We start from the raw sequence: 228,640 nt of genomic DNA on the forward strand, positions 1-228,640 counted from the left end.
GCGTCTTCTTCTGAATTGCTCCAGATATTGCCGATGATATGGTCAGCCGGGTAACCGACTTTCTGCGCGGTCTTGAGCGCGACTGGGTTCATCACGCCCCACCCGCGCAGTATTACCCAGTCGGGCTTGATGCGGCGGATATTCAGCCACTGGGATTGCTGTTCAGTGCCTGGGTGCGGCACTTCGAGCAAGGTCAGTTCGAAACCGTACTTACCCGCCAAGGTCTGCAGCACTTCATTGGTTTCCTTGCCGTACGGCGAGCCATGGTACAGGGTGACGATCTTCTTGCCTTTGAGCCCGTCCAGGCTGCCGGATTGCTCGGCGATCCAGTTGATGATCGCCGACACCTCGGAGTAAGGGTTCAACTGCAACGGAAACACGTAGGGGAACACGCTGCCGTCAGTGGAATCGGTGCGGCCGTGGTTGATGGTGATCAGTGGCAACCTGTCAGCGGTGGACCGTTCCAGCGTCGCATAGGCGATGCCCACCGAAAGCGGGTTGGTGGCAGCGGCCGGGGCGCCGTCCAGGCCGTTTTTCAGGCGCTCATAGCACTCCACGCCTTTCTCCACGATGTACTCGGTCTCGCATTCGCTCCAGGTCAACTTCACGCCATTGACCCCACCTTGGGCATTCACGTACTTCATGTAGTCGATAAAGCCGCCGAAGAAGCCGGTACCACCCGCGGCGTAGGGGCCGACGCGGTAACTCTGCAAGGGGAAATACTGTTCATTGGCCGCTTGCACATTCAGTGCAGCCGCGACGAGGCTCACGGTCAGCGCAAGGCGACCGAGGACGGAACGGGTCGACATCAGGGTATTCCTTATGGGTTGGGGACGCGGGCGGACGCCCGTTGTCGGAAGTTCGCTCAGTAGCGCAGCAGCCCTCGCCGTGCGCGCTCGCGAAAGCGTTTCCAGAGGCGTGCCAGCCCCTCTGGCTCTTTGATCAGGAACAGAATGATGAGCGCGCCGAACACGATCTTCTGCAGGTTCTCCAACTGCCCCGCAGCGATCAGGCCTTCAGGCAAGGCCATGGCCAGGTTGGACAACAGAATGGGGAACAACACGATAAAAGCCGCCCCCAGAAAATTCCCTAGCAGGCTGCCCAGGCCACCGATGATCACGATGAACAGAATCTGAAACGAACGGCTGAGGTCGAAACCATGGGGCTCGACGGTACCCAGGTAAGTAAATGCCCATAAGCCACCGGCCACGCCGAGGAAGAAGCCACTGATGGCGAACGCCAGCAGTTTGGTCCTCAACAGCGCGATGCCCATCACGGCCGCCGCCGTGTCCATGTCACGCACGGCCATCCAATGGCGGCCCAACTCACTGCGCACCACATTGTTGGCCAACCAGAACAAGGCGCTGACCACAGACAGGGTCAGCAGATAGCGGCCGGCGGGAGACCCCAGATCCTGCCCGGCGATGCGCAGCGGGGGCGCGGTGATCACACCTGAAGCGCTGTCGTTGGTGAACCAGTTGAACCGCGTCAATACCCATTCAACGAAGAACTGCGCCGCGAGGGTTGACACCAGCAAGTAGAACCCTTTGATCCGCAGGCTCGGCAGGCCGAACACCCAAGCTACGGCAGCCGCCGTGATACCGCCCAGCACCAGGCTCAGTAACAACGGCATGCCCGGCACGCGCACTTCGAAGTTGTAGGCCGCAAACGCGCCCACTGCCATGAAGGCAGCAGCGCCGAGCGACAACTGCCCGGCGTAGCCGGTCAGCAGGTTCAGCCCCAGGCCCGCCAGCGACAGCACCAGGAACGGAATCAGAATGGCGCTGAGCCAGTAGTCGTTGCCCAGCCAGGGAACGCCCACAAAGGCGAAGCCGAGCAGCGCCAGCCACCACAGGCGCTCGCTATTGAAAAGCCGGCGCCCTGTGGTATCGGCTGTCCGCTCCGTTTCTTGGTAAAGCATGGCAACGCTCCTCAAACACGCTCGATGGCGCGCTCACCAAAAATGCCTGCCGGCCGTACCAGCAGGAACAACAATGCCAATACATAGGGGAACCAGTTCTCGATACCACCGCCGATAATCGGGCCCACATACACCTCCGCCACTTTTTCCGACGCACCGATCACCAGCCCGCCCACGATGGCCCCGGTAATCGAGGTAAAGCCGCCAATGATCAGCACTGGCAAGGCCTTGAGCACCACCAGCGACAACGAGAACTGCACCCCCAACCGCGCCCCCCAGAGCAAGCCCGCCACCAGGCCGACGAAGCCGGCGACGGCCCACACCACCGCCCAGATCCGCGGCAATTGAATGCCGATGGCCATTGCCGCCTTGGTATCGTCTGCCACCGCGCGCAAGGCAAGGCCTATGCGGGTGCGGTTGAACAGCACCGACAACACCAGCACCAACAGTGCCGCCGTGGCTGCGGCAAACAGGTCGAACTGCGACAGCAGCAGGCCACCAATCTCCAGCGGCACATCGTCGATGCCCAGTTCCAGGCCATGCACCTGCGCCCCCCAAAACAGCTGCGCCGCCCCTTCAATGATGTAGGCAAGGCCCAAAGTGGCCATGAACAGGGTGGTGGGCGAGCGTCCGGTCAACGGCCGCAGCACCGCGCGCTCGATCGCCAGCGCCAGAACGATCATCGCCACCAGCGTGAGCAGGAACGCCAACCAGAACGGTATGCCGCGCTCCAGCAGGCTGACGAACGTCAACGCAGCGAACAGCACCATGGCGCCCTGGGCGAAATTGAATACCCCGGACGCCTTGTAGATCAGCACAAAGCCGATGGCGACCAACGCGTACATCACCCCGGCCAACAAGCCACCGATAAAGACCTCCAGAAAAAACTCCATGCCCATCGTCTCCAAACGTCAATGGCGGCTGCCCAGGTAGGCGGCGATCACGTGCGGGTCCCGGCGCACCTGTTCAGGGGTGCCGTCGGCGATCTTGCGACCGTAGTCGAGCACCACCACATGGTGGGAAATACCCATGACTACGCTCATGTCATGCTCGATCAACACCACCGTGGTACCGAATGCGCGGTTGATCTCGAGTATGTAGTCGCTCATCTCGCCTTTCTCCTGGGCGTTCATCCCCGCCATGGGCTCATCGAGCAGCAGCAAGCGGGGCTCCGCTGCCAGGGCGCGCGCCAATTCCACGCGTTTCTGCAGGCCGTAGGGCAAGGTGCCAACCGGGGTATCGCGCCATGGCTCCAGGTGCATGAATCGAATCACCTTGTCTGCCGCAGCCTGCTGAGTCACGTCTTCACGGCTGGCCCGACCGATGCGCAACGCCTGCTCCAGCCACGTGCTGCGACGCTGCAAGGTACGGCCGGTGAGTACGTTGTCGAGCACGCTCATGCCCTTGAATAACGCTATGTTCTGGAAGGTGCGGGCGATGCCTGCCCTGGCAGCAGCGTAGGGATGCATCTGCCGCCGCAGTTGGCCGTCGAAATGAATGTGCCCTTGCTGAGCCCGGTACACGCCATTGATGATGTTGAGCAGCGAGCTTTTGCCCGCGCCGTTGGGTCCGATCAAGGCGCAGATCTCACCGGCTGCGACGCTGAAGCCAATATCGTTGATAGCCTTGACGCCCTTGAACGACAAGTTGATGCCCCGCAACTCCAGCAATGGCGCTGTCGACATGATGGCTCCTCAGGCGGGCACGCCGGTTTGGGCCTGGGCCTGGGCCTGCTCCAGCTCACGCACCAGCGGCAATACGTGCTTGCCGAAGTACTCGACCTCTTCCTGGAAATGAAGGAACCCGGACAAAATCAAATCCACGCCCACGGCTTTCAAGGCGACGATGCGCTCGGCGATCTGCCGAGGCGTGCCGATGAGGTTGGTCTTGAACCCGTCGTTGTATTGCACCAGGTCCTCGAAGCTGGACTTGGCCCAGTTGCCCTCGCCTTCAGGGCTTGCGGCACCAGCGTGCTTGGCCTCGCTGCCAAAGCCATTGACGGCCTCGGGGTCGGCTTTGTCGATGATCTCGGCGAGCACCGCGCGCGCCTCTGCCTCGGTCTCGCGGGCGATGATGAAGGCGTTGACGCCGATTTTCACCGCGTGCCCGTTGGCTGCAGCCTTGGCGCGAATGTCATCGACCTGCGCCTTGATCCCGGCGACACTGTTGCCATTGGTGAAATACCAGTCGGAGACCCTTGAAGCCATGTCCCGCGCCGCCCGCGAGCTGCCGCCCTGAAAAATTTCCGGATGGGGGCGCTGAATGGGCTTGGGCTTTAGGTTGTAGTCGTGGAAACGATAGAAATCGCCATGGAAGCTGAAACTGTCCTCGGTCCAGATGCCCTTCAGGCAGCGGATGAACTCCTCGGAACGGCGATAGCGCTCATCGTGGTCCAGCCACGGCTCGCCGATGGCCCGAAACTCACCCTTGAACCACCCGGAGACGATATTCACCGCAACCCGACCCGCGGTGAATTGATCGATCGTGGCCAGTTGCTTGGCCGCCAACGCTGGCGTCCAAGGGCCAGGCAAAATTGCCGCGATCACTTTCAGTGTTTCCGTGGCCGCCAACAACGCATGGCTGATGGCAACGGATTCGTGCTGGTTGTCGGCGCCATAGCCAGCGGTGAAGCGGATTTGCGACAGGGCGTAATCGAACCCCGAGCGCTCGGCGATCTGCGCCAGCTTGCGGTTGTAGTCGATGTCCCAGCTGGTGCGCTGCTCGATTTTACTGACCACCAGGCCACCGCTCACGTTGGGCACCCAGTACGCGAATTTGATTGGGGTTTGGCTCATGCTGTGTCCTCCAGGAATTAACCGGGCGCCCTGCTCGAACGCCTCGCCTCAACGCCTTCAGCAGTAACCATGCCAATGATAAAAATCGTTTGTTTTCAAAGTGATAGAGGAGAATCCACGACACGCCGGTTGTCGGTTCGCGCTCAGCCTGTTGATCGACTGTTGGCTGGCGAACAGCACACAGTCCTGGCGCCTGGCCGGGTGATGTTGGTGGTGCAACACCGCTTCAGCAAACTGCGCACCACCGCGACAGCGTTGCACCGTCGACCGCCCCCGCCGGCCCCGTAGATAGCGGCATTCAACGCTCGGCACGACCTGTGCAATCCCCCTCGGCAAGCGCGTGCAGGCCCTTGCTCACGCACCCATTCCCTATTGCGCAGGAACCCCTCCATGACCGCTCAAGCCCATTCACTGCCCGCTCTTTCCACCGGCACCGACTATGCCGCGCTGGCCGCGCGCTTTCGTCCGATATTCCAGCGCATTGCCGCCGGTGCGCTGGACCGCGAGTTGGGCAGGCAATTGCCCCATGAGCCGATCCAGTGGCTGAAAACCGCCGGCTTCGGCGCCGTACGCGTGCCTGTCGAGCACGGCGGTGCAGGTGCCTCGCTGCCCCAATTGCTGCAGTTGCTGATCGAACTTGCCGAGGCCGACTCCAACCTGCCCCAAGCGTTGCGCGCGCACTTCGCCTTTGTCGAGGACCGCCTCAACGCGCACGCCAGTAGTGCCCAGGATGTCTGGTTCAAACGCTTCGTCGACGGCGAACTGGTGGGCAATGCCTGGACCGAAGTCGGCAGCGTGAAAATCGGCGACGTCATTACCCGCGTCTCGCGCCAGGGTGACCAGTGGGTGGTCAATGGCACCAAGTACTACAGCACCGGTAGCCTGTTTTCCGACTGGATCGACCTCTTCGCCCGCCGCGACGACACGGGCGCCGACGTGATCGCCGCCGTGCGAACCCGCCAGCCCGGCATCCAGCAGACCGACGACTGGGACGGCTTTGGCCAACGCACCACCGGCAGCGGCACTTCGACCTTCACCAATGCGGTGGTCGAGGCAGAAAACATCATCGACTTCGCCACACGCTTCAAGTATCAGACCGCCTTCTACCAACTAGTGTTGCTGGCGGTCATCAGCGGCTCAGGGCGCGCAGCGGTGCGCGACTTCGTTCACGAGACCCAGCAGCGCAAGCGTATTTTCAGCCACGGTAACGCCCCTGCGGTAAGCCAGGACCCACAGATCCAGCAAGTGATCGGCAAAGCCTCGGCCCAGGTGTACGCGGCCGAGGCCGCAACCCTGCGTGCGGGTGACGCCTCCCAGCGCGCCTACCTCGCGCGCTTCGGCGCGGACGAAAGCGCCGAGCGGGAAGCCAATATTGCCGCTGAACTGGAGTCCGCCCAAGCCCAGGTCGCGGCCATCGAGTTGGTGCTGCGCGCCACCAGCGATTTGTTCAACACCCTGGGCGCTTCGGGGACCAGTACCGCCAAGCAACTCGACCGCCATTGGCGCAACGCCCGCACGGCGGCGTCGCACAACCCGGTTATCTACAAGGAACGCATCGTCGGCGACTGGGAAATCAACGGTACTGAGCCGCCAACCGTGTGGCAGATCGGCGGAGGTATCAAACAGCAGTGATCCAGGCGGGGCCTGAAGCGTTCAGGCCCCACGTAGGCTCCGTCAGGCCCCCAGGTAGAAACGATGCAAGTCGTCGCTGCTCGCCAGTAGCTCGGCTGGCCCCTCATGGGCGACCCGGCCATTTTCCAGCACGTAGCCGTAATGGGCATGACGCAGGACCACGTTGAGGTTCTGCTCAGCCACCAGAAAGCTCACCCCTTCGCGCTGGTTCAGCTGCGCGATGATCTCGAAAATCTCATCGACGATAATCGGCGCCAGCCCCATCGACGGCTCGTCAAGCAGCACCAACGACGGCCGGGTCATCAGCGCGCGACCGATCGCAAGCATCTGTTGCTCGCCCCCGGAGGTCAGTCCCGCCAACGTCGTGCGTTTGGTTTTCAGGCGCGGAAACCAGGTGTACACCTGTTCGACATCCGCGGCCAGTTGCTTGCGCGAAGGGTTGCGCAGGAAGCCACCGGTACGCAGGTTTTCCTCAACGGTCAGGTGGGCGAATACATGGCGCCCTTCCAGCACATGAGCTATGCCCTGGTACGCCAACTGGCTGGGCGCAGTGCGGGTCGATTCGGCCTGGCGGAAATGAATGCTGCCACGGCTGACGCGCGCACGCTCAGCCTGCAGCAGGCCCGAAATGGCACTGAGGGTCGTGCTTTTGCCAGCGCCATTGGCACCCAACAGTGCGACAATCGTACCCTGTTCAACCCGCAATGAAACGCCGGCGACGGCCAGAATCGCGCCGTCGTAGATCACCTCGATGTCATCGACCCGTAGCAGGCCAGAGGGGGTGGGCAACGGTTGCGCAGCGCTGGGCATGGTGGAGTTCCTTTAAGCCGTGATCCCAGTGGTACAGCAGGGATCATGCCAGTCGCCCTACGCCACAGGTGGTATGAGCCCGCGCAGGCAGGAGGCGCAATGACGGTGTTTGCAGCGAAACAAAGTGTTGTCGAGTTGTTCCCCTGCGGTCAGACCTGCAGGGCCAGGAAAACAAGGCGGAGGGCGTCCCCCTGACTGGAATCAGGGGGACAGGGATCAGGTAAAAGAGGACCATATTCCGAAAACGAAAAAGCCCCGCAGACGTTAATCTGCGGGGCTCTACGTAATATGGCGGAGAGATAGGGATTTGAACCCTAGGTACTGTCGCCAGTACAACGGATTTCGAATCCGTCCCGTTCGGCCACTCCGGCATCTCTCCAGTGGCGCGCATGATACCAGCACTTTTTGAAAAGGCGAAGCCTTTTGTGAAAAAAATTCGCGTGGTATCAGGCGCTTGCGTGCGCGGCCGCGGTTAGAGCGGCACGCCCAGGCGCTTGGCGACTTCTTCGTAGGCTTCGATCACGTCGCCCAGACCCTGGCGGAAGCGGTCCTTGTCCATCTTTTTCTTGGTGTCCTTGTCCCACAGGCGGCAGCCGTCGGGGCTGAACTCGTCGCCGAGGACGATCTCACCGTGGAACAGGCCGAATTCCAGTTTGAAGTCCACCAGCAGCAGGCCGGCGTCATCGAAGAGCTTGTTCAGCACGTCGTTGACCTTCAGCGACAGCTCTTTCATTTTCGCCAGCTGCTCGGCGGTACCCCAGCCGAACGCCACCACGTGGGATTCGTTGATGAACGGGTCGCCCTTGGCGTCGTCTTTCAGGAACAGTTCGAAGGTGTACGGGTTCAGCTTCAGGCCTTCTTCCACGCCCAGGCGCTTGACCAGGCTGCCGGCGGCGTAGTTGCGCACCACGCACTCGACCGGGATCATGTCCAGCTTCTTGACCAGGCACTCGTTGTCGCCCAGCAGCTTGTCGAACTGGGTAGGAATACCCGCTTCTTCCAGCTTCTGCATGATGAAGGCGTTGAACTTGTTGTTCACCATGCCCTTGCGGTCCAGCTGTTCGATGCGCTTGCCATCGAACGCCGAGGTGTCGTTGCGAAACAGCAGGATCAGGCGGTCGGCGTCGTCGGTCTTGTAAACCGACTTGGCTTTGCCACGGTAGAGTTCTTCACGTTTTTCCATGATGGGCTCCGCTTGCAGGTAGGTGGGCTAGGCGATTTCGCGCCAGTCGAGCCCTGAATCTTGATCGGCCAGTTGCAGCCAGTCCGGGTCGCACCCCAAGGTGTCGACGAAACATTGCCGGGCCAGCTGCGGCAGGTTGTTCTTGCTGCTGAGGTGGGCCAGCACCAGGTGTTGCAGGTTTTGCCAGCCCAGCTCCGACACCAGGTTTGCCGCCTGGTGGTTGTTCAAATGCCCAAAGGCGCCGCCCACCCGCAACTTGAGAAACTGGGGGTAATGCCCCCTGGCGAGCAGGTCGCGGCAATGGTTGGACTCGATCACCAAGGCGTCGAGGTCCTGATAACTGTCCATGACACGCCCGCAATACGACCCCAGGTCGGTCAGCACGCCCAGGCGCCGCTGGCCGTTGCTGAACACGTACTGGGTCGGTTCCAGCGCATCGTGCGCCACGCCCACCACGTTGATGGCCAGCGCGCCGATTTCCAGTACGTCGCCGCAGGCCACGAAACCCGTTGGCTCCAGCGGCTTGCGCAGCGCACGCAGGGTGCCGCGGCTGAGGTACACCGGGATATTGTAGCGCCGAGACAGCAAACCCACGCCATGCACGTGGTCGGCATGTTCGTGGGTCACCAGGATGGCGCTCAATTGTTCGGGGTTGACCCCCAGCCGCGCGAGCCGACGCTCGGTTTCGCGCAAGGAGAAACCGCAGTCGACCAGCACGTGGGTGCCTTGGTATTGGACCAGCGTGCCATTCCCTTGGCTACCGCTACCGAGAATGGCGAAGCGCACTTAACCCAGGTTGTCCTGGATCACGCTCAACACACGGCGGGCGACGTCAGCCGGGGCCACGGTGTTGATGTTCTTCTCGACGGTGACCTGGACGTTCTCGCCCACCTTGCTCAGGCGCACCTGATAACGCTCGGCACGGGCTTCGACCTCTTCCTTGCTCGGCTCGCTGCCGAACAGGCGGCTGAAGAAGCCAGGCTGGTCATCCTTCTTGACGGGTTTTTCCGCCAGGTTGATGTAGTACAGGCCCAGGCTGCGGTTGATGTCTTCCACCTTCCACTGGCCGTGGTCCAGGGCGCGCCCCACGCTGGACCAGGCGCGGTCCAGGTCGGAGCCGACGTTGAGCACCGGGTTGCCACTGCCGTCTTCGCTCAGGGCGACGCGGCTAGGGGCATCGAAATCACGGGCCGCGAGCAGCGATACCGAACCACCCTTCTGGGCGCTGCGGGTCATGCTGGCCAGCACCTCGTCGACCAGGGCCAGGTCGGTGCCGCTGTTGCCAGGCATTTTCGGGAAGTCGACATCGGCGCTGCTGCCGGCCGGGCGCGACACGGTGGTCACGTAGACTTCGCTGGTGTTGCGTTGCACGCCGGGCTCGATGCGCACACGCACACGGGCTTCGCCGTCGCCGTTGCTAGCCGCGCCTTGCAAGCGCTTGGCCATGGCGGCGGACAATTCATCGAAACGCTGCCAGCTGGTGGTGAACTCACCGGTCTGCGGGCGCTCGTCGGCGATGCGGAAACCGTTGTCTTCAAAGAACTGGTGGGCCACCGGCCAGGTTTCGGCCGGCGGGTGCGCGGACAGAATCCAGCGCGACTCGCCATTCTTCTGCAAGGTGTAGTCGGTAGCTTCCTGGCTGGCCTGCAACGGCAGCGGGCGCGGAACTTCATATTCGCCGCTGCGCTGGGCTTCGTCGGCGACGTTGCGCGGGATCGGCAACAGCGGATCCAGGCGCTTGGTCACCTGCACATCGGGCGGCGTCTGCATGGGCGCCGTCTGACGGGCCTCAAGGTAATCACTGCCACGGTCACGGAAGTAACCGTTTTCGCCCCACAGCCAACTGCAACCGCTGGTGCTCGAAATCACCACGGCAAGGGCGGAAAGACCGACCAATCGCTTCATGCGTTGTACTTCCTCAAATTAGACCAGGACGCCGGTCTGGCGCAGGGCCTGACGCAGCGTTTCGTGATAAGGGGCGCTCAACCAGGTGAGCGGCAGGCGAATGCCTTCAGGCATCAGGCCCATTTCGTGCAATGCCCATTTCACGGGAATCGGGTTGGCTTCCAGGAACAGGTTCTTGTGCAACGGCATGAGTTGTTCGTTGATGGCGCGGGCTTCGGCAGCCTCGCCACGCAGGGCAGCGGCGCACAGCTCGTGCATGGCGCGCGGCGCGACGTTGGCGGTGACCGAAATGTTGCCCTTGCCACCCAGCAGAATCAGTTCGACGGCAGTCGGGTCATCACCGGACAGCAGCAGGAAGTCGCTGGAGACGCCGGCCAGGATGTCCTTGGCGCGCTGCAGGTCGCCGGTGGCTTCCTTGATGCCGATGATGTTCGGCACGGTGGACAGGCGGATCACGGTCTCGGCCTTCATGTCGCAGGCGGTGCGGCCTGGCACGTTGTAGAGGATCTGCGGGATGTCCACGGCTTCGGCGACGTGCTTGAAGTGCTGGTACAGCCCTTCCTGGGTCGGCTTGTTGTAGTACGGGGTTACCAGCAGGCAGGCATCGGCGCCGGCTTCCTTGGCGTTGCGGGTCAGTTCGACTGCCTCGCGGGTGGAGTTGGCACCGGTACCGGCGATGACCGGAATGCGCCCGGCGACCTGCTCGACCACACGATGGATCACATCGATGTGTTCCTTGTAGTCCAGGGTCGCGGACTCGCCGGTGGTGCCCACGGCGACGATGGCGTCAGTGCCTTCCTTCAGGTGGAAGTCCACGAGTTTGCTGAGGCTGTCCCAGTCGAGACGACCTTCTGCGTCCATGGGTGTGACCAGTGCCACCATACTGCCCGCAATCATGCAACCGCTCCTGCCGGAAAAAGAGAGCGGTAATGGTACTGGGGCCATGTGCCTTGCACAAGCGAAGTACCACGATGCGAGCATTCCCCTTGGCGCTGCTTTTCGCTACCCTTCAGACTTTGATCGGTACCGGTGGGTGTGTTTGTCCGGTTTGCTACGTGCCAGAAGCGCCGCAAACCCTTGTTCCTGAGCCGCCGATCCCCTGCCAACGGGTGCTTTCGTACCGTTGCCGGCATATCGCCCGGGCGCCACGGGGTCATCAGGCCCAGCCACCATGTCTACTTTACGTACCGACCGCTCATCGCTTTAGGAATGCTGCATGTCCACCCCCACAGTTCGCGAACAATTCCTTGTCATCAGTGCCCTTGGCCCTAACCCCATGGAGCTGACCAACGTGCTGTGCCGTGCCAGCCACGACAGCCGTTGCTCCGTGGTGACCTCGCGCCTGACCCGCCACGGCGAGTACAGCGCCCTGGTGCTGCAGGTGTCGGGCAACTGGGACGCCCTGGCGCGCCTGGAAACCAGCCTCGGCTCGCTGGCCAAGAAGCACGGCTTCACCGTCAACCTGGTGCGCAGCGCCACGCTGGAAAGCCGCCCCATGTCGCTGCCCTACGTGGCGTACGTCAGCTCGGTGTACCGCTCGGACATCATCAACGAGCTGTGCCAGTTCTTCATCGACCACAACGTGGAACTGGAGAACCTGACCTGCGACACCTACCAGGCCCCGCAGACCGGCGGCACCATGCTCAACGCCACCTTTACCGTGACCCTGCCGGCCGGCGTGCAGATCAGCTGGCTGCGCGACCAGTTCCTGGACTTCGCCGACGCCCTGAACCTGGACGCGCTCATCGAGCCGTGGCGCCCACAGAACCCCATGTAAGACAAGGACACCCTCATGGCAGTTGAAATCGGCCAGCCGGTCGCGGACTTCGAAGCGCCGGCCACCGGCGAGCAGTCCATTCGCCTGAGCGCCCTGAAGGGCCGCCAGGTGGTGATCTACTTCTACCCCAAGGACAGCACCCCGGGCTGCACCACCCAGGGCCAGGGCTTCCGCGACCAGCACGAAGCCTTCAAGGCCGCCAACACCGAAGTGTTCGGCGTGTCGCGTGACGGCCTCAAGTCCCATGAGAACTTCAAGGGCAAGCAGGGCTTCACCTTTGATCTGATCAGCGACAAGGACGAGGCCCTGTGCCAACTGTTCGACGTGATCAAGCTCAAGAAGCTGTATGGCAAGGAATACCTGGGCGTGGACCGCAGCACCTTCCTCATAGACAAGGACGGTGTGCTGCGCCAGCAATGGCGTGGCGTGAAGGTGCCAGGGCATGTGGATGCAGTGTTGGCCGCGGCACAGGAATTGGCCCAGGGCTAGTTTCGCAGCGCTCCCGGGATCAAGCGCCGTTCGCATGGCGCTCGATCTCCAGGGCGGGCAAGGCCACACGCCATGCCCATGGCCGCCCCCGCCCTACAGGATCGGCGCCACCTGCGGCTCATTGCGCGGCCACGCATCCAGCACCGCCTTGAACAGCGTCGCCAACGGGATGGCGAAGAAGATCCCCCAGAAGCCCCACAACCCGCCAAACAGCAGCACCGCGCAGATGATCGCTACGGGGTGCAGGTTCACCGCGCCGGCGAACAGCAAGGGCACCAGCACGTTGCCGTCCAGGGTCTGGATGATGCCGTACACCACCATCAGGTAGATGAACTGGTCACCCCAGCCCCATTGGAACAGGGCAATCAAGGTGACCGGCACCGTCACCACCACCGCGCCCACGTAGGGCACCACCACCGACAAGCCCACCAGCAACGCCAACAGCGCCGCATAGTTGAGCCCCAGGGCCACGAAGGCGATGTAGGTGGCTACGCCGCAAATGATGATTTCGATCACCTTGCCGCGAATGTAGTTGGCGATCTGGCGGTTCATTTCCTGGCCCACACGGGTGATCAGCGCGCGCTCGCGGGGCAGGTAACCCTTGACCCACTGGGCGATCATGACCCGGTCCTTGAGGAAGAAGAACACCAGGATCGGCACCAGCACGAAATAGATCATGATGTTGACCAGCAACGGCAGGCTCGACAGCGAGAACGTCAGGGCCCATTGGCCGAACTTGCCGATCTCGCCGCGCGCCGCTTCGATGGCCTGCAGTACCTGCTCGTCGGACACCAAGTGCGGGTAGCGCTCGGGCAGCAGCAACAGCAACGACTGCCATTTGCCGAGCATGCCGGGTAGTTCGTTGAACAACGTGATGAACTGGTGCCACAGCAAGGGCACCAGCACCAGCATGAACACCGCCAGGGCGCCCATGAACAGTGCGAACACCAGCCCCACGGCGAGGCCCGAGGGCACCCGCAGACGCTCCAGCCCCGTGACCAGGCCTTGCATCAGGAACGCCAGGACCATGCCCGCCAGCACCGGCGCCAACATGCCGCCCAAGGTCAGCACGGCGGTGAATGCCAGCACCAGCAGGACCGTGAGTACTACCGCCTGTTCATCCGAGAAGTAACGCTGTATCCAGTCGCGAAGCACTTTGAACATCAGTTTTCCTTGTTATGGCACGCAGCACGCAGGGCGCTCAGGCTTTCCTGAGCCAGTAGGTGTAGACCCCACCCTGTACAGTTTCATGTAACAGCGCATGACCTGCCAACCGGGCGAAGGTCTGAAAATCGCGCTGGGAACCGGCATCGGTGGCAATCACTTTCAGCACCGCCCCGGCCTGGAGCCGATTGAGCTCCATCTTGGCCTTGAGCAATGGCAATGGGCAATTGAGACCGCTGGCATCGAGCTCGGCGTCACAGGGTACGGCGTCGGTCATGGGCTTTTTTCTCCAGGGCTGGGCTGCGCGGGCAGGCGGGCCGCCTAGGATACCCCAAGCGTGCGACCCTCTGGTCCTTGGCGGATGACCCGGCTACAGTAAGGTCTTTCTCGACCAAGAGCCCCGTGCATGTCTTTATTGCGCCCTACCCTGCTGACGCTTGCCTGCCTGCTGGCCCTGCCGGGGCATGCCGACGACCTGCCGTCACTTGGCGACGCCAGTTCGGCCATTGTGTCCCCCCAGCAGGAACACGATCTGGGCCGCGCCTGGCTGGGCATGCTGCGCAGCCAGGTCGACCAACTGTCCGACCCGCAGCTCAAGGACTACGTCGAAACCACGGTGTACCGTCTGGCCGAAAGCAGCCAGCTACAGGACCACCGCCTGGAATTCATCCTCATCGACAGCAAGGAGCTCAACGCCTTCGCCGCACCGGGCGGCATTGTCGGCGTCAACGGCGGGCTGTTCCTCAATGCCGACACCGAAGGCCAATACGCCGGCGTGATGGCCCACGAACTCTCCCACTTGGCGCAACGCCACTTCGCCCGCGGTGTGGAAGAGCAGAAACGCATGCAGATGCCGGTCATGGCCGCGTTACTGGCCGGTATCGTCCTGGCAGCCACGGGTGGCGGCGAAGCCGGCATGGCGACCATCATGGGCAGCCAGGCCGCAGCCATTCAGTCCCAGCGCGCCTTTTCCCGCGAGAACGAAGCCGAGGCCGACCGCGTGGGCCTCGTTACCCTGCAAAAGGCCGGGTACGATCCCCGCAACATGCCGGACATGTTCGAAAAACTGGCCCGCCAATACCGCTTCGATGCCAAGCCGCCGGAATTCCTGCTGACCCACCCGGTCACCGAGGCGCGGATCGCCGATACCCGCAACCGTGCCGAGCAATTCCCCCATGGCGGCGTGGAGGACAGCCTGCGCTACCAACTGATCAAGAAGCGCGTGGAACTGTTCTACGAGGACACCCCTGGCATGGCCGCCAAACGCTTCCGCGCCCTGCTGGACGAGAACCCCAAGTCGGATGCGGCCCGCTATGGCCTGGCCATCGCCCAGATAAAGGGCAGCCAGTTCAACGAAGCGCGGGAGAACCTCAAGCCGTTGCTGGCCAAGGCGCCCAATGAAATCGTCTATAACCTGGCCGCAGTAGACCTGGACATGGCCAGCAACCACTTGCCTGACGCCCAGGCGCGAGTAGACCGCCTGCTGGGGCTGTACCCCGGCAACTTTCCGTTGAATCAGGTGCGCGTGGACCTGCTGATCAAGCAGAGCCGTACCGCCGATGCCGAAAAAGCCCTGGAAGACCTGCTCAAGTCGCGCCCCAACGACCCGGACGTGTGGAACCAGGTGGCCGATACCCGTGGCGCCAATGGCAACATCATCGGCCTGCACCAGGCGCGCGCGGAATACTTCGCCCTGGAAGGCGACTTCCGCCAGGCCCAGCAGCAATTGGACTTCGCCAAGCGCCGGGCGGCGAACAACTTCCAGCTGGCTTCACGTATCGATGCCCGGCAGAAAGACCTGGCGGAACAGGAGCGCATGGTCAAGGAAATGATGCGCGGCTAGAGGCCGCCAGGTCCGTGGTTCAACGTGGGCGCTCCGGTCGCTGGGTACGACACTGCGCAGCACGGAGTGGGCTATACTCTTTTCCCCGCGCCGGAAGGAGTTAGCTGCTTCAACGGTTTTTTTCGTTGCACGTTCGACAATTTTTTCACCATTGGCGGCCAGCGTCTAAGCTTCAGGCAGGTACGATGAATTTACCTGACCGGGCTGACGACTATGGGCGCTTTGTGGCAGACAGAACCCACCAGGACTGCGGTCCCTACCGACAGTCCCGCTGACCCACCACCACCGAAAAGCCCCCGCCAGCGCCGCTTGTGGCGTCGGCTGTTCTGGTTGCTGGTACTGATTGCCCTGGTCGCCCTGGCGTTCGCCATGCGCGCCGAAATGCGCACCTCCAAACTCCAGTCCCGCGAGTTCAGCCGCTACGCCAGGGACCTGACCTACACCCTCGCCCCCGGGCCCAGCGACTCCATCGCCTACCCCGGTGAAGGGCCGTTCGACAAGCGCCTGGGCTACAGCGACCTGGGCCAGTTCCTGCCTCGGCTGATCAAGCGCGAATACGTCATCAAGGAACAGACGCGCTTTTCCCCCTCGCTGATGGCTTATTACGACCGTGGGCTGTTCATCCCCTATTCGGAGAAAATCCAGGCGGGCCTGTCCATCACCGATTGCCGCGCAGACGTCCTCTACGAATTCCATTACCCGCAGCAACTCTACGCCCAGTTCCAGGATATTCCGCCGGTGGTGGTCAACAGCCTGCTGTTCGTGGAGAACCGCAGCCTGCTGGACCCGCGCGAACCGCTGCTCAACCCTGCGGTGGACTGGCCGCGCTTCGCCAAGGCCGCCTATACCCAGGTGGCCAAAGTGTTCGCCTTGCCCGGACAGTCCGCCGGCGGCAGTACCCTGGCCACGCAATTGGAGAAATATCGCCACTCCCCAGACGGCCTGACCGTGTCGGGCGGGGAAAAGATTCGCCAGATGCTCTCCGCCAGCGTGCGTGCCTATCAGGACGGCCCGCAAACCCTGGAAGCCCGGCAACGTATCGTGCGCGACTACCTCAATAGTGTGCCGCTGTCGGCAGTGCCGGGCCACGGCGAAGTACATGGCATGGCCGAAGGCCTGCGGGTGTGGTACGGCTCGGACTTCCAGCATGTGAACCAAGTGTTGCGCTCGACCGACAGCAGCCCCAAGGCCCTGGCCGAACGTGGCCTGGCCCTGCGGGAAGTGCTGTCGCTGATGATCGCCCAACGCCGGCCCTCGCACTTTCTCAACCGGGGCCATGACGAACTGGCGGAGTTGACCAACAGCCACATTCGCCTGCTGGCCGCCAACAACGTCATCGATCGTCCCTTGGCCGATGCCGCCCTCGCCAGCAAGGTCAGCTACCGGGATTGGGTGCAGCAACCGACCCTCCAGCCAGTGGAAAGCAACAAAGGCATCAGCGTGGCCCGCAGCCGCCTGTCGATGTTGCTCAACCGGCCCCTGTACGACCTCGACCGCCTCGACCTTTCGGCTACCACCACCTTGCAGAACGACTTGCAAACCCAGGTGACCGACTACCTCAAGCACCTGGCCGACCCTACCTTCGCCCAGCAACTGGGGCTGATCGGCGAACACTTGCTTACCGCGGCCAGCACCCCCGAGGTCAAATACAGTTTTACCCTGATGGAGCGCACGGCCGATGGCTCGCGGGTGCGGGTGCAGACCGACAACACCGACCAGCCTTTCGACATCAACGAAGGCAGCAAGCTGGAACTGGGCTCCACCGCCAAGATGCGCGTGCTGACCAGCTACCTGGAGATCATCAGCGAACTGCATGACCGCTTCGCCGGCCAGTCGCCAGCGGCGCTGAAAAAAGTCGATATCAATGAGCAGGACCGCCTCAGCCGCTGGGCCTTGGATTACCTGGCCCAGGCCAAGGACCAGAGCCTCAAGCCCATGCTCGACGCCGCCCTGGAGCGCAAGTATTCGGCCAGCCCGGGTGAGAGCTTCTTCACCGGTGGCGGTGCCCACACCTTCAAGAACTTTCGCAACGAGGACAACGGCCGCATCCCCACGCTCAAGGAAGCCCTGCGCGAGTCCATCAACCTGCCCTTCATTCGCGTCATGCGCGACATCGTGCGCTACACCACCTACAACGGCCCGAACAACAGCGCCGAATTGCTCAAGGATGACGGTGACCCGCGCCGCCAGGAATACCTGGCGCGCTTCGCCGACAAGGAAGGCAGCGACTTCCTGCTGCGCTTCTACAAACGCTACCAGGGCAAGACCACGGCCGAACGCCTGGACACCTTCCTCGACGGCCTGCACCCCACCGCCTCGCACCTGGCCGCCGTGCACCGCTACCTGTACCCCACGGCCAGCCAGGCGACCTTCGAGAGTTTCGTGCGCTCGCACCTGGGCAAGGGTGAAACCGTCACCCCCAAGCGCCTGGGCGAATATTACGACAGCTACGGCCCGGGCCACTGGGACCTGCCTGACCAGGGCTATATTGCCCGTGTGCACCCACTGGACCTGTGGCTGGTGGGCTACTTGATGCAGCATCCGGATGCCAAATTCAGTGAAGCGGTGACCGCCAGCCATTTCGAACGCCAGGAAGTGTACGGCTGGCTGTTCAAGAGCCGGCACAAAAGCGCCCGCGACAGCCGCATTCGCACCATGCTGGAGATCGAGGCGTTCCTGGACATCCACCGGCGCTGGGCGCGCCTGGGTTACCCCTTCGACCACCTGGTGCCATCGCTGGCCACTGCCATCGGCAGCTCGGGCGACCGCCCTGCCGCCCTGGCCGAGCTGATCGGCATCATCCAGAACGACGGCGTGCGCTTGCCGGTGCTGCGCATCGACAGCCTGCATTTCGCCGCCGGCACACCCTATGAAACCGAAGTGATAGCCGCGCCGGACAAAGCCCGGCGGGTGCTGAAGCCGGAAATCGCCCAGGCCATGCGTGAAGCCTTGTCGCAGGTGGTGGACGCCGGTACCGCGCGGCGCGTGTCCGGCAGTTTCAGGACGCCTGATGGCACGGCACTGGTCATGGGCGGCAAGACCGGTACCGGTGACAACCGCATCGAGAGTTTTGGCGCCCGCGGACGGATCCTGGGTTCCAAGGCCATCAACCGCACCGCGACTTTCGTGTTCTACATCGGCGAGAACCACTTCGGTACGCTCACCGCCTTTGTCCCCGGTCGCGCGGCGGAAGGTTTCCGCTTCACCTCGGCGCTGCCGGTGCAGGTACTCAAGGGCATGGCACCAATGCTCACACCGTACCTGCAACCGGGCGGCCAAACCCAATGCAAGGCGCCTGCCCAGACCACCGCGACCCGCTGATCTCCTAGCGGGGACTGTGGGGACCGGGGCGCCCGCGAATCGCCAGATGAGAACCATTCGTCTTTTCCGCTTGCACACACTTAAAGATATATCTTAAGGTATATCTTAAGTAACCCAGCGAAGAGAAGAAAGACGATGAGAGACCACCATCACCCCCGCAGAGAATTCGGCGATGGCCACGACGGCCTGGAACGCCGCCCTGGCCGCGAACGCGGCGGCCGCGGCCCCCGTGTGTTCGCCCCTGGCGACCTGAAACTGCTGTTGCTGGCCTTGGTGGCCGAGCAACCCTGCCACGGCTATGACCTGATCCGCCAGATCGAGGGCATGTTCGACGGCGCCTATAGCCCCAGCCCCGGCGTGATCTACCCCACCCTTACGTTCCTGGAAGAAAGCGAACTGATCCAGGGTGACGCCCAGGCCGGCAAGAAGCTGTACACCGTGACCGAGGCCGGCCGTGCCTCGCTGGCGGATCAGACCATTGCCCTGGACGGCGTGCGCACGCGCATCGACGTCAGCAAGCGGTCACTGCGCGGCCATGACCGCCCGGCCGAGATCCACGAAGCCGTCCATAACCTGCGCCATGCGCTGCAATTGCACCATGGACGCTGGAGCCCTGATGAGATCGTGCGGGTCCGTGACCTGCTCAACAGTACCGCCAAGGCCATCGTCGATGGCCCCGCCACTCAACACCCTCAGGAGAAGTCCGTATGAAGCCAGAGAACACCCAAGGCGTGCACCGCGTCATGCATGAAATCAAACGTCGCCGCCTGGACGTGCTGCGCGTGACCGAGCTGACCCCACGCATGCGCCGCATCACCGTGGGCGGCCCCGAGCTGGAGGGTTTTCTGAGCCTGGGCGCCGACGACCACATCAAATTGATGTTCGCCCGCAACGCCGAAGAGCAGGCAGCCCTGCAAACCTTGAAACTGGGCGGCCCCAGCGACGGCGGGCCGAAACCGGCCATGCGTGACTACACCCCACGGCGCATCGACCTGGCCAAGGGCGAACTGGACATCGACTTCGTGATCCACGGCGACGGCCCCGCTTCGACCTGGGCCGAGCAGGCCGCACCCGGCCAGCACCTGTACATCGGCGGCCCACGCAGTTCCACCATCGTGCCGGACATCTTCGACAGCTATCTGCTGATCGGCGACGAAACCGCGATCCCCGCCATCGCTCGCCGCCTGGAAGAACTGCCGGCCAACCGCAAGGCGCTGGTGGTGATCGAGATCGAGGATGCGCGCGAACAGCAAGTGCTGAACAGCGCCGCTCAGGTCGAGGTGATCTGGGTAGAGCGCCACAGCCGTGAGGATGCGCTCGTGGCCGCAGTTGCCGATTTGAGTATCCCCCAAGGCCAGCTCTACGCCTGGGTGGCCACCGAAGCGGCACTCTCGCGCCGGGTGCGCAAGGTACTGCTGGATGACCACCACCTGGGCGACACCGCCGAGGTCAAGGCCGTGGGCTACTGGCGCCTGGACGAGAATGACGAGGGCTGACAGCCCTTAGTCGGTAGCCTGCCGCTGGCGCTTGCCCTGCCAGCGGTCCAGGCCTACCAGCACCAGGGAAATGATCACGAAGCCCAGCAGAATCACCAGGGCGTTGACCAGCACGCGGCCATACCCCAGCGTGCCCACATCGATGAACGGGTACGGGTACACCCCGATAGCGTTGCCACGCAGCAGGCAATAGCCGAAATAGGCAACCGGGTACACCGACCACGCCACCACGTGCCGCACCTGCAAGGTGCCCTTGGGCACGCACCACCACCAGAACACCACGAACACTGGCGGCATTATGTCGTGCAGCAGTTCGTTCACCACCCATTGCACCCCCTGGGGGTTCCAGGTATCGCGCAGCAGCAGGCTGTACGCCATGCCTACCAGAATGATGCTGGCGGTTACCCCCGAGCTCACCCACGGCCGCAGCCAGAATGAGTGCGCCCCTGCGCCCTTGTGGCGGGCAGCGGCCGTGAGCACGGCGGCCACCAGGGTGTTGGTGAGGATGGTGAAATAACCGAAGAAATGCAGCACCCCGCCCACCAGGCTGGCCTGGTCGGCCAACCGCGCCTGCAGGATAAGCAGCAACTGCACCGCAAGGGCCAGCCACGCCGCCCACGCAGCGCAGGTGACGAACAGGTGCAGGGGGCGAGTCGGTAGCGGTGAGTGCATGTAGGGTCAGTCCTCGACAGGTCGTTTGGTACGGGCCAGCTTCACGTACAGGCGCTCCACTTTCTCTCGCGCCCAAGGGGTCTTGCGCAGAAAGGTCAGGCTCGACTTGATACTGGGGTCGCTCTTGAAGCAGCGGATATCGATGCGCTCGGCCAGGCCTTCCCAGGTGTAGTGAGTGACCAGGGCGGTGAGGATCTGTTCGAGCGTCACGCCGTGCAGCGGGTTGTCAGTGGTTTGGGTCATGCCGGGCTCCAGGCGAGTGAGGGGTGCGCACCATAGCCGAGCCTCGCGGCAGCGGGAAGAGCTTAACGCCCCGCATTGCCCTTGCTGATCGGCGTAATCGGCGCACCTTGTAGGATTCTTCCTAAATCTACCACCCCTACACTTCAGGGCCGGACGCTGTTGAAAACCTGACGCTGAAGAAGTCTTCAGAAACCGCAGAAGCTCATGTTCCGAAGCGCAGGTTGGCACAGCTATTGTTACGCACTCGGCAACTGTGCATGTTGGACTTACATCTTTTAATAATAAAAAAACCTCTATATCCTCCGCCCCCCGCAACTGAATCGATTTTTTTGCGTAATAAAACCTACATTTTGCAGTGCTTCTCCAAACAGCACTTTAAAATGTACCGTTTGGTTAATAATTAAGATCCTTATAAATGCCAAAATTCGAACTTCGCCGTGCTCGTGCCGCCGGCCGCTTCACCGTATCGCCAGCCCTGCGCCTGCTGGGCGGCCTGACTGCCATCGGGATTGCCTCCTGCGCCCAGGCCGCACCGGCTTTCGACGCCGATTCGCCGTACATGTCCGGCGACTGGGGTGGCAAGCGTACCGAGCTGCATGACCTGGGCTACGACTTCAAGCTGGAGTACGTCGGTGAAACAGGTTCGAACCTGCACGGTGGCTACAACCACGACCATGCCACCCGCTACAGCGACCAGTTCGCGCTGGGCATGCACATGGACCTGCAGAAGATCCTGGGCTGGCACGACGCCGAGTTCCAGCTGACCCTGACCGACCGTAACGGTGACAACATCACCAACGACCGCGTAGCCGACCCGCGTACCGGCGGTATCAGCTCGTCCCAGGAAGTCTATGGCCGCGGCAGCATCGTGCGGATCACGCAGATGTACTACCAGCAGAAGTTCTTCGACCAGAAGCTGGACATCAAAGTAGGCCGCTTCGGCGAAGGCGAAGACTTCAACAGCTTCCAGTGCGACTTCCAGAACCTGGCGTTCTGCGGCTCGCAGGTCGGTAACTGGGCCACCGGCATCTGGTACAACTGGCCAGTCAGCCAGTGGGCAGCCCGGGTCAAGTACCACCTGAACGACGAGATCTACGCCCAGGTCGGCGCCTATGCGCTGAACCCGAGCAACCTGGAAAACGATAACGGTTTCAAATTGAACAACGCTGGCAACGAGGGCGCCGTGCTGCCGGTCGAGCTGGTATGGGCGCCGCACGTCAACGGCCTGCCAGGCGAATACCGCGCGGGTTACTACTACAGCACCGCCAACGCCAAGGACGTCTACAAGGACACCAACGGCCAGCCCGCGGCGCTGAGCGGCGATGATTACCGGTCCAGTTCCAGCAAGCACGGCTACTGGCTGACGTTCAACCAGCAACTGACCTCCCAGGCCAGCGACAACGCCCGCGGCCTGAGCGTGTTCGGCAACGTCACGGTGCACGACAAGAAGACCAACATGGTCGACAACTACGTCCAGGCCGGTGTGGTTTACAAAGGTTTGTTCGATGCGCGCCCCAAGGATGACATCGGTATCGCCCTGGCGCGTATCCACGTCAACCCGGCGTACCGCAAGAACGCAGAAGCCACCAACGCAGCCAACGGCGTGACGGATTACAACGATCCGGCCTACCTGCCGATCCAGCGCACCGAAAGCAGCGCCGAACTGAACTACGGCGTGCACGTCACCAACTGGCTGACCGTGCGCCCGAACCTGCAATACATCAAGCACCCGGGCGGTGTCGACGAAGTCGATAACGCGCTGGTCGCCGGTATCAAGATCCAAAGCTCTTTCTAACAACAATTCAACTTTACGGAAGAAGTTACCCAGACTGCGAGCGTAGGACGTTTCTGAACTATGCTCGAATACTCAAACGTAACGGAGAAACCACACTATGAGCACTGACAGTGCTTTCGGTCGGTCTCGCCTGGCTCCGAGCTTGCTCGGCCTGGTGATGCTGCTAATGGGCCTCGGCCTTCTGGTCGGGGGTGTCAAACTCGCCACCCTGGGCGGCTCGCTGTACTACGTCATTGCCGGACTTTTCCTTGTGGTGACCGGTGTGCTGGTGCTGATGGGGCGTTCCATCGCCCTGGGCATCTACGCCGTGTTCCTGCTGGGCAGCACCGTCTGGTCGCTGGCCGAAACCGGCCTGGACTGGTGGCAGCTGGTACCACGCCTGTCGCTGTGGTTCGTGCTGGGCCTGCTGCTGTGGCTGCCGTGGTTTCGCAAGCCGCTGGTGCTGCGTGAAGCGGCCCCCAAGGGCACGTCCGTGCTGGGCGTTGCGGTTGTCCTGGCTGGCGCCTGCGCCGTGGCTGCCCAATTCACCAGCTACGGTGACATCAGTGGTGACCTGGGCCGTGACGGTACCGACATGGCCAGCGCCGCCCCAGCCCAGCCTGACGGCGAGTGGCAATCCTACGGCCGCACCGAGTTCGGTGAACGTTATTCGCCGCTCAAACAGATCACCCCGGACAACGTCGGCAAGCTGACCGAAGCCTGGCGCATCCGCACCGGTGACATGCCGACCGACAAAGACCCGGTAGAGCTGACCAACCAGAACACCCCGCTGAAGGTCAACGGCATGCTGTACGCCTGCACCGCGCACAGCAAGGTACTGGCCCTGGACCCGGATACCGGCAAGGAAATCTGGCGCTACGACCCGCAGATCCAGGGTCCGAACGGCAACGACTTCCGTGGCTGGGCACACATGACCTGCCGTGGCGTTTCGTACTACGACGAAGCTGCCTACAGCAAGTCTGACGTACCAAGCGTTCCGGCCGCCCTGTCGACCGCTGGCCAGGCCGTGGCCACCAGCTGCCCGCGCCGCCTGTTCCTGCCGACCGCCGACGCCCGCCTGATCGCCCTGAACGCCGACACCGGTAAAGTCTGCGAAGACTTCGGTGACAAAGGCGTGGTGAACCTGCGCGCCAACATCGGTACCTTCACCCCGGGCGGCTACTACGCCACCTCGCCGGCAGCCATCACCCGCAACCTGGTGATCATTGGCGGCCACGTGACCGACAACGAATCCACCAACGAGCCATCGGGCGTGATCCGTGCGTTCGACGTGCATGACGGCCACCTGGTGTGGAACTGGGATGCCGGCAACCCGGACGACACCGCGCCGATTGCCGAAGGCAAGACCTACACCCGCAACTCGCCGAACATGTGGTCGCTGGCCAGCGTCGACGAGAAACTGGGCATGATCTACCTGCCATTGGGCAACCAGATGCCTGACCAGTGGGGCGGCAACCGTACCCCTGAGTCGGAAAAATTCAGCGCCGGTACCGTGGCGCTGGACATCGAGACTGGCAAGCTGAAGTGGAACTACCAGTTCACCCACCACGACCTGTGGGACATGGACGTGCCGAGCCAGCCTACCCTGGTTGACATCAAGACGGCCGAGGGCGTGAAGCACGCGCTGGTACAGCCTACCAAGCAAGGCAGCCTGTACGTACTGGACCGCACCACCGGTTCGCCGATCGTGCCGATCCAGGAAGTCGACGCACCGAAAGGCGCGGTGGAAGGCGACCATTCTTCGCCGACCCAGGCGCGTTCGGAGCTGAACCTGCTGCCGCCTGAGCTGAATGAAAAGGCCATGTGGGGCGTCACCCCATTCGACCAACTGCTGTGCCGCATCCAGTTCAAATCGCTGCGTTATGAAGGCCAGTACACCCCGCCGTCGGTGCAGGGCAGCATCATCTACCCAGGCAACGTCGGTGTGTTCAACTGGGGCGCGGTATCGGTGGACCCGGTTCGCCAGATGCTGTTCACCAGCCCGAACTACATGGCGTTCGTCTCGCAGCTGGTGCCTCGCGCCAAAGTGGAAGCCGGCAGCAAGCGTGAAAGCGAAACCAGCGGCGTGCAGCCGAACACCGGCGCGCCATACGCGGTGATCATGCACCCATTGATGTCGCCGTTCGGCGTACCGTGCCAGGCGCCAGCCTGGGGTTACGTGGCCGGTATCGACCTGACCACCGCCAAGGTGATCTGGAAGCACAAGAACGGCACCAGCCGTGACAGCTCGCCGATTCCGTTGAACCTGACCCTGGGCGTGCCCAGCATGGGCGGCTCGATGGTCACTGCCGGTGGCGTTGGCTTCCTGAGCGGCACCCTGGACCAGTACATCCGTGCTTACGACGTGAAGAACGGCAAGAAACTGTGGGAAAGCCGCCTGCCGGCTGGCGGTCAGTCGACGCCAATGACCTACACCGGCAAGGACGGCGAGCAGTACGTGCTGTCGGTTGTCGGCGGCCATGGCTCGCTGGGCACCAAGATGGGCGATTACATCATTGCCTACAAGCTGTCCAAGTGATGGTGTGATGCTGTGAAAGAACGGCTCCTTCGGGAGCCGTTTTTTTTGGGGGGAAATTTGGCTGTGTGGCCAAGGTTTCCAGCTTGTGGTTGTGGCAGGTTAAAGCAGTGCCCCCTACTTCCCAATCACCTCCCCCCGCATCGGCGCCAACCTGGCGAGCAACCGGTTCTGCGCCGGCACCGGCACCTGCCTGTCCTCCATGGCCTTGATCAGATCCTCCACCAGGGCATTGAAATCACTGCGCGTCAGGTTCTGCCCCTTGTGCGATTCCGCCATGGTGTCGCCGGTATAGGTGCAAGGCCCACCCGCTTCCACGCAGAACTGCTCGACGAGCTTGTCCCGCAGGCGCGTGATGTTGACGTTGCGAAAATGCCCGACGATGCGCTCATCCTGGGCGATGTGCAGCAGCATGCCTTCGACGATCGCGGTAATCCCGGGCTTGGCGCCCAGGTCACGGTACAGGCTGTCGTCCCTGGGCGGCTGGGTATTGGCGGCGCACGCGCCCAGCAGCAACACAGAGGCCAGCAACACACGACGCATCATCAATAACTCCCCTGGATCGACAGGTATGTACCGTTCTGGTTATCCAGCGTGGCGATCTCCCCCAGCCGGGCGTAGGCCAATACCACCGCGACATGCTTGTTCGGGAACCAGCCCACGAATACGTCGGCCCAGTCGCTCTCGCCGGCGAACGACAGGTTATCGGGCTTCTCCTTGTACTCCACGCCCACTGCCCAGCGCGGGTTGAACAGCACCGCCGCGGAGGCTTCCTTCAACAGGCTGCGGGTGTCGCGGCGGTCGCCACCAAAGCCCAGCACACCCAGTTCGTTAGCGCGGCTATAGCGCAGGTTGCCGTTGAGCAGCAGGTCGTAACCGAAGGCGCCGCCTAGAAACAGCCGGCTGGCGGCCAGGTAGCCCTCCACGTCAGCGTCGCGCTGGGCGCCCACCAGCCGTGGAATCTCGAAGTTGTTGTCGTGCTTGTATTCCAGGCCCAGGGACACCTGGGGCAACTGGTCGTAGATCAGGTCACCGAACAAGCGCACCTTGACCCCGAAAATATCCTGCCCGAGGCTGTCCTGGGGCAAGCCGAACTTGTGCACCAGGCTACCCAGGTCGAAACGCTGGTGCGCGTAGGAGACTTCCACCCGGTTGTCATAACTGGCGGCCAGGCCCACCACGTCCAGGTTGTAGTCGGGCAGGTCGACATGGGTACCGAAGGCCGTGGCTCCCCACTCACCCTGTTCGCCATAGCCGGCCAGCACCGCCCAGGGGTTGATGCCGCCACCTGCCGGGCCGTCCAGGCTGGAGGCACCGCCGGTGGCGAGCAAACGGCCCTGGTCGGCCATGGCCACCGATGACAGGCACAGGGAACACAGCAACAGGGACAATCGACGCGTCATCTTCAGTGCACCATCGCAGACAGGTTAGGCAGGGGGAGCTTCATCCAGGCCTCGAATGCCGATGCCGTGAGCGGCCGGCTGATGAGGTAGCCCTGGGCGGTATCGCAGTGCCAGCGCTCTAGCAGGCGCAGGCTGTGTTCATATTCGACACCCTCGGCCACCACCTTCAGGCCCAGGTTGTGGCTCATCTCGATGGTGGAACGCACGATCACCGCGTCCTCGCTGGTCTCGTCCAGGTCGCGCACGAACGACTGATCGATCTTCAATTCCTGCACCGGCAGGCGCTTGAGGTGTGCCAATGACGAATAGCCGGTGCCGAAATCGTCCACTGACAGGCTGATGCCGCATTCACGCAACCGGTTGAGTACCTTGAGGGCCGATTCGGGCTCGCGCATGATCGCGCTTTCGGTAATCTCGAAGATCAGTTGGCTGGCCGGCACGCTGTATAGCGCCAGCAAGGTGCAAACCCGGTCGGCCAGGTCCTGGCCGAGCAGGTCGTCGGCGGAGATGTTCAATGACAATTGCACCCGCAGGCCGCGCAGGTTCCATTCACCCAGCTGGCGAATGCCCTCCTCGATGACCCAGCGGGTCAGCAATTGGATGCTGCCGGTGCGCTCGGCCAGCTCGATGAATTCTCCCGGCGAGACAATGCCCAATTGCGGATGGTGCCAGCGCAGCAGGGCCTCGGCCTGGCGAACCTTGCCTTCACGGATATCCAGCTTGGGCTGGTAATTGAGCAACAACTCGCCGTTGTCGGCGGCGCGGCGCAGGTCGCGGATCAAGCGGATCTGCCGCTGGTGGGCCAGGTCGCGGCCCTGTTCGTAGACCTGCAGGCGCCCGGGCATCATCGAGGCGTCCTTGAGGGCTACCGCGGCGCGGCTGACCAGCGCTTCAGCATGGTCTCCATCGGCCGGGTACGCCGCAATGCCGATACGGCAATCGATGGCCACGTCATGGCCCTTGAAGCGGTGCGGCTTGAGCAGCAGTTGCTGGATCTTGTCGGCGCGGGCCACCGCGTTGTCACTGTCGGTGTGTTCCAGCAGTAACAGGAACTCGTCGGCGATCAGGTGCGCCAGGGTGTCGCCCGGCGTCAGGGTAGCCTGCAGGCGTTGCCCCACCTGGTGCAGCAGACCGTCGATGAACACCGAACCGGCGCCATCGCTGAGGGCACGCAGGTTGTCGATGCCCAGGTACACCAGGGCCACCGGGCGCTGGGCGGCGATGGCGCTGCTCAGGCGTTCCATGGCCAACGTACGGTTGGGCAGGCCGGTCAGGCTGTCGTGCAGGGCGTTGTACGCCAATTGCTGCTCGCGCTCGGCGATCCCCACACGCATATGGTTGAACGCCTTGGCCAGCAGCCCGAGTTCGTCGCGGCGCTCCAGGTCCACCGGCGTCTGGTAATCACCCGTGCCGATACGGGCCGCGGCCTGGGCCAGCATCTGCACGGGCTGCGACACGCTGCGCGCCAGCAGCAAGGCACCGACCAGGGACGCCGCCAAGGCCGTGATGGCGATGAACAAAATGGTGTTGTCCAGCGCCGAGAACGCCTGCAAGGCTTCATCCAGCGGGCTCTGCAGCAGGGCGATGACCTGGCCGCCGTCGTTGTTGTCGAGCATCAACGGCTGGCTCAGGTAGGTGCGATCGTCATGGGTGGCCTGGGACACATGATTGCTGTTGGCGTGTTCCAGCATCCAGTTGGTGATGGCCGGCTGCAGGCTGGCGGGCTGGGTGCTGACCAGTTTGCCCAACTGGCCATCGTCGCGGGACAGGAATGACACCTGCAGGTTGGTCAGGTTGTGCAGTTCCTGGGCCAAGGCATCGTCCATCACGAACCCCACCACCACCCGGCCAATGGGCAAGGGCGCCATCACCGGCGCTTCCACCAGCAAATGCGGCTCGCCCCGCAAGGGCACGATCAGCATCGCCTGGTTCTGCCGGCGGGCATCGCGCAGCGCCTGGTCGTAGCGAAAGCGGCTACCGTCCTCGAGTTCCGGCACCGTGCTGGCCATGACCTTGCCGTCCATGCTCAGCAGGATCATGTCACTGGCGCCAATACGCGCCCCATGGTTGGCCAGCGCCGAGCGCAGGGTAGCCGAATCGCCACTGGCCACGGCATCGCGGAAGCCGAAATCGGCCGCCAGCAGCTGGGCGGCGTCCTTGAGGCGCTTGCCACGCACGTCCAGCAAGCGCTCGAACACCCGCGAGCCCACTTGCAGTTGCTCGGCCGCCTGACCGCGCACCGCGTCGGTGGTCGCCAGCTTCACCGACAGCGTCAGTGCCGCGATCACGAACAGCAGCAGCAACGTCAGGACGCAGGCAATGCGGGCCTGGAAACTACTTCTGAGTTTCACGGACAGCTTTATTGAAGGCATCGCCGAAGCCACTTGTTTCAGGAGCATGGGGGGTATCAGCCGCCAGGGGCTCTACCGTGAGGTTCCAGGTGCGTTGCAAGCCGCTGGCAGGCACGTCGATGCTGCCGCCAGGGGTCACGCTCTGGTCGGGTGACTGCGGGTGCCACAAGGTGGCCTGGTAACGGCCGGGCGGGACGTCCAGGTTCAGGGTGCCATCGGCACCGCTGACAGCGGACCAGGGGTCGTCGGTGACGTAGATGTAACCCAGCATCCAGTCATGGATGTTGCAGCCCAGCACCACCACGCCCGGTTTGTCGAACAGCAACGGGTCGGTGGGCGTCCCTTCGTACAAGCGCAGCTCGAAGCGCTTGGGCGGTGAGAACGAATACACCTGGTGGCGGATGTTGTCGCTGTTGGGGAAGCGAATGCGGGTGCCGGTATGCACGGCCAGCACGTGGGGCACGAACTCCTGCTTGACCTGGTCCATGCTGGCGGTAGGCGTGGCATTCCCCGCCGCACTGTCGCCGGCCAGGGTCAGCACCGCATCAGCCAACGGCTTGCCCTGGGCGTCCAGTATCAGCGCCTTGAGCGGGGCGGCAGCCGAGAAGGCCGATGCCCACAGGCCCAGCATCAATACAGCAAATCGCACACAGGTTTTTGCCATGGTGGCACCCAAGGTCGGAAAACACATATCGCCAGCCCTGGCAGTTTCAGCCGAGCCAGAATAAACACCCTGGCTCCAGAGATCACGCCATGATTATGGCTTATTGCCATCATCCCTGAATTCCCGACGAAAGGGGGCGAACTCAATCAGGAGCGTAGCACTTCGTGCCGGCGACGCAGTCTCGCGGCCGCGGGGCCGCTCTGTATGAAGGTTATCGTCAGGTTTTGGTAAAGCTGGAGTGCCGCCATTGAAACCACTGCCCGCCTGCCCCATCTAAACCGGCATAGTCATTTGCGCAGGTGCCCCATGAGCGACCAGCAGGATTTCCCGGAACACCCCACTGCCCCCCTGGACCACGACCACATCGAACATTCGACCCACTCCAGCACCGAGCTGGCATTGCCCGGCCAGAACCTGCCGGACAAGGTCTACATCATCCCGATCCACAACCGCCCGTTCTTCCCCGCGCAAGTGCTGCCGGTGATCGTCAACGAAGAGCCGTGGGCCGAGACCCTGGACCTGGTGGCCAAGGAGCCACATCACTCGCTGGCGCTGTTCTTCATGGAAACACCCCAGGACACCCGCCACCTGGACACCGCCAACCTGCCGCTGTACGGCACCCTGGTGAAGATCCACCACGCCAGCCGCGAAAACGGCAAGCTGCAGTTCGTGGCCCAGGGCCTGTCCCGCGTGCGCATCCGCAACTGGCTCAAGCACCACCGCCCGCCCTACCTGGTGGAAGTGGAATACCCGCACCAACCCGCCGAGCCCACCGACGAGGTGAAGGCCTACGGCATGGCGCTGATCAACGCCATCAAGGAATTGCTGCCGCTCAACCCGCTGTACAGCGAAGAGCTGAAGAACTACCTCAACCGCTTCAGCCCCAACGACCCCTCGCCGCTCACCGATTTCGCCGCCGCCCTGACCTCCGCCACCGGCGCCGAGTTGCAGCAGGTGCTGGACTGCGTGCCCATGCTCAAGCGCATGGAAAAAGTACTGCCCATGCTGCGCAAAGAGGTTGAAGTAGCACGCCTGCAGAAGGAGATTTCCGCCGAGGTGAACCGCCAGATCGGCGAGCACCAGCGCGAGTTCTTCCTCAAGGAACAACTCAAGGTCATCCAGCAGGAGCTGGGCCTGACCAAGGACGACCGCAGCGCCGACCTCGAGCAGTTCCAGCAGCGCCTGGAAGGCAAGACCCTGCCACCCCAGGCGCAAAAGCGCGTGGATGAGGAAATGGGCAAACTGGCGATCCTGGAAACCGGGTCGCCGGAGTACGCCGTCACCCGCAACTACCTGGAATGGGCCACCGCCCTGCCCTGGGGCGTGTACGGCAAAGACAAGCTGGACCTCAAATTCGCCCGCAAGGTCATGGACCAGCATCATGCCGGCCTTGACGACATCAAGAGCCGCATCCTCGAATTCCTTGCCGTGGGCGCCTACAAAGGCGAGATCAGCGGCTCCATCGTGCTGCTGGTGGGGCCGCCTGGTGTGGGCAAGACCAGTGTCGGCAAGTCCATCGCCGAGTCCCTGGGCCGGCCTTTCTACCGTTTCAGCGTGGGCGGCATGCGTGACGAGGCCGAAATCAAGGGCCACCGCCGCACCTACATCGGCGCCCAGCCGGGCAAGCTGGTGCAGGCACTGAAAGACGTGGAAGTGATGAACCCGGTGATCATGCTCGACGAGATCGACAAGATGGGCCAGAGCTACCAGGGCGATCCGGCTTCGGCGCTGCTGGAGACCCTGGACCCGGAACAGAACGTCGACTTCCTCGACCACTACCTGGACCTGCGCCTGGACCTGTCCAAAGTGCTGTTCGTGTGTACGGCCAACACCTTGGACTCGATCCCCGGGCCGCTGCTGGACCGCATGGAAGTGATTCGCCTGTCGGGCTACATCACCGAAGAGAAACTGGCGATTGCCAAGCGCCACTTGTGGCCCAAGCAGTTGGAGAAGGCCGGTGTCGACAAGAGCCGGCTGAGCATCAGCGACACCGCGCTGCGTGCCGTGATCGAAGGTTATGCCCGCGAAGCCGGCGTGCGACAGCTGGAGAAACAGCTGGGCAAACTGGTGCGCAAGGCCGTGGTGCGCCTGCTGGATGCGCCGGACAGTGTGATCAAGATCGGCCCCAAGGACCTCGAAGCCTCGCTGGGCATGCCAGTGTTCCGCAGCGAACAGGTGCTGTCGGGCAAAGGCGTTATCACCGGCCTGGCCTGGACCAGCATGGGCGGCGCGACCCTGCCCATCGAAGCTACGCGCATTCACACCCACAACCGCGGCTTCAAGCTGACCGGGCAACTGGGCGAGGTAATGAAGGAGTCAGCGGAAATTGCCCACAGCTACATCAGTTCCAACCTGCAGCAATACGGTGCCGATCCCACCTTCTTCGACGAGGCGTTCGTGCACCTGCACGTACCGGAGGGCGCCACGCCCAAGGACGGCCCCAGCGCCGGCGTGACCATGGCCAGCGCCCTGCTGTCCCTGGCCCGTGACCAGGCGCCGAAAAAAGGCGTGGCCATGACTGGCGAGCTGACGCTGACCGGGCATGTGCTGCCGATCGGCGGTGTGCGCGAGAAAGTGATCGCGGCGCGGCGGCAGAAGATCAATGAACTGATCCTGCCGGAAGCCAACCGCGGGCACTTCGAAGAGCTGCCGGACTACCTCAAGCAAGGGCTGACGGTGCACTTCGCCAAGCGCTTCGCCGATGTGGCGAAAGTGTTGTTCTGACCCGTTGTGGGACCGAGCGAAGCTCGGGAAGCAGGCAACGCGAAATACCTGAAGGTTCGCGGCGTATGCTTCCCGAGCTTCGCCCGGCCCCACAGGGTCGGAGCCCCATTTTTTCGGTTATGCTGGCGGCCATCCTTGCCACCCGTGGAGCCGCCCATGACCGCCGCCCGCTTTCTCCTGCCCGCCAGCATTGCCCTGCTGGCCGCCTGCGCCCAGCAACCGGCGCACAACGTCGACCTGGCCAAACAGAGCGAATGCCCGCTGAAACTGGTCAATGGCCAAACTCTCACCCTCACCTTGCCCAGCAACCCCACCACCGGCTACCGCTGGCTGGTGCAGAACCCCGCACCCGCGGTGCTGCGGGTACTGAGCCCGGAGGTGTACAGCAACCCCGAGGACGCCGGGCTGGTAGGCGCCGCCGGGCAATCGACGTGGCGCTTCCAGGCCAAGGCCGCCGGGCAGGGGCAGTTGCTGCTGGTGCTGCAGCAACCGTGGGCGCCGGAGGTGAAGCCAGTGCAGGTGTTCGACTGCGCCATCACCGTGAAGTGAGATTGGCGTAGCCGGGGAAACAGCCGACGCGATTCATCAGGCATACCTGCAATAAACCGCCATTCCCGCTAAAATGCCGCCCCTCGATTTTCCCGACCCGCCGGAACCGCCGTGAGCAAAGAACCCGACCGCATTTTCGCCCAGCCCCTGGCCCAGGTGCCCGACTTCGTTTTCAACGAAGACGTGGTGCGGGTATTCCCGGACATGATCAAGCGTTCGGTGCCTGGCTACCCGACCATCGTCGAGAACCTCGGTGTGCTCGCCGCCCAGTTCGCCCAGCCGCACACCGCGCTGTATGACCTGGGCAGTTCCCTGGGCGCCGTGACCCAATCGCTGCGCCGCCACGTGCGCACCGACGACTGCCGGGTGATCGCAGTGGACAACTCCAGCGCCATGGTCGAGCGCTGCCGTGAATACCTCAATGCCCAGGACTCGATGTTCCAGGAGCTGCTGCCGGTGCAGGTCATCGACGGCGACATTCTCAGCCTGGACTTCCAGCCGGCCTCGGTCATCGCCCTGAACTTCACCCTGCAGTTCATCAGCCGCGACCAGCGCCTTGGCCTGCTGCAACGCATCCGCCAGGCCCTGGTGCCCGGTGGGGCGCTGATTCTCTCGGAAAAGCTGCGCTTTGCCGACAGCCAGGAACACGACCTGCTCACCGACCTGCACATCGCCTTCAAGCGCGCCAATGGCTACAGCGAACTGGAAATTGCCCAGAAGCGCAGCGCCATCGAAAACGTGATGAAGCCCGACAGCCTGGAAGAACACCGCGAGCGCCTGCTGGCGGCCGGCTTCTCCAAGGTGGTGCCATGGTTCCAATGCCTTAATTTTGCCTCGTTGATTGCCCTGCCATGATTGATCTAGCCCCCCTGGTCCGCCGCATGGCGGGCACGCCCCTGGCCACGTGGAGCGAGGGCCTGCAGGCCCAGCTCGACGCCAAGATGGAAAAAGGCCACGGTGACCTGGAGCGCTGGCAGGCGGCACTCGATGCCTTGCCTGCGGTGCGACCCAGTGAAATAGACCTGGTCGACACACTGACCCTGGACTGCGCCTGCGACGACGCCACCCGCCAGCAGATGCACGATGCCCTGATGGGGCTATCGCCCTGGCGCAAAGGCCCGTTCAACCTGTTCGGCGTGCACGTGGACACCGAATGGCGCTCGGACTGGAAATGGTCGCGGGTCGCGCCGCACCTGGATCTCAAGGGCAAGCGGGTGCTCGACGTGGGCTGCGGCAACGGTTACTACCAGTGGCGCATGCTCGGTGCCGGCGCCGACAGCGTCATCGGCGTGGACCCCAACTGGCTGTTCTTCTGCCAGTTCCAGGCCGTGCAACGCTACCTGCCCGACCTGCCCGCCTGGCACCTGCCGTTCGCCCTGGAGGACCTGCCGGCGAACCTCGAAGGCTTCGACACAGTATTTTCCATGGGCGTGTTCTACCATCGCCGTTCGCCGATCGAACACCTGCTGGCGCTGAAGGACTGCCTGGTCAAGGGTGGCGAGTTGGTACTGGAAACCCTGGTAGTGCCTGGCGACAAGCACCAGGTGCTGGTACCGGAAGACCGCTACGCGCAGATGCGCAACGTGTGGTTCCTGCCCTCGGTTGCGGCCCTGGAACTGTGGCTGCGCCGCGCCGGGTTCCGCGACATCGAATGCGTGGACGTCAGCATCACCACGGTGCAGGAACAACGCAGCACCGAGTGGATGAAATACCAGTCACTGGGCGACTTCCTCGACCCCAACGACCACAGCCGCACCATCGAAGGCCTGCCGGCGCCGATGCGCGCCGTGCTCAAGGCCCGCAAGTAAGCCTCTCAGACCAGCACGCTGCGGTCGAACACGAACACCCGGCCCGCCTCGGGCCGGTGCTCCAGCAGCGTCTGCGGCCGGCCCATGGGTGGCCGGTTCTTCTCCCCCGTATCGATGATCCAGCCCTTGTCCTTCATGCGCTCCAGACGCCCCCGCAGGGTAGTGTGCTGCACCGCCTGGCCCAGGCAGGCTTCGAATGCCGCCAAGGCTTCGGTGACCGTGAACCGCGGCTGCAACAGGTGCAGCGGCAACGCCGTGTACACCGCTTTGGCAGCGAGCCGCGCGTGGGCCTGGGCCACCAGTTCGGTGTGGTCGAACGGCAACGCCTGGCGACCTTGCAGAACATCATCCAGGGCGAAGAAGCGCAGGTCTTGGCCTTCCAGCCGTGTGGTGGGGCACAGCAATGCCAGGTAAATGGTACTCATGGACCAGCCACGCGGGTCACGGCTGGCGCTGCCTACCGTGGCGACCTGCTCCAGGTACCGGGGGGCGACCCGTGCCTTTTCCTCCAGCGCGCGGCTGGCGGCGGCGTCCAGGCTGGGGTCAGCGCAGCGGCCATTGACCAGCACACCAGGCAGCGCCCACTGGTCGCTGAACGGCTCGCGAGCGCGGCGGATCAGCAGCAGCTCCAAGCGCTGGTGCTCGTTGAGGCGCAGCGCGACGATGTCGACACTCGCCAGGATCTGGGCGTTGCTCATGGTGCCTCCCTCTTGCCCGGCATAATTTTGCTTGACCACATATTACATCAGGTGGAATATGTAGTCACGCACAGCGAAGCAAGGAGTTGCCGCCATGAAGATCGCCAGTTTCGACATCGACGCCCAAAAGGGCTTCACCCCCCTCTGCCCGGCTGAGCTGCCGGTGCCTGAAGGCCACCTGATCGGCGCGGCGCTCAACCACCTGGCCCGCTACGCCGACCTGCGCCTGGGCAGCAAGGATGCCCACACGCCCCATGCCGCGTGGGTGGTGCCCAGCCACGCCGAGATGCTGCAACCCCTGAACCTGCCCAACGCCGACATCACCTGGGTCAGCCACTGCGTGCCCGGCACCCCCGGTTTCGAGTTGCTGGACGAGCTGCCCACGCCGCTGGACTACGACTTTTTCGTGTGGAAAGGCATCGAGCCAGACCTGCACCCCTACGGCGCCTGCTACCACGACCTGGCCGACACCCGCAGCACCGGCGCCATCGAGTTCCTGCGCCAGCACGGCGTGGGCTGCGTGCTGGTGGGCGGCCTGGCGCTGGACTACTGCGTCAAGACCACCGCCCTGCAACTGCGCCGCGCCGGCTTCCGGGTAGGCGTGTACCTGCCGGCTTGCCGCGCCATCGCCCAGGACACTGCCCGCGCGGCCTGCGAACAGATGCAGGCCGAGGGCATCGAACTGTACGCTAGCGCCGCCGAACTGGCCGCCGCCCTGAACAAGGAAGCCTGACCATGGCCGAGAGTATTTTCGCCGACCGTATCGTGCAGAACCTGCTGGACACCGACTTCTACAAGCTGACCATGATGCAGGCCGTGCTGCACAACTACCCCAACGCCGAGGTGGAATGGGAGTTTCGCTGCCGCAACGCCGAAGACCTGACGCCCTACCTGGCCGAGATTCGCTACCAGATCGAGCGCCTGGCCGAAATCTCCATCACCCACGACCAGTTGGCCTTCCTGGAGCGCATCCCGTTCATGAAACCGGATTTCATCCGTTTCCTGAGCCTGTTCCGCTTCAACCTGCGCTACGTGCATACCAGCATCGAAGCCGGCCAACTGTGCATCCGCCTGCGCGGCCCCTGGCTGCACGTGATCCTCTACGAGATCCCGTTGCTGGCGATCATCAGCGAGGTGCGCAACCGCTACCGCTACCGCGATGTGGCGCTGGAGCAGGCCACCGAGCAGTTGTACAAGAAGCTCGACTGGCTCAAGGCCGAAGCCAGCCCCAGCGAACTGAGCGGTTTCCAACTGGCCGACTTCGGCACCCGCCGGCGCTTTTCCTACCGGGTGCAGGAGGAGGTAGTGCATATCCTCAAGCGCGACTTCCCCGGCCGGTTCGTTGGCACCAGCAACGTGCACCTGGCCCGCGAGCTGGAGGTGAAACCCATCGGCACCATGGCCCACGAGTGGTTCATGGCCCACCAGCAACTGGGCCCGCGGCTGATCGACAGCCAGATCGCCGCCCTGGACTGCTGGGTGCGTGAATACCGCGGCCTGCTGGGTATCGCGCTCACCGACTGCATCACCATGAATGCCTTTCTCAAGGACTTCGACCTGTATTTCGCCAAGCTTTTCGACGGTTTGCGCCACGACTCCGGCGACCCGCTGGCCTGGGCGGAAAAGGCCATCCGGCACTATGAAAGCCTGGGCATCGACCCATTGAGCAAGACGCTGATCTTTTCCGACGGCCTGACGCTGCCCAAGGCCCTGGAACTGTATAGAGCGCTGCACGGCCGGATCCATGTAAGCTTTGGCATCGGCACCAACCTGACCTGCGACATACCCGGGGTCGAGCCCATGAACATCGTGATCAAGATGACCGCCTGCAACGGCCATCCGGTGGCGAAAATCTCCGATACGCCAGGCAAGACCCAATGCCTGGACGAGAACTTCGTTACCTACCTCAAACATGTATTTCGCGTCTGAATTGCACCCTCAGGAGTTCGACATGAGCAACCGTCAAATCGAAATCGCCGCGGCCCTCAACGTGGTACCGCCCTTCGCCGACACTGCCGCCCTGGTGGCCGAAGTGGAACGGCGCAAGGCGTTCATCAAGCAGTGCTTGCGCAACGCCCACGTGAAGGTGCTGGTGCTGGGCATCAGCGGCGGCGTCGACTCGCTCACCGCAGGCCGCCTGGCGCAGTTATCGGTGGAAGAACTGCGCGCCGAGACCGGCGACGACGGCTATCAATTCATCGCCGTGCGCTTGCCCTATAACATTCAGCACGATGAACACGATGCCGCCGCCTCGATGCAGTTCATCCGCGCAGACGTGGAAGACACCGTCAACATCGCCGGCGCCGTGCTGGGGCTGTCCGAGCAGGTCGCGCACCTGCATGGCCTCACCGACGCCCGCCGCGACTTTGTCATCGGCAACGCCAAGGCGCGTATCCGCATGGTGGCTCAGTACACCATCGCCAACGCCAACAACGGCCTGGTGATCGGTACCGACCACGCCGCCGAGGCCGTGATGGGCTTTTTCACCAAATTCGGCGACGGTGCCTGCGACCTGGCCCCGCTCAGCGGCCTGGTGAAGCACCAGGTACGGGCCATTGCCCGGCACCTGGGCGCCCCGGAAAACCTGGTGGAGAAAGTGCCTACCGCCGACCTGGAAGAACTGCGCCCGGGCAAGCCAGATGAGGAAGCCCACGGCGTGACCTACGCCCAGATCGACGCCTTCCTTCACGGCGAAAAGGTCAGCGAGGAGGCCTACGCCATCATCGTGCGCACCTACGACAACAGCCAGCACAAACGCGAGTTACCGTTCGCGCCGTAAAGCCCAGGAGCGGATGAGGCAGATGCAGGAGCTGGGTCAACAGCTCCTGCGCGCGCTGTATCGATACCTTTCCATCGTAATGAACCCATTACGAACGCAACCATCCATCCCTGATTGCTGACGATTTCACCCATGTGAACGAACGATGTGGAACGAAATCATTGCAGACGGTCGCAGGACACCCTGATAACCCGTTGATTTTTATAGTATAAAAAGCTGGCACCGCCCTTGCTCTGTCCACTCCATCTCAACACTGGACACAAGGACCGCCCCATGTTCTCCAAAAGCCTCACCCTCGCCGACTTCGACCCTGCCCTGAACGATGCCATTGCCCTGGAAGCCCATCGCCAGGAGCAACACATCGAACTGATCGCCTCCGAGAACTACACCAGCCCCGCCGTGATGCAGGCCCAAGGCAGTGTGCTGACGAACAAATACGCCGAAGGTTACCCGGGCAAGCGCTACTACGGCGGCTGTGAGCACGTGGATGTGGTCGAGCAACTGGCCATCGACCGCGCCAGGCAACTGTTTGGCGCCGATTATGCCAACGTCCAGCCGCACTCGGGCAGCCAGGCCAACGCGGCGGTGTTCCTGGCGCTGCTGCAACCGGGCGACACCGTGCTGGGCATGAGCCTGACCCACGGCGGACACCTGACCCATGGCGCCAAGGTCAGTTTTTCCGGCCGGCTGTACAACGCAGTGCAGTACGGCATCGACGACCAGGGGCTGATCGACTATGACGAGGTGGAGCGCCTGGCCGTGCAGCATCAACCCAAGATGCTGATCGCCGGCTTTTCGGCCTATTCGCGCACCCTGGATTTCGCCCGCTTCCGAGCCATTGCCGACCAGGTGGGCGCCTGGTTGTTCGTGGATATGGCCCATGTCGCGGGGCTGGTGGCCGCCGGCCTCTACCCCAACCCGGTGCCTTACGCGGACGTGGTCACTACCACGACCCACAAGACCCTGCGTGGGCCGCGCGGTGGCCTGATCCTGGCGCGCAGCAACCCTACCGTGGAGAAGAAGCTGGACTCGGCGGTATTTCCCGGCGGCCAGGGCGGCCCGCTGATGCACGTCATCGCCGCCAAGGCGGTGTGCTTCAAAGAGGCCCTGGCCCCGGCGTTCAAGGTGTACCAGCGGCAGGTCATCGATAACGCCCGTGCCATGGCTGGGGTGTTCGTGGCGCGCGGCTATGACGTGGTGTCCGCCGGTACCGATAACCACCTGTTCCTGGTCAGCCTGATCCGCCGCGGCATCACCGGCAAGGACGCCGACGCCGCGCTGGGCCGTGTGCACATCACCGTCAACAAGAACGCCGTGCCCAACGACCCGCAGTCGCCTTTCGTGACCTCGGGCCTGCGCATCGGCACGCCTGCCGTCACCACGCGTGGCTTTGGCGAAGCCGAATGCACGCGCCTGGCGGGCTGGATCTGTGATGTGCTCGACCACCTGGGCGACGCCGACGTGGAAGCCGAAGTGGCCGCGCAGGTAGCCGCGCTGAGCAAGGCTTTCCCGGTTTACGGGCGCTGATACACGGCAAGGGCTGCCCTGCACCCGCGACCTTCTGGCACACTTCACCCAGACGCCCGTGCAGGGCAACCTTACAGGCCTGTGGCCGTTGTCAGGAATAACAATGAAACTGCATCAACTCCGTGCGCTTGTATCCATCCATGAAACCGGCAGCCTGCAAGATGCCTCCCAGGTACTGCACCTGACCCAGTCGGCCCTGAGCCGGGCCATCAAGGAACTCGAGAACGAACTGGGCATTACCCTGCTGGTACGCTCCAACAAGGGCATGACCCTCACCGAATATGGCCAGCGCATGCTCGGCCACGCTCGCCAGGCGCTGGAAAGCGTGCGCCGGGCGCGCCAGGAAATCGAAGACATGAAGGGCCTGGTGGTCAGCGAGATCACCATTGGCGTCACCCCGGTCACCGCCCTGCTGCAATCGCTCAAACACACCCTGCTGAGCTTTCAGCAAAGCTACCCCAACGCCACCCTCAAAGTGCTGGAGATGCGCCCCGCGCAGCTGTTGCAGCACCTGCGCGATGGCCTGCTGGACTTCGCCCTGACCTCACAGGTGCCCGTCAACGCCGTGGGCCTGGACTGGCAACCCCTGTGCCGCATTCCCGGCGTGGTGGTCGTGCGCAAGGACCACCCCCTGCGCAATGTACGGTCCCTGCGCTTGTTGCAGCAGGCCCACTGGATCAGCGTCGACCCACTCACCGACAGCCAGTCGCAGTTCAACCAACTGTTCGAAGGCAGTGCCCTGGGCCGCCCGCGCAAAGTGTTCGAGTGCACGGCCATGAACTTGGCGATCAAGATGCTGATCGACAGCGACGCGGTGATGATCATGAGCCAGCCAGCCCTGGGCCATGACCTGGTAGGGCTGAGCGACATGTCCAAGCACCTGCAGAAAATCGACATTCAGGAGCCAGTGCCGGATTATTCGGTGAACCTGGTGTGCGTGAACCGCAGCTACCTGACCAAGACCGCAGGGCAGCTTTTCGCCCATCTGCACGAGCAATTGGCGGGCAAACCCCTGCTTATTTAGTGCCCTCCTTACCCGTGGGACCGAACGAAGGTCGGGAATGCCGCGCCGCGTAATCACTGTTTCGCCGCGCCGATATTTTCCTGAACTTCGCCCGGCCCCACGCCAGATTGCTGGAGCATTGCGCAAGGGGTTTACCGCCAGGCTGGATGCCCCCGCAACGCCGCCGTACCGCGTGCTTTCGCGACCTCGCTCGCCAGGCCCACCTTCCGCACGCCCCCACCGTTACCCATCTCCCCAGCCCGCGAGCACCAGATTCGCGCATCGCGAGTCGAAAATGCCCACAACCCTCGCCAGCTTTTTCCCTGCCGCCCGTTCATCCACACCAACGGTTGGGGCCTTGCATAAAAGGGATGTGCAGTTTGCGCGGCGCTGTTCAACACTCCCGCTCACCACGACCCCGGGTACAGGAACAGCGCCATGAAGAGCACCCCCGCCAGCGATTTGCCGCTCCACCCCAGCCCCGCCATGGCCTCGCTGCAGGCGCGCAAGATGCGCCGCGTGGTCATTGCCTCGTCACTGGGCAATGGCCTGGAAATCTACGACTTCACCGTGTACAGCTTCTTCGCCGTGATCATCGGCAAACTGTTCTTTCCCGGTGAGTCAGCGCTGGCATCGCTGTTGATGTCGCTGGCGACCTTTGCCGTGGGCTTTCTGATGCGACCGCTGGGCGCCGTGCTGATTGGCCGCGTCGCTGACCGTCGTGGGCGCAAGGCGGCGTTGTCACTGACCATCGCCCTGATGACCGTAGGCACCGGCATCATCGCCTTCACCCCGACCTATGCCAGCATCGGCATCACCGCCACCCTGCTGCTGGTATTCGGCCGCCTGCTGCAAGGCCTGTCGGCGGGCGGTGAGGTGGGCAGCGCCTCGGCGTTCCTGATGGAGTCAGGCAGCACCGCCAACCGCTGTTTCATGGTCAGCTGGCAGGGCGCGAGCCAAGGTGCGGCCGCCTTGCTGGGGGCGCTCACCGGCTTGCTATTGAGCAGCAACCTGAGCCCCGAGGCGTTGCAAAGCTGGGGCTGGCGCGTACCGTTCATCATCGGCCTGATGATCGGCCCGGTGGGCTGGTTCATTCGCCAGCACCTGGATGAAACCCATACCGATACCGCCGACACCCCCTCGCTGGCACAGTTGCTGCGCGATCACAAAGGCACCCTGCTGCTGGGCATCATGTGGATGGCGGCCTCCACCGTGAGCATGTACATGGTGGTGTTCTACATGCCTACCTACCTGGTGCAGACCCTGCACTACCCGGGCAGTTTTTCCTTCGCCCTGGTGGGCCTGGCCAGTGCCCTGCTGGCGGTGATCCCGCCGATCGCCGCACGTTATGCCGACCGGTTTACCCGGCGCAAGCCACTGCTGTACTGGGTGGCCGGGCTGGCGCTGGTGTTCGCCTACCCTTCGTTTCTGCTCTTGGGCCTGCAAAGCACCTGGCTGTGCATGCTGGCCATCGCCTTGCTGATCATGCCCATGGCCGTTGGCGTGGGCGCCAGTTTCGCCATGCTGATGGAGGCCTTTCCCCGCGAACAGCGCGTCACCGGGCTGTCGGTGATCTACAGCTTCGGCGTGACCCTGTTCGGTGGTTTCTCGCCGCTGCTGGTGACCTGGCTGATCGGCCTGACCGGCAATCCCTTGACCCCTGCCCTGTACCTGATCGCCACCCTGGTGCTGAGCCTGATCGCCCTGCGCCTGTTCCCGGAACACCCAGGCCGCGCCTGAGCCCCCCTTTACTGCCAGAAAAGGAAGCAACCATGAGCAACCTGATCATCAACCAGAAACTGCAAGCCAGTGCCGAGCATTTCGCGGTCATTCGCCGTGACATCCACAGCTTTCCGGAGCTGGGCGGCGACGTGCCACGCACCGCTAGCCTGGTCGCGGAAATGCTCGGCGCCTGGGGCTACGAGGTGCACACCGGCGTAGGCGGCTGCGGGGTGGTCGGCGTGCTCAAGCGCGGCAGCGGTACGCGCACCCTGGGCATCCGTGCCGACATGGACGCCCTGCCGATTCTGGAAAAGAACGGCCTGCCCTGGGCCAGCCAGTACCAGGGGCGCATGCACGCCTGTGGCCACGACGGCCACACTGCTACCCTGTTGGCCGCCGCCGAACAACTGGCGCTGCACGCCGAATTCGATGGCACCTTGAACCTGATCTTCCAACCGGATGAAGAAGGCCTGGCCGGCGCCAAGCAAATGATCGATGACGGCCTGTTCACCCGCTTCCCCTGCAACGCGGTGTACGCCTACCACAACATGCCTGGCCTGCCGGTGGGCCAGGCGGTGGTGCAGGCTGGCGGCTTCATGGCCTCGTCCGAGCGGGTGACCATCACCCTGACCGGCCGCGGTGGCCACGGCGCCATGCCCGAGCGCGCCGTCGACCCGGTGCCGGCCCTGGCTGGCATCATCACCGCCCTGCAGACGGTGATCTCGCGCAACCTGTCCACCGATGACGCCGCGGTACTGAGCGTGGGCATGGTACAGGCGGGCACGGCGTACAACATCATTCCCGAGACAGCCAAGGTGATGCTCAGCGTGCGCACCGCCGACCCGGCCGTGCGTGCACGGGTGGAAAAGCGCATCCGCGAGATCGTCGAAGGCCAGGCGGCGAGTTTTGGGGTCAAGGCCCAGATCGACTACCAACTGCTGGCCCCGGTGCTGGTCAACAGCCCGGCGGAGACCGAGCGCATGCTGGCGGTGGCCCGCGATGTGCTGGGCGCCGACAACGTGTTGCAGAAAATGCCGGTGCGGATCATGGGCAGCGAGGACTTCGCCTGGATGCTGGACGAGAAGCCTGGCTGCTACTTCATCCTGGGCAATGGCACCGGTGAGTTCACCGGGTGCTCGGTGCACAACGACCACTATGACTTCGATGACGCGGTGATCCCGCTGGGCGCGGCCTGCTGGGTAGGGTTGGTGGAGGGTTACCTCAAGGCGTGAGGTGGGCGCCGCCCTGTTCACGCGCTTCGCCCGGTCTCCCATCCGGCATGCAAACCCTTGTTGGACCGGGCGAAGCTCAGGAAGCAGGCAACACGATCAGCGAGCGGCGGCCACGATCAGTTGCTTCATCTCGGCCACTGCGGCCTTGAAGCCCACGAACAGCGCATGGGCCACCAAGGCGTGGCCGATGTTCAGTTCGTTGATGCCCTTGATCGCCGCCACGGCTTCGACGTTGTGATAATGCAAACCATGCCCGGCATTGACGATCAGGCCCTGGGCGACGCCAAACGCCACGCCGTCGGCAATGCGTTTGAGCTCTTCGGCCACTTCAGCCGGCGTTTGTGCATCGGCATAACGGCCGGTGTGCAATTCGATCGCGGGCGCGCCCACGCGCTTGGACGCGGCAATCTGGCGTTCATCGGCGTCGATGAACAACGACACTTCACAACCGATTTTGGCCAGGCGCTCCACCGCTGCCTGGATGCGTGCTTCCTGGCCGGCCACGTCGAGGCCACCCTCGGTGGTCAGTTCCTGGCGGGTTTCCGGTACCAGGCATACGTGGGCCGGGCGGATGCGTTCAGCGAAGGCGAGCATTTCCTCGGTGACGCCCATCTCGAAGTTCATGCGCGTCTGCAGCACGTCCTTGAGCAGCAGCACGTCGCGCTCCTGAATATGCCGGCGGTCTTCGCGCAGGTGCACGGTGATGCCGTCGGCGCCCGCTTCTTCGGCGTCCAGCGCAGCCTTGACCGGGTCGGGGTAGCGGGTGCCGCGAGCCTGACGCAGGGTTGCCACGTGGTCGATGTTGACGCCGAGAAGAATGCGATTGCTGGTGGTCACGGGAGCGCTCCTTGGAATTGAGCGCCTAGGATACGTCTTGCTTACGGCTTGCGAAACAGTTCGCGGCTCACCAGCGGACGACCGCCCAGGTGCACGGCCAGCGCCTGGCGCATGAGGCGCTTGGCCGCGTTCAACGCCCCGGGGGTAGTCCAGTCGGCTTCGGCCATGGCCAGCAGCGCGCTGCCGCTGAACAGGCCGGGCTGTACCAGCCACACTCGCTCAAGCCCGGCATCGACTTGCAAGCGGTACATTCCGTCCGCTTCCACCGCATCGCCGTTGACGTCGGTGTCCAGGGCGAAGCCGTAGCCCAGTTCGTCCAGCAGCCGCCACTCGAAAGCGCGCAGCAGCGGCTCCAGCGGCCGCCCGGCGGCCAGGGCCTGAAGGGTCGCCGCGTAGGCGTCGTAGATGACTTGATTCGGGTCTTCGGCGGGCAGCAGGCGAATCAGCAATTCGTTGAGGTACAGGCCGCTGAACAACGCATCGCCGACCATCCAGGCCGCCACCCCCACCGTTTCCATGCGTCCGACGTTCTTCAGCTCACCCTTGCCGCGGAACTCCGCCTCCAGCGGCACGAACGGCCGCGCCTGGGTGCCGGCCTTGCTGCGGGCGCTGCGTAGCACTGCGCGCAAGCGGCCACCTGGGGTCAGGAAGTCGACCAGGGCGCTGTTCTCGCGGTAGGGCCGCGAGTGCAGGACAAAGGCGGGTTGCAGGATGGGCGGGTTGGCCATGAATCCACATTAACTCTTCGGGTGCTGAATGCAATTGTGGGAGCTGGCTTGCCAGCGAGCTTTGGGCCTCAAAAGCTCGCTGGCAAGCCAGCTCCCACAAAATCAATCCATCAACAGGATCGAGGTGTTATCAGACGTCGCCGTAACCCAGCGAGCGCAGGGCGCGTTCGTCGTCGGACCAGCCGCCCTTGACCTTCACCCACAGGTTGAGCATGACCTTGGAGTCGAACAGCAGCTCCATGTCCTTGCGCGCTTCCATGCCGATGCGCTTGATGCGCTCGCCCTTGTCGCCAATGATGATCTTCTTCTGACCATCACGCTCCACCAGGATCAGGGCATGAATGTGCAGGGTCTTGCCCTGCTGCTTGAATTCTTCGATCTCGACGGTGATCTGGTACGGCAGCTCGGCACCCAGCTGGCGCATGATCTTTTCGCGTACCAGCTCGGCGGCCAGGAAGCGGCTGCTGCGGTCGGTGATCTGGTCTTCGGGGAAGAAGTGATCGTTTTCCGGCAGGTGCTTGGCGATCAGGCCTTCCAGGGCGTCGAGGTTGTGGCCGTGCTGGGCCGACACCGGGACGATCTCGGCGTTGGGCAGTTGTTCCTGCAACCAGGCCAGGTGCGGCATCAGCTCGGCCTTGTCCTCGATGCGGTCGGTCTTGTTGATGGCCAGGATCACCGGGCCCTGCACGTACTGCACGCGCTCGAGCACCAGCTGGTCTTCGTCGGTCCACTTGGTGCGGTCGACCACGAAGATCACCACGTCCACATCTTTCAAAGCCGCCGAAGCGGTCTTGTTCATGTAGCGGTTGAGCGCCTTTTCGTTGCTCTTGTGCATGCCGGGGGTGTCGACATAGATGGCCTGCACGTCACCCTCGGTCTTGATGCCGAGCATGTTGTGGCGGGTGGTCTGCGGCTTGCGCGAGGTGATCGCCAGCTTCTGGCCCAGGATGTGGTTGAGCAGCGTGGACTTGCCCACATTCGGGCGGCCGACGATTGCGACATAGCCACAGCGGGTTTGGGTTGTATCAGTCATTGCCATTCTCCACGCCCAGGGCGATCAGTGCTGATGCGGCCGCTACCTGTTCGGCAATGCGACGGCTCACGCCCTGACCCCGGCTTTTTTCGTTCAAAAGGACCACTTCACATTCGACGAAAAACGTCCGGCAATGCGGTTCGCCCTGGATATCCACCACTTCATAACGCGGCAGTTCGCAGCCCCGTGACTGCAGGTGTTCCTGCAGGCGGGTCTTGGGGTCCTTGTTGGTGTCTACGAGCGTCAGGCTGTCGAACTCGCTGGTCAGCCAGGACAGCACACGCTCGCGGGCCACTTCCATGCCCGAATCCAGGTAGATGGCACCAATCAGTGCTTCCAGGGCATCGGCCAGGATCGACTCGCGACGGAAACCGCCGCTCTTCAATTCACCGCTGCCCAGGCGCAGGTATTCGCCCAGGTCGAAACCACGGGCCAGCACGGCCAGGGTCTCGCCTTTCACCAGCCGGGCGCGCAGGCGCGACAGCTGGCCTTCGCGGGCCTGGGGAAACCGTTCGAACAACGATTCGCCCGCCACGAAATTGAGGATGGCATCACCGAGGAACTCCAGGCGCTCGTTGTTGCGCCCGGCGAAGCTGCGGTGTGTCAAGGCCAGGACCATCAGGTCCTGGTTTTTAAAGGTATAGCCGAGCTGACGCTCGAGACGGCTCAAGGAAACACTCACGGTTTACGCACGCTGAATTCGTGGTCAAATTTCACCACCAGGTCGAGGTTACCGACCAGTGGCTCACGCTGTTCGTATTGCAAATGGGCGGCGAACACGTCGTCGTCCAGTGTCACGGTCAAAGCCTTGTCCAGGTCCAGGTCATTGATGTTGTTGACCTGCATCCCGTTGCGCACATGGGTATAGAACGCCTGCACGCTGTCGATCTGCTGCGCCTTGTCGGTCGACACCGACTCGATGATCTTCTTCATCGACCAGTAGTCGAAGTAGTGTGGCAGCACTTTGAAAGCCGTGCTGGCCACAAACCCCAGCACCGCCAGAATCACCAACCCGCCCAGTAGCGAAACGCCTTTCTGCGAAGCGGCCTTGTTCATTCTCAAGCTCCCATCCGTGCTGACGCCTGAAAAGCATTCGGCGCTGCCCAATGGACAGCGCCGCCTGGTGTTACTTGATCAGCCCGACCCGCGAGAAGTTCGGCAGGTGGCTCATCTTCGGCTCCGGCCAGCTCATCCAGACCGCGAAGGCCTTGCCGACGATATTGCGGTCCGGGACCATGCCCAGCAGTTCCTTGGGAATGCGCGGGTCATCCCAGTAACGGCTGTCGTTGGAGTTGTCGCGGTTGTCACCCATCATGAAGTAGTGCCCGGCAGGCACTGTCCACTGGTTGTCCGGCGGCATGTGGTAACGGCCCATTTCCTTGCGGATCAGGTGCTCCACGTCGCCGAGTTTTTCCTGGTACAGCTCGGCGGTGCCCAGGGTGCCAGGCTCGGTGCCCAGCAGGGTCTCGGCCACCAGCTGGTCGTTCACGTACAGGCGCTTGTCGTTGGTGTACCGGATCTTGTCGCCCGGCAGGCCGATCACGCGCTTGATGTAGTTGACGTTCGGGTCGCTGGGGTAGCGGAACACCATGACGTCGCCGCGCTGCGGGTCACCGATCTCGATGACCTTCTTGTCGATCACCGGCAGGCGGATGCCATAGGAGAACTTGTTCACCAGGATGAAATCACCCACTTCCAGGGTCGGCTTCATGGAACCCGACGGGATCTGGAAAGGTTCGACCAGGAACGAGCGCAGCACCAGCACGATGAACAGCACCGGAAAGAACGACTTGCCGTATTCGACCAGCGTCGGTTCCTTGTTCAACTGCTCGAGCACCACCGGGTCCGGTTCGCTGACACTGCCCTGGTAGGTAGCGACCGCGGTCTTGCGGCGCGAGGCCAGGAAGACCAGATCGAACAGGGCCAGCAAACCGCAGACGGCGACAGCGATGACCAACAACAGCGGGAAATTTAGCGACATAGGACCTAACTATCCAACCTGAGCACGGCGAGGAAGGCTTCTTGTGGAATTTCCACGTTGCCGACCTGTTTCATGCGTTTCTTACCGGCCTTCTGCTTCTCCAGCAGCTTGCGTTTACGGCTCACGTCGCCACCGTAGCATTTGGCCAGTACGTTCTTTCTGAGCGCCTTGACAGTGGTCCGGGCCACGATCTGCCCGCCGATGGCGGCCTGGATCGCAACGTCGAACATCTGCCGAGGAATCAGTTCTTTCATTTTCTCGGTCAACGCGCGGCCCTTGTAGTGGGCGTTGTCGCGGTGAACGATCAGGGCCAGGGCATCAACCTTGTCTCCGTTGATCAGCACGTCCAGCTTGACCAGGTTGGCCGACTGGTAGCGATCGAAATGGTAGTCCAGGGAAGCATAGCCGCGGCTGGTGGATTTCAGGCGATCGAAGAAGTCCAGCACCACTTCGTTCATCGGCAGGTCGTAACGCACCTGCACCTGGCTGCCGAGGAACTGCATGTCGCGCTGAACGCCACGCTTCTCGATGCACAGGGTAATGACGTTGCCCAGGTGCTCCTGAGGCACAAGGATGGTGGCCGACACGATCGGCTCACGGAAATCTTCGACCGACGAGACATCCGGCAGTTTGGACGGGTTGTCGACGTAAATGGTTTCACCGGTCTTGAGCACCACCTCGAAGATCACGCTCGGGGCGGTGGTGATCAGGTCCAGGTCGTACTCGCGCTCCAGGCGCTCCTGGATGATCTCCATGTGCAGCATGCCCAGGAAACCGCAGCGGAAGCCGAAGCCCAGGGCGTCGGAGCTTTCCGGCAGGTACTGCAACGACGAATCGTTGAGGGTCAGCTTGGACAGGGCGTCGCGGAAGTCTTCGAAGTCATCGGAGCTGACCGGGAACAGGCCGGCGTACACCTGCGGCTGGATGCGCTTGAAGCCTGGCAGCACCGGCACATCGGGGGTGCTGTTCAGGGTCAGGGTGTCACCCACGGGGGCACCGTGAATGTCCTTGATGCTGGCGATGATGAAGCCTACTTCGCCGGCCTTCAGGTCCGCGGTGGCGGTATGCTTGGGGGTGAACACGCCGACGCTGTCGACCAGGTGCACCTTGCCGGTGGACTTGACCAGGATCTTGTCGCCCTTCTTCACCCGGCCATGGCGCACGCGTACCAGGGACACGACGCCCAGGTAGTTGTCGAACCAGGAGTCGATGATCAACGCTTGCAGCGGATCTTCGATGTTGCCGGTAGGGGCTGGAATGGTGTGCACCAGGCGCTCGAGCACGTCGATCACGCCCATGCCGCTCTTGGCGCTGCACGCCACGGCGTCGGTGGCGTCGATGCCGATGACCTTCTCGATCTCGTCCTTGACGCGGTCGGGGTCGGCCTGGGGCAGGTCCATCTTGTTCAGGACCGGCATGACTTCCAGGCCTTGCTCGATGGCGGTGTAGCAGTTGGCCACCGACTGGGCCTCCACACCTTGACCGGCGTCGACCACCAGCAGCGCGCCTTCGCAGGCGGCCAGCGAACGGCTGACTTCATAAGTGAAGTCGACGTGGCCGGGGGTGTCGATGAAGTTCAGCTGGTAGGTTTTACCGTCCTGCGCCTTGTAGTGCAGCGTGACGCTATGGGCCTTGATGGTAATCCCACGCTCGCGCTCCAGGTCCATGGAGTCCAGTACCTGCGCTTCCATCTCGCGATCGGCCAGGCCGCCGCACATCTGGATGAACCGATCGGCCAGCGTCGACTTGCCATGGTCAATGTGGGCGATGATGGAGAAATTGCGGATATGACTCAAATCACTCACGGATCAACACTCGAAAAGGCTGCGGGCCGGACGCCCAACGAAAAATAGCCGGGAATTGTACCTGAATAACGGGGTTGTGTGGGAGCGGGTTGATCATGAAGATCCTGTGGGCACTGGCTTGCCAGCGAGCTTTTTGCTTCCAGGCCCCCTGAAAGCTCGCTGGCACGCCAGCTTGCGCAGGCGTTCACGACACGCCCAGGCACAAAAAAGGGCAGCGCGATGGCTGCCCTTCCCTGTCCAGGCCTGCGACTTTACTCGCTCAGCTTGAAGGTGATAAAGCTCGCGCGGCCCTGGCGCAGCACGCGCATGGACACCGAACGGTTCTTCGGCAGGCCCTTGGCGATGTCGGTGAATTCCTTCGCCGAACCGATGGCCTGGTTGTTCAGGTGGGTGATCACGTCACCCGGCTGCAGGCCGATCATGGCCGCGGGGCCGTCCTGGACGTCCTTGATGACCACGCCACTCTTGAGGTCCAGGGCCTTTTTCTGATCGGCGGTCAGGTCGGCCACGGACACGCCCAGGCGGTTGCTGTTGCTTTCGCCCTGGGGCTTGGCAGCGTCGCCGGCCATGATGTCGTCGTCATTGGCTGGCATGGCGCCCACGGTGACGTCGATGGTCTTGCGCTTGCCTTCGCGGATCACTTCCAGGCTGGCCTTGGCGCCGGCCTTGAGGCCACCGACCAGGTGCGGCAGGTCGGCGGACATGACGATCGGCTGGCCGTTCATGCTCAGGATCACGTCGCCCACCTGCAGGCCCGACTTGGCGGCAGGGCCGTCTTCGACCAGCTGGGCCACCAAGGCGCCGGCCGGCTTGTCGAGACCAAAGGATTCAGCCAGGTCCTTGTTCACTTCCTGAATGACCACGCCCAGCCAGCCGCGGCTGACCTTGCCGTCCTTCTTCAACTGGTTGGCCACGTCCATGGCCACGTCGATCGGGATCGCGAACGACAGGCCCATGAAGCCGCCGGACCGGGTGAAGATCTGCGAGTTGATGCCCACGACCTCACCGTTCATGTTGAACAGCGGGCCACCGGAGTTGCCCGGGTTGATGGCCACGTCGGTCTGGATGAACGGCACATAGGCGTCGTTCGGCAGGGTGCGCCCCTTGGCGCTGACGATACCTTTGGTCACCGAATGGTCGAAACCGAACGGCGAGCCGATGGCCAGCACCCACTCACCCACCTTGAGCTTGTCGGAATCGCCCAGTTTCACGGTTGGCAGGTTTTTGCCTTCAATCTTCAGCAGCGCTACGTCGGTACGGGCGTCGGTGCCGACCAGCTTGGCTTTCAGCTCGCTGCGGTCGGACAGGCGCACGATGATTTCATCGGCGTCGGCCACCACGTGATTGTTGGTCAGCACATAGCCGTCATCGGAAATGATGAACCCCGAGCCCAGCGACTGGGCTTCACGCTGGCGGTCGCCCTTGGGGCTGCGCGGCGAGCGCGGCATGTTGCGGAAAAAGTCGCGGAACGCTGGCGGCAGGTCGTCCAGGTCGGGCATGTCCCCGCTGGCGGCGCTACGGTCAGGCAGCTTCTGGGTGGTACTGATGTTGACCACGGCGGGGGACGCCTGCTCCACCAGGTTGGTGAAGTCAGGCAGCGCCTCGGCCTGTGCAGTGACAGCCTGGCCGAGCATCAGCACGGCGGCGCACACGGTCAGGTAGGATTTCAAGCGTAGTATCGACATACGGCTCCCGTCAGTAACGAGCAAGGTTTAGCAATGGGGAACGCCAGACGCACGAAACCCGGACGCTGCCTGGGGCAAGGTCCGGGTCGGGTTGTCGGCAGTGGCGATCCTTTGAACAGCACACAAGGCCAGACCCTTGAGGGTCTGACCTATAGAAAAATTCAGGGGATTTTGCAACCTGGCTGACAGAAGTTTCATTTCGTCATCCTTTGTAACGGATGGCGTGAAGCGCTCCCTGCGCCCCGGCTTCTGCTCAGCACTGGCGCCTCAATTCTTCGCCTGGGCGTCTTGGGCGCGCATCGACAAGGCGATTCGCTCGGCGGTGCCGATCGGAATCTCGCCCACCACCGTCACCATGACGTCGCCCTTGGGCGTGGTCAGGCGTCGGGAGACAGCCGAGGTCGGGCCCAGTTGCGTGCGGGTGTCGAGGCCCGACGCGCCATTGAGCGGCTCCAGGAAAACCGAGAAACGCGCCAGGCCGTCGTCGTACATCAAACTGGTGACCGTGGTCTTGCTGTCAGGGTCCTTGCGCACCGCGCTGTTGGCCAGTTCGAAACCCGGGGGCAACCAGTCCGAGCGCCAGTGAGCGTTGGCGGGCGCCGCAGGCGCTGCAGCGACTGCCGGGCCCAGGGGCTTGCAGTTGTCGCTGGGGGCCAGGTCGGCATCGCCAGGCGCACTGGGGTCCAGGCGGGTGAACTGGAAGCGTTCGAGCAGGCGCCCCTTGTCGTCGAGCAGCAACGACTTGAGGGGCAGACCGGTCTGGCTGTCCAGATGAAGTTCGAAGCCGTAGCGGTGCTGATCCTTGGGCGTCAGCGTGACGATGGTAGCGTCACGCCCGGCCACACGGGACTGCCCGGCAACTGCCAGGTCATACCACGACATGAGTTTCAGCGGGTCCAATCCGTGGGGCGCCGCGCTGGGCGCTTGCTGCTTGACGCCAGACACCAGCGTACCGCTCACGCACTGGGTGCGGCCATCCACGCGCACGACTTCCTGGGCGGAGCCATCGAGCTGCAGGAGCCGCTCGGTGACCTTGCCATTCTGGGCGCGATGCCAGATATCGTGGGTGGAGAAACTGCCATTGCGTTCGTAGACGAAGGTGCCTTGGTAGCTCTGCTGTTGCTCGGCCTGGGCCAGACGGTTGAGCCACTGGGAAGCGTCACTGGCCGCGAGGGCCGGGACGCTCAGGCACGAACCGAGCAATAGCGGTAGTAGCGGTAGAGCGCGCATGAAGCTCCTTAGCGGTTTTCAAGGCTCGCGGCGCGTGCATACGGCAGCGCGCTTTCCGTGCCTTTCAGCGCGGCTTCCTGGGCGTGTTGGCGCAGGTAGCCGGGCAGACGCTGGTCGTGCGCCCCAGGCTGGCCTTGCAGCACACCATTGGCCATGGGGCCGGTGTTCTGATCGGCGCTTTCGGTGTAGCCGGCGAGCACGGCTGGACCTTGCACCTGTGGTACCGACGGCGCCTGCTGGGTAGCCGGCTGCTGCTGGGCCAACTGGTTGCCAGTGATTTCGTCCTGATTGTACAGGCGAACGCCCGCCAGCACGGCCACGGTGACCGAAGCGGCAACGGCCAGGCGACCGATGCTGCGCCATGGGCCACGGGTGGCCTTGACGGGTGCGATCTCGTCGGCAATGGCCACGGACACGGCGGTGGCCAGGTCCAGGCGTGGGTCAAGCAAGTCCTTGTGCATTACAGCACGGGCAATCTGGTAGCGATTCCAGGTAGCTCGTGTTTCCGGGTCTTCAAGCGCGTTGATGACCCGGCGCAATTCCAGTTCGTCCGCTTCGTTATCCATCACCGCGGACAGCGATTCCTGCAAAGCTTCACGACTCATGGCGGTTCCTCTCTTGGCTGTCGCCGCTGTCTCAGGTTTCCTGCAACAAAGGCTGCAGGGCTTTATCTATGGCCTCCCGAGCGCGGAAAATCCGAGATCGCACGGTACCCACCGGGCATTGCATGACGCTGGCAATGTCCTCGTAACTCAGACCGTCGAATTCACGTAAAGTTAACGCCGTACGCAAATCTTCTGGCAGTTGCTGGATGGTCCGGTGGACAGTGCCCTCGATCTCATCGCGTAACAGGGAGCGCTCCGGAGACTCCAGATCCTTGAGGCCATGATCGCCGTCGTAGAACTCGGCATCCTCGGAACTCACATCGCTATCTGGGGGCCTGCGACCGCGGGACACCAGATAGTTTTTCGCCGTGTTGATGGCGATACGGTACAGCCACGTATAAAACGCACTGTCACCGCGAAAATTTCCCAGCGCTCGGTATGCCTTGATAAAGGCTTCCTGCGCCACGTCCTGGGCTTCATGGGTGTCGTGCACGAAACGCACGATCAACCCGAGAATCTTGTGCTGATATTTCAGCACCAACAGATCGAAAGCTCGCCGGTCGCCGCGCTGTACACGCTCGACCAGTTGCTGATCCTCTTCCTGGGTTAGCATGAACACTCCTCGTTGAGCCGGGAGGAGCATTGCTCAAGCCATCGTTCAGGCTTGCAAACATAGACTCGGGCTTTTCGCAAAAGTTCTCCCCTCCAAGCAAGTTTCCTGCGAACCATAATTTGGCCTGCACGAAAACCGCAGCCCGGTCATGGCCGGCTGCGTCAATAATCTTGTCGTCGAATCCGCTTGCAGTGGCCAGCGACTTCAGCCCCACATAAAGCCGACGCCCCTTCCCTTCTCATGGGCGACCGTCTATGGATACCGGCGTGTTGCATAAAGTTCCCGGTATTTGCAGCGATCGCCCACGGACGTTGCGTGATCACACATTCTGCCCCGATGTTTCAGCCGTGTAACAGCGCTCAAGACCGGTGGTCGGGCGTAATCTTCGCTAGCGTGGGTACATACGTCTGATAACCCGACCAACGGTATAGTTCCACAACGCCATGAAGGTTTGACCATTGTGCCGTTCGCCCCATTTATATACTAGTGGTACCTGACGTTGCCCGTCCCCTGGCTTCCTGGCAATCGCCAGCGTGTGCCGTTCGGCGCGACCCTGCACCCCAAGGGTCCTGCCGCCCCCTACCATCAGCCCATTGCACTGGCCACCCCGCATGAACGAGACTGCGCGCAAAACAATAGTCGCCTTCGCAGCGGAACCCCAGACATGAGCCAGCAGTATCAACACGACGTTCTAGTGATTGGCAGTGGTGCAGCCGGGCTGAGCCTGGCCCTGACCTTGCCCGCCCATTTGCGCATCGCGGTATTGAGCAAGGGCGACCTGGCCAACGGTTCCACGTTCTGGGCCCAGGGCGGGGTAGCCGCGGTGCTGGACGATACCGACACGGTGCAGTCCCATGTGGAGGACACCCTCAACGCTGGCGGCGGGCTGTGCCACGAAGACGCGGTGCGCTTCACCGTGGAGCACAGCCGTGAAGCCATCCAATGGCTGATCGACCAGGGCGTGCCCTTTACCCGCGACGACGACCCCGACCACGAAGAAGGCAGTTTCGAATTCCACCTGACCCGCGAGGGTGGCCACAGCCACCGGCGCATCATCCATGCCGCGGACGCCACCGGGGCGGCGATTTTCAAGACCTTGCTGGCCCAGGCCCGGCTGCGACCCAATATCGAGTTGCTGGAGCAACGGGTAGCCGTGGACCTGATCACCGAGCGTCGCCTGGGGCTGACGGGTGACCGATGCCTGGGCGCCTATGTGCTGAACCGCCATACGGGCGAAGTCGACACCTTCGGTGCCCGCTTCACCATCCTGGCCACCGGCGGCGCCGCCAAGGTCTACCTCTATACCAGCAACCCCGATGGCGCCTGCGGTGACGGCATCGCCATGGCCTGGCGGGCCGGCTGCCGGGTGGCGAACCTGGAATTCAACCAATTCCACCCCACCTGCCTGTATCACCCCCAGGCCAAAAGCTTCCTGGTCACCGAAGCCTTGCGCGGCGAAGGGGCCGTGCTGAAGCTGCCGAACGGCGAAAGGTTCATGCCCCGTTTCGACCCTCGCGCCGAACTGGCACCACGGGACATCGTGGCCCGCGCCATCGACCATGAAATGAAGCGCCTGGGCGTGGATTGCGTGTACCTGGACATCAGCCACAAGCCCGCCGAGTTCATCACCACGCACTTCCCCACGGTGTACGAGCGCTGCCTGACCTACGGCATCGACATCACTCGCCAGCCGATTCCCGTGGTGCCAGCGGCGCACTACACCTGCGGCGGGGTGATGGTGGACGCGCAAGGGCGCACCGACGTGCCGGGGCTGTACGCCATCGGCGAAACCACCTTCACCGGGCTGCACGGCGCCAACCGCATGGCCAGCAATTCGCTGCTCGAATGCTTCGTGTATGGCCGCTCGGCCGCTGACCACATCGTCGACCTGCTGGCGCATATCCCGCTGCCCGAGGGCTTGCCCCACTGGGACGCCAGCCAGGTGACCGACTCGGACGAGGACGTGATCATCGCCCACAACTGGGACGAACTGCGGCGGTTCATGTGGGACTACGTGGGCATCGTGCGCACCACCAAGCGCCTGCAACGCGCCGAACACCGGGTGCGGTTGCTGCTGGACGAGATCGATGAGTTCTACAGCAACTACCGAGTCAGCAGAGACCTGATTGAACTGAGGAACCTTGCTCAGGTAGCGGAACTGATGATCAGGTCTGCCATGGAACGCAAGGAATCTCGGGGTCTGCACTACACGCTGGACTATCCAGAGATGCTGCCAGAGGCGAAGGATACGATCCTTACACCCGACAAATGAGGCACGTTAGGAGACCTCAGCGTAGCACCTAAAGCCCCCGTTTTGTAACAGCTTTGGCGCGTCTTTGTCCCATCGCTGGGGTCCTTATCGCCCACCCGTGAGGGTCTCTATAGCGCCTGTGCGAGCCCGCGAGGGCCACACGGGGGAACCTCGCCGAGTAGAAGCAATGAGGTGGTCTCTCAGATTTTTCTGTCAGATCTTCATCAGGGGCCCTTGAAGCGACCGTATAGCCAGAAGGCCACATGAACAGCCACGCAGACCCAGTAGGCAGCGTGTAGCGTGTCCATGAGGTTCTCCTTGAGGTTACTTGGTGACCCTACCCCAGCGGTCGGTCTTGTCTTTGGACTTGGCTCTGGCCTTAGCGGTCTTCGATTCGGCCACCATCAGGTTGATGCGTTCGGCCTCCTTACGGAGCCAGTCGAGACCACGGGGCTTTACTCGCCAGCCTTCACGGTTGCCGAAGTCCGATGAGGCCTTCACAAAGGCACCCACAGCGAAGCCCTGCTTATGCGGTCGTGGTGAGCCTTCACGGGTCCCGAAGTTATCTAAGGGGTACGCAAAGGCTTTCATGGAGACCAAAGCCTCAAGGGCAAGGCGTGGTTGTTTGATACCTGCCACATGGCAAGCCTCAGTCCAAGTAAGACCAGCGCCACGGGCTTTCATGTCCAGGGTCGAAGCCTTGGGCATGTTGGCGTCTAAGAGGGCGTCCTTTAGGCGAAGCTCGCGGACAGCGTGGTTACGCATAGCCACAAAGGCATCTACGACCATCACATAGAAGTCCAGTGAGCAGGCCATAGCGTAGGCAATGGTTGCCCGTTCGCTCGCATAGGTGCCGCCACTGTCACCATGGACGGTGTGCAAATTTGCACATCGGTCGAAGTAATCACGATCACGGCCACGCCATTGAGCGGGTGGCTTTGTCTGATCAGGTAGGGCCTTGTTTATTTCCGTGAGGCTCCACAGGCCCTCAGCGTTTGGCTTGAAGGTGCGCCCCTCGATAACAATAGGCAGCAGCGTGTCGGTGTTGTTAGTCATGTTCATTGTGTCGATTTCCTTTTGGTAGCGCCCTTCAGGTCGCACCCACAGCCGAGCATCCAGCCCCCGACAAAGGGACCCGGCGTGGCATGAAAGGCACTATCAGAAAGACTGGATTGAGTGATGCCCCGCGACGGGCCGGTGTAGCGGTTGAGCTATTGGTCGCAACAGTGAGTAGTTTTAAAAGAGGTGGAGAGCCTGCCGGGCCCTTCGGGTCGGACTTACAGGTCTCTCTCAGTTGGCCTTAGCGGCCTTGCGGACACGGTTGCGCTCACGCTCATAGGCTTCAAAGCGAGCCACGGCGGGGCCCATAGGTAGCCCGTTGAGGGAAGCTGATAAGGCCACCACAAGGCGCCTACGTTGGATTCTGGTCATTGGCTGACTCATGTTTAGGAAGCCCATAGAGGCCCATTGCGGGCCCCTGAGGAAGGATGAGGATCAGGCAGTCAGCTTGACGCAAGTGACAAGCGGGAACGGTACTCGGACGGTCTGAAGACCCGAAGTGTCGATCTTCACCTTGACCATGCCATTGGCGATGATGTCCACCACAGCCATGATCTCAATGTCCCAGCCTTGGGCGTTCGGGTTGCGTGACGCTTCGATCTTCCAGATGCTGCCGTCTTGACGCTCCCGGTAGCTCAACGACGTGAACAGCTTTGGCAACATGAAGATGCCATGGTCGGTGCCGGTGTATGGCTGCACGCCAGCGCCAATGAGGTCCTCGATAGAGTCCTGACCAGCACGTTGAGCAGCACGTTCCAGCACAGCTACCAGCGACACAGGAAGCAGGATCACGAAGTCACTGAGCGAGGTCCCTACAGTCTGGTTAACGTGGGTCGTCAGGATGTCGATGAGGTCCTCAGCGATCTCAACAGGCTTGCCGGTGGGCTTGGCCTCAGAGACGCTTTCGGTGCTTGGGGCGGTTGCCAAGATCGCAGCGACCTTACCGGCTGCACTGTGCTCGATGTCTCGGAGCATCTTGTCAGCGGTTTGCTCCATCGACTGGACGGTAAAGCCTGCCATCAGATTGTGGTCGAGAATTGTGGCGCGGTGGCTGATGACCAATGCCGTGTCGGTGGCCTCGGTGAAGATCACAGAACCGGCCAGGACTTCACCCTTCTCGATGGTCTGGTTATCCCAGTTCTTGCGAGGGTCGAAGGTGACAGAGCGGTCGGCCATGGTGATGATCTGTTGCCCAGTGGCCTCAGAGCCAGCCGGACGGAACTCGCATGGGGTCGCTTCCATGGCAGCCTCACGCCAGTCATTGCCGTTCAAGTGGTCATCAGCTGCCTCCACGAAAGCTTCTACATAGACGGAAACATCAGTGGCCGCTTGGGTCTCGGCTCGGACATCAGCAGTGTTGAATCGAATTGACCCGGTGTGCTCATCGGTGATTGCGGTGGTGTAGGTCGAAGGCTTGGTGTACTGGAATGGTTGTTTCATGGGAATGGTTCTCCTGAATTAAGAATGAGGGGTGGTGAGTCGAGGGGCTGTTACCAGCCACCGCTATTGCTACGGCGAGCAGCCAGAATCTTCTGACCATGCTCACGAATGGCAGCGTTCTGGGCTTCGCGGTCAGCTTTCGCTTGGGCGATCTCTCGGGGCGTATACTCACGGCATCGCTCAGCATGGGCGTTAGCCTCGGCTTGCTTAAGGGCCTTCTCACGGGCCTTCTGGTGCTGGTCTTGGCGGTACTCTCGGGCGACATCGGGAATCGCTTGGAGCGACAGACCGGCCTCATCGAAGGTCTTGATGATCTCGAATTGACGGCCTTTCACGGTCCCGCATTGGGCGACCAACATGGGCAGCATGATGCTCTCGACGTACTCACGACTCAGGGTCTGGCCCGACACGGTTACCTCGTTCTTCAGGACTTTGGTGATGGTGATGTTCATGGGTTTGGATCTCCTATAGGTGACCCTTTGATCGACCTTGCGCCATAGACACGCGCACGACCAGACGGCCAAGGAGGGAGCCTCGTGGGCATCTTCAAGGTCGATCAAAAGGTTCTGGGGTTTGAGTTATTAACTGGCGATGCTGGTCTGTCAGGACATGGCGGAACCTGAGAGGGCATCTGAAGGGACAACCGTGGCGACGGTCGGGTATTACAGACGGCGGGCAGCGAGAATCACAGGCACGCCTTTTACAGCATGGTAGAAGCTGATTAAATCAAGACCAGTTGCAGACAATAGCGCCTCAAGGGGCTCCATTAGGTATGCACCTAACCTGCTCGACACAAACTCTTTGATTCTCTCTGAGCCTCTGTCAGTGAAAACATCAAGGGACTTCAGGTTAAACACGGCGGTTGCTGATCGACCAGTCATGGCTGATTCAATAGACAGCAATGTATCGGTCTGCTCACTGGTGAGACCTTCAAGGACGAAGTGGAATCGCATAGGGCCTCCTTTAGACGGAATTTGAGACAGGGATAATCATGGTCGCCAGACCAATCCCTACTTTGTGAGGGCTTAAAGACTGCCTCTAAGATAAGAGCAGAGACTAATTAGAAGATAATTATGAGAGATACTCTATGAGTACCCTTTAAGAATCTTTTAGTTAAGGCCCCCGTGACCATTGAGCAATACACGGCGGCCCCAGGTCCGTGCAAGGTTGCCTCAGCAGTGCCCTTCGGGGCATCGACTAACGAGAAAAACAGTATCAATGGTCGCTCCTTCCTACTGGAGCCAGACACTGAGATCTGCTTACTGGGGACGGTTGAGCGTTGGCGATCTGGTCGCGCTTGGCACTCGGTGGTCTCTGGTCGGGCCCTTGAGGGAGCCCGGTAGGAATCGTGATGGTCTGCCGGACAACGATTTATTTTCGTTGGTGTGTTGCCCGGTAGCCATAGTGAGGGTTTTTAAATTCCAGTTGACAGATGCGCAGATTACGGACTCTCTTCCCAACGGTCGGGCCGGTGACGATGAGCGGGGGCTCGCTTGGCGTTAGCCCGGCTCTAAAACGGTATGTCGTCGTCCCCGTTCGCTACATGTTTTTGAGATCTCGTCTCATAAGTTAGGGCCTCGAACTGTTCAAAAAGATCAGAAAGCTTGGACGATTCGGGCTTTGCTCTTCTTGCGAGATATCGTATGGACCGAGACATTTCTTTCAATGCATCTAACGACTCTTGGTACCCACCGGCCTCCATCGAATCGATATCGTGCGCACTAATGAATGCTTCCAACAACTCCTCAATAGGCTTAGGAGGGATTGCGGAATTTTGACGGGAGGCAGACCGGGTCAAAAGCAAAATCTCATCTAAGACCTCCCTATCTCCGCGTACAGGACCGTCAACGATGGTAATGGAATTCAGGATTTCGTTAATTTTTTCTTCGAGATCTGGCCACCACTTTTCAAAAACGTTATCCACAGTTTTCGCAGGTAGCTTTTGGTCACCAAGCCTGCCATTGATCACAGTAATAAGTTTGTGAAAGTCTGCCTTCGTAAACTCGGTCGTTTGAAATTGCTTCAGAGGACCGGCAAGATCTGCATTATTGATTCCAAACAAGATAGGACACACAAAGCTTTTATCGAGGCTTTTTGACAGAGCGCCTGCTTCAAAAAGTATCCAGTCGCTATGAATATTATCTCTTGTAATGCACAGGATTCCGAGTTCAGCACTCGAAAGTTCCTTAGCGATGTCATTGGCCCACCGCCCGCCTTTCTCAATATCAGAAGGTGTGAAGTAGGGAGTCACGAGCTGCAACACTCCCGGCAGCCAATCCCGGATGGACTCCGCTAACCTCTTACTCACCGGCCCTGACCAACTGATGAAAACCTTCATAAAGCATCGCCCGTCCTGGAAATTATTCGATCATAGCAGTGCACAATGTCATTATGCCACTCAGCGCTGATAGAGATCTCTGAATCATTCTCGAACCATCAGGGCAACAATCAACGCCTTAGCCATACGTCCGATATCCACTGCACTACCAGCCCCGTATAGGTCGTAACTGATCGACCCCGAAGCGTGCCCCAAGATTGACTCAGCGGTCCCTACAGGCACCTCAGCTGCCTTCAAAGCGCCCGCCAGCGAATGACGCAATGAATGGAAGGTCTGGGTCCGATCAGCCTTGAGGTCCAAGACATCCCTGAGCATCCCATTGAGCAACACAGAGAACTGACCACCACCCAGCGTGAACAACCGAGAGTCGGACTTATCGACAAACTCAAGGAATGCCTGAAGATCAAACCCATATGCCCCATCGGTCAAGGGTATGACCCTCAAAGCGTTCTTGGTCTTGACCGTCTTGCCATCATTCCGGTTGATGTCGATCACCCAGACCCCAGCGACTTGCTTAACGTCAGCCTTGGTCAACTGCCTGAGTTCCTCAATGTGTAGTGGTCTAATGAAACCGGACACCCATTTAGGCGAGAATGCTCGTCATAGAGAGGTGTCTGATGACCAAGCAACGTCGTACCTTTACCCCTGAGTTCAAACGCGAGGCTGCGTGCCTGGTGCTCGACCAAGGCTACAGCCATATCGAAGCCGCCCGTTCGCTCGGATTGGTCGAATCGGCGCTTCGTCGATGGGTGAGCCAGCTTCAGCAAGAACGTGGCGGTGTTACTCCCAGCAGCAAGGCTCTGACGCCAGAGCAGCAAAAAATCCAGGAACTCGAAGCCCGTATCAATCGGCTAGAACGGGAAAAATCGATCTTAAAAAAGGCCACCGCGCTCTTGATGGCCGAGGAACACGAGCGTTCGCGTTAATCGATCAACTGCGGGCTCAAGAGCCTGTTGATCTGTTGTGCTCGGTATTTGATGTCACCCGATCTTGCTACTACGCGTACTGCCGGAAACGTCGGTATCCGGATCCCGAACGAGTAGTCTTGCGTAGCCGCGTGAACGAGTTGTTTACGCAAAGCCGAAGCGCTGCGGGCAGCCGGAGCATCATGCTGATGATGAAAGAGGACGGTATGCAGATCGGGCGATTCAAAGTACGTAGGTTGATGCATGAGCTGAACTTGATCAGCAAACAGCCGGGCTCCCATGCCTACAAAAAGGCTACCGTGGAGCGGCCTGATATCCCGAACGTGCTTGATCGCGGGTTCAGCGTGGCATCCCCGAACAAGGTCTGGTGCGGTGACATTACGTACGTCTGGGCTGAAGGCCAATGGCACTATCTGGCGGCTGTCATCGACCTTTGTGCACGGCGTGTTGTAGGTTGGGCGTTCTCAGCCAAGCCTGATGCCGACCTGGTGATCAAGGCATTGGATATGGCCTATGAGCAGCGTGGCCGGCCTCAGAATGTGCTGTTTCACAGCGACCAGGGCAGCCAATACGGGAGCCGGAGTTTCCGCCAGAGACTATGGAGATACCGCTTCACGCAGAGCATGAGTCGGCGCGGCAACTGCCACGACAACGCGCCGATGGAGCGGCTATTTCGCAGCCTGAAGACTGAATGGATACCGCCGGTGGGCTACATGAGCGCTGTGCTGGCACAGCAAGATATCAGTCGGTTTTTGATGGAGCGGTACAACTGGCGGCGACCGCATCAATTCAACGAAGGGCTACCGCCTGCGGTCGCAGAGGAAAAACTCAATTCAGTGTCCGGGATCAGTTGACCACTACAATGCGGGTCCCAGTGATCACCCCAAGGGACAGCGCCCAGCGTTGCCATGAGTCCACTGGCAGGGTCTTAGCGTGGGCCATGAGGGCCTTTACTTGGTCCTGAGAGAATGCCTCACGGGAGCTTCCAGTTCCTTTGGTCGGCTCCAGACCCTCAGTGAGCGTCTTGGTGAGGTAGTCGTTATTCACTGCCCACTTCATCACAGTTGACAGAGTGCCAAGAATTTTCTTCACCGTGCCTGCCACTCGGCCCTCATAGAGCTTGGCCCGCAGGTTCTTCATGTCCTCCCGTGTGTGGGTCTTCAGGTCCAAGTCACCGAGGATCTCAGCGAGGGTCTTACAGGTAGACTTGACGTTTCGGTGAGTCCCTTCCCCCGCATGTTCCTTGTGCTCATCCAAATAGAGCCCTGAGAGAGTCTTAAAAGTGAGCGGTGATAAAACAGATAGAGACGGAGACAGGGGTATTGACGTGCGACAAGACTCAGCCTTGAGGCTCTCTACGATCCCCACCAGCGTCCCCGCCCTGCCCTTCATGCGTTCCTGAGACGCCTCAATGATCTCCAATGCCTTGCTCACTGCCCGTTGCTGATTGACGCTCAAGGGCATCTTAGCGCTCGCCTCACGGAGGGCCTCATGGTGCTCGTCATTGATCATCTCGTAGGCGACCAGCGAGCTATCACCGTGGGCCATCGTCAGGCAGGACTCAGCGATGTCTATGAGACGCTCACGGAGTTCGTTCCAAGTGGCCTCAGGGTTGTCGAAGTGATACGCCTTGAGGGTCGTGAGGATGTCCTTGGAGATGGTCATAGCGGTGGCCTTATCGGTGGTCCTGAGCGATAGCGTGAAAAAGCCCTTAGCGGTGCCTTGAGGGCGAAGGCGAAGGTAATAGCGACCAGACCGGCGATAGTGGTATGGCTTGGCGAGGGCAGTTTGTAACAGGTTTGTCCCAGTTTGGGAGCGCTGGTTGATGGTCATCGGCTGAAACCCCTGTATCCATTGGGTTTAGCCTCATCGCGTCGAGTTTTACAGCAACTATAAAGTCAGCCGCGACCTGATCGAGTTGCGCAACCTCGCCCAGGTGGCCGAGCTGATGATTCGCTCGGCCATGCAACGCAAGGAAAGCCGTGGGTTGCACTACACCCTGGACTACCCCGAACTGCTGCCCGAAGCGCGGGACACTATCCTGGTGCCGCCCACCTTCGGCGACTGAACTTCAGCCGCAGGCGCAGGCGCCGGTGGTCGTCGGCGCTCAATGTATCGGCAGGCAGGCACAGGCTGCGCGCCCACCATTGCCCCTTGGCGCGAAACCGCAACACCACCAACCCCGGTAATGCCATGCTGTCGGGCAACAGTTGCACGGCCTGCCAACCATCGGCACGGCGCCACAGCGACCAGCCGCCACTGTCCCGGCGCAAACCGCGCCAGGCATGGGGGTGATCGAGCAGGAGGGTGCGCGGCAATTGCCAGGCGCCGTGGGCGATGCACAGCAGTACACCCACCGCACGCCAGGCGACGGCCACGTCGAGCAACAACAACGCCATCAGGGCAAGGCCCTGGGCGGCAAGGTAGGCCATCAGCAACCGTCGGGACGGCTGCCAGCGGCACTGGAAAACCTTACTTGGGCTGGACACGGTCCAGGATCATGCGAACCATGCGCTGCAGCTCAGGGTCCTGGGACTCGGTGCGCTCCATGAACCAGCCGAACATGTCCTGGTCTTCGCATTCCAGCAGGCGGCGGTAACATTCGCGGTCCGTGTCATTGAGGCTTGGGTAAACCTCCTTGACGAAAGGCACCAGCAAGACGTCCAGCTCCAGCATGCCGCGGCGGCTATGCCAGTAGAGCCGGTTGAGTTCAATATCTTCGACCATGGAGCGCTCCTCAAATAGGCGGGCAGTATACAGGGGCCAGCGCCGTCGGGCACTTGGACCTATGTCGCTTTAAGCTGCAAGCTATCGATGTAGCCTGTGGCTCGTCCGTTGCTCTATCATGTGTTTCAGTCTTTTTGCCCTTGCGATGTCCCATGGCCGATTCTGCTTTTTTCTGCGTGCTGTCCCACGAAGGCGTTCTTGCCGTCCGCGGCTCCGATGCCGGCAAGTTCTTGCAGGGTCAATTGACCTGCAACATCAATTACCTCAATGAGCATCACGCCAGCCTCGGCGCCCGCTGTACCCAGAAGGGTCGCATGCAGTCGAGTTTCCGCATCGTGCTGCAGGGGGATGGGGTGCTGCTGGCCATGGCTCGGGAGCTGGTGGAGCCGCAGCTGGCCGACCTGAAAAAGTACGCGGTGTTTTCCAAATCCAAGCTGACCGACGAAAGCGATGCGTGGGTGCGCTTCGGCGTCGTCGGCGGCCAGTCGGCCTTGCAGGCCCTGGGCCTGGAGCTGGGCGAAGAGAACAACGTGGCCGCCCGCCACGAGGCGCTCATCGCCGTGCGTGTGTCCCCCGACCGCGCCGAAGTATGGGTACCGGCCGAACAAGCCGACAGCATCAAACAGCAACTGGCGGCGCTGCTGCCGCCGGGCGAGCTCAACGCCTGGCTGCTGGGCCAGGTCCGCGCAGGCATTGCCCAGGTGATGCCTGAAACCCGCGAAACCTTCATTCCGCAAATGCTCAACCTGCAGGCCGTGGGCGGTGTCAGCTTCAAGAAAGGCTGCTACACCGGCCAGGAAATCGTCGCGCGCATGCAATACCTGGGCAAGCTCAAGCGTCGCCTGTACCGCCTGTCGCTGGTCGGCGGCGACTTGCCTGCCCCAGGCACCCCGCTGTTCGCGCCCACCCATGGCAGCTCGATCGGCGAGGTGGCCTTGGCCGCCCGAACCGAGCACGGCAGCGAACTGCTCGCCGTGCTGCAAGCCGAGGCCGTGGAGGATGGCAACATCCACCTGGGCAACCTGGAAGGCCCGCGCCTGCAATTGCTCGACCTGCCGTATGAACTGGACCGCGACCGCGAGATCCAACGCTAGGCATATTCTGCCCGCCCGTCGATGGCTTGACGGGCGCCTACCGCGTTAGCGCCCCAGGAAGTCGAGATGAGCGAACTGGCCGAACAGGTCCAAGAGCATTTGCTGGCGGCCATCGAAAATGATGACCTGGTGCTGCCTACCTTGCCGGAAGTCGCGTTGCGCATTCGTGAAGCCGCCGAAGACCAGGACATCAGTATCGCCGCGCTGGGCAAGGTCATCAGCCGCGACCCGGCGTTGGCGGCACGCCTGATCAAAGTCGTCAACAGCCCCATGCTGCGTGCCAGCCAGGAAGTCACCGACCTCAACGCTGCCATCAGCCGCCTGGGCATCAACTATGGCAGCAACCTGGCGATCGGCCTGGTGATCGAGCAGATTTTCCATGCCCGTTCCCCGGTGGTACAGGCCAAGATGCATGAAGTATGGAGCCAGAGCCTGGAGGTGGCCGGCATCAGCTATGAGCTGTGCAGGCGCTATACCCAGCTCAAGTCCGACCAGGCCGCGCTCGCCGGGCTGGTGCATCAGATCGGCATCCTGCCAATCCTGACCTATGCCCAGGACCATAACGAGTTGCTCTCTGACCCCGTGTGCCTGAACCATGTCATCGAGCGCATCCACCCGCTGCTGGGGGACAAGATTCTGCGGGCCTGGGAATTCCCCCGGCAACTGGCCCTCGTTCCGGGCCAGTACCTGGAACTGACCCGCCATACCGCGCGCATCGACTACGCCGACGTGGTGCAGATCGCCCGGTTGGTGCGGCAGAACGACTGCCACCGGCTGCCCGACCTGCCTGCCTACCAGCACCTCAGGCTGGGCGAGGAATTGCCCCTCGCAGGCCCGGACCTGGCGAGCGCGCTGGCGATGTTCCGCTAATCGGCGATAAAGCTCACCTGCACCTTCAAGCCCGCGCGAACCCCGTCGTGCAGGCTGATCTGCGCCAGATGCGCCTTGCAGATTTCGCCAACGATCGCCAGGCCCAACCCTGCCCCTTCCGCACGCCGACGGTAGAACCGCTCGAACACCCGCTCGCGCTCGTCGGGGGGAATTCCCGGGCCATCATCCTCGACTTCCAGCACCGCCGGGAGGCGAACCCGCAACACCACGTTGCCGCCCGCCGGGGTATGCGCCAGGGCGTTGTCCACCAGGTTGCTGAGCAATTCGCTGAGCAACGTGGGCTCGCCGCGCAACCACACGGGCCCATCGGCCTCCAGTGCCAGCGCTACCCCTCGGGCGTGGGCCAGGGGCGCCAGGGCCATGCCAAGCTCTCGCGCCAGATGGGTAAGGTCTACCCGCTGGGCGCCACCTTCGGCGATGGCCCGGGCGCCGTTTTCCACCCGGGCCAGTGACAGCAACTGGTTCGCCAGGTGGGTCAGGCGGTCGGTATCCTGGGCCGCCGCGTCCAGGGTCCGGCGCCACACCTCGCCCGTCTCGGCGCGCTGGCCTAGCGTTATACGGGCCTTGAGCGCCGCCAATGGCGTGCGCAACTCATGGGCGGCATCGGCAATGAACTGGGCCTGGCGCTCGAACTGGCCGCGCAGGCGATCGGTGAAATGGTTGAGCGACAGCACCAGCGGTACCAGTTCGCGCTGCACGCTGACCACCGGCAGGGGGCGCAGGTCATCGGGCTGACGCCCTTCCACCTCACCGCGCAAGCGTTCGAGCGGGCGCAGGGCGCCGCTGACCGCAAACCACACCAGCAAAAGCGCGCCAAGCCCCAGCAGCCCCACCCGCACCAATGTGTCGGCCATCAGGCTGCGGGCCATGCGCACACGGGCTTCTTCGGTTTCGGCGACACGAATCTCGGCCATGCCGTTCATGTTCGGCTCGCTGACCGCCTTGAGCAGGCTGACCACGCGCACCTCCTGGCCCCGGTAAAGCGCGTCATAGAACCGCGCCAGCGCCGGGTAATCATCCGTGCGTGGCGTGCCCTGGGGCGGCGCAGGCAGATCGTCATAGCCGGAAATCAACTGCTGGTGGATGTCGTTCACCTGGTAGTAGATGCGCCCGGCGCTGTCGTAGGCGAACGTATCCAACGCCACGTAGGGCACGTCGGCGCTCAGGCTGCCGTCGCGCTGGGACAGGCCCGCGGCAATGCTGCGCGCCGAGGCCAGCAAGGTGCGGTCATAGGCCGTGTCGGCTGCCTCGCGGCCATTCCAATAGGCGCTCAGGCCGCTGGCGAGCAACACCAGCACCAATAGCAGCGCCAGGTTCCACACCAGGCGCCAGCGCAGGCTGCCGGCACTACGCATCACGGGCCTCGAGCAGGTAGCCCAGGCCGCGGAACGTAACGATGGCCACGGCCTGGCCGTCGAGCTTCTTGCGCAGGCGATGCACGTAGATTTCGATCGCGTCGGCGCTCGCCTCCTCGTCCAGGCCGAACACCTGCGCCGCCAGCTGCTCCTTGCTCATGACGCGCCCGGGCCGTGCGATCAAGGCCTCCAGCACCGCCTGCTCGCGGGACGTGAGGGTCAGGCAGGCATCCCCCAGGGCGAACCGCCGCGTGTCCAGGTCATACACCAGGGGGCCGCAGCGCTGCTGGCGTTCGCCGCCCAGCACACTGCGACGCAGCAGGGCCTTGACGCGGGCCTCCAGTTCGCTGAGTTCGAAGGGCTTGGCCAGGTAATCATCGGCGCCCAGGTTCAGCCCGTGAACCCGATCCTTGACGTCACTGCGGGCGGTCAGCATCAGCACCGGCAGGTGCTTGCCGCGCCCACGCAAGCGGGCCAGCACGTCGAAGCCGTCCAGGCGCGGCAGGCCCACGTCCAGCACCGCCAGGGCGTAGTCTTCGCTATTGAGGGCCAGGTCGGCGGCGACGCCGTCATGCAGCACGTCAACGGTCAGGTGCAGGTGCCTGAGGGCCTGGGCGACGCTTTCGGCCAGGGACACGTGGTCTTCGGCGAGCAGGATGCGCATGGAAATCTCTTCTTATTGGACGGAGCGTGAAACCGCACCGAGGCTACCAGATGCTTTCCCCAGGCGCCGCACCTGAAAGGTTAGTGAAAGCTTCACGCCCTACCATCGCCGAAAACGCCCCGACGCGTTTGCGCCACGACAAAAACAATAACGGAGACCTTCCATGAGCCCTACCCTGCGCCGCCTGGCCCTGGCCGCCGGTTGCCTGCTGCTTGGCAGCACCGCCCTGGCCGCTGAACCCAAACGCCCCGAATGCATCGCCCCGGCCTCCCCCGGCGGCGGTTTCGACCTGACCTGCAAGCTGGTGCAAAGCGCCCTGGTCAGCGAGAGGTACTCAGCAAACCCATGCGCGTCACCTACATGCCGGGCGGCGTGGGCGCGGTGGCCTACAACGCCGTGGTCGCCCAGCGGCCGGCCGATGCCGGCACCCTGGTGGCGTGGTCCAGCGGTTCGCTGTTGAACCTGGCCCAGGGCAAGTTCGGCCGCTTCGATGAAGGCGCGGTGCGCTGGCTGGCGGCCGTGGGCACCAGCTACGGCGCCATCGCCGTGAAGAAAGACTCGCCCTACCAGAACCTGGAGGACCTGGTGCAAGCCCTGAAAAAAGACCCGGGCAAGGTGGTGATCGGCTCCGGCGGCACCGTGGGCAGCCAGGACTGGATGCAGACCGCGCTCATCGCCAAGGCCGCGGGCATCAACCCGCGGGAACTGCGTTACGTGGCACTGGAAGGCGGCGGCGAAATCGCCACGGCGCTGCTGGGCGGCCATATCCAGGTGGGCAGCACTGATATCTCCGACTCCATGCCGCACATTCTCAGCGGCGACATGCGCCTGCTGGCGGTATTTGCCGAGCAGCGCATCGACGAGCCGGAAATGAAGGGTATTCCCACGGCCCGCGAGCAAGGCTACGACATCGTCTGGCCCGTGGTACGCGGCTTCTACCTGGGGCCGAAGGTCAGCGACGAAGACTACGCCTGGTGGAAAGCAGCCTTCGACAAACTGCTGGCTTCCCCGGACTTCGACACCCTGCGCGACCAGCGCGAGTTGTTCCCCTTCGCCATGACCGGGCCCGAACTGGACACCTATGTGAAAGAGCAGGTGGCTCACTACAAGACCCTGGCCCGGGAATTCGGCCTGATCGAATAGCCCGCCACTGACCGCCAAGGAGTCCTGACCATGGCCCTGCAACGTCTTTTCGCCGTTACCCTGCTGCTGGCCTGCGCCGCGCTGGCCGTGATGGCCTGGCCTTACCAGGCCGCCTTTTCCTACGAACCGGTGGGCCCCCGGGCCTATCCCCTGCTGATGCTCGGCCTGATGGGCGCGGGCCTGCTGTACATGGCCGTGCGCCCCACCGCCATCGTCCATAGCGACGAGGAACCCGCGCTGGACCGCGCCACGTTGTTGAAGATAGCCGCCTGCGTGGCCCTGCTGCTGGTGTTCGCGGGCACCTTCGAACCCCTGGGCTTCATTCCGGCCAGCGTGCTGGCGGGCATCCCCATGGCCCGTTTGTACGGTGGCCGCTGGCTGCCGAGCGCGGTAGTGGTCTGCCTGATGAGCGTGGGCCTGTACCTGCTGTTCGACAAAGCCATGGACGTGCCACTGCCCCTGGGTCTGCTCGACGTACTGGAGAACTGACATGGATACTTTCAGCTACTTGGGCCAGGGCTTCGGCGTGGCCTTGAGCCCGTACAACCTGGTCACGGCACTGTGCGGCACGCTGATCGGCACCGTGGTCGGGCTGTTGCCGGGCCTTGGCCCGATCAATGGCGTGGCACTGCTGATTCCGATCGCCTTCGCCCTGGGCCTGCCGCCCGAATCGGCGCTGATCCTGCTGGCGGCGGTCTACCTGGGCTGCGAGTACGGCGGACGCATCAGTTCCATCCTGCTCAATATTCCCGGCGAAGCCTCCACGGTGATGACCACCCTGGACGGCTACCCCATGGCCCGTCAGGGTTTGGCAGGCGTGGCACTGTCGCTGTCGGCGTGGAGTTCGTTCATCGGCGCGCTGATCGCCACCTGCGGCATGGTCCTGTTCGCTCCGCTGCTGGCCCAGTGGGCCATCGCCTTCGGGCCGGCGGAGTACTTCGTGCTCATGGTGTTCGCCATCGTCTGCCTGGGCGGAATGGCCGGCGATCGCCCCCTGAAGACGTTCATTGCCGCGTTGATCGGCCTGTTCCTGTCCAGCGTCGGCATCGATGCCAACAGTGGCGTCTACCGTTTCACCGGCGACAACGTGCACCTGGCCGATGGCATCCAGTTCGTGGTGCTGGTATTGGGGCTGTTCTCCATCAGCGAGATCCTGCTCCTGCTGGAGAAAACCCACCGCGGCCAGGAAGCCGTGAAAGCCACCGGGCGCATGATGTTCAACTTCAAGGAGGCGGCTTCGGTGTTCGTGGTCAACCTCCGCTGTGGGCTGCTGGGCTTCATCATGGGCGTGTTGCCCGGTGCCGGTGCCACCCTGGCCAGCGCCGTGGCCTACATGACCGAGAAACGCATGGCAGGCGCCACGGGTACGTTCGGCCAGGGCGACAAGCGCGGCCTGGCGGCCCCGGAAACAGCCATCGGCGCGTCGGCGTGCGGTGCCCTGGTGCCGATGCTGACCCTGGGGGTACCAGGCTCGGGCACCACTGCGGTGATGATCGGCGCCCTGTCGCTGTACAACATCACGCCGGGGCCGCTGTTGTTCCAGCAACAGCCGGATATCGTCTGGGGCCTGATCGCTTCGCTGTTCATCGCCAACGTGATGCTGGTGATCCTCAACATCCCGATGATCCGCGTGTTCACCCGCATCCTGGCCGTGCCGAACTGGGCCCTGGTGCCGGTGATCGCGATCATCACCGGTATCGGCGTATATGCCGTGCACGCGACCACCTTCGACCTGTTCCTGATGGTCGGCATCGGCATCTTCGGCTACATCCTGCGCAAGCTGGACTTTCCCCTGTCGCCAGTGCTGCTGGGCTTCATTCTGGGCGGGCTGATGGAACAGAACCTGCGCCGGGCGTTGTCGATTTCCAACGGGGCACTGGAGATCCTCTGGTCCAGCCCGATCACGTTCGGGGTCTGGGTATTGACCGCGATCATGCTGACCGTGCCGCTGCTGCGCCTGTGGCGCAAACGCACCAAGGCGCGCCGGGCGCTGGCGGCAGCTTGAGCCTGCATCGGGCCTGGTTCAGAGCGCCGGCAACTGCCAGTCGATCGGGGCCAGGCCGCGTTGCTCGAGGAACTTGTTGGCACGGCTGAAATGCCCGTTGCCAATGAACCCGCGGTAAGCCGACAACGGCGACGGGTGCACCGAGGTCAGCACCAGGTGCTTGGTGGCGTCGATCAACTTCTGTTTGCTCTGGGCATGCGCCCCCCATAACAGGAACACCACGCTGGCCTGCTGTTCACTGACCGTCTGGATAATACGGTCAGTGAACGATTCCCAGCCTTTCTTGGCATGGGACGCGGCATTGGCCCGTTCCACGGTCATGGTGGTGTTGAGCAGCAGCACCCCCTGCTCGGCCCAGTGCTGAAGGCAGCCATGGGCCGCGATGTCGATATTCAGGTCGCGCTTGAGCTCTTTGTAGATATTGACCAGCGACGGCGGCGCCGGGATGCCCGGCTGTACCGAAAAGCACAACCCGTGGGCCTGGCCTGGCCCGTGGTAAGGGTCCTGGCCAAGGATCACCACCTTCACCTGCTGCAACGGCGTCAGGTTCAAGGCGTTGAAAATCAGCGGCCCCGGCGGGTAGATCTCCTTGCCTGCAGCGTGTTCCTGGCGCAGGAACTCGCGCAACCGGGCCATGTAGGGCTGGTCGAATTCGGCGCGCAAGGCCTGCTTCCAGCTGGGTTCGAGTTTGATACGGTCATCGGTGGTCATGGGAGTTGCCTGGAAAACAATGGGGCGGACACTAGGAAAGCCGGCCCTGATTGTCAATCGATGTAACCGAAGACTGACGTGATGCCGACAGCGGGCCATACTGCTTGATCAACTACTGCCCAATTCGCTTCACCCAAGAGGTCAGGATGAATCTGCAATTCGAAGAGCTGGTCGGCGTCGACGGCGCCCGTATCGGGGTCGCCACCCTGGACGCTGAAAAATCCCTCAACGCGTTGTCGTTGCCCATGGTCGAGGCCCTCAACGACCAACTGGGCCGCTGGGCTCAGGATGACCAGGTGGTCTGCGTGCTGATGCGCGGCAGCGGCGAGAAAGCCTTCTGCGCCGGCGGCGACGTACGCAGCCTGGTGCAGGCGTGCCGCGCCCACCCCGGCGAAGTGCCCCCACTGGCTGCACGTTTCTTCGCCGGCGAGTATCGCCTGGACTACCGCCTGCATACCTTCCCCAAGCCCGTGCTGTGCTGGGGGCATGGCTACGTCCTGGGCGGCGGCCTGGGGCTGTTGCAGGGCGCCAGCATCCGCATCGTCACCCCCAGCAGCCGCCTGGCCATGCCTGAGATCAGCATCGGCCTGTATCCCGATGTCGGCGCCAGCTGGTTCCTGGCGCGCTTGCCCGGCAAGCTGGGGCTGTTCCTGGGCCTGACGGGTTCACCTATCAACGGTCGCGACGCACTGGACCTGGGGCTGGCCGACCGCTTCCTGGGCGACGACCAGCAAGCAGCACTGATCGACGGTCTGTTGCAACTCAACTGGCAGGAACAGACGGCAGTGCAACTCAACAGCCTGCTCAAGGCCCTGGAGCACGAAGCCGCCGGCCAGCAACCCGAGCCCCAGTGGCTGCCGCGCCGCCGCCAGATCGACACGCTGCTGGACGTCAGCGACGTCACCGCCGCGTGGCGTGCCCTGACGCCTCTCAGCCATGGCGACGACGTACTCCTCGCCAAGGCCGCGCACACGTTGAACGACGGCTGCCCGTTGACCGCGCACCTGGTGTGGGAACAGATTGCTCGCGCCCGACACCTTTCATTGGCGCAGGTGTTCCAGATGGAATACACCCTGAGCCTGAACTGCTGCCGTCATCCCGAGTTCAGCGAAGGGGTGCGCGCCCGGCTGATCGACAAGGACCAGAAACCGCGCTGGCACTGGCCCGACATCGCCAGCGTGCCCCAGGCGGTGGTGGAGGCGCACTTCAGCAAAGCCTGGGAGGGGCGCCACCCGCTGGCGGATCTGTCGGACTATTGATGGCTTCGCCCAGCGCGTCGCCAGCTCAGCGGCGCCCACCGCCAAACCCATGACCGCCTGGCCCCCGGGACCATGCCCACCTGGCCCATGGTTATCACCATGGCCCTGCCAGCCACGGCCCGGCCCGGGTCCGCGGCCAGGCGGTGGTGGCGGCGGTCGGTGACCACCCCAACCTCCACCCCAGCCCCCCGGGCCGGGCGGTGGGCGATAGTAGTGAGGCGGCGGCGCGTAATAGCGCGGCGACCGGATGTAATAACCGGAGTTGTAGTAGACCGAGCCGTTGGGGTAGTAACCCGGCCCGTACCCATACGGGTAACGGTCAACGGTGTACACGTCCGATCGGTAGTAAGTGCCGCCCTCGTAAGGGGCGCAGGCAGTTGTCAACAGACCCAGCAACACTATCAGCAAAAGTCGTCGTTTCATGGCGGCCTCCCGGACCGCTGGACAGCTCGAACCAGCGACGCTGGTCGGCGCCGATCAAAATATAGCGATCGGCATAGATTCAGACCACGATAACGCGACTCGGTGCCGTCATCGAAATAAATTGCTACAACTTCGAAACATTTCCATTCGCAGCGCATTTTATTTGCCGGCCACGCACGCCATCCCGGTTGCACTCCCCTAGAATGGCGAACCGGTCAAACAGCCAATGGACTTGCTATGCCGCCCCGCTTCACGTCGCTGTCACAGCGCTCCCTGCTTTTGACCCTGGTGATCCTGTTGGCCAGCGGCTTCGTGCTGACTTCGCTGCTGAGCTACTACGCCTCACGCAGCTCGATCCGCGACAACATCGTCAACACTGAACTGCCGCTCACCAGTGACACGGTGTATTCGGAAATCCAGAAGGACCTGGTGCGGCCAGTACTCATCTCCTCGATGATGTCCCGCGACACCTTCATGCGCGACTGGGTCATGGCGGGCGAGCGCGACCCGCAGCAGATGACCCGCTACCTGCAGGAAGTCATGACCCACTACGGTGCCTACACCGCCTTTTTCGTGTCAGACAAGACGCTGACCTACTACCAGGCCAAGGGCGTGCTCAAGCGCGTGAAGCCTGGCGAACCTCGCGATGCCTGGTATTTCCGGGTACGGGACATGAAGGTCCCTTACGAGATCAACGTCGATGTGGACATGGCCAACCGCGACGCCCTGACCATTTTCATCAACTACAAGGTGTTCGATTACCAGGACCGTTTCATTGGCGCCGCAGGCGTGGGCCTGACCGTCAACGCAGTAGTGAAGCTTATCGAGGACTACGAGCAGCGCTACCAGCGCAGGGTGTATTTCGTCGACCACCGGGGGCGGGTAGTACTCACCGGCACCCAGGGCGGCCCCTTGGGCGCCCGCAGTGGTCAGGTGCTCAACAACCTGCCCGGGCTGGAGACACTGGTGCAAAAGATGCCAGTGCCTGCCACCGGCAGCTACGAGTACACCGCCCAGGGCGCCCAGCACTTCCTCAACGTGCGCTTCATCCCCGAACTGGATTGGTACCTGTTCGTGGACAAGCGCGAAGACAGTGCGATGGGCGACCTGCGCCAGTCGCTGTACCTGAACCTGATGATCTGCCTGCTGGTGACAGCGCTGGTGATGTCATTGCTCAAGCGGGTAATCAACCACTACCAGCGCCGCCTGGAGCGCCTGGCCACCCGCGACTCGCTCACCGACCTGCCCAACCGCCGCGGCTTCGACGTACTCGCCAGCCAGGCCATCAGCGAAGCCGAACGCGACAACCAGCCCCTGGCAGCCTTGTTGCTGGACCTGGACCACTTCAAGCAGCTCAACGACACCCATGGCCACCTGGCAGGCGACGAGGTGCTCAAGGGTTTCGCCCAGGTCCTGCGTGACAGCCTGCGCCAGTCCGATATCCTCTGCCGCTGGGGGGGCGAAGAGTTCATCGTGTTGCTGCGCGCCACCCAAGGCGCCGATGCACTGAATATCGCCGAGAAGATTCGTCGACGCGCCGAGCAAATGGCCTTCCCCTACAACGGTAAATCGCTGAAAATCACCACCAGCGTCGGCATGACCGGGCTGCAGGTGGACGACACCCTGCACAGCCTGCTCAACCGCGCCGACCATGCGCTGTATCGCGCCAAACAGAGCGGACGCAATTGCGTGCGCAGCGAGTTGCCCCAATCCCGCCATGAATGATGTCCGCCTGTGCCCGGCCTGCGGCGCCACCAATGCCTGCAGCCTGGCCGACCCGCGCACCGCCACCCAGCCCTGCTGGTGCTATGGCGTGAGCATCGCCCCCAGCGTGCTGGCCGCCCTGCCCGCCCACTTGCGTGACAAGGCGTGCCTGTGCCCACGCTGCGCCCAGGTACTGGACCAACTGCCGCCTGCCGAGCCCGCATGCGCCTCGACCGATTCCTGAGCAACCTGCCCCAGCTCAACCGCAAACAGGTGCGCCTGCTGCTGGTGGAACGGCGTGTGCGCGTGGACGGCGAGTGGGTCAGTGACCCGCATCATGAGGTGCGCGAGTTCAGCCAGGTTCTGCTGGACGGCCGAGTGCTGCAAGCCGGCCGGCCCGCCCGCTACTTCATGCTGCACAAGCCCATGGGCTGCGTCAGCGCCACGGTCGATGCGCAGCACCTCACGGTGCTCGACCTGCTGGACGAGCCGGACAAGCATGAACTGCACCTGGCGGGGCGCCTGGACTACAACACCTCCGGGCTGATGCTGATCACCAACGACGGCCAGTGGTCACGGCGCCTGACCCAGCCCCAGACCAAACTGGGAAAGGTCTACTACGTGGAAACCGAGCAGGTGATCGAACAGCGTTACGTCGACACCTTCGCCCAGGGCATTTATTTTTCCTTCGAAGACCTGACCACTCAACCCGCCGAACTGGTTGTGCTGGGGCCACACAGCGCCCGATTAACCATCGTTGAAGGCCGCTACCACCAGGTCAAGCGAATGTTCGGCCACTTCCAAAACAAGGTGTTACGGCTGCATCGTGAGCAAATGGGTCCGCTGACCCTTGATCCAGAGCTGTCGCCGGGCCAGTACCGGGCTCTGACCGCTGAAGAGATTCAGCAAATCTAGGCCCGCAACCGCTGGGCAGAAAGCTGTCGGACAATGCGCCAACGGTACTTGCGCGGACGTCACATGCCTGCTTGAATCCAATCGTCGGTCCACATGTGACTCGGCAGTCACCACCCTATTCTAAGAAACCTTTTTGCCTGCCACTGGTGCCTCCACACGGGCCAGGGCTGACAGATCGCCCCGCAAAACAACAATACCCGTCGACCAGACTGTAAGGATCGACACGGGCAAAAAATTCCCAGGCGTTTGCCTACCTGTCACAAACAACGTGCAGTGTTTCTTGCGCGAGTACCCGTTTTTTTTGCCAGGAGTCTTACGACATGAGGCCAGAAATCGCTGTGCTGGATATACAGGGTCAGTATCGGGTTTACACGGAGTTCTATCGCGCGGATGCCGCTGAAAAGACCATCATCCTGGTCAACGGGTCATTGGCAACCACAGCGTCATTTGCCCAGACAGTGCGCAATCTGCATCCTCAGTTCAACGTAGTGCTGTATGACCAGCCCTACGCCGGCAAGTCCAAACCTCACAACCTGCACCACCGCTCGCTGACCAAGGAAGAGGAAGGCCTGATCCTGGTGGAGTTGATCGACCATTTCAACGCTGAACACGTCATGTCCTTCTCCTGGGGGGGCGCCTGTGCCCTGCTGGCGCTGGCCCACCAGCCCAAGCGTATCGAGAAAGCCGTGATCAGCTCGTTTTCGCCAGTGCTCAACGATCCCATGCGCGACTATCTGGAGCGCGGCGCCCATTACCTGGGCCGTTGCGACCGCCACAAGGTCGGCCACCTGGTCAACGACACCATCGGCAAGCACCTGCCTTCGCTGTTCAAGCGCTTCAACTACCGCCACGTCAGCAGCCTGGACGACCACGAGTACGCGCAGATGCACTTCCACATCAGCGAAGTGCTCAAGCATGACCTGGGCAATGCCCTGCATGCCGCTGCCCGTATCAACGTTCCGGTGCTGTTCATGAACGGCGAGTGGGACGAATACACCACCGCCCACGAAGCCCGGCATTTCGCCAACCATGTGGCCCACACGCAGTTCTCTACCATCAAGAGCACCGGCCACTTCCTGGACATGGAGCACAAGGCCGCCTGCCGCGACACCCGCCTTGCCCTGATGGACTTTCTCAAGCCCAACATGCAGGAAACCCGCAGCCGCTACCGCCCCTACGACGGCCACCATGCGCTGGCCATCTGACCACCCGCCAGCCGACCGCCGCGCTTGCGCATCCGCCCCAGGCAAAGGGCAGACAAGGTGCACAGCCGCAGCGGCCGGCCGGCAAAATCGCCCGCCGTGCAATAAAGGCTTCAATTGGGCGACGACTTCTGGTAAAAAGTGAACCGCGTTCAGCGGGTGTCGTATAATGGCATTACTCCAGCTTCCCAAGCTGATAACGAGGGTTCGATTCCCTTCACCCGCTCCACATTCGCTTCCTGGCAGTCAATCGACTTCCATTCGCCACTGAAAACGATTGTTCCCCGCGATTTTCAGTTCGGCCAATCCTCAAAGTATTTTTCCAGGCCAATGCGGCCGACGGTGAAGCCGCTCCGACGCCAACGTCTGCTGCCAACCACCGCAGCAACCCGGATTTCATCGGCATGGGGTGGGGCATGATAGACATTGACATCAGCCCTTATCTGGGCAAAACCGAAAAGGTCAATGTGACCCTCCCAGGGCATGTAATTCAGCGCATCGACCGTTTCGTGCGGGATCACAATATCAAGAGCCGCTCTTCATTTCAGGCCGATGCGGCGCTGGAGAAGCTGGGCCGAAGCCATGCTTGAACAACCCGGCCGCTTGGCGGCAAAAGGGCCGTCAACCCGGGCGGGGGCATGAAAATCGACAACATGATCAATCCCAAGCGGTGCAACACCCGCACGCCAGCAACCGTTGCCCCCCCTTGCCATGTTTTTTTCACAGCGCCACAAATATCGTCGAACGATGTGGCGCGACCACGGGTCATTAGCAACAATGAGTCCATTACCATCGTGGACAGGAATCTCGCGATGAAGGAGTTGCCCATGCAGCCGGTGCTTCTGGAAAAACTATACGAAAATCAATTGGCGATCGCCGCCGCCGTCGAAGAGCTCACCTTGTGGGTCGAGGTTCGCTGGGAGGCCGAGGACATTGCTGAAAATGTTCGCAGCGCCCTGGAAACGCTCGATCGCAATGCTGACTTCATCAACCGCACCATCAACGAATTGCGCAAGGACAGAACTGACCTGTAAGCCAGCGGCGCAGGGTCAAAAACCGTTGGCCTCAAGTATCCGGTCGACGCCGCGGCTCACCGGGCGCTGGTAAAACTTCAGCAGTTCGCTGCTGCGGTTGCTGAAGATGCCATCCACACCCGCGCCCATTACCTTGCGAAAGTCCACCGGTTCATCCACGGTGTAAACGTGCACGAGCAAGCCCTTGGCATGGGCCATCTGGTTCATCCACGGCTGCACCAGGTCCATGTAGCTCTGGTCCCCTCCTTGGGTGAGGGCCGCCGAGGGGCCTATGCCCACGGCGCCGTTGGCTTTGGCAACATCCAGCCAGCGCTCGAATTCGGCGCGGTCGCGGGGCTGCTGACGGGCGTAATAAGCCGCCTTGCTCTCGCCATTGGCCGGGTCGTAGGCACTGTTGACCTTTGGCTCGATGCTTCCCTCGCCCACCCAGAGCAGCAACACCTTGGGCACTTGGGGCATGAACTGGTTGAGCAAGGTCAGGCTGCCTTTCTCGAAAGTCTGCAACACCACGCGGTGGCCGGGTGCCACCTGGCCGTCGGCGGTCAACCAGCCGCGTTGCACCAGCTTGGCCTTGAGATCCTGCTCGATGCCGGGAAACAGCAGGGGCGCCTTGGTTTCGATGTACAGGCCCGGGCGGTGGGCCGAGTCCTGGTCGGCGATATCAATGATTTCATCCAGGGTCAGAATCTTCAGGCCTGCGTAGCTTGCCCGTGCGCGCCCAGGGTTGGCCTGGTTGAACCAGCTGCCGGCATCGAGGGTTTTCAATTGCGCCAGGGTGAACTGGTTCACTGGTTGGTCTTTGCGTTGCGGGAATTGGCTGGCAATGTTGGTGGTGCGCCCCAGATTGGTGTCGTGCAGGGCGATCAATTGCCCGTCACGGGTGCGCTGCAGGTCCATTTCCAGGTAATCGGCGCCTAGGTCACGCGCCAGCAGGTAGGAAGCCCTGGTCGACTCCGGCGCATCGAACGAGGCCCCACGGTGGGCAATGATCGCGGGCCAGGGTATGCCAGCCGCCTTGGCCAGGGCCTGGCCTTCGGCGTCTTGGGCCTGTGCCTGGCCGATGCCACAGCACAGCAGCGCAGTGATGAACGAACGTAGCAGCATGGTTGCTCCTTGCAGCCCCGAGGGCATTCAAACGAAAGACCAGCATAGTCCGCCACGAAGATGACAAGACGGTTTCCCGTGGTACAGTCGCGCCCTGTAACCGACCCGAGCAAGATGCCTTTCATGGAACTCGACGCATTCGACGCCAGCCTGGGCCAATGGCCACAGCTGCCCTTTCACTGCACCGGCCTGCTGCTGGGCAACGGCGCCAGCCGGGCCGTGTGGCGCAACTTCGCCTACGACTCGCTGTTCGAGCGAGCGCAGAAAGTGCGCAACAAGCCCCTGGGCCAAACCGACCTGGCGCTGTTCAAGTCCATGGCCACGGAAAACTTCGAACAGGTCCTCAGCGCACTCAACACCACCACGCGGGTGAATGCCGCGCTGGCCATCAGTGCTTCGGCCCCGTTGAACCGCTATTACGCGATCAAGGAAGCGCTGATACACGCCATGCGCAGCGTGCATATCCCGTTTCGCCTGTTGCCTGCCGCCACATCACTGAGCATCGCCGAACACTTGCGCCAGTACGACACGGTGTATTCGAGCAACTACGATTTGTTGCTGAGCTGGGCGGTAGAACAGTCCCCCGAGGGTTTCGACGACCTGTTCGACGTCGACCTGGGCTTCGATGTGCGCCGTACCCACACAATGGGCACCCGCGTGCTGCACCTGCATGGCGGCTTGCACCTGATTCGCCAGGCCGATGGCACCACGCGCAAGCGCAATGCCGTGGGCAGCGCCTTGCTCGACGGCTTCGCCATCAACCAGCCGGGGGAAGTGCCGTTGTTCGTCAACGAGGGGCGCGTCGAAGACAAATCGAGGGCCATTCGCCAATCCGATTACCTCAGCTGGTGCCTCGCCCAGCTGGCCAGTCATCAGGGCCCATTGTGCCTGTTCGGCCACAGCCTGGGCGAACAGGACCGTCACTTGACGGAGGCCATCGCCCAGGCCGGGGTTCGACAACTGGCCATATCGGTTTTCCCGCTCAGCGACGCCTGGGTGGTCAGCCAGAAGCAGTACTTCACCCGGTTGTTCCCCGGCGCTGAACTTGCGTTCTTCGACGCCACCAGCCATCCACTGAGCGCGCCGGGTTTCAACGTGCCGGTGCCCAAACCGTTGGTAAAGCGCAAACGCTAAGCAGCGCCTATCTGGCCCCAGCCATTCGTTCAGATCAACCCATCAGCCTTGAGCAGGGTTTCCAGGCAATGTTCCTGGATGGCATAGAACGCCTTGAGGGCCTCTATTTTTTCCAGGAGGGCGCGTGGGTCCTGGGGTTCGGCGCGTTTGACCGCCAGAATCATCTTGTTCTTGTTGGTGTGTTCCAGGGAAATGAATTCGAACACCTTGGTGTCATAGCCACAGGCCTCGAGGTACAGCGCGCGCAGGCTGTCGGTGACCATCTCGGCCTGCTGGCCCAGGTGCAGGCCGTACTGGAGCATCGGCTTGAGCAGCCCCGGGCTCTGGATTTGCAGCCGTATCTGCTTGTGGCAGCACGGCGAGCACATGATGATCGCGGCACCGGTGCGGATGCCGGTGTGAATGGCATAGTCGGTGGCGATATCACAGGCGTGCAGGGCGATCATCACGTCAATGGCGCTGGGCACCACCGTGCGCACGTCGCCATGCTCGAACACCAGCCCGGGGTGCTCCAGGCGCGCGGCCGCGGTGTTGCACAGGGTGACCATGTCTTCACGCAATTCCACGCCGGTGACCTGGGCATCACGGGCCAGGGTATTGCGCAGGTAATCGTGGATGGCGAAGGTCAGGTAGCCCTTGCCCGAGCCGAAGTCCGCCACGCGCACAGGCTGGCCGGCGGCAATGGGCGCACCACCGAAGGCATGGGAGAACACCTCGATGAACTTGTTGATCTGCTTCCACTTGCGCGACATGGCCGGAATCAGTTCGTGCTGCTTGTTCGTCACGCCCAGGTCAACCAGGAATGGCCGGCTCAATTCCAGGTAACGCTTCTTTTCACGGTCATGTTCGGCCGACGCGGCCTGGCGTGGCTGCTGCGCGGCGTTGCGGTGCAGCATGGCCTTGTTCTTCTTGCTGAACTCCAACTGGACTTCGTCGGTGAGTGTCAGCAGGTGGGCGTTCTTGAAGCGCTCCGGCAGCAATTCGGCGATGGCCGCCAGGGCTTCTGCCTGCGGCAGGTTCTTGGTGATGTCGCGGGTCTGGTAGCGGTACACGAAGCTCAGGCATGGCTGTTCCTTGACCACCACGGGCTTGATGATTACCCGCTGCAGCTGCGGTTCGTCGCCAACGTGGCGGGCCAGCACCAGTTTGACCAGCGCGTTCTGCGCCAGGCTGGTGCTTAGCAGTTCAAGGAAGGTGGCGCGCGGGTCGGACCCACGGGTGGCGGCAGTGGCAGACATGGAACAAAAGCCTCGGGCGTGCAGGCGCGCGCCAGGAAAAAAGGAAGTGTGCGCATTTTACGGGGCTTGGGCCGTCAGGGCACGGGGTTATTTCACCACCCCGCGGTTGCCAGCCCGCCGATGACCAACAGCAACCCTGAATAGAACATCACCACCCGGCGCAACAACGCTTCCCGGCACAGGGCAGACGCCGCGCCAAGGCGCACCACGCACAGGCCGATGACGGCGATCGCCAGCATCACCCCACCCAACAATGGCCATGGCCATTCAAAACCACCCGTCATATACATACGTATTCACGCATTTCCTGCCCGGCCTCTTCCATCAGCGTCACGTCCACCCATTGAGGCATTAAACGTGAAGAAGACAATTCCATGCGGTTTCTAGCGCGCCCCTTGCGCAATAAAGTGGACACGTGGTCGCGAACGGTGAATGCACTGATATACAGCAACTCGGCAATCTCCTTATTGGTATGGCCAGACAGCAAGAGGTCCAGAACCTCCTTCTCTCGCGGGGTCAAATGCATGTTCTCGTACCTGCGCAACCGTGCGTTTGCACCAAGGTGCCAAGACCTCGGCGAGCCGGCACAATAATTAAGCGCAGAAAGAAAAACAACCATTGGAAACAATTGAATCACCGTCCAGCAGAACCCGACCATTGACTAATTAAAATCGAGGAAATTACTTACAATAGCGTAGGACCATAATTACAAGGCCCTACTGCTATAACTGTAAGAGCGTAAGAACAAACCTACTTTCAAACACAATGACATCCAACAGTTCCCACGACTATTTGGCCATTGCCGAGGGCTGAGGCAACCGGCCCAAAGCCCTCGCGGGCAAAACAATGGTGGATTGCCGCTGCTCGATGGGCTAAAAGAGGCCCGCACATTACAAAAATATTCGTTCCACCTTACTTAGGCTGGCCTGTTCCCCTCGCGAACCGTTGCACGCCATACGAGAGCAATTCATGAAGAAGCTGTGTTTGCTGGGCCTGTTTGCAAGCCTGGCCTTTCAACCGGTGCTGGCGGCCACTGCGCCCGACCCGCTCAAGACCAAGGAAGCCTTCATCAACCACCTGATGAAGCAGATGACGCTGGACGAGAAGATCGGCCAACTGCGGCTGATCTCCATCGGCCCGGAAATGACCCACGAGCAGATCCGCGACGAGATCGCCGCGGGGCACATCGGCGGCACCTTCAACTCGGTGACTCGTGCCGAGAACCGGCCCATGCAGGACGCTGCCATGCAGCGCAGCCGGTTGAAGATCCCGATGTTCTTCGCCTATGACGTGATTCACGGCCATCGCACCATTTTCCCCATCAGCCTGGCCCTGGCCTCCAGCTGGGACATGAGCGCCATTGCCCTCTCGGCGCGCACCGCGGCCAGCGAGGCGGCGGCCGATGGCATCGACATGACCTATGGCCCGATGGTGGACATCGCCCGCGACCCCCGCTGGGGCCGAACCAGCGAAGGCTTCGGTGAAGACACCTACCTGGTGTCGCGTATCGCCAAGGTCATGGTCAAGGGCTACCAGGGTGACAACGTTGCCGCCCCGGACAGCCTCATGGCCGCCGTCAAGCATTTCGCCCTGTACGGCGGCGTGGAAGGCGGCCGTGACTACAACACCGTGGACATGAGCCCGACGCGCATGTACCAGGACTACCTGCCACCCTATCGCGCAGCGATCGATGCCGGTGCCGGCGGCGTGATGGTGGCGCTCAACTCCATCAACGGTGTGCCCGCCACCTCCAATACCTGGCTGATGCAGGACCTGCTGCGCAAGGACTGGGGTTTCAAGGGCGTGACCATCAGTGACCATGGCGCCATCCACGAGTTGATCAAGCACGGCGTGGCCCGCGATGACCGCGACGCCGCCCGCCTGGCGATCAAGGCCGGTATCGACATGAGCATGAACGACCAGGTGTACGGCAAGGAGCTGCCAGGGCTGTTGAAGTCTGGCGAAGTCGCCCAGGCCGACATCGACAACGCCGTGCGCGAGGTACTGGGCACCAAATACGACCTGGGCCTTTTCAAAGACCCCTACCGGCGTATTGGCAAGGCTGCCGATGACCCCGCCGACACCTACGCCGACAACCGTCTGCACCGCCAGGCTGCCCGCGAGGTGGCACGCACCAGCATGGTCCTGCTGGAAAACCGCAACCAGACCTTGCCGCTGAAAAAGCAGGGCACCATCGCCCTGGTCGGCCCCCTGGCGGACGCCCCCATCGACATGATGGGCAGTTGGTCGGCTGCTGGCCGTCCCGAGCAGTCCATCACCCTGCTGGAAGGGCTGAAGAATGCCGTGGGCGACCAGGCCAAGGTGCTCTATGCCAAGGGCGCCAACGTCACCAATAACAAGGATGCCATCGAGTTCCTCAACCGCATCATCTTCGATCGCGAGGAAGTGCACATCGACCAGCGGCCACCCGAGCAGATGATCGCCGAGGCGGTGAAGGCCGCCGAGCAGGCCGACGTGGTGATTGCCGCGGTGGGCGAGGCGCGGGGCATGTCCCATGAGTCCGCCAGCCGTACCACGTTGGCGCTGCCGGAAACCCAGAAGGCACTGCTCAAGGCCCTCAAGGCCACCGGCAAGCCGTTGGTGCTGGTGCTGATGAACGGGCGCCCCCTGTCGCTGGTGCAGGAACAGCAACAGGCCGACGCCATGCTGGAAACCTGGTTCGCCGGCACCGAAGGCGGCAACGCCATCGCCGACGTGCTGTTCGGCGACTACAACCCGTCTGGCAAACTGCCGGTGAGTTTCCCGCGCTCGGTGGGCCAGATCCCGGTGTACTACAATCACCTGACCATTGGCCGTCCCTTCACCCCCGGGCAGCCGGGCAACTACACTTCGCAGTATTTCGATGAGGAGACCGGCCCGCTGTACAGCTTTGGCTATGGCTTGAGCTATACCGATTTCAGCCTGTCGGACGTCAGCCTTTCCAGCGCGACACTGAAACGTGGTGGCCGTGTCGAGGCCCGCGTGACGGTCACCAATACCGGCAAGGTGGCCGGGGCCACCGTGGTGCAACTGTATGTGCACGACGTGGTGGCTTCGATGGCCCGGCCGATCAAGGAGCTGAAGAACTTCGAGAAGGTCACCCTGCAACCGGGTGAAGCGAAAGTGGTGACGTTCAGCCTCAGCGAAGACGACCTGAAGTTCTATAACCCGCAGCTCAAGTACGCCGCCGAGCCGGGTGAGTTCCAGGTGCAGATCGGCCTGGATTCACAGAACGTCAAGCAGCAGAGCTTTACCCTGCTCTAGCCTGCATGAGGTCATGAGGTTGGGGTAACCGAAGCGGGAGCTGGCTTGCCAGCTCCCGCACCCGGCGGAACGTGCGGGCACCCTCGAAAAACGTTATTACCAAAGATGTGCGAGCCGGTCCTCCCGGTATCCGCCATGCTATGGTTCGGCACCCCGCAGCCAACCCGCCAAAGCCCATGCGCCCTTCGATCCGCACCCTGCGCCTGCCATCGATTATCCTGCTGATCGTCGCCGGCACCGTGGCCTGCGCGCTATGGGCCGTGCGCCATGCGCACAGGGTGGCGATGGTCGACGAAGCGGCGCGGGCCCACCAGCAACTGGGCTTGTATGCCAACTCGCTGCACACCCTGATCGAACGCTACCGCAGCCTGCCCGCGGTGCTGGCCCTGGACCCGCAGTTGATCGACGCCCTCAAGGCCCCCGTCACCGCCAGCACCCAGGATGCGCTCAACCGAAAACTGCAACAGATCAACACCGCCGCCCACTCCTCGACCCTCGAACTGCTGGACCGCGAAGGGCTGGCCGTGGCGGCCAGCAACTGGCAACTGCCCACCAGCTACGTGGGCCAGAACTACGGTTTTCGCCCCTATTTCCTGCAAACCCGGCGCCAGGGCAGCGGCCGCTTCTACGCGGTCGGCGTGACCAGCGGCGTGCCAGGTTATTTCCTGTCCAGCGCGGTCAAGGACGAACAGGGTCAGTTCCTCGGTGCCATGGTGGTGAAGCTGGAATTCCCCGAACTGGAACGCGAATGGGGCCAGGGCGACGACACCCTGCTGGTCAGCGACGCCCGTGGCATCGTGTTCATCGCCAACCAACCCGGCTGGCGCTACCGCGAGCTCAACGCCCTGAGCGACGCGGACCGCCGCGAGCTGGGCAGCACGCGCCAGTATGATCGCCAACCCCTGACCCCCTTGGCGGTGCAGCCCCTGCAACAGTTCGATGACCATAGCCAGCTGGCACGGGTAGAAGGCCCCAACGGCCCGGCGCAGTACCTGTGGCAGTCGCTCCCCCTGGCCAGCGAGGGCTGGACCCTGCATTTGCTGCGCCGCCCGCCGCTGGCCAGCGAAGACGCCCGTAACGCCGCGCTCGCCGCTGCCGGCGCCTGGTTGAGCCTGGTATTCCTGGGCCTGTTCCTGTACCAGCGCTGGCGCCTGGGGCGCCTGCGCCAGCGCAGCCGCGAAGAGCTCGAAGCGCTGGTGCAACTGCGTACTCGCGACCTGCGTATCGCCCAGGATGGCCTGGTGCAGGCCGCCAAACTGGCAGCACTGGGCCAGATGTCGGCGGCCATGGCCCACGAAATCAACCAACCGCTGACCGCCCAGCGCATGCAACTGGCGACCCTGCGCCTGCTGCTGGACCACGGCCGCGTCGACGACGCCTACCAGGCCCTGGCCCCGCTGGAGCAGATGCTCACACGCATGGCCGCGCTTACCGGGCACTTGAAGACATTCGCCCGCAAGAGCCCCGCCGGCCTGCGCGAACCGCTGGACCTGGCCGAGGTGGTGGACCAGGCACTGCTGTTGCTCGAACCGCGTATCCGCGAGGAACGGGTCTGCACCACGCTGGAGCTGGCCCGCCCGGCCTGTGTATGCGGCGACGCTATTCGCCTCGAGCAGGTATTGATCAACTTGCTGGGCAACGCCCTCGACGCCATGCGCCACAGCCCCGTGCGCGAGCTGCGCGTACGCCTGGAACCCGACCCTGGCGGCTGGCGCCTGTCAGTCGCCGATACCGGCGGCGGCATCGCCCCCGAGCACCTGAACACCGTGTTCGACCCGTTTTTCACCACCAAACCCGTGGGCGACGGCCTCGGGCTGGGGCTAGCGGTGTCCGCGGCCATCGTCCACGAAAGCGGCGGCCAACTGACCGCCGCGAACCTGGGCAACGGTGCGATCCTGACAGTGGTGCTACCCGCCGAGGCGCCGCCGCCATGCTGAGCGCACCGATGGCACAAGTGGTGATCATTGATGATGAAGCCAGCATTCGCGAGGCCGTGCGCCAATGGCTGAGCCTGTCCGGGTTTCAGGTCACGGCCCTGAGCCGCGCCGAGGATTGCCTCGCGGCCCTGGGCGCAGACTTCAACGGCGTCATTCTCAGCGACGTGCGCATGCCGGGAATGGACGGCCTGCAATTGCTCGAACAACTCCAGGCCCGTGACAAGCAACTGCCACTGATCCTGCTGACCGGCCACGGCGACGTGCCCATGGCCGTGCGGGCCATGCAAGGTGGCGCCTATGACTTTCTGGAGAAACCCTTCAGCCCTGAAGCCTTGTTGAGCAGCCTGCGCCGCGCCCTCGACACCCGCGGGCTGGTCATGGAAAACCGCCGCTTGCAGGCCCGCGCCTGCCACCAGGACCGCCTGCAAGCCGACCTGCTGGGCACCTCCCCCGGCATGCGGCAATTGCGCCAGCAGGTCCTCGACCTGGCGGGGTTGCCCGTGAACGTACTGGTGCGTGGCGAAACCGGCAGTGGCAAGGAGCGTGTCGCCCGCTGCCTGCATGATTGCGGGCCACGGGCCGACAAGCCCTTCGTCGCCCTCAACTGTGCCGCCATACCGGAGGCATTGTTCGAGGCCGAACTGTTCGGCCACGAAAGCGGCGCCTTCACCGGCGCCCAGGGCAAGCGCATCGGCAAGCTGGAGTATGCCAACGGCGGCACCCTGTTCCTGGATGAAATCGAAAGCCTGCCCCTGGCGCAGCAGGCCAAGCTGCTGCGGGTCATCCAGGAGCAGACGCTGGAGCGCCTGGGCGCCAACCAGAGCATTGCCATCGACGTGCGGATTATCGCGGCCACCAAGCCAGACCTGCTGGATGAAGCGCGCGCCGGGCGTTTTCGTGAAGACCTGGCGTACCGCCTCAATGTCGCCGAACTGAAACTGGCGCCGTTGCGCGAGCGGCGTGAAGACATTCCCCAGCTGTTCGAGCATTTCACCCAGCACAGCGCCCGACGCGTGGGCCGTGAACCACCGCCGCTCAGCGCGGGCCGCCTGGGTGAGCTGTTGAGCCACGACTGGCCAGGGAACGTGCGCGAACTGGCCAACGCCGCCGAGCGCCATGCCCTGGGCCTCGAAGCGCCCGCGCGTGAAGCCGCCAATAGCCTGAGCGGTTCCCTGGCGGCGCAGCAGGAAGCCTTCGAGGCCCAATGCCTGCGGGCAGCCCTGCGCCGGCACAAGGGCGAAATCAAGGCGGTCATGGCTGACCTGCAACTGCCGCGCCGCACCCTCAACGAAAAAATGCAGCGCCACGGCCTGCTGCGCGAAGCCTTCATCCGCGACCTGTAGCGGCAAATTTCCGCTTACCGCCGACAGGCCAATAGGCAAAAACCCGCTCACGGTACCTGCGCGACCCTTCTGTTCCGGGCCCTGCGGCCTTGGCACGGCCCCTGCAATACCCCTTCCCAAGGCACGCTGTTCGCTGCCGCACAACAAGAACCAGAAGGACTCACTATGCAAGCCTCCCCTACCCTCCCCGGGGCCGCTCCGAAAACCACGGCCAACCGTCTCAAGTCGATCGTCAGCGGTTCGGTCGGCAATATGGTCGAATGGTACGACTGGTACGTGTATGCCGCGTTCTCGCTGTACTTCGCTCAGGTGTTCTTTCCCAAGGACGACCGTACCACGCAATTGCTCAACACCGCCGCGATCTTCGCTGCGGGCTTCCTGATGCGCCCCATTGGCGGCTGGCTGATGGGCCTGTACGCCGACCGCAAGGGCCGCAAGGCGGCGCTGATGGCGTCCGTGCTGCTCATGTGCTTTGGCTCGCTGATCATTGCCCTTACCCCCGGCTATGAAACCATCGGCGTCGGCGCCCCCATTCTGCTGGTGCTCGCACGGCTGATGCAGGGCCTGTCGGTGGGTGGCGAATACGGCACCTCGGCCACCTACCTGAGCGAGATGGCCACCAAGGAACGCCGCGGTTTCTTCTCCAGCTTCCAGTACGTGACCCTGATTTCCGGTCAGCTAATCGCTCTGTCCGTGCTGATCGTGCTGCAGCAGACCCTCACCGAGGAACAATTGCTGGCCTGGGGCTGGCGCGTGCCGTTCGTGATCGGTGCCCTGTGTGCCGTGGTAGCCCTGTGGCTACGCCGCGGCATGGAGGAAACCGCCTCGTTCACGCAAAAGAAGGACAAGCCCCAGGAAAGCCTGATGCGCACCCTCATGCGCCACCCCAGGGAACTGTTGACCGTGGTCGGCCTGACCATGGGCGGTACCCTGGCGTTCTACACCTACACCACCTACATGCATAAGTACCTGGTCAATACCGTCGGCATGAGCGAGGCGGACTCGACCATGATATCGGCCGCCACCCTGTTCCTGTTCATGTGCCTGCAACCGCTGATCGGCGCCCTGTCGGACAAGATCGGTCGGCGGCCCATCCTGATCGCCTTTGGTATTCTGGGCACGCTGTTCACGGTGCCCATCCTGACGACCCTGCACACCATTGAAACCTGGTGGGGCGCGTTCTTCCTGATCATGGCGGCGCTGATCATCGTCAGCGGCTACACCTCGATCAACGCAGTGGTGAAGGCCGAGCTTTTCCCTACCGAAATCCGTGCCCTGGGCGTGGGGCTGCCCTATGCGCTGACCGTGTCGATCTTCGGCGGTACCGCCGAGGTCATCGCCCTGTGGTTCAAGAGCATCGGCATGGAAAGCGGCTACTACTGGTACGTGACCGCCTGCATCGCCTGTTCGTTGCTGGTGTACGTGTTCATGAAGGACACCCGCAAGCACTCGCGCATCGAGACCGACTGAACCCGATGCAGCAATGGCCGTGGGGCCGGGTCGCAGACTTGCCAGCGGTGTTTTCGGCGCTGCACACTGTCGGTTCAGTTCCCACCGCCAGGATCGTGCAATGCCCGATGACATTCATTACTACGAACCGTCCCAGGGCCATGGCCTGCCCCATGACCCCTTCAACGCTATCGTCGGCCCACGCCCCATCGGCTGGATCTCGTCCCAGGACGAACATGGCCGCCTGAACCTGGCGCCGTACAGCTTCTTCAATGCCTTCAATTACGTGCCGCCGATCATCGGGTTCTCCAGCATCGGGCGCAAGGACAGCCTCAACAACATCGAGAAGACCGGCGAGTTCGCCTGGAACCTGGCCACACGCCCGCTGGCCGAGCAGATGAACCAGAGCTGCGCAGCGGTGGCCCCGGAGGTCGACGAATTCGCCCTCAGCGGCCTCACCCCCGTGGCCTCACGGGTGATCGCCGTGCCGCGGGTGCTGGAAAGCCCGGTCTCGTTCGAATGCAAGGTCACGCAGATCATCCAGCTGCAAGGGGTGGACAAGCACCCGGTGCCCAGCTGGCTGATCCTTGGTGAAGTGGTCGCCGTGCACATCGCCAAGGCGCTGCTCAAGGATGGCGTGTACGACACCGCCGCCGCCCAGCCGATACTGCGTGGCGGCGGTCCGGCCGACTACTTCGAGATTGGCCACGAGGCGATATTCAAGATGTTCCGCCCCCGGTAGCCACTTACCACACCAACTCGCCCTCGGCGTCGACCGCCACCAGGCGGGCAAGCTCGTCGCAGGCTGCATTGTCGGCCTGCAGCGCGGTCTTGAAGGTGCGGCCCGCCAGCACCTTGTGAAACCGCGGCGCGCCCCCGGCACCCAGCGCCTTTACCGCGATGGCGGCACTGTAGCCCTCTTCGCCTGGTACCACGGCCGAAACGGCCTCGAAGTGTTCAAATTCCCTGCGTGCCATCGTCATCTGCCCCGGTGGTTGATCAAAGCCGGGCATTCTAGCCCTTCAACTGGCCAGCTTGTGCAAAGAACAACGGCGCGGTTGCACATCGCTGAACGTGTGGAAATCCAGGCTGGTGACCAGCAAGTCGTTGACCAGGGCGTCGAACACCTGCATCACGGGCGAATTGAACCAGGCCGCCATGGCCTGCTGGCTGGCCCAGAAACCGCTGACCAGCCACAGGTCGGCGTCACACTGGGAATGCTGCAAGGCGAAATGCAGGCAACCCGGCGTGTGCCGGGAAGGTTCCAGCAGGCGTTCGAGGCGCTGGCCCAATTCCGCGGAGCGCCCGGCACGGGCGCGTATGAAGGCACTGTGGCTGACCGTGGTGGATAAAGTCATGGATGCTTCTCCGTCGTCGACTGGAACGGGTGGTACGGCAACAGAGCGTAAGGGGTGAGCGCCAGCAGGAGGTAGTCGATTCCTGCGCCCTGCTTGCCTGATCCTGCCGCGCGCCGTGGCCGCCCTGGCGGTATGAGCGGCCTGGGGCGGAAACACCTGCGCGAAGATTCCCCCGAAGCCAAGGGTCCGCCCAGCCAACCCGGCAGGATCAGGCAAGCATTCGACAGGATTGGACTGGCTCATTGGCTTGCACAAAACTATCCTCAGCGCACTTGCCCCCAGAGGCCTTCCCATGACCGATTTCGAGCGTCTTCACGCCCAGCTGGACCCTTTCATGGAAAGCCAGCGGGCCACCCTGGCTGGACTGATCAGCCGCCATACCGGTGGCAACGGCACGTTCGCCTCCAAGGTGCCTGCGCTGTTTCTCAGCAACCATGACCAGTGCAGCCAGTCGTTTCCCACCATGATGCGTCCGGCCCTGTGCATCCTGGCCAACGGCAGCAAGCGCATCCGCCTGGGCGATGAGGACTACCTGTACGACCCGCTGAACTACATGGTGGTGTCGGTGGCCATGCCCCTGAGCGGCGCTATCCTGGAGGCCAGCCCCGCCAGCCCCTGCCTGTCGTTGCGGCTGGACATCGACCCTGCGGAAATCAATGCGTTGATCGCTGCCGCCGGGCCCTTGGGGGTGCCTGCGCGCCCCACCGAGCGCGGGGTGTATGTGGAACAGCTGGACCCATCGCTGCTGGACGCCGTGGTGCGCCTGGTGCGCTTGCTCGACACGCCCAAGGACATCGCCATGCTGGCCCCCCTGGTGCGCCGGGAAATTCTCTACCGCTTGCTGCGCAGCCCCCAGGGCCACCGCCTGTACGAGATTGCCGTGGGCAATAGCCAGATGCACCGGGTCAGCCAGGCCATCGAATGGTTGAATGGCCATTTCCACCAGCCGTTGCGCATGGAAGACCTTGCGCGCGAGGTGAACCTGAGTGTGTCCACCCTGCACCACCGCTTCAAGGCCATGACCTCCATGAGCCCGCTGCAATACCAGAAACAGTTGCGCCTGCAGGAAGCCCGGCGGCTGATGCTCAGCGAAGGGCTGGACGCCTGCGCCGCAGGGTACCGGGTGGGGTATGAAAGCGCTTCGCAGTTCAGCCGCGAGTACAGCCGCCTGTTCGGCGAGCCGCCAGGCCGGGACCTGCAGCGGTTGCGCATGAGCGTGTGATCACCCCACCTGGGGCCAGGCGGCCCTCACCACATGCTTGATCTCCTGAAACGCCTGCAAGCCCCATGGCCCCAGCTCGCGCCCCAGGCTGCTCTGCTTGTAACCGCCCCACGCGGTCTGCGGGAAGATCACCTGCGGCGCATTGATCCAGACCAACCCCGCCTGCAAGGCGTTGGCCACCTGCTCGGCGCGCGCCACGTCGGCGCTGACCACGCTGGCCACCAGGCCGAAGTCACTGTTGTTGGCGCGCTCGATGGCCTCTGCTTCGCTGTGGAAGCGGCGTACGCACAGCACCGGCCCGAAGATCTCCTGGTTCCACAAAGCGCTGTCCAGGGGCACCTCGGTAAACACCGTGGGCTGCACGAAAAAGCCCACCGGCAACGCCGGCGGTCGCCCCCCGCCCGTCACCAGCGTGGCGCCCGCTTCGATGCCTGCCTGAATATGCCCCAGTACGCGCTGGTACTGTGCGCGGTTGACCAGCGCGCCCATTTCGGTCCCTGCCGCCAACGGGTCACCCTGCACAATGGCTTCGGCACGCGCCTTGAGCCGTCGCACAAAGGGCTCATAAAGCGCGTCGGCCACCAATACCCGGCTGGTGGCCGAACACATCTGGCCGGCGTTGAAATACCCGCCACCGCTGGCCAGCTCCACCGCCAGGTCCAGGTCGGCATCCTCCAGCACCAGCAACGCCGACTTGCCGCCCAGCTCCAGGCTCACGCCCTTCACCGTCTCGGCGGCGCGCTGCATCACCTGCACGCCCACGGCGTTGCTACCCGTGAACGATAACTTGGCGATACCGTGGTGGCCGGCCATGGGCGCGCCCACGGCCGGGCCGGTGCCACACACCAGGTTGAACACCCCGGCCGGCAGCCCGCTTTCGGCGATGATAGCGGCCAGTTCAAGCTCGGCCAGGGGGGTCACTTCCGACGGCTTGAGTACCACGCAACAACCGGCGGCCAGTGCCGGCGCCAGCTTCCAGGCCGTGGTGACCATGGGAAAATTCCACGGCACGATCAGCCCCACCACGCCACAGGGTTCGCGGCGCACGCGGGCGGTGAATTCATCCGTGGGCAGTGGCACGTCACGGTCGCGGCTGGCATCCAGCTCATCGGCCAGGCCGGCGTAGTAGTTGAAGGTGGCGATCACGTCGTCGACGTCCATGCCCGCCTCGAACAGCGGCTTGCCGTTGTTGCCGGCCTGCAATTGCATCAGGTGCTGGCGACGGGCCTCGACGCCGTTGGCAATGGCCCGCAGGCAGTCGGCGCGTGTACGCGCCGGGGTCTTCGCCCAGCCGGCGAAGGCGCGCTGGGCAGCCGCCACAGCCAAGTCAACCGCACCGGCGTCAGCACCGTCGACATGGGCCAGGACTTGTTCACTTGCCGGGTTGATCACCGTCAGCGCTTCAGGGCCATGAGCCCACTGGCCATCGATGTAGAGCCCGGGCAGGGTGTGGGGAAACTTCAGCATGGGTGGCACTCGTTCATCCAGGTGGCTTGGTCAATTTCAATGAGTGTGGGCAGGCCTCGTGCCACGGCGCCACGCACCGCGTTACGCAGACGCTCGACAGTGGAGACGGCCTGGGCATGGCAGCCCATGGCCTGGGCAATGGCAACGAAGTCCGGGGTGTGAATATCGACGCCCACGGGGGTGATGGCGCGGTTGACCATGTACTTCTTGATCTCCTCGTAACCGTGGTTATTCCACAGCACCACGATCACCGGAATACTGGCCTCCACCGCGCTGGCCAACTCCGGCAGGGTGAACTGCAGGCCGCCGTCGCCGATCAGGCACACCACCGGTGGCCGCTCGCCGCCATCCACGCCGCCGCCCAGCCAGGCCCCAATGGCCGCGGGCAGGGCGTAGCCGAGGGTGCCGTAACCGGTGCTGGCATTGAACCAGCGGCGTGGGCCCGCCATGTCCAGGGTCAGGTTGCCGGTATACACCGGCTGCGTCGAATCACCCACCAGCACCACACCCGGCAGGGCCTGCAACAAGGTGTCGAGCATCAGCGTCTGGGCGCGGGTGGGCGCGTCCCATTCAGCCTCGAGCTGGCGGCGCAACTCGCTCACCCGGGCTGCGCCCCACTGCTCATCGTGGGGGCGTGCCACTTGCTGTTCCAGCGCCGCCAGCAACGCCTGGGCGGCGCTGTCGGCGTCGGCCACCAGCGCCACTGCCGGCAGGAAGTTGCGCACGGTCTGATCCGGGTCGATATCCACCCTCAACAGGGAGCCGGGAATGCGCAAGTGGCCCTGGAAAGTGATGTCGTAATCGGTTTCCGCCAATTCGGTCCCGATGGCCAGCACCACGTCTGCGGCCTCGATGAGCGCCCGCGTCGCGTCCAGTGCCTGGGTAGAGCCGATCAACAGCGGATGCCCCGCCGGCAACAGCCCCTTGGCATTGATGGTCAGGGCTACCGGAGCCTGCAGATGCTCTGCCAGGCGGGTCAAGGCCTCGGCCGCACCGATGGCGCCGCCGCCGGCCAGAATCAGCGGCGTTCGCGCCGTCTGCAACCGCTCGGCCATCTGTGCCACGGCCACCGGCGCGGCGCCGGCGCGCTGTACCCGCACGGGCACGCTACCCAGCAGGGCGTCGGCATCTTCCACCAGCACGTCCAGAGGAATTTCAATGTGCACCGGCCGCGGGCGCGCACCGTCGAATACGGCAAAGGCTCGCGCCAGCACTGCCGGCAGGTCGCCGGCGCTCATCAAGGTATGGGAGAACGCACAGACCCCTGCCACCAGGGCGCTCTGGTTCGGCAGCTCGTGCAACTTGCCGCGCCCACCGCCCAGCTGGCTGCGCGCTTGCACACTGGAAATGACCAGCATGGGGATGGAGTCGGCATAGGCCTGGCCCATGGCGGTGGTGATGTTGGTCATGCCAGGCCCGGTGATGATGAAACACACCCCCGGTTTGCCGCGGGTACGCGCATAGCCGTCAGCCATGAAGCCCGCGCCTTGCTCATGACGCGGGGTCACGTGCCTCATCGACGAGGTTGCCAGCCCACGGTAGAGCTCCACGGTATGCACACCGGGAATGCCAAATACTGTATCTACGCCATAGCCCTCAAGGAGCTTCACCAACACTTCACCGCACGTCGCCATTGCCCTACCGCCTGTTTATTGTTCTGCACTCGGGCATTTCAATGGTTAGGTGCTGGTCGGCACAAGGCAAATAAAGTCATACTAGCCATGTCTCTGGCTCATGGCTTGAACCCGATGAAACGCCTCCCCCCGTTACCGGCCCTGCACACCTTTCTGGTGGTGGCCCAATGTTGCAACTTCACCCGCGCCGCCGAACAACTGCACATCACCCAAGGGGCCGTGAGCCGGCAGATCGCCGGGCTGGAAAGCCACCTGGGGTTCGCCCTGTTCATGCGCCAGGCACGGGGCCTGAGCCTCACCCAGCAAGGCCGCGAACTGTTTCCGCGGATTCAGCAAGTGTTCGGCCTGATCGAGGAGGCCGTGCAGGTGGTGGGTGGCCAACGCCAGGCCCTGCAGCTCAAGGCACCGACCTGCGTGATGCGCTGGTTATGGCCACGCCTGATGCGCTGGCAAGCCGAACGGCCGGACATTCCCGTGGAGCTGACCACGACGGTGCAACACGGCGTCGACTTTCGCCACGAAGCCTTCGACGCAGCCATCGTCTACGGCCCCGAACCTGCCGCAGGGCTGCGCCCGCGACATCTGTTCGACGAACAGCTGACCCCAGTATGCGCCCCCGCGCTGATCACGGGGCCACAGCCGTTGCGGACCGCCGACGACCTGCGCCAGCACATGCTGCTGCACCCCACGCGCGACGAGCAGGACTGGGAAACCTGGCTGACGGCGGCCGGGGTACAGCTGCCCAACCTGAGCCAGGGCCAGCACTTCGAAACCCTGGACCTGGCCATGTCGGTGGCAACCCAGGGCATTGGGGTGGCCATTGGCGACTGGGCGCTGATTGCCGAGGACCTGGCGCAACAACGCCTGGCGATGCCCTTCGAGTTGAAGGTGCGCACGGGCCTGGCCTACTACCTGGTGCAGCCACCGCGCACGACGGCCAGTGACGGCACCGCGGCGTTCATCGATTGGATGGCCCATGAGGCGCGGCAGCGGTAACGGCGCGTGTGCTGAGCAGGAAGAAAAAAAAGGGCGAACCCGCCGGGTTCGCCCTTTTCACTTCAGCGTATGACCGCTTTGCCCCACGCCGGGTCTGGCAGCTCCTGCGGCCATCCATGGGTCACGCCCACTTCCAGATGCACTATGGCCGGCTGCGGGCTGGCCAGGTCGGCCAGTCGCTGCAAGACTGCGTCGATGACCACCCGGCTGGCGTCATGGTGGAACTGCCAAACGCCGTAGATCCGCCCACTGAACGAAGGCTCGCTCCCCAGCAATGGGTCTACACCCAACCCGGACCCCAGCCCGAACAGATGCAGGCCATGCAGGCGACGCCCCTGGTCATCGCACGGGCAACCACTGGCATCGGAGTCCAGGCCACCGGTCACCTGCCGCAGGGTGATCACGGTACCATCGCCGCGGCGCAGCACGGGCAACAGCGGCTGGTAGCCCGTGCACTGCATGACCACGGCCGCGTTGCCGAGCACCTGGCTGGCCGCCTCGGTTTGCGCCGGGTCGCTGCCGTCGGTCAGCAATAACCGCGCACGCACCGAGGTGCTGCCCACATAACCTCGCTCCAGCACCTGGCGGCCCACGTCCAGCGCTCGGTAGCGCAAGCCGCCTGAGCGGTTGACCCGGCCCGAGATCGGACAAACGTCGGCCACCGGGTCAAACTCGTAACCGTTCGCACGGGCCTGCTCAAGGCTTTCATAGAACAGGCGGATGGGCGAACGGTGGACCAGGCTGACGGATTGCAGGCCCACCGGCTCCAGTGCAGAAGCGATGTTCTCCAGCATCGAGAACGCGCTGTGCGAGCCGCCCACCACCACGAAGTCGCCGCCACGGGCCACCACCGGGGCAAAGCATTCACGCAATGCCGCCGGCGACATGCGCAACAAACTGTCGGCACTGCGCACCGCTGCCAGCGCCGGTGCTTGCAGCCCCTGGGCCTTGAGCCCATCGACCAGGCAGCGCGGGTCTTGCCGCCCGCCCAGGTTGAGTACCAACGAACCGGTGCGAATGCGCTGCACCTGGCCACGGTGCTCGACCCACACCTGGTATTGGTCGTTGTCGCGGATGACCTCGGTGATCAGCGTTTCGCTCCACAACTGCACGTTGTAATGGGCAACGATATGGTCCAGCACCAATTGCGAAGCCAACAGCAACAATTCGCCCACCTCGGACAGCAACGGCGCCTGCTGAGCCTGATGAAAAATGCGCCAATAGGCCGGCGACTGCTGTAACGGGGCGAAGACATCGGCCATGGCCGGGTCTCGCAAGCAATCGAGGAATACATCCCCCACCGAATTGGCCGTGATCTGGTAGTCCCCCAACCGCCCCACGCCGGGTGAAGCGCTGGCATCGACGATGATGAGCCCGTACTGCGCCAGCTCAGCGATGGCACCGGTACGCAACGCGTTGAAAAGCAACCCCATGCCGGCAGGCCCGGCGCCACCAATGACGCAGCCCGTGGTGGTCTCGAGAAATTTTCCGTACATAAATCACTCCCTGCATGGGGCGGCGCACGGCGCGCACATGCATCTGTCCGAGCCAAAGGCTCTTTCTTGGAAAAGGAACGAACGCCGCCTGGCCGGCAGCGAGGCCGGAGCGAACGTAATGTTTGAAAGAGGTGATGCCGTTACCGCGGGACACGCCAGGGACACAGGGGCCTGAAGGCCAAAGCTACCGCCTGTAAGCGCTCTGGAATCGAGGTTTGACGCAGGCAAGCAAGAAAGTGGAGCGGCGAATGGCTAGTAAAGAAGGCCCATAGCCATGAGTTGATAGTTCCAGAGAAAGGCCTTCGGCGTCAAATTAAAGTAATGGCCGCCAGCTTCGTCAGGTACGAGGCTTAACTCATTGATTTATATTGTTTATATAAATACATATGTCTTTTCGCACTATAAACGTAGCGATTGAGCATGAAACATTTCGTATCAAATACGAAATCCACTGACTACATACAGCTACACCCTTCCCTCGCCCGTCCCGTGTTCTAGACTGAATACAGAACCTCTGCATTGCCGAAGGTGAGTACCATGATCCTCATAACAAGAAACTACCGCATGACCTTGCTAATCATCAGCGTAGCAGCCCTCTACGCTGCGGCGGCCTGGCGTGTTGAACAGGCGCGAAACCAGCCACGCATGGAGATCAGCTGTAGCACGACCCAGTGCCTGCCTCATTCGGGTGCGTTCAACGCCCTGCGTTAAGGGGTGGCGGCAGGTGACCGGTATGGCGAAAGGCCCGGGGTGAAACGCCGCTCATGCGCCGGAAGAAACGCGAAAAGTAAGCAGGGTCGGTAAACCCCAGGCTGTCCGATACCTGGCTGACCGTCATGCTGGTATAGATGAGGGCACGCTTGGCCTCCAGCAGCAGCCGCTGGTGGAGGATCTGCAGGGCGGTTTGCCCGGCCAGATCCCGGCAGACGTTATTCAGGTGCGCCACCGAGATGCCCGTGGCATGGGCCAGCGCCTCGACACTGGGCTGCTGGCGAAACCGCGCTTCCACCAGGCGGGTGAAGACATTGAGGTAATCGCGCCCACGCTCCTGGCTCTGCCCGGCTTTGTGACGCTGAATCATCTGGCGGCTTACCCACACCACCAACAGGTTGATCAATGAATGCAGCGCCAGGTCACGTCCTGGCTGGGCGGCGTTGTACTCACGCTGCAGTGCCGCCACCAGACTGTTGAGGTAGGCACGGTCGGCGCCGGCGGTAAAGTTGGCAGGCGCGGCCAGCACCTCGGCCGCAGCCCCCAGCAATGCCTTCAACTCGCTGACCAGGGGCGCCGCCAGGGTGATCACATAACCTTCGATATCTTCCGAAAAGCGGAAACCGTGCACATATAAAGGTGGCACTACCTGCACCATGGCTTCGCGGAACATTCGCCGCTGGCCTTCCACTTCGATCTCGGCCTGACCAGCATGCACATACAGCAACTGGGAAAGATCAGCATGGCGGTGCGGCTTGATCTCCCAATGGTGCACACGGCTGCGCTTGGGAATGGTCTCGCAGTGCAGCAAGTCGGGGGTGAGCCATTCCTGGCCTTCGCCATACAACTTGAACACCGGAACAGGGCTGGAAACCGGGCGTGACATCGTGACGCACTCCGCAAGCTCAATATCGCCCGATAATCGCACCGATTAGCGAAAAGTACAAAAAAACTACGGTTTTTCACCTTCCGACAGCCTTCCTACCAGCGAAAAATGCAGGCACTCCAACCATAAAAATTATCCGCCGTGTGCCCCCTAAGCTCTGCGGAACTTGCCTGGGATAACAACAATGAAGACTCAAGTCGCCATCATCGGCGCCGGACCATCCGGCCTTCTGCTCGGCCAACTGCTGCACAAGGCCGGCATCGACAACGTCATCCTTGAACGCCAGACGCCCGACTACGTGCTCAGCCGCATCCGTGCCGGCGTCTTGGAGCAAGGCATGGTCGACCTGTTGCGCAAGGCCGATGTCAGCGCCCGCATGGACGCCGAAGGCCTGGTGCACACCGGCTTCGAACTGGCCTTCAATGGCCGCCGCGCCCATATCGATCTCAAGACCCTGACCGGGGGCAAGACGGTGATGATCTATGGCCAGACCGAAGTGACGCGCGACCTGATGGCCGCTCGTCAGGCGTGTGGCGCCCAGACCGTCTATGAGGCTGCCAACGTCCGGCCTCATGACATGAAAAGCGACCAGCCCTACCTGACCTACGAAAAGGATGGCGAAGTCCACCGCCTGGACTGCGATTACATCGCCGGTTGCGATGGCTACCACGGCGTGGCCCGCCAGTCGATACCCGCCGACTCGATCAAGGCCTTCGAGCGCGTATACCCCTTCGGTTGGCTGGGGATCCTTGCCGACACTCCGCCAGTCAACGAAGAACTGGTGTATGCCAACCACGAACGCGGCTTCGCCCTGTGCAGCATGCGCTCGCAAACCCGCACCCGCTATTACGTGCAGGTCGCCGCAGAGGAAAAGGTCGAAGACTGGTCCGACGAGCGCTTCTGGAACGAGCTCAAGGCACGCCTGCCCGACGACCTGGCACAACGCCTGGTGACCGGCCCGTCCATCGAGAAAAGCATCGCCCCGCTGCGCAGCTTCGTGGTCGAGCCCATGCAGTACGGCCGGTTGTTCCTGGTCGGCGACGCGGCCCATATCGTGCCCCCCACGGGCGCCAAGGGCCTGAACCTGGCGGCCAGCGATGTCAGCACGTTGTTCGACATTTTGTCCAAGGTCTACGGCGAAGGCCGCACTGACTTGCTCGCCAAGTACTCGCAAGTGTGCCTGCGGCGGGTGTGGAAGGCCGAACGCTTCTCGTGGTGGATGACCTCGGTGCTGCACAAATTCCCGGACACCGACGATTTCAGCCAGCGTATCCAGCAAACCGAGCTGGACTACTACGTGGGTTCCGAAGCCGGGCGCAAGACCATCGCCGAAAACTATGTCGGTTTGCCCTATGAAACAATCGAATAGAACCCATAGCTAGCTATCTAGTAGACTGAGGGGACTTTCCCCCTCGGTTCGCCGGGGTTTTTTTCTGCCTTGCAGGCCTGCCCCCGTGACCAACCTGAACCCTCCTCAACCCGCCCTGCGCAGCGTGCTCACGGCACTGATGCTGTCGATATTTCTCGGTGCGCTGGACCAGACCATCGTCGCTGTTTCGATGCCGGCGATTTCCGCGCAGTTCAACGACGTCAACCTGCTGGCCTGGGTCATCTCCGGCTATATGGTCGCCATGACCGTGGCGGTGCCTATCTATGGCAAATTCGGCGACTTGTATGGCCGTCGCTTGATGATTCTCACCGGGCTTGCCCTGTTCACCCTGGCCTCGTTGTTCTGCGCCATGGCCCAGAGCATGGAGCAACTGGTAGTGGCAAGGGTTGTACAGGGTATCGGCGCCGGCGGCATGGTCTCGGTCAGCCAGGCAATCATTGGCGACTTCGTGCCGCCACGTGAACGCGGCCGCTATCAGGGTTACTTCAGCAGCATGTACGCAGCGGCGAGCGTCGCCGGGCCGGTGCTGGGCGGGTACATGACCGAATACCTGTCATGGCGGTGGATCTTCCTGCTCAACCTGCCGCTGGGGCTGGGGGCATGGCTGTACGCGCGGCACACCCTGGTGGGGCTGGCAGTCAAGCGCCGCCAGCCGGTCATCGATTACCTGGGCACCGCGCTGATGATCATTGGCCTGACGGCATTACTGCTGGGCATCACCGAACTCGGCCAAGGGCGTGCGTTCAGCACACCGCCGGTGTGGGGCCCGCTGCTGGTGGCGCTGGCCGCCCTGAGCCTGTTCGTGGGGCATGAACGCCGCGCGCCAGAGCCGTTGCTGCCGATGCACCTGTTCAGCATCCGCCCGGCCGTGCTGTGCTGGTGCACGGTGTTTTTCACTGCCTTCCAGGCCATTTCGCTGTCGGTGCTGATTCCCTTGCGTTTCCAGACCGTCACGGGTGCCGGCGCCGACAGCGCCGCCCTGGACGTATTGCCGCTGGCCATCGGCCTGCCCATCGGTGCCTTCCTGGGCGGGCGCAGGACGGCACGTACCGGCCATTACAAACCGGTGATCCTGGCGGGCGCCGTGCTGATGCCCCTGGGCATCCTCGGCCTGGCCTTCACCCCACCGCAGTGGCTATGGCTCAGCGGCGCCTTCATGCTACTGACCGGCTTCGCCGCCGGGTTGCAATTCCCGACCTCGCTGGTGGGCGCGCAGAACGCCGTGCAACAACAGGACATCGGCGTGGGCACCAGCACCACCAACCTGTTCCGCTCACTGGGCGGGGCCGTGGGGGTGGCGTGCATGTCGGCGTTGCTGCTGGCACTGTTGCAGGGTGTGGAACTGGGGCCTGAAGGGGCAACGGGCAACGCCTTGCTGTCCAGCCTGAATGCTGCCAGCGGTGCGGCGCAGGAAGCGCTGCGCGGGGAGTTGCTGGCGACCTTCCAGCAGTTGCTGCTGGCCAGCGCGGCGGTGTCGGCGCTGGGGCTGGCGGCGGCGGTAGCGATGCCGAATCGGGTGTTGCGGGGCCGATGACACGGGGAACGGCTGGGGCTGGCGGTCCAGCCCCCCTCCACCTACCGCCGCCGCTGCCCCCAGGCCACCGCCAACCCACTCAGGCAGATCACCCCGATACCGGTCAGCGCCCAGGCGTCCGGGGTGTGGTCGAAGATCAGATAGCCATACATGCCGGCAAACAGAATCTGCCCGTAACTGAACGGCGCCAGCATGGCGGGCGCGGCATGCAGAAAGGCCTTGGTCAGCAGCAGATGGCCCAACATGCCGCAGGTGCCCAGGCCGATCATGAACACTGCATGCAACCCATCCGGGGTCACCCAGAAAAACGGTAACAAGGCCGTCATGATCAGGCTGTTGAATATGCCCGCCAGGAAGTTGCTGGTGGTGGGGCTGTCGATGTCGCTGAGCTTGCGGGTAATCAGCTGGTAAATGCCGAAACACAGGGCCGACCCCAGGGGAAACAGAATCGCCGGGGTAAACAGGTCGCCACCGGGGCGCACCACGATCAATACCCCGACGAAGCCACCCAGCACCGCCAGCCACTGGCTGCGGGTGACCTGCTCGCCCAGTACCAGTACCGATAACGCGGTCACCAGCAAGGGCGCCAGGAAGTTCACCGAGGTGGCCTCGGCCAAGGGGATATACCGCAGGCCGGTGGTAAACAGCAGGCTGGTACCGATCAGACAGATGGCCCGCAATAACTGAAGGCCGGGGCGCTTGGTGCGCACGATGCTGGAAAAGCCGCTGCGGGGCACGAACACCACCAGCATCAACAAGGTATGCACCACATAACGCGCCCATACCACCAGGACGATGGGATAGATACCGGACAGGAATTTGGACAAGGCATCATGGCTGGCAAACAACAGCACCGCCAGGCAGATCAAGCCGATGCCCTTCAGGGGCTGGTCGTTTCCGGTGAGCAGGCTGTTCTGCGATGTCATTCACACGCTCGGCGGCAACGGCGGGAAAATACATAGCCCGCTAACTATTCAAATGGCATCGGCCCGTGGATAATGGCACCCAGCCTTTATGGTTTAATTCTGCTATCAGCTTATACGTTGATACAACTGGAATCACACTTTCATTTGCGCAGTGCCGGGCTCAAGCGCAGCATGTCGAAACATGCGTCCACCCATTTTTCGGCTTGCTGATGCAACTCGAAACTGTCCGGCACCAGCAACCATTGCCCCAGCATGCCATCGATATAGGCGTGCAGAACCACCGCAGCGCGCGCGGTGTCCAGGTTCTCGGGCAACTGCCCGCGGTTGACGGCATTGCGCAGGGACAGATCGATACGAACGTTGCAGTCCAGGCTGGCGGCTTGCCGCTGGCGCCGAATGTCACACATTTCGTCGGTGAACTCGCACTTATGGAACATGATTTCATTGATGCGCCGGGTAGTGGGGTCCAGTGCCACCTGGTGGAACAAGTGCACCAGCAACTTGTGCATGCACCCCAACGGATCAAGCTCCTGCTCACTTTCGCTGGCCCGCGCCAGTTCGTCCAAGGGTTCATGAAGGGAATCGAGCATCGCCTGCACCAGGTCGGCCTTATTGCTGAAGTGCCAGTAGATGGCACCGCGGGTCACCCCCGCCAGTGCGGCGATATCCGCCAGCGTGGTGCGCGACACGCCGCGCTCATAGAATGCTTTCTGGGCCGCTTCGAGTATCTGGCTTCGCGTTTCCTGAGCTTCCTCTTTAGTACGTCGGACCATGGCAGTAAAAACCTCTTTCTGGGGCCGCGCTGCGCATAGGCAGTCGGGGTCGAGTCGGGGCGGCGCTTGTAATGCCTGCTCCCGCGCTAGCTAATCGTGGCCCGGCGATCCGTTTGCGGATGTTTCGGGTGTTTACAAACAACCATGAATGTAAGTATATTCGTTAGTAAGCTACTTATCTAGTCGCAACGATTTTTTGTCATTCCACTATGCTTGAGCGCTCCTTTGCGCTCCTGACCCGAGGATCTTCATGCAATTCAAGCCAGCTGTTACCGCTCTGGTTTCCGCCGTCGCCCTGGCCTCCTTGCTCAGCGGCTGTAAAAAGGAAGAAGCGGCCCCTGCCCCGCAGACTCCTCAGGTCGGCGTCGTGACCCTGCAACCACAAGCCTACACACTGACCAACGAACTGCCGGGCCGCACCACTGCTTTCCGTGTGGCTGAAGTCCGCCCTCAGGTCAACGGCATCATCCTCAAGCGCATGTTCACCGAAGGCACGGACGTCAAGGCCGGCCAGCAGCTGTACCAGATCGACCCGTCGGTGTACGAGGCCACCCTGGCCAGCGCCCAGGCCAGCGTGCAGTCGTCCAAGGCCCTGGCCGACCGCTACAAGCAGTTGATCAATGAGCAGGCCGTCAGCCGCCAGGAATACGATAACGCCCGTTCCACCCAGCTGCAGAATGAAGCCACGCTGATGACTGCGCAGATCAACATGCGCTACACCAAGGTGCTGGCGCCCATCACCGGCCGTATCGGCCGTTCCGGCGTGACCGAAGGCGCCCTGGTGACCAGCGGGCAGACCGACGCCATGGCGACCATCCAGCAACTGGACCCCATTTACGTCGACGTGACCCAGTCGTCCGCCGAAATGCTCAAGCTGCGCCGCGACCTGGCCAGCGGTGCGCTGCAGAAAGCCGGCGACAATGCCGCCAAGGTGCAACTGACCCTGGAAGACGGCAGCACGTACAGCAAGGAAGGCAAGCTGGAGTTCTCGGAAGTGTCGGTTGACGAAACCACCGGTTCCGTGACCCTGCGCGCCGTGTTCCCAAACCCGGACCACACCCTGCTGCCCGGCATGTTCGTGCACGCCAAGCTGGAAGCCGGTGTCGCCGCGCAGGCCATTCTGGCCCCGCAACAGGGCGTGACCCGCGACCTGAAAGGCACCCCGACCGCCCTCATCGTCAACGCCGACAACAAGGTCGAGCTGCGCGAGCTGAAGGCCAGCCGCACCGTAGGTACCCAGTGGCTGGTGGAAGATGGCCTGAAGGCCGGTGACCGTCTGATCACCGAAGGCCTGCAGTACGTGAAACCGGGCGTGGAGGTCAAGGCGACCGAAGCGACCAACGTCAAGCCCGCGAACCCTGCCCCCGCCACGAATGCGTCCGCAGGCGGCCAAGGGGAGTAAACCATGTCGAAATTCTTTATCGACCGTCCGATTTTCGCCTGGGTGATTGCCCTGGTGATCATGCTGGTCGGTGCCTTGTCGATCCTCAACCTGCCGATCAACCAGTACCCGGCGATTGCGCCACCGGCCATCGCCATCCAGGTGACCTACCCAGGTGCGTCCGCACAGACCGTGCAGGATACCGTGGTGCAGGTGATCGAGCAGCAGCTCAACGGTATCGACAACCTGCGCTATGTGGCCTCGGAAAGTAACTCCGACGGCAGCATGACCATCACCGCCACCTTCAACCAGGGCACCAACCCTGACATCGCCCAGGTACAGGTACAGAACAAGCTGAACCTGGCCACCCCGCTGCTGCCCCAAGAAGTGCAGCAACAGGGTATACGCGTGACCAAGGCGGTGAAGAACTTCCTGATGGTCGTGGGCCTGGTGTCCACCGACGGCAGCATGACCAAGGACGACCTCAGCAACTACATCGTCTCCAACATGCAGGACCCCATCTCCCGTACCGCCGGTGTGGGTGACTTCCAGGTGTTCGGTGCCCAGTACGCCATGCGTATCTGGCTGGACCCGGCCAAGCTGAACAAATACGCGCTGACCCCGGGTGACGTTTCCACCGCCATCTCGGCGCAGAACGTACAGGTATCGTCCGGCCAACTGGGTGGCCTGCCTGCCGTGGCTGGCCAGGAATTGAACGCTACCATCATCGGCAAGACCCGCCTGCAGACCGCTGAGCAGTTCCGCAACATTCTGCTCAAGGTCAACACCGACGGCTCCCAGGTACGCGTCGGCGATGTCGCCGAAGTAGGCCTGGGTGGCGAGAACTACAGCATCAACGCCCAGTTCAACGGCGCCCCTGCGTCGGGCCTGGCGATCAAGCTGGCCACCGGTGCCAACGCCCTGGATACCGCCAAGGCCATTCGCCAGACCATCGCCGACCTGGAACCCTTCTTCCCGCCAGGCGTGAAGGCCGTGTTCCCGTATGACACCACGCCCGTGGTCACCACCTCGATTCATAACGTGGTGGAAACCCTGGTCGAGGCGATCATCCTGGTGTTCCTGGTGATGTACCTGTTCCTGCAGAACTTCCGCGCTACCATCATCACCACCATGACGGTGCCGGTGGTGCTGCTGGGTACTTTCGGTATCCTCGCGGCTGCGGGCTTCACCATCAACACCCTGACCATGTTCGGCATGGTGCTGGCTATCGGCCTATTGGTGGACGACGCCATCGTCGTGGTGGAAAACGTCGAGCGGGTGATGGCCGAGGAAGGCCTGTCCCCCAAGGAAGCCACCAAAAAGTCCATGGTCCAGATCCAGGGCGCCCTGGTGGGTATCGCCATGGTGCTGTCGGCGGTACTGCTGCCCATGGCGTTCTTCGGCGGCTCTACCGGTGTGATCTACCGCCAGTTCTCCATCACTATCGTCTCGGCCATGGCCCTTTCGGTGATGGTCGCCCTGATCTTCACCCCGGCGCTGTGCGCCACCATGCTGTCGCCCATCAAGAAAGGCGAAGACCACCACAAGCATGGCCGCTTCTTCAACTGGTTCAACCGTACCTTCGACAGCGGCGTGCAGAAGTACGAAGCCGGCGTCGGCCACGTGCTGCGCCGCAAGACCCCCTACCTGCTAGGCTACGTACTGATCGTGCTGGGCATGGCCTGGCTGTTTACCCGCATTCCGACGTCCTTCCTGCCGGAAGAAGACCAGGGTGTGATCTTTGCCCAGGTACAAACCCCGCCCGGCTCCACCGCCGAGCGTACGCAGCACGTCATCGACGACATGCGCAAGTACCTGCTGGACGACGAGAAAGGCGCCGTGAGTTCGGTGTTCACCGTGAACGGCTTCAACTTCGCCGGCCGCGGCCAGAGCTCGGGCATGGCCTTCATCATGCTCAAGCCATGGGATGAACGTAATAGCGACAACACCGCCGCCGCGCTGTCGGCCCGTGCCCAACAGCACTTCTTCAGCCTGCGCGACGCCATGGTGTTCGCCTTCGTGCCGCCAGCGGTACTGGAACTGGGTAACGCCACCGGTTTCGACATCTACCTGCAAGACCGTGCCGGCATTGGCCACGACAAGCTGATGGAAGCGCGCAACCAGTTCCTGGGCATGGCCGCGCAGAGCAAGATTCTGACGCAGACCCGCCCGAACGGCCTGAACGACGAACCACAGTTCCAGCTGGAAATCGACGACGAACGCGCCAGCGCCCAGGGCGTAACCATCGCCGACATCAACACCACCCTGTCGGTGGCACTGGGCGGCAGCTACGTCAACGACTTCATCGACCGTGGTCGGGTGAAGAAGGTGTACGTGCAGGGCCAGGCCAACTCGCGCATGAGCCCCGAAGACCTGAACAAGTGGTACGTGCGCAACAGCGCCGGCACCATGGTACCGTTCTCCGCCTTCGCCAGCGGCAAGTGGATCTATGGCTCGCCGAAGCTGGCGCGCTACAACGGCGTGGAAGGTATCGAGATTCTCGGCTCCCCTGCCCCGGGCTACAGTACCGGTGAAGCCATGGCCGAAGTGGAACGCATCGCCGCCAAGCTGCCAAAAGGCGTGGGCCTGTCGTGGACCGGACTGTCGTACGAGGAGCGCCTGTCGGGCTCCCAGGCGCCAGCCTTGTACGCCATTTCCATGCTGATGGTGTTCCTCTGCCTGGCGGCCCTGTATGAAAGCTGGTCGATCCCGATCGCGGTCATGCTGGTAGTCCCCCTGGGTATCATCGGTGCCCTGCTGGCCACCAGCCTGCGCGGCCTGTCCAACGACGTGTACTTCCAGGTGGGCCTGTTGACCACCATTGGCCTGGCGGCGAAGAACGCCATTCTGATCGTCGAGTTCGCCAAGGAACTGCATGAGCAGGGCCGCACCTACACCGAAGCGGCTATCGAGGCTTGCCGGATGCGTCTGCGCCCCATCATCATGACGTCCCTGGCGTTCATCCTGGGTGTCGTGCCCCTGGCCATCTCCCACGGCGCAGGCTCCGGTAGCCAGCACGCGATCGGTACCGGCGTGATCGGCGGTATGCTGACCGCCACTACCCTGGCGCTGTTCTGGGTACCGCTGTTCTTCGTCTCGGTCTCAACGCTGTTCGGAGACAAGCGCAAGAAGGACGAGCACGCGTCCCATGAAGCGATCGGGTCGACTGAAACTCCACGTAACGAGGCTGGGCAATGAGCAAGTCCCTAGTGTCTATCGCGGTCGCCGCGGCCATCCTCAGTGGCTGCTCGCTGATCCCGGATTACAAGCAGCCCGCCGCCCCGGTGGCGGCGCAGTACCCGCATGGCCCGGCGTATTCGCCGGCCCAGGCGGCGAGCATGGCCGCCGCCGAGCAAGGCTGGCAGCAGTTCTTCCATGACCAGGCGTTGCAGCAACTGATTCAGGAATCGCTGGTGAACAACCGCGACCTGAAAGTAGCGATCCTCAATGTACAAGCGTACCAGGCGCAGTACCGCATCCAGCGTGCGGACCTGTTCCCGGCCGTCAGCGCCAACGCCACCGCCACTCGCGCACGCACCCCTGCCGACCTGAGCTCCACCGGCAAGACGGCGGTGGGTGGCGAGTACACCGCCAACCTGGGTATCAGTTCCTACGAGCTGGACCTGTGGGGCCGCGTGCGCAGCCTCAGCCAACAGGCGCTGGAAACCTACCTGTCGAGCGAGGAAGCCCGACGCTCCTCGCAGATCAGCCTGGTGGCCAGCGTCGCCAACGCCTATTACACCTGGCAGGCCGACCAGAGCCTGCTGAAGCTGACCGAAGACACCCTCAAGGCGTTCGAGGAAAGCTACCGCCTGACGTCGCGCAGCAGCGAAGTGGGCGTGTCGTCGGCGCTGGATCTGGCCCAGGCTCGCACGTCGGTGGAAACCGCGCGCGTCAGCCTGTCCAAGTACCAGCGCCAGGTAGCCCAGGACGAAAATGCCCTGGTGCTGTTGCTTGGCGGCCCGCTGCCGACCAACCTGGCCAAGCCGCAACCGCTCGACGGCGACCTGCTGACCGAAATGCCAGCCGGCCTGCCGTCCGACCTGCTGCAGCGTCGTCCGGATATCCTTGAAGCCGAACACGCCCTCAAGGCGGCCAACGCCAACATCGGCGCGGCGCGGGCAGCGTTCTTCCCGAGCATCACCCTGACCGCCTCGGCGGGCAGCGCCAGCTCCGACCTGGGCAACCTGTTCAAGGGTGGCCAGGGCGCGTGGACCTTCGCACCGGCCATCAACCTGCCGATCTTCAACGCCGGCAGCCTGCGGGCCAGCCTGGACTACGCGAAGATCCAGAAGGACATCAACGTCGCCAACTACGAGAAAGCCATCCAGACGGCTTTCCAGGAAGTCTCCGACGGCCTGGCGGCACGCAAGACCTACAAAGAGCAGTTGCAGGCGCAGAAAGACCTGGTGCAAGCCAACCAGGACTACTACCGCCTGGCCGAGCGTCGCTACCGCATTGGTGTCGACAGCAACCTGACCTTCCTGGACGCCCAGCGCTCGCTGTTCAGCGCCCAGCAGTCGGCCATCAGCGACCGCCTTTCGCAGTTGACCAGCGAGGTCAACCTGTACAAGGCGCTGGGCGGTGGCTGGTACCAGCAGACCGGGCAGGCGCAAGCTCAGCAAGACCAGGCGCAAGCGCCGAAAAGCTGATTCGGCTGCGTGAAGAAAAGCCCGCCTCTGTTGGCGGGCTTTTTTTGTCTCGATTTTCGATACGGCTCGGCTGGGCTTGGCTCACCTTGATACCCAGCAACCCCGACAAAGAGGTACGACAACCGATGAATTTATGACATTTCTGTCAGAAACGGTGCTATAAACACACCTGTTAACATATTGAAACGTCTTGATTGAAACTAACAAGTTAGTTAGTGTTCGTTTATCGCCCTGTTTGCGGTGCGACAGATTGATTCACCCCCTGCCGAGCAAGCACCATCCGCTCAACAGGACAGTGAAGGATTCACCCGATCCCGTACACACAAAGACAATAACAACAGGAAACGCCACCATGCTCATCCAAGCCCCGCTCCGCCTCTGATCTACCCCGCATTCGCGAACGCTGCATGAATCACGACGACTTGAACACCCGTCGCGACGGCATCCTGTTGCCAATAATTAGAGAGACCACAACAATAATGAAAGCCATCACTCGCTCCTCCTACACCCGCAGTCTCATCGCTCTGGCCATCGCTGGCTCGTCCTTGCCCGTGCTGGCAGACGACGCCCATGGCTTCCTGGAAGACGCCAAGGTCAACTTGACCCTGCGCAACTTCTACTTCGGCCGCAACTTCACCGACAGCCAGGCGCCACAAGGCACCCAGGCCGAATGGACGCAGAACTTCATCCTCGATGCCAAGTCAGGGTTCACCCAGGGCGTGGTGGGCTTCGGTGTCGACGTGCTGGGCCTGTACTCGCAGAAACTCGACGGTGGTGGCGGCACCGGTGGTACCCAGTTGCTGCCCCTGGACAGCGATGGCAACCCGGCCGATAACTTTGGCCGCCTGGGCGTGGCCTTGAAAGCCAAGGTCTCCAACACTGAACTGAAGATCGGCGAGTGGATGCCGGTGCTGCCGATCCTGCGTTCGGACGACGGCCGTTCGCTGCCCCAGACCTTCCGCGGTGCGCAGCTGACCTCCAAGGAAATCACCAACCTGACCCTGTACGGCGGTCAGTTCCGCGACAACAGCCCGCGCAACGACGGCAGCATGAACCCCATGCAGCTGACCGGTAACACCAGCCACGAGTCGGACCGCTTCAACTTCGCCGGCGCCGAGTACACCTTCAATGACAAGCGCACCCTGGTCGGCGTGTGGTACGCGCAACTGGAAGACATCTACCACCAGCAATACGTGCAACTGGTGCATTCGCAACCGGTCGGTGCGTGGGTGCTGGGGGCCAACCTGGGTTATTTCCACGGCAGCGACGACGGCAGCGCGCTGGACGGCAAGCTCGACAACAACACCTACTCGGCCCTGCTCTCGGCCAAGTACGGCGGCAGCACCTTCTACGTGGGCCTGCAGAAGCTGACCGGCGACAACAACTGGATGCGCGTCAACGGCACCAGCGGCGGCACCCTGGCCAACGACAGCTACAACTCCAGCTACGACAATGCCCAGGAGCGCTCCTGGCAGGTGCGTCATGACTACAACTTCGCCGCCCTGGGCGTTCCCGGCCTGACCCTGATGAACCGCTACATCCACGGTGACAACATTCACACCGCGACCATCGACGGTGGCAGTGAGTGGGGCCGCGAATCGGAACTGGCCTACACCTTCCAGGAAGGCACCTTCAAGGACCTGAACCTGCGGTGGCGTAACTCCAGCATGCGCCGTGACTATGGCACCAACCAGTTCAACGAGAACCGGGTGATCGTTTCGTACCCCATCAGCATCCTCTGATGCTGGCAGGGACCGAAGCGTTCGTTTCCCGAGCGTAAAACGCAGAAAGGGCGATGATTTCTCATCGCCCTTTCTGCATTTCAGCCAATGCGATCACTCGCGGGATTCGACGCCCAACTCGTCCCACACCGACTCAGCCAGGTGGAAGGTGGCGTTGGCCGCCGGAATGCCGCAGTAGATGGCGCTCTGCATCAGCACTTCCTTGATCTCGGCACGGGTGACGCCATTGTTGGCGGCGGCGCGCAGGTGCAGCTTGAGTTCATCATTGCGGTTCATGCCGATCAGCATGGCAATGGTGATCAGGCTGCGGGTGTGGCGCGGCAGGCCCGGGCGGGTCCAGATGTCGCCCCAGGCGTGGCGGGTGATCATTTCCTGGAACTCACCGTTGAACTCGGTGATATTGGTCAGGCTGCGGTCCACGTGGGCATCACCCAGCACGGCGCGGCGAACCTTCATGCCTTCGTTGTAGCGTTCTTTCTCGTCCACGGACGGCTCCTCGAAATCAGTGTTTGGCCAGCAGGAAATCCAGCACGCGCTGGGTGAAGGCTTCGCCTACCTGCACGTTGGACAGGTGCGCCGCGTAGAACTCGGCGTACTCGGCACCCTTGATGTGTTCTTGCAGGAAACGCCCATCCGCTGGCGTGGTGACCGCGTCACCGGTACCGGCGATGACCAGGGTCGGCACCTTGATGCTACCCAGTTGCTCGCGGTAGTCGGCGTCGCGCACGGCGGCGCAGTTGGCGGCATAGCCCTGGGGCGACGTAGCGGCCAGCATGTCGGTGATGCGCTTGGCCTCGGCCGGGTTCGCCTCGGCGAAGTCCGGGGTGAACCAGCGGGCGATGGAAGCATCGCGCAGGGCTACCATGGCAGCCTGGCCGTCGCGCAGCACGGTCTCGATGCGCGGGTTCCACACGTCAGGATTGCCAATTTTCGCCGCAGTGTTGCAGACGATCAGCCGGTTCAGGCGCTCACCCGCATTGATGCCCAGCCATTGGCCGATCAGGCCGCCCATGGACAGGCCGCAGAAGTGCGCGCGCTCGATGTGCAAGGCGTCCAGCAGGGCGATCACGTCACCGCCCAGCTGCTCGATGCTGTACGGGCCTTCGGTGACCAGCGACTGGCCATGGCCGCGGGTGTCGTAACGCAGTACGCGAAAGTGCTGGGTCAGGCCGGCGATCTGGGTGTCCCACATGCCCAGGGAGGTGCCCAGGGAGTTGGACATCACCAGCACCGGCGCGTCAGCCGGGCCATCAAGTTGGTAGTTCAGTTCACCATCAGCGAGTTGGATCTTGCCCACAACGGTTTCTCCTCAGGCACTAAAACGGGAATGTTCGGCCACGGCACGCTCGACCCAGGCAGTCGCCTGCCCCAGGTAGTGCGCGGGGTCGAGCAGACGATCAAGCTCGTCCGCGGACAGTTCGGCGGTCACCTTCGGCTCGTCGCCGAGCACCGCCCGCAGGTGGCGTTTTTCAGCCACGGCGCGCTTGCAGCACTGTTCCAGCAAATGGTGGGCGGCGTCGCGGCCCAGGCGCTGGGCCAGGATAATGCTGACCGCTTCGGCCAGCACCAGGCCCTGGGTCAGGTCCAGGTTCTTGAGCATGCGCGCCGCGTCCACTTCCAGGCCGTCGGCGAACAGTTGCGCTTGCTCCAGGGCACCGGCCACCAGGCAGCAGATTTCCGGCAGGGTGTCCCACTCGGCATGCCACAGGCCCAGGCTTCGCTCGTGTTCCTGGGGCATGGCGGCGAACAGGGTCGACACCAGGCCCGGCACACGGGTGGCGGCACCGATCAGTACGGCAGCGCCTACCGGGTTGCGCTTGTGCGGCATGGTCGAGGAACCGCCCTTGCCCGGGGCCGACGGCTCGAACACCTCGGCGGCTTCGGTCTGCATCAGCAAGCTGACGTCGCGGCCCAGCTTGCCCAGGCTGCCAGCGATCAGGCCCAGCACCGAGCCGAACTCCACCAGACGGTCGCGGTGGGTGTGCCAGGGTTGTTCAGGCAGGGTCAGTTGCAGCTCTTGCGCCAGCGCTTCGGCCACCGGCATGGCGTTGTCGCCCAGGGCAGCCAGGGAGCCAGACGCGCCACCGAACTGCAGCACCAGCAACCGCGGCTTGAGTTCTTGCAGACGCTGACGGCTGCGGGTCACGGCCCCCAGCCAACCGGCGATCTTCATCCCCAGGGTCACGGGAGTGGCATGCTGCAGCCAGGTGCGGCCGGCCAGTGGCGTGGCCTTGTAGCGCTCGGCCTGGCGGGCCAGCGATTGGCCGAGGGTCGCCAGGCGCTCCTCCAGCAGGTGCACGGCATCGCGCAATTGCAGCACCAGGCCAGTGTCCATCACGTCCTGGCTGGTGGCACCCAGGTGCACGTATCGCTCCGCTTCCGGCGCCTGGCTGGCGATCTGCTTGCCGAGCATTTTCACCAGCGGGATGGCCGAGTTGCCGGCGCTGCAGATGGCCTGGCCCAGCGCCTGGTAATCGTAGCGAGAGGCCTGGCAGGCCGCTTCGATCGGGGCCACTGCTTCGGCGGGTATTACCCCTGCCCTGGCTTCGGCACGGGCCAGGCCCGCCTCGAAGTCGAGCATGCCCTGCACTCGCCCGCGGTCGCAGAAGATGTCGCGCATGGCATCGGCGCTGAAGTAGGCATCGAACAATTGGTTGCTCGGTCTCTCGCTCATAAACCTTCCTTAAGGGCGCGCGCCCCGCCTGGAGCGCGCGCTGTCTGGATCAGTGATCGTGGTGCAGGTAAGACGGCTGTTTGGGCAGGCGCAGGCTGAACAGGAACGCGATGGCCATCATGATGGTCACGTACCAGTAGAACGCGTTCTCGTTACCCCCGCTCTTGAAACTCAGGGCCACGAATTCTGCCGAACCACCGAAGATGGCGTTGGCTACTGCATAAGCCAGCCCCACGCCCAGCGCGCGCACTTGCGGCGGGAACATCTCGGCCTTCACCAGCCCGCTGATCGAGGTGTAGAAACTGACGATGGCCAGGGCCAGGGTAATCAGCACGAACGCCAGGAACGGGCTGGTCACGGTTTTCAGCACCAGCAGGATCGGCAGGGTGAACAGCGTACCCAGGGCGCCAAACCACAGCATCGAGGCGCGACGGCCGATCTTGTCGGCCAGCATGCCGAACAGCGGCTGCATGCACATGTACAGGAACAATGCGCCGGTCATGATGAAGCTGGAGGTCTTGGCGGTCATGCCCGCAGTATTCACCAGGTACTTCTGCATGTAGGTGGTGAAGGTGTAGAAAATCAGCGAGCCGCCGGCGGTGTAGCCCAGCACGGTGATGAACGCCGGGGTATGGTTTTTGAACAACCCGACGATGCTGCCGGCGTCCTTGTCCTGGCGGGTCTCGGCGCTAGTGGTTTCCTTCAGGGAGCGACGCAGCAGCAGGGAGATCACCGCGGCAATGGCGCCGACCACGAACGGGATGCGCCAGCCCCAGGCGCGCAATTCGTCCTCGCTGAGCACCTGTTGCAGGATCACCACTACCAGCACGGCCAGCAACTGGCCGCCGATCAGGGTCACGTACTGGAAGGAAGCGAAGAAACCGCGCTGGCCGCGCAGGGCCACTTCACTCATGTAGGTGGCGGTGGTGCCGTACTCGCCACCCACCGACAGGCCCTGGAACAGCCGGGCCAGCAACAGCAGGGCCGGAGCCCACAGGCCAATGCTTTCATAGCCCGGCAGGCAGGCGATCACCAGGGACCCGGCGCACATCATCAGCACCGAGATCATCATGGAGTTCTTGCGGCCGTGGCGGTCGGCCACGCGGCCGAAGATCCAGCCGCCGATGGGGCGCATCAGAAAACCGGCCGCGAACACGCCAGCGGTGTTGAGCAGTTGCACGGTGGAATCAGCGGAGGGGAAGAAATGCGGCGCGAAGTAGATCGCGCAGAAGGCATACACATAGAAGTCGAACCATTCGACCAGGTTGCCCGAGGAAGCGCCGACGATTGCAAAGATGCGTTTGCTCCGCTCTTCGCCGGTGTAGTGAGTTGTTGTCATCTTCTTATCACTCGTTAAGGTTGGTACAGCCTAGACATATACCGTAACAACCCCCTGCAACAAAACAATTACCCGAAAGCCCAAGGGCCTTGCGTGGAGGCTCCTGGGCATTTCGGGTAACCGGACTGCTCTGTATCAGACGCGTTCGATGGCCAGTGCCAGCCCTTGGCCAACACCCACGCACATGGTTGCCAGGCCTTTCTTGCCGCCGGTTTTTTCCAGTTGGTGCAAGGCGGTCAGCACGATACGCGCGCCGCTCATGCCCAGCGGGTGGCCCAGGGCAATCGCGCCGCCGTTGGGGTTGACCTGCGGGGCGTCGTCGGCGATGCCCAGTTCGCGCAGCACGGCAAGGCCCTGGCTGGCGAAGGCTTCGTTGAGTTCGATAACGTCGAAATCGCTGACGGCAACGCCCAGGCGCTCGGTCAGCTTGCGTACCGCGGGTACCGGGCCGATACCCATGACACGTGGGGCGACGCCGGCGCTGGCCATGCCCAGTACCCGGGCACGTGGCTTGAGGCCGTGTTTCTTCACGGCCTCGGCCGACGCCAGGATCAGCGCTGCCGCGCCGTCGTTGACGCCCGAAGCGTTGCCGGCGGTGACGGTCTTGTCAGGGCCATTCACCGGCTTGAGCTTGGCCAGGGTTTCGATAGTGGTATCGGCGCGGGGGTGCTCGTCGGTATCGACGATGGTTTCACCCTTCTTGTGGGCCACGCGCACCGGCACGATCTCTTCGGCGAAGTAGCCGGCGGCCTGGGCGGCGGCGGTCCGCTGCTGGCTGCGCACGGCGAACGCGTCCTGGTCGGCGCGGGAGACCTTGTAGTCATCGGCGACGTTGTCGGCGGTCTGCGGCATGGCGTCGACGCCATACTGGGCCTTCATCAGCGGGTTGATGAAGCGCCAGCCGATGGTGGTGTCTTCCAGCTTCATGTTGCGCGAGAACCCAGCGTCAGCCTTGCCCATCACGAACGGCGCGCGGGACATGGATTCAACGCCACCGGCGATGGCCAGTTCCATTTCACCGCTGGCGATGGCGCGGAACGCAGTACCGATCGCGTCCATGCCCGAGGCGCACAGGCGGTTGAGGGTCACACCCGGGATGCTTTCCGGCAGGCCGGCCAGCAGCAGCGCCATGCGCGCGACGTTACGGTTGTCTTCACCGGCCTGGTTGGCGCAGCCCAGGAACACTTCGTCCACGGCGGTCCAGTCGACCTGCGGGTTGCGTTCGATCAGGGCCTTGATGGGCGCTGCCGCCAGGTCGTCGGCGCGGACAGTGGAGAGACCACCACCGAAACGGCCAATGGGGGTGCGAATCGCGTCGCAGATGAATACTTCACGCATCAAGCTTCTCCTGGATCTGGCCGTGAGCGGTGACCGCTCGGAATAAAAAAGGCGCGAGGGGCACGCCAGAATGGGTAGCAGATTAAGCTGCCGAATTTCGCTAAACAATCCGATAATCGACCTTTTGGGCGATCACCGAACCAATCCTTACCTTGCTATGCATCCCTGGTCCGCACTGGGACCAGGCGAAGCTGGGAAGCGAATGCCGCGCTGCCATGGGCACTGCGGGGCATGTCCTTCCCGGGCTCGCCCGTTCCACATACAGTCTTTACGTAGCGTCGGCGTGGCTGACCAGGCCTTTGATGATGACCGCCGCGGTGGCCAGCGCCGCCGGGATCACCAGCGCCGTGAGCACCTGCTCGAAGTTCCAGCCCAGGCCCAGCAGGGTCGCGCCCATCCAGGCCCCCAGGATGGCGCCGAAGCGACCGATGCCCAGCATCCACGATACGCCAGTGGCGCGGCCCTGGGTGGGGTAGAAGCGTGCGGCCAGGGACGGCATCGCCGATTGCGCGCCGTTCACGCACATGCCAGCCACCAGCACCAGGGTCGCGAGCACCGTGATATGGCCCAGGCTCTGGCCCACGGCGTAGGCGAACACACCCGCCAGCAGGTAGAAGGTACCAATGACCTTGTGCGGGTTGAACCGATCCATGGCCCAACCCACGCCCACCGCGCTCAATACACCGCCGAACTGGAACAGCGCGCCGATGAAGGCGGCCTGTTCCATGCTAGCGCCGCTGTCACGCATGAGGGTGGGCAACCAGCTGGTGAGCAGGTAGACAATCACCAGGCCCATGAAATAGGTGAGCCACAGCAACAGGGTCCCCACGCTGTAGGTACCCGAGAAGATCACCGCCAACACGTTGCGGCCCTTCACGGTTTTCTGCTCCGGCACGCTGAAACTGCCAGCCTCGGCCACCACGGCGGGCGCTATGGGCGCCAGGGTGCGACGGATACGGTCAGTACCGCGGTTGCGCACTACCAGAAAACGCGCCGATTCCGGCAGCCACACCAGCAGCACCACGCCCAGCACGATCGGCAGCAAGCCACCGAGCAGCAACAGGCTGTGCCAGCCGTACGCCGGGATCAGCTTGGCGGAAATGAAACCACCACCAGCCATGCCCAGGTTGAAGCCGCAGAACATGCTGGTGACCAGCAGCGAACGGAACCGTTCAGGTGTGTATTCGGACAGCAGCGTGGTGGCGTTGGGCATGCCCGCACCCAACCCTAGCCCGGTGAGGAAGCGCAGCACCAGCAATTGGTCAACGTTGCCGCTGTAGGCCGAAGCCAGGCTGAACGCGCCGAACAACAGCACGGCGCCCACCAGTACCACCTTGCGGCCGAAACGGTCGGCCAGCGGCCCGGAGCCCAGGGCACCAAATACCATGCCGATCAGCGCGGCGCTCATCACCGGGCCCAGGCTGGCGCGGTCGATGCCCCAATCCTGGGACAGCGCCGGGGCGATGAAACCCATGGCGGCGGTATCCAGCCCATCGAGAAAGACAATCAGGAAACACAGGATCACCACCCGCCACTGGTAACGCGACAGGGGCTGGGTGTTGATAAAGGACTGCACATCAAGGCAGTTCCCTACAGCAGCGTGTGGACGATTCATTATTCTTATTCCGCAAAAGACGCGCAGGAGCACGTATGCCGGTATCGGACCTGCATACTCAAAAAGATAGCGGTGAAACGGGGGTCAGGCGCCGCGTTGTCGCTGCGGGCTGACGTGCGGGTGGTCCGCGAAACGGTAGGGGGTCATGAGGTTAACCTCTCGCACTTTATTATTGGAAAAGGCCGAATCGGGTTCGGCCTGTGCGGGCGACATTAATCAGCGCCGCGAAACGGCGCAATTCGACAAACGCATATCTGTGCGTTTATCGAACAGCAACACGACGTCGCTCAGGAGAACAACTGCGCGCTCAGGTCGCGGCTGGCATTGAGCATGATCGGCAGAATGCGCTGCTCCAGCTCGGTACGGCTGGCCCTTCCGGCATGGGTACTGACGTTCAACGCCGCCAGCACCTGGCCTGAGGCGTCATACACCGGGACCGCGATTGAACGCAGGCCCTGTTCCAGTTCCTGGTCAACGATGCACCAACCTTGCTGGCGAACCAATTGCAGGCATTCGAGCAGCGCGTCGGTGGTGGTCAGAGTGCGGCTAGTCTTGGGCTGCAGTTCAACGTGTTCCAGGTAGTCCTTGAGCGATACGTCGTCCAGGGCCGCCAACAGGATGCGACCCATGGACGTGCAGTAGGCCGGCAACCGCCCGCCCACGGCCAGGTCCACGGAAATAAGGCGCTGGGTCGTCGCCGAACGGGCGATGTACAGAATGTCATCGCCTTCCAGCGTGGCCATGTTGCAGGCTTCGTGCAATTGCTCGCTCATGCGGTCCAGGTACGGCTGCGCGGTAACGGCCAACGGCGTGGACGACAGGTACGCATGCCCCAGGGTCAGCACCTTGGGTAGCAGCGAATAGGTACGGCCATCGGTGGTGGCATAGCCCAGCTTGATCAGGGTATGCAGGCAACGGCGCACGGCGGCGCGAGGGATTTCGGTACGGTGGCTGATCTGGGCGATGGTCAGGTGGCGCTTGCGCTCCTGGAACGCCTGCACCACGGCAAGGCCGCGGGCCAGCGAGGTCATGAAATCGGGATCGCCGGCGAACGCCTGGATTCGCTTGGCCGGTGACGCCACGATCGGCGGGGCCAATGAGGTGAATGAATTGCGCAGTTGATCGTTCATTCCGGGTCCTTTGCATGGTCAATCTGTACGACGAGGCATTCCTCAGGGGCGATTATCGAACCATCGACCGATAATCGCAATTGACCATTTGCCGGGTTGCTTATACCTTTCCACTGCCACCAATGTGGCTTCTTGGAGAGACTGGTCAGGTACCCACCAAAGAAGTCTCAGGCACGGCCTCGCCCCGGGGCGAGGCCGTTTTTCATTTTTACCGCCGGGATCTTGCTCGGCGGTGCTCGGCGGCCAGTAACAAAATGCACACTTAAAGTCGTGGGGGAACTGCCGCGCCAATAGTGTTATCAGCGCGGGTTGCTATAATAAATCCCGTGACGCTTGTGACAGTTTAGTTCACTGACGAGCACGTTTCCGTGGCGGCCGGTCTCTGGCGCCGCCCGGCCTGCCGAGGCATCGCGCCCGGCACTGTTAACGATAACCAGACTGTTGCTACGACAGCCCCCTGTTCTGGTGACGTGGCCGCCTGCCAGCGAGGCAGTGCGCATCACCGGAATGATCGGAACCATTAGGTAACAATGTGACGAAAGATGAACTGCGCGCGGAACTTGAGCGCCAGGAACAACGTTACAAGGAAGTTTACGGCGGCGAAGTCACCACTTACGCTGCGCAACCGGAACCTGAACGCAAACCGTGGCGCAAACGCGCCAGCTTGCTGGACCAGGCTTTCGCCCAGGAATTGCAGAAGATCGAAAAGGACCTGCATAGCGAGGAACCTTGAGGCCCGAAGGCACTCTGATGGCTTGGCCGAAGGGTTGGAACGCCCCCTGACGGTTGATGACAGCGGCATGGCGGAAAATTTCATACGCTTGTTCGAGGGGCTGAAAACCGCCTGCCGAGCCCCCCTTTCGGGCACCAAAGCCCGATATTCCGCGGCCTCCACCCACCTGCCCGCTGTGGCGGGGAGCACCCTGTCGACCTGACCAAATCGTTGAAAATTGTTACCGATCGGCTGCCGGGGCATCGATTTCCGGGGTTTTCTGGCATAATCGCGCCCCCTTATGACCGGGTCAGAAAACCTTCATGATTGATTTATTCCACGGAGTCGACGCCTGGGTACTGGTGAGCCTTTTCCTGGCGCTCGCTTTTGTCCTGGCTTTCGAGTTCATCAATGGCTTTCATGACACCGCCAATGCGGTCGCTACAGTCATTTATACCAAAGCCATGCCGCCTCACCTGGCCGTGTTCTTCTCCGGTGCCTTCAACTTCCTGGGCGTGCTGTTTGGTGGTGTGGGCGTCGCCTATGCGATCGTTCACCTGTTGCCGGTCGAGTTGCTGATCAACGTCAACACCGGCAAGGGTCTGGCCATGGTGTTCTCGTTGCTGGCCGCCGCCATCGCCTGGAACCTGGGTACCTGGTACTTCGGCATCCCGTCGTCCAGCTCGCACACGCTGATCGGTTCGATCCTGGGCGTGGGCCTGGCCAATGCCCTCCTCAACCATATCCCGCTGGGCAACGGCATCAACTGGCAGAAGGCGATCGACATCGGTGCCTCGCTGGTGGTCTCGCCCATCGTGGGTTTCGTGCTGGCAGCGCTCATTCTCGTGGGCCTGAAGTGGTGGCGGCCGCTGTCCAACATGCACAAGACCCCGGAGCAGCGCAAAAAGACCGACTCCAAGAAGCACCCACCGTTCTGGAACCGCCTGGTACTGGTGGTTTCGGCCATGGCCGTGAGCTTCGTGCACGGTTCCAACGACGGCCAGAAGGGTATCGGCCTGATCATGCTGGTGCTGATCGGCATCGTCCCCGCACAGTTCGTGCTGGACCTGAGCAGCACCACTTACCAGATCGAGCGTACCCGTGACGCCACCCTGCACCTGAGCCAGTTCTACCAGCGCAACGAAGCCAGCCTGGGTGAATACCTGGCCCTGGGCAAGGCCAAGAGCGGTGACCTGCCAGACCAGTTCCGTTGCGAGCCGCAACAGACCGAGCCGACCATCGCCGCCCTGCAGGGTACCCTGCAAGGTGTCTCGGACTACCACTCGCTGGCACCGGAGCAGCGCATAGAAGTACGCCGCTACTTGCTGTGCCTGGACGACACCGCGCGCCAGGTGGGCAAGCTGCCAGCGCTGGATTCGCGTGAAAAGTCGGACCTTGAAAAACTGCGCAAGGACCTGACCGTCACCACCGAATACGCGCCGTTCTGGGTCGTGGTGGCCGTGGCGCTGGCATTGGGCCTGGGCACCATGATTGGCTGGAAGCGCGTGGTACTGACCATCGGCGAGAAGATCGGCAAGCAGGGCATGACCTACGCCCAAGGCATGTCGGCGCAGATCACCGCGGCCCTGTCCATCGGCCTGGCCAACGTCTTCAGCCTGCCGGTCTCGACCACGCACGTGCTGTCTTCCGGCGTGGCGGGCACCATGGTCGCGAACAAGAGCGGCCTGCAGGGCGGCACCATCAAGACCATCATGCTGGCCTGGGTACTGACCCTGCCGGCTTCGATGGCGCTGGCGGCCGGCCTGTTCTGGTTGTCCTCGAAAGTGGTGGGTTGATACCCGCTGCAACGAAAAAGGCGCCTGCAGGCGCCTTTTTCATGCCTGCCTGGACACGGTGCTGCAGCACCCAGCCCGCGCGCGGTCCACACCTAGCGCCGCTTCTTGCCCCCCAGCAACGACCCCATCAAGCCGCGCACCAGTTCGCGCCCCAACTGGTTGGCCGCCTGGCGCATGGCTGACTTGATGGCCTGGCCCGCCGCCCCGCCCAGCAGCTCCCCAGCCCTGTCGGCCAGGCTGGTGCCCGCCGGCGCAGGTGCTTCGCTTTCTTCGGCGGCGGGTGACTTGCGCGCCAGCAGTATCTCGTAGGCCGACTCACGGTCGATAGGCCTGTCATAGCGCCCGGCCAGCGGCGAGGCGGCGATGATAGCCTGACGCTCAGCCTCGCTCAGCGGGCCGATCCGCGATTGCGGTGGCGCCACCAACACCCGCTGGACCATGGCAGGGGTGCCCTTGTCCTGCAAGCTACCCACCAGCGCTTCGCCAATGCCCAGCTCGGTCAGTACCGCCAGGCTGTCGAAGGCCGGGTTGGGCCGAAAGCCATCGGCCACGGCTTTCAAGGCTTTCTGCTCCTTGGCGGTGAACGCCCGCAGGCCGTGCTGCACCCGCAGCCCAAGCTGAGCCAGCACGTTGTCCGGCAGGTCGGTGGGCGACTGAGTCACGAAATACACTCCCACGCCCTTGGAGCGAATCAACCGCACCACCTGCTCAAGGCGGTCTTGCAGGGCTTTGGGTGTGCCGGTGAACAGCAGGTGGGCTTCATCGAAGAACAACGCCAGCAACGGTTTGTCGGCATCGCCGCGCTCCGGCAACTGCTCGAACAGTTCAGCGAGCAGCCACAACAGAAAGGTGGCGTACACCTTCGGCGCTTCATGTACCAGGCGGCTGGCATCGAGCAGGTGGATACGCCCTCGCCCGTCGGCGGCCGGCGCCAGCAGGTCGGCCAACTGCAACGCCGGCTCGCCGAACAGGGCCTCGGCGCCCTGCTGTTCCAGGGTCGCCAAGCGCCGCAGCAAGGCCTGGCTTGAAGCGCTGGTCATCAGCGCGCTGTCGTCACCCAGCACGGAGGGGTTGTCGCGCAGGTAACCCAGCAACGCCTTGAGGTCCTTGAGGTCCAGCAGCAGCAACCCTTCGCGGTCGGCCACCTTGAATGCGGCATACAGGGCCGCCTGCTGGCTGTCGGTCAACTCCAGCAGGCTGCCAAGCAACAGCGGGCCCATTTCGCTGAGCGTGGTGCGCAAGGGGTGGCCACTGGCCCCCTGTACGTCCCACAAGGTGACCGGGTAGGCCCGAGGCCGGTGTCCCAGCCAGGGCATGCCGGCAATGCGCTCGGCCACTTTGCCGCCAGGCTGGCCCGCTGCCCCCAGGCCGCACAGGTCGCCCTTGATATCCGCGGCGAACACCGCCACGCCGGCATCGCTGAACGCTTCGGCCAGGCGCTGCAAAGTGACGGTCTTGCCGGTACCGGTAGCACCGGCAATCAGCCCGTGGCGGTTAGCCAGGCGCAATTGCTGGCCAACGGGCTGCCCCGCCAGGTCTGCACCGATAAGCAGTTGCAGAACATCCGCCATTTCACCACCTCGCTCAAGTTTTCCCCGACCCTGGTCGATAGCCTGTACGCAAGTCCCAACAAATCGAAAAACAGCTCGCCCCCGCCTTTAAGGGATGAAGGCTTTGCTCAACTCTCCCTGCCCTGATTTAGACCTTAGCGGATCGTATGCCTCATGACTAAAAACCTGAGATTCAGCCACAAGATTCTCATCGCCGCCTCCCTGATCGTGATGGCGGCTTTTGCGCTGTTCACCCTGTACAACGATTACCTGCAGCGCAACGCCATTCGCCAGAACCTGGAGAGTTACCTCCACGAGATGGGCGACGTGACGTCCACCAACATCAGCGCATGGCTGGGCGGGCGCATCCTGCTGGTCCAGAACGTGGCGGAGAACATCCAGCTCAACCCGGACCCTGCCAATGTCTACCATGTGCTGGAACAGCCGACACTGCTCAACAACTTCCTGAACATCTACCTGGGCGACCCCGAAGGGCACTTCTACAACAAGCCGGTGACCACCATGCCGGCCGGTTATGACCCCCGCGTGCGTCCCTGGTACAAGAGCGGCCTGGCCACCAACGGTGCGTTCCTGACCGAACCCTATATCGACATGAGCACCGGCAAGCTGGTGATTTCCATCGTGCAGGCGGCCAACAAGGGCACGACGAGCCTCGGCGTGGTAGGCGGTGACCTGAGCCTGGACACCATGGACAAGATCATCCGCTCGCTGGACTTCGGCGGCATGGGCCATGCCTTCCTGGTCAGTTCCGATGGCAAGATCCTGGTTCACCCCGACCGCGACCTGGTGATGAAAACCCTCCAGGACATGGCGCCGGGCGCCAATCTGGTGATCGACGACAAACTGCATGACGTGCAGATAGGCGGCCAGACCCGTATCGTCACCTTCGCCCAGGTCAAAGGCCTGCCATCGGTGAACTGGTACATCGGGCTCTCTGTGGACAGAGAGAAGGCCTACGCTGCCCTCAGCCAGTTCCGCACCTCGGCCATCATTGCTACCTTCGTCGCCGTGGCCATCATCATTGCCCTGCTCGGCATGCTGATACGCGTGCTGATGGGCCCGCTGAACACCATGATCCGCGCCATGGAAAACATCGCCGAGGGCGAAGGCGACCTGACCCGCCGCCTGCAAATCCACAGCCACGATGAATTCGGCCTGCTGGGCCGGGCGTTCAACCGTTTCGTTGAGCGTATCCATGGCTCGATTCGCGAAGTGTCTTCGGCCACCGAGCAGGTCAACGAAGTAGCCCTGCGCGTGGTGTCGGCCTCCAATTCGTCGATGCTCAACTCCGACGAACAGGCCAACCGCACCAACAGCGTGGCCGCAGCCATCAACCAGCTGGGCGCCGCCGCCCAGGAAATCGCCCATAATGCCGCGCAGGCTTCGCAACAGGCCACCAGTGCCCGCCGCCTGGCTGAAGAAGGCCAGCAAGTGGTGGAGAACAGCATTCAGGCCATGAACCGCCTGTCGGACCTGATCAGTACCTCCAGCGGCCATATCGAGACCCTGAACAGCAAGACCGTGAACATCGGCCAGATTCTCGAAGTGATCACCAGCATCTCCCAGCAAACCAACCTGCTGGCGCTCAACGCGGCCATTGAAGCGGCCCGCGCCGGTGAGGCCGGCCGCGGCTTCGCGGTGGTGGCCGACGAAGTGCGCAACCTGGCCCACCGTACCCAGGAGTCGGCGCAGCAGGTGCAGAACATGATCGAAGAACTGCAGGTAGGCGCCCGCGCGTCGGTCAGCACCATGGGCGAAAGCCAGCGCCACAGCCAGGACAGCGTGTCGATCGCCAACCAGGCCGGTGAGCGCCTGGGCAGCGTCACCGTGCGTATCGGCGAAATCGACGGCATGAACCAGTCGGTGGCCACCGCCACCGAGGAGCAGACCGCCGTGGTCGACTCGATCAACATGGACATCAACGAGATCAACACCCTTAACCAGGAGGGTATCGAGAACCTGCAGTCGACCCTGCGCGCCTGCTCCGACCTGGAACAGCAGGCCTCGCGCCTCAAGCAATTGGTGGGCAGCTTCCGCATCTGAGCCTGGCCAATCGCGCCCGCGCTTCACGGGCGCGATTGGATCGAACAACTGCCCCTGCCAGCGGTCAACCTAAGGGAATGACACTGCGCAGGGATACCGATCGTGCATATCGCTGACATCACCATGTTCTACGCCCCCGCCAGCGGTGGCGTGAGAACCTATCTTGATGCCAAACACCGGCGCCTGAAGGTGACACCCGGTGTACGCCACAGCCTCTTGATTCCCGGGCCGGCGCTGAACGAAGACAACGGCGTCTATCAGGTGCCTGCCCCCGCGCTGCCCTTTGGCAACGGCTACCGCTTCCCGCTGCGCCTGGCGCCGTGGCGCAACGTGCTCAAAGACCTGCAGCCCGACCTCATCGAAGTGGGCGACCCTTACCTCACCGCCTGGGCTGCCCTGGATGCACGCCGGCAGTTGGACGTACCGGTGATCGGCTTTTATCACTCCGACCTGCCACTGCTGGTGAGCAACCGCATGGGCAACTGGTTCACCCCCAATGTCGAAGCCTATGTCAGCAAGCTATACGGCAACTTTGACCGGGTGCTGGCGCCAAGCCAGGTCATGGCCGACAAGCTGTGCGGCCTGGGCGTCGGCAATGTGCATGTGCAGCGCCTTGGCGTTGACCTGGCCACGTTCAACCCCAGCCGGCGTGACCCAGGGCTGAAGGCCAACCTGGGCATTGGCGAGGACACTCGGTTGCTGATTTTCGCCGGGCGGGGCTCGAAGGAGAAAAATTTGCCCGTGCTGCTGCAATGCATGAAGCGCCTGGGCCCCAAATACCACTTGTTGCTGGTGGGTTCGCACATGCCGGCCAATGTGCCGCGCAATGTCAGCGTGTACGAGCAGTTCCGCCCGGCCCATGAACTGGCCCGCTTGCTGGCCAGCGCCGACGCTTTGCTGCACGCTGGCGACCAGGAAACCTTCGGCCTGGTGATCCTGGAGGCCATGGCCAGCGGCATTCCGGTGGTAGCGGTGAATGCCGGCGCTTTCAGCGAAATCGTCCACCCCGACTGCGGCTTGCTGTGCCGCCCCAATGATCCCATGGCCATGGCCGACGCCGTGCGCGAGCTTTTCACCCAGGGCCCCACCGACCTTGGCAGCCGCGCCCGCCGGCATGCCGAACGCCATTACGCCTGGGACACAGTGGTGACCGGCCTGTTGGAACACTATCGCGCGGTGCTCGGCACCGCTCATGAGGTGGCACGCCATGGCTGAAGTGATGCTGGTACTGCATGATGTTTCCCCACAGAGCTGGGAAGACTACAAACCCTTTGTCGATGCCGTCGATGCCTTGGGCGATGTGCCCATGACCTTGCTGGTGGTGCCTGATTTCCACCACCACAACCATGTGCACAACTTCCCGGCCTTCAGACGCATGATGGACATGCGCCTGGCCCGTGGCGACGAACTGGCCCTGCACGGTTTTTATCACGCCGATGATGGCCCGATGCCCCATACCCCGCGGGACTACTTCATGCGCCGGGTGTACACCTGGGAGGGTGAGTTCTATGGGCTGTCGGAGGCCGACGCATTGGTCCGCCTGGAGGCTGGCCTTGAGGTGTTCGCCCGCAATGACTGGCCCGTGCAAGGCTTCGTCGCCCCCGCCTGGCTGATGAGCGAGGGCACCCGCCAGGCATTGAAGCGCCTTCCCCTGGCCTATACCAGCGACCCTCAGCACCTGTACCGCCTGCCGGATTTCACCCAGGTGTCGGCACCTGGGCTGGTATGGAGTGCGCGCAGCGCCTGGCGTCGCGGGCTGTCGAAGGTCATCAGCGACTGGCGTCAGCAGCAATGGCAGCAGGCGCCGTGCATACGCCTGGGGTTGCACCCGGTGGACATGCGCCATGACTATTCCCGCGAATACTGGTTGCACACCCTCACTCGCTTGCTGGAGCAAGGCCGAGCGCCCATGACCAAGTTCGCCTGGCTGCAACGTCAGGCGCAACAGCGCCAGGCGGCATGAAGCGCTGGTTCTGGCTAGCAGCCGCGCTGCTGCTGGCGGTGCTGATCCCCCTGTGGTTGGGGGGCAGCGAGATGCTCGGCCAGTTGCAACGCTTTCCCGCCACTGTGTGGCTGGCCATGTTCGCCATGATCGGCCTGTGCTGGTGTATCAATGCCTTGCGCCTGAGGCTGCTGTTGGGCGCCATGGCCAGCCGGCTCAGCGGGCGGCGGTGCCTGGGTACCGTGATGGCCACGGAGTTCGCCATCTGCGCCACGCCCGGCGGCAGCGGTGGCCCACTGACCCTGCTGGCGCTGCTGGGTCGCCATGGGGTCAGGCCGGCACGCGCCAGCGCGGTGTTCGCCATGGACCAGTTGAGCGACCTGGCGTTCTTTCTATGCGCGTTGGGCGGGATATTTTTCTACGCACTGTTTCATCACCTCAACCATAGCCTGCAATGGTTGCTGACCCTCAGCGCTCTGTTGATGCTCGGCGGGCTGGCACTGGGAATGGCCGTAGTGCGGTGGCATCGGCAGGTGCTGCGTTGCAATGGTCGGTTGCTGCGGTTGCTGGGGGTCAGCGCTGGCAAACGGCGACGCTGGGCACGCAAACTGCTGCACTTTCTCGAAGCCTTCAGCGATGCGTTCAAGCTGCCATGGCCAACGCTGGTCAAAGTGTTCGGCCTGACCTGCCTGCATTGGGCCATACGTTACAGTGTGCTCTACCTGGCGCTGCGGGGATTGGGCGCGCAGGTGGATTGGGCATGGACATTCCTGATCCAGATGCTGTCGCTCAGTGCCGGGCAATTCAGCCTGCTGCCGGGTGGCGCGGGGGCGGCGGAGTTGACCTCGGCGGCGCTGTTGGCACCCATGGTGGGTAAATCCACGGCAGCCGCGGCGATTCTGATCTGGCGGGTGGTGACGTATTACTTCTATCTACTGGCCGGTGGGCCAGTATTCGTGCTGATGCTGGGCCGGCCGTTGCTGCACAAGCTCAAGGGCGCCCTGTAGCCCATCATTCCAGAGCGTCGCCCTCCTGCGGATGGGTTTCTTCCCACAACTGCTCAGCCCCGGGAAAATCCGTCCCATCCTCGTCGCTCAGTGCCTGCGGGTCATATCGGCTCAGGCAGCCCTCGCCCACCGTGGGCGGCGGGGTGGCGGCGGCCTTGTCGCGTGGATCGCTCATCGCCCGCCGCTCCGTGGGTCAGTTGAACACAACCGTCTTGTTACCGTGCACCAGCACGCGGTCTTCCAGGTGATAGCGCAAACCGCGCGCCAACACCATTTTTTCCACGTCACGGCCGAAGCGCACCATGTCTTCGATGCTGTCGCTGTGGCTCACGCGCACCACATCCTGTTCAATGATAGGCCCGGCATCGAGCTCTTCGGTGACGTAGTGACAGGTGGCACCGATCAGCTTGACGCCGCGCATGGAGGCCTGGTGGTACGGCTTGGCACCTACGAACGAAGGCAGGAAGCTGTGGTGGATGTTGATGACCTTGCCGGCGTACGCCTGGCAGATCTGCGGCGGCAGGATCTGCATGTAGCGCGCCAGCACCACCACATCAGCCTGATGCTGGTCGACCAGGCGCGAGACTTCGGCGAAGGCCGGTTGCTTGTCCTTCGGGTCGACCGGTACGTGGAAGTACGGGATGCCGTGCCACTCCACCATGCTGCGCAGGTCGTCGTGGTTGGAGATCACGCAAGCGATCTCGCAGTCCAGTTCATCGCTGTGCCAGCGGTGCAACAGGTCGGCCAGGCAATGGGACTCGCGACTGGCCATCAGCACCACGCGCTTTTTCTGTTCGGTGTCGGTAATACGCCACACCATGGAGAACTCTTCGGCGATCGGCGCGAACGCCTCGCGAAATGCCTCGATACCAAATGGCAGGGTGTCAGCGCGTATTTCATGGCGCATGAAGAACCAGCCGCTCTGGTCATCGGAGTGGTGACTGGCCTCATTGATCCAGCCGTTATGGGAAGCCAGGAAATGACTGACTTTGGCAACAATGCCAACGCGGTCCGGGCAAGCGATAACCAGCCGAAAAGTGCGCATGTGGGAAAACTCCAAGACTTCGCAAAGGCCGCTATTCTAGCGGTTGTTCAGCAAAACTGCAGTATTCCTTGCGCCCGCCCCGCCCCCGGTTACAAATCCCCACCCTGATCAGGGGTAATGACTGGAGGCTACTGCGCACCACTGTGCATTATCCGCGACAGGGAAACTGCCCTGACGGTTCAAACTTAACAGCGCCAACGGGCGTCTCGATTAAATTAACGTCATTTGCTCGGAGGAAGGCGGTTTAATGTTTACTTGAACAACCGCTATGACTATTATTGAGTCAACTGTATCCCTGACACACCGCATTCATAAGGTCCCGCACATGTCCCTGATCAACGAATACCGCGCCACAGAAGAAGCCATCAAAGAACTGCAAGCGCGTTTGAAGAACCTGTCGCAAGACGACAAACTGCAAACCGAGCTGGAATTCGAAGGCAAACTGCGCGCCCTGATGGGTGAATACCAGAAATCCCTGCGTGATATCATTGCGCTGCTGGACCCTGAAGCCAAGCTGAACAAAGCCCCACGCGGCGCTGCAGTAAAAACCACCGGCACCAAGCGTGCTCGTAAAGTTAAGCAGTACAAAAACCCGCACAACGGTGAAGTCATCGAAACCAAAGGTGGCAACCACAAGACCCTGAAAGAGTGGAAAGCCAAGTGGGGCGGCAGCGAGGTTGAAGGCTGGGCAACTCTGCTGGGCTAATTGATCGGCCGCGGCCGTTTCAACCCATCAAGAAAAACGCCGGCGTGATGCCGGTGTTTTTTTATGCCTGCACCGCTGGTTTATAAACCCAGCCGCTCGCGCAACTGCTGGACATAGCCCTGCCACTGCGCCAGTACCTGCAGTTGCGCGGCCGTCGCATTGGCCTGCCAGGGCTGCAACGCCTCTGCGAAGCCCGCCAGCGTGTTCGGCGCGCCCCAGGCCGGGTCAGTCAAACGCTGCTGGCAAAAGTGCAGCCAGGCGCCCCGTTCCTCGGCGTTCAACGTATCCGGAAAGTTACGTGCACGGTAACGAAACAATAACTCGGGCAAACGCTCGTCATCGAACATCCAGGTCTGCGTCGCCAACTGTTGTGGGTCCAGGGTGCGAACCTGCTCACACAATCGACGGTCGCGGTCGCCGATAAAGCCACCGTATAACTGTTGTTCAGGGTCCTCCACCTCGGTAAACCCCTCTTCGGCGTAGAGCGCCGGTAATTTATCCTCCCATAGCGGCTGAGCCTCGATCAGCTGCTGGGCACGCTGCAGATAAAGATTCATGTCCAACTGTAAACGCTGGCGATCCTCGTCACGCACTACACCCAACGGGGCAAGCACCGGACAGCGGTTCACGTGAATGAGCTTCAACGGTACCGGTAACACTCCAGCGGCCAACTCGTCTCGGCGGCTATACAGCTGCTGGCGCAACACTTCTGCATCTTCGTCCAGCAATGCCTGAGGGTCGAGATGAAGGTCGCACACAATCAGCGCATTTCGATTGCGCGGGTGCCAGGCCAACGGCAATACCACCCCCAGGTAATTGCGCTCGGCGGAAAAGCGCCCGGAGATATGCACCAGCGGTTGCAATAAGCGGATCTGGTCCATAACTTTTTGCTTGCTTCTAGACTGGTATAGCCAGTTATACAACTTGGGCTGGCGCTCACGAATCAGCCGCGCAAGGGCAATGGTCGCGCGCACGTCCGACAATGCGTCGTGTGCCTGGCCATGGTCAATGCCATTGGCCGCCGTCAGCAACTCCAATTTCATGCTGACCCGGCCATCCACCTGGGGCCAGACAATGCCGTCAGGGCGCAGGGCGTAGGCAGCGCGTACCACGTCAATCAGGTCCCAGCGGCTGTTGCCACCCTGCCACTCGCGGGCATAGGGGTCGAAAAAGTTGCGGTACAGGCTGTAGCGCGTGACTTCATCGTCGAACCGCAAGGTGTTGTAGCCGGCGCTGCAGGTGTTGGGCCGCGCCATCTGGGCGTTCACCCGGGTCATGAACTCGGCTTCGCACAGGCCACGTTCGGCCAGGCGCTGGGGGGTGATGCCGGTGATGACGCAGGCTGCGGGGTGCGGCAGGATATCGTCGCTGGGCTGGCAATACAGGTTGATCGGCGCTTCGATTTCATTGAGGTTGGCATCGGTACGAATGCCGGCGACCTGCAACGCGCGGTCATTGCGCGGGTTGATGCCGGTGGTTTCGTAGTCGTACCAGAAAATGCTGGAAGTCACGGGGTGGTCCTGTATGCAAAGTCGGCAAAGTCTAGGCGTTGTAGCCTGCCAGGACCAGCAATGAGCCGCGCCGAAAGCCGCTATATTAATGTCAGGTTGCTTCAAGGCCACCGGGTGGCTAGGATCGGCTGACCGCTTCTATCTTCCAGCCCCAACCAAGGCATCCATGCCCCAGATTTCAGCGACGCGACGGAATGCAGTGCTGGTCCCGCCAGTGGACACCCGCTACCAGATCGAAACCCCCGAAGGCATCGACCTGAACCTGCGCCCCGCAGGGCTGGTGGTACGCAGCCTGGCCTTCGCTATCGACCTTGGCCTGCGTGGGCTGCTGCTGGGCGGTCTGTTCATGCTGCTGGTATGGCTGGGCCGCCTGGGTATGGGCCTGGCGGCGATTCTGCTGTTTCTGGTGAACTGGTGGTATATGGTGCTGTTCGAGGTGCTGAACCAGGGCCGTTCCCCCGGCAAACAGCTCATGGGCCTGCGCGTGGTGGCCGACGACGGCACCCCGGTGGGCTGGTCAGCGTCGCTGTTGCGCAACCTGCTGCGCTTCGCCGACATGCTGCCTTTCGGTTATTGCCTTGGCGCCATCAGTTGCCTGCAACATCCCGGGTTCAAACGCCTGGGCGACCTGGCCGCAGGCACCCTGGTGGTGTACCGCGACATGCCGCACCCGCGCCCAAGGCTGCCAGCGGCCGAACCCATTACCCCACCCTTTGCCCTGACGCTGGTGGAACAGCGCGCCCTGTTGAGCCTGGCCGAACGCCAGGACGAACTGTCAGCCGAGCGCGTGGCCGAGCTGGCCGGCATCGCCGCACCCGCACTCGGGGTAACCCCTGCCATGGCCATGGCGCGCATCAACGGCATCGCCCGCGGGCTGCTGGGGCCGACATGAAGCAGGCCCAGTTCGAACGCCTGCATCAAGCCCAGTGGCTGTCGTTCGAGCACCTGTTGGTGCTGCTGGAAAACGGCAAGTCGCGCCCCGAGGCCAGCGAAACCTTCGCCCACGACTACCGACGCCTGTGCCAGCACCTTGCCCTGGCTCAAGCCCGGGGCTACAGCAGCCACCTGGTGGACAGCCTGCAACAGTTGGCCCTGCGCGGGCATCAGCAACTGTACCGGCGGCGCCAGGCGGTAGGCGCCAGCATACTGGTCTTCGTGCTCGCCGGCTTTCCTCGGCTGGTGCGTGAGCAATGGCGGTTCGTGGCGCTGGCCGGCCTGTTGCTGTTTGGCAGCCTGTTGCTCACGGGCCTGCTGGTGTACAGCTTTCCCGACCTGGTCTACAGCATCATGGACCCGCAACAAGTGGCGCAGACCGAGGCCATGTACGACCCCGACCAGAGCCGCCTGGGGCCGGGCGGTGAACGCCTGGCGAGCCAGGACTGGATGATGTTCGGCTACTACATCATGAACAATATCGGCATCGCCTTCCAGACCTTCGCCAGCGGCCTGCTGCTAGGGGTAGGCAGCCTGTTCTTCCTGCTGTTCAACGGGTTGATGATCGGCGCCGTGGCGGGCCATCTGACCGAGATTGGCTATGTGCAGACCTTCTGGCCCTTCGTCATCGGCCACGGTGCCTTCGAGCTGACCGCCATTGCCCTGTCCGGTGCCGCTGGCCTCAAGCTGGGCTGGGCCTTGGTGGCGCCCGGCCGGCTGAGCCGTGGCCAGGCCCTGCGCGAAGCGGCGAACATCGCCATCCAGTTCGTGTACGGGGTCATTGCCATGCTGCTGATTGCCGCGTTCATCGAAGCCTACTGGTCGTCCAAGACCGCGTTCAGCCCCCAGGCCAAGTACCTGGTGGGCGGCGCGCTGTGGGCGCTGGTAGCGGCCTATCTGATATTCGTCGGGCGCCAGCATGCGCCTGACTGAAGCCAGTATTGCCATTCGCCCCCGATCGCCCTGGGAAGCGCTGGACCTGGGGGTGCTGCTGGCGCGCCGGCACCAGCGCCTGCTGACGCTCAGTTGGGCAGCGGTGAGCCTGCCGGTGTTCGCCCTGCTGACATGGCTATGCTGGCGCTCACCCTCCCTGGCGATGTTTCTGTTCTGGTGGCTGAAGCCGGCCTTCGAGCGCCTGACGCTGTATATCCTCGCTCAAGCGGTGTTCGACGAACCGCCGAGCCTGGCTCAGGCCCTGCGCCACTGGCCCAGGCTGCTGCGGCCACAACTGCTGCCCAGCTTGCTGTGGCGGCGGTTGAGCCTGAGCCGCAGCTTCAACCTGCCCGTGCAACAGCTGGAGGGCCTGGCCGGGCCCGAGCGCCAGCGGCGTCTGGCCTTGCTACGCCAAGGCAGCGGCAGCACCGCGCGCTGGCTGACCTTGGCGGGTATGCACCTGGAAGGCGCCCTGTGGATCGGGGCCATGACTCTGTTCTACCTGATGGTGCCGCACCAGCTGGAGGTGGACTGGAGCTGGCGTCGCCTGATTGAAGCCGCCAATGGCCAGTGGTTGTGGGTCGAACACCTCACCAACGCCTTCTATGCCCTGGTACTGGTGTTCTGGGAGCCTATCTATGTGGCGTGCGGCTTTACCCTGTACCTGAACCGCCGTACCGAACTGGAAGCCTGGGACCTGGAACTGGTGCTGCGCAGCCTGCGCCAGCGCCTGACGGGCGCCGCGCCGCTGGTTCTGGTGGTGGCGCTCGGGCTGGCCGGCCTGGCGCCGCACAGCAAGGCCGCCGAGGCTGCCTCACCCTTCGACACCCCGCGCCTGATACATCAGCCACTGACCAGCCAGGCCTCGCGCCACGACATAAAGGCCATTCTTGGGCAGCCGCCCTTCAGCAACAAGGAAACCCTGCGCCGCTGGCGCCTGGACCAACCCGACGACACAGCCGCCAAGCCAGCTAAGCTCGCCGCGCTGCTGGAACAACCCTGGCTCAAGGCGCTTGCCCAGGCCATGGAGGCACTCCTGTGGGGCGCGGCACTGGCCTTGATCGCCCTGGTGGTCTGGCGCTACCGCAGTTGGCTGCGCACCTTCGTCAACCGCCGTGCCCGGACACCCGCCTACCGGCCCGATGCGCCGGCGCAGTTGTGGGGCCTGGCGGTCGGTGCCGACAGCCTGCCCGACGATATCGCCGGCCATGCCCTGCGGCTCTGGGCCAGCAACCCGCGCGAAGCCCTGGGCCTGCTTTACCGGGGGCTGCTCAGCCGGTTGCTGAATGATTACCGCCTGCCCTTGCAGGAATCGGACACCGAAGGCCAGGTACTGGCCAAGGTCGCGGCGCTGCACGACCCGGCGCTGGAAGCCTTCAGCCAAGTGCTCACGCGCCATTGGCAAGCCCTTGCCTACGGCCACCAGCTGCCGGCCCAGGCGTTGGCCATGCAACTGTGCAACGACTGGCGCAGTCTGTTCGACGCCCCGGGGGCTCGGCCATGAACCGTGTTGGCCAGTGGCTGATCGGCCTCGTGCTCGTGCTTGTCGTGGCCGCCGCTGGCCTTTACATCGCACGCCACCTGCATCCTTATGACGAAGTGATCGACCATGGCCCCTCCCCAGAAGCGCGGGGCAACCCATGGCTGGCCGCGCAGATATTCCTGCGCCACCGCGACCTGAAGGTCGACACCGTCAATGGCCTGGAGAGCCTCGCGCAGCTGCCGCCGCAGGGTCACAGCCTGCTGCTGCTCGGCGACCGCCAGACAGTGAGTGCGCGCCAGACCGAAGCGCTGTTGGCCTGGGTGCGTGCCGGCGGACGCCTGCTGTTCGTGGCCCAGGCATTATGGAACGAAGACAAGGCCATGAGCGGCGACCTGCTGCTCGACCGCCTGCAACTGCATCAGTTTATGGCCAAGGACCTGCCGCCATTGCCCGAAGACCAGCCGGACAAATACCCGCAACTGACCAGGCTCTACCTTGAAAACGAGGCGGCGCCGGCCTATTTCAGCTTTGACCCGGACTTCCACCTTGAAGACCCGGCCAACAAGGCTCAATCCTGGGCCAACAGCAGCAATGCCACGCACCTGATGCAGCTCAAATACGGCGAAGGGTTGATCACCGTGGTCACCGACGCCGACCTGTGGACCACCCCTGCCATTGGCCGTTATGACAACGCCTGGCTGCTGTGGTACCTGAACCAGGGCACCGACGTCAGCCTGGTGTGGCGACCCGACCGCGACAGCCTGGCCACGTTGTTGTGGCGCCATTACCCACAAGCCCTGGTCAGCCTGGCTCTGTTGCTGGCCCTCGGCGTATGGCACCTGGCCGTGCGCCATGGCCCCCTGCAAGCACCGCCCGCCCTGGCACGTCGTCAACTGCGCGAGCACCTGCGCGCCACCGCCGCTTTCCTGTTGCGCAATGCCGGCCAGGCCACCCTGCTGCGCGGCCTGCAACAAGACATTCTGCGCCGCGCCCGGCGCCGCCATCCCGGCTTCGAACGCCTGGCGGTCGCCGAGCAATGGCAGGTGCTCTCGCGCCTGACCCGCCAGCCCACCGCCGCTATCGGCCAGGCCCTGCGCCCACCGCTGAAACAACGCCTGGGTGCCGCCGAATTCAGCCGCCAGGTAGCCCACCTGCAAACTCTCAGGAATGCCCTATGAGCGACCCGACCCACGAAGTGCCCGACGAACCCGCCGCAACCACCGCGCCGTCGCCCGGCCAGACGCCCGAGCACCTGGCGCAGCAACGCCACCGCGCCAGCCTGCTGGCCCAGGCCCTGCGCACCGAACTGGGCAAGGCGGTGATCGGCCAGACGGCGGTGATCGAGGACGTGCTCACCGCCCTGCTTGCCGGTGGCCATGTGTTGCTCGAAGGCGTGCCCGGGCTGGGCAAGACCTTGCTGGTGCGGGCGCTGGCACGCTGCTTCGGGGGCGAATTCACGCGCATCCAGTTCACCCCCGACCTGATGCCCAGCGATGTCACCGGGCACGCGGTCTACGACATGCAGACCGAACAGTTCAAGCTGCGCAAGGGCCCGCTGTTCACTCACCTGCTGCTGGCCGACGAGATCAACCGCGCCCCCGCCAAGACGCAGGCGGCACTGCTGGAAGCCATGCAGGAACGCCAGGTCACCCTGGAGGGGCGCGCGTTGCCCATCGCCCAGCCGTTCATGGTACTGGCGACCCAGAACCCGCTGGAACAGGAAGGCACCTACCCGCTGCCCGAGGCCGAACTGGACCGTTTCATGCTCAAGCTGCGGCTGGACTACCCCGAGGCTGAACAGGAACTGGAGATGGTGCGCCAGGTCAGCCGCTCGGTACGCGCCGACATGCTCGACGTGCAACCCCTGCGCACGCTGTTGCAGGCCAAGGACGTGGTGGCCCTGCAGCGTATTGCCGGCGATTTGCCCGCCGACGACCAGGTACTGGACTACGCTGTGCGCCTGGCCCGGGCGACCCGCACCTGGCCGGGCCTGTCGATAGGCGCCGGGCCACGGGCATCCATCGCCCTGGTGCGCGGTGGTCGGGCCCGGGCGTTGCTGCGCGGTGGCGAGTTCGTGGTGCCCGATGACATCAAGGGCTGCGCCTTGGCCGTGCTGCGCCACCGGGTGCGGCTGGCGCCGGAGCTGGATATCGAAGGGCTGTCCGTGGACCAGGTGTTGCGCCAGGTACTGGACCAGGTTCCGGCACCGCGCCTGTGATCAAACCGTCGCGGCTGATGCTGGGCTGGCTCGGCGGCCTGTTGGCTGCCAACCTGCTGCTGGGCAGCGCCGACGCCTGGGGTATGGCGCTGCCGCAGGCCCTGCACGCCATTGCCTGGGGCATGTTGCTGGCCTTGGTACTGCTCGGCATCCTCGATGCCTGGGGTGTCTGCCGCCTGCCGTCTCCGCAGGTACGTCGCCATGTGCCCGGCAGCCTGCCGCTAGGACGCTGGAGTGAGGTACGCCTGGACATCAGCCACCCCTACCCTCGCCCGCTGGACCTGCAACTGTTCGACCATGTACCCGACGGCCTGGGCTTTGATGACCTGCCACAACGCATCGAACTGCAACCGGGCCTGGACAGCCAACTGGGCTACCGCCTGCGCCCGCTGCGCCGTGGCCTCTTTCAATGGCAGCAACTGGAATGGCTGCTGCCCAGCCCCATGGGGTTATGGCGGCAACGCCGCTTCAGTGCGTTGCAGGACAGCACGCGGGTTTACCCCGACTTCGCCCGGCTCTACGGCGCGCGCCTGCTGGCAGTGGACAGCTGGCTGAGCCAGATGGGCGTGCGCCAGCGCCCGCGTCGCGGCCAGGGGCTGGAATTCAACCAGTTGCGCGAGTTTCGCGAGGGCGACAGCCTGCGCCAGATCGACTGGAAAGCCACGGCCCGGCAACGCATGCCGATCACGCGGGAATACCAGGAAGAGCGCGACCAGCAGATCATCTTCCTGCTCGACTGTGGCCGCAGCATGCGCAGCCAGGATGGTGACCTGGCCCACCTGGACCATGCCCTCAATGCCTGCCTGCTGCTCAGCTATGTGGCGCTGCGCCAGGGTGATGCGGTGGGGTTGGCGACTTTCGCCAGCAACCAGACCCGCTACCTTCCGCCAGTGAAAGGCCCGGCCCAACTGAACGTTCTGCTCAATGCCGTCTACGACCTGGAAAGCAGCCAGCGCCCCGCGGATTACGCCGCGGCGGCCGAACACTTGCTGGCGCGCCAGAACCGCCGCGCGCTGGTGGTGCTGGTGACCAACCTGCGTGATGAGGATGACGACCAACTGCTGGGAGCGATCAAGCGCATCAGCCGTCGGCACCGAGTGCTGATCGCCAGTCTGCGTGAAGAGGTGCTCGATGAACTGCGCCACAACCCGGTGCAAACCTGGCAGCAAGCTCTCGGCTACTGCGGCACCATCGACTACCTTAACGCCCGCGCGCAACGGCACGAGCGTTTGAGCGCCCATGGTGTGCCTGTGCTGGATGCAAGGCCAGGGGAATTGGGCGCACAACTGGTAACCCGCTATCTGAGCTGGAAAAAAGCAGGCACGCTTTGAACGCCAGCCCTGAAGCGGGCCCGGCGCGAGTCGGATCAGGCCGACTCATTCATCGGGAAGCTGAGGTAGTCCCGCAGCGCGACCACCAGCTGCTCGTATTCGGCATTGGCATGCAGCAGCTGAAAACCGGAGTCGTAATGCCCCGGCGTCACGTCTTCTTGGCACCACAGGCAGGCGGCGCTCAGGTTGATGACCTGGTCGGGAAGTTTGATCTGCAGCTCGAAATCCGGGCCGACCAGCAATGGCAAGTTGCTGATGAGCATCATTCCTTCTTCGTCGACATTGCCCAGGAATCCGATGGGCTGACCCGTATAACGGTTGAAGACTTTCAGATAACACGGCAGTTGGTGACGCTCGATGCGGCGTTCGGTAAACATGTTCCCTTCGCGGTCAATAGTTCATCGCCCATGGTCGCACCCACGCGGCCCAGCTCAAAGTGAAGAACGACCAACCGTGAGGGCAGCCGACGAATAGCGGCCCGGCCGCCTGGGTGCCCCGCGCTTACCGAGCGGCAGGCATGGGCTGGGCGGCGGCGCTGCTGCGGTAATGGCCGAGCTGCTGCAAGGTGTCCAGGCGCGCGCGAGCACGGTAGGCGTATTCACTGTAAGGGTACTGGGCAATGATGAATTCATAGGTCAGGCCGGCATCCAGGAACAGGTTCTGCCGCTCCAGGCACTGCCCGCGCAACATCGACACCTCGGGCTGCACATACTGGCGGGTGCGGCTGGTGCGATCGACCTGGGACAACTCCAGCATCACCTTGTCACAGTTGCCGTAGTTATATTGCCGGTAGGCTTCGTTCAGGTGGTGGTCCATGGACCAGCGGGTACAACCGACGACACTGGCCGCCAGGGCTAAAACGATGAGGATTCGCATGGGTATCTCCTGTCCTGAGCGGGTTATCGACCAGGCGTCAGAATTCTTCAGTGGCAACCGACGCACGTCCACACTTGAGTATCGCCCAGCGCCAGCCCCTCAAGGTAGTGCAGAGGAACAATGACTACAGCCCGTTAGAGGAGTAGCCTTTCGCTGCGCTTCAATAAAGGAGTCAATGCATGACCGTTCGCCGTACCAAAATCGTTGCTACCCTGGGCCCTGCCAGCAACTCGCCGGAAGTGATCGAACAATTGATCAAGGCCGGTCTGGACGTTGCCCGCCTGAACTTCTCCCACGGCACACCGGACGAGCACAAGGCTCGCGCCCGCCTGATTCGCGAGATCGCCGCCAAGCAAGGCCGCCATGTCGCGCTGTTGGGCGACCTGCAAGGTCCCAAGATCCGTATCGCCAAATTCGCCAACAAGCGGATCGAGCTGAAAGTCGGTGATGCCTTCACCTTCTCCACCAGCCACCCGCTGACCGAAGGCAACCAGGACATCGTCGGTATCGACTACCCCGACCTGGTCAAGGACTGCGGTGTCGGCGACGAGCTGTTGCTCGACGACGGCCGCGTGGTCATGCGCGTGGAAACCGCCACCGCCGACTCGCTGCACTGCTCGGTACTGATCGGTGGCCCGCTGTCGGACCACAAGGGCATCAACCGCCGCGGTGGCGGCCTGACCGCCCCGGCCCTGACCGAGAAAGACAAGGCCGACATCAAGCTGGCCGCGGAAATGGACCTGGACTACCTGGCCGTGTCCTTCCCGCGCGATGCGTCGGACATGGAATACGCCCGTCGCCTGCGCGACGAGTCCGGCGGCACCGCCTGGCTGGTGGCCAAGATCGAACGCGCCGAAGCCGTGGCCGACGACGAAACCCTGGACGGTCTGATCCGCGCCAGCGACGCCGTCATGGTCGCCCGTGGTGACCTGGGCGTGGAAATCGGCGACGCCGAGCTGATCGCCATCCAGAAGAAGATCATCCAGCACGCCCGCCGCAACAACAAGGCGGTGATCGTGGCGACCCAGATGATGGAGTCGATGATCCAGAATCCGATGCCTACCCGTGCCGAAGTATCCGACGTGGCCAACGCCGTGCTGGACTACACCGACGCGGTGATGCTTTCGGCCGAAAGCGCCGCCGGCGCCTACCCGATCGAGGCCGTGCAGGCCATGGACCGCATCTGCAAGGGCGCTGAAAAGCACCCGATGAGCATGAAGTCCAGCCACCGCCTGCACACCCAGTTCGAGCGTTGCGACGAAAGCATCGCGTTGGCGGCGATGTACACCGCGAACCATTTCCCGGGCGTGAAGGCGATCATCGCGCTGACGGAAAGCGGCTACACCCCGCTGATCATGTCGCGCCTGCGTTCCTCGGTGCCGATCTTCGCGTTCTCCCCGCACCGCGAAACCCAGGCCCGCGCCGCCATGTTCCGTGGCGTGGTGCCGGTTGCCTTCGACCCGGCTTCGCTGCCGGCCGACAAGGTCAGCCAGGCCGCCGTGGACGAGTTGCTGAAGCTGGGCGTGGTCGAGCAAGGTGACTGGGTGATCCTGACCAAGGGCGACAGCTACCACACCATTGGTGGCACCAACGGCATGAAGATCCTGCATGTCGGTGATCCACTGGTCTGATTGACGATCGGCGTTTCAACACAAGCCCTGGCGCGCGAGCGTCGGGGCTTTTTCATTATCCGATGCTCTGTAACCCTTGGGGACTGTCAACTCTGCCAGGTTCGCCAATGCCGGGGCTGTGACCTAATGGCGACGACCCCCTGCAGCACGCAGGGCATGGGAGACAATCAAGATGACTTTACACCCACATGATCCTGCACCCCGAGCAGCAGGCCAACTGGACGTTGGCTTCGGCAATGCCGGGATAACAACGCTGGCCATTGACTACGCCGAGGCTATCACACGAGACACGCATGACCGAATCCTGGTCGCGGGCCAGGCGCAGGGCGGCTTTCGCCTCACGCGCCTGAACCCTGATGGCACGCCGGATGTGACATTTGGTCAGGGAGGCGTCGCTGACGGCAGCTTCGGCCCGGAGAACATAAGTCAGGTACCTTCAGGCCTGGCGGTGTCGCAAGATAAGATTTTGGTCATAGGCAGTCATGGCAGCACGTCCGAACAAGGTCACCCCGCAGCGGCGCGATTTCATCAAAATGGTGCGCGTGACACCAGCTTCGGCGACGGGGGTGGACGAGTTTATCGGCTGCTGGAAGGCCGATCGACCGCGCCCACCCTACAGGCGCTATCCGTTGTGGATAGCCCCGCGGGGGCGGGATCGCAGCTTCACTGGGCAGAGGATGGTAGCGTCGTCTTTAGCTATCTGGGCTTTGGCGTTTACCGCAATCAAGGCCTCCTGATAAAGATCACGGACACGGGCGAGCTGGACAGTGGTTTTGCTGACAACGGTTTTGTGCAATTCACAGTAGAAAACTTGCCCACCGATGTTCGCGGGCTGGTCGTGAAACCCAATGGACACATCGTCGTGGCAGGCACCGCAGGGGATAACCCTTATTTTTCTGCCTACACACCTGATGGCCTGGTGGACCGCACCTTTGGCGTCGACGGTACTCATGTCAGCCCGACCCCGGGACGGCTGCGGGGCCTGGCCCTGCAGGCTAATGGGGGAGTGGTGGGCGTTGGTTACACAGGAAGTGAAGGCCTGGTAGTTGCCCTCGACGGCGAGGGTCAACCCAACGCGACCTTTAACAACGGCGATCCGCTGCGACTGAAGCCTCAGTTCGAACCCTTGATGTTGCTTGATGTGCAGGTCAGGCTCGATAACCTGCTGGTGATCGGCGGCAATACCTCAAGCCGCTTTGGGGTGTTGTACCGCCTGAAGCCAACCGGCGAGCCTGATCCATCGTTCAACGGCACAGGCTTCGTGGGCCGCGTCGGCGAAATGCTTAAAAATATCAATGTGCAGGATGACAGTAAGATCCTGGTTACCACTGGATACGCACCGGAAGTGACCGTTAGGCGATATCTGGGTGCCATCGCCACTTGATCCAAGCCTGCCAGCGTGGATGCACACACTTGGGTACTGGTAGATCTGCCAGGTCCCTGCAGCTCCCGGATGCGCTGAAATAGCCGCCTCGACTTCAGCGCATCAGGGAGGCCTCATGTATTCGCGCTTTACACCCCACCACGAACGCCCGACGTCATTTTCCACCCCCCAGGCCCAGTCACTCGACGAGCAACGGTTGGAGATCGATGGCGATATCAAGGCCATGGTCCAGTTGCCCAGCCAGAACCAGTGGTTGCTGGCCATCGACTCGGGGTACGAGTTCTGCGTGGCACGGCTGAATGCAGACCTGACGCTGGACCGCTCATTCGGCGCGCCAGGGGCAGGCTACTTCTACGACAGTTTCGAGCCTGCCTGCGCAGGGCTGAACGTCGTCAACCAGATCGCCTGGCTCAACGGCAAGATCGTGGTCGTGGGCGCCTTCTTCGACTTCGACGTGGACCGCGTCGCTATCGCCCGCTACCACCCTGACGGCAGTCCCGACCTCAGCTTCAACGGCACGGGCAAGCGCGTGGTCCAACTGCCCCATTCACCCCGACGACCTGGCGGCCTGCGCAATGGCAAACTGCACTCGGCCATCTCTACGCCCCATACGCCACTGCTGGAAGCGGATGGGTGCCTGTGGGTGTTCTTTCACGAAGTAGACGAGCACCACCGCGAGGGGCGCTCGCTACTGCTGCGATTGACGGCCGATGGCGCGCTGGATCCGGGTTTCAACCACCAAGGCTTCGCCCCTGTTCAGTTCGAGGGGCGCGACGTGGTCCCCCGGGGCGTGGTGCGCCAAGGTTCGGCCTTGCTGGTGTATGGCGCTACTTGCGCTGACGCAGACGGTACCAGCCTGGGGCTGGTAGCGCGTTTCAACGCCGGCGGGGAGCGTGACATGACCTTCAACGGCAATGGTTTCGTGGTCATTGGCGACGCTGGCGTAGCGGCGATGATCAGCCAGGTGCACATGCTCGGGAACGGCGAGTTCCTGGCGGTTGGCACCTTCGGCAGCGACCTGTTGCTAAGCCGCCGCAGCGCCGATGGCAGCCCCGCCAGCCAGTTCAACGACGGTGTGCCGCTATTGGCGAACCTGCCGTTCCAGGTGAGTGCGGTGAAGGCCTTGATCGGCAACGGCGATGGCGTGCTGCTGGCCGCGAGCATCGGTGCGATAGGCAGCCGGGGGATGCTGATTCAGTTACGCGGGGACGGTAGCCTGGATACCGACTTTGGCGCTGGGGCGGGTTACCTGATGGCGGAACATGAGTCCGAATACCTGGCTCTGGGCATTGAACGCAGTGGTGCCATCGTCGCCGCGGGCTACCTCTTCCAAAGCGCCTACTACGCCTGGCTCAGGACATTCGACAGCACCGACAGGGGCACCCTGACATCTGAACCACCTGTTAGTTTTGACAGTATCCGCCTCTAGCACGCAGGTATCTAATCAAGCCTCTACTCAAAGCAAGGGATGGGGCGAGATGAATATTCTCACGAAAACCAAAACGATTCAGGATGCGCAATTTGACCTTGTTCTTCCCCTGGACGGGCATATCAAGTCGGTGATACCCGGCCCGGGCCACGATCACTGGTTGTTTGGCATGGACGCCGGGATGGCTATTGCCCTGGGCCGCATCAATCCTGACCTGACACTGGCCCCGCCGTTTGGCCCCATCCCCGGGGGAGCCTACTTCAGTGATTCCTTCAATCCAGGAGCCAGTGGCTTCGCCGCGATTACCCACATGGTGATGGCTAATGACAAACTGTGGGCATTCGGCCTGTTTTTCGACTTCAGCGATTTCACCGACCATATAGCCATTATCCGATACCACCTCGACGGTTTGGTGGATGACAGCTTTGGCGATCATGGCCGAGTTGTCGTCACCTTCCCTACCCGCAACAAAAGCGACAACGCGCCCCAGCGCAGCATCATTCGTTCGGCAACAAAGGCGCCGTCTGTACCTCCTGAAGTATTGCCGGATGGCAAGATGATGTTCTTCTTTCTGGATATCAACGAGGACAATTGGGATGGCCGTACCGTGTTGGTCAGGCTCACTGCGCAGGGTGATCTGGACACCAGCTTCAACGGCACGGGTATCGCGCCAGTACAATTGGCAGGCCGCGACCTAAACCCGCGCGGGCTGCTGACGCAAGGTGACAAGACAATTGTCTTCGGTACTACCCAAGCCAGGCAAGACGAGCCATCGCTGGCGGTGATCGGACGGTACGATAGCAACGGCCAATTGGATCAGAGCTTCAACGGTAACGGCTTCATCGCCATTGGCGACGAGGAACGCTATGTCACAAACCTAGGCAGTTTCACATACGACGAACAGGATCGGATCATCGTGACGGGCACGTTCGACGAGCCAGGCGCTCCAGATGTTCCATCGCGCCTCTTCGTTGCCCGTTTGCTGGCCGATGGCTATGCCGATCCAACCTTCAATGACGGTTTAGCGTTGGGGATAGAGTTGCCATTTGCAGTTCACTCGGTCAATGCCACCGTTATTCAGGTGGAAAATCAGAATACGATTCTGATTGCGGCAACGGCCGACATCGATGGCCAACCCAGAGGGGCCCTGATTCGGCTGACGAACCAGGGGGCGGTCGATGACAATTTCTCGGGAGGTCTGGGCTACCACCTCGCCGATCGGCGTTCCGAGTATCTGACCCTGGGCCTCACCCAGTATCCGGGTATCGTGGTCGGCGGTTATGTCAACGACGAGTTCGACGGTTTGCCGGCCGAGTACGCTTGGCTACGGCATTTCTCGGAGGACGGACAGCGCAAGGCGCATCCACGGCAGCGGGTGATGCCCATTCGGTAGTTCAGGATTGGTAACCGCCGCCCTCACGGCCGGTAAATACATCGGCCAGTACCTGATTGCGCGGAACCCCGCCCAGGAACAGGCGCTTGCTGTACGCCTCGACGCTGGCCGGGCTACCGCACACGAGCGCATGAACGCGACGTGAACTGGGGCGCAACCCTGCCAGCGCTTGTGAGAAATCCTCGGGCAATACCCGTTCAATCCGTACCGATGGATGATTGGCCGCCAGGGTGCTCAATTCGCTCGCCAGATAGTGCTGCCTCGCGTCCCGCGCCAGATGTACAAGGCGAATTTCGCCCGCGTGCCGCTGGCGCAAGGCTTCGCGCAAAATGCCGTATAGCGGTGCCAACCCGGTACCGGCCGCCAGCAGCCATAATGGGCAATCCTGCCAATCCGGGTCATAACGCAACGCCCCGGCCCGCAACTCACCCAGGCGCACATGGTCCCCCAGCCTGAAATCCTTGGCAACGTCGACGAACGCCCCCGGGTGGCGGCAATCGATATGAAACTCCAGAAACCGATCTTCCTGCGGCAGGCTGGCCAGCGAATAGGGCCGTGCCACGCCTGACTCGGTCCACAGCACCAGATGCTGGCCGGCCTGATAGCGCAGGGGCTTGCTGGGTTGCAAGCGCAGCCTGAGCACCTCGGGGCTGAGCCAATCGCACGCCTCGACCCGCGCGGGCAAGCCGTCCGTAGCGGGGTCGAACACCGCCACACTGAGGTCTTCGACTACCTGGCACTGGCACGCCAACCGCCACCCTTCGGCGTGCTTGCCGGCATCCAGCGCCGCTGGCTGATTGTCGCGGGGTTCGCCCCGCAGGCAATGCACCAGGCAGGCATGGCAACTGCCGGCGCGACAACTGTAGGGCACATTCAGCCCCTGGGCATTGAGGGCGTCCAACAGGTTGGCCCCCGCTGCCACCGCCCAGCGCCGCTGGCCCACGGTGATCTCAGGCATCGGCCATTTCCCACGCCGCGGCGCACTGGTTGCGGCCATTACGCTTGGCACGGTACAACGCCTGGTCGGCACGATGCAGGGCATCGTCCAGGTCATCGCCTTCCAATAGCAGGGTCATGCCTACCGACAAGCTCAGGCCATGCAACGTCAGCCCCTCGGGTTCGGCGGTGGCGAACGCCAGGCGCAGCCGCTCGCAGCACACCTGCAGGCGCTCGGTGGTGGAATCAGGCAGTAGCAACACGAACTCCTCTCCGCCGTAGCGGGCCAGCACGTCGCCATCGCGCAGGCAGGCCGCCGCCACTTGGGCGAACACCTGCAGCACCTGGTCGCCGGCAGCGTGGCCGTGCAGGTCATTGATGCGCTTGAAATGGTCCAGGTCGATCAGTGCCAGGCCATGGGCGCTGCCTTCGGTCATGGCCAGCAACTCACGGCCAGCCAGGCTGAGGAAGTGCCGGCGGTTGTACAGCCCGGTCAACTCGTCGGTGGCCACCAGGTCTTCAAGCTGGCGCATCATCCCGCGCAAGGTGTCCTGGTGGGCCTGCAGCGCATAGCGACGCTGGCGCATGCGTTGGCGCGAAGCCTGTACGTAACTGGCGTACAGGCACAGCCATACCAGCACCACGAACAATACGCACACCTGCACCGCCGCCAGGCCAGGTTCGGCCAGCTTCATCTGGTAGCCTTCATAGAGGTTCAACCCGGCAAAACTGAAGAACACCAGCACCGCGCAGCGCACGAACACCCGGCGGCTGAGGTGGAACAGGCCAAACAGCAGCAAGAGCAGGTAGAGCACCAGAAACGTGCCGCGGGCGCCGTCCAGATTAGCCATCAGCCAGGTCTGCCAGACCAGCGCCAGGAGCACCTGGAACTCGGTGAGGCTGGGGTCGCGGAACCGCCGGTTCCAGCCCTTGAGAAACACCAGTGCCAGGGCCGCCTGGCTCGCCGCGACCAGCACGGTGGTTGCGACCACGGTAGCAATCGACGCGCGAAAGTAGTCGCTGAGCGTTACCACCCAGGTCAGGAGCAGCACCAGCACGTATGTACCTGCCGCCAGGAGAAAGCGCTTGATCAGCAGTTTCTGTAAGAGTTTGTCGGTCACTCGTTGACTCACCGTGCTCAATGGGATTCCTTCCCGTCCTGGCACCGAACGGCGCTATGGCCAGATGCCACTTTAGTGCTACCCGTCAAAAATAACTAATCAATTTTGCTACAGATGTACAAGACTTCTGTACAGCTTTTGCGCGCGCGGCCGTATCGATTACCGCCCCACCTTTGACTATCGGCGTGTGTCCCCAGCCCGCAGGTGCGGTATACTGCCGCGCCTTTTTTGCGTCGGCAGCAGCTCGCTGGCGCGCCTTGAAAGGTCGTTTCGATGGTCGCCCGACGCGTCGAAATACCTTAACGAATGTTCCCGTCTTTAAGAGGAGCGCGCCGCATGACCGTGATCAAGCAAGACGACCTGATTCAGAGCGTCGCTGACGCCCTACAGTTCATTTCCTACTACCATCCGGTAGATTTCATCCAGGCCATGCACGAAGCCTACCTGCGCGAAGAGTCGCCAGCGGCCCGTGACTCCATCGCCCAGATCCTGATCAACTCGCGCATGTGCGCCACTGGCCACCGGCCGATCTGCCAGGACACCGGCATCGTCACCGTGTTCGTGCGCGTGGGCATGGACGTGCGCTGGGACGGCGCCACCATGAGCCTGGACGACATGATCAACGAAGGCGTGCGCCGCGCCTACAACCTGCCCGAGAACGTACTGCGCGCCTCGATCCTGGCCGACCCGGCAGGTGCGCGCAAGAACACCAAGGACAACACCCCGGCGGTCATCCATTACTCCATCGTCCCGGGCAACACCGTGGAAGTGGACGTGGCGGCCAAGGGCGGCGGTTCCGAGAACAAGTCGAAGATGGCCATGCTCAACCCATCCGACTCGATCGTCGACTGGGTCCTGAAAACCGTGCCCACCATGGGCGCCGGCTGGTGCCCACCGGGCATGCTGGGCATCGGCATCGGCGGTACCGCCGAGAAAGCCGCGGTGATGGCCAAGGAAGTCTTGATGGAGTCCATCGACATCCACGAACTCAAGGCCCGTGGCCCGCAGAACCGCCTGGAAGAGATCCGCCTGGAGCTGTTCGAGAAGGTCAACCAGCTGGGCATCGGCGCCCAGGGCCTGGGTGGCCTGACCACCGTGCTCGACGTGAAGATCATGGACTACCCGACCCACGCCGCCTCGCTGCCGGTGTGCATGATCCCCAACTGCGCCGCCACCCGACACGCCCACTTCGTGCTGGACGGCTCCGGCCCGGCCGAGCTGGAAGCGCCAGACCTGGACGCCTACCCGGAAATCGTCTGGGAGGCCGGCCCATCAGCGCGCCGCGTGAACCTCGACACCCTGACGCCGGAAGAAGTGCAGAGCTGGCAGCCCGGCGAGACCATCCTGCTCAACGGCAAGATGCTCACTGGCCGCGACGCCGCGCACAAGCGCATGGTAGAAATGCTCAACCGGGGTGAAACCCTGCCGGTTGACCTGAAAGGCCGCTTCATCTACTACGTAGGCCCGGTCGACCCGGTGCGTGAAGAAGTGGTAGGCCCAGCCGGCCCGACCACCGCTACCCGCATGGACAAGTTCACCCGCCAGATCCTCGACCAGACCGGCCTGCTGGGCATGATCGGCAAGTCCGAACGCGGCCCGATCGCCATCGAAGCCATCAAGGACTACAAGGCCGTGTACCTGATGGCCGTCGGCGGCGCCGCCTACCTGGTGGCCCAAGCCATCAAGAAGTCGCGCGTGGTGGCCTTCGAAGAACTGGGCATGGAAGCGATCTACGAGTTCGAGGTCAAGGACATGCCGGTCACCGTCGCGGTAGACAGCAATGGTGAGTCGGTGCACATCACCGGGCCTGCGATCTGGCAGAAGAAGATCAGCGAAAGCCTGGCGGTGGAAGTGAAGTAAGGTCGGTGACCTTGCAATGAGAAAGCCCGGCCTGTGTGCCGGGCTTTTTTGTGGGCGAAAACGAACTCGAGCCTCTCCACCTGATCGTATCCTAGGTGAGTCCCCCCCGACGCAGCCCCACCGTCAGAGCGAAGCGGAATGCCGAGCCGCCAACGCCACCACGCCGCCCCGCCCCGCCTCCCGCGCCACCACCGCCGGGCGCCCCAGGCTCAGATACCGCATGCAGCTGACCCGCAAGAACGAGGCGAAATTGACCACCTCCCCCCGGTAATCCATCACCTCTTCATACAGCTTGGTGATCAACTGGTTGGTGCTCATGCCATCCGCCTCGGCGATTTCGCTGAGCACGTCCCAGAACTGGTTCTCCAGGCGCAGGGTAGTGACCACCCCGCGGATGCGCAGCGAGCGCGAGCGGGACTCGTAGAGGATGGGATCGGCCTTGACGTAGAGCTCGCACATGTTCAATTCCTCATAGAATGATCTGGGTGCCCAGCAAGCCCAGAAAGCCCGCCAGCCAGGCCGGGTGCGCTGGCCAGGCCGGGGCGCTGGCGAGGTTGCCCTGTACGTGGGCCTGGTTGACTTCGATGTCGATGAAGCGACCGCCGGCCAGTTTCACCTCCGGGGCGCAGGCGGGGTAGGCGCTGCACTCGCGGCCTTCCAGTACGCCAGCGGCGGCGAGCAACTGGGCACCGTGGCACACGGCAGCGATGGGTTTGGCGCTCTGGTCGAAGGCTTGCACCAACTCCAGTACCCTGGCATTGAGGCGCAGGTATTCCGGCGCCCGGCCACCGGGGATGACCAGGGCGTCGTAGTCCGCGGCGTTGACGTGGGCGAAGTCAAAATTCAGCGCAAAGTTGTGGCCCGGTTTTTCGCTGTAGGTCTGGTCGCCCTCAAAGTCATGGATGGCGGTGCGTACGCTTTGCCCTGCCTTTTTGTCCGGGCACACGGCATGCACCACGTGGCCAACCATCTGCAACGCCTGGAAAGGCACCATCACTTCGTAGTCTTCGACGTAGTCGCCCACCAGCATCAGGATCTTTTTCGCGGCCATGCTGCAGTACTCCTCTGAACCAGGTGAAATAACGTTCTCCTACCAAGGTAGTCCTGTGGGCACGGCTGCGGGTAATAAGCGGTTACTACTCATCGGATCGCTTATTGGCGGCGGCCCAGCACGAAGATGGTCAACCGGTCCAGCCACCCGAACAGACGCTGCTGTACCCGGCCCCAGAGCGGCCGCCGCTGCCAGCGCGCGTTGTCGATTTCCAGGCTGGCGGCAAAATCACGCTGGAAGCTGCGCTCCACCGCCCGGGTCATGGACGGCTCCAGCACTTCGACGTTGGCCTCCAGGTTGAAGCGCAGGTTCCAGTGGTCGAAGTTGCATGAGCCGACGCTGACCCAATCGTCCACCAGCACCATTTTCAGGTGGGAGAAACATGGCTGGTACTCGAAGATGGTCACGCCGGCCTTGAGCAAGCGCGGGTAGTAGTTGTGCCCGGCGTAGCGTACCGACGGGTGGTCGGTACGCGGGCCGGTCAGCAGCAGCCGCACGTCGACCCCACGCTGGGCAGCACGCCGCAGTGACCGGCGGACTTTCCAGGTGGGCAGAAAGTACGGCGTGGCCAACCAGATGCGCTGCTGGCCGCTGTTGATGGCCCGTACCAGGGCTCGCAGAATGTCGCGGTGCTGGCGGGCATCGGCATACGCCACGCGGCCCAGGCCATTCCCCGTGGCCGGCACCTTCGGCAGGCGCGGCAAACCGAAGTGCATGGCGGGGCGCCATGCCGTGCGGCGCAGGTTGGCGCGCCATTGGCGGTCAAACAGCATCTGCCAGTCGGCCACCAGCGGACCTTCCATTTGCACCATCACTTCATGCCATTCGCTGCTGTTCCGGTCGGGGTGCCAGAACTGGTCGGTAAGCCCGGTGCCGCCAACCGCCGCCCATTGCTGGTCGACGATCAGGACTTTGCGATGGTCGCGGAACAGGTTGCGCAGGCCCCGGCGCAGGCTCATGGCGTTGTACCAGCGCAACAGCACCCCGGCGTCGACCAGGCGCTGGCGCAGTTCGGCACTTAATGCCAGGGAGCCGTAATGATCGAACAGGCAACGTACCATCACCCCGCGCTGCGCAGCCTCGACCAGTGCCTGGATGACCACCTCGGCGCAGCGGCCGGATTCCACCAGGTAGAGTTCGAGGTCGATATGCTCCTGCGCGCCAGCGATGGCGGCGAGCATCCGCGGAAAGAACACCGGGCCGTCGACCAGCAACTCGAAGTGGTTGTCGGGCCGCCAGGGGAAGATCGGACCGGCCACCTCAGTGCACCGGCCAGGCGGAAAGGTTTCGCGTAGAGCGCGCCATGAGGTTCATGAAAACTCCAGTTACATTCCCCCGCAACCTTAGCTGGGGAGTGGGCGGTGTGGCAACTGGAGCACCAGCCGATACCGGGGCCATTCCCCGTTACCGCACCAACCGGCACCCCTGCCGCGCGCCGGTCCATTGGGCCGTGGCGGCTTGGCCCAACCCCCGCGCCGAGACCAGGGCACGCACGGGGTCATCTTCAAGCGCATTCAAGGGCAGGTACTGTTTGACGTAACCCTGGCAGTATGACGCCGTCAGGCCCATCACGTAGCGGCACGAACAGTATTCCTTGGCGCTGTACGCGCTGAGGATGCCGGGAAACGCCGCGAGCGCGACACGCTCGTGCCACACCGCAAGGCCCAGGGCCAGGGCGATGACGACGGCCACGCCACGCTTCATGGTGCGGCCCCCGGGGCAAACGCCGCCAAGGCGCGCTTGAGCAGTTCGTTGTGCTGGTAGCTGGCGTCGCGGTCGTCACCGTAGCGCACGATCACCAGTTTCTGCTCGGGCAGCACATACAGGGCCTGCCCCCAGCGCCCGAGGGCCGCGAAGGTCTGGGCCGGGGCATCAGGCCATGGCCGCGGGGCACCGCCCACGGGTTGGTTGAGCCACCACTGGCCGCCACCGGTGGCTTCGCCAGGTGCGGCCACGGCGTGTTCGAAAGGCCGGCGGTTGAAGGCTACCCACGCAGCGGGCAGCAACTGGCGATCTCGCCAGCGACCGTCGCGCAGCATCAACAGGCCGACGCGCGCCAGATCGCGGGCGCGCAGGTAAGCGTAGGAAGAGGCCACGAACGTACCATGGGCGTCGGTCTCCCATACCGCCTGCTCAATGCCCAGGGGCTGAAACAGGGCGCGCCAGGGATAATCCGGGTAATCGCGGGCTCCGACTCTCTGCTCCAGCACCGCCGACAGCAGGTTGCTGTCGCCACTGGAGTAGCGAAACACCTGCCCGGGCGCCGCAAAGCTGTCCAGGCTGGCGGTAAAGGCGGCCATGTCGGTGCGCCCGCGGGTGTAGAGCATGGCGACCACGGAAGAATTGAGCGGTGCGTATTCGTAGTCCTCCTGCCAGGCCAGCCCGGAAGCCCACTGCAGCAGGTCCACCAGGCGGATATCGGGATGGCGGGCCAAGGGCGAGTAGTACTGAGCCGCCGAGTCTTCCAGGCGGAAACGGCCCTCGCCGAATGCCACACCCAGCACACACGCCATGAGGCTTTTGCTGACGGACCAGGTGGTGTGCAGCGAGTCGGCAGTGAAGGGCGCTGCGTAGTGTTCGTACACCAGGCGACCATCGCGGATCACTACCAGGGCATCGGTGCGGATGCCTTGGCGCGTGTCATCGTTTCTCGGTGCAAAGGCGTAGTCGGTCAGGGCCTGAACCGCAGGGCCCGGTGGCTGCAAGTCTTCAAGCCATTGCCGGGCCGGCCAGTCCTCGGCCAGGGTGGTGGTGGTCCAGCAAAGCAACAGCACGAGGCAGCGTCTGATCATGGCCGGGCCTTGGGGTGGACAGCCGTGAGGTTAATCAAACTTCATGACAGTTGATCGGCGCTGGCCGGGGTTTGCCAGTGGAACCGGGCGACGCTCGGGAAGCACTCACCGCGCCGTGCGGCCTTACAACCCCAACGTCTCGATGGCTTTCTCCAAGCGTTTTTGCCGTGCCCCGCCAGCCAGGGTCAGCAGCCCCCGATCTCGCATCCACACCTCGGCCAACTCGGCCGGGCTGCCGGCAAAGGCGTCATCGAGTTGCGGCGCCAGCGCCGCGAACTGCTCGAAGACTCCCGCGAGCAACACATGGCTGGTGGCTGCCACGGGGCTTTGGCGCGTGGCTTCGGCGCAGCTGCCCAATAGCCCTACCAAGCGCAACTGCAGGGCGCGCGGCCAGCCATGGTCCTGCCCGCAGCCATACAACCACCCCAGCATTGCGCTCAGCACGTACAGGTCTTCCAGGCTGCGGAAGGGTTTGACGTAAGCGTCCCAGCCATCTCCGGCCAGGCGCTCGCACAACGCGTTATCCAGATGCAGGCGGCTATGGCTGATTTCGGGCATGAACGGTAACGCCGGCAAGGCTTCCAGGCGTACCCCCGGCTCGCCCGGGTAAACCACCACCAGGCTCAACCGCGGCGCCTGCCCCTGGGGCTCGCTGCGCGCGGCCACCAGCAGCCAGTCGGCGGCGTCACCGGCGGTGACGAAGTCCTTGCGGCCATCGAGGCGCAACCCGGCCAGGCGGGTGTGCAGATCAGCCGGGCGCAGGCTGTGCTGTTCAGTGGCGCAGATGGCGCCGAGGCTGGCCGGTGCGCTGGGCCACAGCACACGCAAGGCGGCCTGGTAACCCACCAGGAACGCCAGGCCGGGGCTTGGCATTGCCTGGCCACCCAGCACCGCCAGGTGGAACGGCGACACTGGGCCAAGGCGGTCCAGCAGCGCGGCGTAGGTATCAGTCAGGGTCGCCAGCGACGGCAACCGTTCACGGACGGCGAGCAACGTGAGCCAGGACATAAGTGCTCCTTGGGGGCTGTCATACAAGCATCACCAAAGCTTAACGGTGATGACACTGGGCCTACATAGGCTGAGATTGCCCAACAAAGTCGACCGGCCGCAACCCCTTGGCTGCCCTTTGGAGACCCGCAATGACTCAGATCGCTCTATCTGGCGTTACACGCACCGAACGGCGCCTGCAAGCCGAACGCCTGACAGGCCCAGACGCCCTGCGCGAAGCCCAGAGCCTGCGCTTCCATGTCTTCAGTGGCGAGTTCAACGCCACGCTCAAAGGCGCCGAGCTGGGGTTGGACATGGACGACTATGACGCCCACTGCCGCCACATCGGCGTGCGCGACCTGAGCACCGGAGCGCTGGTGGCCACTACCCGCCTGCTCGACCACAAGGCCGCCCATGGCCTGGGGCGTTTCTACAGCGAAGAGGAATTCAGCTTGCACGGCCTGGGCGGCCTGCAAGGTCCCATCCTGGAGATAGGCCGGACCTGCGTGGCACCCGATTACCGCAATGGCGGCACCATCGCCGTGCTCTGGGGCGAGCTGGCCGAAGTACTCAACGAAGGTGGCTACAGCTACCTGATGGGCTGCGCCAGCATCCCCATGCTGGACGGCGGCGTGCAGGCGCGGGCGATCATGCAGCGCCTGCGCGAACGCTACCTGTGCACTGAACACCTGCGGGCCGAGCCGAAAAAGCCGTTGCCGGAGCTGGACGTGCCGGCCAATGTGATCGCCGAGATGCCCCCGTTGCTCAAGGCCTACATGCGCCTGGGCGCCAAGGTGTGCGGTGAGCCTTGCTGGGATGAAGCTTTCCAGGTGGCCGACGTGTTCATTCTGCTCAAGCGCGAGAACCTGTGCCCGCGCTACGCCCGCCACTTCAAGGCGGCCGTGTGATGGCGCGCGGGCGCGTCTACGCGCGCATCGCCCGGGTGCTGCTGGTGGTGGCTTTGGGCTTGAGCATGGCGGCGATCTTCACCTTGTACGAGCGCCTGCGCATTCGCCATTCGATGGTCAGGCGCCAGCGCTGGTCGCGTTTTTTCATGCAACGCCTGAGCAATGCCCTGCCCTTTCGGGTCACGGTGCACGGCACCCTGCCTACCCAACCGACGCTGTGGGTCAGCAACCATGTGTCCTGGACCGACATCGCCCTGCTGGGCCAATTGGCGCCGCTGTCGTTCCTGTCCAAGGCCGAAGTGCGCACCTGGCCCATCGCCGGCTGGCTGGCGCTGAAGGCCGGCACCCTGTTCATCCGCCGCGGCTCGGGCGACAGCCAGTTGATTCGCCGGCAAATGACCCAGCACCTGCGCGGTAACAGCTCCCTGATGATCTTCCCCGAAGGCACCACCACGGATGGCCGTGGCCTGCGCACTTTCCACGGCCGCTTGCTGGCCAGTGCGGTGGAGACCGAAATACCCTTGCAGCCGGTAGCCATCCGTTACCTGCGTAACGGCGAGATCGATCCGCTGGCGCCGTTCATTGGCGAGGACGACCTGCTGTCGCACCTGATGCGGCTGTTCAGTCATGACGTGGGGGAAGTGGAAATTCACGTGCTCACGCCTATCCCGAGTGCCGGGATGGAGCGGGCAGCCTTGGCGTTCCAGGCGCAGGAAGCGGTGCGCAGGGCGTTGTTCGGGGTGGCGGAGTCGGTGCCTGAATCCGCGGCGGCCTGAGGGTTGGGCCGTGTCGGGATCCAGCCAGCGCGATTACTGCGCTGCGAACCCTTGAAGAATCGGATAGAAATCCCTGAAGTCCTGAGTCAGCGGCTCGTACAATTCCCGCACCTCCTCCATCGCCCCCAGTAAGCCTTCAGGCTTGGACAAACGCCGCGAAATCCCCAGCAGCACCTGCCCCACCACCTCGAACTCCCGGTACGAACCCAGCCAGTCATCGGCAATCATGTAGGGCGCCATGCGTGCCAGGCGCCCGGGCAACTCGGGCTCGGCCGCCAGTACCCGGTACACGTCCTGGGTATAGCGCTTGAGCGGCACCGCGCAGTAATCCTTCCAGTGCAACGCCAGGCAGTGATCGAAAAACACGTCGACGATGATCCCGGCGTACCGCCGCCGCTGCACCGGAAACCGCGCCAGTGCGCCGAGCACGATAGGGTGGCTGTCGGTGAAGGCGTCGATGCGCCGGTGCAGCTGGATCGCCTGCACCAGCGTCGGCGAATAGCGCCCTTCCAGACTGCCCTTGACGAAATCGCCGTACAGGCTGCCCAGCAGTTGTTCAGGTTCCTGGCCGCCCAGGTGCAGGTGCGCGAGATAGTTCATGGGTTTGAGCGTACCACCTCCATGGCCCCATCGTTATAACCCGATATAGCAGACGATCATTTACTTAGCACGCGATCATATTTGTATATCGCGATTTACAGATATATATTTCGGGCTATCGCGATATAGCGTTACACCTGACGAGCCCTGCTGCCATGCCACTCGACCTTGACGAAATCATCAAAGCCCTGGCCCACCCGGTTCGACGAGACATCCTCGGCTGGCTGAAGAACCCCGAGGCGGAGTTTCCCGATCAGGTGCACCACAGCACGGAGCTGGGCGTGTGCGCCGGCCAGATCGACCAGCGTTGCGGCCTGTCGCAGTCCACGGTCTCGGCGCACCTGGCGACACTGCAACGCGCCGGCCTGGTCAGCAGCCGCAAGGTCGGCCAATGGCACTTTTTCCAACGCAACGAGGAAACCATCCAGGCCTTCCTCAAGCAGATGAGCCACGAGCTCTGAGCCCTTTTCAACCCAATGTGAGGCATGTCCATGACCACTATTTTCGACCCGATCAAGCTGGGTGACCTCGAGCTGCCGAACCGCATCATCATGGCACCGCTGACCCGCTGCCGCGCCGACGAAGGCCGCGTGCCGAACGCGATGATGGCCGAATACTACGTTCAGCGCGCCACCGCCGGCCTGATCCTCACCGAGGCCACCTCGGTAACGCCCATGGGCGTGGGCTACCCGGACACCCCCGGCATCTGGTCCAACGACCAGGTGCGTGGCTGGACCAACATCACCAAGGCTGTGCATGGCGCCGGTGGACGCATCTTCCTGCAACTGTGGCACGTGGGCCGTATTTCCCATGAAAGCTACCTCAACGGCGAAACACCGGTGGCCCCCAGCGCCGTCAAGCCGGCCGGCCATGTGAGCCTGGTGCGGCCGATCACCGAGTACCCCACCCCGCGTGCGCTGGAAACCGCGGAAATTGCCGATATCGTCGAGGCTTACCGCCAAGGCGCGGAAAACGCCAAGGCTGCGGGCTTCGATGGCGTGGAAGTGCATGGCGCCAACGGCTACCTGCTCGACCAGTTCCTGCAGAGCAGCACCAACCAGCGCACCGACCAATACGGCGGCTCACTGGAAAACCGGGCGCGCCTGCTCCTGGAAGTGACCGATGCCTGCATCGAGGTCTGGGGCGCAGGCCGGGTCGGCGTGCACCTGGCGCCGCGCGCCGACTCCCATGACATGGGCGACGCGAACCGCCTGGAAACCTTCAGCTACGTGGCCCGTGAATTGGGCAAGCGCGGCGTGGCATTCATCTGCGCCCGCGAGAAGGAAGCCGACGACAGCATCGGTGCTGCTTTGAAGGACGCCTTCGGTGGCCCTTACATCGCCAACGAACGTTTCACCAAGGCCAGCGCCAATGCCGCCCTGGCAGCCGGTACCGCCGACGCCGTGGCTTTCGGCGTGCCGTTCATCGCCAACCCTGACCTGGTCGCACGCCTGGCGGCGGATGCTCCGCTGAACGACGCACGGCCGGAACTGTTCTATGCCAAGGGTGCCGAGGGGTACCTGGACTACCCGACGCTCTGACCCCCAGCAATGTAGCTCGGGCACGGCACCTCGCGCAGTCTCTGACTGAGCCCGCTGGAGCCATCCCGAGCTTCGCCCGGCCTCATACGCTGCGCGTCACTGCCGGGTATTGATCTGCTGCTGCAGGTTCTGGATCTGGCTCTGCAACGTGGTGATGTTGCGCGTGGTCTGGCCACGGAACGAGTCGAATTCGGCGGTGTTGGTGCCGGCGGCCGGGGCCGGGCGGTTTTCCACCTCGCTTTTGAGCACCACCAGGTCCTGCTCGACGCTATCGAGCCGGCCCGTCACGTTGCCTTGCTTCTTCAGCGCGGCCACGTCTGTGGTCAGCGCCTTGATCTGGGCGTCCAGCTTGCCGGCGTCAGCCTGGCCGCCCTTGAGGGTCGCCAGGTCGGCGCTCAGGCTCTTGAGTTGGGCCTGCACCTGGTCATTGGCGGCCTGCTGCGCGCTCGCCACGGCCAAGGCCTGGTCAATGCGCTTGCCCAGGTCGCCCTGCTGCCCGGCCACCCCCTGCTGCAAGCGGCCCTGATCCTGCAACTGGGCCTGCAACTGCTTGATCTGCAGCTTCAATTGTTCGCTGCCACTGGTGGCACTGGACTCGGTGGCCACCACCTTGCCGCTGATGTCGCGCAGGCGGCCGGCCGCCTCTTCACTGATGCGTGCGAAGCTTTCCTGGGTCGCCACCAGTTGTTGCTCCATCAACGATATCTGCTGGAAGCTCCACCAGCCAAGGCCCACCAGGGCGATACTCAGGGCACCGACCAGGGCCCACAGCGGGCCAGTGCTGGCGCCCTTGACCTTGACCACTGGCGTGGCGCGCGAATACACCGTGGTGCGCCCGCGCTCAGCATGGGGGGTGGAGGCAAAGTCGTCGTCATCGCCGTCCTTGGCGCTCAGGCGAGGGACATTGTCGAAATCATCGTCACGGGCGTCGTTACGCATGGGGAAACCTTCTGCAAACACACAGGAATGGCGTGAAATGGCTGCGAGTATACCGGGTCAACGGCTACCAGTTCGGTCCTGGGCTCGCCACCAGGCGCAGAACTCGTCCAGGGCCGCCCACAGGCTCACCTGGGGCGCGTAGTTCAGATAATGCCTGGCGCGGCTGATGTCCAGGGTGAAATCCTTGTTCATGACCTGCATGCCCAGGCGCGACAAGGTCGGCTGCGGCCGCCCCGGCCACAACAGGCACGCGCCCTCGTTGAGCGCGGCAGCCGTGTAGGCCAGGCCGTATGAGCGGTAGCGCGTGGCCTGAGGCAGGTTCATCTGGCGCATCACATAGTTGACCACGTCCCAGATCGGCACCGGCGCGCCGTTGCTGATGTTGTAGGCTTTGCCCAACGCCGGCTCGTCGGCCAGCAGCGCACTCATCAGCGCTTCATTGAGGTTCTGCACACTGGTGAAGTCGACCTTGTTCAAGCCATTGCCAATGATCTTCAAACGGTTCTTTTTCTGCATCTGCAACAACCGCGGGAAGATACTGACGTCACCGGCACCGGTCACGAAGCGCGGGCGCAGGGCCAGGACCTCGAGGCCGAACTCCGCGGCCCCGAACACTTTCTGTTCGGCCAGGTATTTGGTCTTGGCGTAGTGGTCATGGAAGCGCCGGGGCACCTGTTCCTCGCGCAGCGCCAGATGCGAGCGGCCATCGAAATAGATAGACGGTGATGACAGGTGCACCAGGCGTCGTACCTGCTCCTTGAGACACGACTCGACCACGTTCTCGGTGACCTCCACGTTGCCACGATGAAAGTCCTGATAGCGCCCCCAGTTACCCACCGCGCCGGCACAGTGGACCACGGCCTCGATCCCAATGCACAAGCGGCGCACCAGGTCCGGGTCGGTCAGGTCGCCCTGCACGAACTGGGCGCCACGGCGCACCAGGTGTTCTACCCCCTCGGCCCGACGGCCGCTCACGCGCACCTCCAGGCCCTGTTCCAGCGCGTGGCGGGCAAAACGCCCGCCAATGAAACCGCTTGCGCCGGTCACCAGAATTTTCATGAAACGCTCCGCATCGGGTTCAGCTTGAATAAGGGCGCGTGCCGGCTCATGCCACCAACCAGCGTGCCGCCTGGCGTGCCAGGTGGTCCGTTAGGTCGCTCAGCAATTGCCCGCCATGACGCCAGTGGTGCCAATACAGCGGTACATCGATCCAGCGCTCTGGCAACAGCTGCACCAAGGTGCCGCTGGCCAACTGCGTGCGTGCCTGCAACGCCGGCACCAGGCCCCAGCCAAGCCCATGCTCGGCCATGCGCAGGAAGCCTTCCGACGAAGGACACAGGTGGTGCAGGAAACCACCCTCGATGCCCAGTTCAGCCAGGTAGCGGTGCTGCAACAGGTCATCGGGGCCATAGACCAGCGCCGGGGTCTGGGCCAATTGTCCCGCAACGAAGCCGTCGGGGAAATGCCTCTCGACGAACCCGGGGCTGGCCAGCGCCAGGTAGCGCATGGCCCCCAGCGGGAGGCTGCGCGCGCCCGCCACGGGTCGTTCGCTGCCGCAGACACAGGCGGCCACCTCCCCGGCACGCATGCGCTTGAGGCCCACGTCCTGGTCTTCGACTACCAGATCCAGCAATACGCCACGCGCCGTGCAGAAGTCGCCGACGGCGGCCGCCCACCACGTGGCCAGGCTATCGGCGTTCAGGGCGATGCGCAGCCTTTGCGGCATGCCTTCCTCGTCCAGGGCCGGCACCTGCCCTTGAAGGTCGCGTTCGAGCAAGCGTACTTGCTGAACGTGGTTGAGCAGCCGTCGGCCGATCTCCGTGGGCACCGGTGGGGTCGCCCTTACCAGCACCGGCTGGCCAACCCGCGCTTCCAGCAACTTGATGCGTTGGGAGACCGCCGACTGAGACAGCCCCAGCACCTGGGCGGCACGTTCGAAACCGGCCTGCTCAGTAACGGCGGCCAGCGCGGAAAGCAGTTTGTAATCAAACATTACTTTTCCTAATGAGTGATGAACGCTATTTGTTTTTCTTATACAGCAAAGCCCCCCACACTCCCAGTACTCGAACAGGAGAATGGCAGGCATGTGGCACAGTTATATGAACGGTCTGATGGTCGCGGCGGGGCTGATCATGGCAATCGGTACCCAGAATGCCTTTGTGCTGGCCCAGAGCCTGCGCCGCGAGCATCACCTGCCCGTCGCGGCGTTATGCGTGCTGTGCGACGCGGTGCTGGTGACCCTGGGTGTGTTCGGGCTGGCCAACGTACTGGTCCACAGCCCATTGCTGCTAAGCGTGGCGCGTTGGGGTGGCGCGGCCTTCCTGTTGTGGTACGGCGCCCAGGCATTACGCCGTGCCTGTTCCCGGCAGAGCCTGCAACAAGGCCAGCACAGCGGCCAGCGTTCGCGTCGGGCAGTGTTGCTCAGCGCCCTGGCGGTCACCTTGCTCAACCCCCATGTGTACCTGGACACCGTACTGCTCATTGGCTCCCTGGGCGCCCAGCAGGCCGAACCCGGCGCGTACGTGGCCGGCGCCGCCAGCGCGTCCTTGCTGTGGTTCTTCACCCTGGCCCTGGGTGCGGCGTGGCTGGCCCCTTGGCTGGCGCGGCCCGCCACGTGGCGGCTGCTGGATCTGATGGTGGCGGTGATGATGTTCGCCGTGGCAGCACAACTGATCGTTGCCTGAGCCACTGGTCTGCGGGCGGCAGCCGCTCTGGAACCTCTATCCCACACAGTTGTTGCGTGGTTATGCCGCAGCCCCGGTGCTATGATCCCAAGCTTGCGCCGCAAAGAGTAAAAACTCGCCGGCGTATCTATGGCCGCCCGTGATCGGCCTTGCGCTCACCGCAACAGACCTGATTAGGAGAATCACCATGGCTTTTGAATTGCCGCCGCTGCCCTACGCCCACGATGCGCTGCAGCCGCACATCTCCAAAGAGACGCTGGAATACCACCACGACAAGCACCACAACACCTACGTCGTGAACCTGAACAACCTGGTGCCAGGCACCGAGTTCGAAGGCAAGACCCTGGAAGAAATCGTCAAGTCTTCCTCCGGTGGCATCTTCAACAACGCCGCCCAGGTCTGGAACCACACTTTCTACTGGAACTGCCTGGCGCCAAACGCCGGTGGCCAGCCTACCGGCGCCCTGGCCGAGGCCATCAACGCTGCGTTCGGCTCCTTCGACAAGTTCAAGGAAGAGTTCAGCAAGACTTCCATCGGCACCTTCGGCTCCGGCTGGGGCTGGCTGGTGAAGAAAGCTGACGGCTCCCTGGCCCTGGCCAGCACCATTGGCGCCGGCAACCCGCTGACCAGCGGCGACACCCCGCTGCTGACCTGCGATGTCTGGGAACACGCTTACTACATCGACTACCGCAACCTGCGTCCGAAGTATGTCGAGGCGTTCTGGAGCCTGGTCAACTGGAAGTTCGTGGCTGAGCAGTTCGAAGGTAAAACCTTCACTGCCTAAGCTGCCAGCTTGCTGAAAAACCCGGCTTCGGCCGGGTTTTTTGTGCGTGCGGATTTTGCAAAGTGGCGGCAAGCGCAACACGCTGCTAATGGGATCGTGGACATATCCATTGCACAGGGTGCGCGAACTGGCGGTTCCGGCCTGACGCCGGCTCACTTTTTTTCAAACGACAAAAAGTAAGCAAAAGCAACATCAAAAGCCAGCGAAAAACCCAATCCTGAGATCGGCTTTCTCTACGGGAACGCAGTTAGCGAGCGCCGACGCACTTGAGCCAAGTGTTAGCTTCCGCCTTGGTTCTTGGCTTTTGCTTTTGCTTTTGCTTTTGCTTTTGCTGTGGCTTTTGCTTTTGCTGTGGCTTTTGATCTTGCTTTTGATGTACCGCCCCGTTAAGCGCCTGGGCCACCTTTCGGCGCCGACCAGGGGGCTGCCCGCAGGGCCCGAGGCGTCAGCCGAGGAAACGGCCCCGGCACGCTTCTATAGCCGGGGCCGTTTGCCCCCTGGTCGGCGTCGGAAGGTGGGTACCCGGAGCGCAGCGCAGGGCCCCAGCAGGGGCGAGCCCTTTTTGGTTACTTTTTGGGGCGTCTGCCAAAAAGTGACTCGCCGTAAGGGCGAAACCGCCAGCCGGGCCGCCACCCCCTTGGATATGTACTCGAATTGAAAAGCCACGCTGCTAATAGGATCGCACGCATATCCATTGAGCAGGGTGCGCAAACTGGCGGTTCCGGCCTTACGCCGGCTCACTTTTTTTCAAACGACAAAAAAAGTAAGCAAAAAAGTCTCGCCCCTGCTGGGGCCCTACGCTGCGCTCCGGGTTCCCTCCTTCCGGCGCCGACCAAAGGGCAAACGGCCCCGGCTATAGAAGCGTGCCGGGGCCGTTCCTCGGCTAAAGCCTCGGGCCCTGCGGGCTGCCCTCTGGTCGACACCGGAAGGAGGCCCAGGCGCTTTACGGGGCGGCACGTCAAAAGCAAAAGCAAAAGCAACATCAAAAGCAGGATCAAAGGCCAGCAAAAACCCAACCCTGAGATCGGCTTTCTCTACGGCAACGCACCTCAGCCAAATGTTGGCTTCCGCCGTGGCTTTTGCTGTGGCTTTGGCTTTGGCTTTTGCCTTTGCTTTTGATCTTGCTTTTGACGTGCCGCCCCGTTAAGCGCCTGGGCCGCCTTTCGGCGCCGACCAGGGGGCTGCCCGCAGGGCCCGAGGCGTCAGCCGAGGAAACGGCCCCGGCACGCTTCTATAGCCGGGGCCGTTTGCCCCCTGGTCGGCGTCGGAAGGTGGGTACCCGGAGCGCAGCGCAGGGCCCCAGCAGGGGCGAGCCCTTTTTGGTTACTTTTTGGGGCGTCTGCCAAAAAGTGACTCGCCGTAAGGGCGAAACCGCCAGCCGGGCCGCCACCCCCTTGGATATGTACTCGAATTGAAAAGCCACCCTGCTAATAAGGATCGCACGCATATCCATTGAGCAGGTTGCGCAAACTGACGGTTCCGGCCTTACGCCGACTCACTTTTTCCCAAACGACAACAAACTTTGCGCGCCCCACCACAGAGCTTTTCCTCACACCTCGCAGCCTGCAACGCAAACCCCTTGCCTCGATCTGCGATACAGCTAAGATCTACACAGGCTCACCCCTTGACTGCCCACCGGGATTGCCACCGATAATGGCATATTGATGCCACCTGCATGCAACAAGGAATGGCCCTTTGAAGCTGGAACTCAAGAACAGCTTGTCGGTGAAGTTGCTACGCGTTGTGCTGCTCTCTGCGCTGATCGTAGGGGTAGTGCTCAGTTGCGCCCAAATCGTGTTCGATGCCTACAAGACCCGTCAGGCCGTGGCCAACGATGCCGCGCGGATCCTCGACATGTTCCGCGACCCGTCCACCCAGGCGGTGTACAGCCTCGACCGGGAAATGGGTATGCAGGTCATCGAAGGCCTGTTCCAGGACAATGCGGTGCGCATCGCCTCCATCGGGCACCCCAATGAACCGATGCTGGCCGAGAAGACCCGCCCACCGCTAAAGACCGCCACACGCTGGCTGACCGACCCCATCCTGGGCCAGGAGCGCACCTTCACCACGCAACTGGTGGGCCGCGGGCCCTACAGCGAATACTATGGCGACTTGAGCATCACCCTGGACACCGCGCCCTACGGCCAGGGTTTCATCATGAGTTCGGTGATCATCTTCATTTCCGGTGTATTGCGCGCCATGGCCATGGGCCTGGCTTTGTACCTGGTGTACCACTGGCTGCTGACCCGGCCGCTCAAACAGATCATCGAACACCTGACGCAAATCAACCCCGACCGCCCCAGCGAACACAAGCTGCCAGCGCTCAAGGGCCACGAGAAAAACGAACTGGGGCTGTGGATCAATACCGCCAACCAGCTGCTGGCGTCCATCGAGCGCAACACGCACCTGCGCCATGAAGCTGAAAACAGCCTGCTGCGCATGGCCCAGTACGACTTCCTCACCGGCCTGCCCAACCGCCAGCAACTGCAGTCACAGCTGGACAAGATCCTGATCGATGCCGGCCGGTTGCAGCGCCGGGTAGCTGTGTTGTGCGTCGGCCTGGACGATTTCAAGAGCATCAACGAGCAATTCACCTACCAGACCGGCGACCAATTGCTGCTGGCCCTGGCCGACCGCCTGCGGGCCCACAGCGGCCGCCTCGGGGCCCTGGCACGCCTGGGGGGCGACCAGTTCGCCCTGGTACAGGCCGACATCGACCAGCCCTACCAGGCCGCCGAACTGGCGCAAAGCATTCTTGACGACCTGGAGGCCCCCTTCGGCCCCGACCTGCAGGAGATCCGCCTGCGCGCGACCATCGGCATCACCCTGTTCCCCGAGGACGGCGACAGTACTGAAAAGCTGCTGCAGAAAGCCGAACAGACCATGACCTTGGCCAAGTCCCGCTCGCGCAACCGCTACCAGTTCTACATCGCCAGCGTCGACAGTGAAATGCGCCGGCGTCGCGAGCTGGAAAAGGACCTGCGCGAAGCCATCGCGCGCGGCCAACTGTTCCTCGCTTACCAGCCCCAGATCAGCTATCGCGACCATCGCGTGGTCGGGGTGGAGGCCTTGCTGCGCTGGCAGCACCCTGAGCACGGCCTGGTGCCCCCCGACCAGTTCATCCCTCTGGCCGAACAGAACGGCAGCATCATCGCCATCGGTGAATGGGTCATGGACCAGGCCTGCCGACAACTGCGCGAATGGCTGGACCAGGGCTTCAATGACCTGCGCATGGCGGTCAACCTCTCCACCGTGCAGCTGCACCACGCCGAACTGCCACGAGTGGTCAGCAACTTCCTGCAGATCTACCGCCTGCCGCCGCGCAGCCTGGAACTGGAAGTCACCGAAACCGGCCTGATGGAAGACATCAGCACCGCCGCCCAGCACCTGCTGAGCCTGCGCCGCTCGGGCGCCTTGATCGCCATCGACGACTTCGGCACCGGCTACTCCTCGCTCAGTTACCTGAAATCGCTGCCACTGGACAAGATCAAGATCGACAAGAGCTTCGTCCAGGACCTGCTGGAAGACGACGATGACGCCACCATCGTGCGAGCCATCATCCAGCTGGGCAAAAGCCTGGGCATGCAGGTGATCGCCGAAGGCGTGGAAACCCTTGAGCAGGAACGCTACATCATTTCCGAAGGCTGCCACGAGGGCCAGGGCTACCTGTACAGCAAACCGCTGCCAGCCCGCGAATTGACCGCCTTCCTCAAGCAGGCCCAGCGTAGCCAGGCAGTGAGCCTTTAAGGCCCTGCCCCGGGCCTGATGAATTTGCTTACATCTTCCTGGTTTACATAAAACGCATATCCTTCGCATGATTGCGCCGATTTTGCGCGTGGCCCCCGCCTCGCCTCCTCTCTCGACGCAGGATATCGCCATGACTCACATGCCCCTGGCCACCGCTGGCCTGCTGGCCATCGCCGTCTCGCTCGCCGGTTGCGACGACAGCAAGCAGGAACAGGCGCCCGCGACGCAGGCGACCGCCGCCAGCGCCGCAGCCACGGGCGGTGTCGGGGTTGACGAAGCCGCGGCCCGAGCAGTGGTGGCGCATTATGCCGACCTGGCCCTGGCGGTATTCACCGACGCCCACACTGGCGCCGTGGCGCTGCAGGCGGCGATCGACGCCTTCCTTGCCAAGCCGGATGACAACACGCTCGACGCGGCACGCCAGGCCTGGGTCGCGGCCCGCGTGCCCTACCTGCAAAGCGAGGTATTCCGGTTCGCCAACCCCATCGTTGATGACTGGGAAGGCCAGGTGAATGCCTGGCCGCTGGACGAAGGCCTGATCGACTACGTCGACACCAGCTACGAGTCGGCGTTGGGCAACCCGGCCGCCAAGGCCAACATCATCGCCAACGCGCATATCCAGATCGGCGAGGACAAGGTCGACATCACCGAAATCACCCCCGAGTCATTGGCCAGCCTCAACGAACTGGGCGGTTCGGAAGCCAACGTGGCCACCGGGTACCACGCCATCGAGTTCCTGTTGTGGGGCCAGGACCTGAACGGCACCGGCCCCGGCGCGGGCAACCGACCGGCGTCCGACTACCGGCTGGGGCCCGACGCCACTGGCGGCCACAACGATCGCCGCCGGGCCTACCTGAGCGCTGTGACCCGCCTGCTGGTGTCCGACCTGCAGGACATGACCCAGCAATGGAAAGCCGGGGTCGCCGACAACTACCGCGCCAGCCTGGAAGCGGAACCAGGGCGCAACGGCCTGCGCAAGATGCTGTTCGGCATGGGCAGCCTGTCGCTGGGCGAACTGGCGGGCGAGCGGATGAAGGTGTCTTTGGAAGCCAACTCGCCAGAAGACGAGCACGATTGCTTCAGCGACAACACGCACCACTCCCACTACTACGACGCGCTGGGCATTCGTAATATCTACCTGGGGGAGTACACGCGCCTGGACGGCAGTCGCTTGAGCGGTCCGAGTCTTTCGGCGCTGGTGGCCAAGGCCGACCCGGCGAGCGATGCCAGCCTGCGTGCCGACCTGGACGCCACGCAGGCCCGCTTGCAGGCCATCGTCGACCGCGCGAACGGCGGCGAGCACTACGACCAGCTGATCGCCGTGGGCAACGAAGCCGGTCATCAGCTGGTACGCGAAGCCATCAGCGCGCTGGTGCGGCAGACGGCGGCCATCGAGAACGCGGCTGGCAAGCTGGGCATCAGCGACCTGAACCCGGACACGGCTGACCATAACTTCTAGCCCCTGCCCTTTTGCCATGGATTGCCAATGTCGTCTGCCCCCCACTTCGGCGCCACGTTACTGACCCTGTGCCTGACAGGCTGCGGCGATAGCGTGCGCCTGGGGGTGGAGGAGCCCGGGGAAGCCTTGGCAGGCGGTACCACCACGGTGTGGCGTGGTGACGTCAACGCCTTCGCCCAGCCTTCGGCCAACCTGTCGGGGGAACGCCGGGTGGACTTCAGCGCCGGCAACAGTTTCTTTCGCAGCCCGTGGGTCATAGCCCCCGCGACCACGATCGCCCGCGACGGCCTGGGCCCGCTATTCAACAGCAATGCCTGCCAGAACTGCCATATCAAGGATGGCCGCGGCCACCCGCCCGAGCCGGATGCCAGCAGCGCGGTATCGATGCTGGTGCGCGTGTCCATTCCCGACACGGCGGCCCAGGCGCACGTCATCCAGCGCCTGGGTGTCAACCCCGAACCGGTGTACGGCACCCAACTGCAGGACATGGCGATTCCCGGGGTCGCCCCGGAGGCCAAGGTACGAGTGGAATATGACCTGGTGCCCGTCACTTTCGACGACGGCACCCGGGTCGAGTTGCGCAAGCCGCGCCTGGTACTGAGCCAACTGGGCTATGGGCCGCTGCACCCCGATGCGCGCCTTTCGGCCCGCGTCGCGCCCCCGATGATCGGCCTGGGCCTGCTGGAGGCCATTCCCGAATCCGCGCTTCTAGCCAACGCCGAGGCTCAGGCGGCCCAGGCCGACGGCGTTCATGGCCAGCCCAACTGGGTGTGGGACGGCGCCCAGGGCAGAACCGTGATCGGCCGCTTTGGCTGGAAAGCTGGCCAGCCTACCCTTGCCCAGCAGAATGCCCACGCGTTTGCCAACGACCTGGGGCTGACTACCCGCCAGTTGCCCGATGCGCCCTGCACGGCGGCCCAGTTCGAGTGCCTGGTCGCGCCCCACGGCGGCGCCCCGGAGGTGAGCGAAAACATCGAACGCCTGGTGCTGTTCTACACCCGCAACGTGGCGGTACCGGCACGCCGGGACGTCAACACCCCCCAGGTTCTGGCCGGCAAACAACTCTTCCACCAGGCCGGCTGCCAGACCTGCCATGTGCCCCAATACACCACCGCCGCTGACGCTGCCGAACCGGAACTGGCGAACCAGCGCATTCGCCCCTACACCGACCTGCTGCTGCATGACATGGGGCCGGGGCTGGCGGACCAGCGCAGCGAGTTCACCGCCACTGGCCAACAATGGCGCACCGCGCCGCTGTGGGGCATGGGCTTGAGCGAGGCGGTCAGCGGCCATACGCAGTACCTGCACGACGGCCGCGCGCGTGACGCCATGGAGGCCATTTTATGGCACGACGGCGAGGCTAACTCGTCGCGCCGCCATGTGTTGTCGTTCAATGCCGGGCAGCGCGCGGCGCTGCTGGCGTTTTTGAATTCACTGTAAGCCCAGCCGGGAGCTTCGCATGTTTCGTCCCACCCTGTTATTCACCAGCCTCGCCGCCCTGGTTCTGGGCGCCTGCACCCCGCAGGACCAGCAGGCGGCTACCAGCGCGGCGATTGCCGAACAGGTGATACTGCCCAGTTACAACCGCTGGGCCGACGCCGACCGGCAGTTGGCCGTCAGCGCCCTGGCCTATTGCCAAGGCAGTGCCAGCCTGGACACCGCCCGTGCAGACTTCCTCCATGCCCAGCGCGCCTGGGCGCAGTTGCAGCCGCTGCTGATCGGCCCCCTCGCCGAAGGCAACCGCACATGGCAGGTGCAGTTCTGGCCCGACAAGAAAAACCTGGTGGGGCGCCAGGTGGACCAACTGGTGAACGCATCGACGCCGGTGGACGCCAGCCAGCTGGCCAGCGCCAGCGTGGTGGTGCAGGGGCTGTCGGCTTACGAGTACATCCTGTTCGACGCCCGCCTTGATCTGGCCGACGCCGGTCAGAAGGCTCGATACTGCCCCTTGCTGATAGCCATCGGCGAACATCAGAAGACCCTCGCCGAGAGCATCCTGGCCCAGTGGAACAGCCCCCAGGGCATGCTCTGGGAACTGAGCCACTTCCCCAACCCGCGCTACGCCGACGGCCACGAGGCCATCGCCGACCTGCTGCGGACCCAGGTCACCGCACTGGACACGCTGAAGAAAAAGCTCGGCACCCCACTCGGCCGGCAGAGCAAGGGTATTGCCCAACCGCTGCAGGCCGAAGCGTGGCGCAGCCAGGCATCATTGGCGAACCTGGCCGCCAGCCTGGACGCTGCCCAGGCCGTGTGGCAAGGCGTGGACGGCCAAGGCTTGCGCCGCTTGCTGGGCAAAGAGCAAAAGGGGCTGGCTGAACGCCTGGATGCGGCGTACGTGGCGGCGCAGACACTGCTTGCGCAGCACCCGCGCCCCTTGGCCGAGTTGCTGGCCGATCCCCAGGGCCGCCAGCAACTGGAAACCCTTTACGACCGCCTCAATACCCTGCACCGGCTGCATGAAGGCGAGCTGGCCAAGGCACTGGGCATCGCCCTGGGCTTCAACGCCAACGACGGGGACTGAGCATGGGCTTGGCACAGTGGTTCAAGACCTTGCTCACCCCCACGGCCACACCGCTGTTACTGTCGGCGCGCGACGACGGCGAAGGCCACCATTACGCCGTTGGTTACCGCCTCGATGGCCGGCAGGTGTTCGCCACCCGTGTCAGCCAGCGCTGCCACGCCATCGTCCAGCATCCCCGGCTTCCCCTGGCACTGTTCGTGGCGCGGCGCCCCGGCACCGAAAGCTACCTGCTGGACCTGCGCGATGGACGCCTGGTGCACACCGTGAACACCCCGCCCGACCGCCATTTCCAGGGGCATGCCGTGGTCCATGCGAGCGGCGAATGGCTGTACACCACGGAAAACGACACCCGCGAGCCCGGCCGGGGTGTCATCGGTGTGTACCGCTTCGACGGGCCACGCCTGGTCCGCCACGGCGAGCTCCCCAGCCATGGCATCGGCCCCCATGAACTGGCCTGGATGCCCGACGGCGAGACCCTGGTGGTGGCCAACGGCGGCATTCGCACCGAAGCCGAGAGCCGGGTGGAGATGAACCTCGACGCCATGGCCCCCAGCCTGGTGCTGATGGGCCGTGACGGAACATGCCTGAGCCAGGAAACCCTGGCACAGCCGATGAACAGCGTACGCCACTTGGCCGTCGCGAACGACGGCACCGTGCTGGCCTGCCAGCAGTACATGGGCGATGCCGAACACGGCGCACCGCTGCTGGCGGTCAAGCGTCCGGGGCAGGCAATGCAACCCTTCCCGGTCAGCGAGCGGCAACTGCGGCTGATGGCCCATTACACCGCCAGCGTCGCCGTGCACGACGGCTTGCGCCTGGTGGCGCTGACCGCGCCGCGTGCCAACCGGTTTTTCGCCTGGGACCTGGATACCGGCGCCGAGCGCCTCGAAGTCAGCATGCCCGACTGTGCGGGCGTAGCGGCGGTAGCGGATGGCTTCGTGGTCACTTCCGGCCAGGGCCGCGCCCGCCTGTTCGATTGCCGCGGCCCTGCCCCGCTGGGCCGCGCCCTGAAACTGCCCGCCGGCTACTGGGACAACCACCTGCACCGCGCCGGTTAGTGGCCGTAGGGCCGCTTGCTGCCCGCGCGGGGCAACCGAAACAGAGGTAATATCCAGCAACACAGCGCGTTGGCATAAAGCGCTGTACGGGAATAATGTGCTGCACTCTTCGTCTGCTCTCCAAGGAAAAGGAATATGCTGCGTCGCCGCATGCTGATCATGTTGGGCATCGTGCTGCTCGTCGTGCTGGTGCTGGGTGGCTACAAGGCCTTTTCCGTGTACCGGCAGATCCAGCAGTTCACCGCGCCAAAGCCGCCCGTGGCCGTCGCCGTAGCCACCGCCACCGAGCGCGCCTGGCAATCGCGCCTGCCGGCGGTTGGCAGCCTGAAGGCGCTGCAGGGCGTCAACCTGAGCCTGGAGGTTGCGGGTACCGTGCGCAGCATCCAGTTCGATTCCGGCCAGCAGGTCAAAGCCGGCCAGCCGCTGCTGCAACTCGACAGCGACGTCGAAACCGCCCTGCTCGGTACCGCCCAGGCCGACCTGGGCCTGGCCCAGGTAGACTACGGCCGCGGCGCCCAGCTGGTAGACAGCCGGGCAATTTCACGGGGCGAATTCGACCGGCTCAACGCCGTACTGCTCAAGAACAAGGCCACCGTGGCCCAGCTCAAGGCCAGCCTGGCGAAGAAGAATATCGTCGCCCCGTTCAGCGGCACCATCGGCATTCGCAGGGTGGACGTGGGCGACTACCTGGCCAGCGGCACGGTCATCGCCACCCTCCAGGACCTCAGCAGCCTGTACGTGGACTTCTACGTCGCCGAGCAGGTCATCCCCCAGGTTCACCTGGACCAACCGGTGCGGGTGACAGTCGCCGCGTGGCCGGGGCAGACCTTCGAAGGCCGCATCAGCGCCCTGAACCCCAAGGTGGAAGACAGTACCCGCAACATCCTCATCCGCGCGACGCTGGCCAACCCCCAGGGCAAGCTGTTGCCCGGGATGTTCGCCAACCTGCAGATCGTGCTGCCACAACCCAGGACCGAAGTGGTCGTACCCGAAAGCGCCGTGGCCTACACCCTGTACGGCAACTCGCTGTACGTGATCGGTGAAAAGCATGAAGCCGACGGCAAGCCCAGCACCGACGCCCAGGGCAAACCGGTGTTGATCGCCGAGCGCCGCTTCGTGGACACCGGCGAGCGCCGCGACGGCGTCGTCATCATCAGCAAGGGCCTCAAGGCCGGCGAACAGGTGGTCACCGGCGGCCAACTGAAACTTACCAACGGCGCGTCCGTCAGCGTCAACCCCGACCAGACTCAGCCCAACCACTGACCCAGGAGAACGGCCATGGCCTTTACCGACCCGTTCATCCGCCGGCCCGTGCTGGCCAGTGTGATCAGCCTGCTGATCGTGCTGCTGGGGTTCCAGGCTTGGAGCAAGCTGCCCATCCGCCAATACCCGCAGATGGAGAACGCCCTGATCACGGTGACCACCGCCTACCCCGGCGCCAACGCCGAAACCATCCAGGGCTATATCACCCAGCCACTGCAGCAAAGCCTGGCCAGTGCCGAAGGCATCGACTACATGACCTCGGTGAGCCGGCAGAACTTCTCGGTGATTTCCATCTACGCGCGCATTGGTGCCGACAGCGACCGCCTGTTCACGGAATTGCTGGCCAAGGCCAACGAGGTGAAGAACAAGCTGCCCCAGGACGCCGAAGACCCAGTCCTGAGCAAGGAAGCCGCCGACGCCTCAGCGCTGATGTACATCAGCTTTTTCAGCGACCAGTTGAACAACCCGCAGATCACCGATTACCTGTCGCGGGTTATCCAGCCCAAGCTGGCGACACTGCCAGGCATGGCCCAGGCCGAAATCCTGGGCAACCAGGTGTTCGCCATGCGCCTGTGGCTGGACCCGGTGAAACTGGCCGGTTATGGCCTGAGCGCCAACGATGTCACCGACGCGGTACGCCGCTACAACTTTCTGTCGGCCGCGGGCGAGGTGAAGGGCGAATACATCGTCACCAGCATCAACGCCACCACCGACCTGAAGTCCACCGAAGGCTTCGCCGCCATCCCGCTCAAGACAGACGGCGACAGCCGGGTGCTGCTGGGTGACGTGGCGCGTGTGCAGATGGGGGCGGAAAACTACGACACCGTCAGTTCATTCAATGGCACGCCTTCGGTTTATATCGGCATCAAGGCTACGCCTGGCGCCAACCCGCTGGACGTGATCCGCGAAGTGCGCAAGCTGATGCCTGAGCTCGAGGCGCAACTACCGCCCAACCTCAAGGCATCCATCGCCTACGACGCCACCCTGTTCATCCAGGCCTCCATCGACGAAGTGGTCAAGACCCTCTTCGAGGCGGTGCTGATCGTGGTTGTGGTGGTGTTCCTGTTCCTCGGCGCCCTGCGCTCGGTGGTCATCCCCGTGATCACCATTCCGCTGTCGATGATCGGTGTGCTGTTCTTCATGCAACTGATGGGGTATTCCATCAACCTGCTGACCCTGCTGGCCATGGTGCTGGCAATCGGCCTGGTGGTGGACGACGCCATCGTGGTCGTCGAGAACATCCACCGTCATATCGAGGAAGGCCGCAGCCCGTTCGACGCCGCCCTGGAAGGTGCCCGTGAAATCGCCATGCCGGTGGTGTCCATGACCATCACCCTGGCCGCCGTTTACGCGCCCATCGGTTTCCTGGAAGGGCTCACTGGCGCGTTGTTCAAGGAATTCGCCTTGACGCTGGCCGGCGCCGTGGTCATTTCCGGCGTGGTTGCACTGACGCTGTCGCCCATGATGTGCGCCTTGCTCCTGCGTGCCGACACCAACCCCAAGGGTTTGGCGCACCGCCTGGACCAGGTCTTCGAGCGCCTCAAGCAACGTTACCAGCGCATGCTGCACGCCACCCTGCAGACCCGCCCGGTGGTGGTGGTGTTCGCGGTGATCGTGCTGGGCCTGATTCCGGTGTTCCTCAAGTTCACCCAGTCGGAGCTGGCGCCCAACGAAGATCAGGGCATCATCTTCATGATGGCCACGGCGCCGCAACCCACCAACCTCGACTACCTGAACACCTACACCAACCAGTTCCTGACCATTTTCAAGGACTTCCCCGAGTACTACTCATCATTCCAGATCAACGGCTTCAACGGCGTGCAATCGGGTATCGGCGGCTTCCTGCTCAAGCCGTGGAACGAACGCAACCGCACGCAGATGGAGCTGCTGCCCGAGGTTCAGGCACGCCTGGCGCAGATCCCCGGGCTACAGATCTTCGGCTTCAACCTGCCGGCGCTGCCGGGTACCGGGGAAGGCCTGCCTTTCGAGTTCGTGATCAATACGGCGAACGACTACGAGTCGCTGCTGGACGTGGCGCAACGGGTCAAGGAGCGCGCCGAAGCCAGTGGCAAGTTCGCATTCCTGGACATTGACCTGGCCTTCGACAAGCCGGAAGTGGTGGTCGACATCGACCGCGCCAAGGCCGCGCAGATGGGCGTGTCGATGCAAGAGCTGGGCGGCACGCTCGCCACCCTGCTGGGGGAGTCGGAGATCAACCGCTTCACCCTCGATGGGCGCAGCTACAAGGTCATCGCCCAGGTGGAGCGCGCCTACCGCGACAATCCGGGCTGGCTCAATCAGTATTACGTGCGCAACAACCAGAACGAGTTGCTGCCGCTGTCAACGTTGATCAGCGTCAGCGACCGTGCCCGGCCGCGTCAGCTCAACCAGTTCCAGCAGCTGAACTCGGCCATCATCCAGGGCTACCCCATCGTCAGCATGGGCGAGGCCGTGCAGACCGTGCGCGATATCGCCAGTCAGGAAGCTCCAGCCGGCTTTGCCTTCGACTATGGCAGCAGCGCCCGGCAGTATGTTCAGGAAGGCAATGCGCTCTGGGTGACCTTCGGGCTGGCGCTGGCGATCATTTTCCTGGTGCTGGCGGCGCAGTTCGAAAGCTTCCGCGACCCGCTGGTGATTCTGGTCACTGTACCATTGTCGATCTGCGGTGCATTGATCCCGTTGTTCCTGGGCTGGTCAAGCCTGAACATCTACACCCAGGTGGGCCTGGTGACCTTGATCGGGCTGATCAGCAAGCACGGTATTCTGATCGTGGAGTTCGCCAACCAGTTGCGGCGGGACAAGGGGCTTGGCGTGCGGGAAGCCGTTGAAGAAGCCGCGGCGATTCGTCTGCGGCCGGTACTGATGACCACCGCGGCGATGGTTTTTGGCATGGTGCCACTGATACTGGCCACAGGTGCTGGCGCGGTAAGCCGTTTCGACATCGGGTTGGTGATCGCCACGGGGATGTCGGTGGGCACGCTGTTCACCCTGTTCGTGCTGCCCTGCGTGTACACGCTGGTGGCCAGACCCGACCGAGCCGAGTAGCAGCGGACCCGGCCGCGTCCTGACCACCGCGCAGCCCCCGGCACACGCTGAAAAAGCAGGGGACCGGTCAGCCGCGGGAGCGCACGCCCTGGGTCATGCCGAACATGAACAGCAACAGGTCATGGTCAGGCTTGGCATCAGCGTGCACCTTGGGTGTACGGGGCAACGGGCACTGTTGCGCGGCGCTCAGCACGCCAGGCCGTGGCTGATCCCAGGCGGCCATGGCAGCCGTGGTCACCGCCAGCGCACCTACCAGAAACAAACCTCGAGCAATTTCTAGTTTCATCACTCTAAACCTTTGATTACGCTGCCAAACGCCGTCTCATAAAAGTAGAGCAGTTTTTTCCAGTCTGCGTCGCTGAACGACGAGTGGCGACGCAGTTGCTTCATGTCATGCTGGGCGGCGCCGTAGGCAGTCCAGCGGCGTCGGCACTTCTCCAGGTCCAGCAACGCCACCTCGGGCCTGGCGGCAGCGCCCTCGCCTACCACACGTACAAACACGTGCTTGATATACAGGCAACTGTGCTGCCAACGCCCGCGGTGCATGCGCGCCAGGTTTTCCGCCAGCTGCTGCAGCATCGCATCATGGACCGCCTCGCCATACTGCTCACGCCCGCCCGCTGCGTACCATTTTTCAATCTCGTCGAACCCATCCAGCGACTCGGTCACCAGCAACGCGCGCCACTGGTGTTTCGGGTCACGCTGGGCACCGCAGAACACCATCTTCGGAACGTTGACATTCAGTGCATACAAGCCCTGCAACGCATCACGCTCGCGCAGCACGGTTGGCCGGCCGAAGGGATGCAGCACGCTGCGGTAAATGTGCCCGGTCTGACGCTTGATATATAGCAGTTGGCCATTGTCGGCGTAAACCCGCTGCACCCCACTTTCCCCACCGCGACGGACATTGGGTTCTTCAACCCACTCACCCCGCTGACGCCAGAAATAATCGAAGCGCGTTTCGGACCCCGCCGTGTTTTCAGTAGCGTAGTCGATTGCCATTCGGTACTCCTCGCGAAAAATGGCTACACGATGGCGGCAGGCAAGGGCCCGGAACGGCGGCAAAGTTAGCCAGTCGTCCGTCATCGTCGTGTAATGCCAATGTGAAAAAAATGTAGGAAAGCTCAGAAATAGGAGCAAGGTTTTACAGAAGCTTGATGATGGCGAAGGGCCATGTGTCGCTAAATGATTCTACGCTGCATCAGCCGCTTGTCGCCAGCGTCACCTGGAAGCAGCAACCGTTGGGGTCACGTGCCGTCAGTTCAACCTGCCAACCCTGGTCATCGCAGATACGTTGAACCAGCGACAACCCCAAGCCCAACCCTTCTCCGCGACGCTCGGTGGCGCGCACGAATGGCTGGAACACGGCCAGGCGTTTCTCCTCGGGAATGCCGATGCCAGTGTCCTCGACCGTGAAGCCCGTGGGCTCGAGCGTCAGGCGGATGAAACCGGTGTCGGTGTAATGCAACGCGTTGCGCAGCAAGTTGCCCATCACGGCCAGCAGGAAGGTCGCGTTGTAGCGGGTAGCTGGCAGTTCACCGCGCACCACTTCCAATACCAGGCCTTTGTGCTCGATGGGACCGCGCCACAGGCTGATCAGGTTATCGGCTACCTGGTCCAGGCTCAGTTGCGCGCTGATTTCGCTTTCGTTGCGCTGGGCCCGCGCCAACATCAGGAAGGTCTGCACCAATTCGCGCATTTCCACGCAGGCCCGGGCTATACGCTCCACCTGAGCACGGGCGCGGGCATCCAAAGCCGGGTTTTCCAGCAACAGTTCACAGGAGGTCGCCAGCACCATCAATGGCGTGCGCAACTCGTGGCTGACGTCACTGGTGAACAAGCGCTCCCGGGTCAATGCATCACGCAAGCGCCCCAGGGTGGCGTCGAACGCCACGGCCAACTCGCCCACTTCATCAGCGGCATAGTCGGGTGCCAGGGGCGGCGCCAAGCCCAGCAATTGGTCGCGGTGGCGCACCTGGCGTGCCAGGCGCACCACGGGTGCCATCACCCGACGGGCAAGCACCCAGCCCAGAAACACCGCCAGCGCCAAACTGAGCACGAAACCCACCAGCACCACGGCGAACAGCACCCGCTCGCGTTCTTCGAAATCGCTCTGGTCTTGCAGCAGCACATAGCGGCGGTCGTCGACTATTTCCACCATGGCGTGGTAAGAGAGGTCACCACGAAACACCTCGTGAAAACCCGGCGCCAGGTGCCGCAGGTCTTTGGGTAACGCATAGTCACCGCGCCCGCCACTGTAATAGAACAACTGGTCCGGCTCGGGGCGGTGGTTCCAGTCACTGACATTGTCCATCAGCAGCAAGCGCTGCAGGTCGCCCCCCAGGCCTGCCGAAATCAGCTTTTCTTCCACCAGGTGCACCGTGGCCACGATGCCCACGGCGAAGGCGCCTGCCACCAAGGCACTCATCAGGGCAAAAGCGATGATGATGCGTTGTGCGAGGCTTTGCTTAAACTCCATCTTTGCCCTCGGCCAGGCGATACCCCACGCCATGCACCGTTTGCAGCAATGGTTTGTCGAACGGCTTGTCGATCACCTGGCGCAGTTGGTGAACGTGGCTGCGCAGGCTGTCGCTGTCCGGGCAATCATCGCCCCACAGGGCTTCTTCCAGCACTTCGCGACGCAAGACGTGGGGGCTTTTCTGCATCAGCACGGCCAGCAGCTTCAGGCCTACGGGGTTGAGCTTGAGCGCACGGCCCTGGCGGCTGACTTCAAGGGTGTCCAGGTCGTAGCTCAGGTCGCCGACCTGCAGGCTGCGCCGCCCGCCCCCCTGGGCCCGACGCAGTACCGCTTCGATGCGCGCGGCCAACTCCGACAGGGCAAAGGGCTTGACCAGGTAGTCGTCGGCGCCCGAACGGAAACCCTGCAGCCGGTCGTCCAACTGGTCGCGGGCGGTCAACATGATCACCGGGGTCTCGCGGCGCGCGTCTTCGCGCAGGCGCTTGCACAAGGTGTAGCCGTCGATGCCGGGCAGCATGATGTCCAGTACGATCAGGTCATAATGTTCGGTGGCCGCCAAGTGCAGACCGGACAGGCCATCTTGCGCGCAGTCCACCGTATAACCCTTCAAGCCCAGGTAATCGGCCAGGTTGGCGAGAATATCGCGGTTGTCTTCAACCAATAGAATTCGCATGGGCAGGTTCTCCGTCCAGTGTATTTGCCCGTGGGCGCAGGCAGCTTACGGCGTTCGGGCAGCCAGGGCCAGTGATGGCGTGGAATCGTCGCCGTCCTCTTCCTACGCTTTGCCCAGTGCCGCGGGCATAAAAAACCCCGCACGAGGCGGGGTTCTTGTGAAGCGAGGGGTGAGGCTGGCTTACATCATGCCGCCCATGCCACCCATGCCGCCCATGTCTGGCATGCCGCCAGCCGCAGGAGCATCTTCCTTGATCTCGGCGATCATGGCTTCGGTGGTGATCATCAGGCTGGCGATCGAGGAAGCAGCCTGCAGTGCCGAACGGGTCACTTTGGCTGGGTCCAGGATACCCATCTGGATCATGTCGCCGTATTCGCCGGTGGCAGCGTTGTAACCGAAGTTACCTTCGCCTTGCTTGACCTTGTCGACGACTACGCTTGGCTCGTCACCGGAGTTGGCAACGATCTGGCGCAGCGGTGCTTCGACAGCGCGACGCAGCAGAGCGATACCAACGTCCTGATCGGCGTTGTCGCCTTTCAGACCAGCGATGGCCTGCAGGGAACGGACCAGGGCCACGCCACCGCCAGGTACCACGCCTTCTTCGACGGCAGCACGGGTAGCGTGCAGGGCGTCTTCAACGCGGGCTTTCTTCTCTTTCATTTCAACTTCGGAGCCAGCGCCAACCTTGATCACTGCAACACCGCCGGACAGTTTGGCCAGGCGCTCTTGCAGTTTTTCACGGTCGTAGTCGGACGAAGTGTCGGCCACTTGCTGACGGATCTGGGTAACGCGAGCCTGGATGTCAGCCTCGACGCCAGCACCGTCGATGATGGTGGTGTTTTCTTTCGACAGAACGACGCGCTTGGCGTTACCCAGGTGCTCCAGGGTAGTGCTTTCCAGGCTCAGGCCGATCTCTTCGGAGATAACGGTACCGCCGGTCAGAACGGCGATGTCCTGCAGCATGGCCTTGCGGCGGTCGCCGAAGCCTGGGGCCTTGACGGCAGCAACCTTGACGATGCCACGCATGTTGTTCACGACCAGGGTCGCCAGGGCTTCGCCTTCGACGTCTTCAGCCACGATCAGCAGTGGGCGGCCGGCTTTGGCAACGGCTTCCAGCACTGGCAGCATTTCGCGGATGTTGGAGATCTTCTTGTCGACCAGCAGGATCAGCGGGCCGTCGAGCTCGGCGACCATGGTGTCTGGCTTGTTGACGAAGTAAGGGGACAGGTAGCCGCGGTCGAACTGCATGCCTTCAACGACCGACAGTTCGTTTTCCAGGCCCGAGCCTTCTTCAACGGTGATGACGCCTTCTTTACCGACTTTTTCCATGGCTTCGGCAATGATGTCGCCGATGGAGGAGTCGGAGTTGGCCGAAATGGTGCCGACCTGAGCAATGGCTTTGGAATCAGCGCATGGCTTGGACAGGCCTTTCAGCTCTTTGACGATGGCGATGGTGGCCTTGTCGATACCGCGCTTGAGGTCCATCGGGTTCATGCCGGCAGCGACGGCTTTCAGGCCTTCGTTGACGATCGACTGAGCCAGAACGGTGGCGGTGGTGGTGCCGTCGCCCGCATCATCGTTGGCACGGGAGGCAACGTCCTTGACCAGCTGCGCGCCCATGTTTTCGAAGCGGTCTTTCAGCTCGATTTCCTTGGCGACGGAAACGCCGTCCTTGGTGATGGTCGGAGCGCCGAAGCTCTTCTCGATGATCACGTTACGGCCTTTCGGGCCCAGGGTCGCTTTTACCGCGTCAGCCAGGACGTTAACGCCAGTCAGCATTTTCTTGCGGGCGGAGTCGCCGAATTTAACTTCTTTAGCAGCCATGATCGTTTTCCTTGAATACTGGGTAGTAACGGGAGAGCAGCGGGGGTTATCAGCCTTCGATGACGGCGAGAATTTCGTTCTCGCTCATCACCAGCAGGTCTTCGCCGTCGACTTTCACAGTGTTGCTGCCGGAGTAAGGGCCGAACACGACCTTGTCGCCCACTTTCACGGCCAGAGCACGTACTTCACCGTTGTCCAGCACTCGGCCGGTACCGACCGCGATGACTTCACCATTGTTGGCTTTCTCGGCAGCCGAACCTGGCAGAACGATACCGCCAGCGGTTTTCTTTTCTTCTTCGCTGCGACGGATAACGACGCGGTCATGCAGAGGACGAAGCTTCATTGTCGATCTCTCCTAATTATGGTTTTCAGCGGCCGGTGTCTGTACCGGCGTTGTGGTTCATCCGGCGGGGCCGGTCGCGGCTCGCTGCGCGAGACGCGGAATATTGTCTGGCAAAGCCAGAAACCTTGCGGTGACCCATACATGAGGTCGCGTTGAACGATTACAAGTGCTGGCCAAAAAAATTTTCACTTTCGGCGGGGCAAAAAAAGGTTCTTCACGGAATCCCGGGAAGGTTGTGGCACCGCCACAGATCCGCAGTGAGCAAGCAGAGCGGACCAGGTAATGCCCCAGGCATAACTGGCCCGAAACAGATGTGGGAGTGGGGGGGGCGCCGAGCCCTTGCCCGGGAAGCGCCGCGCGGGCGGCGCTCGATTTCAAGGGCGCAGGAAATGCCAAGACAGGTATTTGGTGGCCTTCATGCGGTTGAAGGCGGGCCGATAGAATGTCCGTCGGAGCTCCTGGCTGGGGATTGCAGCAGGGCTACGAGGCGCCAGGCGATGATGTAGTGTCGCTGTTGAGATCGAGCGCCGTCCGCACGGCGCTTCCCGGGCAAGGGCTCGGCGCCCCCCCCCACTCCCACATCCGTTTCGGCCCAGTTATGCCTGTGAGATCACCTGGGCCGCCATATTTGTCCGCTAAAGATTTTCGTAAGCACCACCCACTTTCCCGGCAATCCGTGAAGAACCCAAAAAAAGGGGAGCTGGTGTGCCAGCGAGCTTTGGGTGGGCCAAAACTCGCTGGCACGCCAGCTTCCGCAACGACCCGCTCAGGAGTCGCGTTTTTCGAATTCGCCTTCGATCACCGTTGGCTCACGGCTCACCGCATGGTTGGCCGCCGGACGCGCATGGCCTTCGTAGGTCTGGCCGCGATACAGGTCCTCGGCGAACGAACGCTGGCGCGCGGCCTGCTCGCGGGCCTTGGCGCTGAGCTTGTTACCGATCAGCTTGCGCGTGAACGGCAGCAGGCACAGCAGGCCCAGCACGTCACTGATGAAACCGGGCAGCAGCAACAGACCGCCGCCAATGGCGACCATCAAGCCCTGGAACACCTGCTCGGCGGGCAGCTCGCCGCGCTGCAGACTTTGCCGGGCATTGAGCGCCGTGGCCAGGCCGGCCACGCGCACGACCAGCACGCCGATGGCCGAGCCGGCGATGATCAGCGCCAGCGCCGGGAAAAATCCGATCGCCACGCTGACCTGAATGAAGACGTAAAGCTCGAGCACCGGGAAGAGCAGGAGCAGAAATAGAAAAGCACGCATCAAGGGTTTCCTCTGCGGAAGAACGACTTCCAGTAGACCCTAGATGACGTCGACGTTTCGTGAATTCAAGCCTCGACCTGTCCAACGGTCGGCCATGCCTGGGCATGGGCCAGTGAAACCAAGGCCTGGCGGACTTCCAGCGGTGTGTTGCAAGGTTTTTCAAAAGGCAGCCAATAGACGGCCTGGCCAATACGCAGGTGCATGCCCTCGCTGTCGACGCCCGCCAGTTGCGCGGGCACCTGGGCAGGCAGGCCGGCCAAGGCCACGTAGTGGGCGATGGCCTTGGCATGGTCGGCGTTCATGTGTTCGACCATGCCGGTTTCAGCCGTGCCAGCAAAGGGGTTGGCCAGCGTCACCTGGTCCAGCCAGTGAATGGCACCGAAACCGCCGATGTAGCGGTGGCGTACCGGTTCCAGTACCCAGAAGTCGAAATCATGGGCGCGGTGATAATTGGCCGAATCCGGGAAGTAGCGGTAATAACGCTGGGACGCCGCTTCGATTTGCGCTTCATCCTGCAGCCGGCGTGCCTCGGCCAGTACCGTGAGGCGCCCCACGGCCTGCACATCTTCGGCTTCGCGCTCGCCCACCAGCAAGGAGCACTTGGGGTCTTTCTGCAGGTTGTGAGTGTGCTGGGCAATGCGGCTGATGAGGATCAACGGGTTGCCCTGGGCATCCAGGCAATAGGGCACCACTGACCCGAACGGGAAACCGGGCATGGACTTGGAATGGGTGGACAGAACGCCGCGGTATTCCTTGAGCAGCAGTTCACGGGCCTGACGCAGGGCTTGGGCGCTCACCAGAAGCTCCTTCTATTAAAGGAGCTTCAAGTTACAAGTTTTGCGCCGCAAGCTGCAAGCCGTGCGCGTCCTCATCGCTGGGTGCGGGGTGCAGTCAGCCCGTTACCAGGCCACGCCGAAGCCGGCGGTATAGCGGCTGGTGTTGAGGTCGGCGTTGCTGGAGCCGGTGACCATGTCCTTCTCGTACTTGAGGTTTAGCGACGCCCACTGGGTGACCTTGTAACGCACGCCCACTTCCGAATCCAGGCTGTAGTCGGCCACGCCGCTGAGCGGCTTGCCGACTTCGCCGTTGGTGAAGAACTCGAAGGTCTTGCCGATCAGGAAGCGATTGTAGGCCCACTTCACACCCACCGAGTAGAAGTCGGACTTGTCGCCATCGGCGTATTCGTAGGTGCTGTGGTTGAGCAGCGAACCCAGGGAGAAAGCGCCCAGTTCGTCGTCCCAGAACTGATAGCCCGGGCCGGTACCGACGGTACGCTGCTTGGACAGGTCTTCGACGAAGTCACGCTTGACGTTGACCCGACCTTGCCAATACCACTTGTCCGTGATGAAACGGTCGAGGGCATATTCGGCGTTCCAATTGTTGGTGCCGACCACCTCGTCGGTGGTTTCGCGGTTGTACTCGGCATCAGCCGTGTGCCGCCAGCGGCCACTGCGCGCCGAGGTCTTGAACGCCAGGTTGTAATCGTCGGTGTCGCTGTCCGCGCGTTGGAAGTCAACCGCTGCGTCGATGTTGCCCTTCCACACCAGGTCACCCACCACCGGCTTGGGCTTGATGATCTGCTGGATGCTGGCCAGCTCCACGGTCTTGGGCGCCTCGCCATTCTGCATGACGACCTTGCCGTCATCGGCCGCCTTGAGCGATTTGGCCTTCTGGCCGGTGTAGGCGTCCTGCTTGACCAGCAACTCCTGGTCGCTCTCAAGGGTCTTGACCTGTTTCCAGTCCAGCGCAATGGACCCGCCGTAGGGGGTGTCGAGCATGAGTTTGCCGCCGTCGAACACCGTGATCTTGCCGGTCAGGCGGTCGCCATTCTTCATCCAGACGGTGTCGGCGAGGGCGGTGGTGGAGGCACTGGCGATGGCGAGGCACATCAGGGTTCTGGACAGCATAAGCGTATTCGGGCTCAGGTTTTCGGAAGAAATCGGGCATCATCCGGATGGAGAGCCCTCGCGCAAGGACAGACCGACGAATGCCTGATGAGTTCAGTAATCAATTGCAACAATTCGGTGACAATGGGCCCGTGGATGCGGCGTCGGAACGTCGCATGGCACTGTATCTAGCCTTGGGTCAAGTGCCGCCGGGCAAGGTCGTCACCTACGGTCAACTCGCCGACATGGCAGGGTTGGGGCGGGCTGCGCGATGGGTGGGGCGAACCTTGAGCCAATTGCCCGATGGCAGCCAACTGCCCTGGCACCGGGTCATAGGTGCCGGTGGTCGGATAAGTCTGGCGGCGGGAACACCGGGGGGTGAGGAGCAGCGCGCACGATTGCGGGCCGAAGGGGTTCTTTTCATGAATAATCGCGTGGATATACGTCGCCATGGCTGGCGCCCCATGGACCCTAGCGGTTAGAGTGCGCGCTTTGTTTTCGTAAACTGAGGCAGATTCCAGCCCATGCCCCGTAAAACCTGGCGCGCCGCGCTCGCCGCTTATGCCAGCCCTTCGACCCTTGTGCTGTTGTTGCTCGGTTTCGCCGCCGGCTTGCCGTACATGTTGGTGTTCTCCACCCTTTCCGTCTGGCTGCGTGAAGCCGGCGTGGCCCGGGAAACCATTGGCTACGCCAGCCTGATCGGCCTGGCCTACGCGTTCAAGTGGGTATGGTCGCCATTGCTCGACCAGTGGCGCTTGCCTGTGCTGGCCCGCATGGGGCGACGCCGTTCATGGCTGGTGCTGGCACAGTCGCTGGTGATCATTGGCCTGATCGGCATGAGTTTCTGCGACCCGCAAAAACACTTGTCATGGCTGATCGCGATTGCCGTGATGGTGGCCTTCGCCTCCGCCACCCAGGACATCGCGGTAGACGCCTACCGCCTGGAAATCGCCGAAGACAACACCCAGGCCGCCCTCGCCGCCAGCTACATGGCCGGTTACCGCATCGCCGCGCTGCTGGCCACGGCGGGGGCGCTGTTCTTTGCCGAAGCCTTTGGCTCCACGGGTTATGCCTACATGCACAAAGCCTGGGCGGGCACCTACATGCTGTTTGGTGTGCTGATGGTGCCTGCGCTGATCACCACCCTGGTGATGCGCGAGCCAGACGTGCCCCTGCGCACCCAGCTGTCTGCCGGGCGCTACAAGTTCGGCCACCAGCTGGTGTCGGTGTTCGTGCTGATCATCTTGCTGATCTCCGTGCCGGCCATGTTCACCCAGCTCTACAACACCGATTTCGCCAGCGTGCTGTTCCACGGTGAAAGCCTGCTGGACCTGTTGCTGACGGATCGCGCCTTCCTGCGCGCCATTCTCTACATCACCCTGACCGCCCTGTGCCTCTCGTCCATGGGACGTCGTGGCCTGGCACCGGTGCTGACCCCGGTCAGCGACTTCGTGGTGCGCTACCGCTGGCAAGCGCTGCTGCTGCTGGGCCTGATCGCCACCTACCGCATGTCGGACACGGTGATGGGGGTGATGGCCAACGTGTTCTACATCGACCAGGGCTTCACCAAGGACCAGATCGCCAGCGTCAGCAAGATCTTCGGCCTGGTCATGACCCTGCTCGGCGCCGGTATCGGCGGCCTGCTGATCGTGCGCTTCGGCATCCTGCCGATCCTGTTCATCGGCGGGGTCGCCTCGGCGGCCACCAACCTGCTGTTCCTGACGCTGGCCGACATGGGCCCGAACCTGAACATGCTGATCGTCACCATCTCGCTGGACAACTTCAGTTCGGGCATGGCCACCTCGGCCTTCGTGGCGTACCTGTCGAGCCTGACCAACCTCAAGTTCTCGGCCACCCAGTACGCGTTGCTCAGCTCGATCATGCTGCTGCTGCCGCGCCTGATTGGCGGCTATTCGGGGGTCATGGTGGAGAAGTTCGGCTACCACAACTTCTTCCTGATCACCGCGGTGCTGGGCGTGCCGACACTGTTCCTGATTGCCTTGCACTGGCACCAGGAAGGGCGAGGCAAGCCTATGGAGCCTTCAGATGAACGCCCGGTGAGCGAGACGCCCTCATAGGGCTGTCATATCCCATAACGGCAAGAAAAAGCCCCAGAACGGGGCTTTTCGTTTACTAGGCGTTTTCCGCCACGACCCGCACCACACGCTGCGGAAACGGGATATCGATCCCGGCCGCACGCAGGCGGTCGCGAATCTCGGCATTGATCATGTTGGTCACACCGCCCAGGTCCGACGTGTTCACCCACAAGCGCAGCGAAACCGTGATAGCGCTGTCACCCAGGTTGGACACCACCGCTTCCGGCGCCGGCGACTCCAGTACCCGTGGGTCCTTGGCCAGGTCCAGGAGAATTTCCCGGGCCTTCTGCAGGTCCGCGTCGTAGTCCACGCCGATGTCGTAGGTGATCTTGCGGGTAGGCTGGCGGTTGGTGTTGGTAATGATGCCGTTGGACAGCGGGCCGTTGGGCATGATCACTGTCTTGTTGTCGCCGGTGCGCAGCACGGTGTGGAAGATCATGATGTTGTCCACGGTGCCCTGCACGCCCTGGGCTTCGATCCAGTCGCCAATGCGGAAAGGACGGAACAGCAGGATCAGGACCCCGCCGGCGAAGTTCGCCAGGCTGCCTTGCAACGCCAGGCCCACGGCCAGGCCGGCGGCACCGATGGCGGCGACGAATGAGGTGGTCTCGATGCCGATCATCGACGCCACGCTGACGATCAGCATCACCTTCAAGGCAATGTTGGCCAGGCTACTGATGAAGCCTTGCAGGGCCAGGTCGGCGTGGCGCAAAGCCAGCAATTTGCCCACGCGCAGGGTCAGCTGGTTGATCAACCACCAGCCGATGGCCAGGGTGACCACCGCCAGCAGCACGCGGCTGCTGTACTGCATGATCATGGGAATCCAGGTCTGGGATTTCTGGACGAGTTGGTCCACTTCAGCGTTCACATCCATAAGGCTCTCCTAATGCCGGTCGGCGCAATCGTTTCACCCGCGCCACGGGTTTGGGACGCCTTCAGACCCTTCAGGTTCCCCTCGGCGCCCCCCGGTCCATCAGTCGCGGAAGTTGTTGAACTGCAACGGCATGTCGAATTCCTTGGCGCGCAGGGCCGCGATGGCTTCCTGCAGGTCGTCACGCTTCTTGCCGGTGACGCGCACTTGTTCGCCCTGAATCGCGGCCTGGACCTTGAGCTTGGCGTCCTTGATGTGGGCGACGATTTTCTTCGCCAGCTCCTTGTCGATGCCTTCACGCAGGGTAGCTTCCTGCTTCATCACCTTGCCCGAGGCATAAGCGTCCTTGACCTCCAGGCACTTGACGTCGAGCTTGCGCTTGACCAGGGCCAGCTTCAGGATCTCGACCATCGCTTCGAGCTGGAACTCGGCCTCGGCGGTGAGGGTAACGGTCAATTCCTTGAACTCGATGGTGCCTTTGCCTTTCAGGTCGTAACGGCGGTCCAGTTCCTTCACCGCGTTCTCCACGGCGTTGGTGACTTCGTGTTTGTCCAGCTCGGACACTACGTCGAACGAGGGCATGAAAAATTCTCCAAAAAAAAACGGCGCAGCTCGATACAGATGGAGCACGCCTGGCTTGACGGTTAAAATGCCGGATCATTATAACGGTTGCCAGCATCGCACAACGCCCCTTCGTGCCTGAACTTTGCCGCACGAGCGGGCAACTCGTCGCCCTCCCCCAGTGAGCCGCACATGCCGAACCCGAATCTGAGCGTCGTAGTGGTCCAGGATGATCCCGCCAAGGCCGAACAACGGGTGGCCCTGCTCAAGCAGGCCGGTTGCCAGCATGTAACCCACTGCCGCCACACCGACGCCCTGGCGCGCCAGGAGCAGCAACCCGCCAGCCTGATGCTGCTGGAAGGCCCCACCGGCCTGGCCCTGGCATCGCAGGTACGGCAATTCGACGAAATGGGCGAGCATTACACCTGGATCCTGCTGGTCAGCGACCAGCCCGCCGCCCAACTGCTGGATGAAAGCGCCGACCTGGGCATCGATGACGTACTGGCGCCCCACGCCCTGGCAGACCAGCTGCCGGCGCGACTGCTGGCCGCCGAGCGCTTGTACAACACCGTGCAGCGCCTGCGCCAGGAAAACAGCCTGCTGCGCCAGAACATCGCCAGCCTGGAACAGCGCAACCTGGTGGACTCGCTGACCGGCCTCGGCAATGCCCGCTACCTGGGCCAGAAACTGACCGACTGCCTGCGCCAGGTCCAGGCCCGCGGCGGTGCCCTGTGCTACCTGCTGATCGGCCTGCAGAATGCCGATAGCCTGCAACGTGAACATGGCAGCGATTTCTACGATGAACTGCTGCAAGGCGTGGCCCGGCGCCTGCAGCAGATGGTGCGGCCCCTGGACATTCTCGGCCGCCTGGACGACCAGCACTTTGTACTGCTCACCTTGCCGCCCGACTTGCAGGAGTGCGCGCCCAGCAGCTTCAAGCGCTTGCATGATGGCCTGAACCTGAAGGCGTTCATCACGGCCAATGGTTCGGTGCAGGTGGTGGCCGGCATCAGCCTGATCGGTGCCGACAGCCACAGCCTGCCGGACTCGCCCCAGGCGTTGTTCGAAGAGGCCCGCACGTTGCTGGACGAGTCGTACGACAGCGGCCTGGTCAGCGCCAAGCGCCTGCCGGTGCGCGGCTGATGACAGCCGTGACCTGGCATGTGCTGGGCGCCGGCAGCCTGGGCACCTTATGGGCCTGCCGCCTGGCACGCGCCGGGTTGCCGGTGGCGCTGCTGCTTCGTGATGCCGCGCGGCTGCGCCAGTACCAGGCCGCCGGTGGCCTGACGCTGGTAGAACAGCAACACACCGAGCTTTACCCCCTGGCCGCCGACACGGTCGCGGGCACGGCGCCCATCCGGCGCCTGCTGGTGGCCTGCAAGGCCTACGATGCCGAGCACGTGGTGGGCCAACTGGCGGCACGCCTCGCACCGGGCACCGAGGTCATCCTGCTGCAGAACGGCCTGGGGAGCCAGGACGCCGTGGCCGCGAAAATACCCCATGCCCGCTGTATTTTCGCCTCCAGCACCGAAGGGGCCTTCCGCTCGGCCGACTGGCAGGTGACGTTCGCCGGCCACGGCTTCACCTGGCTGGGCGACCCTGCCCAGCCCACCGAACCGGACTGGCTCGCCGAGCTGAGCGCCAGCGGCATACCCCACCAGTGGAGCGTCGATATCCTCACCCGCTTGTGGCGCAAACTGGCGCTCAATTGTGCTATCAACCCCCTGACGGTGCTGCATGATTGCCGCAACGGCGGCCTGCAGCTGCACCCCGCCCAAGTGGCAACCTTGTGCGCCGAGCTGGGCGAATTGCTGGAACACTGCGGCCAGCCCGAAGCCGCCGTCGACCTGCACGATGAAGTGCAGCGGGTGATACAGGCCACCGCCGCCAACTATTCGTCCATGCACCAGGACGTAAGCCAGGGCCGGCGTACCGAGATCAGCTACCTGCTTGGCTATGCCTGCGCCGCCGCTCAGCGCCACCAGCGCAGCCTGCCGCACCTGCAACAACTGCACACGCAACTGGTCCAACACCTGCAGGCCCTCGGCCTGCCCAGTACCTGAGGCCGCCGCGCGCTTTGATACACTCAAGGCTCAGAGCCCTCTCCCGGAAAACGGAACCGTCGATGCCTTTGCGCCAGCGCCTCGAAAACCTGCCGGTGGGCCAGAAACTGCTCGCCGCCCTGCTGGTCTTGCTGACCACTGTACTGCTAGTGGCCAACCTGACCTTCATCAGCGCCGCCTACTGGATCTCCCAGGAAAGCATGGCGCCCCAGGCCCTGCAGACCATCGGCAAGCTGGTCACCAACCCGGCCCTGGCCATCGAGGCCCTGGACTCGCCGCAGAGCGCCAAGGCGCTGCTGGACGAGCTCAACAGCTATTCGCCCCTGCGCGCTGCCGCGGTGTACGACACCGATGGCAAGCTATTGGCCGAATTGCAGCATGGCCAGCAACTGAAACTGCCCGAGCGCTACCGCAACCTGGAGAAATGGCGCCAGACCGAGTTTCGCAGCACCCAGCTGGTGAACCTGCCTCGCAGCGGCAGCCCGCCCGGCCATTTGCTGCTGGTGGCCACCAGTGAATTGCCCATGGCCTTCTACACCGGCACCCTGACCGCCAGCCTGGGGATCCTGGTGTTCAGCGTGCTGCTGTGGCTGGTCATTGCCCGTCAGATCAAGCGGCTGATCACCCAACCCATCTACCAATTGGAGCAACTGTCCCGCCAGGTGACCCGCGAGGAAAACTACGCGCTGCGGGCCGGGCCGGGCAACCATGATGAAATCGGCAGCCTGGCGGAAGCATTCAACACTATGCTCTCGCGCATCGAAGCACGCGAGCAGCAGCTCAAGCGGGCCCGCGACGATTCCCAGGCCGCTTACGACCAGGCCCAGGGCCTGGCCGAGGAAACCCGCCACACCAACCGCAAGCTTGAGCTGGAAGTACAGGTACGCAGCAAGATCGAGAAAAAACTCACGGGTTTTCAGAACTACCTCAACAGCATCATCGACTCCATGCCGTCGGCGCTGATCGCCCTGGACGAGCAGCTCTACGTCACCCAGTGGAACCAGGAAGCCAGCGCCTTGTCCGGCACGCCCCTGGACGAAGCGCTGAACCAGCCGATTTTCCTGGCCTTCGAGCCGCTCAAACCGTTCCTGCCGGAACTCAAGAACACCGTGGAGCGCCACACCGTGGCGAAGATCGAGCGTGTGACCTGGGTCAAGGACGAGGTGGCCCACCACTACGCCCTGACCTTCTACCCCTTGATGGGCGGTGCTGGCCGCGGGGTGGTGATCCGTATCGACGACATCAGCCAACGCCTGTCGCTGGAAGAAATGATGGTGCAGTCGGAAAAAATGCTGTCGGTGGGCGGGCTGGCCGCCGGCATGGCCCACGAAATCAACAACCCCCTGGGGGCCATCCTGCACAACGTGCAGAACGTGCGCCGGCGCCTGTCCCCTGACCTGCCGCGCAACCTGGAAGCCGCCAGCGAAGCCGGCATCGACCTGGCCACGGTGAACCGCTACCTGCACACCCGGGAAATTCCGCAGCTGCTGGACGGCATTCAGCAGGCGGGCGCCCGCGCCGCCAAGATCGTCACCCACATGCTCAGCTTCAGCCGCCGCAGCAACCGCCAACTGGCGCCCTGCGACCTGCCGGCATTGATCGACCAGGCAGTGGACATCGCCGGCAACGATTTCGACCTGGCCATCGGCTTCGACTTCAAGGGCCAGAACATCATCCGCCAGTTCGACCCCAACCTGGGGCCGGTGCCCGGCACGGCCAACGAGCTTGAACAGGTGCTGCTCAACCTGCTCAAGAACGCCGCCCAGGCCATCCACCAGCGCCCGGAAGGCGCAGAGCCGGGGCGCATCACCTTGCGCACGCGCCTGAACCCGCCGTGGGCCGAGATCCAGGTGGAAGACAATGGCATCGGCATGCCCGAACAAGTGCGCAAGCGCACCTTCGAGCCGTTCTTCACCACCAAGGAAATCGGCCAGGGCACGGGCCTGGGGCTGTCGGTGTCCTATTTCATCATCACCAACAATCACAAGGGGCAGATGGAGGTGCAGTCCACTCCCGGGCTGGGCACCTGCTTCACCCTGCGCTTGCCGCTGGTCACCAGCCCGCTGCCGGCCATCACTGCAACCTCGGAGACGTGAACCATGGGCTTTCGCCTGTCGAAGATCTACACCCGCACCGGCGACCAGGGCGAAACCGGCCTGGGCGACGGCCGCCGGGTGGGCAAGGACCACCCAAGGGTGGAAGCCATGGGTGAGGTGGACACCCTCAACAGTCAGCTGGGGCTGCTACTGGCGGGCTGTGCCGAGGATGCACGCTTGAGCGAGGTGGTGGACGCCTTGGCGCCTTGCCAGCACCGCCTGTTCGACCTGGGGGGTGAACTGGCGATGCCAGCCTACCAGGCGCTGAACGGGGCCGAAGTGGAGCGGTTGGAGCAAGTGATCGACCGTTGGAACGAGGAGTTGGGGCCGCTGGAAAATTTCATTCTTCCGGGTGGTTCGACACTGATTGCCCAGGCCCACGTATGCCGCAGCCTGGCGCGCAGCGCCGAGCGCCGCTGCCAGCACCTGAACGCGGTGGAACCACTGGAAGGCGTGGGGCTGGCCTATATCAACCGCTTGTCGGACCTGCTGTTCGTGGCGGCGCGCTTCATCGCCCGTCGCCAGGGCATCGCCGAGATCCTCTGGCAGGCAGCGCCGCGCCCTTGAACGCGGCCACTGCCGCGGCTCAGGCGGCAGGCCAGAAGGCGCGGATACCGGCCACACCTTGAGCCCCGATGTCCCACGCACGCTGCTTGTCTTCGGGCCCTACACCGCCCAGCAGGAACACCGGGTAGTTGAACCCGGCGATCAGTGCGGCGGCTTGGTCCCAGCCCAGTGGCTGCGCGTCGGGGTGGGTCTGGGTCGGCTGTACCGGCGACAGGGTGACGAAATCAGCGCCCATCTGCTGGGCCAGGGCCAGTTCCTCGGCGTCATGGCAAGAGGCGGCCAGCAACCGCTCACGTGGAAACGGCCGCCCCTTGCTGGCGTACTTGCGCAGTTGCTCAGCCGTCAGGTGCCAGCCGGCCGAGGGGAAGTCGCCCAGCCACTCCAGGGGCCCCTTGAGCATCAGTTGCGCCTTGCCAGCACACAGCCCCACGGCGTCCACGGCCAGGTCGCGGTACTTGGGATCGTAGCCATTGGGTGCGCGCAATTGCACCAACCGGGTGCCCTCGGCAATGGCCTTCTGGATACCGCGCAGCAGCTGCGGGGTTTCCAAACCGTCGGGGGTAATCAGGTACTCACTGGCCAAACCCGCCGCCTTGACGATCGGCCGGTTGGCTTCCGGAAATTCGTAGTTGGGCAGCTCCCGGGCAGTCACCCAGGCCAGTGGCTGGCCCTCGGCACCGTGGGGCTGGCCGGTGAAAGCAGTGACTTCCCAGACGTCCAGCAACACCTGCTTGTCGGGGTAGTCATGCTGCACCTTGATCAACGGGCGTGCGGTGGTGACCTGGATACCCAGCTCTTCCGCCAGCTCCCGGGCCAGCGCCGCGCGCACGCCCTCGCCCTCTTCCACCTTGCCCCCGGGAAACTCCCAGAGGCCACCCTGGTGCTGGGTGTCGGCACGGCGGGCGATGAGAATACGGTTGTCAGCACCGCGGATGACCGCGGCGGCTACATGAATGCGTTTCACGATTCCCTCCAGTATCGCAGCGCGCCCTTCCCGCGCTTCGCCCCGTGCCACAAGAGGCATGGGCTGCCCCTGTGGGACCGGGCAAAGCTCGGGAAGGCCACGCCGCGGATCCCAAGTCTTACGTACGGTATTCGGCGTTGATCTTCACGTACTCGTGGGACAGGTCAGTGGTCCAGATGGTCTCGCTGCAGTCCCCACGTCCCAGTTCGATACGAATGGTGATTTCCTCGCGCGCCATCACCGCCGAGCCCTGCTCCTCGGTGTAGGTGGCCGAGCGGCCGCCGCGGCTGGCAATGCACACTTCGCCCAGGTAAACGTCGATCTTGCTGACGTCCAGGTTCGGCACGCCGGCACGGCCCACGGCCGCCAGGATACGGCCCCAGTTGGGGTCGGAAGCGAACAGTGCGGTCTTGATCAGCGGCGAGTGCGCCACGGCATAACCGACGTCCAGGCATTCCTGGTGGTTACCGCCACCGTTGACCTGCACGGTGACGAACTTGGTGGCGCCTTCGCCATCACGGACGATGGCCTGGGCCACTTCCATGCACACGTCGAACACCGCCTTTTTCAGCGCGTCGAACAATGGGCCGCTGGCTTCGGTCACTTCCGGCAGGTTGGCCTGGCCGGTGGCGATCAGCATGCAGCAGTCGTTGGTGGAAGTGTCACCGTCGATGGTGATGCGGTTGAACGACTTGTTGGCGCCGTCCAGGATCAGGTCCTTGAGCACCCCAGGGGCGACCTTGGCGTCAGTGGCGATGTAGCCGAGCATGGTAGCCATGTTCGGGCGGATCATGCCCGCGCCTTTGCTGATGCCGGTGACGGTGATGGTCACGCCATCGATCTCGAACTGACGGCTGGCGCCCTTGGGCAGGGTGTCAGTGGTCATGATGCCGGTGGCGGCAGCAGCCCAGTTGTCGACCGACAGATCGTCCAGGGCAGCCTGCAAGGCGCCTTCGATCTTTTCGACCGGCAAAGGCTCGCCGATCACCCCGGTGGAGAACGGCAGCACAGCGCTGGCGTCAACGCCGGCCAGCTTGGCCAGGCTGGCGCAGGTGCGCTCGGCCGCAGCCAGGCCCGGCTCACCGGTGCCGGCGTTGGCATTACCGGTGTTGGTCAGCAGGTAACGCACGGCGCCCTGCACACGCTGCTTGGCGATGATCACCGGGGCGGCGCAGAACGCGTTGAGGGTGAACACGCCAGCCACGCTGGAGCCTTCGGCGCAGCGCATGACAACGACATCCTTGCGCCCGGGGCGCTTGATGCCCGCCGAAGCGATGCCAAGTTCGAAACCTGCAACCGGGTGCAGCGTCGGCAAAGGGCCCAGACCAACAGCCATGAGAACACTCCTGGAAAGACAGACGCCGTATTCCAACACACGGCGTTAACGATGGAAAAACGCCGCGACGGCTGGAAGCCGGTCGCGGCGCGGATGTTTCAGGTCAGAGCCGGATCGTCAGTTGATCTGGCCATGACAGTGCTTGAACTTCTTGCCCGAACCACACCAGCAGAGCTCGTTGCGGCCCAGCTTCTGGTCGTTGCGCACGGGCGCCTCGGCCAGGGCGACATCTTCACCCTCTTGCGCCAGCACTTGCGGCGCGTCCAGGCCGGGAGCCTCGGCGTGCTCGAACTGCATGCGCGCGGCCAGGTCTTCGGCTTCCTGACGCAGGCGTGCCTCTTCCTCGGCCGGGTCTTCGCGGCGCACCTGAACATGCGACAGCACGCGGATGGTATCGCGCTTGATCGAGTCCAGCAGTTCCTGGAACAGGGTGAACGACTCGCGCTTGTACTCCTGCTTCGGGTTCTTCTGGGCGTAGCCACGCAGGTGGATACCGTGACGCAGGTGGTCCATGGTCTGCAGGTGGTCTTTCCACAGGTCGTCGAGCACGCGCAGCAGAATCTGCTTCTCGAAGGTGCGCAGGGCATCGGCGCTGGCCTGCTCTTCCTTGTCGTTGTAGGCAGCCAGCAGCTCGGCCAGCAGCTTCTCACGCAAGGTTTCTTCGTAGAGATGGTCGTCTTCGTCCAGCCATGCCTGAATTGGCAGCTTGACGCCGAAGTCGTTCAGCAGCGCGGCTTCCAGGCCAGCCACGTCCCACTGCTCGGGCAGCGACTGTGGCGGGATGTGGGCGCTGACGGTGCTGTCCAGGACTTCCTGACGGAACTCGGCGATGGTGTCGCCGATGTTCTGCGCGGCCAGCAGGCTGTTACGCATGTGGTAAATGACTTTACGCTGTTCGTTGGCAACGTCGTCGAATTCCAGCAATTGCTTGCGAATATCGAAGTTTCGGCCTTCGACCTTGCGCTGGGCCTTTTCGATGGCATTGGTGACCATGCGGTGCTCGATGGCCTCGCCGGCCTGCATGCCCAGGGCCTTCATGAAGTTCTTCACCCGGTCAGAAGCGAAGATGCGCATCAGGCTGTCTTCCAGCGACAGGTAGAAACGGCTGGAACCGTTGTCACCCTGACGGCCGGCACGGCCACGCAGCTGGTTGTCGATACGGCGCGACTCGTGGCGCTCGGAAGCGATCACGTGCAGGCCGCCGGACTCCAGCACTTGCTGGTGACGCTTCTGCCAGTCGGCCTTGATCTGGGCGATCTGCTCAGGGGTCGGGCTGTCCAGGGAAGCGACTTCCACTTCCCAGTTGCCGCCCAGCAGGATGTCGGTACCACGGCCGGCCATGTTGGTGGCGATGGTCAGCGCACCCGGGCGACCGGCCTGGGCGATGATTTCCGCTTCCTTCTCGTGGAACTTGGCGTTGAGCACCTTGTGCTCGATGCCTTCCTGGCGCAGCAGGTTGGACATGTGCTCGGAGGTCTCGATGGTGGCGGTACCCACCAGCACGGGACGGCCCTGGGCCATGCTTTCCTTGATGTCGGCGACGATGGCGGCGTACTTCTCGTCCGCGGTCAGGTAGACCAGGTCGTTGAAGTCCTTGCGCGCCAGCGGCTTGTTCGGCGGAATCACCATGACCTGCAGGTTGTAGATCTGGTGGAACTCGAACGCCTCGGTGTCAGCGGTACCGGTCATGCCGGATAGCTTGTTGTACAGGCGGAAGTAGTTCTGGAACGTGGTCGAGGCCAGGGTCTGGCTTTCGGCCTGGATGTTCAGGTTTTCCTTGGCCTCGATGGCCTGGTGCAGGCCTTCGGACAGGCGACGGCCCGGCATGGTGCGGCCGGTGTGCTCGTCGACCAGCAGGATCTGGCCGTCCTGGACGATGTATTCCACGTTGCGGTGGAACAGCTTGTGGGCGCGCAGGGCTGCGTACACGTGGGTCAGCAGGCCCAGGTTGTGCGCCGAGTACAGGCTCTCGCCTTCGGCCAGCAAGCCGACCTGAGCCAGCATTTCCTCGACGAACTGGTGACCGGCTTCGTTCATCTCCACCTGGCGAGTCTTCTCGTCGATGGTGAAGTGACCGGCCTTGGTGACCTGGCCTTCCACTTCTTCGATGTGCTGCTCAAGGCGCGGGATCAGGCGGTTGATCTCGGTGTACAGCTTGGAGCTGTCTTCGGCCTGGCCGGAGATGATCAGCGGGGTACGGGCTTCGTCGATGAGGATGGAGTCGACTTCGTCGATCACGGCGAAATTCAGCTCACGCTGGAATTTCTCTTCCAGGCTGAATGCCATGTTGTCGCGCAGGTAGTCGAAACCGAACTCGTTGTTGGTACCGTAGGTGATATCGGCGGCGTAGGCGGCGCGTTTTTCCTCTGGCGGTGCGAAGGGCGTGACGACGCCCACGGTCAGGCCGAGGAATTCGTACAGCGGACGCATCCAGTTGGCGTCTCGACGGGCCAGGTAGTCGTTGACGGTGACCACGTGCACGCCCTTGCCGGACAGTGCGTTGAGGTACACGGCCAGGGTGGCCACCAGGGTCTTGCCTTCACCGGTGCGCATTTCGGCGATCATGCCTTCATGCAGGGTCATGCCACCAATGAGCTGGACGTCGAAGTGGCGCATGCCCATGACACGCTTGCCCGCTTCACGGCATACCGCGAAGGCCTCAGGCAGAAGCTTGTCGAGGGTCTCGCCTTTTGCCAGGCGGGCCTTGAACTCTTCGGTCTTGGCGCGCAGCTGCTCGTCCGAGAGGGCCACCATTTGCTCTTCGAAGGCATTGACGATCTGTACCGTCTTGAGCATGCGTTTGACTTCACGCTCGTTCTTGCTTCCAAAAAGTTTCTTTAACAAAGGCGCAAACATATCGGCAGGTTCTTCCACACATAGGGATGGAGGGCGGCCCCGTGAGTCGCCCGTGCAGCCCTCATGGCCGCATGCGAACGAGCATTCTACCCGGAAACGATGAGGAGGAAAGTGGCGTTGTATCCACGATGCTGGCACGGCGCTTTGACGGGGCCTTTTCACAATAAGGGCTTTTTTCTCAACTTCAACCCATCGGGTGAAGAAGTTATGTAACCAAACGGGTGGGCCCGGCAGGAAATCAGGCGTTTCTGCTACCATGGGCGCTCTGTAACTTCAGGTTTCCCACTATGGCCTACCGCCCCCTCCCGGCCCGGGCGCCCGCCGTCCTGCTGCGCGAGGCCCGGCCGCTCAAGGCGCTGTTCAGCCACGCCCAGCGGCTTTCGCACCTGCAACGCCTGCTGGAAAGCCAGTTGCAACCAGCTGCCCGCGAACATTGCTACGTGGCGTCGTGGCGCGAGGGTTGCCTGCTGCTGATTGTCACTGATGGCCATTGGGCTACACGTCTGCGCTATCAGCAGAAACGCCTGCAGCGTGACCTGCAGGCCTTGCCGGAATTCGACAACCTGACGCGGATCCTGTTCAAGGTGCAGCCCCCCACCGTGCAGAACCGCACGGCAGAGCGCAACGTCGATCTGCCCAGCAGCGCGGCGGAGACCTTGCAGTCCACGGCCGAAGGCATCACCGACCCGAACCTGCGCGCGGCGCTGGAGCGCCTGGCGGCACACGCGGGCAGGTCCAAAAGCTGACAATAAAAAAGGCCACCCGAAGGTGGCCTCAATGACATCTAGAGAAGAGAGTGTTCGATCTTACACTGCCGCCACGGGACGCATGTAAGAGATCGGTGCCGTACTGGCATCTTCGAAGGTCACCACTTCCCAGGCATCCTTCTGCTCGATGAGCTTGCGAAGGAGCTGGTTGTTCAGCGCATGGCCGGACTTGAAACCACGGAACTCACCAATCAGGCTGTTGCCCAGCAGGTAGAGGTCACCGATGGCGTCGAGGATCTTGTGCTTGACGAATTCGTCTTCGTAGCGAAGGCCGTCTTCGTTCAACACGCCATCCTTGTCCACCACGATAGCGTTTTCAACGCTGCCGCCGAGCGCGAGGTTGTGCTTGCGCAGGTACTCGATATCGCTCATGAACCCGAACGTGCGGGCACGGCTGACTTCCTTCACGAAGGACGTGCTGGAAAAGTCGACGCTGGCGCTCTGGGTGCGGTTGCGGAACACCGGGTGGTCGAAATCGATCTCGAAGCTCACCTTGAACCCGTCGAATGGCACGAAAGTGGCGCGCTTGTCGCCATCTTCCACTGTCACTTCGCGCAGGATGCGGATGAATTTCTTGGCTGCGTCCTGTTCTTCCAGGCCGGCAGATTGAATCAGGAATACGAAGGGTCCTGCACTACCATCCATGATCGGGACTTCGGACGCGGAGAGCTCGACGTAGGCGTTATCGATGCCCAGGCCAGCCATGGCCGAGAGCAAGTGCTCAACCGTGTCTACCTTGGTATCGCCGTTGACCAGAGTGGTCGACATCGTGGTCTCGCCGACATTTTCCGCTCGCGCAGGAATCTGCACCATTGGATCCAGGTCGGCACGACAGAAAACGATGCCTGTATCCACGGGTGCCGGCTTGAGGGTCAGGTATACCTTCTCCCCAGAGTGCAGGCCGACGCCGGTGGCACGGATAATATTCTTCAGGGTGCGTTGTTTAATCATGGCATTGGCCGCTTCAGCGCAAATTGCGAACTGGTATCAACAAAGGCTGGCGATAATAGCAGACCCGGCCTTTGCTGAACACCAATCACCTTCATAGCCCTGATAAATTCCATCAATCAGCCTGACGACGCAGGAAAGCTGGAATGTCCAGGTAGTCCAGATCGTCTTGCGGGTTGAGCTTGGCCGCCTGTGCAGCGCCGGCGTGAGCCTGGTTGCGCATGACGGTCGGACGGTCCAGGTCGCGGTAGTTCACCGACGGCTGTTCCTGACGGGCGGGGGCCTGGGCCGGCGCCTGCTGGGCTGCTGTCTGCAAGGTGTTGTCGATGATCTTCACGGGTTTCTCGATCTTCGCACCCAGGCCGGTGGCGACCACGGTCACGTGCAGCTCGTCGCGCATGTCCGGGTCGATGACGGTACCGACCTTGACCATGGCGTGGTCCGACGCGAACGCCTCGATGATGCTACCCACGTCGGAGTACTCACCCAGGGACAGGTCAGGGCCGGCGGTGATATTCACCAGGATGCCACGGGCGCCCTGCAGGTTGACGTCTTCGAGCAGCGGGTTGCGGATGGCCGCCTCGGTCGCTTCACGCGCACGGTTCGGACCACTGGCGCAGCCAGTACCCATCATCGCCATGCCCATCTCGCTCATGACGGTGCGAACGTCGGCGAAGTCGACGTTGATCATGCCCGGGCGCTTGATGATGTCGGAGATACCGCGAACGGCACCTGCCAGCACATCGTCAGCCTTGGCGAACGCCGACAGCAGGCTGGCGTCCTTGCCCAGGATGGTCAGCAGTTTCTCGTTGGGAATGGTGATCAACGAGTCGACGCTTTCGCTCAGCGCGCGGATGCCTTCATCGGCGATCTGCATGCGCTTGCGGCCTTCGAACGGGAACGGACGGGTCACGACCGCGACGGTCAGGATGCCCATCTCCTTGGCCACTTCGGCAATGATCGGCGCCGCACCGGTACCGGTACCGCCACCCATGCCGGTGGTGATGAAGACCATGTTGGTACCGACCAGTACTTCGGCGATACGCTCGCGGTCTTCCAAGGCGGCCTGGCGGCCCACTTCAGGGTTGGCGCCAGCGCCCAGGCCCTTGGTCACGCCAGTGCCCAGTTGCAGGATGGTGCGCGCACCAATGTTCTTCAGGGCTTGAGCATCGGTGTTGGCGCAGATGAACTCGACGCCTTCGATGTTGCTCTTGACCATGTGATTGACAGCGTTGCCACCGCCACCACCAACACCGATAACTTTGATTACCGGGCTTTGCGGGATGTTGTCTACAAGTTCGAACATGTGCCCTCTCCTTTCATTTCTCTAGTTTTAGCGCCTACTACTGCCTTTGAAACCTGAAACCTAGAAGTTGCCTTGAACCCAACGTTTGAAGCGTTCCAGCACAGGTGCCTTGGGTTCATCGCCATAGCTGCTGCTGTTGTTTCCGAGGCCGGTCAGGGTGGTGCCATCGTTCTGCTTTTGCAGCCCGTACATCAGCAAGCCCACGCCGGTGGAATAAATGGGGTTGCGAACCACGTCGGCCAGCCCGCGTACCGAATGCGGCACGCCCAGGCGGACCGGCATGTGGAAAATCTCTTCGGCCAGTTCGACCGCGCCTTCCATCTTCGAGGTACCGCCGGTCAGCACGATGCCACCGGGGATCAGGTCCTCGTAGCCGCTGCGACGCAGTTCAGCCTGGATCAGGGTGAACAGCTCGTCGTAGCGCGGCTCGACCACTTCGGCCAGGGCCTGGCGCGACAGCTCGCGCGGTGGGCGGTCGCCAACGCTCGGTACCTTGATGGTTTCGCCGGCACCGGCCAGCTTGGCCAGTGCGCAGGCGTAGCGGATCTTGATCTCTTCGGCGTACTGGGTCGGCGTACGCAGCGCCATGGCGATGTCGTTGGTGACCTGGTCGCCAGCGATCGGGATCACTGCCGTGTGGCGGATGGCGCCTTCGGTGAAGATGGCGATGTCGGTGGTACCGCCACCGATGTCCACCAGGCAAACGCCCAGCTCTTTCTCGTCGTCAGTCAATACCGAGTAGGCCGAGGCCAGTTGCTCGAGGATGATGTCGTCGATTTCCAGGCCGCAGCGGCGCACGCATTTTTCGATGTTCTGCGCAGCGTTGACCGCACAGGTGACCACATGGACCTTGGCTTCCAGGCGCACGCCCGACATGCCCAGCGGCTCGCGTACGCCCTCCTGGTTGTCGATGGAGTAGTCCTGCGGCAGGGTGTGCAAGACCCGCTGGTCAGCCGGAATGGCCACGGCCTGCGCGGCGTCCAGCACGCGCTCCAGGTCAGCGCTGCTGACTTCGCGGTCACGAATGGCGACGATGCCGTGGGAGTTGAGGCTGCGGATGTGGTTGCCGGCAATGCCGACGAACGCCGAGTGGATACGGCACCCAGCCATCAGCTGCGCCTCTTCCACCGCGCGCTGGATCGACTGCACGGTCGACTCGATGTTCACCACCACGCCCTTCTTCAGGCCGCGCGAGGGGTGGGTACCGATTCCGACGATATCCAGCGAACCGTCATCCGCGACTTCGCACACCAGCGCCACCACCTTGGAGGTACCGATGTCCAGACCGACGATCATTTTCCCGCTTTGCACGTTTGCCATGGTCCTGCCTCTTCTTAATTCTTCGCGACAGCCGCTTGGGCCGCCGGCTGCGCATTCGGTTCCCGCCAACCCACGGCAAGGCCGTTGGCATAGCGCAGGTCGATGCGCGCAATATTCGTGATCTGGTCTTTCAGTGTTTTGTCGTAAATGGCAATGAAGCGGCGCATTTTCTCGACGAGGTGGTCACGCCCCAGCAACAACTCGATACCGGGGCCTGCGCTTCCTGCGCCGGTGGTGAGGAACCAGCTGCCGCGTTCGCGCAATTCCAGCCGGGCAATGGAGAAGCCCAGCGGGCGCAGCATCTGGCTCAACACCTGGTATTGCTGCATGACCTGCTGTTGCGCACGCTGCGGCCCGAACAGCTGCGGCAGGTGCTCATAGTTGGCCAGCTCGCGCGGCGCGAACGCCTCGCCCTGGTTGTTGAGCAACGCCGAGTCCCCCCAACGGGCCACGGGCAGTTGCTCTTCCAGCCGGATCACCACCTGGTCGGGCCATACGCGGCGAACTTCAGCGTGGGCGATCCACGGCATCTGTTCGAGTTCGGTGCGCATGCTGGTCAGGTCGATGGTGAAGAATGTCGACGCCACGTACGGGGCGATGCGCTGCTGCACTGCCTGCTGGCTGATGTAGCTGAGGTCGCCCTGCACGTTGATCTTGGTGATCGGCCGGTCGGCATAGGGCATCAGGTAGATGGCGCCCTCATAGGTGCCGACGCCCAGTACCACCAGCAGCACGGGCCAGAACAGCTTCTTGAGGAAGCTGAAGTTGGCCTTGCGCACCCGCGCCCCCATGGGCTCCTGCGCCACCATGCGGCTGGCGCCGCGGGGCACCGGCTTGTTGCGGCCGGGTACGGGTTGCTGATGACGAAGCGTCGCGCCGTTCATGGGTTTACCCTCGAGCCTCTACGCTGTCGGCCAGGATCGCCAGCACCAGTTGCTGGAAATCGATGCCGGCGGCGCGAGCTGCCATGGGGACCAGGCTGTGGTCGGTCATGCCTGGGGCCGTGTTGACTTCAAGCAGCCAGAAACGCCCTTGCTCGTCCTGCATGACATCGGCGCGTGCCCAGCCTTCAATGCCGATGGCGTCACAGGCACGGGCCGTGAGGTCGATCAGCTCTTGTTCGCGGGTAGCGTCGAGGCCGCACGGGATTCGATACTGGGTATCGTTGGCCACGTATTTGGCGTCGTAGTCGTAGAACGAATGGGTGGTGCCCAGGGCAATCGGAGGCAGGACCTGGCCGCGCAGGGTCGCGATGGTGAATTCAGGACCCTGAATCCATTGCTCCACCAGGACTTGCGAATCGTAGGTGCTGGCTGCTTTCCATGCGCCGATCAATTCCTCGACGCTGGTCACTTTGGCCATACCGATACTTGAACCTTCATGGGCCGGTTTGACGATCAAAGGGAAGCCCAGTTCCGCGCCCGCGGAAATACAATCCGATTCGCTGGCCAATACCGCGTGCAGCGGGGTCGGCAAGCCAAGGCTCTGCCATACCTGCTTGGTGCGCAGCTTGTCCATGGCCAGGGCCGAAGCCAGGATGCCACTACCGGTATACGGGATATCCAGGCACTCCAGCAGGCCCTGCATGCTGCCGTCTTCACCGCCACGGCCGTGGAGAATAATGAAGGCGCGGTCGATCTTCTCGCTTTGCAGGCGCGCCAGCAGGTCATCACCCACGTCCAGGCCGAACGCGTCCACGCCTGCGCCTTGCAGGGCTTCCAACACGGCAGCGCCGGACTTCAGCGAAACCTCCCGCTCGGCGCTCTTGCCACCGTAAAGCACGGCCACCCGCCCGAAGTCCTTCGGGGCAATGGTCGATAGCAGGGAGGATGAGGTGCAGACTGTCATTTCGATTTCCCCTCGCCGGCCTTGTCAGCGGCGAACAACGGACTTTTCAGTAATTGCGGAGCGAGCCCGCCGATATCGCCGGCGCCCTGGCACAGCAGGATGTCGCCGGCACGCAGCAACGGCTTGACCAGGGGTGCCAGCTCGACGCCGCGCTCGATGTAGATCGGGTCCAGCTGGCCGCGCTGGCGGATGCTGTGGCACAGCTGGCGGCTGTCGGCGCCCGGAATAGGCTCTTCGCCGGCCGGGTAGACTTCCATCAGCAACAGCACATTGGCGTCGGCCAGCACCTGGACGAAATCGTCGTACAGGTCGCGGGTACGGCTGTAGCGGTGCGGCTGGTAGACCATCACCAGACGGCGTTCCGGCCAGCCACCGCGCACGGCGCTGATGACCGCGGCCACTTCACGCGGGTGGTGGCCGTAATCATCGACCAGCATCACGTTGCCGCCGTCCACCGGCAGCTCGCCGTACACCTGGAACCGCCGGCCCACGCCCTGGAAGCCTGACAGCCCCTGGACGATGGCTTCGTCACTGACGCCTTCGTCGGTGGCGATGGCGATGGTGGCGAGCGCATTGAGCACGTTGTGGTTGCCGGGCATGTTCACCGACACGTTCAGCGGCTCGCGGTCGCGGCGCAGCACGGTGAAGTAGGTCAGCATGCCGTCCTGGCGGATGTTGATGGCGCGCACGTCGGCTTCTTCGCTGACACCGTAGGTCAGGGTCGGGCGGGCGATCTGCGGCAGAATCTCGCGCACCACCGGGTCGTCCAGGCACACCACGGCCAAACCGTAGAACGGCAGGTTGTGCAGGAAGTCGACGAAGGTTTTCTTCAGTTTGTTGAAGTCGCCACCGTAGGTGGCCATGTGGTCGGCGTCGATGTTGGTGACCACGGCCACCAACGGCTGCAGGTGCAGGAAGCTGGCATCGCTTTCGTCGGCTTCGGCGATCAGGTACCGGCTGGTGCCCAGCTGTGCGTTGGTCCCGGCGGCGTTCAGGCGGCCACCGATAACGAAGGTCGGGTCCAGGCCACCGGCGGCGAAGACCGAGGCGATCAGGCTGGTGGTGGTGGTCTTGCCGTGGGTGCCGGCCACGGCGATGCCGTGGCGGTAGCGCATCAGCTCGGCGAGCATCTCGGCGCGTGGCACCACGGGAATGCGACGTTCAAGGGCGGTAGCCACTTCCGGGTTGGAAGTGTTCACGGCGCTCGACACCACTAGCACGTCGGCGTTAGCGGCGTTCTCGGCGCGGTGGCCGATGAAGATGTGCGCACCGAAGGACTCCAGGCGCTCGGTGACCGGCGACGCCTTGAGGTCGGATCCCGACACCTGGTAACCCAGGTTCAGCAGGACTTCGGCGATGCCGCACATGCCCACGCCGCCGATGCCGACGAAGTGGATGCGGCGGATGCGGCGCATTTCCGGCTGCGGAATGGCCTTCTGGTTCTCAACCATGGGCCACCTCCAGGCAGACATCGACAACGGTACGGGTTGCATCGGGCTTGGCCAGGCGGCGTGCGGTGCTCGCCATGGTGTTGAGTTTTTCCGGTTGCATCAAAACCTCGTTCAGGCGCTCAGCCAGCTCGGCTGCGCCGGTTGTCGCTTGTGGCATCAGGAAGGCAGCGCCTTCGCGGGCCAGATATTCGGCATTGCGGGTCTGGTGGTCGTCGATGGCATGGGGCAAGGGCACCAGCACCGACGCCAGGCCGGCGGCGGCCAGCTCGCTGACGGTCAGCGCGCCGGCGCGGCAGACCACCATGTCGGCCCAGCCATAGGCCTGGGCCATGTCCTTGATGAACGGCGCCACTTGCGCCTCGATGCCGGCCTCGCGGTAACGCTGGGCGGTCACTTCACCATGCTGCTTGCCGCACTGGTGGAAGACCTCGGGCCGAATGGCCTCGGGCACCAGCGCCAGGGCGGCGGGAATCAACTTGTTCAAGGGTTCGGAGCCCAGGCTGCCACCGGTCACCAGCAAACGCGGCTTGCGCCCGGCCAGGGCCTGGCGCGGGGTTTCCAGGAACAGTTCGGTGCGCACTGGGTTACCGGTGGTACGGCGCTTGGCGGACGCGGCGAAGGTGTTGGGGAACGCCTCGCAGATGCGCGCCGCCAGCGGGGCCAGCAGGCGATTGGCAGTACCGGCCACGGCATTCTGTTCGTGGACGATCACGGGCACGCCGCTCAGCCGCGCGGCCAGGCCGCCAGGGCCGGTCACGTAACCGCCGAAGCCGACCACGCACACGGGCTTGAGCTGGCGCATCACCTTGCGCGCCTGCAGCAGCGCGCGCACCAGCACGAACGGCGCCTTGAGCAGCGACAGCTTGCTCTTGCCACGCAGGCCGGCGACGTTGATCAGGTGCAGGGGCAGGCCCGCCTGCGGCACCAATTCGTTCTCGATGCCGCGCGGGGTGCCCAGCCAATGCACGGTGTAGCCGCGGGCCTGGAATTCCCGAGCGCACGACAGCGCCGGGAACACGTGCCCGCCGGTACCACCGGCCATGATCAATACGTTACCGGCCACGGGCAGGCTCCTCGGCGAAGTCGCTCTCGTTGAACTCGGTTTCTTCACTGCCCAGGTGCGTGCGGCTCTCCCACTCGATGCGCAACAACAAGCCCAGACAGGCGCAGCAGATCACCAGCGAACTGCCCCCGTAACTGAGGAAGGGCAAGGTCAGGCCCTTGGTCGGCAGCAGGCCGACGTTCACGCCGATGTTGATCAGGAACTGGCCGATCCACAGGAAAGACAGGCCGTAGGCCATGTAGGCGGCGAAGAACTGCTTGGAACGCTCGGCCCACACGCCGATGTACATGCCGCGAATACACACGAACACGAACAGTGCCACGGTGCACAGCGAACCGACCACGCCCAGCTCCTCGGCCAGCACCGAGAACACGAAGTCGGTGTGCGCTTCAGGCAGGTAGAACTGCTTCTGCACGCTGTTGCCCAGGCCAGCGCCCAACCAGCCGCCGCGGCCGAACGCGATCAGCGCCTGGGTCAGCTGGTAGCCGGAACCGAACTGGTCGGCCCACGGGTCGGTGAAGGTGGTCAGGCGCGCCATCCGATACGGCTGTGCCTGCACCAGGATGAACACTGCGGCCACGGCCAGCACCACCATCAGGGCGAAACGGAACAGCCCCACCCCACCGAGGAACAGCATGGCCGCCGCGGCGCCCATCATGACCACGGTGGCGCCGAAGTCGGGTTCCATCAGCAGCAGCACGGCCATGGGCAGCAGCACGATGAACGGCTTGAAGAAGCCCATCCAGGTTTCGCGCACTTCCTTCTGTTGGCGGATCAGGTAACCCGACAGGAAGATCACCACGAACACCTTGGCCACTTCCGAAGGCTGCACGTTGAACGCACTGAAGCCAATCCAGCGCATGGAGCCGTTCACCTCGCGGCCGATACCGGGCACCAGCACCAGCACCAACAGGCCGAAGGCGCCCAGCAGCATCACCCAGCCCAGGCGCTGCCAGGTGGCGATGGGAATCATCATGGTGACGCCGCAGGCCCCCAGGCCCAGCACCAGGTACACCAGGTGGCGGATCATCATGTACAGCGGGTTGCCCGATTGCACTGCGGCCACTTCGGAGGAAGCCGAGGTGATCATCACCAGGCCCAGGCCCAGCAGGGCCAGGCAGCCGGCCAGCATCGGGAAGTCGACATCGATGCCGCGGCCGGTAATCAGCGGCGACGGGTATGGCTTGATCACGCCAAAGATCATGACAAGCCCTCCACGGCCTGGGCGAACAGGCGCCCACGCTCTTCATAGTTCTTGAACATGTCCAGGCTCGCGCAGGCTGGCGACAGCAGCACGGCATCGCCGGGCTGGGCCAGGGCCGCGCATCGTTCGACGGCTTCGTCGAGGGTCTTGACCCGCACCAGGGGCACACTGTCGCCCAGCACGGCGGCAATCCGTTCAGCGTCGCGCCCCAGCAGCACCACAGCGCGGCAATGGGCAGCCACCGGTGCCTGCAGGCTGGAAAAATCGGCGCCTTTGCCATCGCCACCGGCCACCAGCACCAGCTTGCCGTCGATGTCGGCACCCAGGCCTTCGATGGCGGCCAGGGCGGCACCGACGTTGGTGGCTTTGGAGTCGTCGTAATAGTTGACACCGCCGCGCTCGCGCAGCCACTGGCAACGGTGCGCCAGCCCGGTGAACGTACGCAGGGCAGCCAGCATCGGTTCGAACGGCAGGCCCACCGCGTGGCCCAGGGCCAGGGCGGCCAGGGCATTGGCCTGGTTGTGGGCACCGCGGATCTTCAGCTCGCTGACCGGCATCAGGTTCTGGAATTCGAACGCCAGGTATTTCTGGCCGTTTTCTTCACGCAGGCCGAATGCCTTGAAGTCAGGTTTGTTCAGGCCGAAAGTCCAGCATGGCAGCCCCTCGCCCATCAGCGGCCGGGTCAGGGCGTCCTGGCGGTTGTAGACCACCTGGCGCGCGCCACGGAAGATCCGGTGCTTGGCCAGGTGGTACGCCGGCAGGCCGCTGTAGCGGTCCATGTGGTCTTCGCTGATGTTCAGCACGGTGGCCACTTCGGCATTGAGCTGGTCGGTGGTTTCCAGTTGAAAGCTCGACAGCTCCAGCACGTACAGTTCGACGTCGTCGGCCAGCAGGTCGAGGGCCGGGGTGCCGAGGTTGCCGCCCACCGCGACGCGCTTGCCGGCGGCAGCGGCCATGTCGCCCACCAGGGTGGTGACGGTGCTCTTGGCGTTGGAACCGCTGATGGCGACGATAGGTGCTTGCGCGTTACGCGCGAACAGCTCGATGTCACCCGACAGCTTCACGCCACGGGCAGCCGCCTGCTGCAGCGCCGGAGTGGCCAGGGCCAGGCCGGGGCTGACCAGCAGCTCGCTGGCACGGCACAGGAATTCCACGTCCAAGTCGCCGCAACGCACTTCCACGTGCGGGTAGTCACGGCGCAGCGTCGCCAGCTCCGGCGGATTCGCGCGCGTGTCGGCCACGGCAAAGGCAACGCCCCGGCGCGCCAGGAAGCGCACCAGGGACATGCCGCTCTTGCCGAGGCCGACAACGATGCGGAATTGGTCAGAAGCGATCAGAGACACTCGTTTCTACCTCAGTTTCAGGGTGGCAAGGCCGAACAGCACCAGGATCACGGTGATGATCCAGAAGCGGACGATCACACGCGGCTCGGGCCAGCCCTTGAGTTCAAAGTGGTGGTGGATGGGCGCCATGCGGAACACGCGGCGACCGGTCAGTTTGAAAGATGCCACCTGAATGACCACTGAAAGGGTTTCCATCACGAACACGCCGCCCATGATGAACAAGACGATTTCCTGGCGAACGATGACCGCGATGGTGCCCAGGGCCGCGCCCAGCGCCAGTGCGCCGACGTCGCCCATGAATACTTGCGCCGGGTAGGTGTTGAACCACAGAAAGCCCAGGCCGGCGCCGATCAGCGCGCCGCAGAACACGATCAGCTCGCCGGCACCCGGCACGTACGGGATCAGCAGGTAATCGGCGAATTTCACGTTACCCGACAGGTAGCAGAAGATGCCCAGGGCGCCGCCCACCATCACGGTCGGCATGATGGCCAAGCCGTCGAGGCCGTCGGTCAGGTTCACCGCGTTGCTGGAGCCGACGATGACGAAATAGGTCAGCACCACGAAGCCCACGCCCAGGTAAATGCTGGCGTCCTTGAACATCGGGATGATCAGGGTGGTTTCCACGGCGCTTGGCGCGGTGGCGTACAGGAAGATGGCCGCACCCAGGCCGAACACCGACTGCCAGAAATATTTCCAGCGGCTTGGCAGGCCCCGCGAGTTCTTCTCGATCACCTTGCGGTAGTCGTCTACCCAGCCGATGCCCCCGAACAGCAGGGTGACCAGCAGGACGGTCCACACATAGCGGTTGGTCAGGTCGGCCCACAACAGGGTGCTGACGCCAATGGCCGAGAGGATCAGGGCACCGCCCATGGTTGGGGTGCCGGATTTTTTCAGGTGCGATTCAGGGCCGTCGTTACGCACGGCCTGGCCGATCTGACGAATCTGCAGGGTACGAATCATCCAGGGGCCCAGCCACAGGGCCAGCGACAGCGCGGTCAGCACACCCAGGATCCCGCGCAGGGTCAGGTACTGGAAGACCGCGAAGCCTTTGTAGAACTGTTGCAGATACTCCGCCAGCAGCAGCAGCATTAATGTTTCTCCCCGCTGGAACCGCACAAGGCCGCCACGACGTTTTCCATCGCAGCGCTGCGCGAACCCTTGATCAAAATAGTGATGTTTTTGCCCTGCTCGGCGCCAAGCGCAGCGATCAGGTCAGACTGAGTGGCGAAATGCCGGGCGTTGGCGCCGAACACGTTTACCGCGTGCAGCATGTTCGGGCCCACGGCGTACAAGGCATCTACCTTGCCTCGGGCGTATTCGCCCACCTGCCGATGCCCCTCTTCTGCCCATTGCCCCAGTTCGCCGATGTCTCCGAGCACCAGGACGGTGCGGCCGGAAAAGCCGGCGAGTATATCAACGGCAGCGCACATTGAGGTGGGGTTTGCGTTGTATGTATCGTCGATTACACGCAGGCCGCTGGCCGTGACCTGGGCCACGGTACGACCCTTCACCGGTTGCAAGCTTTCCAGGCCCTTGGCGATGTCGCCGATGGCCAGCCCGAACACGTGCGCGGCGGCGGCGGCGGCCAGGGCGTTCTGCACGTTGTGGGTGCCCAGCAGGTTGAGCTGGACCCGCGCGGTGCCTTGCAGGCCATGCAGGTTGAAAGCCGGGCAGCCCCGCTCATCGGCACGAATGTCACTGGCGTGGAAGTCGGCGGCGGTGTTGGTCAGGGCGAAGCTGAGCACGCGACGCTGGCCGGCGCGGGCGTGCCAGATGCCGTAGGCCTTGTCGTCCAGGTTGAGCACGGCGGTGCCATCGGCGGCCAGCCCTTCGATGATCTCGCCCTTGGCCTCGACGATCTTCTCCGGCCCCCCGAACTCGCCCACGTGGGCGGTACCGGCGTTGTTGAGGATGGCCACGTGGGGCTGGGTCAGGCCCACGGTGTAGGCAATCTCGCCCAGGCGCGAGGCGCCCAGTTCGATGACCGCCGCGGTGTGCTGCGGCGCCAGCTCGAGCAGGGTCAGCGGCGCGCCCAGGTCATTGTTGAGGTTGCCGCGAGTCGCGAGCACGTCGCCCTGGGTGCGCAGGATTGCGGCCAGCAGTTCCTTGACCGTGGTCTTGCCACTGGAGCCGGTCACCGCCGCCACCGGCCGGGTAAAGCGCGAACGGTTCAGCGCCGCCAGCTGGCCAAGGGCAACGCGGCAATCGGCAACCACCAACTGTGGCAGGTCGACACCGGCCACCTCATGTTCCACCAGGGCCGCCACGGCGCCTTTGGCCGCCACGTCAGCGAGGTAGTCGTGGCCGTCGAAACGGGGGCCGGCAAGGGCCACGAACAACTGGCCGGGCACGATGGCACGGCTGTCGATGCTGACACCGTTGAAGGCTGCATCCTGGCCGTGCAAACGCGCAGCCAATGGCTTGAGCAGTTCCGCCAGGGACATGGGCTTAAGCATGGTCCACCTCCCAGGTGGCCAGGGCGCGGGCGGCCTCTTCCAGGTCGGAAAATGCCAGGCGCTGGCCGTTGATTTCCTGATAGTCCTCATGACCCTTGCCCGCCAGCACCACCACGTCGTCGGCCTGGGCCTGGGCGATGAGCTGAGCGATGGCAGGGCCACGGCCGGACACGAATTCGACCCGGGCAGCAGCGCTGAAACCGGGGCGGATGTCACTGAAGATCTGCAGCGGATCTTCGCTGCGCGGGTTGTCATCGGTGACCAGCACGCGGTCGGCCAGGCGCTCGGCCACTTCGGCCATCAGTGGGCGCTTGCCGCGGTCGCGGTCACCGCCACAGCCGAACAGGCACAGCAGTTCGCCCTTGGCGTGTGGGCGCAGGGCTTGCAATACCTTGTCCAAGGCATCCGGGGTGTGGGCGTAATCGACCACCACCAGCGGCTGCTTGCCGCCACCCAGGCGCTGCATGCGCCCCAGCGGGCCTTCCAGCTGCGGCATGACGTTGAGAATGTCGTCCAGCGGGTAGTCCAGCGCCAGCAGGGTACCCACCGCCGCCAGCACGTTGCTGAGGTTGAAACGCCCCAGCAGGCGGCTGCGCAGCAGGTGCTCGCCCTGGGCGGTGACCAGGGTGGCGCGCACGCCATGGTCATTGAATTCGGCTTCGCGGCAATACAGGGTCGCGGACGGGTCCAGCAGGCTGTAAGTGATCAGCCGGGACTCATGTTCTTCTTCGGCCAGGGTGCTGCCGAAGGCGTCATCCAGGTTGAGCACGCGGCAGCGCAGCCCGGTCCAGCCGAACAGCTTGGCCTTGGCCGCGGCATAGGCCTGCATGCTGCCGTGGTAGTCCAGGTGATCGCGGCTGAGGTTGGTCAGCACGGCCACGTCGAACGCCAGCGCGGCCACGCGGCCCTGGTCCAGCGCGTGGGAGGACACTTCCATCGCCACGGCCTTGGCGCCGGCTTTTTTCAGGTCAAGCAGGGTCGACTGCACCGCGATCGGGTCCGGGGTGGTCAGGCGCCCGCTCTGCAGCGCTTCGTGGAAACCGGTCCCCAGGGTACCGATCAGCCCGCAGCGCTGGCCGAGCAGGTCCAGGGCCTGGGCCACCAATTGCGTGACGCTGGTCTTGCCGTTGGTGCCGGTCACGCCCACCAGGCTCAGCAGGCGGCTCGGGTCGCCATAAAAGCGCCCGGCGATGTCGGACAGCTGGCGTATCAGGCCCTTGACCGGAATCAGCGGCACATCGGTGATGGGCAGCACGGTGGCGCCCTCCACTTCATAGGCCACCGCCGCGGCGCCGCGCCCCAGGGCGTCGGCAATGTGCGCGCGGCCATCGACCTTAGCCCCCGGCACCGCCAGGAACAGGTCCCCGGGGCGTACGTCACGGCTGTCCAGGGCCAGTTCGCGGATCAGCGGATCGCGACCGGCCTGGGCGAAGATCTTGCTCAGTGGCATGCTCATCAACCACGCCCTCCCTTGCTGGCCGCAGGCTGGGCCTGGGCTTGTTCCTGAGGGGTATTCGGCAGGTTGTCGGGGGTCACGTTCATCAGGCGCAGGGTGCCGGACATGACCTTGCTGAACACGGGTGCCGACACCAGGCCACCGAAATAGCCGGCCTTGCTCGGCTCATCGATCACCACCACCACGGCGTAGCGTGGGTCGGCCACCGGGCCGAACCCGGCGAACAGCGAGCGGTAAGCGTTTTCGGTGTAGCCACGCGAACCAATGGTGGCCTTTCGGGCGGTACCCGACTTGCCAGCCACGTGGTAGCCCGGCACCCGCGCGCGGTATACGCCACGGGTGTCTTCGATCACTTGCTGGAGCATGCCCTGCAGGGTCTTGGCCACTTGCTCGGGCATGACGCGGGTGGCCTGCGGCTTGCCGTCGACCTTGAGAATGCTCAGCGGCACGATCTCGCCGTCGTTGGCGATGGCCGAATAGGCATGCACCAGTTGCAGGGCTGTCACGGAAAGGCCGTAACCGTACGACAGGGTGGCGGTTTCGGCCTTTTTCCAGTCGCGGTGGTTGGGCAGGTTACCCACCCGCTCGCCAGGGAAGCCCAGGCCGGTGTACTGCCCCAGGCCCACCGCCGACATGGCACGGAAGATGTTTTCACCGCCGATGTCGAACGCTACCTTGCTCATGCCGACGTTGCTGGAGTTGATCAAAATGCCGGTCAGGTCGAGGATCGGACCCTCGGTCTTGGTCACGTCCTTGATGGTGTAGCGGCCGATCTGCAGGGTACCGGGGTACACTTCGACCTTGTCGGTAGGCTTCCAGCGCCCGGTTTCCAGGGCGGCGCTCATGGAGATCGGCTTCATGGTCGAGCCAGGCTCGAACACGTCGGTGATCGCCCGGTTACGCATGGACGCCGGGAACATGGTCTTGCGATTGTTGGGGTTGTAGGTCGGCTGGTTGACCATCGCCAGCACTTCGCCGGTCTTGACGTCCATGATCACCATGCTACCGGCCTTGGCTTCGTTCTCGACGATGGCGTTGCGCAACTCGCGCGCGGCCAGGTACTGCAGGCGCAGGTCGATGGACAAGGTCAGGGTCTTGCCCGCCTTGGCGTTCTTGGTGACCTGCACGTCCTTGATCAGGCGGCCACGACGGTCCTTGATGACCTGGCGCTTGCCAGGCACGCCCGCCAGCCAGTCTTCGTAGGCCAGTTCCACGCCTTCGCGGCCGTGGTCGTCCAGGTCGGTAAAGCCAACCATGTGCGCGGTGACGTCACCGGCAGGGTAGAAACGACGAAATTCCTCGATGCCGTAGACACCAGGAACCTTGAGGTCGAGCACGGTCTGCCCCTGTTCCGGGGTCAGCCCTCGCACCAGATAGATGAATTCCTTGGTGGCCTGGGCTTCCAGGCGGGCCGCGAGCTCGCGCGGGTCCTGGCCAAGGGCAGCCGCCAGCGCGGGCCACTTGGTCTTGTCCAGTTGCATTTCCTTGGGGTTGGCCCACAAGGTGGTGACCGGTGTACTCACGGCCAAGGGTTCGCCGTTGCGGTCGGTGATCAGGCCGCGGTGCGCCGGAATCGGAATGTGGCGCACGCTGCGTGCATCGCCCTGCCCTTTGAGGAAATCATGGTCGATGACCTGCAGGTCGACGATACGCCAGACAATCGCGCCTACCATGATGCCCAGCAGCGATACGAGTACCCGGAACCGCCACGGGTACAGGGCACCATCGAGCTTCATCATGGCGCCACCATCTTGATTTCGGCGGCATCGGGAATGCGCATTTTCAATTGGCCGCTGGCCAGCGCCTCGATCCGGCTGTGTGCCGTCCAGGTGCTTTGCTCCAGGATCAGGCGCCCCCACTCGGCCTGGGCCTTGTCGCGCTCGCTCAGCTCGTTGTACAAGCTGTTGAGCAACTGACGGTTCAGGTGCGCGCTATAGGACACGGCGATGGCCGAAACCAGCACGCCGATGAACAGCAGAAGCATCAGGAAGCTTCCGCCTGGCAAAGGCTTGGCAAAGAGCTTGCTCACCGCAACTTCTCCGCCACGCGCATGACCGCGCTGCGCGAGCGCGGGTTGGCCTTCAATTCAGCCTCGGAGGCGAACTGGGCCTTGCCGTGAACCTTGATCTTCGGCTCGAATGCCTGGAAACGCACCGGCAGGTTGCGCGGCAGGTTGTCGGCCTCGCCCTTGGCCAGTTTGCGCATGAACAGTTTGACGATGCGGTCTTCCAGCGAATGGAAGCTGATCACCACCAGGCGGCCACCGACTTCCAGCGACTCCAGCGCAGCTTCGAGGCCCGCTTCCAGGTCGGCCAGTTCGTTGTTCACGTGAATGCGCAGGCCCTGGAACGCGCGAGTAGCCGGGTTCTTGCCTTTTTCCCAGGCCGGGTTCGCGACCTTGAGTACTTCCGCCAGGTCGGCAGTGCGCTCGAATGGCTTGATTTCGCGGCGCGCCACCACGGCGTTGGCCATGCGCTTGGCGAACCGCTCTTCCCCATATTCCTTGAACACCCGGGCGATTTCCTCAGCCGGGGCATTGGCGATGAACTCGGCGGCACTGACACCACGGGTGGGGTCCATGCGCATGTCCAGCGGGCCATCGTTCATGAAGCTGAAGCCGCGCTCGGGGTCGTCCAGTTGTGGCGAGGAGACGCCCAGGTCCAGCAGCACGCCGTTGACCTTCCCAGCCAAACCTTGGCTAGCAATTTCGCTACCCATTTCTGCAAAGCTGCGCTGCACAATGACAAAGCGGCCGTCTTCGGCCGCCAGCGCTTGCCCCGTGGCAATCGCTTGTGGGTCTTTGTCGAACCCCAGCAATCGGCCCTGCGGCCCAAGGTGCTGGAGGATCAGCCGGCTGTGCCCACCCCGCCCGAAGGTACCGTCCACATAGCAGCCATCGCCTTGTATGGCGAGAGCCTCGACGGCTTCGTCAAGCAATACGGTGATGTGGTTAAAGCCGCTATCTATAGTCACAGAATCAAATCACGCAGTTCATCAGGCATGGCGCCCGGTTGTTGAATAGCCGCCAGGTCCGCTTCAGCAACAGCGTTCCAGGCATCCTCGTCCCACAGTTGAAACTTGTTCAGCTGGCCGACCAGCATGGCTTTCTTGTCCAGCTTCGCGTACTCGCGCAAACGTGGCGGAACCAGAAAACGCCCACTGCCGTCGAGCTCCAGGTCAACCGCATTGCCAATCAGCAACCTTTGCAGACGGCGGTTTTCTTCCCGGAGCGACGGCAGTGCGCGCAGCTTTGTTTCAATTAATTCCCATTCGTCCAGCGGGTACACACAAAGGCAGGGATCAACGGCATCGATGGTCACGATCAACTGGCCGTTGGAGCGCGAAACCAGCTCGTCACGGTACCGGCTGGGCATGGCTAGCCGGCCTTTGGCATCGAGACTGATGGCATTTGCTCCGCGAAACACAGAGGCGCTTCCCCATTTTTTAGTTTTTTGTGCCTGAAAAACCCACTTTGTGCCACTTTCCGCCACTCGCGCACACTATAGGAATGCGCCCGTACCACCGTCAAGGCACGCTCGTAAGGAAAACCCTTACAGATCGGAGATTTAGGAGATAAAAGGAAGGCGAAAGGCTAATTCGAGGGAAGCGAAGAGGTATAAAGCCAAGTTAACTCAATGAGCTACGAGCCTCAGTTAAAGTAAATTATGAAGAGTAAGATTTTTTCGGTATTAGGAATCGGCTTCTGCTGTTGATTGAAGCCCAAGGGAGAAGGAGGTGGAGAGTCGATCTGTAAGCCGGGTTCTGTCGAGGACAGTCATTCCTCTACGATGGCCATCACTGGACACCTTTAGCAACCTACCCGGTTCCAACGCGGGCCGCGCCATATGGAACCCTATTTGGTCTTGCTCCGAGTGGGGTTTACCTAGCCACGCACTGTTACCAGACGTGCGGTGCGCTCTTACCGCACCTTTTCACCCTTACCGGCACCGAAGTGCTTAGGCGGTTATTTTCTGTGGCACTTTCCGTAGGCTCACGCCCCCCAGGCATTACCTGGCACTCCGCCCTATGGAGCCCGGACTTTCCTCCCCCCGCTTTTGCGGAACAAAAGCAGGCAGCGACTGTCCAATCGACTCTCCGCCGACAAGGTTACGGAATAGCGGGGTAAGCTGCAAGCATTAAGCGCGCGGCTTGCAGCGTGCTTCCAGGCTATCAGCTGCTTTTCTGTCGCTCCAACGCCACCTGGTACAACACGTTCTTGCGCGCTCCGGTGATCTCCGCCGCCAGCGCCGCCGCTCGCTTGAGTGGCATCTCCTTGAGCAGCAGGTCCAGCACGCGCATCACCTCGGCGCTGACCGCCTCATCACTCTCGGGCGCCGTCCAGCCCGCCACCAGCACCACGCACTCACCCCGCTGCTGGTTGCTGTCCGCCTCCACGAACGCACGTAGTTCGGACAGTGGCAGGCCTTTCAATGTTTCAAAAGTTTTCGTCAGCTCACGCGCCAGCAATGCGGGGCGGTCGGGCCCGAACACCAACTCCATGTCCTGCAGGCACTCCAGGATTCGATGCGGCGCTTCATAGAAGATCAGCGTGCGCGGCTCCTCGCGCACCTGTTCCAGGCGCGAACGACGCCCCACTGTCTTGGCCGGCAGGAAACCTTCGAAAATGAACCGGTCCGACGGCAGGCCCGCCGCCGACAGCGCCGCGATCAACGCACAGGGGCCAGGGACCGGCACCACCTGGATACCCGCGGCCCGCACCTGGCGGACCAGGTGGTAACCGGGATCGGAGATCAACGGCGTGCCGGCATCGGAGATCAGCGCAACGCTCTCGCCCGCGCGCAGCTTGTCGAGAAACCGCCCGCCTTCATCCCGCTCGTTGTGCTCATGGCACGCGGCAAGGGGGGTGTTGATCCCGAAGTGTTGCAGCAGGCGGACAGAGTGACGGGTGTCCTCGGCGGCGATCAGCGCCACGTCGCCTAGTATCTTCAAGGCGCGGGCGCTCATGTCATCCAGGTTACCGATGGGCGTGGCCACGACATAAAGCGTTCCCGTGGCGGAATTCGAAGCACCTGGAGCAGTCACAGCACACACCTGTCGTTGGCAAAAGCGGCATTGTAGCCTGCCATGCCAGCCGCCGGCCAAAAAAGCCACCCGGCAAAACCCTGAATGACCTTTGGTGCGGCTTTCATGCCTGTGACATCGCACCGGGCGCCATGCTTGGGTACAATTGCCGGCCTAACCGATCGAGTATCAGGAAGATATACATGACAGCTTGCCTGCGGCTGCTCTCAGCCCTCTGCCTTGCCATGTTGCTGGCGGCCTGCGCCAGCTCGCCCTCCAGCAACCTGGGCGAACTGCCACGCACCCCCGATGCCACCATCGAGCAATTGCTGGGCCAGGCCGCCTCGGCGAAGACCCCGGCCGAGGCATCGGTGCTGCGCCTGAGCGCTGCCGACCTCGCCTACCGCCAACATGCCAATGACCGCGCCGGCCAGATCCTGGCCCAGGTCCAGGTAGAGCAGTTGAACGCTGGCCAGCAGATCATCGCCAGCACCCTGGCCGCTGAACTGGCCCTGGCACGCAACCAGCCCAAGGAGGCATTGAACGCCCTCAACCACCCGAGCCTGCAGCGCCTGGGCGAGGCGTCAGTGGAGCAGCAGGTGCGCACCCACACGGTTCGCGCCCGCGCCCTGGAGGCCGATGGCCAGATCTTGCCCGCGGCCCAGGAGCGAGTCTTCATCGCCCCGCTGCTCAGCGGTGACGCGGCAGCAGCCAACAGCGATGCCATCTGGGCACTGGTCAGCAGCCTGCCTGCCGAGCAGCTCAACACCACCGGCACCGACGACCTGGCTGGCTGGCAGAGCCTGGCCCTGGCCGTGAAGAGCGCCGGCACCCTGGACCAGCAGAAAGCCGCCATCAATGACTGGCGCAACTCCCACGCCAGCCATCCAGCAGCCAAGCAACTGCCCGCCGCCCTGACCAAGCTGATGGAGCTGACCAGCCAGCCACTGACCAAGGTTGCCCTACTGCTGCCGCAACAAGGCCAACTGGCGTCGGTGGGCAAAGCCCTGCGTGACGGCTTCATGGCCGCCTACTACCAGGCTCAGCAGGCAGGCCAGAAGCCACCCGTGGTCGAGGTCTTCGACAGTTCGCGGGTGACCTCGATGGATGACTTCTACCGCCAGGCACAGGCCGCCGGCGCGCAAATGGTGATCGGCCCACTGGAAAAACCACTGGTCAAGCAATTGGCCGGCCGCCCGCAATTGCCGCTCACCACGCTGGCCTTGAACTATAGCGACACCACCACGGCCAACCCGCCACAGCTGTTCCAGTTCGGCCTGGCCGCCGAAGACGAAGCCCGCGAAGTCTCGCGCCGCGCCCGCGCCGACGGCCTGCACCGCGCCGTGGCGCTGGTGCCACGCGGGGAATGGGGCGACCGGGTGCTGGCGGCCTTCCGCCAGGATTTCGAAGCCAATGGCGGCAGCCTGCTGGGCTCCCAGCGCGTTGACCAGCCGGTGGCACTGGCACAGCAGATCGGTGACCTGATGCAGGCCCGCCAGGGCGCCAATGGCTCCGGCGGCTCGCGCCGCCAGGACGTAGACTTCATTTTCCTGGCATCGACGCCGCAACTGGCCCAGCAGATCAAACCGACGCTGAATTTCCAATACGCCGGTGACGTGCCGGTGTACGCGACGTCCAACGTGTACAGCGCCAGCGGCGACACCTCCCAGTACAATGACATGAACGGCGTGCGCTTCTGTGAAACCCCGTGGTTGCTGGACAACGCCAACCCGCTGCGCCAGCAGGTGGTGCGCCAGTGGCCGCAGGCCGGTGGCAGCCTGGGCCGGCTGTACGCCATGGGCGCCGACGCCTTTGGCCTGGCACCACGCCTGGAACAACTCAAGGCACTGCCGGACAACCGCATGCAGGGCCTGTCGGGCAACCTGAGCGTGAACGCCGGGCAACGCATCGAACGCCAACTGCCGTGGGCACAGTTCAATGGCGGCCAGGTTCAACGCCTGCCGGACACCGTCCAGTAATGCCAGCCGCCTCCCCGCGCCAGGCCGGCCTGGAGGCCGAGGCGCAAGCACTTGCACACCTGCAACAGCAGGGCCTGCAACTGCTTGCGCGCAACTGGCTGTGTAAAGGCGGCGAGCTTGATCTGGTCATGCTCGATGGCGATACAGTAGTATTCGTCGAAGTTCGTTACCGCCTGCACGCACAATGGGGCGGCGCGCTCGAAAGTATCGATGCGCGCAAGGTGGCACGGGTAGTCAACGCTGCCCGTCTGTATCTGCACAAGGAAGCGCGCTGGGCCCACCACCCCTGCCGCTTCGACGTGATCGCCCTGGAAGGCACTGCCAGCAAGGACATGCACCTGAATTGGCTACGCAATGCGTTCGAGAGCTGAAAACACGGCTCGAACGCGACTGAACCACCCCTTTACTTACGATTTTGCTCTTTGCTTTGCGGGCTGCACATTCATGTGCCGGGACGCTGAACCGCGCCCGACCAGCCGCCCTAATTAAGGTCACATTGATGGACATGCAATCCCGAATTCGCCGGCTTTTCCAGGCCAGTATCGATACCAAGCAACAGGCGATGGAAGTCCTTGCACCGCACATCGAGCAAGCCAGCCAGGTGATGGTCAATGCCTTGCTCAACGAAGGCAAGATGCTGTCGTGCGGCAACGGCGGCTCTGCGGGCGATGCCCAGCATTTTTCTTCCGAATTGCTCAACCGTTTCGAGCGCGAGCGTCCCAGCCTGCCGGCCATTGCGCTGACCACCGACAGCTCGACCATCACCTCGATTGCCAACGACTACAGCTACAACGAAGTCTTCTCCAAGCAGATCCGCGCCCTGGGCCAGCCCGGCGACGTGCTGCTGGCGATTTCCACCAGCGGCAATTCGGCCAACATCATCCAGGCGATCCAGGCCGCACATGACCGCGAAATGGTTGTCGTAGCCCTGACAGGGCGCGACGGCGGCGGCATGGCGTCATTGCTGCTGCCTGAAGACGTCGAGATCCGCGTGCCGGCCAACGTCACCGCACGCATCCAGGAAGTCCACCTGCTGGCGATCCACTGCCTGTGCGATCTGATCGACAGCCAATTGTTCGGGAGTGAAGAATGACCCCTAACCGCCTGGGCCTGATGGCCCTGACCCTGTGCCTGAGCCTGACCGGCTGCAGCTCGTTCCTGACCGCCACCCGCGATAAGCCCATCGAAGATGACCGCGGCACACGCACTTTCGGCAGCAAGATCGATGACTCGCTGATCGAAACCAAGGTGTCGGTGAACGTGGCCAAGGCCAGCCCGGACCTGGACCAGAACTCTCACATCGTGGTCAGCAGTTTCAACGGTATCGTGCTGCTCGCCGGTCAGACGCCGCGCGCCGACCTCAAGGCCATGGCCGAACAGGCTGCCAATAGCGTGCAGCGCGTCAAGCGCGTGCACAACGAGCTGCAGGTGATGGCCCCCTCCTCGATCCTGGCACGCAACAACGACGCCTGGCTGACCACCAAGATCAAGACCCAGATGCTGGCCGACGCCAGCATTCCGGGCTCGCGCATCAAGATCATCACCGAGAACGGCATCGTCTACATGCTGGGCTTGGTGACCCAGAAGGAAGCCGCCCAGGCGGCGGCCCTGGTACAGGGCGTGGGCGGCGTACAGAAGATCGTCAAGCTATTCGAATACATCGACTAGCAGCAGCGTGAAGCTCCAAGCCAAAAAAGGCGATCCGCAGGGATCGCCTTTTTTGTTACTTGACCACCTTCAGGCTCGGGCGCCCGGCGGGGCGCTGCGGGCGGCCGCCGTCTGGCGGCAGGTCGTCATCGGAGACGGCGTGCACTTCAAAGCCGCTTTCCGCTTCTTCCTCCATCATCGAGGGCTCGAGATCGAAGACCATGCCCTGGCCATTCTCGCGCGCGTAAACGCCGAGAATCGCGCCGATGGGCACGTACAGGGTATGGGCGACACCACCGAATCGGCCTTCGAAGCTGACGGCTTCGTTGTCCATGTGCAAGTGACGGACCGCCTTGGGCGATACGTTCAGCACGATCTGACCGTCACTGGCAAAGCCCTTGGGCACCTGCACGGAACGGTATTCGGAGTTGACCAGCATGTGGGGCGTGCAATCGTTGTCCACGATCCACTCGTAGAGTGCACGCACAAGATACGGACGACTGGAGTTCATCAACGGCTCCTTCAAACCTAGCGCATTTCACGTTCAGCGGCCGAGAGGCTAGCCTGAAAGGCCTCGCGGGCAAACTGACGCTCCATATAGTCCAGCAGCGGCTTTGCAGGCCGCGGCAATTCGATTCCCAACATCGGCAATCGCCAGAGTATGGGCAGTAGACAGCAATCCACCAGACTTTGCTCCTCACTGAGGAAGAAAGGCTTGTCGGCGAACAGGGGCGAGACCCCGGTAAGGCTCTCGCGAAGCTCCTTGCGGGCCTGCACTCGAGCAGGCTCCTTGGCCCGGGGGTCGAGGATCAGGTCCACCAGGCCGCACCAGTCACGCTGTATGCGGTGCATCAGCAGCCGGCTGTTGGCCCTGGCCACCGGGTACACCGGCATGAGCGGAGGATGCGGGTAACGCTCATCCAGATATTCCATCACAACGGTGGATTCGTACAGCGCCAAATCACGGTCTACCAGCGTTGGCAGACTGCCGTAAGGGTTCACTTCGATCAGTTTCGCCGGCTGCGAACCCGCGGGCACACTGATGATTTCGGCGCTGACTCCCTTCTCGGCCAGCACGATGCGCACCCGGTGAGAATAGTGGTCAGCGGGGTCGGAGTAACAGGCCAACCGATTGGTCACGCCCATGGCGGTCCTCCTCGCGTGGAAAAAACATGAATATCACAAAAACGCGCGCGCCCCTGAAACACTCCTTTGGCGAATGTGAGGGGCGCGCGCATTTAACTGCAAATCTTACCGCATATTCAATGAACGTCCTTCCAATATTCACGTTTGAGCAGGTAAGCAAAAATGAACAGGATGGCCAGGTACAGCAACACATAGGCACCGATGCGCTCGCTGGCCAGCTTGTTGGGGTTGGCCGAGTAGGCCAGGAAGGTCACCAGGTTGTGTATTTTCTCATCGAACTGCTCGGGCGTCAGGCTGCCGGTCTTGGGTAGCAGGGTGAGCTGGTCGCAGGCCTCGTGGGTCAACGGCGCACCGGTGAGCGGGTCGTACTGGTTCTTGCCTTCAGCCTGCACCTGGACCTGCTTGCAGCCCATGACCTGACGCCCCTGCAGGCCCGCCAGCACGTTAGGCATGCCTACGTTGGGAAACACCAGGTTGTTCACGCCCCATGGCCGTGTCGGGTCCTCGTAGAAAGAGCGCAGGTAACCATACAGCCAATCCGTGCCCCGCACCCGCGCCACCAGGGTGAGGTCCGGCGGTGCGGCGCCGAACCACGCCTTGGCATCCGCTGGCTGCATGCCGATGGTCATGTGGTCACCGATCTTGGCGCCCGTGAACACCAGCTTCTCCAGCATCATGTCGTGGGGAATACCCAGGTCATCCGCGACCCGTTCGTAACGCTGGAATTTGGCGCTGTGGCAGCCCATGCAGTAGTTGACGAAGGTACGCGCCCCGTCCTGCAGGGCTGGCTTGTCGGTGAGGTCGATGTCGACCTTTTCCAGCTCCGGGCCACCCTCGGCGGCCAGCACCAAGGCAGGCAAAAAGACCAGCACGAGCAACGCTATTATTGTTTTCATCAGCCAGTCACCCTTTCCGGTACCGGTTTGGTTCGCTCGAAGCGGGTGTAGAACGGCATCAGCAGGAAATAAGCGAAATACAGCACCGTGCACACCTGGGACACCAGCGTTCGCTCAGGCGTGGGCGGCTGTACGCCGAGGTACCCCAAGGTCATGAACGACACACAGAACAGGGTCAGCGCCAACCGGCTGACCCAGCCCTTGTAGCGCATGGACTTGACCGGGCTGCGGTCCAGCCACGGCAGCACGAACAGCACGGCGATGGCCGCGCCCATGGACATGACCCCCAGCAGCTTGTCCGGCACCGCCCGCAAGATGGCGTAGAACGGCGTGAAGTACCAAACCGGAGCGATATGTTCAGGGGTCTTGAAGGCGTTGGCCTGCTCGAAATTGGGCTTTTCCAGGAAGTACCCGCCCATTTCCGGAAAGAAGAACACGATGGAGCAGAACACGAACAGGAACACCACGACGCCGACGATATCCTTCACCGTGTAGTAGGGATGGAAGGCGATGCCGTCCAGCGGCACCCCGTTTTCGTCCTTGAGCTTCTTGATCTCGATGCCGTCCGGGTTGTTCGACCCCACCTCGTGCAGCGCCAGGATGTGCAGCACCACCAGCCCCAGGATGACGATGGGCAACGCGATCACATGCAGGGCGAAGAAACGGTTCAGGGTGATGCCGGAGATCAGGTAGTCACCGCGTATCCATTGGGTCAGGTCATTGCCGATCACCGGAATGGCGCCGAACAGGGAAATGATCACCTGCGCGCCCCAATAGGACATCTGCCCCCACGGCAGCAGGTAGCCCATGAACGCCTCGGCCATCAACGCCAGGTAGATCAGCATGCCGAAGATCCACACCAGCTCCCTGGGCTTCTTGTAGGAGCCGTACAGCAGGCCACGGAACATGTGCAGGTAAACGACGATGAAGAACGCCGACGCGCCCGTGGAGTGCAGGTAACGCAGGATCCAGCCGTAGGACACGTCGCGCATGATGTACTCGACCGAGGCGAACGCCTCCTCAGCCGAAGGCGTGAAGCTCATGGTCAGCCACACACCGGTGACTATCTGGTTGACCAGCACCAGCAGCGCCAGGGACCCGAAGAAATAGAAGAAGTTGAAGTTCTTCGGCGCGTAGTATTTGGTGAGGTGCTCTTCCCACATCTTGGTGGCGGGGAAGCGGGCATCCACCCAGGCCATGAATTTGCTCATCACGCTTTCTCCTGGTCAACGCCGATGACAATCACGTCGTCCGACTCGTACGAATGCGGTGGCACCGCCAGGTTCAGCGGCGCAGGCTGGGATTTGTATACCCGGCCGGCGAGATCATAGTGGGAACCGTGGCAAGGGCAGAAATAACCGCCTACCCAGTCCTTGCCCAGGTCGGCGGGGGCCACCTCGGGGCGGAAAGTCGGCGAACAGCCCAGGTGCGTGCAGATACCGATGACAATCAGTACCTGCGGCTTGATGGAGCGCAGCTTGGGGTCGACGTAGGCAGGCTGGGTGGAGTTCTTGGACTCGGGGTCGGAAAGACGGTCTTCGATCTTGCCCAGGTTGGCCAGTATCTCGTCGGTGCGGCGCACCACGAACACCGGCTGGCCGCGCCATTCGGCGATGACCTGCTGGCCGGGCTCGACCTTGCTGATGTTGAACTTGACTGGCGCCCCCGCGGCCTTGGCCTTGGCGCTGGGGAACCAAGACCCGACGAACGGGACCGCAGCCCCTACCGCTCCCGCTGCGCCAACCACGGATGTGGCCGCTACGAGGAAGCGACGCCGGCCTGCATTCACGCCGTCATTGCTCATTCAGTCCTCTCCCATCAGCTTTTCGTGGCCTGTTGCAACAGGCATTCACATTGTTGGTTCCATCCGGCCCGGCGAGGTCAGCACCTGAAAATCTGCCAAATGGTAGTTACAAGCCCAAACGCAGACAAGGGGAAAACCCGTGGCAAACGGCAGCACCCCTGTCCAGGCAACCTGTGCAGGCGTGGCAAGCCGCCACGCAAAAACTTCACAAGCCGCCATTAAGCAATAGCACTTGGTAGTCTAGTCGACATAAAAAAAGCCCGATTCCAATGGAACCGGGCTTTTTCTTGAACGGAGTCGCGAGGCGTAAAATTAACGCTTCGAGTACTGCGGACGCTTACGCGCTTTACGCAGACCGACTTTCTTACGTTCAACTTCACGAGCGTCACGAGTGACGTAGCCAGCTTTACGCAGGGCGCCACGCAGGGTCTCGTCGTATTGCATCAGGGCACGGGTGATACCGTGACGGATAGCACCGGCTTGACCGCTGACACCACCACCGATAACGGTGACGTAGATGTCGAACTTCTCGGTGGTCTCGGTCAGTTCCAGCGGCTGACGAACTACCATGCGGGCAGTTTCACGGCCGAAGAACGTGTCCAGGGAACGGTTGTTGATGGAGATGTTGCCAGTGCCCGGACGCAGGAAAACGCGTGCGGTTGCAGTCTTGCGACGGCCAGTGCCGTAATTTTGAGTCGCCGACATAATGAACTATTCCGTTAAATCTTCAGTTCTTGGGGCTGCTGAGCAGTATGAGGGTGTGCAGCGCCCGCATAGACTTTCAGCTTACGGTACATGTCGCGACCCAGCGGGTTCTTCGGCAGCATGCCTTTTACCGCGGTCTCGATCACGCGCTCAGGGGCTTTGGCGATCAGCTTCTGGAAGTTGATCGACTTGATGCCGCCCGGGAAACCGGAGTGGGAGTAGTACATTTTGTCAGTGGTTTTAGCGCCAGTGACACGAACCTGCTCAGCGTTGATGACGACGATGTAGTCACCGGTGTCAACGTGAGGGGTGTATTCTGGTTTGTGCTTGCCACGCAGACGGCTCGCGATTTCAGTAGCCAGACGACCCAGGGTCTGACCAGCAGCATCAACGACGAACCAGTCGCGTTTTACTGTTTCCGGTTTAGCAGTAAAAGTTTTCATTCTTTATAGCCTCGAAGGCCGTCCAGCAAAAATAGACGGCAGATCTTACTGAATAGTGCGTACTTTGACAAGTCAAAGGCAGCCGGATACAGACGCTATCGGGGGCTCGGGTCAGCGCGTCCAATACACGGCAAGATTCTTCGGCGAGCGGCGCATCACTTCCACTGCAGAGAGAGGGGGCGAATTATCCAGATTGCGAAAAAAATATCAACCTGCTTTTATGATTCCTTTTGCCTGGAGGAGTAGCAGATGGATTATCGCCGACTGGGACGCACCGACATCAACGTCAGCGCCCTGTGCCTGGGCACCATGACCTGGGGCGAGCAGAACACCGAGGCAGAGGGCTTCGCGCAGATCGAACGGGCCAAGCAGGCCGGAATCAACTTCATCGACACGGCGGAAATGTACCCCGTGCCCCCGCGCCCGGAAACCTACGCCAGCACCGAACGCATCATCGGCAACTACTTCAAGCGCACCGGCGACCGCGCCGAGTGGGTACTGGCCAGCAAGATCGCCGGCCCCGGCAACGGCA

The 228,640-nt window shown here is 63.0% G+C and carries 206 protein-coding genes, 2 tRNA genes, 1 other RNA gene and 3 pseudogenes (2 of these 212 running past the window's edge); 93 read left to right on the plus strand and 119 right to left on the minus strand.

Annotated features, from left to right (window positions below):
- The 5 genes in view from HWQ56_RS23050 to sfnG are tightly spaced (at most 56 nt apart) and all read right to left on the minus strand, a layout consistent with a single transcriptional unit that may run on beyond the window.
- Window positions 1-809: the 5' portion of an ABC transporter substrate-binding protein gene (locus HWQ56_RS23050; RefSeq protein WP_158158586.1), read on the minus strand. Its footprint begins 517 nt before the window's first position; only the first 809 of its 1,326 coding nucleotides appear in the window; it begins with the start codon at window positions 807-809; its stop codon lies off the left edge, out of view.
- A 56-nt stretch (window positions 810-865) separates the two neighbouring features.
- Complete coding sequence (locus HWQ56_RS23055; protein ID WP_158158585.1) at window positions 866-1,921, minus strand: branched-chain amino acid ABC transporter permease; 1,056 nt, start codon at window positions 1,919-1,921, stop codon at window positions 866-868.
- A gap of 11 nt (window positions 1,922-1,932) precedes the next feature.
- Window positions 1,933-2,814 (minus strand): branched-chain amino acid ABC transporter permease, encoded by an 882-nt coding sequence (locus HWQ56_RS23060; RefSeq protein WP_176571873.1) that lies wholly within the window; start codon window positions 2,812-2,814, stop codon window positions 1,933-1,935.
- Between the two features lie 18 nt (window positions 2,815-2,832).
- Window positions 2,833-3,606, minus strand: coding sequence for an ABC transporter ATP-binding protein (locus tag HWQ56_RS23065; RefSeq protein ID WP_158153192.1), 774 nt, complete (start codon window positions 3,604-3,606; stop codon window positions 2,833-2,835).
- Between the two features lie 9 nt (window positions 3,607-3,615).
- The gene (gene sfnG, locus HWQ56_RS23070) at window positions 3,616-4,716 is read right to left on the minus strand and encodes a dimethylsulfone monooxygenase SfnG (RefSeq protein ID WP_158153191.1); all 1,101 of its coding nucleotides are present in this window, start codon (window positions 4,714-4,716) and stop codon (window positions 3,616-3,618) included.
- A 390-nt stretch (window positions 4,717-5,106) separates the two neighbouring features.
- On the opposite strand from sfnG, the gene HWQ56_RS23075 reads away from it, so the two are divergent.
- Window positions 5,107-6,348: an acyl-CoA dehydrogenase family protein gene (locus HWQ56_RS23075; protein ID WP_176571874.1), complete on the plus strand. Its 1,242-nt coding sequence runs from the start codon at window positions 5,107-5,109 to the stop codon at window positions 6,346-6,348.
- A 42-nt stretch (window positions 6,349-6,390) separates the two neighbouring features.
- Here HWQ56_RS23075 and HWQ56_RS23080 read toward each other — a convergent pair whose 3' ends face one another.
- The 6 genes from HWQ56_RS23080 to dapA form a co-directional block, all read right to left on the minus strand.
- The gene (locus HWQ56_RS23080; RefSeq protein WP_158153189.1) at window positions 6,391-7,158 is read right to left on the minus strand and encodes an ABC transporter ATP-binding protein; all 768 of its coding nucleotides are present in this window, start codon (window positions 7,156-7,158) and stop codon (window positions 6,391-6,393) included.
- Between the two features lie 289 nt (window positions 7,159-7,447).
- Window positions 7,448-7,537 (minus strand) — tRNA-Ser (locus tag HWQ56_RS23085).
- Between the two features lie 93 nt (window positions 7,538-7,630).
- Window positions 7,631-8,341 carry a phosphoribosylaminoimidazolesuccinocarboxamide synthase gene (gene purC / locus HWQ56_RS23090; RefSeq protein ID WP_158153188.1) on the minus strand — a complete coding sequence of 237 codons (711 nt, stop codon included), beginning with the start codon at window positions 8,339-8,341 and terminating at the stop codon, window positions 7,631-7,633.
- Between the two features lie 27 nt (window positions 8,342-8,368).
- Window positions 8,369-9,127, minus strand: a complete 759-nt coding sequence (locus HWQ56_RS23095) for an MBL fold metallo-hydrolase (protein WP_176571875.1) — start codon at window positions 9,125-9,127, stop codon at window positions 8,369-8,371.
- A complete protein-coding gene (bamC, locus tag HWQ56_RS23100; protein ID WP_158153186.1) occupies window positions 9,128-10,246 on the minus strand; it encodes an outer membrane protein assembly factor BamC in 1,119 nt (372 codons plus the stop codon). It abuts the gene before it with no gap.
- Window positions 10,247-10,264: 18 nt separating this feature from the next.
- Window positions 10,265-11,143 (minus strand): 4-hydroxy-tetrahydrodipicolinate synthase, encoded by an 879-nt coding sequence (gene dapA, locus HWQ56_RS23105; protein WP_158153185.1) that lies wholly within the window; start codon window positions 11,141-11,143, stop codon window positions 10,265-10,267.
- Between the two features lie 319 nt (window positions 11,144-11,462).
- Here dapA and HWQ56_RS23110 point away from each other — a divergent pair, with 319 nt between their 5' ends.
- Both HWQ56_RS23110 and HWQ56_RS23115 read left to right on the plus strand, forming a co-directional pair.
- Window positions 11,463-12,023, plus strand: a complete 561-nt coding sequence (locus tag HWQ56_RS23110) for a glycine cleavage system transcriptional repressor (RefSeq protein WP_158153184.1) — start codon at window positions 11,463-11,465, stop codon at window positions 12,021-12,023.
- A gap of 15 nt (window positions 12,024-12,038) precedes the next feature.
- Window positions 12,039-12,512, plus strand: coding sequence for a peroxiredoxin (locus HWQ56_RS23115; RefSeq protein ID WP_158153183.1), 474 nt, complete (start codon window positions 12,039-12,041; stop codon window positions 12,510-12,512).
- A 93-nt stretch (window positions 12,513-12,605) separates the two neighbouring features.
- On the opposite strand, the gene HWQ56_RS23120 is transcribed toward HWQ56_RS23115, so the two are convergent.
- On the minus strand, window positions 12,606-13,676 hold the full coding sequence (locus tag HWQ56_RS23120) for an AI-2E family transporter (RefSeq protein WP_158153182.1): 1,071 nt from the start codon (window positions 13,674-13,676) through the stop codon (window positions 12,606-12,608).
- A 37-nt stretch (window positions 13,677-13,713) separates the two neighbouring features.
- Window positions 13,714-13,953, minus strand: coding sequence for a sulfurtransferase TusA family protein (locus tag HWQ56_RS23125; protein WP_158153181.1), 240 nt, complete (start codon window positions 13,951-13,953; stop codon window positions 13,714-13,716).
- Window positions 13,954-14,082: 129 nt separating this feature from the next.
- On the opposite strand from HWQ56_RS23125, the gene HWQ56_RS23130 reads away from it, so the two are divergent.
- The 4 genes from HWQ56_RS23130 (at window position 14,083) to HWQ56_RS23145 (ending at window position 20,336) form a co-directional block, all read left to right on the plus strand.
- Entirely contained in the window at window positions 14,083-15,519 is a 1,437-nt protein-coding gene (locus HWQ56_RS23130) for a M48 family metalloprotease (RefSeq protein ID WP_176571876.1), read from the plus strand.
- 213 nt (window positions 15,520-15,732) lie between these two features.
- A complete protein-coding gene (locus HWQ56_RS23135; RefSeq protein ID WP_176571877.1) occupies window positions 15,733-18,840 on the plus strand; it encodes a transglycosylase domain-containing protein in 3,108 nt (1,035 codons plus the stop codon).
- Window positions 18,841-18,975: 135 nt separating this feature from the next.
- On the plus strand, window positions 18,976-19,551 hold the full coding sequence (locus tag HWQ56_RS23140; RefSeq protein ID WP_158153178.1) for a PadR family transcriptional regulator: 576 nt from the start codon (window positions 18,976-18,978) through the stop codon (window positions 19,549-19,551).
- Entirely contained in the window at window positions 19,548-20,336 is a 789-nt protein-coding gene (locus HWQ56_RS23145) for a siderophore-interacting protein (protein ID WP_176571878.1), read from the plus strand. The genes HWQ56_RS23140 and HWQ56_RS23145 overlap by 4 nt, the downstream gene beginning before the upstream one ends.
- 6 nt (window positions 20,337-20,342) lie before the next feature.
- Here the strand turns inward: HWQ56_RS23145 and HWQ56_RS23150 are convergent, their stop codons facing one another.
- Window positions 20,343-21,008, minus strand: a complete 666-nt coding sequence (locus HWQ56_RS23150; protein ID WP_176571879.1) for a Pr6Pr family membrane protein — start codon at window positions 21,006-21,008, stop codon at window positions 20,343-20,345.
- A gap of 6 nt (window positions 21,009-21,014) precedes the next feature.
- Window positions 21,015-21,251 (minus strand): VF530 family protein, encoded by a 237-nt coding sequence (locus HWQ56_RS23155; protein WP_158153176.1) that lies wholly within the window; start codon window positions 21,249-21,251, stop codon window positions 21,015-21,017.
- Between the two features lie 415 nt (window positions 21,252-21,666).
- Here HWQ56_RS23155 and HWQ56_RS23160 point away from each other — a divergent pair, with 415 nt between their 5' ends.
- Together HWQ56_RS23160 and HWQ56_RS23165 are read left to right on the plus strand one after the other, a co-directional pair.
- Window positions 21,667-23,046, plus strand: coding sequence for a carbohydrate porin (locus HWQ56_RS23160; protein ID WP_176571880.1), 1,380 nt, complete (start codon window positions 21,667-21,669; stop codon window positions 23,044-23,046).
- 97 nt (window positions 23,047-23,143) lie between these two features.
- A complete protein-coding gene (locus HWQ56_RS23165) occupies window positions 23,144-25,564 on the plus strand; it encodes a glucose/quinate/shikimate family membrane-bound PQQ-dependent dehydrogenase (protein ID WP_158153174.1) in 2,421 nt (806 codons plus the stop codon).
- A gap of 114 nt (window positions 25,565-25,678) precedes the next feature.
- On the opposite strand, the gene HWQ56_RS23170 is transcribed toward HWQ56_RS23165, so the two are convergent.
- Genes HWQ56_RS23170 through HWQ56_RS23185 form a run of 4 tightly spaced genes read right to left on the minus strand, consistent with a single transcriptional unit; the run spans window position 25,679 to window position 29,979 of the window.
- The gene (locus tag HWQ56_RS23170) at window positions 25,679-26,104 is read right to left on the minus strand and encodes a group I truncated hemoglobin (protein ID WP_158153194.1); all 426 of its coding nucleotides are present in this window, start codon (window positions 26,102-26,104) and stop codon (window positions 25,679-25,681) included.
- A gap of 2 nt (window positions 26,105-26,106) precedes the next feature.
- Window positions 26,107-26,964: a DUF3034 family protein gene (locus HWQ56_RS23175; protein WP_176571881.1), complete on the minus strand. Its 858-nt coding sequence runs from the start codon at window positions 26,962-26,964 to the stop codon at window positions 26,107-26,109.
- 2 nt (window positions 26,965-26,966) lie between these two features.
- The gene (locus HWQ56_RS23180; protein ID WP_176571882.1) at window positions 26,967-29,315 is read right to left on the minus strand and encodes a putative bifunctional diguanylate cyclase/phosphodiesterase; all 2,349 of its coding nucleotides are present in this window, start codon (window positions 29,313-29,315) and stop codon (window positions 26,967-26,969) included.
- Complete coding sequence (locus tag HWQ56_RS23185) at window positions 29,299-29,979, minus strand: methylamine utilization protein (RefSeq protein ID WP_158153171.1); 681 nt, start codon at window positions 29,977-29,979, stop codon at window positions 29,299-29,301. The genes HWQ56_RS23180 and HWQ56_RS23185 overlap by 17 nt, the downstream gene beginning before the upstream one ends.
- A gap of 306 nt (window positions 29,980-30,285) precedes the next feature.
- On the opposite strand from HWQ56_RS23185, the gene lon reads away from it, so the two are divergent.
- The 4 genes from lon (at window position 30,286) to cmoB (ending at window position 35,060) form a co-directional block, all read left to right on the plus strand.
- Window positions 30,286-32,703, plus strand: a complete 2,418-nt coding sequence (gene lon, locus HWQ56_RS23190) for an endopeptidase La (RefSeq protein WP_158153170.1) — start codon at window positions 30,286-30,288, stop codon at window positions 32,701-32,703.
- Between the two features lie 156 nt (window positions 32,704-32,859).
- A complete protein-coding gene (locus HWQ56_RS23195; RefSeq protein ID WP_176571883.1) occupies window positions 32,860-33,252 on the plus strand; it encodes a protease inhibitor I42 family protein in 393 nt (130 codons plus the stop codon).
- Window positions 33,253-33,363: 111 nt separating this feature from the next.
- On the plus strand, window positions 33,364-34,107 hold the full coding sequence (gene cmoA / locus HWQ56_RS23200; protein ID WP_158153168.1) for a carboxy-S-adenosyl-L-methionine synthase CmoA: 744 nt from the start codon (window positions 33,364-33,366) through the stop codon (window positions 34,105-34,107).
- On the plus strand, window positions 34,104-35,060 hold the full coding sequence (gene cmoB / locus HWQ56_RS23205; RefSeq protein ID WP_158153167.1) for a tRNA 5-methoxyuridine(34)/uridine 5-oxyacetic acid(34) synthase CmoB: 957 nt from the start codon (window positions 34,104-34,106) through the stop codon (window positions 35,058-35,060). The genes cmoA and cmoB overlap by 4 nt, the downstream gene beginning before the upstream one ends.
- 5 nt (window positions 35,061-35,065) lie before the next feature.
- Here the strand turns inward: cmoB and HWQ56_RS23210 are convergent, their stop codons facing one another.
- Window positions 35,066-35,758: an NUDIX hydrolase gene (locus tag HWQ56_RS23210; protein WP_158153166.1), complete on the minus strand. Its 693-nt coding sequence runs from the start codon at window positions 35,756-35,758 to the stop codon at window positions 35,066-35,068.
- A gap of 94 nt (window positions 35,759-35,852) precedes the next feature.
- Here HWQ56_RS23210 and HWQ56_RS23215 point away from each other — a divergent pair, with 94 nt between their 5' ends.
- The 7 genes from HWQ56_RS23215 to HWQ56_RS23245 all read left to right on the plus strand — a co-directional run bounded on the left by HWQ56_RS23215 (window position 35,853) and on the right by HWQ56_RS23245 (window position 44,021).
- Window positions 35,853-36,491 (plus strand): nicotinamidase, encoded by a 639-nt coding sequence (locus tag HWQ56_RS23215; protein WP_158153165.1) that lies wholly within the window; start codon window positions 35,853-35,855, stop codon window positions 36,489-36,491.
- 2 nt (window positions 36,492-36,493) lie between these two features.
- Entirely contained in the window at window positions 36,494-37,687 is a 1,194-nt protein-coding gene (gene pncB, locus HWQ56_RS23220; RefSeq protein ID WP_158153164.1) for a nicotinate phosphoribosyltransferase, read from the plus strand.
- 22 nt (window positions 37,688-37,709) lie between these two features.
- Window positions 37,710-38,537 (plus strand): ammonia-dependent NAD(+) synthetase, encoded by an 828-nt coding sequence (gene nadE, locus HWQ56_RS23225; RefSeq protein ID WP_158153162.1) that lies wholly within the window; start codon window positions 37,710-37,712, stop codon window positions 38,535-38,537.
- Window positions 38,538-38,810: 273 nt separating this feature from the next.
- Window positions 38,811-40,064, plus strand: coding sequence for a serine hydroxymethyltransferase (gene glyA, locus HWQ56_RS23230; protein WP_176571884.1), 1,254 nt, complete (start codon window positions 38,811-38,813; stop codon window positions 40,062-40,064).
- A gap of 103 nt (window positions 40,065-40,167) precedes the next feature.
- A complete protein-coding gene (locus HWQ56_RS23235; protein ID WP_158153159.1) occupies window positions 40,168-41,088 on the plus strand; it encodes a LysR family transcriptional regulator in 921 nt (306 codons plus the stop codon).
- A gap of 417 nt (window positions 41,089-41,505) precedes the next feature.
- Window positions 41,506-42,807: an MFS transporter gene (locus HWQ56_RS23240; protein WP_158154577.1), complete on the plus strand. Its 1,302-nt coding sequence runs from the start codon at window positions 41,506-41,508 to the stop codon at window positions 42,805-42,807.
- A gap of 32 nt (window positions 42,808-42,839) precedes the next feature.
- Window positions 42,840-44,021, plus strand: coding sequence for a M20 aminoacylase family protein (locus tag HWQ56_RS23245; RefSeq protein WP_176571885.1), 1,182 nt, complete (start codon window positions 42,840-42,842; stop codon window positions 44,019-44,021).
- A 96-nt stretch (window positions 44,022-44,117) separates the two neighbouring features.
- On the opposite strand, the gene pdxJ is transcribed toward HWQ56_RS23245, so the two are convergent.
- The 11 genes from pdxJ to rpoE all read right to left on the minus strand — a co-directional run bounded on the left by pdxJ (window position 44,118) and on the right by rpoE (window position 54,538).
- Complete coding sequence (gene pdxJ / locus HWQ56_RS23250; RefSeq protein WP_158154579.1) at window positions 44,118-44,858, minus strand: pyridoxine 5'-phosphate synthase; 741 nt, start codon at window positions 44,856-44,858, stop codon at window positions 44,118-44,120.
- Window positions 44,859-44,899: 41 nt separating this feature from the next.
- The gene (gene recO / locus HWQ56_RS23255) at window positions 44,900-45,586 is read right to left on the minus strand and encodes a DNA repair protein RecO (RefSeq protein ID WP_158154580.1); all 687 of its coding nucleotides are present in this window, start codon (window positions 45,584-45,586) and stop codon (window positions 44,900-44,902) included.
- Between the two features lie 130 nt (window positions 45,587-45,716).
- The gene (gene era, locus HWQ56_RS23260; protein ID WP_158154581.1) at window positions 45,717-46,619 is read right to left on the minus strand and encodes a GTPase Era; all 903 of its coding nucleotides are present in this window, start codon (window positions 46,617-46,619) and stop codon (window positions 45,717-45,719) included.
- Window positions 46,612-47,301 (minus strand): ribonuclease III, encoded by a 690-nt coding sequence (rnc, locus tag HWQ56_RS23265; RefSeq protein WP_158154582.1) that lies wholly within the window; start codon window positions 47,299-47,301, stop codon window positions 46,612-46,614. Before rnc ends, era begins: the two co-directional genes overlap by 8 nt.
- Window positions 47,298-47,675 (minus strand): DUF4845 domain-containing protein, encoded by a 378-nt coding sequence (locus HWQ56_RS23270; RefSeq protein ID WP_158154583.1) that lies wholly within the window; start codon window positions 47,673-47,675, stop codon window positions 47,298-47,300. The genes rnc and HWQ56_RS23270 overlap by 4 nt, the downstream gene beginning before the upstream one ends.
- Before the next feature lie 70 nt (window positions 47,676-47,745).
- Window positions 47,746-48,600: a signal peptidase I gene (gene lepB, locus HWQ56_RS23275; protein ID WP_158154584.1), complete on the minus strand. Its 855-nt coding sequence runs from the start codon at window positions 48,598-48,600 to the stop codon at window positions 47,746-47,748.
- A gap of 5 nt (window positions 48,601-48,605) precedes the next feature.
- Window positions 48,606-50,405, minus strand: coding sequence for a translation elongation factor 4 (gene lepA / locus HWQ56_RS23280; protein ID WP_176571886.1), 1,800 nt, complete (start codon window positions 50,403-50,405; stop codon window positions 48,606-48,608).
- A 251-nt stretch (window positions 50,406-50,656) separates the two neighbouring features.
- Window positions 50,657-52,090: a DegQ family serine endoprotease gene (locus tag HWQ56_RS23285; protein ID WP_158154586.1), complete on the minus strand. Its 1,434-nt coding sequence runs from the start codon at window positions 52,088-52,090 to the stop codon at window positions 50,657-50,659.
- 267 nt (window positions 52,091-52,357) lie between these two features.
- Complete coding sequence (locus HWQ56_RS23290; protein WP_158154587.1) at window positions 52,358-53,320, minus strand: MucB/RseB C-terminal domain-containing protein; 963 nt, start codon at window positions 53,318-53,320, stop codon at window positions 52,358-52,360.
- A gap of 8 nt (window positions 53,321-53,328) precedes the next feature.
- Window positions 53,329-53,925, minus strand: a complete 597-nt coding sequence (locus HWQ56_RS23295; RefSeq protein ID WP_158154588.1) for a sigma-E factor negative regulatory protein — start codon at window positions 53,923-53,925, stop codon at window positions 53,329-53,331.
- A gap of 31 nt (window positions 53,926-53,956) precedes the next feature.
- On the minus strand, window positions 53,957-54,538 hold the full coding sequence (rpoE, locus tag HWQ56_RS23300; protein WP_003252049.1) for an RNA polymerase sigma factor RpoE/AlgU: 582 nt from the start codon (window positions 54,536-54,538) through the stop codon (window positions 53,957-53,959).
- A 664-nt stretch (window positions 54,539-55,202) separates the two neighbouring features.
- On the opposite strand from rpoE, the gene nadB reads away from it, so the two are divergent.
- Window positions 55,203-56,810: an L-aspartate oxidase gene (nadB, locus tag HWQ56_RS23305; protein WP_176571887.1), complete on the plus strand. Its 1,608-nt coding sequence runs from the start codon at window positions 55,203-55,205 to the stop codon at window positions 56,808-56,810.
- A 303-nt stretch (window positions 56,811-57,113) separates the two neighbouring features.
- On the opposite strand, the gene HWQ56_RS23310 is transcribed toward nadB, so the two are convergent.
- From HWQ56_RS23310 to HWQ56_RS23335, 6 genes are all read right to left on the minus strand, one after another.
- A complete protein-coding gene (locus HWQ56_RS23310; RefSeq protein ID WP_176571888.1) occupies window positions 57,114-57,851 on the minus strand; it encodes a hypothetical protein in 738 nt (245 codons plus the stop codon).
- Window positions 57,852-58,283: 432 nt separating this feature from the next.
- Window positions 58,284-59,288: a hypothetical protein gene (locus tag HWQ56_RS23315; RefSeq protein WP_176571889.1), complete on the minus strand. Its 1,005-nt coding sequence runs from the start codon at window positions 59,286-59,288 to the stop codon at window positions 58,284-58,286.
- 50 nt (window positions 59,289-59,338) lie between these two features.
- Complete coding sequence (locus tag HWQ56_RS23320) at window positions 59,339-59,740, minus strand: hypothetical protein (protein ID WP_176571890.1); 402 nt, start codon at window positions 59,738-59,740, stop codon at window positions 59,339-59,341.
- Window positions 59,741-59,950: 210 nt separating this feature from the next.
- Window positions 59,951-60,241, minus strand: coding sequence for a hypothetical protein (locus tag HWQ56_RS23325; RefSeq protein WP_176571891.1), 291 nt, complete (start codon window positions 60,239-60,241; stop codon window positions 59,951-59,953).
- A gap of 557 nt (window positions 60,242-60,798) precedes the next feature.
- A complete protein-coding gene (locus tag HWQ56_RS23330; RefSeq protein ID WP_176571892.1) occupies window positions 60,799-61,626 on the minus strand; it encodes a TIR domain-containing protein in 828 nt (275 codons plus the stop codon).
- A gap of 84 nt (window positions 61,627-61,710) precedes the next feature.
- The gene (locus HWQ56_RS23335; protein ID WP_245217801.1) at window positions 61,711-62,160 is read right to left on the minus strand and encodes a site-specific integrase; all 450 of its coding nucleotides are present in this window, start codon (window positions 62,158-62,160) and stop codon (window positions 61,711-61,713) included.
- A gap of 83 nt (window positions 62,161-62,243) precedes the next feature.
- Between HWQ56_RS23335 and HWQ56_RS23340 the strand changes: the two genes are divergently transcribed.
- Window positions 62,244-63,406, plus strand: a protein-coding gene (locus tag HWQ56_RS23340) for an IS3 family transposase (protein WP_176569813.1) whose coding sequence is annotated in 2 segments (ribosomal slippage) — window positions 62,244-62,496 and window positions 62,496-63,406 — 1,164 coding nt in all. Because the reading frame shifts where the segments join, the coding sequence is not laid out codon by codon here.
- Here HWQ56_RS23340 and HWQ56_RS23345 read toward each other — a convergent pair.
- Entirely contained in the window at window positions 63,399-64,217 is an 819-nt protein-coding gene (locus tag HWQ56_RS23345) for a phage integrase SAM-like domain-containing protein (RefSeq protein ID WP_245217802.1), read from the minus strand. The genes HWQ56_RS23340 and HWQ56_RS23345 overlap by 8 nt on opposite strands.
- Window positions 64,218-64,428: 211 nt before the next feature.
- Between HWQ56_RS23345 and HWQ56_RS23350 the strand changes: the two are divergent.
- Window positions 64,429-64,620 (plus strand): annotated as a pseudogene (locus tag HWQ56_RS23350) (L-aspartate oxidase); the annotation flags it as partial.
- Here HWQ56_RS23350 and HWQ56_RS23355 read toward each other — a convergent pair.
- On the minus strand, window positions 64,589-65,041 hold the full coding sequence (locus HWQ56_RS23355; RefSeq protein WP_176571893.1) for a protein YgfX: 453 nt from the start codon (window positions 65,039-65,041) through the stop codon (window positions 64,589-64,591). The pseudogene HWQ56_RS23350 and the gene HWQ56_RS23355 overlap by 32 nt on opposite strands.
- Entirely contained in the window at window positions 65,025-65,279 is a 255-nt protein-coding gene (locus HWQ56_RS23360) for an FAD assembly factor SdhE (RefSeq protein WP_158154591.1), read from the minus strand. Before HWQ56_RS23360 ends, HWQ56_RS23355 begins: the two co-directional genes overlap by 17 nt.
- A gap of 152 nt (window positions 65,280-65,431) precedes the next feature.
- Here HWQ56_RS23360 and ygfZ point away from each other — a divergent pair, with 152 nt between their 5' ends.
- Both ygfZ and HWQ56_RS23370 read left to right on the plus strand, forming a co-directional pair.
- The gene (gene ygfZ / locus HWQ56_RS23365; RefSeq protein ID WP_158154592.1) at window positions 65,432-66,373 is read left to right on the plus strand and encodes a CAF17-like 4Fe-4S cluster assembly/insertion protein YgfZ; all 942 of its coding nucleotides are present in this window, start codon (window positions 65,432-65,434) and stop codon (window positions 66,371-66,373) included.
- Window positions 66,374-66,439: 66 nt separating this feature from the next.
- A complete protein-coding gene (locus tag HWQ56_RS23370) occupies window positions 66,440-67,243 on the plus strand; it encodes an HDOD domain-containing protein (protein ID WP_158154593.1) in 804 nt (267 codons plus the stop codon).
- Here HWQ56_RS23370 and HWQ56_RS23375 read toward each other — a convergent pair.
- Together HWQ56_RS23375 and HWQ56_RS23380 are read right to left on the minus strand one after the other, a co-directional pair.
- A complete protein-coding gene (locus HWQ56_RS23375; RefSeq protein WP_176571894.1) occupies window positions 67,240-68,619 on the minus strand; it encodes a sensor histidine kinase in 1,380 nt (459 codons plus the stop codon). The two genes, HWQ56_RS23370 and HWQ56_RS23375, sit on opposite strands and share 4 nt — an antisense overlap.
- The gene (locus HWQ56_RS23380; protein ID WP_158154595.1) at window positions 68,612-69,283 is read right to left on the minus strand and encodes a response regulator; all 672 of its coding nucleotides are present in this window, start codon (window positions 69,281-69,283) and stop codon (window positions 68,612-68,614) included. Before HWQ56_RS23380 ends, HWQ56_RS23375 begins: the two co-directional genes overlap by 8 nt.
- Before the next feature lie 163 nt (window positions 69,284-69,446).
- Here HWQ56_RS23380 and HWQ56_RS23385 point away from each other — a divergent pair.
- The 3 genes and pseudogenes from HWQ56_RS23385 (at window position 69,447) to HWQ56_RS23395 (ending at window position 72,431) form a co-directional block, all read left to right on the plus strand.
- Window positions 69,447-70,426 (plus strand): annotated as a pseudogene (locus HWQ56_RS23385) (Bug family tripartite tricarboxylate transporter substrate binding protein).
- Between the two features lie 30 nt (window positions 70,427-70,456).
- On the plus strand, window positions 70,457-70,915 hold the full coding sequence (locus HWQ56_RS23390) for a tripartite tricarboxylate transporter TctB family protein (RefSeq protein ID WP_158154597.1): 459 nt from the start codon (window positions 70,457-70,459) through the stop codon (window positions 70,913-70,915).
- Between the two features lies 1 nt (window position 70,916).
- Entirely contained in the window at window positions 70,917-72,431 is a 1,515-nt protein-coding gene (locus HWQ56_RS23395; protein ID WP_158154598.1) for a tripartite tricarboxylate transporter permease, read from the plus strand.
- 18 nt (window positions 72,432-72,449) lie between these two features.
- Here the strand turns inward: HWQ56_RS23395 and ung are convergent, their stop codons facing one another.
- The gene (gene ung / locus HWQ56_RS23400) at window positions 72,450-73,142 is read right to left on the minus strand and encodes a uracil-DNA glycosylase (protein ID WP_158154599.1); all 693 of its coding nucleotides are present in this window, start codon (window positions 73,140-73,142) and stop codon (window positions 72,450-72,452) included.
- 146 nt (window positions 73,143-73,288) lie between these two features.
- Here ung and HWQ56_RS23405 point away from each other — a divergent pair, with 146 nt between their 5' ends.
- The 8 genes and pseudogenes from HWQ56_RS23405 to HWQ56_RS29525 all read left to right on the plus strand — a co-directional run bounded on the left by HWQ56_RS23405 (window position 73,289) and on the right by HWQ56_RS29525 (window position 79,679).
- Complete coding sequence (locus HWQ56_RS23405; protein ID WP_176571895.1) at window positions 73,289-74,401, plus strand: enoyl-CoA hydratase/isomerase family protein; 1,113 nt, start codon at window positions 73,289-73,291, stop codon at window positions 74,399-74,401.
- Between the two features lie 660 nt (window positions 74,402-75,061).
- Window positions 75,062-76,549, plus strand: a complete 1,488-nt coding sequence (locus tag HWQ56_RS23410) for a sensor domain-containing diguanylate cyclase (RefSeq protein WP_158154601.1) — start codon at window positions 75,062-75,064, stop codon at window positions 76,547-76,549.
- Window positions 76,542-76,772 carry a cysteine-rich CWC family protein gene (locus HWQ56_RS23415; RefSeq protein WP_176571896.1) on the plus strand — a complete coding sequence of 77 codons (231 nt, stop codon included), beginning with the start codon at window positions 76,542-76,544 and terminating at the stop codon, window positions 76,770-76,772. The genes HWQ56_RS23410 and HWQ56_RS23415 overlap by 8 nt, the downstream gene beginning before the upstream one ends.
- A complete protein-coding gene (locus HWQ56_RS23420) occupies window positions 76,751-77,443 on the plus strand; it encodes a pseudouridine synthase (RefSeq protein WP_176571897.1) in 693 nt (230 codons plus the stop codon). Before HWQ56_RS23415 ends, HWQ56_RS23420 begins: the two co-directional genes overlap by 22 nt.
- Window positions 77,444-77,763: 320 nt before the next feature.
- Complete coding sequence (locus tag HWQ56_RS23425) at window positions 77,764-78,648, plus strand: alpha/beta fold hydrolase (protein ID WP_158154604.1); 885 nt, start codon at window positions 77,764-77,766, stop codon at window positions 78,646-78,648.
- 152 nt (window positions 78,649-78,800) lie between these two features.
- A tRNA-Gly gene (locus HWQ56_RS23430) sits at window positions 78,801-78,874 on the plus strand.
- 94 nt (window positions 78,875-78,968) lie between these two features.
- Window positions 78,969-79,235 (plus strand): annotated as a pseudogene (locus HWQ56_RS23435) (type II toxin-antitoxin system HicB family antitoxin); the annotation flags it as partial.
- Window positions 79,236-79,283: 48 nt separating this feature from the next.
- Complete coding sequence (locus tag HWQ56_RS29525; RefSeq protein ID WP_425331916.1) at window positions 79,284-79,679, plus strand: hypothetical protein; 396 nt, start codon at window positions 79,284-79,286, stop codon at window positions 79,677-79,679.
- Between the two features lie 15 nt (window positions 79,680-79,694).
- Here the strand turns inward: HWQ56_RS29525 and HWQ56_RS23445 are convergent, their stop codons facing one another.
- The gene (locus HWQ56_RS23445; protein WP_425331917.1) at window positions 79,695-80,810 is read right to left on the minus strand and encodes a glycerophosphodiester phosphodiesterase; all 1,116 of its coding nucleotides are present in this window, start codon (window positions 80,808-80,810) and stop codon (window positions 79,695-79,697) included.
- Between the two features lie 96 nt (window positions 80,811-80,906).
- Here HWQ56_RS23445 and HWQ56_RS23450 point away from each other — a divergent pair, with 96 nt between their 5' ends.
- Window positions 80,907-81,917 (plus strand): DUF4917 family protein, encoded by a 1,011-nt coding sequence (locus HWQ56_RS23450; RefSeq protein WP_176571899.1) that lies wholly within the window; start codon window positions 80,907-80,909, stop codon window positions 81,915-81,917.
- Between the two features lie 29 nt (window positions 81,918-81,946).
- Here HWQ56_RS23450 and HWQ56_RS23455 read toward each other — a convergent pair whose 3' ends face one another.
- From HWQ56_RS23455 to HWQ56_RS23465, 3 genes are all read right to left on the minus strand, one after another.
- Window positions 81,947-83,155: a class I SAM-dependent methyltransferase gene (locus HWQ56_RS23455; RefSeq protein WP_176571900.1), complete on the minus strand. Its 1,209-nt coding sequence runs from the start codon at window positions 83,153-83,155 to the stop codon at window positions 81,947-81,949.
- 92 nt (window positions 83,156-83,247) lie between these two features.
- Window positions 83,248-83,394: a hypothetical protein gene (locus HWQ56_RS23460; RefSeq protein WP_176571901.1), complete on the minus strand. Its 147-nt coding sequence runs from the start codon at window positions 83,392-83,394 to the stop codon at window positions 83,248-83,250.
- Window positions 83,395-83,435: 41 nt separating this feature from the next.
- Window positions 83,436-83,681, minus strand: coding sequence for a response regulator transcription factor (locus HWQ56_RS23465; protein ID WP_158154610.1), 246 nt, complete (start codon window positions 83,679-83,681; stop codon window positions 83,436-83,438).
- Window positions 83,682-84,124: 443 nt separating this feature from the next.
- Between HWQ56_RS23465 and bglX the strand changes: the two genes are divergently transcribed.
- The 5 genes from bglX (at window position 84,125) to HWQ56_RS23490 (ending at window position 91,890) form a co-directional block, all read left to right on the plus strand.
- Window positions 84,125-86,419 carry a beta-glucosidase BglX gene (gene bglX / locus HWQ56_RS23470; protein ID WP_176571902.1) on the plus strand — a complete coding sequence of 765 codons (2,295 nt, stop codon included), beginning with the start codon at window positions 84,125-84,127 and terminating at the stop codon, window positions 86,417-86,419.
- Window positions 86,420-86,595: 176 nt separating this feature from the next.
- Window positions 86,596-88,356 carry a sensor histidine kinase gene (locus HWQ56_RS23475; RefSeq protein WP_176571903.1) on the plus strand — a complete coding sequence of 587 codons (1,761 nt, stop codon included), beginning with the start codon at window positions 86,596-86,598 and terminating at the stop codon, window positions 88,354-88,356.
- Window positions 88,350-89,699 (plus strand): sigma-54-dependent transcriptional regulator, encoded by a 1,350-nt coding sequence (locus HWQ56_RS23480; RefSeq protein ID WP_176571904.1) that lies wholly within the window; start codon window positions 88,350-88,352, stop codon window positions 89,697-89,699. The genes HWQ56_RS23475 and HWQ56_RS23480 overlap by 7 nt, the downstream gene beginning before the upstream one ends.
- A 165-nt stretch (window positions 89,700-89,864) precedes the next feature.
- Window positions 89,865-91,169, plus strand: coding sequence for an MFS transporter (locus tag HWQ56_RS23485; RefSeq protein ID WP_176571905.1), 1,305 nt, complete (start codon window positions 89,865-89,867; stop codon window positions 91,167-91,169).
- A 100-nt stretch (window positions 91,170-91,269) separates the two neighbouring features.
- Window positions 91,270-91,890 (plus strand): flavin reductase family protein, encoded by a 621-nt coding sequence (locus tag HWQ56_RS23490; protein WP_158154615.1) that lies wholly within the window; start codon window positions 91,270-91,272, stop codon window positions 91,888-91,890.
- Between the two features lie 4 nt (window positions 91,891-91,894).
- Here HWQ56_RS23490 and HWQ56_RS23495 read toward each other — a convergent pair whose 3' ends face one another.
- Both HWQ56_RS23495 and HWQ56_RS23500 read right to left on the minus strand, forming a co-directional pair.
- Complete coding sequence (locus HWQ56_RS23495) at window positions 91,895-92,125, minus strand: hypothetical protein (RefSeq protein WP_158154616.1); 231 nt, start codon at window positions 92,123-92,125, stop codon at window positions 91,895-91,897.
- 45 nt (window positions 92,126-92,170) lie between these two features.
- On the minus strand, window positions 92,171-92,506 hold the full coding sequence (locus HWQ56_RS23500) for a putative quinol monooxygenase (RefSeq protein ID WP_158154617.1): 336 nt from the start codon (window positions 92,504-92,506) through the stop codon (window positions 92,171-92,173).
- A 292-nt stretch (window positions 92,507-92,798) separates the two neighbouring features.
- On the opposite strand from HWQ56_RS23500, the gene HWQ56_RS23505 reads away from it, so the two are divergent.
- The gene (locus HWQ56_RS23505) at window positions 92,799-93,728 is read left to right on the plus strand and encodes an AraC family transcriptional regulator (protein WP_176571906.1); all 930 of its coding nucleotides are present in this window, start codon (window positions 92,799-92,801) and stop codon (window positions 93,726-93,728) included.
- Here the strand turns inward: HWQ56_RS23505 and HWQ56_RS23510 are convergent, their stop codons facing one another.
- A complete protein-coding gene (locus tag HWQ56_RS23510; protein WP_176571907.1) occupies window positions 93,729-95,195 on the minus strand; it encodes an aldehyde dehydrogenase family protein in 1,467 nt (488 codons plus the stop codon).
- Window positions 95,189-96,829, minus strand: a complete 1,641-nt coding sequence (locus tag HWQ56_RS23515) for a 5-guanidino-2-oxopentanoate decarboxylase (protein WP_176571908.1) — start codon at window positions 96,827-96,829, stop codon at window positions 95,189-95,191. Before HWQ56_RS23515 ends, HWQ56_RS23510 begins: the two co-directional genes overlap by 7 nt.
- 114 nt (window positions 96,830-96,943) lie before the next feature.
- Between HWQ56_RS23515 and HWQ56_RS23520 the strand changes: the two genes are divergently transcribed.
- Window positions 96,944-97,825 carry a LysR substrate-binding domain-containing protein gene (locus HWQ56_RS23520; protein ID WP_158154621.1) on the plus strand — a complete coding sequence of 294 codons (882 nt, stop codon included), beginning with the start codon at window positions 96,944-96,946 and terminating at the stop codon, window positions 97,823-97,825.
- A 62-nt stretch (window positions 97,826-97,887) separates the two neighbouring features.
- On the opposite strand, the gene HWQ56_RS23525 is transcribed toward HWQ56_RS23520, so the two are convergent.
- The gene (locus tag HWQ56_RS23525) at window positions 97,888-99,321 is read right to left on the minus strand and encodes a pyridine nucleotide-disulfide oxidoreductase (RefSeq protein WP_176571909.1); all 1,434 of its coding nucleotides are present in this window, start codon (window positions 99,319-99,321) and stop codon (window positions 97,888-97,890) included.
- Between the two features lie 694 nt (window positions 99,322-100,015).
- Window positions 100,016-100,918 carry a helix-turn-helix domain-containing protein gene (locus tag HWQ56_RS23530; protein WP_158158737.1) on the minus strand — a complete coding sequence of 301 codons (903 nt, stop codon included), beginning with the start codon at window positions 100,916-100,918 and terminating at the stop codon, window positions 100,016-100,018.
- Window positions 100,919-101,102: 184 nt separating this feature from the next.
- On the opposite strand from HWQ56_RS23530, the gene pobA reads away from it, so the two are divergent.
- Together pobA and HWQ56_RS23540 are read left to right on the plus strand one after the other, a co-directional pair.
- Entirely contained in the window at window positions 101,103-102,287 is a 1,185-nt protein-coding gene (gene pobA, locus HWQ56_RS23535) for a 4-hydroxybenzoate 3-monooxygenase (protein ID WP_158158735.1), read from the plus strand.
- Between the two features lie 85 nt (window positions 102,288-102,372).
- The gene (locus HWQ56_RS23540; RefSeq protein WP_245217803.1) at window positions 102,373-103,842 is read left to right on the plus strand and encodes an MDR family MFS transporter; all 1,470 of its coding nucleotides are present in this window, start codon (window positions 102,373-102,375) and stop codon (window positions 103,840-103,842) included.
- Between the two features lie 41 nt (window positions 103,843-103,883).
- Here HWQ56_RS23540 and HWQ56_RS23545 read toward each other — a convergent pair whose 3' ends face one another.
- The gene (locus tag HWQ56_RS23545) at window positions 103,884-104,768 is read right to left on the minus strand and encodes a DMT family transporter (protein WP_158158732.1); all 885 of its coding nucleotides are present in this window, start codon (window positions 104,766-104,768) and stop codon (window positions 103,884-103,886) included.
- A 140-nt stretch (window positions 104,769-104,908) separates the two neighbouring features.
- Window positions 104,909-105,541: a TetR family transcriptional regulator gene (locus HWQ56_RS23550; RefSeq protein WP_158158731.1), complete on the minus strand. Its 633-nt coding sequence runs from the start codon at window positions 105,539-105,541 to the stop codon at window positions 104,909-104,911.
- 250 nt (window positions 105,542-105,791) lie between these two features.
- Between HWQ56_RS23550 and HWQ56_RS23555 the strand changes: the two genes are divergently transcribed.
- The 4 genes from HWQ56_RS23555 to HWQ56_RS23570 all read left to right on the plus strand — a co-directional run bounded on the left by HWQ56_RS23555 (window position 105,792) and on the right by HWQ56_RS23570 (window position 113,316).
- Window positions 105,792-106,943 carry an efflux RND transporter periplasmic adaptor subunit gene (locus tag HWQ56_RS23555; RefSeq protein WP_158158730.1) on the plus strand — a complete coding sequence of 384 codons (1,152 nt, stop codon included), beginning with the start codon at window positions 105,792-105,794 and terminating at the stop codon, window positions 106,941-106,943.
- A gap of 3 nt (window positions 106,944-106,946) precedes the next feature.
- On the plus strand, window positions 106,947-110,120 hold the full coding sequence (locus HWQ56_RS23560; RefSeq protein ID WP_176571910.1) for an efflux RND transporter permease subunit: 3,174 nt from the start codon (window positions 106,947-106,949) through the stop codon (window positions 110,118-110,120).
- On the plus strand, window positions 110,117-111,574 hold the full coding sequence (gene adeC / locus HWQ56_RS23565; protein WP_176571911.1) for an AdeC/AdeK/OprM family multidrug efflux complex outer membrane factor: 1,458 nt from the start codon (window positions 110,117-110,119) through the stop codon (window positions 111,572-111,574). The genes HWQ56_RS23560 and adeC overlap by 4 nt, the downstream gene beginning before the upstream one ends.
- A gap of 479 nt (window positions 111,575-112,053) precedes the next feature.
- A complete protein-coding gene (locus HWQ56_RS23570; RefSeq protein ID WP_176571912.1) occupies window positions 112,054-113,316 on the plus strand; it encodes an OprD family porin in 1,263 nt (420 codons plus the stop codon).
- 93 nt (window positions 113,317-113,409) lie between these two features.
- On the opposite strand, the gene pcaC is transcribed toward HWQ56_RS23570, so the two are convergent.
- The 7 genes from pcaC to pcaR form a co-directional block, all read right to left on the minus strand.
- Entirely contained in the window at window positions 113,410-113,802 is a 393-nt protein-coding gene (gene pcaC, locus HWQ56_RS23575) for a 4-carboxymuconolactone decarboxylase (RefSeq protein WP_008365528.1), read from the minus strand.
- A gap of 16 nt (window positions 113,803-113,818) precedes the next feature.
- Window positions 113,819-114,613, minus strand: coding sequence for a 3-oxoadipate enol-lactonase (gene pcaD / locus HWQ56_RS23580; RefSeq protein WP_158158980.1), 795 nt, complete (start codon window positions 114,611-114,613; stop codon window positions 113,819-113,821).
- A 12-nt stretch (window positions 114,614-114,625) separates the two neighbouring features.
- On the minus strand, window positions 114,626-115,990 hold the full coding sequence (locus tag HWQ56_RS23585; RefSeq protein ID WP_176571913.1) for a 3-carboxy-cis,cis-muconate cycloisomerase: 1,365 nt from the start codon (window positions 115,988-115,990) through the stop codon (window positions 114,626-114,628).
- A gap of 49 nt (window positions 115,991-116,039) precedes the next feature.
- Entirely contained in the window at window positions 116,040-117,329 is a 1,290-nt protein-coding gene (locus tag HWQ56_RS23590) for an MFS family transporter (RefSeq protein ID WP_176571914.1), read from the minus strand.
- Between the two features lie 135 nt (window positions 117,330-117,464).
- Window positions 117,465-118,670: a 3-oxoadipyl-CoA thiolase gene (gene pcaF, locus HWQ56_RS23595; protein WP_176571915.1), complete on the minus strand. Its 1,206-nt coding sequence runs from the start codon at window positions 118,668-118,670 to the stop codon at window positions 117,465-117,467.
- Window positions 118,671-118,935: 265 nt separating this feature from the next.
- Complete coding sequence (pcaK, locus tag HWQ56_RS23600; RefSeq protein WP_158158987.1) at window positions 118,936-120,282, minus strand: 4-hydroxybenzoate transporter PcaK; 1,347 nt, start codon at window positions 120,280-120,282, stop codon at window positions 118,936-118,938.
- A 287-nt stretch (window positions 120,283-120,569) separates the two neighbouring features.
- On the minus strand, window positions 120,570-121,412 hold the full coding sequence (gene pcaR, locus HWQ56_RS23605; protein ID WP_158158989.1) for a pca regulon transcriptional regulator PcaR: 843 nt from the start codon (window positions 121,410-121,412) through the stop codon (window positions 120,570-120,572).
- Window positions 121,413-121,944: 532 nt separating this feature from the next.
- On the opposite strand from pcaR, the gene HWQ56_RS23610 reads away from it, so the two are divergent.
- Complete coding sequence (locus HWQ56_RS23610) at window positions 121,945-122,145, plus strand: hypothetical protein (RefSeq protein ID WP_158158991.1); 201 nt, start codon at window positions 121,945-121,947, stop codon at window positions 122,143-122,145.
- 302 nt (window positions 122,146-122,447) lie between these two features.
- Window positions 122,448-123,920: an inorganic phosphate transporter gene (locus HWQ56_RS23615; RefSeq protein ID WP_158158993.1), complete on the plus strand. Its 1,473-nt coding sequence runs from the start codon at window positions 122,448-122,450 to the stop codon at window positions 123,918-123,920.
- Window positions 123,921-124,012: 92 nt separating this feature from the next.
- Here the strand turns inward: HWQ56_RS23615 and HWQ56_RS23620 are convergent, their stop codons facing one another.
- Entirely contained in the window at window positions 124,013-125,491 is a 1,479-nt protein-coding gene (locus tag HWQ56_RS23620; protein ID WP_176571916.1) for a helicase HerA-like domain-containing protein, read from the minus strand.
- A gap of 153 nt (window positions 125,492-125,644) precedes the next feature.
- Here HWQ56_RS23620 and HWQ56_RS23625 point away from each other — a divergent pair, with 153 nt between their 5' ends.
- The 4 genes from HWQ56_RS23625 to gpgF all read left to right on the plus strand — a co-directional run bounded on the left by HWQ56_RS23625 (window position 125,645) and on the right by gpgF (window position 130,483).
- The gene (locus HWQ56_RS23625; RefSeq protein WP_176571917.1) at window positions 125,645-127,534 is read left to right on the plus strand and encodes a methyl-accepting chemotaxis protein; all 1,890 of its coding nucleotides are present in this window, start codon (window positions 125,645-125,647) and stop codon (window positions 127,532-127,534) included.
- Window positions 127,535-127,627: 93 nt separating this feature from the next.
- Entirely contained in the window at window positions 127,628-128,749 is a 1,122-nt protein-coding gene (gene gpgS, locus HWQ56_RS23630; protein WP_176572474.1) for an N-acetylglucosaminyl phosphatidylglycerol synthase, read from the plus strand.
- The gene (gpgD, locus tag HWQ56_RS23635) at window positions 128,742-129,497 is read left to right on the plus strand and encodes an N-acetylglucosaminyl phosphatidylglycerol deacetylase (RefSeq protein WP_158155597.1); all 756 of its coding nucleotides are present in this window, start codon (window positions 128,742-128,744) and stop codon (window positions 129,495-129,497) included. The genes gpgS and gpgD overlap by 8 nt, the downstream gene beginning before the upstream one ends.
- The gene (gene gpgF / locus HWQ56_RS23640; protein ID WP_158155595.1) at window positions 129,494-130,483 is read left to right on the plus strand and encodes a glucosaminyl phosphatidylglycerol flippase; all 990 of its coding nucleotides are present in this window, start codon (window positions 129,494-129,496) and stop codon (window positions 130,481-130,483) included. Before gpgD ends, gpgF begins: the two co-directional genes overlap by 4 nt.
- Before the next feature lie 4 nt (window positions 130,484-130,487).
- Here the strand turns inward: gpgF and HWQ56_RS23645 are convergent, their stop codons facing one another.
- Together HWQ56_RS23645 and purU are read right to left on the minus strand one after the other, a co-directional pair.
- Window positions 130,488-130,658: a hypothetical protein gene (locus HWQ56_RS23645; protein WP_176571918.1), complete on the minus strand. Its 171-nt coding sequence runs from the start codon at window positions 130,656-130,658 to the stop codon at window positions 130,488-130,490.
- 18 nt (window positions 130,659-130,676) lie between these two features.
- Window positions 130,677-131,528: a formyltetrahydrofolate deformylase gene (gene purU / locus HWQ56_RS23650; RefSeq protein ID WP_158155593.1), complete on the minus strand. Its 852-nt coding sequence runs from the start codon at window positions 131,526-131,528 to the stop codon at window positions 130,677-130,679.
- A gap of 325 nt (window positions 131,529-131,853) precedes the next feature.
- Between purU and mvaT the strand changes: the two genes are divergently transcribed.
- Entirely contained in the window at window positions 131,854-132,234 is a 381-nt protein-coding gene (mvaT, locus tag HWQ56_RS23655) for a histone-like nucleoid-structuring protein MvaT (RefSeq protein WP_158155591.1), read from the plus strand.
- A gap of 80 nt (window positions 132,235-132,314) precedes the next feature.
- On the opposite strand, the gene sbcB is transcribed toward mvaT, so the two are convergent.
- Complete coding sequence (gene sbcB / locus HWQ56_RS23660) at window positions 132,315-133,745, minus strand: exodeoxyribonuclease I (protein WP_158155589.1); 1,431 nt, start codon at window positions 133,743-133,745, stop codon at window positions 132,315-132,317.
- Between the two features lie 166 nt (window positions 133,746-133,911).
- On the opposite strand from sbcB, the gene HWQ56_RS23665 reads away from it, so the two are divergent.
- Genes HWQ56_RS23665 through HWQ56_RS23690 form a run of 6 tightly spaced genes read left to right on the plus strand, consistent with a single transcriptional unit; the run spans window position 133,912 to window position 140,643 of the window.
- On the plus strand, window positions 133,912-134,637 hold the full coding sequence (locus HWQ56_RS23665; RefSeq protein ID WP_176571919.1) for an RDD family protein: 726 nt from the start codon (window positions 133,912-133,914) through the stop codon (window positions 134,635-134,637).
- Complete coding sequence (locus HWQ56_RS23670; RefSeq protein WP_158155585.1) at window positions 134,634-135,611, plus strand: stage II sporulation protein M; 978 nt, start codon at window positions 134,634-134,636, stop codon at window positions 135,609-135,611. Before HWQ56_RS23665 ends, HWQ56_RS23670 begins: the two co-directional genes overlap by 4 nt.
- A complete protein-coding gene (locus HWQ56_RS23675) occupies window positions 135,598-137,115 on the plus strand; it encodes a DUF4129 domain-containing protein (RefSeq protein ID WP_176571920.1) in 1,518 nt (505 codons plus the stop codon). Before HWQ56_RS23670 ends, HWQ56_RS23675 begins: the two co-directional genes overlap by 14 nt.
- Window positions 137,112-138,272, plus strand: a complete 1,161-nt coding sequence (locus tag HWQ56_RS23680) for a DUF4350 domain-containing protein (RefSeq protein WP_176571921.1) — start codon at window positions 137,112-137,114, stop codon at window positions 138,270-138,272. Before HWQ56_RS23675 ends, HWQ56_RS23680 begins: the two co-directional genes overlap by 4 nt.
- Complete coding sequence (locus tag HWQ56_RS23685; RefSeq protein WP_176571922.1) at window positions 138,269-139,312, plus strand: AAA family ATPase; 1,044 nt, start codon at window positions 138,269-138,271, stop codon at window positions 139,310-139,312. Before HWQ56_RS23680 ends, HWQ56_RS23685 begins: the two co-directional genes overlap by 4 nt.
- Window positions 139,312-140,643 carry a DUF58 domain-containing protein gene (locus HWQ56_RS23690; RefSeq protein ID WP_176572475.1) on the plus strand — a complete coding sequence of 444 codons (1,332 nt, stop codon included), beginning with the start codon at window positions 139,312-139,314 and terminating at the stop codon, window positions 140,641-140,643. Before HWQ56_RS23685 ends, HWQ56_RS23690 begins: the two co-directional genes overlap by 1 nt.
- A gap of 35 nt (window positions 140,644-140,678) precedes the next feature.
- Here the strand turns inward: HWQ56_RS23690 and HWQ56_RS23695 are convergent, their stop codons facing one another.
- Together HWQ56_RS23695 and HWQ56_RS23700 are read right to left on the minus strand one after the other, a co-directional pair.
- Entirely contained in the window at window positions 140,679-141,020 is a 342-nt protein-coding gene (locus HWQ56_RS23695; RefSeq protein ID WP_176571923.1) for a PilZ domain-containing protein, read from the minus strand.
- Between the two features lie 124 nt (window positions 141,021-141,144).
- Window positions 141,145-141,519, minus strand: a complete 375-nt coding sequence (locus HWQ56_RS23700) for a tetratricopeptide repeat protein (protein WP_158157356.1) — start codon at window positions 141,517-141,519, stop codon at window positions 141,145-141,147.
- 179 nt (window positions 141,520-141,698) lie between these two features.
- On the opposite strand from HWQ56_RS23700, the gene pyk reads away from it, so the two are divergent.
- The 4 genes from pyk (at window position 141,699) to HWQ56_RS23720 (ending at window position 147,356) form a co-directional block, all read left to right on the plus strand.
- The gene (gene pyk, locus HWQ56_RS23705; RefSeq protein ID WP_158157354.1) at window positions 141,699-143,150 is read left to right on the plus strand and encodes a pyruvate kinase; all 1,452 of its coding nucleotides are present in this window, start codon (window positions 141,699-141,701) and stop codon (window positions 143,148-143,150) included.
- Between the two features lie 172 nt (window positions 143,151-143,322).
- Window positions 143,323-144,534 (plus strand): NHL repeat-containing protein, encoded by a 1,212-nt coding sequence (locus tag HWQ56_RS23710; RefSeq protein ID WP_176571924.1) that lies wholly within the window; start codon window positions 143,323-143,325, stop codon window positions 144,532-144,534.
- Window positions 144,535-144,649: 115 nt separating this feature from the next.
- Window positions 144,650-145,963: a delta-60 repeat domain-containing protein gene (locus HWQ56_RS23715; RefSeq protein ID WP_176571925.1), complete on the plus strand. Its 1,314-nt coding sequence runs from the start codon at window positions 144,650-144,652 to the stop codon at window positions 145,961-145,963.
- A gap of 49 nt (window positions 145,964-146,012) precedes the next feature.
- Window positions 146,013-147,356 (plus strand): NHL repeat-containing protein, encoded by a 1,344-nt coding sequence (locus tag HWQ56_RS23720; RefSeq protein WP_176571926.1) that lies wholly within the window; start codon window positions 146,013-146,015, stop codon window positions 147,354-147,356.
- Window position 147,357: 1 nt separating this feature from the next.
- Here HWQ56_RS23720 and HWQ56_RS23725 read toward each other — a convergent pair whose 3' ends face one another.
- Together HWQ56_RS23725 and HWQ56_RS23730 are read right to left on the minus strand one after the other, a co-directional pair.
- Window positions 147,358-148,314: an iron-sulfur-binding ferredoxin reductase gene (locus HWQ56_RS23725; protein WP_176571927.1), complete on the minus strand. Its 957-nt coding sequence runs from the start codon at window positions 148,312-148,314 to the stop codon at window positions 147,358-147,360.
- Complete coding sequence (locus HWQ56_RS23730; RefSeq protein ID WP_158157344.1) at window positions 148,307-149,413, minus strand: GGDEF domain-containing protein; 1,107 nt, start codon at window positions 149,411-149,413, stop codon at window positions 148,307-148,309. The genes HWQ56_RS23725 and HWQ56_RS23730 overlap by 8 nt, the downstream gene beginning before the upstream one ends.
- A 336-nt stretch (window positions 149,414-149,749) precedes the next feature.
- Here HWQ56_RS23730 and HWQ56_RS23735 point away from each other — a divergent pair, with 336 nt between their 5' ends.
- Window positions 149,750-151,273, plus strand: a complete 1,524-nt coding sequence (locus HWQ56_RS23735; protein WP_158157342.1) for a fumarate hydratase — start codon at window positions 149,750-149,752, stop codon at window positions 151,271-151,273.
- Window positions 151,274-151,396: 123 nt separating this feature from the next.
- Here the strand turns inward: HWQ56_RS23735 and HWQ56_RS23740 are convergent, their stop codons facing one another.
- The 6 genes from HWQ56_RS23740 to HWQ56_RS23765 all read right to left on the minus strand — a co-directional run bounded on the left by HWQ56_RS23740 (window position 151,397) and on the right by HWQ56_RS23765 (window position 156,124).
- Window positions 151,397-151,732, minus strand: a complete 336-nt coding sequence (locus tag HWQ56_RS23740; protein WP_176571928.1) for a ribbon-helix-helix domain-containing protein — start codon at window positions 151,730-151,732, stop codon at window positions 151,397-151,399.
- A 10-nt stretch (window positions 151,733-151,742) separates the two neighbouring features.
- Window positions 151,743-152,324 (minus strand): DJ-1/PfpI family protein, encoded by a 582-nt coding sequence (locus HWQ56_RS23745; protein WP_158158663.1) that lies wholly within the window; start codon window positions 152,322-152,324, stop codon window positions 151,743-151,745.
- A gap of 101 nt (window positions 152,325-152,425) precedes the next feature.
- Window positions 152,426-153,583 carry a phospholipase D-like domain-containing protein gene (locus HWQ56_RS23750; RefSeq protein ID WP_176571929.1) on the minus strand — a complete coding sequence of 386 codons (1,158 nt, stop codon included), beginning with the start codon at window positions 153,581-153,583 and terminating at the stop codon, window positions 152,426-152,428.
- 145 nt (window positions 153,584-153,728) lie between these two features.
- Window positions 153,729-154,028 (minus strand): amidase, encoded by a 300-nt coding sequence (locus tag HWQ56_RS23755; protein WP_158158665.1) that lies wholly within the window; start codon window positions 154,026-154,028, stop codon window positions 153,729-153,731.
- The gene (locus tag HWQ56_RS23760) at window positions 154,025-155,116 is read right to left on the minus strand and encodes a serine hydrolase domain-containing protein (protein ID WP_176571930.1); all 1,092 of its coding nucleotides are present in this window, start codon (window positions 155,114-155,116) and stop codon (window positions 154,025-154,027) included. The genes HWQ56_RS23755 and HWQ56_RS23760 overlap by 4 nt, the downstream gene beginning before the upstream one ends.
- A gap of 123 nt (window positions 155,117-155,239) precedes the next feature.
- The gene (locus tag HWQ56_RS23765; RefSeq protein WP_176571931.1) at window positions 155,240-156,124 is read right to left on the minus strand and encodes an acyl-CoA dehydrogenase middle domain-containing protein; all 885 of its coding nucleotides are present in this window, start codon (window positions 156,122-156,124) and stop codon (window positions 155,240-155,242) included.
- A gap of 131 nt (window positions 156,125-156,255) precedes the next feature.
- On the opposite strand from HWQ56_RS23765, the gene olsB reads away from it, so the two are divergent.
- Both olsB and HWQ56_RS23775 read left to right on the plus strand, forming a co-directional pair.
- Window positions 156,256-157,011, plus strand: a complete 756-nt coding sequence (gene olsB / locus HWQ56_RS23770; RefSeq protein ID WP_176571932.1) for an L-ornithine N(alpha)-acyltransferase — start codon at window positions 156,256-156,258, stop codon at window positions 157,009-157,011.
- On the plus strand, window positions 157,011-157,787 hold the full coding sequence (locus HWQ56_RS23775; RefSeq protein WP_176571933.1) for a lysophospholipid acyltransferase family protein: 777 nt from the start codon (window positions 157,011-157,013) through the stop codon (window positions 157,785-157,787). Before olsB ends, HWQ56_RS23775 begins: the two co-directional genes overlap by 1 nt.
- A 33-nt stretch (window positions 157,788-157,820) precedes the next feature.
- Here the strand turns inward: HWQ56_RS23775 and HWQ56_RS23780 are convergent, their stop codons facing one another.
- Window positions 157,821-158,387, minus strand: a complete 567-nt coding sequence (locus tag HWQ56_RS23780; RefSeq protein ID WP_176571934.1) for an acyl carrier protein phosphodiesterase — start codon at window positions 158,385-158,387, stop codon at window positions 157,821-157,823.
- Window positions 158,388-158,542: 155 nt separating this feature from the next.
- Between HWQ56_RS23780 and HWQ56_RS23785 the strand changes: the two genes are divergently transcribed.
- Both HWQ56_RS23785 and HWQ56_RS23790 read left to right on the plus strand, forming a co-directional pair.
- A complete protein-coding gene (locus HWQ56_RS23785) occupies window positions 158,543-158,848 on the plus strand; it encodes an ArsR/SmtB family transcription factor (RefSeq protein WP_158158671.1) in 306 nt (101 codons plus the stop codon).
- A gap of 30 nt (window positions 158,849-158,878) precedes the next feature.
- On the plus strand, window positions 158,879-159,928 hold the full coding sequence (locus HWQ56_RS23790; protein WP_176571935.1) for an alkene reductase: 1,050 nt from the start codon (window positions 158,879-158,881) through the stop codon (window positions 159,926-159,928).
- A gap of 96 nt (window positions 159,929-160,024) precedes the next feature.
- Here the strand turns inward: HWQ56_RS23790 and HWQ56_RS23795 are convergent, their stop codons facing one another.
- Genes HWQ56_RS23795 through HWQ56_RS23805 form a run of 3 tightly spaced genes read right to left on the minus strand, consistent with a single transcriptional unit; the run spans window position 160,025 to window position 162,860 of the window.
- On the minus strand, window positions 160,025-160,867 hold the full coding sequence (locus HWQ56_RS23795; RefSeq protein WP_158158673.1) for an ATPase: 843 nt from the start codon (window positions 160,865-160,867) through the stop codon (window positions 160,025-160,027).
- 57 nt (window positions 160,868-160,924) lie between these two features.
- Window positions 160,925-161,926, minus strand: a complete 1,002-nt coding sequence (locus HWQ56_RS23800) for an NAD-dependent epimerase/dehydratase family protein (protein WP_176571936.1) — start codon at window positions 161,924-161,926, stop codon at window positions 160,925-160,927.
- Window positions 161,927-161,972: 46 nt separating this feature from the next.
- Window positions 161,973-162,860: a LysR family transcriptional regulator ArgP gene (locus HWQ56_RS23805; protein ID WP_176571937.1), complete on the minus strand. Its 888-nt coding sequence runs from the start codon at window positions 162,858-162,860 to the stop codon at window positions 161,973-161,975.
- A 91-nt stretch (window positions 162,861-162,951) separates the two neighbouring features.
- Here HWQ56_RS23805 and HWQ56_RS23810 point away from each other — a divergent pair, with 91 nt between their 5' ends.
- The 9 genes from HWQ56_RS23810 (at window position 162,952) to HWQ56_RS23850 (ending at window position 177,431) form a co-directional block, all read left to right on the plus strand.
- The gene (locus HWQ56_RS23810) at window positions 162,952-163,551 is read left to right on the plus strand and encodes a LysE/ArgO family amino acid transporter (RefSeq protein ID WP_176571938.1); all 600 of its coding nucleotides are present in this window, start codon (window positions 162,952-162,954) and stop codon (window positions 163,549-163,551) included.
- Window positions 163,552-163,738: 187 nt separating this feature from the next.
- A complete protein-coding gene (locus HWQ56_RS23815; RefSeq protein WP_158158677.1) occupies window positions 163,739-164,335 on the plus strand; it encodes a superoxide dismutase in 597 nt (198 codons plus the stop codon).
- Window positions 164,336-166,030: 1,695 nt separating this feature from the next.
- Complete coding sequence (locus HWQ56_RS23820; RefSeq protein ID WP_158155634.1) at window positions 166,031-168,082, plus strand: putative bifunctional diguanylate cyclase/phosphodiesterase; 2,052 nt, start codon at window positions 166,031-166,033, stop codon at window positions 168,080-168,082.
- A 130-nt stretch (window positions 168,083-168,212) separates the two neighbouring features.
- On the plus strand, window positions 168,213-169,541 hold the full coding sequence (locus HWQ56_RS23825; protein ID WP_176571939.1) for an imelysin family protein: 1,329 nt from the start codon (window positions 168,213-168,215) through the stop codon (window positions 169,539-169,541).
- Between the two features lie 27 nt (window positions 169,542-169,568).
- The gene (locus tag HWQ56_RS23830; protein WP_176571940.1) at window positions 169,569-170,981 is read left to right on the plus strand and encodes a di-heme oxidoreductase family protein; all 1,413 of its coding nucleotides are present in this window, start codon (window positions 169,569-169,571) and stop codon (window positions 170,979-170,981) included.
- A 19-nt stretch (window positions 170,982-171,000) separates the two neighbouring features.
- Complete coding sequence (locus tag HWQ56_RS23835) at window positions 171,001-172,065, plus strand: imelysin family protein (protein ID WP_158155628.1); 1,065 nt, start codon at window positions 171,001-171,003, stop codon at window positions 172,063-172,065.
- A gap of 2 nt (window positions 172,066-172,067) precedes the next feature.
- Window positions 172,068-173,123: a DUF1513 domain-containing protein gene (locus HWQ56_RS23840; RefSeq protein ID WP_176571941.1), complete on the plus strand. Its 1,056-nt coding sequence runs from the start codon at window positions 172,068-172,070 to the stop codon at window positions 173,121-173,123.
- 135 nt (window positions 173,124-173,258) lie between these two features.
- Window positions 173,259-174,386: an efflux RND transporter periplasmic adaptor subunit gene (locus tag HWQ56_RS23845; protein ID WP_176571942.1), complete on the plus strand. Its 1,128-nt coding sequence runs from the start codon at window positions 173,259-173,261 to the stop codon at window positions 174,384-174,386.
- A gap of 15 nt (window positions 174,387-174,401) precedes the next feature.
- Window positions 174,402-177,431, plus strand: coding sequence for a multidrug efflux RND transporter permease subunit (locus HWQ56_RS23850; protein ID WP_176571943.1), 3,030 nt, complete (start codon window positions 174,402-174,404; stop codon window positions 177,429-177,431).
- A gap of 67 nt (window positions 177,432-177,498) precedes the next feature.
- On the opposite strand, the gene HWQ56_RS23855 is transcribed toward HWQ56_RS23850, so the two are convergent.
- The 9 genes from HWQ56_RS23855 to HWQ56_RS23895 all read right to left on the minus strand — a co-directional run bounded on the left by HWQ56_RS23855 (window position 177,499) and on the right by HWQ56_RS23895 (window position 185,915).
- On the minus strand, window positions 177,499-177,717 hold the full coding sequence (locus tag HWQ56_RS23855; protein WP_158155620.1) for a hypothetical protein: 219 nt from the start codon (window positions 177,715-177,717) through the stop codon (window positions 177,499-177,501).
- Complete coding sequence (locus HWQ56_RS23860) at window positions 177,717-178,433, minus strand: lipopolysaccharide kinase InaA family protein (protein ID WP_158155636.1); 717 nt, start codon at window positions 178,431-178,433, stop codon at window positions 177,717-177,719. Before HWQ56_RS23860 ends, HWQ56_RS23855 begins: the two co-directional genes overlap by 1 nt.
- A gap of 199 nt (window positions 178,434-178,632) precedes the next feature.
- The gene (locus HWQ56_RS23865; RefSeq protein ID WP_158155618.1) at window positions 178,633-179,910 is read right to left on the minus strand and encodes a sensor histidine kinase; all 1,278 of its coding nucleotides are present in this window, start codon (window positions 179,908-179,910) and stop codon (window positions 178,633-178,635) included.
- Entirely contained in the window at window positions 179,900-180,583 is a 684-nt protein-coding gene (gene colR / locus HWQ56_RS23870; protein WP_158155616.1) for a two-component system response regulator ColR, read from the minus strand. Before colR ends, HWQ56_RS23865 begins: the two co-directional genes overlap by 11 nt.
- Before the next feature lie 180 nt (window positions 180,584-180,763).
- Window positions 180,764-182,407: a chaperonin GroEL gene (gene groL / locus HWQ56_RS23875; RefSeq protein WP_158155614.1), complete on the minus strand. Its 1,644-nt coding sequence runs from the start codon at window positions 182,405-182,407 to the stop codon at window positions 180,764-180,766.
- A 49-nt stretch (window positions 182,408-182,456) separates the two neighbouring features.
- Window positions 182,457-182,750, minus strand: coding sequence for a co-chaperone GroES (locus HWQ56_RS23880; protein WP_158155612.1), 294 nt, complete (start codon window positions 182,748-182,750; stop codon window positions 182,457-182,459).
- 766 nt (window positions 182,751-183,516) lie between these two features.
- Window positions 183,517-184,008 (minus strand): FxsA family protein, encoded by a 492-nt coding sequence (locus HWQ56_RS23885; RefSeq protein ID WP_176571944.1) that lies wholly within the window; start codon window positions 184,006-184,008, stop codon window positions 183,517-183,519.
- Window positions 184,009-184,073: 65 nt separating this feature from the next.
- On the minus strand, window positions 184,074-184,805 hold the full coding sequence (locus HWQ56_RS23890; protein WP_158155608.1) for a HugZ family pyridoxamine 5'-phosphate oxidase: 732 nt from the start codon (window positions 184,803-184,805) through the stop codon (window positions 184,074-184,076).
- Between the two features lie 102 nt (window positions 184,806-184,907).
- Window positions 184,908-185,915, minus strand: a complete 1,008-nt coding sequence (locus HWQ56_RS23895) for a DUF481 domain-containing protein (RefSeq protein WP_176571945.1) — start codon at window positions 185,913-185,915, stop codon at window positions 184,908-184,910.
- A gap of 80 nt (window positions 185,916-185,995) precedes the next feature.
- Between HWQ56_RS23895 and HWQ56_RS23900 the strand changes: the two genes are divergently transcribed.
- Together HWQ56_RS23900 and HWQ56_RS23905 are read left to right on the plus strand one after the other, a co-directional pair.
- Complete coding sequence (locus tag HWQ56_RS23900) at window positions 185,996-186,376, plus strand: MGMT family protein (RefSeq protein ID WP_176571946.1); 381 nt, start codon at window positions 185,996-185,998, stop codon at window positions 186,374-186,376.
- Between the two features lie 42 nt (window positions 186,377-186,418).
- A complete protein-coding gene (locus HWQ56_RS23905) occupies window positions 186,419-187,972 on the plus strand; it encodes an AmpG family muropeptide MFS transporter (protein WP_158155317.1) in 1,554 nt (517 codons plus the stop codon).
- Between the two features lie 55 nt (window positions 187,973-188,027).
- On the opposite strand, the gene HWQ56_RS23910 is transcribed toward HWQ56_RS23905, so the two are convergent.
- Window positions 188,028-188,864 (minus strand): mechanosensitive ion channel family protein, encoded by an 837-nt coding sequence (locus HWQ56_RS23910; RefSeq protein ID WP_158155315.1) that lies wholly within the window; start codon window positions 188,862-188,864, stop codon window positions 188,028-188,030.
- A 99-nt stretch (window positions 188,865-188,963) separates the two neighbouring features.
- The gene (locus tag HWQ56_RS23915) at window positions 188,964-189,443 is read right to left on the minus strand and encodes a YajQ family cyclic di-GMP-binding protein (protein ID WP_158155313.1); all 480 of its coding nucleotides are present in this window, start codon (window positions 189,441-189,443) and stop codon (window positions 188,964-188,966) included.
- A gap of 171 nt (window positions 189,444-189,614) precedes the next feature.
- On the opposite strand from HWQ56_RS23915, the gene HWQ56_RS23920 reads away from it, so the two are divergent.
- The 4 genes from HWQ56_RS23920 to HWQ56_RS23935 all read left to right on the plus strand — a co-directional run bounded on the left by HWQ56_RS23920 (window position 189,615) and on the right by HWQ56_RS23935 (window position 194,148).
- Window positions 189,615-190,565, plus strand: a complete 951-nt coding sequence (locus HWQ56_RS23920) for a GGDEF domain-containing protein (protein WP_176571947.1) — start codon at window positions 189,615-189,617, stop codon at window positions 190,563-190,565.
- On the plus strand, window positions 190,565-191,485 hold the full coding sequence (locus tag HWQ56_RS23925) for a putative 2-dehydropantoate 2-reductase (RefSeq protein WP_176571948.1): 921 nt from the start codon (window positions 190,565-190,567) through the stop codon (window positions 191,483-191,485). The genes HWQ56_RS23920 and HWQ56_RS23925 overlap by 1 nt, the downstream gene beginning before the upstream one ends.
- A 62-nt stretch (window positions 191,486-191,547) precedes the next feature.
- Window positions 191,548-193,581, plus strand: coding sequence for a sensor histidine kinase (locus tag HWQ56_RS23930; protein WP_158155307.1), 2,034 nt, complete (start codon window positions 191,548-191,550; stop codon window positions 193,579-193,581).
- Between the two features lie 3 nt (window positions 193,582-193,584).
- Complete coding sequence (locus HWQ56_RS23935; RefSeq protein ID WP_158155305.1) at window positions 193,585-194,148, plus strand: cob(I)yrinic acid a,c-diamide adenosyltransferase; 564 nt, start codon at window positions 193,585-193,587, stop codon at window positions 194,146-194,148.
- Between the two features lie 19 nt (window positions 194,149-194,167).
- Here the strand turns inward: HWQ56_RS23935 and HWQ56_RS23940 are convergent, their stop codons facing one another.
- The 3 genes from HWQ56_RS23940 to secA all read right to left on the minus strand — a co-directional run bounded on the left by HWQ56_RS23940 (window position 194,168) and on the right by secA (window position 199,304).
- The gene (locus HWQ56_RS23940) at window positions 194,168-195,112 is read right to left on the minus strand and encodes a Nudix family hydrolase (protein ID WP_158155303.1); all 945 of its coding nucleotides are present in this window, start codon (window positions 195,110-195,112) and stop codon (window positions 194,168-194,170) included.
- A gap of 118 nt (window positions 195,113-195,230) precedes the next feature.
- The gene (argJ, locus tag HWQ56_RS23945) at window positions 195,231-196,448 is read right to left on the minus strand and encodes a bifunctional glutamate N-acetyltransferase/amino-acid acetyltransferase ArgJ (RefSeq protein WP_158155301.1); all 1,218 of its coding nucleotides are present in this window, start codon (window positions 196,446-196,448) and stop codon (window positions 195,231-195,233) included.
- Window positions 196,449-196,565: 117 nt separating this feature from the next.
- A complete protein-coding gene (gene secA / locus HWQ56_RS23950) occupies window positions 196,566-199,304 on the minus strand; it encodes a preprotein translocase subunit SecA (RefSeq protein ID WP_158155299.1) in 2,739 nt (912 codons plus the stop codon).
- Between the two features lie 287 nt (window positions 199,305-199,591).
- Between secA and HWQ56_RS23955 the strand changes: the two genes are divergently transcribed.
- Window positions 199,592-200,050: a DUF721 domain-containing protein gene (locus HWQ56_RS23955; protein WP_158155298.1), complete on the plus strand. Its 459-nt coding sequence runs from the start codon at window positions 199,592-199,594 to the stop codon at window positions 200,048-200,050.
- Window positions 200,051-200,110: 60 nt separating this feature from the next.
- Here HWQ56_RS23955 and lpxC read toward each other — a convergent pair whose 3' ends face one another.
- The 18 genes from lpxC to rsmI form a co-directional block, all read right to left on the minus strand.
- Window positions 200,111-201,022 carry a UDP-3-O-acyl-N-acetylglucosamine deacetylase gene (gene lpxC / locus HWQ56_RS23960; RefSeq protein WP_008365412.1) on the minus strand — a complete coding sequence of 304 codons (912 nt, stop codon included), beginning with the start codon at window positions 201,020-201,022 and terminating at the stop codon, window positions 200,111-200,113.
- 112 nt (window positions 201,023-201,134) lie between these two features.
- A complete protein-coding gene (gene ftsZ, locus HWQ56_RS23965) occupies window positions 201,135-202,325 on the minus strand; it encodes a cell division protein FtsZ (protein ID WP_158155296.1) in 1,191 nt (396 codons plus the stop codon).
- Between the two features lie 60 nt (window positions 202,326-202,385).
- Window positions 202,386-203,645, minus strand: a complete 1,260-nt coding sequence (gene ftsA, locus HWQ56_RS23970) for a cell division protein FtsA (RefSeq protein ID WP_158155294.1) — start codon at window positions 203,643-203,645, stop codon at window positions 202,386-202,388.
- A gap of 14 nt (window positions 203,646-203,659) precedes the next feature.
- Window positions 203,660-204,529 (minus strand): cell division protein FtsQ/DivIB, encoded by an 870-nt coding sequence (locus tag HWQ56_RS23975; protein WP_158155292.1) that lies wholly within the window; start codon window positions 204,527-204,529, stop codon window positions 203,660-203,662.
- Window positions 204,530-204,533: 4 nt separating this feature from the next.
- Window positions 204,534-205,493, minus strand: a complete 960-nt coding sequence (locus tag HWQ56_RS23980; protein ID WP_158155290.1) for a D-alanine--D-alanine ligase — start codon at window positions 205,491-205,493, stop codon at window positions 204,534-204,536.
- Entirely contained in the window at window positions 205,490-206,944 is a 1,455-nt protein-coding gene (gene murC, locus HWQ56_RS23985) for a UDP-N-acetylmuramate--L-alanine ligase (RefSeq protein WP_158155288.1), read from the minus strand. Before murC ends, HWQ56_RS23980 begins: the two co-directional genes overlap by 4 nt.
- On the minus strand, window positions 206,937-208,007 hold the full coding sequence (gene murG / locus HWQ56_RS23990; RefSeq protein WP_158155286.1) for an undecaprenyldiphospho-muramoylpentapeptide beta-N-acetylglucosaminyltransferase: 1,071 nt from the start codon (window positions 208,005-208,007) through the stop codon (window positions 206,937-206,939). The genes murC and murG overlap by 8 nt, the downstream gene beginning before the upstream one ends.
- Window positions 207,997-209,211 (minus strand): putative lipid II flippase FtsW, encoded by a 1,215-nt coding sequence (gene ftsW, locus HWQ56_RS23995; RefSeq protein ID WP_158155284.1) that lies wholly within the window; start codon window positions 209,209-209,211, stop codon window positions 207,997-207,999. The genes murG and ftsW overlap by 11 nt, the downstream gene beginning before the upstream one ends.
- On the minus strand, window positions 209,208-210,554 hold the full coding sequence (murD, locus tag HWQ56_RS24000) for a UDP-N-acetylmuramoyl-L-alanine--D-glutamate ligase (RefSeq protein ID WP_176571949.1): 1,347 nt from the start codon (window positions 210,552-210,554) through the stop codon (window positions 209,208-209,210). Before murD ends, ftsW begins: the two co-directional genes overlap by 4 nt.
- Before the next feature lie 6 nt (window positions 210,555-210,560).
- On the minus strand, window positions 210,561-211,643 hold the full coding sequence (gene mraY / locus HWQ56_RS24005; RefSeq protein ID WP_158155280.1) for a phospho-N-acetylmuramoyl-pentapeptide-transferase: 1,083 nt from the start codon (window positions 211,641-211,643) through the stop codon (window positions 210,561-210,563).
- Window positions 211,643-213,010 (minus strand): UDP-N-acetylmuramoyl-tripeptide--D-alanyl-D-alanine ligase, encoded by a 1,368-nt coding sequence (locus HWQ56_RS24010; protein ID WP_176571950.1) that lies wholly within the window; start codon window positions 213,008-213,010, stop codon window positions 211,643-211,645. The genes mraY and HWQ56_RS24010 overlap by 1 nt, the downstream gene beginning before the upstream one ends.
- Complete coding sequence (locus HWQ56_RS24015; protein ID WP_158155276.1) at window positions 213,003-214,466, minus strand: UDP-N-acetylmuramoyl-L-alanyl-D-glutamate--2,6-diaminopimelate ligase; 1,464 nt, start codon at window positions 214,464-214,466, stop codon at window positions 213,003-213,005. Before HWQ56_RS24015 ends, HWQ56_RS24010 begins: the two co-directional genes overlap by 8 nt.
- On the minus strand, window positions 214,466-216,202 hold the full coding sequence (locus tag HWQ56_RS24020; RefSeq protein ID WP_176572477.1) for a peptidoglycan D,D-transpeptidase FtsI family protein: 1,737 nt from the start codon (window positions 216,200-216,202) through the stop codon (window positions 214,466-214,468). Before HWQ56_RS24020 ends, HWQ56_RS24015 begins: the two co-directional genes overlap by 1 nt.
- On the minus strand, window positions 216,202-216,495 hold the full coding sequence (gene ftsL / locus HWQ56_RS24025; RefSeq protein WP_158155272.1) for a cell division protein FtsL: 294 nt from the start codon (window positions 216,493-216,495) through the stop codon (window positions 216,202-216,204). Before ftsL ends, HWQ56_RS24020 begins: the two co-directional genes overlap by 1 nt.
- Window positions 216,492-217,439 carry a 16S rRNA (cytosine(1402)-N(4))-methyltransferase RsmH gene (gene rsmH / locus HWQ56_RS24030; RefSeq protein WP_425331918.1) on the minus strand — a complete coding sequence of 316 codons (948 nt, stop codon included), beginning with the start codon at window positions 217,437-217,439 and terminating at the stop codon, window positions 216,492-216,494. Before rsmH ends, ftsL begins: the two co-directional genes overlap by 4 nt.
- Window positions 217,436-217,891, minus strand: a complete 456-nt coding sequence (gene mraZ / locus HWQ56_RS24035; protein WP_158155324.1) for a division/cell wall cluster transcriptional repressor MraZ — start codon at window positions 217,889-217,891, stop codon at window positions 217,436-217,438. Before mraZ ends, rsmH begins: the two co-directional genes overlap by 4 nt.
- A gap of 310 nt (window positions 217,892-218,201) precedes the next feature.
- An RNA gene (gene rnpB, locus HWQ56_RS24040) (RNase P RNA component class A) lies at window positions 218,202-218,561 on the minus strand.
- 75 nt (window positions 218,562-218,636) lie between these two features.
- Window positions 218,637-219,431, minus strand: coding sequence for a 16S rRNA (cytidine(1402)-2'-O)-methyltransferase (gene rsmI, locus HWQ56_RS24045; RefSeq protein WP_245217902.1), 795 nt, complete (start codon window positions 219,429-219,431; stop codon window positions 218,637-218,639).
- A gap of 260 nt (window positions 219,432-219,691) precedes the next feature.
- Between rsmI and HWQ56_RS24050 the strand changes: the two genes are divergently transcribed.
- The 4 genes from HWQ56_RS24050 to HWQ56_RS24065 all read left to right on the plus strand — a co-directional run bounded on the left by HWQ56_RS24050 (window position 219,692) and on the right by HWQ56_RS24065 (window position 223,135).
- A complete protein-coding gene (locus HWQ56_RS24050) occupies window positions 219,692-221,467 on the plus strand; it encodes a penicillin-binding protein activator (RefSeq protein WP_158155268.1) in 1,776 nt (591 codons plus the stop codon).
- Complete coding sequence (locus HWQ56_RS24055) at window positions 221,467-221,838, plus strand: YraN family protein (protein WP_176571952.1); 372 nt, start codon at window positions 221,467-221,469, stop codon at window positions 221,836-221,838. Before HWQ56_RS24050 ends, HWQ56_RS24055 begins: the two co-directional genes overlap by 1 nt.
- Before the next feature lie 128 nt (window positions 221,839-221,966).
- Window positions 221,967-222,560: a phosphoheptose isomerase gene (locus tag HWQ56_RS24060; protein WP_158155265.1), complete on the plus strand. Its 594-nt coding sequence runs from the start codon at window positions 221,967-221,969 to the stop codon at window positions 222,558-222,560.
- Window positions 222,557-223,135 carry a BON domain-containing protein gene (locus tag HWQ56_RS24065; RefSeq protein WP_158155263.1) on the plus strand — a complete coding sequence of 193 codons (579 nt, stop codon included), beginning with the start codon at window positions 222,557-222,559 and terminating at the stop codon, window positions 223,133-223,135. The genes HWQ56_RS24060 and HWQ56_RS24065 overlap by 4 nt, the downstream gene beginning before the upstream one ends.
- A gap of 55 nt (window positions 223,136-223,190) precedes the next feature.
- On the opposite strand, the gene HWQ56_RS24070 is transcribed toward HWQ56_RS24065, so the two are convergent.
- The 7 genes from HWQ56_RS24070 to rplM all read right to left on the minus strand — a co-directional run bounded on the left by HWQ56_RS24070 (window position 223,191) and on the right by rplM (window position 228,108).
- Window positions 223,191-223,625: a ClpXP protease specificity-enhancing factor gene (locus HWQ56_RS24070; RefSeq protein WP_158155261.1), complete on the minus strand. Its 435-nt coding sequence runs from the start codon at window positions 223,623-223,625 to the stop codon at window positions 223,191-223,193.
- A 17-nt stretch (window positions 223,626-223,642) separates the two neighbouring features.
- On the minus strand, window positions 223,643-224,260 hold the full coding sequence (locus HWQ56_RS24075) for a glutathione S-transferase N-terminal domain-containing protein (RefSeq protein ID WP_158155259.1): 618 nt from the start codon (window positions 224,258-224,260) through the stop codon (window positions 223,643-223,645).
- Between the two features lie 116 nt (window positions 224,261-224,376).
- Window positions 224,377-225,156 carry a cytochrome c1 gene (locus HWQ56_RS24080; RefSeq protein WP_158155257.1) on the minus strand — a complete coding sequence of 260 codons (780 nt, stop codon included), beginning with the start codon at window positions 225,154-225,156 and terminating at the stop codon, window positions 224,377-224,379.
- On the minus strand, window positions 225,156-226,367 hold the full coding sequence (locus HWQ56_RS24085; protein ID WP_158155255.1) for a cytochrome b: 1,212 nt from the start codon (window positions 226,365-226,367) through the stop codon (window positions 225,156-225,158). The genes HWQ56_RS24080 and HWQ56_RS24085 overlap by 1 nt, the downstream gene beginning before the upstream one ends.
- Window positions 226,367-226,960, minus strand: a complete 594-nt coding sequence (gene petA / locus HWQ56_RS24090) for a ubiquinol-cytochrome c reductase iron-sulfur subunit (RefSeq protein ID WP_158155253.1) — start codon at window positions 226,958-226,960, stop codon at window positions 226,367-226,369. Before petA ends, HWQ56_RS24085 begins: the two co-directional genes overlap by 1 nt.
- Window positions 226,961-227,272: 312 nt before the next feature.
- Entirely contained in the window at window positions 227,273-227,665 is a 393-nt protein-coding gene (gene rpsI, locus HWQ56_RS24095; RefSeq protein ID WP_158155251.1) for a 30S ribosomal protein S9, read from the minus strand.
- 14 nt (window positions 227,666-227,679) lie between these two features.
- Window positions 227,680-228,108 (minus strand): 50S ribosomal protein L13, encoded by a 429-nt coding sequence (gene rplM, locus HWQ56_RS24100; RefSeq protein ID WP_158155250.1) that lies wholly within the window; start codon window positions 228,106-228,108, stop codon window positions 227,680-227,682.
- Between the two features lie 249 nt (window positions 228,109-228,357).
- On the opposite strand from rplM, the gene HWQ56_RS24105 reads away from it, so the two are divergent.
- Window positions 228,358-228,640, plus strand: partial view of an NADP(H)-dependent aldo-keto reductase gene (locus HWQ56_RS24105; protein ID WP_176571953.1) — the 5' portion only. Its footprint extends 758 nt past the window's final position; 283 of the gene's 1,041 nt are visible here — the first part of the coding sequence; it begins with the start codon at window positions 228,358-228,360; its stop codon lies beyond the right edge, outside the window.

It is taken from the genome of Pseudomonas eucalypticola (genome assembly GCF_013374995.1).
GTDB lineage: Bacteria > Pseudomonadota > Gammaproteobacteria > Pseudomonadales > Pseudomonadaceae > Aquipseudomonas > Aquipseudomonas eucalypticola.

Bases quoted from the DNA above. Each gene is read 5' to 3' on its own strand.
- recO (WP_158154580.1), bottom strand. From the start codon at position 45,586: ATGGCCAACCCGCCCATCCTGCAACCCGCCTTTGTCCTGCACTCGCGG.
- HWQ56_RS24020 (WP_176572477.1), bottom strand. From the start codon at position 216,202: ATGAAGCTCGATGGTGCCCTGTACCCGTGGCGGTTCCGGGTACTCGTA.
- mraY (WP_158155280.1), bottom strand. From the start codon at position 211,643: ATGCTGCTGCTGCTGGCGGAGTATCTGCAACAGTTCTACAAAGGCTTC.
- HWQ56_RS23755 (WP_158158665.1), bottom strand. From the start codon at position 154,028: ATGAAGCGTGGCGTGGCCGTCGTCATCGCCCTGGCCCTGGGCCTTGCG.
- HWQ56_RS23555 (WP_158158730.1), top strand. From the start codon at position 105,792: ATGCAATTCAAGCCAGCTGTTACCGCTCTGGTTTCCGCCGTCGCCCTG.
- HWQ56_RS23235 (WP_158153159.1), top strand. From the start codon at position 40,168: ATGAAACTGCATCAACTCCGTGCGCTTGTATCCATCCATGAAACCGGC.
- HWQ56_RS24015 (WP_158155276.1), bottom strand. From the start codon at position 214,466: ATGAGCATGCCACTGAGCAAGATCTTCGCCCAGGCCGGTCGCGATCCG.
- HWQ56_RS23405 (WP_176571895.1), top strand. From the start codon at position 73,289: ATGAATCTGCAATTCGAAGAGCTGGTCGGCGTCGACGGCGCCCGTATC.
- HWQ56_RS23120 (WP_158153182.1), bottom strand. From the start codon at position 13,676: ATGTTCAAAGTGCTTCGCGACTGGATACAGCGTTACTTCTCGGATGAA.
- HWQ56_RS23765 (WP_176571931.1), bottom strand. From the start codon at position 156,124: ATGTCCTGGCTCACGTTGCTCGCCGTCCGTGAACGGTTGCCGTCGCTG.
- dapA (WP_158153185.1), bottom strand. From the start codon at position 11,143: ATGATTGCGGGCAGTATGGTGGCACTGGTCACACCCATGGACGCAGAA.
- gpgD (WP_158155597.1), top strand. From the start codon at position 128,742: ATGGCTGAAGTGATGCTGGTACTGCATGATGTTTCCCCACAGAGCTGG.
- bglX (WP_176571902.1), top strand. From the start codon at position 84,125: ATGAAGAAGCTGTGTTTGCTGGGCCTGTTTGCAAGCCTGGCCTTTCAA.
- HWQ56_RS23495 (WP_158154616.1), bottom strand. From the start codon at position 92,125: ATGGCACGCAGGGAATTTGAACACTTCGAGGCCGTTTCGGCCGTGGTA.
- HWQ56_RS23285 (WP_158154586.1), bottom strand. From the start codon at position 52,090: ATGTCGATACTACGCTTGAAATCCTACCTGACCGTGTGCGCCGCCGTG.
- HWQ56_RS24075 (WP_158155259.1), bottom strand. From the start codon at position 224,260: ATGGGCGTGACCAATCGGTTGGCCTGTTACTCCGACCCCGCTGACCAC.
- HWQ56_RS23895 (WP_176571945.1), bottom strand. From the start codon at position 185,915: ATGCTGTCCAGAACCCTGATGTGCCTCGCCATCGCCAGTGCCTCCACC.
- HWQ56_RS23290 (WP_158154587.1), bottom strand. From the start codon at position 53,320: ATGCGCGCTCTACCGCTACTACCGCTATTGCTCGGTTCGTGCCTGAGC.
- HWQ56_RS23700 (WP_158157356.1), bottom strand. From the start codon at position 141,519: ATGCGAATCCTCATCGTTTTAGCCCTGGCGGCCAGTGTCGTCGGTTGT.
- pcaR (WP_158158989.1), bottom strand. From the start codon at position 121,412: ATGAACGATCAACTGCGCAATTCATTCACCTCATTGGCCCCGCCGATC.
- HWQ56_RS24070 (WP_158155261.1), bottom strand. From the start codon at position 223,625: ATGAACTCCAGTCGTCCGTATCTTGTGCGTGCACTCTACGAGTGGATC.
- ung (WP_158154599.1), bottom strand. From the start codon at position 73,142: ATGACCACCGATGACCGTATCAAACTCGAACCCAGCTGGAAGCAGGCC.
- HWQ56_RS23620 (WP_176571916.1), bottom strand. From the start codon at position 125,491: ATGGCGGATGTTCTGCAACTGCTTATCGGTGCAGACCTGGCGGGGCAG.
- HWQ56_RS23715 (WP_176571925.1), top strand. From the start codon at position 144,650: ATGTATTCGCGCTTTACACCCCACCACGAACGCCCGACGTCATTTTCC.
- HWQ56_RS23910 (WP_158155315.1), bottom strand. From the start codon at position 188,864: ATGGATGTGAACGCTGAAGTGGACCAACTCGTCCAGAAATCCCAGACC.
- HWQ56_RS23735 (WP_158157342.1), top strand. From the start codon at position 149,750: ATGACCGTGATCAAGCAAGACGACCTGATTCAGAGCGTCGCTGACGCC.
- HWQ56_RS23060 (WP_176571873.1), bottom strand. From the start codon at position 2,814: ATGGAGTTTTTTCTGGAGGTCTTTATCGGTGGCTTGTTGGCCGGGGTG.
- HWQ56_RS23830 (WP_176571940.1), top strand. From the start codon at position 169,569: ATGTCGTCTGCCCCCCACTTCGGCGCCACGTTACTGACCCTGTGCCTG.
- HWQ56_RS23800 (WP_176571936.1), bottom strand. From the start codon at position 161,926: ATGAAAATTCTGGTGACCGGCGCAAGCGGTTTCATTGGCGGGCGTTTT.
- HWQ56_RS24060 (WP_158155265.1), top strand. From the start codon at position 221,967: ATGGACATGCAATCCCGAATTCGCCGGCTTTTCCAGGCCAGTATCGAT.
- nadB (WP_176571887.1), top strand. From the start codon at position 55,203: ATGAGCCAGCAGTATCAACACGACGTTCTAGTGATTGGCAGTGGTGCA.
- HWQ56_RS23450 (WP_176571899.1), top strand. From the start codon at position 80,907: ATGGAACTCGACGCATTCGACGCCAGCCTGGGCCAATGGCCACAGCTG.
- HWQ56_RS23270 (WP_158154583.1), bottom strand. From the start codon at position 47,675: ATGAACAAGGCCGCTTCGCAGAAAGGCGTTTCGCTACTGGGCGGGTTG.
- HWQ56_RS23665 (WP_176571919.1), top strand. From the start codon at position 133,912: ATGCCCCAGATTTCAGCGACGCGACGGAATGCAGTGCTGGTCCCGCCA.
- groL (WP_158155614.1), bottom strand. From the start codon at position 182,407: ATGGCTGCTAAAGAAGTTAAATTCGGCGACTCCGCCCGCAAGAAAATG.
- HWQ56_RS23815 (WP_158158677.1), top strand. From the start codon at position 163,739: ATGGCTTTTGAATTGCCGCCGCTGCCCTACGCCCACGATGCGCTGCAG.
- mvaT (WP_158155591.1), top strand. From the start codon at position 131,854: ATGTCCCTGATCAACGAATACCGCGCCACAGAAGAAGCCATCAAAGAA.
- HWQ56_RS23420 (WP_176571897.1), top strand. From the start codon at position 76,751: ATGCGCCTCGACCGATTCCTGAGCAACCTGCCCCAGCTCAACCGCAAA.
- HWQ56_RS23080 (WP_158153189.1), bottom strand. From the start codon at position 7,158: ATGCCCAGCGCTGCGCAACCGTTGCCCACCCCCTCTGGCCTGCTACGG.
- colR (WP_158155616.1), bottom strand. From the start codon at position 180,583: ATGCGAATTCTATTGGTTGAAGACAACCGCGATATTCTCGCCAACCTG.
- HWQ56_RS23840 (WP_176571941.1), top strand. From the start codon at position 172,068: ATGGGCTTGGCACAGTGGTTCAAGACCTTGCTCACCCCCACGGCCACA.
- HWQ56_RS23625 (WP_176571917.1), top strand. From the start codon at position 125,645: ATGACTAAAAACCTGAGATTCAGCCACAAGATTCTCATCGCCGCCTCC.
- HWQ56_RS23515 (WP_176571908.1), bottom strand. From the start codon at position 96,829: ATGGCGACGTGCGGTGAAGTGTTGGTGAAGCTCCTTGAGGGCTATGGC.
- HWQ56_RS24065 (WP_158155263.1), top strand. From the start codon at position 222,557: ATGACCCCTAACCGCCTGGGCCTGATGGCCCTGACCCTGTGCCTGAGC.
- HWQ56_RS23415 (WP_176571896.1), top strand. From the start codon at position 76,542: ATGAATGATGTCCGCCTGTGCCCGGCCTGCGGCGCCACCAATGCCTGC.
- HWQ56_RS23145 (WP_176571878.1), top strand. From the start codon at position 19,548: ATGAAGCCAGAGAACACCCAAGGCGTGCACCGCGTCATGCATGAAATC.
- HWQ56_RS23915 (WP_158155313.1), bottom strand. From the start codon at position 189,443: ATGCCCTCGTTCGACGTAGTGTCCGAGCTGGACAAACACGAAGTCACC.
- lon (WP_158153170.1), top strand. From the start codon at position 30,286: ATGAGCGACCAGCAGGATTTCCCGGAACACCCCACTGCCCCCCTGGAC.
- HWQ56_RS23685 (WP_176571922.1), top strand. From the start codon at position 138,269: ATGAGCGACCCGACCCACGAAGTGCCCGACGAACCCGCCGCAACCACC.
- HWQ56_RS23240 (WP_158154577.1), top strand. From the start codon at position 41,506: ATGAAGAGCACCCCCGCCAGCGATTTGCCGCTCCACCCCAGCCCCGCC.
- HWQ56_RS23175 (WP_176571881.1), bottom strand. From the start codon at position 26,964: ATGACGCGTCGATTGTCCCTGTTGCTGTGTTCCCTGTGCCTGTCATCG.
- nadE (WP_158153162.1), top strand. From the start codon at position 37,710: ATGAGCAACCGTCAAATCGAAATCGCCGCGGCCCTCAACGTGGTACCG.
- HWQ56_RS23380 (WP_158154595.1), bottom strand. From the start codon at position 69,283: ATGCGCATCCTGCTCGCCGAAGACCACGTGTCCCTGGCCGAAAGCGTC.
- HWQ56_RS23675 (WP_176571920.1), top strand. From the start codon at position 135,598: ATGCGCCTGACTGAAGCCAGTATTGCCATTCGCCCCCGATCGCCCTGG.
- pcaK (WP_158158987.1), bottom strand. From the start codon at position 120,282: ATGAATCGTCCACACGCTGCTGTAGGGAACTGCCTTGATGTGCAGTCC.
- HWQ56_RS23165 (WP_158153174.1), top strand. From the start codon at position 23,144: ATGAGCACTGACAGTGCTTTCGGTCGGTCTCGCCTGGCTCCGAGCTTG.
- HWQ56_RS23585 (WP_176571913.1), bottom strand. From the start codon at position 115,990: ATGAGCGAGAGACCGAGCAACCAATTGTTCGATGCCTACTTCAGCGCC.
- HWQ56_RS23065 (WP_158153192.1), bottom strand. From the start codon at position 3,606: ATGTCGACAGCGCCATTGCTGGAGTTGCGGGGCATCAACTTGTCGTTC.
- rsmI (WP_245217902.1), bottom strand. From the start codon at position 219,431: ATGAGCGCCCGCGCCTTGAAGATACTAGGCGACGTGGCGCTGATCGCC.
- HWQ56_RS23865 (WP_158155618.1), bottom strand. From the start codon at position 179,910: ATGGAGTTTAAGCAAAGCCTCGCACAACGCATCATCATCGCTTTTGCC.
- lpxC (WP_008365412.1), bottom strand. From the start codon at position 201,022: ATGATTAAACAACGCACCCTGAAGAATATTATCCGTGCCACCGGCGTC.
- lepB (WP_158154584.1), bottom strand. From the start codon at position 48,600: ATGTCGCTAAATTTCCCGCTGTTGTTGGTCATCGCTGTCGCCGTCTGC.
- HWQ56_RS23760 (WP_176571930.1), bottom strand. From the start codon at position 155,116: ATGATCAGACGCTGCCTCGTGCTGTTGCTTTGCTGGACCACCACCACC.
- HWQ56_RS23465 (WP_158154610.1), bottom strand. From the start codon at position 83,681: ATGCATTTGACCCCGCGAGAGAAGGAGGTTCTGGACCTCTTGCTGTCT.
- HWQ56_RS23395 (WP_158154598.1), top strand. From the start codon at position 70,917: ATGGATACTTTCAGCTACTTGGGCCAGGGCTTCGGCGTGGCCTTGAGC.
- HWQ56_RS23670 (WP_158155585.1), top strand. From the start codon at position 134,634: ATGAAGCAGGCCCAGTTCGAACGCCTGCATCAAGCCCAGTGGCTGTCG.
- HWQ56_RS23855 (WP_158155620.1), bottom strand. From the start codon at position 177,717: ATGAAACTAGAAATTGCTCGAGGTTTGTTTCTGGTAGGTGCGCTGGCG.
- HWQ56_RS23210 (WP_158153166.1), bottom strand. From the start codon at position 35,758: ATGAGCAACGCCCAGATCCTGGCGAGTGTCGACATCGTCGCGCTGCGC.
- HWQ56_RS23110 (WP_158153184.1), top strand. From the start codon at position 11,463: ATGTCCACCCCCACAGTTCGCGAACAATTCCTTGTCATCAGTGCCCTT.
- HWQ56_RS23390 (WP_158154597.1), top strand. From the start codon at position 70,457: ATGGCCCTGCAACGTCTTTTCGCCGTTACCCTGCTGCTGGCCTGCGCC.
- HWQ56_RS23795 (WP_158158673.1), bottom strand. From the start codon at position 160,867: ATGCGTAACGACGCCCGTGACGATGATTTCGACAATGTCCCTCGCCTG.
- HWQ56_RS23905 (WP_158155317.1), top strand. From the start codon at position 186,419: ATGCCCCGTAAAACCTGGCGCGCCGCGCTCGCCGCTTATGCCAGCCCT.
- HWQ56_RS23695 (WP_176571923.1), bottom strand. From the start codon at position 141,020: ATGTTTACCGAACGCCGCATCGAGCGTCACCAACTGCCGTGTTATCTG.
- HWQ56_RS23720 (WP_176571926.1), top strand. From the start codon at position 146,013: ATGAATATTCTCACGAAAACCAAAACGATTCAGGATGCGCAATTTGAC.
- argJ (WP_158155301.1), bottom strand. From the start codon at position 196,448: ATGGCTGTTGGTCTGGGCCCTTTGCCGACGCTGCACCCGGTTGCAGGT.
- HWQ56_RS23320 (WP_176571890.1), bottom strand. From the start codon at position 59,740: ATGAACATCACCATCACCAAAGTCCTGAAGAACGAGGTAACCGTGTCG.
- HWQ56_RS23330 (WP_176571892.1), bottom strand. From the start codon at position 61,626: ATGAAGGTTTTCATCAGTTGGTCAGGGCCGGTGAGTAAGAGGTTAGCG.
- HWQ56_RS23345 (WP_245217802.1), bottom strand. From the start codon at position 64,217: ATGACCATCTCCAAGGACATCCTCACGACCCTCAAGGCGTATCACTTC.
- HWQ56_RS23560 (WP_176571910.1), top strand. From the start codon at position 106,947: ATGTCGAAATTCTTTATCGACCGTCCGATTTTCGCCTGGGTGATTGCC.
- HWQ56_RS23900 (WP_176571946.1), top strand. From the start codon at position 185,996: ATGCCTGATGAGTTCAGTAATCAATTGCAACAATTCGGTGACAATGGG.
- HWQ56_RS23725 (WP_176571927.1), bottom strand. From the start codon at position 148,314: ATGCCTGAGATCACCGTGGGCCAGCGGCGCTGGGCGGTGGCAGCGGGG.
- HWQ56_RS23475 (WP_176571903.1), top strand. From the start codon at position 86,596: ATGCGCCCTTCGATCCGCACCCTGCGCCTGCCATCGATTATCCTGCTG.
- HWQ56_RS23370 (WP_158154593.1), top strand. From the start codon at position 66,440: ATGAGCGAACTGGCCGAACAGGTCCAAGAGCATTTGCTGGCGGCCATC.
- HWQ56_RS23925 (WP_176571948.1), top strand. From the start codon at position 190,565: ATGACAGCCGTGACCTGGCATGTGCTGGGCGCCGGCAGCCTGGGCACC.
- glyA (WP_176571884.1), top strand. From the start codon at position 38,811: ATGTTCTCCAAAAGCCTCACCCTCGCCGACTTCGACCCTGCCCTGAAC.
- HWQ56_RS23325 (WP_176571891.1), bottom strand. From the start codon at position 60,241: ATGCGATTCCACTTCGTCCTTGAAGGTCTCACCAGTGAGCAGACCGAT.
- HWQ56_RS23740 (WP_176571928.1), bottom strand. From the start codon at position 151,732: ATGTGCGAGCTCTACGTCAAGGCCGATCCCATCCTCTACGAGTCCCGC.
- HWQ56_RS23810 (WP_176571938.1), top strand. From the start codon at position 162,952: ATGTGGCACAGTTATATGAACGGTCTGATGGTCGCGGCGGGGCTGATC.
- rpsI (WP_158155251.1), bottom strand. From the start codon at position 227,665: ATGTCGGCGACTCAAAATTACGGCACTGGCCGTCGCAAGACTGCAACC.
- HWQ56_RS23550 (WP_158158731.1), bottom strand. From the start codon at position 105,541: ATGGTCCGACGTACTAAAGAGGAAGCTCAGGAAACGCGAAGCCAGATA.
- HWQ56_RS24055 (WP_176571952.1), top strand. From the start codon at position 221,467: ATGCCAGCCGCCTCCCCGCGCCAGGCCGGCCTGGAGGCCGAGGCGCAA.
- HWQ56_RS23460 (WP_176571901.1), bottom strand. From the start codon at position 83,394: ATGCTGGCGATCGCCGTCATCGGCCTGTGCGTGGTGCGCCTTGGCGCG.
- HWQ56_RS23410 (WP_158154601.1), top strand. From the start codon at position 75,062: ATGCCGCCCCGCTTCACGTCGCTGTCACAGCGCTCCCTGCTTTTGACC.
- HWQ56_RS23955 (WP_158155298.1), top strand. From the start codon at position 199,592: ATGGCCTACCGCCCCCTCCCGGCCCGGGCGCCCGCCGTCCTGCTGCGC.
- HWQ56_RS23785 (WP_158158671.1), top strand. From the start codon at position 158,543: ATGCCACTCGACCTTGACGAAATCATCAAAGCCCTGGCCCACCCGGTT.
- HWQ56_RS23780 (WP_176571934.1), bottom strand. From the start codon at position 158,387: ATGAACTATCTCGCGCACCTGCACCTGGGCGGCCAGGAACCTGAACAA.
- HWQ56_RS24080 (WP_158155257.1), bottom strand. From the start codon at position 225,156: ATGAAAACAATAATAGCGTTGCTCGTGCTGGTCTTTTTGCCTGCCTTG.
- HWQ56_RS23790 (WP_176571935.1), top strand. From the start codon at position 158,879: ATGACCACTATTTTCGACCCGATCAAGCTGGGTGACCTCGAGCTGCCG.
- HWQ56_RS23490 (WP_158154615.1), top strand. From the start codon at position 91,270: ATGCCCGATGACATTCATTACTACGAACCGTCCCAGGGCCATGGCCTG.
- HWQ56_RS23935 (WP_158155305.1), top strand. From the start codon at position 193,585: ATGGGCTTTCGCCTGTCGAAGATCTACACCCGCACCGGCGACCAGGGC.
- HWQ56_RS23980 (WP_158155290.1), bottom strand. From the start codon at position 205,493: ATGACAGTCTGCACCTCATCCTCCCTGCTATCGACCATTGCCCCGAAG.
- HWQ56_RS23150 (WP_176571879.1), bottom strand. From the start codon at position 21,008: ATGCACTCACCGCTACCGACTCGCCCCCTGCACCTGTTCGTCACCTGC.
- HWQ56_RS23645 (WP_176571918.1), bottom strand. From the start codon at position 130,658: ATGAGCGATCCACGCGACAAGGCCGCCGCCACCCCGCCGCCCACGGTG.
- HWQ56_RS23745 (WP_158158663.1), bottom strand. From the start codon at position 152,324: ATGGCCGCGAAAAAGATCCTGATGCTGGTGGGCGACTACGTCGAAGAC.
- HWQ56_RS23930 (WP_158155307.1), top strand. From the start codon at position 191,548: ATGCCTTTGCGCCAGCGCCTCGAAAACCTGCCGGTGGGCCAGAAACTG.
- HWQ56_RS23880 (WP_158155612.1), bottom strand. From the start codon at position 182,750: ATGAAGCTTCGTCCTCTGCATGACCGCGTCGTTATCCGTCGCAGCGAA.
- HWQ56_RS23520 (WP_158154621.1), top strand. From the start codon at position 96,944: ATGAAACGCCTCCCCCCGTTACCGGCCCTGCACACCTTTCTGGTGGTG.
- HWQ56_RS23130 (WP_176571876.1), top strand. From the start codon at position 14,083: ATGTCTTTATTGCGCCCTACCCTGCTGACGCTTGCCTGCCTGCTGGCC.
- HWQ56_RS23860 (WP_158155636.1), bottom strand. From the start codon at position 178,433: ATGGCAATCGACTACGCTACTGAAAACACGGCGGGGTCCGAAACGCGC.
- bamC (WP_158153186.1), bottom strand. From the start codon at position 10,246: ATGAAGCGATTGGTCGGTCTTTCCGCCCTTGCCGTGGTGATTTCGAGC.
- HWQ56_RS23510 (WP_176571907.1), bottom strand. From the start codon at position 95,195: ATGCTGAAGTTTCCCCACACCCTGCCCGGGCTCTACATCGATGGCCAG.
- HWQ56_RS23545 (WP_158158732.1), bottom strand. From the start codon at position 104,768: ATGACATCGCAGAACAGCCTGCTCACCGGAAACGACCAGCCCCTGAAG.
- HWQ56_RS23850 (WP_176571943.1), top strand. From the start codon at position 174,402: ATGGCCTTTACCGACCCGTTCATCCGCCGGCCCGTGCTGGCCAGTGTG.
- HWQ56_RS23425 (WP_158154604.1), top strand. From the start codon at position 77,764: ATGAGGCCAGAAATCGCTGTGCTGGATATACAGGGTCAGTATCGGGTT.
- HWQ56_RS23215 (WP_158153165.1), top strand. From the start codon at position 35,853: ATGAAGATCGCCAGTTTCGACATCGACGCCCAAAAGGGCTTCACCCCC.
- murC (WP_158155288.1), bottom strand. From the start codon at position 206,944: ATGGTTGAGAACCAGAAGGCCATTCCGCAGCCGGAAATGCGCCGCATC.
- rplM (WP_158155250.1), bottom strand. From the start codon at position 228,108: ATGAAAACTTTTACTGCTAAACCGGAAACAGTAAAACGCGACTGGTTC.
- petA (WP_158155253.1), bottom strand. From the start codon at position 226,960: ATGAGCAATGACGGCGTGAATGCAGGCCGGCGTCGCTTCCTCGTAGCG.
- HWQ56_RS23835 (WP_158155628.1), top strand. From the start codon at position 171,001: ATGTTTCGTCCCACCCTGTTATTCACCAGCCTCGCCGCCCTGGTTCTG.
- HWQ56_RS23155 (WP_158153176.1), bottom strand. From the start codon at position 21,251: ATGACCCAAACCACTGACAACCCGCTGCACGGCGTGACGCTCGAACAG.
- purC (WP_158153188.1), bottom strand. From the start codon at position 8,341: ATGGAAAAACGTGAAGAACTCTACCGTGGCAAAGCCAAGTCGGTTTAC.
- HWQ56_RS23375 (WP_176571894.1), bottom strand. From the start codon at position 68,619: ATGCGTAGTGCCGGCAGCCTGCGCTGGCGCCTGGTGTGGAACCTGGCG.
- HWQ56_RS23615 (WP_158158993.1), top strand. From the start codon at position 122,448: ATGATTGATTTATTCCACGGAGTCGACGCCTGGGTACTGGTGAGCCTT.
- HWQ56_RS23885 (WP_176571944.1), bottom strand. From the start codon at position 184,008: ATGCGTGCTTTTCTATTTCTGCTCCTGCTCTTCCCGGTGCTCGAGCTT.
- HWQ56_RS23245 (WP_176571885.1), top strand. From the start codon at position 42,840: ATGAGCAACCTGATCATCAACCAGAAACTGCAAGCCAGTGCCGAGCAT.
- gpgF (WP_158155595.1), top strand. From the start codon at position 129,494: ATGAAGCGCTGGTTCTGGCTAGCAGCCGCGCTGCTGCTGGCGGTGCTG.
- HWQ56_RS23360 (WP_158154591.1), bottom strand. From the start codon at position 65,279: ATGGTCGAAGATATTGAACTCAACCGGCTCTACTGGCATAGCCGCCGC.
- HWQ56_RS23710 (WP_176571924.1), top strand. From the start codon at position 143,323: ATGACTTTACACCCACATGATCCTGCACCCCGAGCAGCAGGCCAACTG.
- HWQ56_RS23075 (WP_176571874.1), top strand. From the start codon at position 5,107: ATGACCGCTCAAGCCCATTCACTGCCCGCTCTTTCCACCGGCACCGAC.
- HWQ56_RS23920 (WP_176571947.1), top strand. From the start codon at position 189,615: ATGCCGAACCCGAATCTGAGCGTCGTAGTGGTCCAGGATGATCCCGCC.
- sfnG (WP_158153191.1), bottom strand. From the start codon at position 4,716: ATGAGCCAAACCCCAATCAAATTCGCGTACTGGGTGCCCAACGTGAGC.
- HWQ56_RS23185 (WP_158153171.1), bottom strand. From the start codon at position 29,979: ATGGCAAAAACCTGTGTGCGATTTGCTGTATTGATGCTGGGCCTGTGG.
- HWQ56_RS23445 (WP_425331917.1), bottom strand. From the start codon at position 80,810: ATGCCCTCGGGGCTGCAAGGAGCAACCATGCTGCTACGTTCGTTCATC.
- HWQ56_RS24010 (WP_176571950.1), bottom strand. From the start codon at position 213,010: ATGCTTAAGCCCATGTCCCTGGCGGAACTGCTCAAGCCATTGGCTGCG.
- ygfZ (WP_158154592.1), top strand. From the start codon at position 65,432: ATGGCCGATTCTGCTTTTTTCTGCGTGCTGTCCCACGAAGGCGTTCTT.
- HWQ56_RS23195 (WP_176571883.1), top strand. From the start codon at position 32,860: ATGACCGCCGCCCGCTTTCTCCTGCCCGCCAGCATTGCCCTGCTGGCC.
- HWQ56_RS23170 (WP_158153194.1), bottom strand. From the start codon at position 26,104: ATGCGTCGTGTGTTGCTGGCCTCTGTGTTGCTGCTGGGCGCGTGCGCC.
- HWQ56_RS23525 (WP_176571909.1), bottom strand. From the start codon at position 99,321: ATGTACGGAAAATTTCTCGAGACCACCACGGGCTGCGTCATTGGTGGC.
- HWQ56_RS23315 (WP_176571889.1), bottom strand. From the start codon at position 59,288: ATGAAACAACCATTCCAGTACACCAAGCCTTCGACCTACACCACCGCA.
- ftsZ (WP_158155296.1), bottom strand. From the start codon at position 202,325: ATGTTCGAACTTGTAGACAACATCCCGCAAAGCCCGGTAATCAAAGTT.
- HWQ56_RS23480 (WP_176571904.1), top strand. From the start codon at position 88,350: ATGCTGAGCGCACCGATGGCACAAGTGGTGATCATTGATGATGAAGCC.
- HWQ56_RS24050 (WP_158155268.1), top strand. From the start codon at position 219,692: ATGACAGCTTGCCTGCGGCTGCTCTCAGCCCTCTGCCTTGCCATGTTG.
- HWQ56_RS23295 (WP_158154588.1), bottom strand. From the start codon at position 53,925: ATGAGTCGTGAAGCTTTGCAGGAATCGCTGTCCGCGGTGATGGATAAC.
- pyk (WP_158157354.1), top strand. From the start codon at position 141,699: ATGACCGTTCGCCGTACCAAAATCGTTGCTACCCTGGGCCCTGCCAGC.
- HWQ56_RS23455 (WP_176571900.1), bottom strand. From the start codon at position 83,155: ATGTCTGCCACTGCCGCCACCCGTGGGTCCGACCCGCGCGCCACCTTC.
- cmoB (WP_158153167.1), top strand. From the start codon at position 34,104: ATGATTGATCTAGCCCCCCTGGTCCGCCGCATGGCGGGCACGCCCCTG.
- HWQ56_RS23140 (WP_158153178.1), top strand. From the start codon at position 18,976: ATGAGAGACCACCATCACCCCCGCAGAGAATTCGGCGATGGCCACGAC.
- HWQ56_RS23505 (WP_176571906.1), top strand. From the start codon at position 92,799: ATGACCGATTTCGAGCGTCTTCACGCCCAGCTGGACCCTTTCATGGAA.
- adeC (WP_176571911.1), top strand. From the start codon at position 110,117: ATGAGCAAGTCCCTAGTGTCTATCGCGGTCGCCGCGGCCATCCTCAGT.
- rpoE (WP_003252049.1), bottom strand. From the start codon at position 54,538: ATGCTAACCCAGGAAGAGGATCAGCAACTGGTCGAGCGTGTACAGCGC.
- HWQ56_RS23570 (WP_176571912.1), top strand. From the start codon at position 112,054: ATGAAAGCCATCACTCGCTCCTCCTACACCCGCAGTCTCATCGCTCTG.
- HWQ56_RS23825 (WP_176571939.1), top strand. From the start codon at position 168,213: ATGACTCACATGCCCCTGGCCACCGCTGGCCTGCTGGCCATCGCCGTC.
- olsB (WP_176571932.1), top strand. From the start codon at position 156,256: ATGACTCAGATCGCTCTATCTGGCGTTACACGCACCGAACGGCGCCTG.
- ftsA (WP_158155294.1), bottom strand. From the start codon at position 203,645: ATGGCAAACGTGCAAAGCGGGAAAATGATCGTCGGTCTGGACATCGGT.
- era (WP_158154581.1), bottom strand. From the start codon at position 46,619: ATGACTGATACAACCCAAACCCGCTGTGGCTATGTCGCAATCGTCGGC.
- HWQ56_RS23160 (WP_176571880.1), top strand. From the start codon at position 21,667: ATGCCAAAATTCGAACTTCGCCGTGCTCGTGCCGCCGGCCGCTTCACC.
- HWQ56_RS23775 (WP_176571933.1), top strand. From the start codon at position 157,011: ATGGCGCGCGGGCGCGTCTACGCGCGCATCGCCCGGGTGCTGCTGGTG.
- purU (WP_158155593.1), bottom strand. From the start codon at position 131,528: ATGCGCACTTTTCGGCTGGTTATCGCTTGCCCGGACCGCGTTGGCATT.
- ftsW (WP_158155284.1), bottom strand. From the start codon at position 209,211: ATGATCTTTGGCGTGATCAAGCCATACCCGTCGCCGCTGATTACCGGC.
- HWQ56_RS23135 (WP_176571877.1), top strand. From the start codon at position 15,733: ATGGGCGCTTTGTGGCAGACAGAACCCACCAGGACTGCGGTCCCTACC.
- HWQ56_RS29525 (WP_425331916.1), top strand. From the start codon at position 79,284: ATGAAAATCGACAACATGATCAATCCCAAGCGGTGCAACACCCGCACG.
- HWQ56_RS23310 (WP_176571888.1), bottom strand. From the start codon at position 57,851: ATGAACATGACTAACAACACCGACACGCTGCTGCCTATTGTTATCGAG.
- HWQ56_RS23530 (WP_158158737.1), bottom strand. From the start codon at position 100,918: ATGTCACGCCCGGTTTCCAGCCCTGTTCCGGTGTTCAAGTTGTATGGC.
- HWQ56_RS24085 (WP_158155255.1), bottom strand. From the start codon at position 226,367: ATGAGCAAATTCATGGCCTGGGTGGATGCCCGCTTCCCCGCCACCAAG.
- HWQ56_RS23805 (WP_176571937.1), bottom strand. From the start codon at position 162,860: ATGTTTGATTACAAACTGCTTTCCGCGCTGGCCGCCGTTACTGAGCAG.
- HWQ56_RS23590 (WP_176571914.1), bottom strand. From the start codon at position 117,329: ATGACAACAACTCACTACACCGGCGAAGAGCGGAGCAAACGCATCTTT.
- HWQ56_RS23845 (WP_176571942.1), top strand. From the start codon at position 173,259: ATGCTGCGTCGCCGCATGCTGATCATGTTGGGCATCGTGCTGCTCGTC.
- pncB (WP_158153164.1), top strand. From the start codon at position 36,494: ATGGCCGAGAGTATTTTCGCCGACCGTATCGTGCAGAACCTGCTGGAC.
- HWQ56_RS23975 (WP_158155292.1), bottom strand. From the start codon at position 204,529: ATGAACGGCGCGACGCTTCGTCATCAGCAACCCGTACCCGGCCGCAAC.
- secA (WP_158155299.1), bottom strand. From the start codon at position 199,304: ATGTTTGCGCCTTTGTTAAAGAAACTTTTTGGAAGCAAGAACGAGCGT.
- HWQ56_RS23115 (WP_158153183.1), top strand. From the start codon at position 12,039: ATGGCAGTTGAAATCGGCCAGCCGGTCGCGGACTTCGAAGCGCCGGCC.
- HWQ56_RS23680 (WP_176571921.1), top strand. From the start codon at position 137,112: ATGAACCGTGTTGGCCAGTGGCTGATCGGCCTCGTGCTCGTGCTTGTC.
- HWQ56_RS23125 (WP_158153181.1), bottom strand. From the start codon at position 13,953: ATGACCGACGCCGTACCCTGTGACGCCGAGCTCGATGCCAGCGGTCTC.
- HWQ56_RS23485 (WP_176571905.1), top strand. From the start codon at position 89,865: ATGCAAGCCTCCCCTACCCTCCCCGGGGCCGCTCCGAAAACCACGGCC.
- HWQ56_RS23055 (WP_158158585.1), bottom strand. From the start codon at position 1,921: ATGCTTTACCAAGAAACGGAGCGGACAGCCGATACCACAGGGCGCCGG.
- HWQ56_RS23500 (WP_158154617.1), bottom strand. From the start codon at position 92,506: ATGACTTTATCCACCACGGTCAGCCACAGTGCCTTCATACGCGCCCGT.
- pobA (WP_158158735.1), top strand. From the start codon at position 101,103: ATGAAGACTCAAGTCGCCATCATCGGCGCCGGACCATCCGGCCTTCTG.